We start from the raw sequence: 230,686 nt of genomic DNA on the forward strand, positions 1-230,686 counted from the left end.
CTGTGTGACGCAGAGCGTCACGAAAGGCATTACCACGCGGAGCGTGGGAACGAGAATCTGGGCCGAACGCCAATCCACCTGATCTCGCAGGACCGCTGTGTGACGCAGAGCGTCACGAAATGCATTACCACGCGGAGCGTGGGAACGAGAATCTGGGCCGAACGCCAATCTACTTGAAGTCGCAGAACTGCCGTGTGACGCAGAGCGTCACGAACGGCATTCCCACGCGGAGCGTGGGGACGATAGTCATCAGCTCCCGGGTCGGGCTGATTCGGCACTGATATAAGCATCACCATCCCTCCGCGCCCAGCCGCGTAACCGGTTGTGTCCAATACATCTCCATCTCGTACAACTCTGGCATAACACTTGCTCTGCCTCTGTCACGTATTGAAGAACCTCTTGAATAGTGACGGATTATTGGCATGGCGAAGAGCGAAGAAGTTAAAGACCCGGCAACCAAAGGCAAACTCAAGCTCATCATCCTCGCCGTTGTGGCGTTGCTGCTGGCGGTAGGTTTGTCGGTGGGCGCGACCTGGTTCCTCATGCACAAGAGCGAAAGCACACCAGACCCGGCTGCTGCCGCTGCCGCAGCTAACGTCAAGCCAGTGGCGGTGTTCGAACCCATGACCCCGGCCTTCGTGGTCAACTTCAACTCCAATGGTCGCCAGCGCTATATGCAGGTCAGTATCACCATGCTGGCGCGCAATGCCGCCGACATGGAAGCGCTGAAGGCGCATATGCCGCTGATCCGCAACAACCTGGTCATGCTGTTTGCAGCTATACCCTTTGAGTCGCTGGCCTCGCCGATCGGCCAGGAAATGCTGCGTCAGAAAGCGACCGCGAGCATTCAGGAAGTGGCACAGAAAGAACTCGGCAAGACTGTGATTGAACAGCTGCTCTTCACTAACTTCGTATTGCAGTAGGACTCTCACATGGCCGTGCAAGACCTGCTCTCCCAGGATGAGATCGACGCGCTGCTGCATGGCGTCGACGACGGGATGGTCCAGACCGACACCGTCAGCGAGCCTGGCAGCGTCAAAAGCTACGACCTGACCAGTCAGGACCGGATTGTCCGCGGGCGCATGCCGACGCTGGAAATGATCAACGAGCGATTCGCCCGCTACACGCGTATCAGCATGTTCAACCTGCTGCGCCGCTCGGCGGACGTGGCGGTGGGTGGCGTTCAGGTCATGAAGTTCGGCGAGTACGTGCATTCGCTGTACGTGCCGACCAGCCTCAACCTGGCCAAGATCAAGCCGCTGCGTGGTACTGCGCTGTTCATCCTTGATGCCAAGCTGGTGTTCAAGCTGGTGGACAACTTTTTCGGTGGCGATGGCCGTCACGCCAAGATCGAAGGCCGTGAGTTCACGCCGACCGAACTTCGCGTCGTGCGCATGGTGCTGGATCAGGCGTTCATCGACCTCAAGGAAGCCTGGCAGGCCATCATGGAAGTGAACTTCGAGTACATCAACTCGGAAGTGAACCCGGCCATGGCCAACATCGTCGGGCCGAGCGAGGCCGTGGTGATTTCCACTTTCCATATCGAACTGGATGGCGGTGGCGGCGATCTGCACGTGACCATGCCGTACTCGATGATCGAGCCGATCCGCGAAATGCTCGATGCCGGTTTTCAGTCGGATCTGGACGATCAGGATGAGCGCTGGATCAACGCGCTCAAGGAAGACGTTCTTGATGTCAATGTGCCGCTCACCACGACCATCGCTCAGCGCCAGTTGCCGTTGCGGGACATCCTGCACATGCGTCCTGGTGACGTTATCCCGGTGGAACTGAGCGAGTCGCTGGTCATGCGTGCCAATGGCGTACCGTCATTCAAGGTCAAGCTTGGCTCGCACAAGGGCAAGATGGCCCTGCAAGTAATCGAACCCATAGCGCGACGCTGACCTGTCTGGTCAACGTCGGAAATTGTTGCGTAACTGAAATACTGCGTGCAGAGGACAACTGATGGCTGATGAAAACGATATGACGTCTGCTGAAGATCAGGCGTTGGCCGACGAGTGGGCTGCTGCATTGGGCGAAGCTGGCGACAGTCAGGCTGATATCGATGCGTTGCTGGCGGCGGATGCGGGGAATTCGGGTAGCCGGATGACCATGGAAGAGTTCGGCAGCGTGCCGAAAAGCACGGGTCCGGTTTCTCTGGACGGTCCCAACCTGGATGTGATTCTCGACATTCCGGTGTCGATCTCCATGGAAGTGGGCAGCACCGATATCAATATTCGTAACTTGTTGCAGCTTAACCAGGGCTCGGTGATCGAGCTGGATCGCCTGGCTGGCGAACCGCTGGATGTGCTGGTCAACGGCACGCTCATCGCGCATGGCGAGGTGGTGGTGGTCAACGAGAAGTTCGGCATCCGTCTGACCGACGTGATCAGCCCGAGCGAACGCATCAAGAAGCTGCGCTAAATGAGGCGCTGGCTAAGTGTTCTGCTAACCCTGCCGTCGCTGGCCTGGGCTGCCGAGCCCGCTGCTCAGGCCGCACCTGCGCAGGTAGCCAATACGGTATCCGGCGGTATGGGCGGGCAGGTGGTGCAGCTGCTGTTCGGTCTGATACTGGTGATCGGTCTGATTTTCGTGCTCGCATGGCTGATGCGCCGCGTGCAGCGCGTGGGGCCGAACAATGGTCAGGTCATCGAATTGGTGAGTTCGCGCGCGCTCGGTCCGCGTGATCGGTTGGTGCTGGTGCAGATCGGCAGTGAACAGATCTTGCTGGGTATCACGCCAGGGCGGATCACGCCCCTGCATGTGCTCAAGGAACCGGTACAGGTGCCAGTGCGTGAGCAGGCGACCCCTGAATTCGCTCAGCGCCTGATGGAGCTGATGGGCAAGGATAAGGACAAGAAGTGATGGGCGCGCTGCGTTTCGTGATACTGCTGTTGCTGGTCATGGTGACGCCTGCTGTACTGGCAGCCGATCCGCTATCGATACCGGCGATCACGCTGTCCAATGGTGCGGATGGTCAGCAGGAGTATTCGGTCAGTCTGCAGATCCTGCTGATCATGACTGCGCTGAGCTTCATTCCGGCGTTTGTCATGCTGATGACCAGTTTCACCCGGATCATCATCGTCTTCTCGATTCTGCGTCAGGCCCTCGGTTTGCAGCAGACACCTTCCAACCAGATCCTGACGGGCATGGCGCTGTTTCTGACCATGTTCATCATGGCGCCGGTTTTCGACCGCGTGAATCAGGATGCGCTGCAGCCTTATCTGGCTGAAAAGCTCACTGCACAGGATGCAGTCGCCAAGGCGCAGGTGCCGATCAAGGATTTCATGCTGGCGCAAACCCGTACCAGTGACCTTGAGCTGTTCATGCGCCTGTCCAAGCGTACCGACATCCCCACCCCGGATGCCGCGCCGCTGACCATTCTGGTTCCAGCGTTCGTGATTTCGGAGCTCAAGACGGCGTTTCAGATCGGCTTCATGATCTTCATTCCGTTTCTGATCATCGATCTGGTGGTGGCCAGTGTGCTGATGGCGATGGGTATGATGATGCTGTCGCCGCTGATCATTTCGCTGCCGTTCAAGATCATGCTGTTCGTGCTGGTGGATGGCTGGGCGCTGATCGTCGGCACCCTGGCTGGCAGTTTTGGTGGCGTATGAGCCGTTTCACTGAGGAGTCTGCCCGATGACGCCGGAAGTAGCTGTCGATCTGTTTCGCGAGGCGCTGTGGCTGACCACCGTGCTGGTCGCAATTCTTGTGGTGCCGAGCCTGTTGTGCGGTCTGCTGGTGGCGATGTTTCAGGCGGCCACGCAGATCAACGAACAGACCCTGAGCTTCCTGCCGCGCCTGTTGGTCATGCTCGTGACGCTGATTGTCATCGGCCCTTGGCTGCTGAAAATTTTCATGGAATACATGCTGTCGTTGTACACCAGTATTCCGACGCTGATCGGCTAGCGCCGCATGCAGCCGATGCTTGCGCTGACCGATATCCAGATCAGTACCTGGGTAGCGAGCTTCATGCTGCCGATGTTTCGTATCGTCGCGTTGCTGATGACCATGCCGGTGATCGGCACCACGCTGGTTCCCCGGCGCGTGCGTCTTTACCTCGCATTTGCCATCACTGTGGTGGTCGCTCCAGCGCTGCCAGCCATGCCGCCGGTTCAGGCGCTTGACCTCAGTGGGCTGTTGCTGATCGGCGAGCAGATCATCATCGGTGCCGGCATGGGGCTGTCCCTGCAGATGTTTTTCCATATCTTCGTGATCGCCGGGCAGATCATCTCGACGCAGATGGGCATGGGCTTTGCCTCGATGGTCGACCCTACCAACGGCGTATCTTCGGCTGTTATCGGCCAGTTTTTTACCATGCTGGTCACGCTATTGTTCTTGTCCATGAACGGCCATCTGGTGGTGTTGGAAGTGCTTGTCGAAAGCTTCACCACGATGCCGGTGGGTGGTGGTCTGCTGGTCAATAATTTCTGGGAGCTGGCGAACGGGCTAGGCTGGGCGTTGAGTTCCGGACTCAGGCTGGTGTTACCTGCTATTACTGCGTTGCTGATCATCAACATCGCTTTTGGCGTCATGACCCGTGCAGCGCCGCAACTCAACATCTTCTCGATCGGTTTCCCGCTGACCCTCGTGCTGGGCATGGTCATCCTGTGGATGAGCATGGGCGATATTCTCAATCAGTATCAGCCGATTGCCAGTCAGGCACTGCAATCGTTGCGCGACATGGTGAGGGCTCGTTGAGATGGCAGAAAACGAGAATGGCCAGGACAAGACAGAAGACCCCACGGAAAAAAAGGTCAAGGACTCCAGAGCGGATGGGCAGATTGCGCGCTCCAAGGAGCTGACCACGCTGGTGGTCATGCTGATGGGGGCGGGCGGGTTGCTGATGTTCGGCTCAGGCATTGCGCAGATGATGTCCGAGCTGATGCGCGACAATTTTACGATCAGCCGCGAAACGCTCATGGATCAGTCATACATGGGCAAGGCGTTGCTCAGCTCCGGCCTGCACGCGCTGGTCGTGATGCTGCCGTTTCTGATCGCCATGCTGGTGGCGGCGCTGGTGGGGCCGATCATGCTCGGCGGCTGGTTGTTCGCAACCAAATCGCTGATGCCCAAATTCAGCCGGATGAACCCGGCGGCAGGGCTCAAACGCATGTTTTCACCGCATGCGCTGGTCGAGCTGCTCAAATCTTTCGGCAAGTTTTTGATCATCCTCGCCGTTGCGCTGGTGGTCTTGAGTAACGAGCGCAATGATCTGGTGGCCATCGCTCATGAGCCATTGGAGCAGGCGATGATCCACAGCCTGCTGGTGGTCGGCTGGAGCAGCTTCTGGATGGCCTGTGGTCTGATATTCATTGCTGCTGCCGACGTGCCCTTTGTACTGTATGAGGCGCACAAGAAGTTGCTGATGACCAAGCAGGAAGTGCGCGACGAGCATAAGAACAGCGAGGGCAGCCCCGAGGTTAAGCAGCGTATTCGCCAGTTGCAGCGCGAAATGTCCCAGCGGCGGATGATGGCGTCGATTCCGGAAGCAGATGTCATTATTACCAACCCGACGCACTTTGCCGTAGCCTTGAAATACGATCCCGAGCAGGGCGGGGCGCCGATGTTGCTGGCCAAGGGTACGGACCTGGTGGCGCTGAAGATTCGCGAAATCGGCGCGCATAACCAGATACTGATTCTGGAATCTGCGGCGTTGGCCCGCTCCATCTACTACAGCACCGAGCTGGACCAGGAAATCCCTGCCGGGCTCTATCTGGCCGTGGCCCAGGTGCTGGCCTATGTCTACCAGATCCGCCAATTCCGCGCCGGTCAAGGCAAGCGCCCAGACCCACTGGGTGACATCAAGATCCCGCCCGACCTGCAGCGCGATGCGTAGCCCTTTGCTTTGTCGCCAGCAGACCACCGTCGCGCTCGCGCTCCGCATGGGTATGCGGTTCCTGAAGCTCTGCGTCCGCTCTTGGGCGTGTGGTGCGGCGCAGATTTGTGACGCAGAGCGTCACCCACGGCATTCCCACGCTGGAGCGTGAGGAACGATCATCTCAACTATCGTGCGACGCTCCGCATTGCATGCCGTTCCGGGCGCTCTGCGTCCGCTCTGTGCGATGCCCACGCAGAGCGTGAGGAACGATCATCTCACTATCGTGCGACGCTCCGCGTCGCATGCCGTTCCGGACGCTCTGCGTCCGCTCTTGAAGATTTTCTGACTGCGCAAGGTATGCCGGTTTCACGTTAATTCTGCCTTTAAAGCCTTACCAGCACTGGCTTTGTAAAAGTTGGACAGCTTTTTGCAACAGGGTCGATACAGGTCGCCATCGGCGTCAATGTTTTGATCTAGTGCGCAGGTAAACAATCAGTGGATCGTTCTCAGATATTCAGTAGCGCACGCAGCAATATCACTGGCCTGGGCCGTGGTCAGTTGGGCGTTCCGCTGTTGTTGCTGGTCATGATGGCAATGATGATGTTGCCTATGCCGCCGTTCCTGCTGGACGTGTTCTTCACGTTCAACATTGCCCTGTCCATCGTCGTGTTGCTGGTGTGTGTTTACGCTCTGCGGCCGCTGGACTTCTCGGTGTTTCCAACCATTCTGCTGGTCGCCACGCTGTTGCGTCTGGCACTGAACGTTGCTTCCACGCGAGTGGTCATGCTTCACGGTCAGGACGGTCACGCGGCTGCGGGCAAGGTGATTCAGGCCTTCGGTGAGGTGGTGATCGGTGGTAACTATGTTGTCGGTATCGTGGTGTTCGCGATTCTGATGATCATCAACTTCGTAGTAATCACCAAAGGTGCCGGCCGTATTTCCGAGGTCAGCGCGCGTTTCACCCTCGACGCGATGCCAGGCAAACAGATGGCAATCGACGCCGACCTCAACGCCGGTCTCATCGATCAGCCAGAAGCCAAGCGCCGCCGTGCTGAAGTCGCTCAGGAAGCCGAGTTCTACGGTTCCATGGACGGTGCCAGCAAATTCGTGCGCGGCGATGCAATTGCCGGTTTGCTGATTCTGTTCATCAACCTGATCGGCGGCATGCTGGTCGGCATTCTGCAACACAACATGACGTTCGCTGATGCAGGCCGCGTTTATACCCTGCTGACCATCGGTGACGGTTTGGTGGCGCAATTGCCATCACTGCTTCTGTCCACTGCCGCAGCGATCATGGTGACCCGCGCTTCCGGTTCGGAAGAGATGGGCAAGCTGATCAATCGTCAGATGTTCGCCTCGCCCAAGGCACTGGCAGTTTCCGCTGCGATCATGATCGTCATGGGGCTGGTGCCGGGCATGCCGCACTTCTCCTTCATCAGCCTCGGCCTGGTGGCTGCGGGTGGTGCGTATCTGCTCTGGAAGAAAGAGAACCAGGTGAAAGTCGAGGCGCTGGCCGAAGTGCAACGCCAACAGGACCTGCTGCCTTCGCCGACCCGTGTTCAGGACGCCAAGGAGCTGGGTTGGGATGACGTCACCCCTATCGACATCATCGGCCTGGAAGTGGGTTATCGCCTGATTCCGCTGGTGGACCGCAATCAGGGTGGTCAACTGCTGGCGCGTATCAAAGGCGTGCGCAAGAAGCTGTCGCAAGAGCTGGGCTTCCTGATGCCGACCGTACACATCCGTGACAACCTTGATCTGGCACCCAGCGCCTACCGTCTGACGCTGATGGGCGTGATTCTGGCCGAGGCCGAGATTTATCCGGATCGCGAGCTGGCGATCAACCCCGGTCAAGTGTTCGGCACCCTGAACGGCATCACCGCCAGAGACCCGGCGTTTGGTCTGGAGGCCGTTTGGATCGAAATCAGCCAGCGCAGCCAGGCGCAGTCGCTGGGTTATACCGTAGTGGACGCCAGTACTGTGGTGGCAACCCACTTGAACCAGATTCTCTATAAGCACTCTCATGAGCTGATTGGTCACGAAGAAGTCCAGCAGTTAATGCAATTGTTGGCCAAAAGCTCGCCCAAACTGGCTGAAGAGCTGGTCCCTGGTGTGCTGTCCCTGTCCTCGCTGCTCAACGTGCTGCAAGCGCTTCTGGCTGAGCATGTACCTGTGCGTGATATTCGTAGCATTGCGGAAGCTATCGCCAACAACGCTGGCAAGAGTCAAGATACCGCCGCTTTGGTGGCTGCCGTGCGAGTGGGTCTGAGCCGCGCAATCGTCCAAAGCATTGTAGGTGTTGAGCCGGAGCTGCCTGTTATCACTCTGGAGCCAAGGTTGGAACAGATATTGCTCAATAGTTTGCAGAAGGCTGGTCAGGGTCAGGAAGAAGGCGTTCTTCTTGAGCCAAGCATGGCTGAGAAGCTCCAGCGTTCGTTGATTGAGGCCGCCCAGCGTCAGGAGATGCAAGGGTTGCCGGTAATTCTTCTGGTAGCAGGGCCTGTCCGGGCGATGCTGTCACGATTTGGACGATTGGCTGTACCGAACATGCATGTTCTGGCGTATCAGGAAATTCCGGACAACAAGCAAGTAACCATCGTAGCGACTGTCGGGCCGAACGGCTGAGGTAGTGAGTCATGCAAGTTAAGCGATTTTTCGCCGCCGATATGCGTCAAGCCATGAAACTGGTTCGCGATGAGCTGGGCGCCGAGGCGGCCATCATCGGTAACCGGCGCATTGCCGGTGGCGTAGAGCTGACTGCCGCTCTGGATTACAAGCTGTCCGCCCTGGCACCGCGTGTGCCGAACATGGAGCTCGAAGACGAGCTGCGCAAGACCCAGTCGCGCATCGTCTCTGCTCAGGCCGAATTGAACAACCGCAGCGACAGTGACGCGTCGATCAATCTTCAGCTGTTTTCCGGCAAACCGGTCAGCGCTGTCGATACGCACATCGAGCCGACGCTCGAAGAGCCGCTACGACCATTCGCGTACACGCCGCCTGCGCCCGCAGAGCCTGCTGTCGGCCAGCGCGCCTATGATTCGATGCGCTCCGAATTGAACGGCTTGCGCGAGCTGCTGGAAGTTCAGCTTGGCTCCCTGGCCTGGAACCAGCTGCAGGGCAGTCGTCCGCAGCAGGCCAATCTGTGGCGCCGCCTGCAACGTGTCGGTTTGTCCGGCCCGCTGTCGCGCGATCTGCTGTCGATGATCCCGGAGATTGACGAGCCTCGTCAGGCCTGGCGCATGTTGCTGGCCCATTTGGCGCGCATGATTGCCGTACCGGACATCGAGCCGCTAGAAGAGGGTGGAGTCATTGCCATGGTCGGGCCTGCCGGCATGGGCAAGACCACCACGCTGGCCAAGCTGGCGGCACGTTACGTGTTGAAGTACGGTCCGCAGAATATCGCTCTGGTCAGCATGGACAGTTTCCGCATCGGCGCACAGGAGCAGCTCAAGACCCTTGGGCGCATCCTCAACGTGCCGGTTACCCATGTCGATCCTGGCCAGTCGCTGGTCCAGGCGCTGGAGCCGCTGCTGCGCAAGCGCGTGGTGTTGATCGACACCGCCGGGCTGCAAGCCAGCGATCCTGCGCTGCGCATGCAACTGGAAAGCCTGGCAGGGCGTGGCATCAAGTCGCGTAACTACCTGGTACTGGCGACCACCAGCCAGAAGCAGGTGTTGACCGCTGCTTATCACAGTTACAAGCGTTGTGGCCTGGCCGGATGCATTCTGACCAAGCTTGATGAAACAGCCAGCCTTGGCGAAGTCCTGAGCCTGGCGATCAGTCATGAATTACCTGTGGCCTACCTCACGGACGGACCCCGTATTCCTGACGACCTGCACACCCCGCGTCGTCATCAACTGGTGAGCCGTGCGGTGAGTGTGCAGATGCAGGATGAGCCGAGCGAGGAAGCGATGGCTGATATGTTTGCTGACCTCTATCACACCCCTGGCAAGAGAGTGGGTTAAGTGATGGATATTATTGGAATGTCCCTGCGTCAACGGTCTGCCATGCGGTGTTCATTTGCGAACGTGCAGCCCTCGATGTGGTTTCGGTCTACGCAAGACAAGGTAAAGAAATAACATGGGCAGCATGCATCCCGTACAGGTTATCGCGGTGACCGGTGGCAAAGGTGGCGTCGGTAAGACTAACGTGTCAGTGAATCTTTCACTGGCCCTTGCCGAGCTTGGCCGTCGTGTCATGCTGCTGGACGCCGATCTGGGTCTGGCCAATGTCGACGTTCTGCTTGGGCTGACGCCTAAACGTACACTTGCCGATGTGATAGAGGGCCGTTGCGAGTTGCGCGACGTTCTGTTGCAGGGGCCGGGTGGGGTGCGTATCGTGCCTGCCGCCTCTGGCACCCAGAGCATGGTGCATCTGTCCCCGGCCCAGCATGCGGGCCTGATCCAGGCGTTCAGCGAGATTGGCGACAACCTTGATGTGCTGGTGATTGACACGGCTGCCGGTATCGGCGAATCGGTGGTCAGCTTCGTGCGCGCCGCTCAGGAAGTGTTGCTGGTGGTGTGCGACGAGCCCACGTCGATCACCGATGCCTACGCCCTGATCAAACTGCTCAACCGCGACTACGGCATGAACCGCTTCCGGGTGCTGGCCAACATGGCACAGAGCCCGCAGGAAGGGCGCAACCTGTTCGCCAAACTCACCAAAGTGACGGACCGTTTTCTTGATGTCGCGCTGCAGTATGTAGGTGCCGTGCCGTACGACGAGTGCGTGCGCAAGGCCGTACAGAAACAGCGCGCCGTCTACGAAGCATTCCCGCGATCCAAATGTGCGCTGGCGTTCAAGGCCATTGCCCAGAAGGTTGATACCTGGCCGCTGCCAGCCAACCCGCGGGGTCATCTCGAGTTCTTCGTTGAGCGACTCGTTCACCAGACCAGTGCAGGGCCTGTGCAATGACTGCGAGCGGCTACCAGATGTACAGCAAGGCTTCCCGTAATTCGCAATACGAGTTGATCGAGCGTTATGCGCCATTGGTCAAGCGTATCGCTTATCATCTGCTGGCGCGCTTGCCGGCCAGCGTGCAGGTCGAGGATCTGATCCAGGCTGGCATGATCGGTCTGCTTGAAGTCTCCACCAAATACGATTCAACCAAAGGTGCGAGTTTCGAGACCTACGCCGGCATTCGCATTCGTGGTGCGATGCTGGATGAAGTGCGCAAGGGCGACTGGGCACCACGCTCAGTGCACCGCAATACCCGAATGGTCAGTGACGCAATTCGTGCAATTGAAGCTAAAACCGGCCGTGACGCTAAAGATCACGAGGTTGCGGCCGAACTCCAGTTGAGTCTTGATGATTATTACGGGATTTTGAATGACACCTTGGGCAGCCGCCTCTTCAGTTTCGACGACCTGCTTCAGGACGGCGATCACGAAGGGCTGCATGAGGATGGCGCAAGCGGTTCGCTTGAGCCGTCGCGCGACCTGGAAGACGAGCGCTTCCAGGCAGCGTTGGCCGATGCAATTGCCAATTTGCCAGAGCGTGAGCGTCTGGTGTTGGCGCTGTACTACGACGAAGAGCTGAACCTCAAGGAAATCGGAGAGGTTCTTGGGGTCAGCGAATCTCGGGTCAGTCAGTTACACAGCCAGTGCGCAGCTCGTTTGCGGGGGCGTTTGGGGGAGTGGCGAGCGCGTTGACGGCAGTGCGCGACGTTTGTCGTGCGTTGTCTGCATGCCGGCTGTGCAAAGCGTTACGTGGTAGCAGGATAGACGAGGCAAGGGCCTGTCGGGCAATGTCTCGATGGGCTTTAGTCGCAGTCTTGACTGTCGTTGTGCCAAGCCCGTCGTCGTTTCGTATAGCTGGGGGTGTGCTGTGCCAGTATTGAGTGAACAGCGTGTTCAGGTGCTGAACGCGTTAAAGACTGCTTGGAGGTCGAATTGGACAAGAACATGAAAATCCTCATCGTTGATGACTTCTCAACGATGCGGCGGATCATCAAGAATCTGTTGCGTGATCTGGGATTTACCAACACATCTGAAGCGGATGACGGTCTGACCGCATTGCCGATGCTGCAGAGCGGTGCCTTTGACTTTCTGGTGACGGACTGGAACATGCCTGGCATGACCGGTATCGACTTGTTGCGTCAGGTCCGTGCGGACGAGCGTCTCAAGAGCCTTCCTGTACTGATGGTTACTGCCGAAGCGAAGCGTGAGCAGATCATTGAAGCTGCCCAGGCCGGGGTGAACGGTTATGTAGTCAAGCCATTCACGGCTCAAGCGCTTAAAGAGAAGATCGAAAAGATCTTTGAACGCGTCAATAGCTGATGCATGCCGCGAGGGCGCTATGGATAACAATGATTCGATGGCCGACTTTGAGTCGACCTTAAAGAGACACGCGCAGGAACTCGTCACCAGCCTTGAAAAGGGCCGCTTCGGTGACGCTGTGCAGCTGATCCATGAACTCAACCAGACACGCGACCGCGGCCTTTATCAGGAAGTGGGCAAGCTGACTCGTGAGCTGCACAGTGCAATCGTCAACTTTCATATTGATCCGCACATGCCTCAAGCCGAGGAAGTGTCGCAGATCACCGACGCGACCGAACGCCTGTCGTATGTGGTGAGGCTGACCGAGAATGCGGCCAACCGCACTATGGACCTGGTCGAGGAAAGCACACCGCTCATGAGCGGTCTGAGCTCCGATGCCAAGGCATTGAGTGACGACTGGGGTCGTTTCATGCGCCGCGAAATCGGTGCTGAAGAATTCCGTGAGCTGGCCAAGCGGGTCGATGGTTTTCTGACGCGCACCGAGCAGGAGGCCGATAGGGTTTCCGGGCATCTCAACGATATTTTGCTTGCCCAGGATTACCAGGACCTTACGGGGCAGGTTATCAAGCGCGTGACGCAATTGGTTACGGAAGTCGAGAGCAATCTGCTCAAACTGGTGCTCATGGCCAGCCATGTCGATCGCTTCGCAGGCATCGAACATGACGAAGAATCCATCCTTGCTGAAAAAGATCCTAAAAAACATCTCGCCAAGGGTGAAGGTCCGCAGATTCATGCCGATAAACGTGAAGACGTCGTATCCGGACAGGATGATGTAGACGATCTGCTATCGAGCCTCGGCTTCTAAGATCTGTTGACGGTTAATTTTAGGGAGCACCCCATGAGCTTCGGCGCCGATGAAGAAATCCTTCAGGATTTTCTGGTAGAGGCCGGCGAAATTCTGGAGCAGTTGTCAGAGCAATTGGTCGAGCTGGAAAGCCGACCGGATGATGCTGATCTGCTCAATGCAATTTTTCGCGGTTTTCACACTGTAAAAGGGGGCGCCGGCTTCCTCCAGCTCCATGAGCTGGTGGAGTGCTGCCACATCGCCGAAAACGTGTTCGACATCCTTCGCAAGGGTGAGCGTCGCGTTGATTCCGAACTGATGGATGTGGTCCTGGAAGCTCTGGACACCGTCAACAGCATGTTCGGTCAGGTACGTGAACGGACTGACGTAACTGCGGCGACGCCAGAACTGCTGGCTGCGCTTTCGCGACTGGCCGAGCCACAATCTGCCGACGAAGTCGCAGCGCCCGAGCCCGAGCCGGTGGTTGAAGCCGAGGCTCCGGTTGCCGAGCAAGCGGCCAGCGATGACATTACCGATGATGAGTTCGAGCAACTGCTCGATTCGCTGCACGGCACCAGTCCGGTGTCTGCGGCACCATCAGCGGCACCTGCGGTCGCGCCAGCTGGCGATGAAATTACCGATCAGGAATTTGAATCCCTGCTTGATCAGTTGCATGGCAAGGGCAAGTTTGCGGCCGATGCTGTAGCCGCTCCAGCCCCGGCACCTGCTGCACAGAGCAAGGGTGCAGCGCCTGCCGGCGATGAAATCACCGACGACGAATTCGAAGCCTTGCTTGATCAACTGCATGGCAAGGGCTCGTTTGACGGTGCCATAGCCGCTACGGCTGCTGCTGCACCTGCACCTGCGGCCGTTGCTGCCAAGGCACCCTCTGCTGCTGCGGCATCGGACGAAATTACCGATCACGAATTTGAAAGCCTGCTCGACGAACTGCATGGCAAAGGCAAGTTCGAGCCTGATGCGGTCGTTGCCAAGGCACCTGCTCCGGCAGCTGCCATAGCTGCTGCTCCGCCACCGGCTGCCAAGCCTGCTGCGGCGCCTGTACCTGCGGCAAAGGCCGAGCCCGCCAAGCCTGCTCCAGCACCTGCACGCGCTCCTGCACCCACTGGTGAAAAGCCGGTTGCGACTGAAGCCGAAACCACGGTTCGTGTGGATACCGCCCGACTGGACGAGATCATGAACATGGTCGGCGAGCTGGTGCTGGTACGTAACCGCCTGGTGCGTCTGGGTCTCAACAGCGGCGATGAAGCCATGTCCAAGGCGGTTTCCAACCTGGATGTGGTCACTGCCGACCTGCAGACCGCGGTCATGAAGACCCGTATGCAGCCGATCAAGAAAGTCTTTGGTCGCTTCCCGCGTCTGGTACGTGACCTGGCTCGCCAGCTCAAGAAAGAGATCAATCTGGAACTGGTCGGCGAAGAAACCGACCTCGACAAGAACCTCGTAGAGGCGCTTGCCGACCCGCTGGTCCACTTGGTGCGCAACGCGGTCGACCACGGTATCGAAACGCCGGAAGAACGCGAAGCCTCGGGCAAGTCCCGCGGCGGCAAGGTAATTCTTTCGGCAGAGCAGGAAGGCGACCATATCCTGCTGTCGATTTCCGATGACGGCAAGGGTATGGACCCCAACGTGTTGCGCTCGATTGCGGTCAAACGTGGTGTCATGGACAAGGATGCAGCCGATCGGTTGAGCGACACCGATTGCTACAACCTGATCTTTGCACCGGGCTTCTCGACCAAGACCGAGATTTCCGATGTGTCAGGTCGCGGTGTGGGCATGGACGTGGTTAAAACCAAGATCTCCCAGCTCAACGGCTCGATCAACATCTACTCGACCAAGGGCCAGGGTTCCAAGATTGTCATCAAGGTCCCGTTGACCCTGGCGATCATGCCGACCCTGATGGTGATGCTGGGCAACCAGGCTTTTGCCTTCCCGTTGGTCAACGTCAACGAAATCTTCCACCTGAACCTGTCCACTACCAACGTGGTTGACGGTCAGGAAGTGGTGATCGTACGTGACAAAGCCTTGCCGCTGTTCTATCTCAAGCGCTGGCTGGTCAGTTCGGCGGCTCATGAAGAGCAGCGAGAAGGGCACGTCGTGATCCTGACGGTCGGCACCCAGCGCATCGGCTTCGTTGTCGATCAACTGGTCGGCCAGGAAGAAGTGGTTATCAAACCGCTGGGCAAGATGCTGCAAGGTACGCCAGGCATGTCGGGCGCCACCATCACCGGTGACGGTCGCATCGCCTTGATTCTCGATGTACCCAGCATGCTCAAGCGTTACGCCGCACGGCGTATCTGAACCCGGGGGTGCGGGCAGCCTGGCTGCCTGCAACACCTATTGGAGTGTTTATGGCAGTCAAGGTCCTGGTGGTGGATGATTCCGGTTTTTTCCGCCGCCGTGTTACGGAAATTCTTTCTTCGGACCCCAACATTGTAGTGGTTGGCACCGCCACCAACGGCAAGGAAGCGATTGAGCAGGCGCTGGCGCTCAAACCTGATGTCATCACCATGGACTACGAAATGCCGATGATGGATGGCATTACGGCAGTTCGTCATATCATGCAGCGTATCCCCACCCCGGTATTGATGTTCTCGTCGCTGACGCACGAAGGTGCGCGCGTGACGCTGGATGCTCTGGACGCCGGTGCCGTGGATTTCCTGCCCAAGAATTTCGAAGATATCTCGCGCAACCCGCAGAAGGTCAAACAACTGCTGTGCGAGAAGATCAACAGCATTTCGCGCAGTAACCGCCGTTCAAGCGGGTTTGGTGCGGCCAGCGCTGCATCGGCGGCTGCACCGGCAGCGCCGACGTCGTCCAGCCGTGCACCTGCGCCCACCACCGCGCCAGCCCGTGCCGTGCCGACGCGCACTGCAGCGCCTGCCACGGCCCCTGCGGCTCATGCTCACCATGCTCCGGCACACCCGACCACCTCAGGCACGCCCAAGCGCAAGGCATACAAACTGGTGGCCATCGGCACCTCAACCGGTGGCCCGGTTGCGTTGCAACGGGTACTTACCCAGTTGCCAGCCAGCTTTCCGGCACCGCTGGTGCTGATTCAACACATGCCTGCGGCCTTCACCAAGGCCTTTGCCGAGCGTCTCGACAAGCTGTGCAAGATCAGCGTCAAGGAAGCAGAGGACGGCGACGTTCTGCGCCCTGGTCTGGCGTTGCTGGCACCGGGCGGCAAGCAGATGATGGTGGATGCGCGCGGTACGGTGAAGATTCTGCCGGGTGACGAGCGCCTGAATTACAAACCTTGTGTAGATATCACCTTTGGCTCTGCCGCCAAGTCCTACGGTGACAAGGTGCTGTCGGTGGTATTGACCGGCATGGGTGCCGATGGCCGTGAGGGCGCGCGCCTGCTCAAGCAGGCGGGCAGTACCGTATGGGCGCAGGACGAAGCGAGCTGCGTCATTTACGGCATGCCGATGGCAATCGTCAAGGCTGAGCTTGCAGATGCGATCTACAGTCTGGATGACATAGGTCGCCACCTGGTAGAGGCCTGTCTCTGATGGATGTACTCAGTCTTATCGGCCTGATCCTGGCGTTTGTCGCGATCATTGGCGGCAACTTTCTTGAAGGCGGACATCTCGGTGCGTTGCTCAATGGCCCGGCAGCCCTGATTGTACTGGGCGGCACACTGGGTGCGTCGCTGTTGCAGTCACCGATGAGCGCGTTCATGCGTGCCATGAAAATCATCCGCTGGATCATTTTCCCGCCTCGTATCGATCTGCCCGGCGGTGTCGACCGGGTGATCGGCTGGAGCATGACCGCCCGCAAGGAAGGCTTGCTCGGTCTGGAAACGGTCGCCGATTCCGAACCTGACAGTTATGCCCGCAAAGGCTTGCAACTGTTGGTCGATGGTGCCGAACCTGCAGCGATCCGGAGCATTCTTGAAGTGGATTTCATCACTCAGGAAACCCGCGATATTCAGGCTGCCAAGGTATTCGAAAGCATGGGCGGCTATGCGCCGACCGTGGGCATCATCGGTGCGGTAATGGGTCTGATTCACGTCATGGGCAACCTGGCCGACCCGAGCCAACTGGGCAGTGGGATTGCGGTGGCTTTTGTTGCCACCATTTATGGCGTTGCAATGGCCAACTTGATTCTGCTGCCGGTGGCCAACAAGCTTAAAGGCATTGCCCACCGTCAGTCGCGTTACCGCGAAATGCTGCTTGAAGGCTTGCTGTCCATCGCCGAGGGTGAAAACCCGCGCTCCATCGAACTCAAGCTGCAAGGCTTCATGGAGTAACAGCGCATGGCTCGCCGACGTCAGGCCGAAGAACACGAAAATCATGAACGCTGGCTGGTGTCGTATGCCGACTTCATTACCCTGCTGTTCGCTTTTTTCGTGGTGATGTACTCGATTTCCTCGGTCAACGAAGGCAAATACAAGATTCTGTCCCAGGCACTGGTTGGCGTATTCAACGATACCGAGCGCACTATGAAACCGATCCCTATTGGTGAGCAGCGCCCGGTCTCGGTAAAGCCCGCCGAGCCGCTGGTCAAGGACAGCGAACAGACCGATGCCGGAATTGGCCAGGCTTCTGATGATCCGCTGCAGACCATCGCTCAGGATGTTCGCGATGCGTTCGGCGACCTGATCAAGTCCGATCAGATGACGGTGCGCGGCAACGAGTTATGGATCGAGATCGAACTCAACTCCAGCCTGTTGTTCGTCAGCGGCGACGCCATACCCAGCGACAAGGCCTTCACGATCATTGAAAAGGTTTCCGGAATCGTCAAACGCTTCGACAATCCCATACACGTTGAAGGCTTCACTGACGACCAGCCGATCAGCACTGCGCAGTTTCCGACCAACTGGGAACTGTCTTCGGCTCGATCTGCCAGCATTGTGCGCATGCTGGCGATGGACGGTGTCAATCCAGCGCGACTGGCCTCTGTGGGCTACGGTGAGTTTCAACCGATCGCGCCCAATACCACTGCCGCCGGACGCGCCAAGAACCGCCGCGTAGTGCTGGTCATCTCGCGAAATCTGGATGTGCGTCGCAGCCTGACCAGTTCAGGGTCGGCCAATGTGCAACCGGATGCTGCACTGAGGCGTGCTGGCACACAAACTGCACCGGTGCCAGCAAAGCCGCCGGTACGTGCGAACGCCGTCAATTCTCCGTCACCTGCCCCCTAACATCGTATCGGTATGGTCGTTGCTGTACGCAAGGAAAAACATCAATGAGAGTCTGGGCAGTAGCCAACCAGAAAGGTGGAGTCGGAAAGACCACCACGACCATCGCCCTGGCCGGCCTGCTGGCCGATGCGGGCAAGCGTGTGGTCGTGGTCGATCTGGACCCCCACGGCTCCATGACCAGCTATTTCGGGCATAACCCGGACGAACTGGAACACAGTGCCTTCGATCTGTTTCTCCACAAGGGTGCGGTTCCGGAGGGGCTTCCGGGCCAATTGCTGCTGCCGACCAGTGACCAGCGTATCTCGCTGATACCCTCCAGCACGGCGCTGGCCACGCTGGAGCGTCAATCCCCTGGCCAGAGCGGCCTGGGCCTGGTGATCGCTAAAAGTCTGGCGCAGTTGTGGCAGGATTTTGACTATGCGCTGATCGACAGTCCGCCGCTGCTGGGCGTTCTCATGGTCAATGCGCTGGCGGCTAGCCAGCAGTTGGCGATACCGGTACAGACCGAGTTTCTGGCTGTGAAAGGCCTGGAGCGTATGGTCAATACCCTGACCATGATCAACCGTTCGCGCAAGGTGCCGTTGCCTTACACCATCGTGCCGACCTTGTTCGACCGTCGTACTCAGGCGTCGATGGGTACATTGAAATTATTGCGCGACAGTTTTCCCGATCATGTCTGGCAAGCCTACGTGCCGGTTGACACGCGGCTGCGCGATGCCAGCCGTCTGGGGCTGACGCCGTCGCAGAATGACAGTAAGAGTCGCGGTGTGATTGCTTATCGGGCATTGCTCAAGCATATGCTCGCCGAGCAGCTCAATGCTCAGGTGGCCTGACGTGAACGTCCATTCTTTCTACACAGTTTGCTCAAGTGATGCCTCAATGCGGCCGATAACTCTATCAGGTTGCACCTGCTCCATTTTTTGTTGGGCCCCGGTATGAACCGCCCTGTAGAAGTAGCAACACGACCCAAGCTGGCGTTGCAGTCCTATCTGGACGCATTGCTGTACGACGCGACTGAAGTTCTTGAAGAGCCTGTCAGCAGCATCGATGAATTTCAGGCGGCTGTGCTCGAAGAGCAAGCCTTTGATGCGCGGATGCAAGCGCAGATCAAACCGCTGGCGGTTGCGGTGGCCGCGCCGGCTCCGGTGGCTGTAGCGGTAAAGGTTGAAGCGCCTGCGCCGGTGATTGAAGTCGCTCCGGTGATTGTTGCCGAAGTGGTGAAGGTTGAAGAAGCAGTTTCGACCGTTGAGCTGGTCGAGCCGGTCGCTGAGTTGAGCACACTGGTGACCCAGCGCACGCCGACGCCGCCGCCTACCAGTGATGGTCGCCCGGCATGGGCCGCCGAGCCGTTCGAATGCCTGTTGTTCGACGTGGCCGGGCTGACGCTGGCAGTGCCGCTGGTATGCCTGGGGTCGATTTATCCGCTGGCAGGGCAGGAGCTGACGCCACTGTTCGGTCAACCGGACTGGTTTCTCGGGATCCTGCCTTGCCAGGCGGGCAACCTGAAAGTATTGGATACCGCGCGCTGGATCATGCCTGATCGATACCGCGACGATTTTCGCCAGGGATTGCAGTACGTGATTTCGGTGCAGGGATACGAGTGGGGACTGGCGGTGCATCAAGTCAGCCGTTCGTTGCGTCTTGATCCGAATGAGATCAAATGGCGCACGCAGCGAGGTCAGCGCCCATGGCTGGCGGGCACGGTTATCGAGCACATGTGCGCGTTGCTGGATGTTGCAGAGTTGGCCGAGCTGATAGCCAGTGGCGCGGTCAAGCAGTTGAACAAGTCGAAATAATCATGGGTCGATGCCAGTGGCATCACCTGCAAAGAACACACGTGAGGGGTTGGGGTTATGAATAAGTCGTCTGCACAAGGTTCCGAAGATCCTATCCTGCAATGGGTTACGTTCCGCCTGGACAACGAGTCCTATGGCATCAACGTGATGCAGGTGCAGGAAGTGCTGCGCTACACTGAAATCGCCCCGGTCCCGGGTGCGCCAAGCTACGTACTGGGCATTATCAACCTGCGCGGTAACGTGGTCACCGTGATCGATACCCGTCAGCGCTTTGGTCTGGCTCCGGTTGAAGTCAGCGACAATACGCGTATCGTGATCATCGAAGCCGACAAGCAAGTGGTCGGGATTCTGGTCGATAGCGTGGCTGAAGTGGTTTACTTGCGTCAGTCTGAAGTCGAAACTGCGCCAAACGTGGGTAACGATGAGTCGGCCAAATTCATTCAGGGCGTTTGCAACAAGAACGGCGAACTGTTGATTCTGGTTGAACTGGACAAAATGATGTCCGAAGAAGAGTGGTCCGAACTGGAGAACATCTGATTGATCTTTGAGGTAGCTGTCGTCTTCCTGGGCATTCTCTGGGTAGTCACCCTGTTTATGTTCCTGGCCCATACCAGGCGTCAGCGCAAGCTCGATGCCGAGCGTGATGAGGCGGCTGCCTTGCGTGATCAGCGGATCAAGGAGTTGGCCAGACGCCTGGACAACTACCAGAACGGCACGGTGCGCATGGGCGAAGCATTGCACGAGCTGCGTGCCATCGTTGCGCCGTTGCCGGACAAGCTCACTGCACTGGAACAGCGCGATCCCTCCACGCTGTCCTTTGCCCAGGCTGCACGCCTGGTCGGCATGGGTGCCAGCATCGATGAGCTGACCCAGTCCTGCGGCCTGACCCAGGCCGAAGCGCAACTGATGACCAAACTGCACAGCAATACTGCGAGCTAGTTTCTCTTCGGTACACGCCTGCGCTGCCCATTCAAGGTCGGACGCAGAGCGTCCAGACCTGCAACGATAATCTCAACTATCGTGCGACGCTCTGCGTCGCATGCCGTTCTGGGCGCTCTGCGTCCGATTTTGAGTATGATTCTCGTTCCCACGCTCCGCGTGGTAATGCAGTTCGTGACGCTCTGCGTCACACAGCGGTTCTGCGACTTCAGATGCATTGAGGTTCGACTCAGGTCACCTTTTCGCCCCTCGGCGAGTTACTTTGACGGGCCAAAGTAACCAAACCCCCTCGCTCCTGTTTCCGGCCCGACTTCGTCGGGTTCCTTCGCCCTGTCACTGATCCGGGGGTCGCCGCAACGGGCCATCCATGGCCCGGTGCGGCTAGCCTGGCGTCCTGCCAGGCTACCCCCGGATCAGCGCCAGGACTCAGCCGTCACTAAGGTCGCACTCTGCGTCGTCAGTGCCATCGCGATAAAAAAGCGCATTTACGATAGCCGTGAGCGCTGGAGAGTTTGGAACCTGTAACTCAGTCCCTGCGCCCTTACTGCTCGTCCAGCGCAAACTCGGTCAGACAGAACGTCGGGATCTTCAGGTCGTTAAGACGCTTGGAGCCACCCAGTTCCGGCAGGTCGATGATCGCAGCGGCTTCATGTACCTCGGCGCCCATGCGGCGGATGAGGTTGGCGGCGGCGATCAGCGTGCCTCCCGTCGCGATCAGGTCATCGAACATGATGACTGAGTCACCTTCGCACAGACTGTCGGCATGCACTTCCAGATACGCTTCGCCGTATTCGGTCTGATAGGCCTCGGAGAGTACGTCGGCAGGCAATTTGCCTTGTTTGCGAAACAGCACCAGCGGCTTGTTGAGTTGATACGCCACCACCGAACCAATCAGAAAACCACGCGCGTCCATGACGCCGATATGGCTGAAATCGGCTTCTATATAGCGCTGCACGAAGCTGTCGATTACCTGACGGGTAGCCTTGGGCGACTGAAAGAGGGGAGTGATGTCGCGAAAGACCACGCCCGGCTTGGGAAAGTCTACGACCGGGCGTATCAGGGACTTGAAGTTCGATTGATCGAAAGTCATCAGGGGGATCCATGGCAGGTTTGGCCGATAGTTTAAGCCGACCCGCCACAGATCGCACGTATCAGCTTTGCATTGCGCCGCCCGCCAGCGCGCACAGCTCGATCGGGGCGAGGATATGAATCTCTTTGCCTTCTGCAGCAATCAACTGGTTTTGTTGGAACCGGGTGAATACCCGCGACACCGTCTCGACGGCCAGGCCCAGGTGATTACCGATTTCGTTGCGCGACATGCTCAGACGAAACTGATTGGCCGAGAAACCTCTGGCCCGGAAGCGCGCAGACAGATTGATCAGAAACGTGGCAATACGCTCATCGGCGGTCTTCTTCGACAGCAACAGCATCATTTGCTGATCTTCGCGGATCTCGCGGCTCATGACGCGCATCAACTGGCGACGCAGTTGCGGCAACTGCACCGACAGTTCATCCAGGCGTTCAAATGGTATTTCGCACACTGAAGTGGTTTCCAGTGCCTGCGCCGATACCGGGTAAGCCTGGGCGTCCATGCCTGACATTCCGACCAGTTCGCTGGGCAGATGAAAGCCGGTGAGTTGTTCTTCGCCGTTGTCACTGATGTTGAAGGTTTTCAGCGCGCCGGAGCGTACTGCATAGACCGACTCGAAGGTATCTCCCTGACGGAATAGAAACTCGCCTTTTTTCAGCGGACGGCCCCGTTTGACGATCTGGTCAAGGCAGTCCATGTCTTCCGTGTTCAACGAGAGGGGCAGGCAGAGTGGAGCGAGACTGCAATCCTTGCAGTGAGCCTGGTTTTGAGCGCGCAACTTTACTGGCTCGGACATCACTTAATTCCTTGTGGGAAAACACACATAAGCCGTAAGGGTACCTCACCCTTGCTTGTCGGGGCCAGCCTACAAAGCCTTCTGTACCCTCAAGGTTCCAGAGCGGCTGCCGATAAGCCCGTATTCCCTCGGATGAACCAGGATGCCTTGGCATGTCAACGACACTTCCGTTGATCAACAGTATTACGATACGTACTGCGACTTCGCAGATTACGTACAGCAGCCAGACCAGCGAAAGCAGCGTCGAGACGCCTGCCGGTGAGGCGAAGGGCGTTGAAGTCAATCTGTCGTCAGCAGGCAAGGCTGCCGCTGCGTCGTCTTCCAGAAATGCCGATATCGAGCAGAGCGGCCTGCCGGCTTCCGTGCAGAAGATCCTCAAGGCTATTCGCGAGCTTCAACGCAGGATCGCGGAAACCATGGAGCAGATCCAGAAGGCTCTGAAGGACCCGAGTCTGAGTCCCGAGGAGCGCCGCACCAAGGCCGCGGCGCTACAGACCGTGCTCACCACATTGCAGGCGCAGGTGAGCAATTCCACGGCCGATTTGTCGTCGCTGATGAACAGCCTGAACTCCAGCGACGCCGACAAGACCAAGGCGGGCATGCTGGTTCTGGCCAAAATGTAGAACCAGGCCGCTGCTCATACCACCCGGGAGAACTGCTGCCTGTTCTGCCGGGTCAGGTACGCATCGAAGACCATGCACACAGCACGCACCAGCAACCGGCCTGCCGGTTTCACTTCAATTCCCGCGGCGCTCAACGCAATCAGCCCGTCCTTCTCCATGCCAAGCAGTTGTGGCCATGCGTCGCTGAAATAGCCTCTGAAATCGATGGAGAATGCTTTTTCAATCTCGGCGAAATCCAGCATGAAGTGGCAGATCAACTGCTGAATGACTGCGCGTCTTATCCGGTCGTCATCGCTGCACATCAGCCCTCGTCTGGTTGCTGGCTGGTCGCTGTCCAGCAGCCTTTGATAGTCGCTCAGGTCGCTGCTGTTCTGACTGTACAGCTCGCCAATCTGGCTGATGGCCGAGACGCCCAGCCCGATCAGATCACAGTGACCATGCGTGGTGTAGCCCTGAAAATTGCGTTGCAGGGTCAGGTCTTCCTGGGCGATAGCCAGCTCATCGTCGGGCAGGGCGAAATGGTCCATGCCGATGTAGCGATAACCGGCGTTGCCCAGTTGCTCGACGGTGCGCTCGAGCATGAGCAGTTTGCTCCGGGCATCCGGCAGTTCGGCCGTGTCGATGCGCCGCTGCGGCATGAAGCGTTCCGGCAGGTGGGCGTAGTTGAACACAGACAACCGGTCGGGCTGTAATTCGATGATTTCATCCACTGTGCGGCTGAAGGCTTGCGCGGTTTGTCTGGGAAGGCCGTAGATCAGGTCGATATTCACAGAACGAAACTGCAGCGTGCGGGCGGCTTCGACGATGGCGCGGGTTTCCTCCAGGCTTTGCATGCGGTTGATCGCCCGTTGCACGGTCGGGTCCAGGTCCTGCACGCCAAGGCTGACCCGGTTGAAACCCAGCTCGCGCAGCAGGCCCATGGTCGACCAGTCCGCTTCGCGAGGGTCAATCTCGATGCCATAGTCGCCGGAGTCATCTTCCAGCAAATTGAAATGCGCGCGCAGCTGCGCCATCAACCGACGCAGTTCAGCATGACTCAGGAAGGTCGGCGTGCCGCCGCCCAGGTGCAGTTGCTCCACTACCTGACCGGGTGCCAGGTGGCAGGCGAGCATCTGTATTTCGTGTTCGAGCCGCTGCAGGTAAGCCTGCGCGCGTCCGCGGTCCTTGGTGATGACCTTATTGCAGGCACAGTAGTAACAAATGTTCGCGCAGAAGGGCAGATGCACATAGAGCGACAGCGGGCGCAACGCCTTGCGGCTTTCCCGCAGAGCATGCAACAGGTCAAATGCGCCTATTTGTGTGTGAAGTTGCACTGCTGTCGGATAGGACGTATAGCGCGGTCCTGCCACATCATAGCGACGGATCAGGTCTGAATCCCAACGAATGGCGTCAAGCATGCGCACGTTTCCCGGTCAGGCTGGCGATGTCGCGAGCATACGCAGGCGCTCAAGGGCGGGCGTTGACGTGGATCAAGCGGGGTGAGCTGCCCGGCCTCAGTGCCCCATCAGCCAATGCTGATGCGGCCCCGGCAAGGTCCAGAGGCCAAACACGATTACCAGCAACCCTCCGGCCATGCGAACACCTCGTTTGCGCAGCAGGACAGTGGTGCGCTCGGCGGCAAGTCCGGTGGCCAGCAGAACGGGCCAGGTGCCCAGCCCGAAGGCCAGCATCAGCAAGGCGCTATGGAGAGGATTGCCCTGGCTGGCGGCCCAGAGCAGGGCGCTGTAAACCAGCCCGCAGGGCAGCCAGCCCCACAGCGCGCCGAGCAACAAGGCGCGGGGCAGGCTGGACACCGGCAGCAAGCGGCTGGCCAGCGGTTGCAGGTATCGCCACAGGCCTCGGCCCAGGCGCTCGATATGCGTCAGCCCGCTCCACCAGCCAGCCAGATACAGCCCCATCACGATCAGCAACACTGCGGCGATGACCCGCAGACCCGTTGCCAGCGGACTTTGCGCGACTGCCCAGCCGACCAGCCCGGAACCCAGGCCGGCAACCGTGTAACTGAGAATGCGCCCAAGGTTATAGGCCAGCAGCAGCCGGAATCGACGGCTGCGCTGTTCCTTGGGAATGGCCAGTGTCAGCGCTCCCATGAGGCCGCCACACATCCCCAGGCAATGGCCGCCGCCCAGCAGCCCGAGAATGAGCGCCGAGAGCAGCGTCGAAGCAAGTTCAAACATCGTGTTTCTCGTCAGCGCCAGGCCGTTGCTGTTCTGGCCGGGCATGATCCACTGACGGCGGATCATCGAACAATATGCTGTGCGCCGGGCCTTCCATATCGTCGTACTGGCCGCTGTCCACCGCCCAGAAGAACACGTAGATCGCAACACCCACCAGCAGCAGCGCAGCAGGGATCATGATGTAAAGCGCGGGCATGAAACCTCCGGGGCAGGTTGTGACGTCAGGGTACGGCGCGGCATGCGGGTCAGGCGCAAGGCGTTGAGCACTACGGTCAATGAACTGAGCGACATGCCGATGACCGCCCATACCGGGGTGATCCAGCCCAGTGCCGCGAATGGCAGCATGAGGCCATTGTACAGGCTGGCCCAGAGCAGATTTTCGATAATGACCCTGCGCGTACGTCGGGCCAGATTCAGTGCGTCGATCAGCACCGGCAAACGGTTGCACAGCAGCACGGCGTCAGCGCTGGTTTTTGCAAGGTCGGTGGCTGAGCCCATTGCCACACTGATGTTGGCAGCGGCCATGACCGGGACGTCATTCACCCCGTCACCGATCATCAGCACCTTGCGTCCCTGAGCCTGAAGTTGCCGCAGCACCTCCAGCTTGTCGTCCGGGCGCATACCGCCACGCGCTTCCTCTATCCCCAGCGCCTGCGCGACACTGGCGACCATCGGTGAGCTGTCTCCGGACAGCAGCAGCGTTTTCCAGCCTCGTGCCTTGCAGGCTTGTAACAAGGTGCCTGCATCGTCGCGCAGTCGATCGTCGAGTACCAGCCAGGCCAGCGGCCCTTGCGCATCGCCCAGCAATAGCCACTGGCCGGACTCATCGGTGATCACCGGCGGTTCAGTGCAGCTCGGCGCACAGACGAACGGCGGCTGGCCGATGCGCAGCAGTTTCCCGTCAACACGTCCTTCCAGCCCTAGCCCCGGTGTGCTGTGCACCTCTTCGGCGGCCCTTGACGCTCGACCAAAGGCGCGGGCAATAGGGTGCTCGGAACGGTTTTCCAGCGCCGCCGCCAGCTCAAGACAGCGGCTGGCGTCCAGTTCGCGTAGCGGGTGAATGCTTCGCAGCGCCAGATGTCCCTCGGTCAGGGTGCCGGTCTTGTCGAAGATGACTGTGTCGATCTGATTCAGGCCCTCCAGTACATGACCTCGGGTCAGCAACAGACCAAGCTTGTGCAGCGTGCCGGTGGCTGCTGTCAACGCGGTCGGTGTCGCCAACGACAGCGCGCAGGGGCAGGTGGCAACGAGCATTGCCAGGACAATCCAGAATGCACGGGATGCGTCGATTTGCCACCAGACAACGCCGATCAGCGCCGCCGCCGTCAGCGAAAACAGTAGAAAGGTCTGTGCAGCCCGGTCGGCAATCTGCGCGAGACGGGGCTTCTGCGCCTGGGCGCGCTCGAGCAGGCGGACAATGGCCGAAAGACGGGTTTCCTGACCCAGCGCCGACACGGCAATGGTCAGCGGACTCTCGACATTCAACGTTCCTGCGGTGACCGCATCGCCCGCGCTGCGCACTTGTGGCAGGTACTCGCCGGTCAGCAGTGACTCATCGATACTGGAATAACCTTCGAGGATCCTGCCGTCAGCCGGGATAACCGCACCGGGGCGCACCAATATACGATCAGTCAAACGCAGTTCGCTGAGCATGATGCGCTGGCTCTGGCCATCGTCACCAAGGCGCAGGCATGAGGCAGGCAGCAGGTTGACCAGCTGCGCCGTGGCTGCCGCTGTGCGCTCGCGGGCACGGCGCTCCAGGTAGCGTCCGGCCAGCAGGAATAATGCAAACATGCCTACCGCATCGAAATACAATTCGCCAGCGCCGGTGACCGCAGTCCAGATGCCGGCGACATAAGCCGCGCCTATTGCCAGCGACACCGAGACGTCCATCGTCAGTTGACGGCTGCGCAGGTCGCGCAACGCGCCGCGGAAGAACGGTGCGCAACTGTAAAACACGATCGGAGTGGTCAGAAACAGCGCCACCCAGCGCAGGATGGTGTGCATCTGCGGGCTGAGGTCGATGTTGAACTCCGGCCAGGTGGCCATGGTTGCCATCATTGCCTGAAACCACAGCAGACCAGCGACACCCAGTTGCCGCAACGCCAGACGGTTTTCACTTGCCAGACGTTCGGCGGCGCGATCGGCCTGCCAGGGGTGAGCGACATAACCAATTGTGTGCAGCTCGCTCAGCAACTGACTGAGGGCAAGCTGGTCGCCGCGCCAGCGTACGTGCAGGCGATGGGTGGAGAGGTTCATGCGCGCTTCGGCCATTGCGGGCAAGCGGCTCAGACGTTTTTCGATCAACCAGCCGCAGGCTGCGCAACTGATGCCCTCGACAAGCAAAGTGGCTTCTGACAAATCGCCTTCGTGGTGCACGAAAGGAGCCTGTACTTCAGGGCGGTCGTAGAGTGCCAATTCATCGATCAATTGCGTGGGCAGGCTTTCCGGGTTGGCCGAGGCCTCGCTACGATGGCGGTAATAGCTTTCCAGGCCGCTGGCGACGATGGCCTCGGCCACCGCCTGACAGCCGGGGCAGCACAGCTCCCGGGGTTCACCGAGCACAACCGCCGTGAAACGGCCGCCGGCCGGCACGGGCAGGTCGCAGTGGTAACAGCGCATTGGAGTGGCGCGGGGCAACGTCGCCATGTTCAGTCTTTCCGGCGTTGTGCGGCTTGCAGGGGTTCGTCGCCCAAGGTCAGGTCAGCAGCGTCGACCTGCTCTTCTTCGAACAGACGCCAGGTCTGGTCGCCTTCGACACCCAGCAGTTCCACAAAGCGCCGACCCTCGACCCGGTCTTGCAACTGCCCGATGTAACGGCCCGGTTCAGACGGGCTGCGGGTCAGGAACACACGGCGATCACTGGCAGGGCGCGTCGGCGAAATAAGGTTCAACTCCAGACGCTCCGGGTTGCTGTTGCCGCTCAGGCGCAGCTCGACTTCGCCGGTCAACTCGTCCAGATGTACACGGGCGTGCAGTTTGAGGTTTTGCGCAAGCATTTCCCTATTAAGCGAGCGATTGATGCCCTTGCCGGCCTCGTAGTAGTTATCGGTGACCAGTGGGTCAGGGTTGGTCACTGCGATGAACACCATCGACAGGCTCAACGTCACCGAGCAGGTCAGAATGGCGATGATGATCCATGGCCAGAGGTGCCTGTACCAAGGGCTTGCAGCAGTCGCAACGGGCATGACGGTGCTCTTAACGAAGAGGTGGGCCGATGAAACGGCTTTTGGTGTCGACATGTGTGTCGCTGTCGATGTCCTTGAGGGTAAAGGTGACTTCGTTGCTGTGTGCCGGGAGCTTTTCGGGCGCGCTGGACAGCTCCACCGGCAGGCTGACGATCTCGCCTGCCGGGACGTTTATTTCCCGACGGCCCTGCAATTTCAGGTCGGGCAGGCCGCTGGCCTCCAGCACATAGCCGTGATCCACCTGATCCTTGTTCATCACTTTCACGGTGTAGACGTTTTCGATACGGCCTTCGGCGTTTTCCCGAAAAAGCATACGGTCCTTGCTGACCTCCAGACCCACCAGCCCACGCATGCAGAAGGCCGCGATCAGCAGCCCGATCATCAGCAACAGAACCAGTGCATAACCGATCAGGCGCGGGCGCAAGGTGCGGGTGCGCTGCCCGGACAGATTGTGTTCGGTGGTGTAGCGAATCAGGCCGCGAGGGTAGTCCATCTTGTCCATGACTGTATCGCAGGCATCGACGCACGCCGCACAGCTGATGCATTCCACCTGCAGGCCGTCACGAATGTCGATGCCGGTCGGGCAGACCTGCACGCACATCGTGCAGTCGATGCAGTCACCCAGCCCCAGTGCCTGAGGATCAGCCTCCTTCTTGCGCGGGCCTCGGGCTTCGCCACGATTCTGGTCGTAGGAGATGATCAGCGTGTCCTTGTCGAACATCACGCTCTGGAACCGCGCGTAGGGGCACATATAGATGCACACCTGCTCGCGCAGCCAGCCTGCATTGAGGTAAGTGGCCAGGGTGAAGAAGCCGACCCAGAAATACGCCCAGCCATCCGCTTCGCCCGTGAACAGATCAATGCACAAGTCGCGAATGGGAGAGAAGTAACCCACGAAGGTCATGCCCGTGGCAAAGCCGATCAGCAGCCACAGGCTGTGCTTGGCGAGCTTGCGCGCCAGTTTGCCGGTGCTCATCGGGGCATGGTCAAGCCTGATACGCTGGTTGCGATCGCCCTCGGTGACTTTCTCGCACCACATGAACATCCAGGTCCAGACGCTTTGCGGGCAGGTGTAGCCGCACCATACCCGTCCGGCATAGACCGTGATGAAGAACAGCCCGAAGGCTGCAACGATCAGAATGCCGGACAACAGAATGAAATCCTGCGGCCAGAACGTCGCGCCGAAGATGTAGAACTTGCGTTGCGGCAGGTCCCACCAGACCGCCTGGTGCCCACCTTTATTGAGCCAGACCGTGCCAAAAAAGATAAGCAGCAACACGGCACCGCCCAGCATGCGCACATTGCGAAACAGACCTTTAAACGCGCGGGTGTGGATTTTCTCGCGCGAGGCATAGAGGTCGATGAATTCGCCGCTTTTTTCGGATGGCGGTGTGATGTCGTGTACCGGAATCTGGTTGCTCATTGATGGGTCCAGCGGCGGTGGAGTAGCCCGGGCCGATACAGGTCAGGCACGTTTACATCCGCGTTCAACGTGACGCACGTGAATAAACGGCCGCTTCTTCATTCAACTGGCTGACCCAGGGGTTGAGCAGCGCGACCCCGCACGACTGAAAGTCGATTGTGTTGCGTGTGACCACGGTCATGCCATGCACCAGCGCAGTAGCCGCGATCAACGCATCGCATTCGCTGCGCGGGTCGGGGACATGCAGTTGGGCGCAGCGCCTTGCGACCTGAGTGTCGACTGTCAGGATACGCCCGGCGAACGCTTTCAATACATGCTGCTCAAGCCACATTCGCAATGCTGCGCCCTGTGCCGGGTCGCGGCGTTCGATACGCAGGATACCTGTTTCGAGCTCAAGAATCGTGATGGACGAGATGAACAGGCTGGACGCCATCTGGGTTCGCGACCAACGGAGCACGTTCGCATCGGCGTTGCGTTTTCTGAGTTCTGACACCACGTCGGTGTCGAGCAGGAACATCAGGACAAATCAACCGGTCGAGTCGTGATGACAGCCCGTTGCGGCTCGAATTCGATATCGAGGTGCGTCGGCATGATCAACAGGTCAGCGATGCTCGCTGCACTGCCGGTCAGTTGCAGGTACGCCTCGATCGAAAGCAGCACATGGGCAGGGCGGCCTCGGTCGGTAATGAACACCGGGCCTTCATTCGCGGCCTTCTTGGCCCCGCTGGTGTCTTGGTTGAATTCGCGGCTTGAGAGGGTAGTTGTCATGAAAGCGACCTCCGGAATGGGCAGACACATCGTTGTCATAGTGAGCAATTCTAAGCGTGTAGAGATGTAACTACAATGCGTGCAGTGACGCACATTACTACCGCGCACTGCTTGCCTGGTATCCCGATGCTAAAAATCCACTTGATCTGATGGTTCCTGACGCAGCGTTATGCAGTGCTTATCTGCATGCGCGTCAATGCGCGTCGTCAGCTTCTCTTGGTATTTCAGATTGTAGAAAGGCGAAATTTATTACCGAAGCCCGTCACGTAGGCGTGGAGTAATAAGCAGCCCCTATGACTGGGTTACTTGTTAAAAAACGTCGTGCCGTTTGTCACTCAAAGAACTGCCGTCGGTATCCAATAGCCGACCTATCAGTTCTGATAGTAGAGTTTCAGCAGATGTTTGTAATAATGAATACAGCCGAAATGCTCTGAGTAACGCTTTCTGTCCGCGTTTGGGTTCTGGGATTTTAGTTTTCATGAGGGTTTTGATATGTCTAACTACAGGCTTTTTCCTTGTGCGTTGTTCAGCACATTGTTATTGATGTGCGGGTGCGTTAGTGATGTGAAAAATGAAAGCCCAGACGCTGTGGTGAGCACGGGCGGGGTCGGGCCTAAGGGCATAATAAGGCATATTATATTTGCTTCTGACCCTCAATACCCTTGGTCAAAGGATAAAAAAAACACAGAGGACAGTCTGGGCGCTTTGCCGCACCAGCAATCGCAGGGCGTCCTACTGCAATCCCGCTCCTCGGTTAACGAGGTTAGTACTGAAGACCTCATCAGAAATCAATATTCTGCGATACAAAAATGGCGTGCCGGAGCCATGGGCGGGACCGGCAATAACCCGGTCATCATAAACGGAGACATGACGGCGTTTGGCCACGGCGAGGAAAGGGCATTTTTGTACGGGACACTGGATTCAATATTATCGACGAATTGGTATTTTGGACTTGGTAATCATGATTACAAGAATAATATAGACAGCTGTGAAAATAATGGCTGCGCCCGAGACAGTATGGAGGACCTTGCAGGCCGGATGGGCGGTAATCGGATGGATTATAGCGTTAATGAAAGCGGATTTATTCATACCACCAAAAAGTATTCAGGAAGCTTTGCGTACTTTAAGGATTTTGGACGTGTGCGGTACATTCAGCTGAATTTGGACCCTTCATATACAAACTGGTTTTATTCTTCAGGTGTATGGACAACAAATGAGTTTGATATTTTGTCACCCGTTGAGAATGGCTGGCTGGAGAATCTGCTGATTCAAGCAAGGGATAATAGAACATTTGTCATTATTGGTATGCATGACGCAGAGGAATGGACCCGGACATCCGATCCACGTACTCAAGCTATCCTCACTAAATTTCGTAAACTGTTAAAGGAGTATGATGTCTCAGCCATTTTTGCAGGTCACTTTCACACCGCTGCTGGAATATATCCAAGTCCCTATGAAGGTGTACCCGTTTTTCTGAGTGGTTCGGCAACTGAAGAGACTTTTCTCATCGCCGATATTGATGAGAGTTCAAGAAAAATTTCCGTCTGGCTCGTTAGAAATAATACTCCCGAGACCGCGCAACATCTGGGTGTGTTTCCTCTCAAACAATCAGTTAAAACTCCACCAACCGACGAATATGACAATGCGGGGAGTTGGGGAACCTGGGGGCCATCGGCACGGTGTCCAAGTGGACTGTACATAAACGCTTTTGATGTAAAGGGGGAAAAATGGCAAGGCGACGATGACGATACGGCCGTCAATGCGATCGTTATGTACTGCCACGATGATGTCGGCCTGAGAAGCAAAGAAGGAGGATGGGGGACTTTTTCAGGATACAGGAAGTGCCCTGCCGACCAGGCGATCGTTGGATTTCAGTTGAAAATGGAGCCCTCTCAAGGGGACGGAGACGACACAGCAGTGGACTCTGTCAGGTTTGTTTGTGAAGGGGGACAGTCCATAGCCGCAGCCTATGACACAAGTTATGGCGTTTGGAAAAAAACTTTCCGCTGTCCTGCCGGAATGGTTGCTATCGGTTTTGAAACACGCGTCGAAGACTATCAGGGGGACGATGATGATAAGTACGACGACGATACGGCTTTGAACGGCATGAGGATGAAGTGCGGTTCCAAGCCTTGATGTGTCGGCAATGGCAGTCGTGAGGGTTTCAGGCCGTCACGACGCCAGGCGCACTGTCTGTAAGAGCCGTATCACTCTTTTTCAGCAGTCTGCTCCTGGCGGGACAGGCTGTAAACATAGGCAGCCAGAATGTGAACCCGGTCATTGCCTTGCAGTGCCTGCTGAGCGGGCATCTGGCCCTGGCGGCCATCGCGAATGGTCTGCTGCAACTGCGCGAAGCTGGAACCGTAGATAAACGCGTTGGGATGCGTCAGGTCCGGCGCGCCGAGAATCGGCATTCCCTTGCCTTCTGGCCCGTGACAGGCAACGCAGAGTGTCGCGAAGGTCTTCTGGCCCGCGACCGGGTCAGCTTTGGCACCTTCGGGCAACTGCCGGGCGTCCAGTTGGGTCAGCACGTAGGCCGACACATCACGCACACCCTGTTCGCCCAGCACTTCGCCCAGGGCGGGCATCACGCCCATGCGCCCGGCCATGATCGACGTCTTGATCGCCTGAGCGTCGCGGCCCCAGCGCCAGTCGGCATCGGTCAGATTGGGAAAGCCGTAGGCGCCTTTCGCGTCAGAGCCGTGGCAGACCGAGCAGTTGGAGGCAAACAGGCGAGCACCGATTTTCAGTGCCTGCGGGTCTTTGGCTACCTCCTCGACGGGCATGGCGGCGTATTTGGCGAACAGCGGGCCATAGCGGGCCTCGGCAACGGCCACTTCCCGTTCCCATTCGTGGACACTGCTCCAGCCTTGCTGGCCGTCGGAGAATTGCACTTTGCTGTCCTTGTCCCGATAGTCGTAACCGGGCAGCAAACCCTTCCAGTTGCCCAAGCCTGGGTACAGGACTAGATAACCCAGCGCAAAAACGATGGTCGCTATGAATAGATAGAACCACCATCTGGGTAGTGGGTTGTCGTACTCCTCAATGCCGTCGAACGCATGGCCGACGGTCTCATCTGTCGGTTCGTCGGGCTGACCTTTGCGCGTGGACAGCAGCAGCCAGAGCATGGCGATGATTGTGCCCAGCGTCAGGACCGCGACGTACAGGCTCCAGAACGTACTCATGGTTGGTCTTCCCGTTCAGCCCTGGCGCGCTCGACCCTGCCTATGGCCTCGGGGTCATCCGCGAAAGGCAACAGGGTCGCATCGTCGAAGTGCGCCTTGCGGGCAGGGCTGAACACCCACAGCATCAGGCCGATGAACGCGACCATCACGACCAGTGTGCCAAGGCCTCGAATCATTCCGATGTCCATCATGTTCACCGTTTGCTCTTGATGAGCGTGCCGAGGCCTTGCAGATAGGCCACCAGCGCGTCCATTTCAGTCTTGCCCTGCACGGCGGCGGCCGCACCGGCGATGTCCGCGTCGGTGTACGGGGTGCCAAGGGTACGCAGCACTTGCAGCTTTTTTGCCGTCTGCGTGCTGTCGATCTTTTTCTCGGCCAGAAACGGATAGGCGGGCATGATCGACGTTGGGACCACGTCCCGAGGGTTATTCAGGTGCACACGGTGCCACTCATCCGAGTAGCGACCGCCGATCCTGGCCAGGTCCGGCCCGGTGCGTTTGGAACCCCATAGAAACGGATGGTCCCAGACGCTTTCGCCCGCCACCGAGTAATGCCCGTAGCGTTCGGTTTCGGCGCGTAACGGCCGGATCATCTGCGAGTGGCAGCCTACGCAACCATTGGCGATGAATACATCGCGGCCTTCCACCTCCAGCGCGCTGCGTGGTTTCATGCCGTCGATCGGTTGATTGGTCACATCCTGAAAAAACAGCGGGACGATCTGCGTCAGCCCGCCGATGCTCACGGCAATAACCATAAAGAACGCCAGCAGGCCGATGTTTTTTTCGAGCACATCATGTTTCATCAATGCGCTCCCACGACGGCAATGCGCGCAGCTGCCTCGGCCGCCTGCGGGTCAGAGGCTCGCACTGTATGTATCACGTTGTAGGCCATCAACAGCATGCCGCTGGTGAAGATGGCACCGCCGATGGCGCGCACGATGTAGCCGGAGTGACTGGCCTGCATGGTCTCGATGAAGGAATAGGTCAGCGTGCCGTCGTCGTTCACTGCACGCCACATCAGGCCCTGGGTGATGCCATTGACCCACATCGAGGTGATGTACAGCACAGTACCGACGGTCGCGAGCCAGAAATGCGTGTTTATCAGGCCGACACTGTGCATGTGCGGACGGGCGTAGAGTTTCGGGATCATGTGATAAACCGACCCGATGGTAATCATCGCCACCCAGCCCAATGCCCCGGCATGTACGTGGCCGATGGTCCAGTCTGTGTAGTGCGACAGCGAGTTGACGGTCTTGATTGCCATCATCGGGCCTTCAAAGGTCGACATGCCATAGAACGCCAGCGAGACCACGAGAAAGCGCAGTATCGAATCGGTCCGCAACTTATGCCATGCACCCGACAGCGTCATCATGCCGTTGATCATCCCGCCCCAGCTGGGTACCAGCAGAATGATCGACATGACCATACCCAGCGACTGTGCCCAGTCTGGCAGGGCGGTGTAGTGCAGATGGTGCGGTCCGGCCCAGATATACAGGGTGATCAATGCCCAGAAATGCACGATGGACAAACGATAGGAGTACACCGGGCGCTCGGCCTGTTTGGGCACGAAGTAATACATCATGCCGAGAAAGCCGGTGGTCAGGAAAAAACCTACGGCATTGTGCCCGTACCACCACTGGATCATGGCGTCGGTCGCTCCGGCGTAGGCCGAATAGGACTTGAACAGGCTGACCGGCAGCGAGATGTGGTTGACGATGTGCAGCATGCCGGTCACCACGATGAATGCGCCGTAAAACCAGTTGGCGACATAGATATGCCGGGTCCGGCGTTTGACGATGGTGCCGAAAAATACCGCAGCGTAGGCGGCCCAGACGATCGCCAGCAGAATGGCCACCGGCCATTCAAGTTCGGCATATTCCTTGGTAGTGGTGTAGCCCATCGGCAGCGTCACGATGGCGCCGACAATCACGGCTTGCCAGCCCCAGAAGGTAAACGCCGCCAGGCCATCGGAAACAAGCCGCGTCTGGCAGGTGCGCTGCACCACGTAATAAGAGGTGGCAAACAGCGCGCAGCCACCGAACGCAAAGATCACCAGGTTGGTGTGCAACGGCCGCAGGCGTCCGAAGGTGGTCCATTCAAGTTCCAGGTTCAGTCCCGGCCAGACCAGCTGCGAAGCGATGAACACGCCCAGGCTCATGCCGATCACGCCCCAGACCACGGTCATGATGGCAAACTGGCGCACCACTGTGTAGTTGTAGGTCGTCGGACTGGTTGTTGTGTTCATTACAGAATTCCACGATTCAGATGTTGACCGCAGACGTAATCGGGCTCGGGCGATGCATCGCTGTAAATGGCATCGAGGCACACGAAAAGGCAGGGGCAGGAACAGACAGGCACATTAGCGAGCGTCAAATGGTTGCAGCAGACGTGTGTCGACGAGTTTAGCTTTGAAAGAAGGGTGTGGGAAGCCGCAGCGCGGAGCGGATAATCTGCGTTGTATTGTCAGCGAGTATTCCGCACCCCGTTGCAGGGTGCGGAGTTCACGCATCGCCGCTGGATTGGAGCAAAGCGGTGGCGACCCTCGCGTACAGACGAGTTGATCAGGACTCGCGCAAAGACTGTCACGCATGTTCAATCGGCGGTTGCATCTGTCATAGCCCAGCAAACTGGCCTGAGCAGGCATATGACTCTGGCGACCGACTCAGCGGTTCTGTTGCAATTGTGCGAGGCCAGTACCGTCAATGAAACCGCCCGGCGGTGTCAGGTTTGGGGCGCTCATCGCCTTGGTACTTTTACCTTGTGCACCTTGGCAGATTAACCGGGCGGACCTGAATGGTGGCTGTCCGGCAGGGCGTCCCTGTCGATGCGTCCACGCGCTCTGCGCTTGCGCGATTCACGCAGGCTTCGCGGTTATAGTAGCGGGCTACTCTGAGACTCATCTGAACGAGGCAAGCATGAGCAAAGGCCCACAGCCCGGCATCGGCAAGGATCAATGGCTGCAACTGATCAACGAAAAAGGCTGGTTATGGACGCCCACCCTGCGGGCAGACGCGCACGAGGCGCCCACCTTGCTGCTGGCACATGGCGCAGGCGCACCGATGGACAGCGATTTCATGAGCCACATGGCCACCGATATTGCGGCGCAAGGCGTCAGCGTCCTGCGCTTCGAGTTTCCTTACATGGCCCTGCGGCGTCACGGCGGCAGCAAGCGTCCGCCCAATCCGCAGGCGCAATTGCTGGAATGCTGGCGAGAGGTCTATGCCTTGGTCAGGCCTTTTGTGGCTGGGCGACTGGCTGTTGGCGGCAAGTCGATGGGCGGGCGAATGGCCAGCCTGATTGCCGATGATATCGAGGCGGATGCGCTGGTTTGCCTGGGGTATCCGTTCTATGCCGTGGGCAAGCCGGAGAAACCGCGCGTGGCCCATCTGGCTGAATTGAAGACACCTGCTCTGATCGTTCAGGGCGAGCGCGATGCGTTGGGTAATCGCGAAGCAGTGGAGGGTTATGCGTTGTCCAGCGCTATTCAACTGCACTGGTTGCCGACCGCCAATCACGACCTCAAACCATTAAAAGTCGCAGGTATCAGCCATGAACAATGCCTGGTCGAGTCGGCGCAAGTGATTGCCCGCTTTCTGCGCACCTGATTTATCGGCAATGTACGTCGAAAAAGCCGTTGGTCACTTCGAAATTAATCGATGACATGCTGAAACTGAAGCGTCCGCGCAGGCGCAGAGTATAGGGATTGGCTTCCAACAGGCTCAGGGTGCCGTTTTGAAAGTGTGCCGAATGATAGAGGGTGTTCTGCCGGTGCTGCGTCTCGTTGTAAATCACTTTGATCTGGGCATGGCCTGGCAGATTGTGATCACCGGGTTTCAGGTCGTTGTCCAGAAACAGCCCGATAGTCGTTCGTTTTGTGCCCACCTTGCCGTCGACGATCAGCTTCCATACCCACTGATCGGGTGCCTGTTCCAGCTCAGCCCGCAGGGTCAATTGGCCCGCCAGGGCAAGCACCTTGAACGGTCGCTTATTGACGCAGGCCTGAAAGCTGCCTTCACACGACGCGGGACGAACAAAGCGTTTGGCTGGGGATGTGGTGGGGTGCATGGCCTGACTCTGTAGAACGTATGAATAGAAGCAGGGCGTTGCCCTCTCAGGTAACGCCCTGTTTGATGATTACAGGTTCATCAGTTTTCGATCATCTGATGCCAACGCCAAGACTGGAGTTGTGGCTCTTCAACTTGAAGTTTCCGCCAGAGACCATGTTCTTCACGTAGTACCAGTTCCAGCCCCCGATGCCGGCGCTTGAAACAGTGGACGACCAATAATTACCGTTGCCCATCGGCCAGCGATTGCCGTACAGGTTATAGATCTCCACCAGTTCGTGAATGGTCGGAATCCTTGCGCCGTTGTTGCCAGCGTTTTTGCTGATCTGAGAAAAGCTCCCGCTGCCCAGGCCGATGCAATGGATGACGCCGACGACGGTGATCAGGTAGCTTTTACTCGCGCCCAAAGCATCGGTCGCCGTAATGGTGGCCGTGCCGTTGCCTCGAACCGAGGCCAGCCCGTTGCTGTCCACTTTCGCGACCAGCGGGTTGCTCGAGGTGTACTGATAGGGTGCCTGTCCGCCACTGGCCTGACGCTGAAGGGTGGTGTCGGCCGGGAAGTTCGGCAACAGTTCCGGCAAGCCTGGGAGCAGATACACCTTGCCGGCCAGCGTAACCGGCGAAGTGTCCAGCACCAGCTCGGGCTGCCCCATCAGAATCTGCAAGGCCAGTGTGTCGGATACCTGTACCAGACCATTGACGCGATTGACCACATAAGAAACCGCCACCGTCTGCCCGGCGTTTGCCGTTACCAGCGCCGCAGCAAACACTACCTCCAGCGTCTTGCCCGCGTCCGCGCCGGTCAGCGTCTTTTCCCGTGTGTCATTGCCGTTGGGCCCTTGCCATTGCACGATCACCTGATCGCCGGCTTTCAGGTTGGCGGTGGCGTCGATCACCACGGTTGCCCCGAATGGGGCGTTAGCCGGGTCTAGCGTGTTGCCGGCGGCTTCTTTTATGGTTGGGGTGGGCAGGGGCGTTGCTTGCGCGAGTTGCAGCTTCACGTCCACCGCCTCCGAGGCCATGGACAGATTCCCTGCCAGATCTGTAATCGTGTAGTAAACCGGCGCCTCAATGTCGCCGATCAACTCCAGAAACGACCTGGCGAAGTCGACCATTGTTCGTTTAAGACCCACGTCATCACTGCTCACCACCGCCATCGGACCGGGCAGATCATTCCAGTAGGTGCGGACGACATCGCCCTCCTGCATGCCGTTGTAGCTGGCAATCGTCCCTGAAAGCACGTTACCCATGGTTTGCAGTTCTTCTGAGGTCAGACCGTTCTGTACCTGCGTGGGAAAAATGATGGGGGCCAGCAGCGGATCGCCAGGCGGGGTTAGGTCTACGATTACAACTGTCTCGGCAGAAAACTCGACGACCATATTGATCGGGTTTTCGACCGCGTAAGCCACAGAGTGACGGCCTTCGGTCAACAGCTCGGATGGAATGTGCAGCATGAGGTCGTCACCTGGCATCTGCGAAAGCAGGATCTCTTTCTTGAGACCAATAAGCACTCCATCGAAGTACAGCTGATAAGTATAGCCAGGGCGCGCGCCTTGCCAGACGTTCAACAGCACTTCGAGGGGCGTGTTCAAACTGTCGATGGGTAATAGCCCATCGTTCAAGGCGGCTGCGATGACTGGCGCAGTCAGCACGGTTTCTTTTTTTTCAGTCGCAAGGTTATACATGGGTGTTCCTTATAAGTTTAAAAGTTGCGGGCTTTGTGAGCCCGCAACGGTTTAGCGACTCAGACAGGTAAAGTCGGTAGGTTTAAGCATATGCACGATGACGCGAGTGACCGTGGAGTTTGCCGGACTTTGATTGCTGCCTTCGACAGGGTCGACGGTATAACTCGCCTCCGCAAACCCTGTGCAAATAAGCAGTGTGTTGATCTGAGGGACCTTGAATACATGCCCTTGCACAACATCCACTTCATCCAGCTTACGAGTCGTCACATAAGTAGCGGCTTCGATGGGATTATTGAAGTCGTCAAAACCCTTGAACGTGAAGGTGATCTTCTGGCCCTCGGCAATATTGACATAAGGTGAAACTTTTACATCGGCACCGTCCGGATTTTCATTGGGGCCCAGCACTCCGTTGGACGTGAGATTGAACGTGGGCCCGGTCAATCCGTTTTCGCCACCGGGTTGCTCTTCTCGAGACCGTACTGTTACAGGCTGAGTCGGACTCGTCATACTGTTTGGGTTTCCTGTACGCGTGACTGTGAAATACACGGGAATGGCTTCGCCGGTGCCTTGCAACTTCATCAGCTCGTTATCAATCGGAATAATCAAGTCTCTTGCCGCTGCAACGTCGCTAGACCGTATTTGATACCACTGCGTTTTTACCTGATTGCCCCAGTACAGGTTCAGATCATCATTGATTTCGAACCCCGTATTCCAGGCCACCACCCCTCTGCCGTTCAACTCGTAATCGTCTTCGTCGATGAAGTTGTCCTGGGTGTTCGGGTTTTGTACGCTCGTTCCTTGTACCGTCAAGTTGCTCAAGGGGGTAGGGAAGGGAAGTGTTGTAAAAACGTCTATGTGGGTGTCCAGCGATGTGCCCGTCAGTTCGCCGTTGCGAGACACTTCATAATGAACCGCTGCGTCGCCTTGCGGACCTTGGGCAATGGCCTCGAATGGCAGCTTCAACGTGAGTATGACGGCTTCATTTTCGTCGCCAGGTGCAACGAAGACAGGGGTCAAGGGATTATTGGTGCCCCAGAATAGCTGAATGCTATCAAGCGCCGCTGCGCCCGGATAATGGGGGATGTCGACCAATACTCCGGCCTGAGCTTCCAGATAGTCAATCAGATCGCCTACCGCTTGATCAATCACAGGTGCCGGATAATCAGAAGGCAAGTCTTTCAGCCTTAATTTCACCGCTACAGTGTTCGAGAGGATTGAAGGGTTGCCCGCACGGTCGATGACCTGGTAACACACCTGCTTTTCTTCCTCCCCCAACGTTTGTAGAAACGCTCGTGTAAAAGTGACCGAGACCTTGTCCAGCCCCATATCGGTTTCGTTGACGACAGCAGTGGGGCCTACGATATCTCCCCACCTGGTCAGAATGCGGTCATGCTTGGCCATACCGGTGTAGCCGGCAATCTGTACATCAAGTTGGCCACCCAGTTGATCGAGCTCGGCGGCAGTCAGACCGTTCTGGATCTCGGCTGGGAACTGTATGGCAGCAAGCTCCGGAGCGCCTGGCGCTGTCCGGTCGATCTGAATCCGGAAAATTTCCGATTTCTGTTCTGCCTGATTGATCGGATTGACAACGACGTACGCGACATCGTGGAAACCTTCCAGCAACAGTTCGGCCGGGATCTCCAGGTGCAGGGGGTCTCCTGGTGCATGTGAGGGCAGAATCAGTTTTCGGGGACCGGTCGCGATACTGTTGAACAGCAGTTGATAGGTGTAACCAGGAAGTGCGGCTGGCCATACAACGAGATCGACCGTCAACGTTTGGGATGCGTCAGCGACCGGTATGAGCCCTGGCGTATCCTGATCATGAAATGCGACTGCAATATCGGGTGCAGTCAATACAAGATTCAAGTTTCGATGCCTGTTTCCGTAAACTGAAACAGGTGTTGGGAGATAGTTGTTTGAGCAATTTTTCATGTGTAGATGCCTTGTCATTAAAATTTTGTAGGGGATTTCCTACTCTTTCGAACGCGTTTCTGAATAAGGGTTTTTTTGGCTGGTACTTGGCGAAAGAGCTAATGATGTTCCCAGTCACAATTGGACGTAATAGGGTTTTAGTGGGTTGGTCAAGTGGTTGCGTGGGAATTATTTAATTGGTTTTCGAATTTTTTGCTTGGCGTCCATTTGGATGCTCGCTGTAAGAAAATTCTTATATTATTTTGGGAATAATCCTACGTTTTGGGTATTGAACAGGGCCAGAGTTTATGAATTAAGTGAGCTATCTTCCCACTCTCAAAAAAACGAGGAGATGGACGGTGTCTAGTAGAAAAAGTAATGTCGTTAAGTCGCGGGGTGGCGCGTTTCAACTTGCCGTGATTGCCTTTGGTGCTCTAGCTAATGTGCAGGCGTCGGCAGCGGCATCGAGCGATAATAATGGTCTGTCTTTAGACACTGAAGCAGTCACCGGATTGTGGCCGGATGAAGAGTTGCCAGATGAAACCGTTAGACGGGCTGAAATCATTACCGTAGGTCCTGATACTCCCTTCGATTCTTATCATATTGGTGATCAAAGTGTTCTTAATATTGTCGGTGGGCGAGCAGACCAGGTGGTCGTGAGAGACTCTACGGTCAATATTCAGTCCGGCGTGGTTGAGAGCGGTATCAGCCTTTCCGATGCGCTGGGTAATCTCTCCAACGCTACCGTGAAAAACGCGACAGATAGCGGCATCGTTCTTCATGGAGTGATGGGCTCTATCAACCCTGGCTCCACGGTATCGGCTCATTCAAGCGATGTATCGGGATCGGGCTACGGTATTTCAGTCGGGTTGTGGGGGGCGCTGAGTATTTTCAATACCGATGTGCGCGGGTTTGCGTCGCAAAGCAAAAGTGGCCAGGGGATTTTTGTTTCTGGCGCCAATGTGCTGATCGCCGACAACAGTCATGTGACAGGCGACATGAATGGAATCCATCTGGTAGATGGATCCCAAGCCGGAATACTGGTCGGAAACAAGTCCGTTGCTGTGATTGACCGATCGATAGTCCAGGGTTTGGCCGGGGCCGCCATCAAAGTAAACCAGCGCGCTGCGCTCGACATCGAGGCCGACATTGCTGTGCAAAACCATTCCGAGCTATGGGCCGGAAATGGCAACCTGCTGGAGGTGGAAGATCACAGCACTGTCAACTTCAACGTCGACAACAGCACCCTCTACGGCGACCTTGTCGCCGATGACACCAGCATCCTGAACATCACGCTGCAAAACGACGCGCAATTGAACGGCGACATCGTCAATGGCAACCGTCTGGCGATTACCTCGGGCAGTCACTGGCAGATGCAGGGCGACAATGCCGTCAAGTCGCTTTCCCTGCACGGGGGGAGGGTTTCGTTTGCTGGTGAAGGGTTCCATACACTTTCGCTGAATGAGTTGTCAGGGGGCGGCACGTTTGGTTTGCGCGTGGATCTGGACAACGGTGTCGGAGATCTCATCGACGTCAACGGCCAGGCCAGTGGTCAGTTCGGGTTGCGGGTGCGCAACACGGGGGTGGAGGTTGTCTCTGCTGACATGGCACCGCTCAAGGTGGTGCATACCGAAGGTGGTGACGCGCAATTCAGCCTGCTGGGCGGGCGTGTCGACCTCGGCGCCTATTCGTATCTGCTGGAGCAACAGGGCAATGACTGGTTCATCGTCGGTAAAGATAAGGTCATAAGCCCCTCGACCCAGAGCGCGCTTGCGCTTTACAGCGCGGCACCTGCCATCTGGATGAGTGAGCTCTCTACCCTGCGTTCGCGCATGGGCGAGGTTCGCGCAAGCGGCAGGGCGGGCGGCTGGATGCGTGCCTATGGCAACAGGCTTAATGCCACGACCAGTGATGGTGTCGACTATCGGCAGAAGCAAAGTGGCCTGTCGCTGGGTGCCGATGCGCCTGTCGAGGTCAGCAGCGGCCAATTGGTGTTGGGTGTGCTGGGAGGGTACAGCACGTCCGGTATCGATTTGAGCCGTGGTACTACGGGAAAAGTCGACAGCTACTATGCAGGTGCCTATGCCACTTGGCTGTCGGACGACGGCTACTACGTTGACGGGGTGCTCAAACTCAACCGCTTTCGCAACAAGGCAGATGTTGCCATGAGCGATGCAAGCAAGGCCAAGGGTGACTACACCAACAACGGGGTAGGGGGCTGGGTAGAGTTCGGCCGCCACATCAAGCTGGCGGACGATTACTTCCTTGAGCCCTTCGCTCAGCTGTCCAGCGTTGTCGTTCAGGGACAGGAGCTGCGTCTGGATAATGGCATGAAGGCGAAGAACGACCACACCCAGTCAGTACTGGGCAAGGTCGGCACCTCGCTGGGCCGCAGTGTTGCGCTCAAGGATGGCGGAGTGCTGCAGCCTTATGTGCGTGTCGCCATTGCGCAGGAGTTTTCGCGCCATAACGAGGTGAAAGCCAACGATGTTAAATTTGATAACAGCCTGTTCGGTTCTCGCGGCGAACTGGGCGCCGGGGTATCGGTGTCGCTGTCCGAACGTCTGAAACTGCATGCAGACTTCGATTACATGAAAGGTCGGCATATCGAGCAACCCTGGGGGGCAAATGTGGGGCTACGCCTGGCATTCTGATTCTTAAGGCCAGTGCCTGAGCAACACCGGAGCCCCCGGTGAGTGATCACCGGGGGCTCTTCAGTTATTGATCGATAAACCTGCGTTTGCGTTGCCTCTGTCGGGACGTGACAGGCACTGCGTAGTTGACGTTCACCCGCAACACCGGCGATGTGCCGATCAGGCGATGATCGCGATAAAGCTCGTAATACAGGTCAACCAGACCGTACTGAACATAGGGCGTGAAGTTGTAGGAAATACACAGCACACGTACCACGCTGTTTTCGCCTACCCGATGGAAAAGCGTTGTCGATGACAGGTTTTTCCCCCAATAGAAATGGATTTCGTCACCCCAGCACATTTTGACTGACCCGGGGATATGAATGGTAATGCCCGCATGTGCCTGCTCGTGACTGATGGAATCAGGATCGATGTCAGGCAGCACAGGTGCTTTCAGCGTACTGGAAATATCGGACGGAAGATGGAGGGGGCTCGCCTGTCGGTAGAGGCTCTCGTGGAGTGGGGCTTCTTGAACAGCACTCGCGCTTTTGGGGTTGTTTTTTTCTTTTTGGGTGCGCGCCGCTACATCCGTGGATTGTTCTTTATCCATCGTAAACTCTTTTATTGACATTAAGTTGAGTTGTTATGTATATGCCGGCAGTTGTCGGCAGCGGAAATATTACAAGGCACATAAGTGTTCAGGTCAAGTGTCTGCCCATTTCAAAGCCATGCATGGGTTGTGTATGGTTGTGCAGTTACATTTTGTAGCATGTGCGTACTAAATTATTGATCATTAGTGTCAAGGATGCTGTAAATAAAGGGTAAAGCTGGATGCAGGTATTTTTCTTGAACTTTTTCTGCGTGAAATACCTGTAGGACGTTAACTACAGATAAATCTTACAAAAGGTAAAAAACTGCGTTTTGTCTAGATTCCCACTCATGCATAGGAATATTCACTCAACTTTATCATTAGGGTCTCGCACGTATCAGCGTGCGAAACCGTCAAGGTTGTAGGCAAGAAATGTAGGCTGCTGTGCTTAAAGCTGCATTGACAGCGTCACGGAGTGCGAGAGCAGTGACGCATTGTCCGCGCAGTCGATGACCTTATAGTTGATCGTGACATGGTCGCTGGCAGGAACCTCTGACTGAAAGCTATCTATAGGGCTTGCTGCTGGAACACGGGTGTGGAAAATTGATAGTACTCGCTGAAATTCTGCAGGTTGTCTCTCCAATTAAAAAGGCAGGCGCCACATGGCGCAGAGCTGAAGTTTTTACTCAAGTGATAAACGATAGTTACGGGGGTAATAAATAACTACCGCACCACTTGAATTTCAACTCATCGGAGTATGAGTGCGCTGTCAACGGTAAAAAGTGCTAAATTTCTGTCGTCGAAGGTGTTAAAGAAATATCCTACGCAGTCTTCAGATCGCTTCCAGGATTCTGTCAGATTTATATTTAAAGCTAACCGCGCATAACACTGGCACCCCATAAAAAAGCCCCGACCAACCGAAGTTTGTCGAGGCGTTGAAAACAGTCTCAAGTCTCAGCGATTAAACCGCTCCACCAGCGAATACTGCGAGTTTGCCGTATCGGTCAGTTCACCACTCAACACTGCCGAGCGATGGGCTTCGTCCGATGTCTGGTCAGCCAGGCTGGCGATGGTGGCGATATTGCGGTTGATCTCCTCGGCGACGGCGCTTTGCTCTTCAGTGGCAGTGGCGATCTGGGTGGTCATGTCAGTGATGTTGGCGACGGCCTCGCTGATGCCCACCAGTGCCTGGTCCGCTTCCAGCACCCGGGCCACGCCTTCTTCTGCCTGACGGCGACCTGCGTCCATGGTTTGTACCGCGTCGTTGGCGGTCTGCTGCAGTTTGGCGATCAGACCATGGATCTGCCCGGTGGACTCGGCGGTGCGTTGCGCCAACTGGCGTACTTCATCCGCCACGACCGCAAAGCCGCGGCCCATCTCGCCGGCGCGCGCCGCTTCGATCGCGGCGTTTAGGGCCAGCAGGTTGGTCTGGTCGGCGATGCCTTTGATCACATCGACCACGCCGCCGATTTCATCGCTGTCCTTGGCCAGTCGGGTCACGGTCAGGCCGGTTTCACCCACCGAGGTGGACAGGCGCTGAATGGCTTCGCGGGTTTCACCGGCGATATCGCGGCCGCGACGCGTCAGTTCATTGGCCTGCTGGGTGGCATCGGCAGCACGGTTTACGTGGCTGGCGACTTCCTGGGTAGTGGCGGCCATCTGATTGATGGCGGCGGCGACCTGCTCGGTTTCCACACGCTGACGCTCCAGCCCGGTCGAACTGGCATTGGCCAGCGAGTTGGACTGACGAGCCTGACTGGTCAAGTGTTCGGCGGTGTCCTGCAAACGCGTAAGACAAGTCTTCAGACGTGCTTCCTGGCTGAGGATCGACATTTCCAGGCGCGCTTGTGGGCCACGGCTGTCGGTATACATCTGTGCGATGAGTGGGTCAGAGGTCGTCTGCTCGGCCAGGCGCAACAAACGTTTGGTGCCGCGCTGCTGCCAGGACAACCCCAGCAGGCCCAGTGGCACTGAAAGCGCCGCCGCCAGGGCAAAGCCCCACTGCGAGTTGAGCCATACGCCGATCAGGAAGCTTAGTTGACTGACCAGAATGAATGGCAGCCAGTCCTGAAGTATCGGCAGCCACTTGTCGCGGCCCGGTATCGCGCTCTTGCCCTTGTTGATCCGGGCATAAAGCGCCTCGGCACGACGGATCTGTTCGGCTGTCGGTTTGATGCGTACCGACTCGAAACCCACCACCTTGCGGTTTTCCAGCATCGGCGTTACGTAGGCGTTGACCCAGTAATGATCGCCGTTCTTGCAGCGATTCTTGACGATGCCCATCCACGGCTGCCCGGTTTTGAGAGTGGTCCACATGTGCTCGAAAACCGCAGGTGGCACGTCCGGGTGACGCACGGTGTTGTGCGCTGCACCGAGCAGTTCCGCCTCGCTGTAACCACTGATGTCGACGAAGGCATCGTTGCAATACGTGATCGTACCGCGGGTGTCGGTGGTGGAGATCAGTCGCTGCTCGGCAGGAAAAGTCCGCTCATGTTGAGTGATGGGCTGGTTGTTGCGCATTGGGTTTCGATCCTTCGATCCGGAAGACTATGGCGTGTTATCGGCCGGCGTATCGATAAATTGAGCGGTGCGTCACAAATGACCGGACGGTCAGCATTACCGGGCAAGCATGGGATAAGTAAAAAGCCCGAAGTGCACCAGATTCAGACCGAAGTGACTGATAATCGCCGCTTGCAGGCCACCAAAACGAAACGCGATGCCGTACCCCACACCTGCCACGCCCGCCAGCACCATCCACTCCCAGCCTGCGCCCGCGTGAGCGAGCCCGAACAGGCTTGCAGCGAGGGTGATCGACAGTGCGGTCGCAAACCTAGAGCCCTTGAACAGGCGCTGCAGACCGCCTTGCAGATATGCGCGGAAAAACAGTTCTTCGGTCAGGGTCACCAGCAGCAGGTTGTTGAGCAACCATATCAGGCCTTGATCAGGCCATTTGGGTGACCAGCCGACAACGTTGAGAACGACGGCTGCGGTCATGCAGAACGCTGACGTCACGATCAACGCCAGAACGCCGGTTTGCAGCGAATGGGTCATGTCGACCCTGGGCACGATCCACGGGCAGGCCAGTATCAGCCAGAAGCCGATCAGAGGCTTGTCCAGATAAAGCGACATGGAAAAAACCTGGGCATCGGCCGTGAATCGTGTGGCCTCGATGACTTGCGCACTATTGAAGCCGGGTGCCAGATGAAAGGCCAATGCGAGGCCCGTCACAATAAACAGCGCATGACCAAAAAGGCGGATGTATTGATGGGAGGGCAACGCCACGCATAACCAGGCGACGAGCAACAGGCCGAAACTTGCGGCCGCAGAAGGGGCAAGGCTGCCATAGGACAGTGCAAGCGCGTAGCCAGCACTCAGAAGAAAGAGAACCAGCCAGTGCCTCGTACTCATGAGATACATCCTGCTTCAAGAAGCGCAGGATTCTATCCGACGTCCAGCGATGCCGGTTTGAGCTTATACAAATCTTCATGCACGAGCCTGACCCCTAAGCGGGGGCAGGCTGCGTGTCAGGCAATGCGTGTCAGGAAGCGATCAGCTGTCGCAACACGTAATGCAGAATGCCCCCCGCCTTGAAGTATTCCACCTCGTTAAGCGTGTCGATGCGGCACAGCACGTCAACGGTTTCCTTGCTGCCGTCTTGGCGGTTGATATGCAGAGTCAGGCTCATGCCCGGTTGCACGTCGGCGTTGGTCAGTCCGGTGATTTTCAGCGTTTCCTTGCCGGTCAGGCCCAGTGTCTTGCGCGTCTGGCCGTTTTTGAACTGCAAAGGCAGCACGCCCATACCGACCAGATTCGAGCGGTGAATCCGTTCGAAGCTTTCGGCGATGACAGCTTTGACGCCTAACAGATTAGTACCCTTGGCCGCCCAGTCACGACTGGAGCCAGTGCCGTATTCCAGCCCTGCGATGATCACCAGCGGCGTATTTTCTGCCTGGTAGCGCATGGCTGCATCGTATATCGCCAGCTTCTCGCCGGAGGGCACATGCAACGTGTTACCGCCTTCCTCACCGCCGAGCATTTCGTTGCGAATGCGGATATTGGCGAAAGTGCCGCGCATCATCACTTCGTGGTTACCGCGGCGTGAGCCGTAGGAGTTGAAGTCCTGATATTTGACGCCTTTTTCCTGAAGGTAGCGTCCGGCGGGGCTGTCGACCTTGATATTCCCGGCAGGGGAGATGTGGTCGGTGGTCACCGAGTCGCCCAGCAAGGCGAGGATGCGCGCGTTTTCCACGTCTTCGATAACCGGTAATGGACCACCGATGTCTTCGAAGAACGGCGGGTGCTGAATGTACGTGGAGTCGTCCTGCCAGACATAAGTGGCGGCCTGTGGCACTTCGATGGCTTGCCATTGTTCGTCACCGGCAAACACTTCGGCGTATTCCTTGTGGAACATACCGGTGTTGACGCTGGCCACCGCGTCGGCGATTTCCTGCTGGCTTGGCCAGATATCGCGCAGGTAAACCGGTTTGCCGTCCGACCCTTCGCCCAGTGGCTCGCTGCTGATGTCGATGCGTACCGAGCCTGCCAGCGCGTAGGCAACTACCAGAGGCGGCGATGCCAGCCAGTTGGTCTTGACCAGCGGATGGACGCGGCCCTCGAAGTTGCGGTTGCCCGAGAGCACCGAGGCCACTGTCAGGTCGGATTGCTGAATGGCTTTTTCGATAGGCTCCAGCAGCGGTCCGGAGTTGCCGATGCAGGTGGTGCAGCCGTAACCGACCAGATCGAAGCCCAGGGCATCGAGGTATTGGGTCAGACCTGCTGCGTTGTAATAGTCGGTCACGACTTTCGAACCGGGGGCCAGCGAGCTTTTCACCCAGGGCTTGCGCTTCAGGCCTTTCTGGACAGCTTTTTTCGCCACCAGCCCGGCGGCCATCATGACGCTGGGGTTTGAGGTGTTGGTGCAGGAGGTGATCGCCGCGATGACCACGGCACCGTCCTTCAGGTTATAGGTCTGGCCGTTGTACTCATACTGGGTTTCACCGCTGACCTGAGCCTCGTTGCCCACCGCGACACCGCCGCCGCCTTCGCTTTCCAGACGACCTTCGTCGACCTTGGCGGGCTTGACCTGCAAACCGAGAAAGTCGCTGAATGCCTTGGATACATTCGGCAGCGCGACACGGTCTTGAGGACGTTTGGGGCCTGCAAGGCTGGCTTCCACGGTACTCATGTCCAGTTCCAGACTGTCGCTGAACACCGGTTCCTGACCTGCCAGACGCCACAGGCCCTGAGCCTTGCAATACGCCTCGACCAGCTTGACGGTCTCGTCAGGACGACCGGACAGACGCAGGTAGTCCAGCGTCACCTCATCGACCGGGAAGAAACCACAGGTCGCGCCGTACTCCGGTGCCATGTTGGCAATGGTCGCCCGGTCTGCCAGTGGCAGATCAGCCAGGCCGTCGCCGTAGAACTCGACAAACTTGCCGACCACACCTTTCTTGCGCAGCATCTGGGTGACGGTCAGCACCAGATCGGTGGCGGTGATGCCTTCCTTCAATTTGCCGGTCAGCCTGAAACCGATGACTTCCGGGATCAGCATCGACACTGGCTGGCCAAGCATCGCCGCCTCGGCTTCGATCCCACCCACGCCCCAGCCCAGTACGCCCAGGCCATTGATCATCGTGGTGTGCGAATCGGTGCCGACCAGGGTGTCGGGGAACGCGTAAGTGCGGCCGTCTTCTTCCTTGGTCCACACAGTGCGGCCCAGGTATTCGAGGTTCACCTGATGGCAAATGCCGGTGCCGGGCGGCACTACGCTGAAGTTATCGAAAGCGCTCTGGCCCCAGCGCAGGAACGCGTAGCGCTCACCGTTGCGCTGCATTTCGATGTCGACGTTCTCGCCGAACGCTTCGGCGTTGCCAAACTTGTCGACCATCACCGAGTGGTCGATGACCAGGTCCACCGGGGACAGCGGGTTGATGCGCTGCGGGTCACCACCAGCCTTGGCCACGGCAGCGCGCATGGCGGCCAGATCGACCACTGCCGGCACACCGGTGAAGTCCTGCATCAGCACGCGGGCAGGGCGGTATTGAATTTCCCGGTCCGAACGGCGCTCGGTCAGCCAGTCGGCAATAGCCTTGAGGTCGTTACCGGTGACGGTCTTGTTGTCCTCCCAACGCAGCAGGTTTTCCAGCAGCACTTTGAGTGACATGGGCAGCTTGTCGAGGTCGCCAAGGGAGCGGGCAGCTTCCGGCAGGCTGAAGTAATGGTAGGTCTTGTTGTCGATTTCGAGCGTTTTCAGGCTCTTCAGGCTATCGAGGGAGGGCATGAATGTCTCCTTTCTGGATTGTTCTCCGAACATCGGTTCACGGGCTCCATGTGCATCAGGTCGGGAGCGCCGCATCAGGCTTCAACTGTTGTGGACTGTTGTGCAGCACCAGTGGTTCCTGGATTGGGCTATCATGCGCGGCTTTCAAGTCTGCGGGGTTACGCCCGAGTGCCCATTGCCCAGGAGTAACCCATGAATACACTGTTTATGCATTGCAGACCCGGTTTTGAAGGTGAAGTCTGCTCGGAGATATCCGATCACGCTGCGCGCCTTGACGTTGCCGGGTATGCCAAGGCACGTCCCGATACCGCCTGTGCCGAATTCATCTGCACCGAGGCGGATGGTGCCGAACGGTTGATGAATGGTCAGCGTTTCGACGCGCTGATCTTTCCCCGGCAATGGGCGCGGGGGATGTTTCTCGAGTTGCCGGAAACCGATCGCATCAGTGTGATCCTTGCGCAGCTTTCGGCGTTTCCGGCCTGCGGCAGCCTGTGGCTTGAGGTCGTGGATACCAACGACGGCAAGGAGCTGTCGAATTTCTGCAAGAAGTTCGAGGCACCGCTGCGCAAGGCTCTGATGCAGGCAGGCAAGCTGGTTGACGATCCGCGCAAGCCGCGTCTGTTACTGACCTTCAAGAGTGGCCGTGAAGTGTTTCTCGGTCTGGCCGATGCGGACAACTCTGCCATGTGGCCGATGGGCATCCCGCGCCTCAAGTTTCCCCGCGAGGCGCCTAGCCGTTCCACCTTGAAGCTGGAAGAGGCATGGCACCATTTCATTCCCAGAGACCAGTGGGAAGAACGCCTTTCCGGCGACATGACCGGCGTGGACCTTGGCGCCGCACCGGGTGGCTGGACGTATCAACTGGTGCGCCGGGGCATGCTGGTGACGGCCATCGATAACGGGCCGATGGCGGAAAGCCTGATGGATACCGGGCTGGTCCAGCACTTGATGGCTGACGGTTTTACCTACAAACCCCGGCACCCGGTGGACTGGATGGTCTGCGACATCGTCGAGAAGCCTGCGCGCAATGCCGCGTTGCTGGAAACCTGGCTGGGTGAAGGCCTTTGCCGCGAAGCAGTGGTCAACCTCAAACTGCCGATGAAACAGCGCTACGCCGAAGTACGCCGCTTGCTCGACCGTATCGAAGAAGGCTTTCAGGCGCGTGGCGTACGGGTGTCGATCGGCTGCAAACAGCTCTACCACGACCGCGAAGAAGTCACCTGCCACCTGCGCAGGCTTGATGTGGCCAAAGCGGCCAGAAAGTGATTTCTCACACTCGCGCCGCATGCTTCAGTGACTATCGGATTTCAGTGACTATCGGATTATCGTGCCAATGCTCCGCGTTGGTACGCAGTTCGTGACGCTCTGCGTCACAAATCTTCGATACGAAACAATGTCATGCCTTACACGCAGTCGCTGCAAATGCAGTGCTTTTCATCCGCGATGGCACTGTCGACGCAGGGTGCGACGTTAGTGACGGCTGAGTCCTGGCGCTGATCCGGGGGTAGCCTGGCAGGACGCCAGGCTAGCCGCACCGGGCCATGGATGGCCCGTTGCGGCGACCCCCGGATCAGTGTCAGGGCGAAGGAACCCGACGAAGTCGGGCCGGAAACAGGAGCGAGGGGGTTTGGTTACTTTGCCCCGTCAAAGTCACTCGCCGACGGGCGAAAAGGTGACCTGAGTCGACCTTCAATCTACCTGAAACCACAGAACCGCTGTGTGACGCAGAGCGTCACGAACTGCATGCCTACGCGGAGCGCAGGCACGATAATCAATAGCCTTACTACAATCGAGAAGAAGTCACCTGCCACCTGCGCAGGCACGATAATCATGGCGTGGGTGATGCTGGATGGCGTCATGCCCTATACGTAGTCGCTGCATCCGAAAGCGCTTTTTATCGCGATGTCACTGACGACGCAGAGTGCGACGTTAGTGACGGCTGAGTCCTGGCGCTGATCCGGGGGTAGCCTGGCAGGACGCCAGGCTAGCCGCACCGGGCCATGGATGGCCCGTTGCGGCGACCCCCGGATCAGTGTCAGGGCGAAGGAACCCGACGCAGTCGGGCCGGAAACAGGAGCGAGGGGTTTGGTTACTTTGCCCCGTCAAAGTCACTCGCCGAGGGGCGAAAAGGTGACCTGAGTCGACCTTCAATCCACCTGAAACCACAGAACCGATGTGTGACGCAGAGCGTCACGAACTGCATGCCTACGCGGAGCGCAGGCACTATAATCAAACGCAGTGCTTTTTAACCGCGATGGCACTGACGACGCAGAGTGCGACGTTAGTGACGGCTGAGTCTTGGCGCTGATGCGGGGGTAGCCTGGCAGGACGCCAGGCTAGCCGCACCGGGCCATGGATGGCCCGTTGCGGCGACCCCCGGATCAGTGTCAGGGCGAAGGAACCCGACGAAGTCGGGCCGGAAACAGGAGCGAGGGGTTTGGTTACTTTGCCCCGTCAAAGTCACTCGCCGAGGGGCGAAAAGGTGACCTGAGTCGACCCTGAATCTCACTGAATCGCAGAACTGTGTGACGCAGAGCGTCACGAAAGGCATTACCACGCGGAGCGTGGGAACGAGAATCTGGGCCGAACGCCAATCCAGCTGACGCCACAGAACCGCTATGTGACGCAGAGCGTCACGAACTGCATTCCCACGCGGAGCGTTGGAACGATCCTCATCGTAGTCTGAGCCCATTTTCCGGACTTTCAGCACCAGCGCCACTCAACCAAACCCCACAATAGCCTTGGTCTCCAGATACTCTTCAAAGCCATGCACGCCATACTCACGGCCATTGCCCGAGCGCTTGTAGCCGCCGAACGGGGCCATCGGGTTCCAGGCGGGGTAGTTCAGATGCACTTGTCCGGCACGAATGCGCGAAGCCACCGAACGGGCCTGCTCAAGATCCTGCCCCTGTACATGCGCGCCCAGACCGTAAACGGTGTCGTTGGCAATCGCCACGGCCTCATCAACCGTGTCGTAGGCAATCAGGCACAGCACCGGACCAAATATTTCTTCCCGGGCGATACGCATGGACGAGTCCACTTCGGAAAATACCGTCGGCCGGGTGTAGAAGCCTTGCTCATGGCCTTGCACACGGCCTGGCCCGCCGCAGACCAGCTTCGCGCCTTCACTCAGCCCGGCATCGATCATCGCCTGTACGCGGTGAAACTGTGCCTCGTTGGCGATCGGGCCCAGCACTGTTTCCTCCCGCTGCGGATCTCCCACAATGATTGCCGCAGCCGTTTCGGCAGCCAGCGCTTCGACTTCTGCCAGCCGGCTTCTGGGCACGATCATGCGGGTCGGCGCACTGCAAGACTGGCCAACATTGCGGAACGCGGCCATTACGCCGGGCGGCACGGCTTTGGCGAAATCAGCGTCCGGCAGCAGAATATTCGGTGATTTACCGCCCAGTTCCTGAGTCACCCGTTTCACAGTCGGTGCGGCGGCCTGCGCCACCAATGCGCCTGCACGGTTGGACCCGGTGATCGAGATCATGTCGATGTCAGGGTGCGCAGCCATCGCGCCGCCCACTTCAGGGCCGCTGCCATTGACCAGATTGAATACCCCAGGCGGCAGACCCGCATCGTGAATCAGTTGCGCGAACAGCAAGGCGCTTAGCGGCGACAGTTCGCTGGGCTTGAGCACCACTGTGCAGCCAGCGGCAATCGCCGGGGCGACTTTTGCAGTAATTTGATACAGCGGCCAGTTCCACGGCGTGATCAGCCCGCACACACCGATGGGTTCGCGTTCAATCGCGGTGCCGCTTTCGACGCTCTGGAAGCGATAGGTCGCCAGCAGGTCACGCGCAACACGAACGTGCTCTGCGGCAAGCGGCACCTGCATCGCCCGCGCAGAACTGATAGCTGCGCCCATCTCCAGCGAGATGGCCTGCGCCAGCTGTTCCTTGCGCTCCAGGATAAGCTCGTGGATGCGCCCGATTATCTCGGCCCGGGCGTGCGCAGAGGTGCCGGACCAGCCCGCAAAGGCTGCCCGCGCCGCTGCAACCGCGCGGTCGACGTCGGCGGCCGAGCCTCTGGCAACGTGCGCCACCACTTCTTCGGTCGCCGGGTTGATCACCGCAATACTGGCCGGGTTGAGCGGCGCCGACCAGCGACCATCGATATAGAATTTCTGCGCGGTGTCTGGATCAACGCGATGGCTGTTCAAGGACTGTGAGGTCATCCAGCGAGCTCCCTGGAGCGATAATGGGCGAGGTCAGGCCGTTTGATATCAGGCCGTTATATGCCTATAAGCTAACAAAGCGGTCTGGATAAAAAGCGCCGATCTGCCGGTCTGCAAAGAATAATCTGCTGTATGCAACCCGCTAACATTGCGGACCTGTTCCGGGGCTTTATCCGCGCTGATTTCAGCCTATGGCCTGGGTCACCAGTGCAAACTGCTGCACGTTCTTGCTTGATGGCGGTGGCGTTCCGAGCACCATGCGCGGTGCCCTGTCGACACACGGCAGGCCCAGGCTTTCGAGCCACGGCGCCAGGCCGCAATCAGCCAGAATGTCGAAGCGCACGAACATACCGGGTATCTGTTGCAACAGGTGGGCAATCAATTGCCGGGCCTGCTCTGCATCACCGGCCACCAGCGGGCCGATGATATGCCCGCGGCCGAAGCGGCGCAGCAGGGCGATGCCTGTCAGGCGCCCCTCATGGTCGATGCCCACCACCTCTTCTGCATCGCGCGACAACAGGTCATTCAGCACGACGGTGCGATCCAGACCGCTGCCCGCGTTGGCCAGCCTGATCAGTTCGGCATGGTCGGCCTGACCTAGCGTGCGAATCGGCAGACCATCGCTCGGTGTCGCCAGCCCTGACAGGTCAGCAATGCCCTGATGCTGCTGGATCCGCGCAAAATCGACAAAGCCAAGGCTCCGGTACAACGGCGCGCCCAGTTCTGTGGCATTGAGGATCGGTGTGCGCGGTGCGGTTGCGTCAAGGCACAGATGCATCAGGCGGCGACCGATGCCTTTGCCCTGATGTTCATCGCTGACAATCACCAGACCTATGGATGACCAGTCGCCCTGATGGCAGGTGAATGCCACGCCCACCAGTTGGCCGTTATGTTCGGCGACAAAACCCTCGGAGGTGCGTTGCACCATGGCCCAGTCTTCTTCGCGGTGCGGCCATTTGAGGTGTACCGAGAGGGCATGGGCCGCAGGAATGTCCGCCTCAGTCACCGGGCGATATCGATAGAGGGTATCTGGGGTCGCGTGCATGGAGCCTCCGTTGCAAGGGCGAAGTGGGTCGTTTCGGCTCATATGAGCTTGCCTGTGCTCATCAGGCTGGACGTGAACGGCATCTCGATGGCCGTCGGGTCGGTGAAGCGGCGGATATCGAATGGGGAGATCAGCGTGCGCGTGCTGCCGGTGCTGATCAGCTCGGCCATAACATCGCCGACGCCGGGGCCGAGCTGAAAGCCGTGGCCGCAGAAGCCAAACGCGTAGAACAGGCCGTCCACCTTTCCACTGCGGCCCATGATCGGCAGCGAATCCGGCGTATAGCTCTCGATGCCGCTCCAGACACGGATGATGTTCAGCTTCTCTGCGCCGGGTAACAGGCGTTTCATCTGCTTCATCTGGTTGATCAGGCTTTCCGGTTTGAAGTAGGCGCGGCGGTTGAGCATGTCCGGTTTGTTGCGATTACCACCGCCGATGATGATGTTGCCGCGCGGTATCTGGCGGAAATAGATCACTTCTTCCTTGATTTTGGTGAACACTCCGATCACCGTCGGCAGGGCGTAGGGCACCGGTTCGGTCACTGACATTTGCGGCCCGTTGGGCTCCAGCGGAACCGGCTCGCCGAACTGCTCGGCCAGCTTGGCCGCCCAGGCCCCGGCGGTGATCAGCAATTGCTCGGCGACGAACAACTGGCCGTCGGTGGTGCTGACGTGAAACTCGCCGCCGACCTTCTGCACCTCTGCCACCTCGGTGCGCTCTTCGATTCTTGCCCCGGCGCGAATCGCCGCACGGGCGAAGGCGGGTGCGGCCAGGCGCGGGTTGGCGTGCCCGTCGTGGGGCGCATAAGAGCCGCCTTTGACCTCCGGGCCGAGAAACGGGAAGCGCTCATGCAGCGTCTTGCCCCTGATCACCTGCAAATCCAGCTCGCGGGCTTCGGGTGCGGCGGCATAGGCCTCCAGTTCAGCGATTTCGTCTTCGCGATAACACACGCGCATATGGCCGCTTGGAATGAACTCCAGGTCTTCGCCGATCAGTTCGGGCAGGCGTTTCCACAGCGCCCAGGAGCGATTGGAGAGTTCCAGCTGGCCGAGAAAGCGGCCCTGGCGGCGCACGTTGCCGAAGTTGACGCCGCTGGCGTACTGGCCGATCTGGTCGCGCTCCAGCAGAGTTACCGAGCGCCCGTGCTGGCGCAGGAAAAACGCTGATGACGAGCCCATGAAGCCGCCGCCGATAATCAGAACGTCGCTTTTTTGCGGGGTCATGAGGTGCTCCCGATAGTGTTCATCGTACGGTGCGCGCCAGGGCTTCGATCTCGATCAGGTAGCCGTGGTGCAATTCTGGAACCGGCACCACGGCGCGGGCCGGGCGATGGTCGCCTAAATAGCCTGCATAAATGCGATCGAAGGCCGGCCAGTGCTGGATGCCTGCGATGTAAATGGTCACTTTCAGCAGGTCATCGGTCGTGCATCCTGCTGCCTCAAGAATGGCAGCCAGGTTGTCCAGCGCAATAGCGGCCTGCACCTCGAATGGCTCGTCGACGCTGTGGCTGCCGTCAGCGCGCACCGGCAGTTGTCCGGAAACATGCAGCGTGCCTTCATGCAACACTGCCTGGGAATAATGCCCGCCTGGCGCGGCGGCCAGGGGTGTGCGAATCAGTTCGATATCACCAGCCATGCAGGCGACTCCAGGTGTGAATTGCGCCTTCGGCATCGCAGGCGTGGTAGTCCGGGAACTGCGCACCGGTAGCACAGGCGTGGTTGGGCAGAATGCGCAGCCGGCTGCCGATGGGGAAGCGCGCAGTAATGTCTGCCTGGCTGCCGGTGGCGAGCGTGATGATGCCATGCTCCTGATTGGCACTCGTCACCCGCGCGCCGTCGATCCACTCGCCGGTTTCGCTGCACACCTGGCCGTAGCCGAAATCCTCACGCTGGCGCTGGGTGCCGCGATCCCGGCTCATGGCCATCCAGCCTGCGTCAACGATGATCCAGCCCTTGTCCTGCTGATGGCCGATGACAGTGGTCAGCACACTCAGGGCCAGTTCGTCGGCGCGGCACACGCCGATGTTGTGCATCACCAGATCGAAGAATACATAGACCCCGGCACGTACTTCGGTCACGCCTTGCAGGCTCTGCGCCGACAGCGCGGTAGGCGTCGAGCCGATGCTGACTTCCGCGCAGGGCAGCCCCGCTTGCCGAATGCGCTCGGCGGCGCTGACGCAAAGCCTGCGCTCCTGCTCGGCGAGGGCTTGCAGCGCTTCGGGGGTGTCGAGGTCGTAACTGGACCCGGCATGGGTCATGACCCCTCGCAGGTGCATGCCGCCCTCGATCAGCGTTCTCGCGACTTCGACGAGCGAAGGGTCGTCGACGGTCAGCCCGGAACGATGGCCGTCGCAATCGATTTCGATCCACACATCAAAGTTCTCATCATGTCGCTGGCCGAAGGCGACAATCGCCTGGGCAGCGACCACGCTGTCGGTCAGGATGCTCAGGCGGCAACCGTTGCGCCGCAGTTTGAGTGCCTGGTCCAGTTTGCCGGGTGCGATGGCGACGGCGTAGAACACGTCGTTGATGCCCTCGGCAAAGCAGTGTTCGGCCTCCTTCAGGGTCGAGACCGTCACGCCGCTGGCACCTGCAGCTATCTGCGCCTGAATCACAGGCAGGCATTTGCTGGTCTTCACGTGCGGACGCAAACGCACACCCAGCTCATTCATGCGGTGTTGCATGCGCTGGATATTGCGCTGCATACGCGGCACATCAAGCAACGCGACAGGCGTATCGAGAGAAGACAAGAGGGCAGACATGGACAGAGCTCGCGTGACTGGGTACGGCTGCCACTCTACTCACGGGTGATGAAGCTGTGGTTCAATGCTTTGTCATCAATCCTTAAGCTGAGCTGAATGATCGCTATCGAAGACCTGCGTCTGGCCGTGGCGCTATCGCGCTGCGAGTCCCTCAGTGCTGCGGCCAGAGTCCTGAATGTCTCGCCGCCCGCGCTGTCGATGCGCTTGCGCAAGCTGGAGACGCAGTTGGGCATTACCCTGGCCAATCGCGACGCCAGACGCCTGAGCCTGACGGCCGATGGCGAACGTTTCGCACAGGAAAGCGCGCACCTGCTGGAACAGCTTGAAGCGCTTCCGGAATCGTTCAAGCAGCACGATGAGCGACTGGTCGGCACCCTGCGTCTGGCAGCGCCGTTTGGTTACGGTCGCCAGCGCATTGCGCCTTTGCTGGCGCGCTTTGCCAAACTGCATCCGCAGTTGTGCCTGCACCTGGACCTGCGCGAAACGCCGTGGCCCGATCGGCATGACAGCGACGCAGTGATTCATATCGGCAGCCTCAATGACAGCCTGTGGATCGCCAGACCGTTGGCGCACAACCATCGCTGGCTGTGCGCCAGCCCGGCTTATCTGGAGCAGCACGGCGCGCCTTCGACGCCTGACGAGCTGGCGTGTCATCGCTGCATCTGCATTCGCGAAAACGATGAAGACGTGACCCTCTGGCACCTGAGCAAGGGCCAGGCGAAAAAGACCCTGCGCATCGAGCCTGCGCTGCTCAGCAACGACGGCTCGGTTGCCCGGCGCTGGGCCGAGCAGGGGCAGGGCATCGTCTTGCGCTCGCAGTGGGACGTCAGCGACGCCATTGCCAGCGGCAGGCTGGTGAGGGTGCTGGCCGATTGGCAACTGGCCAGCGCGCCGATCAACCTGCTGGTGCCCGTGCGCAAGCACCGCAGCGCCAGGGTGCAGGCACTGACGGAGTTTCTGGAGACGGCGCTGAAGGGCTGATCACGTTAATCACGTAGGCGCTGTTGGTCGCAGTATCGAACACCTCAATTGACGCTCACAGCAACGCGCGGGTATAAACCGCGTCTTGTGTTTTTGTCGGATTTTTCTCCATGAGCTTCAGCCCCCTGATTCGCCAGTTGATCGATGCCTTCCGCGTGCTGCCGGGCGTCGGTCAGAAAACCGCTCAGCGCATGGCGTTGCAGCTGCTGGAGCGCGACCGCAGCGGCGGCTCACGGCTGGCGCTGGCCTTGGGGCAGGCGATGGATGGCGTTGGTCATTGCCGCTCATGCCGCACCCTCACCGAAGAGGAGCTCTGCCCGCAATGCGCCGACCCGCGCCGTGATGACACGCTGCTGTGTGTGGTGGAAGGGCCGACGGATGTCTACGCGGTGGAGCAGACCGGTTATCGCGGTCGCTACTTTGTGCTCAAGGGCCATCTGTCGCCACTCGACGGCCTGGGACCGGAAGCCATCGGCATTCCGCAACTGATGGAGCGTATCAGCCAGCAGGGCACCTTCACTGAGGTGATCCTCGCCACCAACCCGACGGTGGAAGGCGAAGCGACGGCGCATTACATCGCCCAGTTGCTCCACGAAAAAGGCCTGGTCGCGTCGCGCATCGCCCACGGTGTGCCATTGGGTGGCGAGCTGGATCTGGTCGACGGCGGCACCCTGGCGCACTCGTTTGCAGGGCGCAAGCCGATTTCGTTGTGATGCGCCCTTGTTCCTGCTCTATCAGTAGCGCGGGGTAATATCCCGCTCCACAGGCGGCGCATCCGGGTCCTGGCCTGCCGGAAACTTGCCTTTCAGGTGCCAGGCGAAGGCGATGATTTCGGCAATCGTGCGGTACAGCGGCTCGGGGATGCTATCGCCCAGTTCCATGCGTGCCAGCAGTTTGACCAGTTCGGCGTTCTCGTAGATCGGCACTTCATATTCACGGGCAATGGCCAGAATGGCCTCGGCCAGCTGGTCGTCGCCCTTGGCGCTGAGCGTCGGGGCCTGTTGGCCGTCGTAGCTCAGGGCAATAGCCTGGCGCGGGACATGGTCGGGTAGGGACATCAGGCGTTCTCGTCAATCCAGCGTTGTTCAAGGGCGGTGCGCGGGCCACTGGGCGGTGCGCCGTGGCTGCAGGCCAGTTCGCCCACTGCCAGGCCGCAGGCAATCAGCCGCTCGCGCAAATATCCCAATTCATGTTCAATCAAGACCGCGCTGTCGGGCCGCTCGGCCCACAGCTGACTGGACAGCGTGCCGCGCAACAACTGCGCATGCACCTGCAGCGGCCCCAACGGTTCAAGGTCGAATGCCAGATCGACTTTCCAGAGCTTTTCCCGGGTTTCCTTGACCTCGACATCGTCACGGTCTTCGGCAGCTTCCTGATCCGGCTTGTCTTCACGCTGCACCTTGACCTGCAAGGGCACGATGTCATGCGCGTTACGCATTGGCACTTCCAATTGCCAGGTAGTCACCTGAGTGCCGTCGGCATTGGTGCGGGTCTGCTCCAGACCGCCCAACTGGTGGCTTTGCAGGCGCGAAACAGCTGCCGCAGCCAGCTTGAGCAGAATCTCCAGATCGTCCTCTTTTTCGCCACCGCTGACGTTGCGCGACGGCAGCGGAAAGATGCTCGGCTGGGTGCGTGCGGCAACCAGCCCAAGGGTGCCCAGGGCATTGCGAATCGCATTGGGCATGGCCCGCGCCAGGGTGTTGGAAGCAGCGGCGGCGCTGTAAGTGGTGTTGTCCGGCAACCCCGGAAGAATCTGCGCAATCAGGCGCATCAGGTTGGCTTTCATGTCCGGAACCTGAGCCGGATTGAGCCCGGCAAGCAGCTTTGCTTCCAGAAACACGCCACTGGCATTGAGGGCCTGGGCGACGCCTTTCGGTGTGCTCATCTGCTCTATGTCGGGCAGATCGTCCAGCAACTGGCTGATGGCGGCTTGCAGCGGGGCGCTGATCCCAGAGTTGCTGGCAGGGCTGGCACTGGTTGAATTGGCTGACTGCAGGTTTTGCAGGGCGTTGATCAGGTTATCCAGCGAGCCCTGGCGGTTCTGCTGGGCGGCCAGTTGCTGCGCCACGGCCAGTTGATCGAAACGACCGGGCAGGGCGACGAAGTTCAGCGCCTGGTTGCCTTGTACCTGCGCGCTCAGCAGGCTGCCGACCGTCAGCGGCTGCGGGCTTTCGATGGTCAGGCTGGAGCCCGCCAGCGCAGTATTGAGCAGCATCACGATAGAGCGATAGGTGGGCGTTGCGGCGCCCGGGTTTTGCGTGGCCAGTTGATTGACTGCCTGCGCGATCACCTGGCTGGTCATGACCTTGCCCTGCAACAGCGTGCCGACCGGCAATTGTTGCGTATCGATGCTGGTCATCGAGTTTTTCAGCGCGCTGTTGATCTGTTGCAGCGTCAGTGTCAGCTCGTTGGGCGAGGCTTGCGCCACCTGTAACAGGCTGCCGGGCGTGAACGGTACGCTGCTGGTGACCTGCAGGTTGGTCAGGCTGCCATTGGCGAGTACCAGCCGCAGCAGCAACTGGAAGTTCTGGTTGACCTGCTTGAGGGTCAGCACTTCGGCGTCGACGGTTTCGCCTTCGGGAATCAGATTATCCGCCGATTGCAGCAGGGTCAGCACCTGCGCAGGGGAGATGCCGGCGCGCAGCAGGGTGGTGGTAGGGATTGTCGCCGGGACGCTGGTGATGTCGCCTGTCATTGAAATATCGACCTGAGGAAATTGCCCCTTTGATAACAGGACTCGCATGTATAATACCGGCCAAAACCGGACCAGCCGCCATTAACTTCTCTTCATGTAACGGCCATATCACCCCCGACTTGAACCGCCTTTTACTGCGTATGTGTCTGTTTTGGTACATTTCGCGACGCTCCAGCACTGGAAACGCCCGATGATCCCAGCCCCCCCATTTTTGCAAGCGACGGCTCTGACGTGTGAGCGGGACGGGCGGATGCTGTTCGAAAACCTTGATCTGCAGGTGCGCACGGGGGACATGCTGCAGGTCAGCGGTCCCAATGGCAGTGGCAAGACCAGCCTGCTGCGCCTGTTGTGCGGGCTGATGCAACCCACGGCCGGGCACGTGCTGCTCAACGGCCAGCCAGCGGGCCGCCAGCCGACAGCGCCGGGGCTCAATCTGTTGTGGGTTGGCCATGCGTCGGCGCTCAAGGACCTGCTGACACCGCTGGAGAATCTTTCATGGCTCTGTGCGCTTCATCATCCTGCCGATGCCGATGCCATTTTCAATGCGCTCGACGCGGTCGGGCTGGCAGGTTTCGAAGATGTGCCGTGTCACACCTTGTCGGCCGGGCAGCAGCGTCGCGTCGCGCTGGCGCGTCTGTATCTGCCAGGCCCGCCACTCTGGTTGCTCGATGAACCGTTCACCGCGCTGGATCGCCAGGGCATTGCCCAACTGGAAAACCATCTCGCCGGGCACTGTGAAAAGGGCGGCATGATCATCATGACTACTCATCACACCCTGAGCCGCCTGCCTGCGGGCTATCGGGATATCGATCTGGGGCAGTGGGCAGCATGAGCAACGTCTTTGCCCTGCTGATCGTCCGTGAGTTTCGCCTGCTGGCCAGGCGTCCGGCAGAGCTTGCCAACCCGCTGGTGTTCTTTGCGATAGTGGTCGCCTTGTTCCCGCTGGCACTGGGGCCGCAGACGCAATTGTTGCAAGCCTTGTCACCGGGGCTGGTCTGGGTCGCGGCACTGCTGGCCGTGTTGCTGTCGCTGGACGGTCTGTTTCGCAGTGATTTCGAGGATGGCTCGTTGGAGCAGTGGGTCCTTTCGCCGCACCCGCTGGCCCTTCTGGTCTTGAGCAAAGTGCTGGCACACTGGGTTTTTTCCGGGCTGGCACTGGTATTGTTGTCGCCCTTGCTGGCGCTGATGCTGGGGCTGCCGGTGCGGTGCCTGCCGGTGTTGATGGTGTCGCTGCTATTGGGCACGCCAGTGCTCAGTCTGTTGGGTGCAGTGGGTGCGGCGCTGACCGTGGGTTTGAAGCGCGGCGGCCTGTTGCTGGCGTTGTTGATTCTGCCGCTGTACATCCCGGTATTGATTCTGGGCAGCGGTGCGTTGCAAGCCGCGCTGCAAGGCATGCCAGCGACTGGCTATCTGCTGTGGCTGGGCTGCCTGAGCGTGCTGGCGATCACTCTGACCCCCTTTGCGATAGCCGCTGGCCTGAAAATCAGCGTCGGTGAATAAATTGAGGTTCCGGGATCGAGAATTCGATGCCGGTCAACACCCTGGATACACCTGATGAAAAGCAACGCCATGAAAAGCAGCATCGGTTGGGCCTGGCTGCACACACTCGGCTCACCGAAAGGGTTTTACCGCATCAGCGCACGTCTGCTGCCGTGGCTGAGTGTGTCCGCTGCACTGCTGCTCGGCATCGGCATCATCTGGGGGCTGGCGTTTGCGCCGCCTGATTACCAGCAGGGCAACAGCTTCCGGATCATTTATATCCATGTGCCTGCTGCCATGCTCGCCCAGTCCTGCTACGTCATGCTGGCCCTGTGCGGCGTGGTCGGGCTGGTCTGGAAAATCAAACTGGCCGATGTCGCGCTGCAATGCGCTGCACCCATTGGCGCGTGGATGACCGCGCTGGCACTGGCGACCGGCGCGATCTGGGGCAAGCCGACCTGGGGCGCGTGGTGGGTCTGGGACGCGCGCCTGACCTCAATGCTGATTCTGCTGTTTCTGTACTTCGGCCTGATCGCGTTGGGCAGTGCCATCAGCAACCGCGCCAGCGCTGCCAAGGCCTGTGCACTGCTGGCCATCGTCGGCGTGGTGAATATCCCGATCATCAAATATTCGGTCGAGTGGTGGAATACCCTGCACCAGGGCGCGACGTTCAGCCTTACGGAAAAACCGGCCATGCCTGCCGAAATGTGGCTGCCGTTGCTGCTCACGGTGTTGGGTTTCTACTGCTTCTTCGGCGTCGTATTGCTGCTGCGTATGCGCCTTGAAGTGCTGCGTCGCGAGTCGCGCACCCAGTGGGTCAAGGCCGAGGTTCTGCGGAGCCTGGGGCAAACGCCAGAACCGTCGGAGGGCAGGTCTTGAACTTCGCGTCATTCAGCGACTTTCTCGCCATGGGCCGCCACGGGCTGTTTGTCTGGTCGGCCTACGGTCTGTGCCTGTTGGTGCTGCTGATCAACGTGGCAATGCCGCTGGTGGCGCGCCAGCGGTTCCTGAAACAACAGGCGCGTCGCCTGAAGCGGGAGAATCGTTGGTGAACCCGTTGCGCAAAAAACGTCTGTTGATCATTGCCGCCCTGCTGGCTGGCGTCGGGCTGGCCCTGACCCTGGCGCTCGGTGCGCTGAAGGAAAACATCAATCTGTTCTACACCCCAAGCCAGATCGCCAACGGCGAAGCACCGCTGGACACGCGCATTCGCGCTGGCGGCATGGTGGAAAAGGGCTCATTGCAGCGTTCGGCGGACTCGCTGGATGTGCGTTTTGTGGTCACCGATTTCAACAAGTCGGTGACCATCACCTATCGCGGCATTCTTCCCGATCTGTTCCGCGAAGGGCAGGGCATTGTCGCGTTAGGCAAGCTCAATGCGCAGGGTGTGGTGGTGGCCGATGAGGTGCTGGCCAAACATGACGAGAAGTACATGCCGCCCGAAGTCACCAAGGCGCTGCGCGACAGCGGCCAGGCGGCACCGGGCGGCTCTTCCACACCTGCGAAACAGGGCTGATCGATGATTCCCGAACTCGGCCATCTGGCGATGATTCTGGCACTCGGCTTTGCGCTGGCGCAGGCGATTATTCCGCTGATCGGTGCATGGCGCGGCGACCGCCTGTGGATGAGCCTGGCGCGTCCGGCGGCGTGGGGCCAGTTCAGTTTTCTGATCTTTGCCTTCGGTTGCCTGACCTACGCGTTCATGACCGACGACTTTTCCGTTACCTATGTGGCGCAGAATTCCAACACGGCGCTGCCCTGGTACTACAAATTCAGCGCCGTGTGGGGTGCGCATGAAGGCTCGTTGCTGCTCTGGGCGCTGATTCTCGGCGGCTGGACCTTCGCTGTTTCGGTGTTTTCCCGGCAATTGCCCCAGGTCATGCTGGCGCGGGTGCTCGCCGTGATGGGCATGATAAGCCTGGGCTTCCTGTTGTTTCTGATCCTCACCTCCAACCCGTTCGCCCGTCTTCTGCCGCAAATGCCTGCCAACGGACGCGATCTCAACCCCCTGTTGCAGGATATAGGCCTGATCGTGCATCCGCCGATGCTCTACATGGGCTATGTCGGTTTTTCCGTGGCCTTTGCCTTTGCCATCGCCGCCTTGCTTGGCGGCCGACTCGACGCCGCCTGGGCGCGCTGGTCGCGGCCATGGACGCTGGTAGCCTGGGCCTTTCTCGGTGTCGGGATCAGCCTTGGCTCATGGTGGGCTTATTACGAACTGGGCTGGGGCGGCTGGTGGTTCTGGGACCCAGTGGAAAACGCCTCGTTCATGCCATGGCTGGTGGGCACTGCGCTGATTCACTCGCTGGCGGTCACGGAAAAACGTGGTGTGTTCAAGAGCTGGACGGTGCTGCTGGCGATTGCCGCATTTTCCCTGAGCCTGCTGGGCACGTTTCTGGTGCGTTCCGGGGTGCTGACTTCGGTGCACGCTTTCGCCTCGGACCCGGCACGCGGCGTGTTTATCCTGATGTTCCTGCTGGTCGTGGTGGGCGGCTCGCTGACCCTGTTTGCGATTCGTGCGCCGGTGGTCAAAAGCCATGTCGGATTCGGCCTGTGGTCGCGGGAAACCCTGTTGCTGGGCAATAACCTGTTGCTGGTGACTGCTGCGTCGATGATCCTGCTGGGTACCCTTTATCCGCTAGTGATCGATGCCATGAGCGGAGCCAAGATGTCGGTCGGCCCGCCGTATTTCAATGCGCTGTTCGTACCGTTGATGGGGCTGTTGCTGGTGGTCATGGCGGTCGGCGTGCTGGTGCGCTGGAAGGACACACCGCTGAAATGGCTGCTGGGCATGTTGGCACCGGTACTGGTTGGCAGCGCCGTGCTGGCAGTGCTCGCCGCTCTGCTCATGGGTGATTTTCAGTGGGCGGTGCTGGCCACCTTCATGCTCGCCGCCTGGGTGCTGCTGGCCGGGGTTCGCGACCTGCTCGACAAGACCCGTCACCAGGGCCTGCTTCGCGGCGCGCTTGGCCTGACCCGCAGTTATTGGGGCATGCAGCTGGCGCACCTTGGCATTGTGGTGTGCGCGCTGGGCGTGGTGTTGTCCAGCCAGAACAGCGCCGAGCGCGATTTGCGTATGGCCCCTGGCGAGTCCACTGAGCTGGGCGGTTACGTCTTTGTATTCGAGGGCGCGAAGCATTATGAAGGGCCGAACTTCACCTCCGATCGCGGCACCGTTCGCGTCTTGCACAACGGGGCGCAGATCACGGAACTGCACCCGGAAAAACGTCTGTACAGCGTGCAGCAGTCAATGATGACTGAAGCAGGCATTGATGCCGGTTTCAGCCGTGATCTTTACGTAGCATTGGGTGAACCGCTGGGCAATGGCGCATGGGCCGTACGGGTTCACGTCAAACCGTTTGTGCGCTGGATCTGGCTCGGCGGCCTGCTGACCGGTCTGGGTGGTGTGCTGGCGGCGTTTGACCGTCGTTATCGCACGCGGGTCAAAAGCAAGGTGCGCGAGGCATTGGGCATGTCAGGAGTTGCACTGTGAAGCGCTGGGTCATGCTCCTGCCGCTGGCGTTGTTTCTCGGCGTGGCGGCGTTCCTGTATCGCGGTTTGTATCTGGACCCCGCCGAGCTGCCGTCGGCGCTGATCGGCAAGCCGTTTCCGCAGTTTTCGCTGCCCGAAGTTCAAAGCAGCCGCGTATTGACCCGCGCCGACCTGCTAGGCAAACCCGCGCTGGTCAATGTCTGGGGCACTTGGTGCGTGGCCTGCCGGGTCGAGCATCCCGTGCTAACCCGGCTGGCGCAGCAGGGCGTGCTGATCTACGGCGTTAACTACAAGGACGTCAACGCCGACGCGCTGAAATGGCTCAAGGAGTTTCACGATCCTTATCAGCTGAATATCCGTGACGACGACGGCTCGCTGGGGCTGAACCTGGGCGTGTACGGTGCGCCGGAGACCTTCCTGATCGACCGTCAGGGCATTATTCGTTACAAACATGTCGGGGTCATCGATGAGGCAGTGTGGCGAGAAAAGCTCGCTGCCCGTTACCAGCAATTGGTTGATGAGGCGCAGCCATGAAGCGCTGCCTGATGATTGTCCTGCTCAGCGTGCTGTGCTCAGGCATCGCCCACGCCGCTATCGACGCCTACACCTTTCGCGACGATGCCGAGCGTGCCCGCTACAGCGAACTGACCAAAGAACTGCGCTGCCCCAAATGCCAGAATCAGGACATTGCCGATTCCAATGCGCCGATTGCCGCCGATTTGCGCAAGGAAATTTACCGCATGCTGGGTGAAGGGCAGAGCAATCAGCAGATCATCGACTTCATGGTTGATCGCTACGGTGACTTCGTTCGTTACAAACCCAGCCTCAATGCGCGCACCTGGTTGCTCTGGTTCGGCCCGGCCGGTCTGCTGATCGGCGGTCTGGTGGTGATCGGTTTCATCGTCGGGCGGCGTCGCAAGGCGCACTCCGAACAGGCCGATGTGCTTTCCGAGGATGAGCGACAACGCCTCGCCGCTTTGCTGGATGACCACCGCCCATGATCGATTTCTGGATCGCGACCGGGCTTCTTTTGCTCGTGGCGCTGGGTTTTCTGCTGATACCAGTGCTGCGCGGCCATCGTGCGCAACGTGAAGAAGACCGCACAGCCCTGAACGTGGCGTTGTATCAGGAACGGCTGGACGAGTTGCAGGTTCAGCAAGAGCAGGGCGTGTTGTCGGTGACGCAATTGCAAGGCGCTCGTGCCGAAGCTGCGCGCGAGCTGCTCGCCGACACTGAAGGCGCAGAGCCTGCCCGCACATCGCGTCTGGGCAAGCCCTCGCTGGTGCTGGCTGCGGTGCTGGTCCCTGTATTGGGGCTGGCGGGTTATCTGCAACTGGGTGCCAGTGACCGGGTTGAACTGAGCCGGGAATTCTCTCGACCACCAACCTCGCTGGCAGACCTGACCCAGCGCCTGGAGCGCAGCGTGCAGGCTCAGCCGGATTCAGCCGAAAACCTGTATTTTCTGGCGCGCAGCTACATGGCGCAGAACCGCCCCGGTGACGCCGCGCAGATGTTCGAGCGCTCGGTGACACTGGCCGGAAGATCGCCAGAGCTGCTCGGGCAATGGGCGCAGGCGTTGTATTTCGCCAGCGACAAACACTTCACCGCACAGGTGCAGGCGCTGACCGACGAAGCGCTGCAGGCCGACCCCAACGAAGTCACCAGCCTCGGCCTGCTGGGGATTGCCGCGTTCGAAACACAGCGTTATCAGGCAGCGGTGGATTACTGGACCCGCCTGCTGGCGGCGTTGCCCGCGCAGGACGCTTCGCGCTCGGCGCTGGAAGGCGGCATAGCCCGCGCCAGAGAAAACCTTGCCGGGCAGGCCGCGCCGGTCAAGGCCAGGGCGCTCAAGGTGCGTGTCACGCTGGCTGCCTCGCTCAAGGGTAACGTTCAACCGGGTGACAGCGTGTTCATCTTCGCCCGTGCAATCAACGGCCCGGCCGCGCCACTGGCGGTCAAACGCATCACGGTGGCGGACCTGCCTGCCGAGGTTGAACTGAGTGATGCCGATGCAATGATGCCGCAACTGAACCTGTCGAACTTTGCGCAAGTCCAACTGGTTGCGCGAGTGTCTCGCGCAGGGCAGCCAACCACCGGTGAGTGGGTTGGCCGCAGTCAGCCGCTGGCCAGCGACATCGCGGCGCAGCAGTTAGTGACCATCGACAGTCCGGATAACTAGAGAAATTGCTTATGTACCGTACCGCACGCATCACCTTGTTGGGGCTGGTCGTTGGCCTGAGTGCCTGTGCTGTCCAGCATCCGGCACCGCCTCACAGCCAGGATCCGATCCTTAACCTGCCGGGCGGCCAGCAACCCGGCGCACCGCGCCCGAACACGGCGCCTGCCGAGCCTGCCAAAGCGCCAGCCGCAGCGCCGAAGACCTCGGCCAGTTTCGCCCCGCCACCGGGCGGTGGCAGCCATTGGGACCCGCGCCTGGGCGTGTACGTGATGGACGATCAGCCCAACACCTTCTATCGCCAGCGTACTTACTATCAGTGGAACAACGGCTGGAGCTGGGCAACCAACCCTAACGGTCCGTGGCAGGCGACCGACGCCAGCGGCGTTCCGTCTGGGCTGGGTAAGCAGTTCAGTAACTGATTCAAGCCTGCAAATGAAAACGGCGACCTGATGGGCCGCCGTTTTGCGTTTCGGGGGACTTATTTGCCCGGATAGATCTGGTCGAACACACCACCGTCAATGAAGTGGGTCTTCTGCACTGTGCGCCAGTCACCGAAGGTTTTCTCGACCGACAGAAAGTCCACTTTCGGGAAGCGGTCGGTGTATTTGGCCAAGACCTGCGGGTCGCGTGGTCGCAGGTAGTTTTTCGCCGCGATTTCCTGACCTTCCGGTGACCACAGGTATTTCAGGTAATCTTCGGCCAAGGCGCGGGATTGTTTCTTGTCCACGACCTTGTCGACCACACTCACTGGCGGCTCGGCTTCTGCCGACACGGACGGGTAGACCACTTCAAACTGGTCGCGACCGAATTCACGAGCGATCATTTCCGCTTCGTTTTCGAAGGTCACCAGCACGTCGCCGATCTGGTTGGTCATGAACGTTGTGGTCGCGCCTCGACCACCTGTGTCGAGCACGGGCACATGGCGGAACAGTTCGCCGACGAATTTCTTCGCGGCCGCTTCATCGCCACCTTTTTTCAGGGTGTAGCCCCAGGCCGACAGGTACGTGTAGCGGCCGTTGCCCGAGGTTTTCGGGTTAGGCACGATGACTTCCACGCCATCCTTGATCAGATCCGGCCAGTCTTTCAGGGCTTTCGGGTTGCCCTTGCGCACGATAAACACAGTGGCCGAGGTGAACGGCGCACTGTTATTCGGCAGGCGGCTGACCCAGTCTTTCGGCACCAGCTCGCCATTGTCGGCCAGCGCGTTGATATCGGTCGCCATGTTCATGGTGATGACGTCAGCCGGCAGCCCGTCGATGACCGAGCGCGCCTGCTTGCTCGAACCGCCAAAGGACATCTGCACGGTCACGTCTTCATTTTTCTCGGCTTTCCAATGCTTCTGGAAGGCGCTGTTGTAGTCCTTGTAGAAATCACGCATCACGTCGTAGGAGACGTTGAGCAGCGTCGGGGCTGCCTGGGCAGCGCTGGCAAAGGCCAGGCCAGCGGCCAGTAGCGAGGCGGCGAAGAGTTTATTCACTGCAGGGTCCTTGAGATGAAGAGTCGTGTGTAAAGCCTGATGGCGTAATGCCGCGACACTATCAGTATCGCGCCTGCTGTTTAAAGACTGAAAAGGTCTTTGCTTATGCCTTGTGCTCTACTTTTGCAAACAATTGATTACCGCAGCGCGAACAGAACGCCGCGCCGTGCTCGTGGAAATTCTTCGAGCACACCGGGCAATCGTGTTTCAGCTGTTCGCCGCGCATGGCGTTGGCCAGTTCGGCGGTGAATATACCGGTGGGCACGGCGATGATCGAGTAGCCGATGATCATCACCAGCGACGAGAGCATCTGCCCGACCGGTGTCTTCGGCACGATATCGCCAAAGCCCACGGTGGTCAGGGTCACGATAGCCCAGTAAATGCCCTTGGGGATGCTGGTGAAGCCATGCTCCGGGCCTTCGATCACGTACATCAGCGTGCCGAACACCGTAACCAGAGTGGAAACGGTGACCAGAAACACGATGATCTTCTGCTTGCTGCCACGCAGCGCAGCCAGCAAATAGTTGGCCTGGCGCAGGTAAGTGCCGAGCTTGAGCACGCGGAAAATCCGCAGCATACGGATGATCCGCACGATCAGCAGGTACTGCGCGTCGCTGTAATAGATCGACAGAACCCCCGGCACGATAGCCAGCAGGTCGACCAGCCCGTAGAAACTGAACGCGTACTTCAGAGGTCGGGGCGAGCAGTACAGGCGCAGGATGTATTCGATCGCGAACAGCAGCGTAAAGCCCCATTCGATCCAGGCGAACAGCATTGCGTAATCGCGGTGAATGCTCTCGATGCTGTCAATGACCGTGACCAGCAGGCTGAGCAGAATCGCGACCAGCACAATCTTGTCAAACGTTCTGCCGGCAGGCGTATTCGCCTCGAAAATAACGATATGCAACCGCTCGCGGCGGCTGAGAGAGGTGTCCATGGTGCTTCCCGAAGCAAAGATCGGCAGAGCCTAGGAGCATTGTGCAGGTGAGTGCAAGCACACAACACCTGCGGGAGCGAGCCGTGCGACGCTTCGCCTGCTCGCGAAGAGGTCGTTATAGCCCGCGTAAACAGGGTGTTTGGAGCAACGTCTTCGTGAGTAAGCTCACTCCCACAGAAGTCTTTACTCACAGTTCGACAGGCGGCAGCTCCCGCTTTTCGGGTTCTTGTAAGACCTACGTAGACAGATCGGCGCTGGAGCGTAAGGAACGACAGCCTCAATTATCGTGCGTCGCTCTGCGTCGCATGCCGTTCTGGACGCTCTGCGTCCTCTTGTGGCGTAGAGCGTCCAGTGCTGGAATCATCAGGTATAACAAGCCAGGTGGTGAGCGTCGGCAATGGCTGACGCGGGAGGATGCATGCAGTATTCAGGTGAGGGCTTTTCGATCAGAGTATTGGCGTTTGATGATTGCGAGTTGATCAACCGGTACGAAAAGGCCAATCGCAAGCATCTGCAGCCTTGGGAACCGTTCAGGGACGATGACTATTTCATTCTCGAAAACGCCAGATCCAGGGTTCAGCAGCAGTGGGAAAGCATGCAGTCCGGCAGCGCGGTTTTCTTCCTCGTCATCGACTCAGACGGCGGCGAATTGCTGGGGCGGTGCAGTTACACGAATATCGTGAGGGGCGTTTTTCAGGCCTGCAACCTCGGCTTCTCGCTGGCAGAGACTGCTCAGGGGCGTGGCTTGATGCAAAGGGCGCTTGAGGTGAGCAATCGCTATTGTTTCGAACAGATGGGGCTGCATCGAATCATGGCCAGCCACATGCCAGCCAATGTACGCAGCGAGCGACTTCTGCAATCACTCGGCTTCGAAAAGGAAGGGTACGCGCGCGCCTACCTGAAAATTGCCGGAGTTTGGGAAGACCATGTCCTGAGGGCACTGATCAATCCGAACGAGGCCTGATGGCGAGGCGAGCGCCTTTCCTACTTCTGCGCCACGTCATCCTTCTCCCAGCCGCCGCCGAGCGCCAGAAACAGGTTGATCTGTCCCATGGCCACCTGGGTGTTGGCTTCGGCCATTTGTGCGCGCACGTCGGTGTAAGTGCGTGTGGCTTGCAGGTCAGCGAGGAACGAGGCGCGTCCGGCCTGATAGAAACGGTGAGTCTGGTCAGCCGCTTCCTTGGCCGATTGTTCGGCTTCCTTGAGAGCATCGCGACGGTCGAGCAGGGCGGTGTATTGCGCCAGACCGGTCTGGGTTTCACGGATGGCGTTGAGCACTACACCGTCAAAGCGCGCCAGAGCAGCCTGGGCCGAAGCTTCGGCCTGATGGATGCGTGCGCGTGAGCCGTTGGACGGGATGGTCCAGTTCAGCAGCGGCCCGAAGCCCCAGCGGTTGGCGGCCGGTTTGCCGAGGTTCTCGATCAGGCCGGTAGTGCCGATGCTCGCGCCGATGCTGATGTCCGGATACAACTCGCCGGTGGCAACACCGATCTGCGCAGTCGACATCGCCAGATGACGTTCAGCCTGACGCACATCCGGGCGGCGTTTGAGCAGTGTTGCGCCGTCGCCTACCGGCATGACCTGCGCAATGTGCGGCAGCGCATTGCAGCTGCTGACCCCGGCGGGCAGTTGCTCTACAGGTTTGGCCAGCAGCATCGACAGGCGGAACATCGCCGCCTGACGCCGCGCTTCGTAACGGGGCATTTCGGCGCGCAATGACTTGAACTGCGTCTGTGAACGAGTGACCTGGGTTTCATCGCCACGCCCGGCATCGCGCAGGCGCTGGTTGAGGGTCACGCTCTGTTGCTGCAGGTCCAGCGATTCGCGGGCGATATCGAGTTCTTCGTTGGCAGCGCAAATCTGCGTGTAGGCGCGCACCACATCGGCGACCACGGTGATACGTGCCGTATCCACCGCCGCCTGATTGGCATCGACATTGGCCTGCGCTGCTTCGATGCCGCGCTGCAAGGTGCCGAACAGATCGAACTGATACGACGTAGTCAGACCCACATCCCCGACGTTGGCGACCGGCACCTTGTTGGTCAGCAGAAACGCTTCGCCTGATTCCTGCACGCGCTGTGCGCCGATTTTCGCGCCGTTGGTAAATCCGCCCGCCGCCTCGGCCTCCGAGGTCTGGTAGCGGGCGCGCTGCAGGTTGGCGGCGGCGATGCGCAGGTCGGTATTAGAGGCAATGGCCTGGCGCACCAGTTCATCCAGACGCGCATCCTGATACAGCCGCCACCAGTGCGCAGGCACCGGGGCCGATACCGTATTGACCGAGCGCCCGGCCAGTTCGCCCTGTAAATCCGGACGATTGATCGCGCCATCCTTGGGCAGTTGGTAATCCGGCCCGACTACCTGACAGGCCGACAACACGGCAGTAAAACCGAGTGCGGCCATGCGTAAGGCACGTTTCATCGTGTGCCCTCCTGCGTATCGTCGATGATTGACACCGTTGCAGTACGCCCGGCGATCATACGGAAGTCGGCAGGTACGTCATCAAAGGCAATGCGTACCGGAATGCGCTGTGCCAGACGCACCCAACTGAAGGCCGGGTTGACGTTGGGCAGCAGGTTCGAGCCACTGCTGCGGTCGCGGTCTTCGATGCCGGCAACGATGCTCACCACATGGCCGGTCAGCCGTGCGTTGTCACCGATGACACGAATGTCGACGCCCTGGCCGACATGAATGCCGTCCAGTTTGGTTTCTTCGAAATAGCCGTCGATATGGAACGATGCGGCATCGACCACCGATAACACCGGACGCCCGGCGGTGACAAATTCATGGTCGCGGGGCGCGCGGTCGTTAAGGTAGCCGTCCACCGGGCTGCGGATCACCGAACGATCCAGATTCAACTGCGCGGCATCCACTGCGACCTTTGATTCACCGAGCGCAGAAAGGGCACGCGCTTCGCGGGACTGGCTTTCTTCCAGTTGCTCACGCGCCACCAGGTTGCCCAGGCCACGGTTACGCCTGTTCTCGCGGCGTGCCTGCTCCCAGGTTTCCTGGCGCTCGGCGACTGTCGCCTGCGCCTGACGCAAGGCCAGGCGGAAGCGGTCCTGATCGATGGTGAACAGCACCTGGCCCTTGTGCACGGGCTGATTGTCGGTGACCTCGACCTTCTGGATCAGCCCGGACACGTCCGGCGCGATCTGCACGATATCGGCGCGAATATGCCCATCGCGGGTCCACGGCGCGTACATGTAATACATCACCATGCGCCATACAACGACGGCAGCCAGAGTGACAACCAGCAGGGTCAGGACCACGCGGCCCAGTGTCAGTATCGGTTTTTTCATGTCATCAGGTATCGACTTAGAGTATCCACGGCGCCGAGCAACAAAGCGTATAGACCTACGTTGAACAAAGCCCGGTGCCAGACCAGACGGTAGAAGTGGGCACGCGACAGCAGCGCGTGCACGGCGAGAAACAGCAGATAGGCGATACCCATCATCGCCAGGAACGTGGGGATGAAGATCCCGCTGATATCCAGATCACCGATCACAGGGGCGCTCCATCGATGTTATGCGGCAGTTGCTCGGTCAGTTCGCCACCCACGGTGACAATCTCGACCCCCGGCAACAAGGCCAGACGCAGGCCGCTGAGGGCGTGCAACAGATGCAACCGGGCCGGGTTGTCGCCCATCTCCTGAGCCGTCAACGAACGGCGTGCGCGGTCCATGGCCATCAGCAGGCCGCGGGGCGCGGGCAGCCTTTCACCGGCCTTGCGACAGTGTTTGAAATAGCCGCTGACTTCATCGATCACCTGACGCAACAGCACCTGGGCCGCAGGCGTGGCGCGTCGGGTGTAGGCCAGCAGGTCGAGCATGTTCAGCGCGACCCGCAGTTCACGCAGGGCAATCCCGGTGTCTTGCGCGGTGAGCGTCAAACGCGGCAGTTGCTGCATCAGGCGGTCGAGCATTTGCACGCCCATGCGCCGGTGTTCGGCCAGAGACGCGTCTTCACTGAGGCTGGCGATGTCACGCCAGCTGAAACGGGTCAGACGCTTGACCGCCAGTTCAACCCCGAACGGGCGGAACACCAGCGTCCAGATAAAGGCGAACAACAGCCCGGCAGGTCCGGCCAGGTTGGAGTTGAGAAAGTTCATGAAGTCCGCGTCGTAGGCGCTCTGAATGCTGATGAACGACGAGGTGTTGACGATGGTCAGCAGCGTGCCGAGAAAGAAGCGCGGTTGCACAGTCAGGGTGCCGACGCAGATGAAGGGCACCGCAAAGGCCAGCACCAGCATCGGAAAGTCGTGCAGGTTAGGCAGCACCACGAACAGGTACAGGCTGGCAAATACCACCGAAAGCAGAGTCCAGAAAAAGAACCGGTAGATTTGCGGGGCAGGGTCGTCCATGGCTGCAAAGAAGCTGCACGACACCGCTGCCAGCGCCACGGCACTGGCGCCGTCTTTCCAGCCCAGCAGAATCCACAACACCGATGCAGCGATGATCGCCAGCACCGTCGAGGTCACTGAATAGAGCATCAGGCCGCGGTCCAGAAACGGCGTCAACCGACCCAGACGCCAGTGGCGATAGACCGCTCTCCATGGCGATTGATCGTCTGTCTTGATCGCATATTGCAGGGTCCGGCAATCCAGCCACAGGTCAATCCACTCGCCGAGCCTGAAAAGCGTGTTGGAGAGCAGCAGCTGATCGCGGTCGTCCAGTTGCGTAGAGTTCGGCTGAAGGCGTTCCAGCTCATCATGCAACTGTTGCCATTGCTCCCGTTGCGGGCCGTCGGCAGTGCTTTCAAGCCAGTCGCAAGCCTTTTGCAGCACGGGTTTCCGGCTGGCCAACAGCTCAGGCGTGCGTCGCTCCAGCGCCCATAATGCGTCATCCAGTGCATCGATGACCGGCAATAGATGGATCATCCGGCCGCGCAGCTCATTGGCGTTGCGTACGGTTTGCTTGCGTGCGCCCTCGTGGCTCAACTGGCCGATCATCATTTCCAGAGAGTTGAAGCTGCCAACCATCGAATTGCGCAGTGCGCCGATTTCCTCGGGCTGACAGGTGCGGCTGATAAAGCGCTGGCTGTAGGTCGAGGCGTCACTGAACCATTTTTCCGTGGTGGCCTGAAATACCGGTGCCAGACGTCTGGGCCAGAACATTGCACCCACGACGGCGGCGCAGATGATGCCGAGGAAAATTTCTTCGGTACGCGACACGGCGATGTCGAACACGGCCTGCGGGTTGTCGACCACCGGCAGGGAAATCAGCGGCATGGTGTAACCCGCCAGCATCAGTGCGTAGCTGTTGGCCGTGCGCAAGTGCAGGGAAAGGAACAACAGGGTGCCGGTCCACAGTCCGACCACGATGGCCAGTAGCAAGGGCGTCTGTACGAACATCGGTACCAGCAGCACCGACGCCGCTGCACCGGCCAGGGTGCCGGCGGCCCTGTACAGGGCTTTGGAGCTGGTCGGGCCGACAAAGGGGCTGGAGACAATGTACACCGTGGCCATGGCCCAATAGGGGCGAGGCATTTCCATCAACAGCGCGATGTACAGCGCCAGCATCGACGCGCCGAAGGTACGCACGCCGTAGAACCAGTCGCGTGCCGGTGGGACGCTGGAGAAAAATCCGTTCAAACCTGCCCCCCGTGCTCACCTTGTGCAGCCTCGGCGAAGGCCTGAAATACCCGCAAGGTGGCTTCGAGATCGGCAGGTTGAAGGCCCTGAAGCACATCCGCCCGCAGACGCGTCAGCTCCTGTTCTATCGAGCCTGCCAGCGCACGACCCTTGTCCGTAAGGCTGAGGGCCTTGGCGCGGCGATCATTGGGGTCTTCGCTGCGGCAGACGATGCCGGCCTTGCACAGCTGGTCGAGCAGGCGCACCAATGTCGGGCTTTCCATGCCGGCCGCCTGCGCGACTTTTACCTGATGCACGCCGTCACCCAGGCGCGCAATGGCCAGCAGTGGCCCGGCACATGCTTCAGAAATTTCATAGGTGACCAGTGTGTTCTGGCAAATGCGTCGCCATTGGCGAGAGGCGGCTACCAGGCCGCTACTGACAGCGCGATGCAGTGGGTCGACAAGCATGAATCACCGGGGGCTGAGTCGTGAACAATTTAGTTAGGAACAATATTGTTAGGGAGGATATTAGTAGGATGCTAACTAATATCTCGTAACAAGTTCTTACAGTCAACCCGTAACTGCCCAGTGGGGCTTTTTGGGTTGCAGGGACGCCCGAAAGGGTTTTTTGAGGGGGCGTAGAGGCGATGAACGGCTGTTTGCGTCCGCTTTTAGCGGGGAAAGTTCATTATTTCAAAAAATAATTGCTACCGTTCGTCGGTAATAAGCCCAGAAATGCCGAGCTTTTACTCAGCCTCATTCAAAAAAATGGCGCGGCACCCGATAGAAGGGGCCTGATGAATCGCCGTCTGCAGCAAATGGATGGCAATCTGCCTTGTGTCGTGATCTGACATCAAAGTGGTGGCATCGGTCTTTTTGTGGCGGTTTATTGGCGTCATTGCGTTGTCGTTGCTGTTTAAAAAATAAACGATTGAGCCGATAGTCTGGTTGACCACAACGGGCCAGCACGCCCGTTCCAGAGCCATTCTGTCGGTGCGCAATGCGTACCTTGCGAGCTACTCCATGATCGACCTTGCCACCTGGAATCTTTCCGTCCCTGTCGGAAGTCCCGCTACCATCATTGAAACCCCCAAGTTGGTTAAGGGTTATCGGGATGGCTATTTTCAATCCGGGGATACGCTGTTTTTCTGGGCACCGGTGACCGGTTCCACCACAGAGAACGCCAAGTACCCGCGCTCCGAATTACGCGAGACGACGTCCGATGGCAGGGTCTTCAACTGGGCCTACTCCAGTGCCGACAACTTTCTGCGCGCGACCCTGGAAGTCGATCAGGTGCCTTCCAGCGGCAAGATCGTGATCGGTCAGATTCACTGCTACCAGAGCACCGAGCCGTTGCTGAAGGTGGAGTATCAGTACAAGGAGAAGCTGCAGACCGGCAATATCGTCGCCAAGTTTCGTCGTACGCCAGACTCGGAAATCGAGGTCATTACCATTGCGCAGGGCGTGCCGCTCAACAAGCAATTCAACTACACCATCAACCTGTCCCCCAGCGGCGACCTGACGGTCAATGCCTTCGACGCAGTCTGGTACGCCAAGCTGGATTCAGCCTGGGCCAGTAAACTGTTCTACTTCAAGGCAGGGGTCTATACCCAGGACAATACCGGTTACACCACTGAAGGCGGTTCGGCCACTTTCTACAAGCTGGCCATTGCCCACGAGAAAAAGAATTGATCGTTACGGTCTGGAAGATTCAGACCGCTGGAAATATCAGACTGAAGCAGATTCTGCCGGCGGCGGGTTGAGCCACTTCGACCCGCCCGCCATGCAGGTGCATGATTGCTGTAACAATGGCCAGCCCCAGGCCGTTGGAGTCCGAGCGCTCATGGCGCGAGGCGTCACCCCGATAGAAGCGGTCGAACAGTCGCGCGAGCGTGGCTTGTGGTAATGCCGGGCCCTGATTTTCTACCTCGATTCGCCACTGACGATCAACTGCCGCAACACGAATCAGGATTTCGCTGTTTTCATTCGCATAGCGAATTGCGTTGGCGACCAGATTGCTCAGTGCACGGCGCAGCAGGATCGGGTCGGCCAGCAACGTGCCTTGTCCGCTGTGGCTCAGCCGCAGATTACGCTCTTCAGCCAGCCCTTCGAAATAACCAGCCACGCGTTGCAATTCATCGTGCAGGTCCAGCGGCTGGCGTTCCAGCGCAGCCTGGGCTTCGTCCGCTCGAGCCAGAAACAGGATGCTTTCCACCAGCCTTGAGATACGTTCCAGCTCTTCCAGATTGGAAGCCAGCAGGACCTGATATTCGTCGGCGCTACGGTTCTGGCGCAAGGCAACCTGGCAGTGGCCCATCAGCGAACCGACCGGCGTACGAATCTCGTGGGCCAGATCGGCGGAGAACTGCATCAGGCGTCGATAGCCATCGTCCAGACGGTCAAGCATGGCATTGAAGGCATCGCTCAATTGTTGCAGCTCGACAGGCGTGTCGTGGCTGTCGAGCCGTTTGTGCAGGCTGGCCGGGGTTATTGCGGCAGCGTGGGCGGCCATTCTGCGCAGTGGGCGCAAGCCGCGTCGCAGCAATACGTAACCCAGCACGGCGGTAATCAGGAACGCCAGCGCAACGGCGATATAAATGCTCTGCCGGAAGCTGGCGAGCATGGCCATCTCCTTGACCATCAGGTGCGCGGCCTGCAAGCGCACTGCAACGCCATTGGACATTACTTGCACCGCCGCGGCACGCAACGGCACGCCTTGCAGGCTCAGGCCGCTGCGCAGGTCATCGACCCGTAAAGGCTGATCCTGCGCCACGGTCGGTAGCTCTGGCAGTGGCGCGCGTTGCGGGTTGACCGATATCACCGGTGGCTTGCCCGGTTCGCCGATGATGAAAATATCTTCCTCGCTGTCGAGCATGTTCTCGAACAGTTGCGGGCTGCCTTTGAGGTTGTCCATCGTCAGGTCATAGCGCAACAGCTTGCGGAAATGATCGAGCCGCGCCAGTACCGCGTGGTCGCTGCGTTGCATGACCGTTTCTTCTATGGACTGGTACAGATAAAGCCCCGCGCCGCTGACCGTAAGCATCGCCACCAGCGCGAAGGCGAGGGTAGAACGCAGGGTCAGGGAAGGCTGGCGTCGCATGGCCGCACCTCGCACACATAACCGATACCGCGTACGGTGTGGATGAGCTTGACCGGGTACGGCAGGTCGACCTTGCTGCGCAGGCGCTTGATGGCGACGTCCACAACATTGGTGTCACTGTCGAAATTCATGTCCCAGACTTCCGAGGCAATCTGTGCCCGTGACAGCACGTCGCCTTCGCGGCGCAATAACAGGTGTAGCAGGGCAAACTCCTTGTTGGTCAGCACGATGACCTGCTGCTGACGCGTCACGCGGCGGCGCAGCAGGTCCAGTTCAAGGTCGGCCAGATGAAAATGGTCTGCCTCGCGCACCACGCCCCGGCGCAGGATGGTGCGGATGCGCAGCAGCAGTTCAGTGAAGGAAAATGGCTTGACCAGATAATCGTCGGCGCCCAGTTCCAGGCCGCGAATCCGGTCCTGCAACTGGTCGCGCGCGGTGAGAAACAGCACAGGCACGTCCTGCCGGGCGCGCAGTACTTCGATAATTTGCCAGCCGTCGATGCCTGGCAGCATCACGTCCAGCACGATCAGGTCGTAGCGGTTTTCCAGCGCCAGGTGCAGGCCGTCGGCCCCGTGCTGGGTCCAGTCCACCTTGTAGCCGGACTCACCCAGGCCCTTCTTCAGGTATTCACCGGTTTTGGTGTCGTCTTCAATCAGCAGGATATGCATCGTTTTGTCCGCTACGCTTTTGCAGGCACCCACGGTGCGCCGATGCCAAAGTCTAACCAGTTGCCGACAAGGTGTCCGGCGAATGACAAAAATGTCATTGCCCGGTCATTCTGCGGTGCCGGTAACGGTGCAAGGATGGGTTTCAGATATCAACTGCCAAGGAAGTACCGATGAAGACTGCACTCTCTACAACGTTCGGCCTGCTGTTGCTCAGCGCTGCTGTCATGACTCAGGCTGCTGACATGAAGGTGGTTAAACCGATGCGCGGGACCGTCGACAGCGTCAGCGCCGACACCCTCGATTTCACCACCCGCTCGGGTCAGCACGAAAGTATCAAGCTGACTGACAAGACCGGTATTCGTCTTGTGTCCGAAGCTGACTTCAAGCAAATCAAAGGTGACAGTTTTGTCGGTTCGGCTGCCATCCCGCAGGCGGACGGCACACTGAAAGCGCTGGAGGTGACCGTTTTTGAAGCCAGCCTCAAAGGCAGCGGCGAAGGCCACTATGGCTGGGAAAACGCTGATGGCAGCACCGGCACCATGACCAATGGCACCGTTGGCACGTTGGCCGGGGCTGATGGCCGCACGCTGACCGTCAAATACGAGGGTGGCGAGAAGAAGCTGGTGGTGCCGCAGGATGTGCCTATCGCCTACGTCGAGCCAGGCAAGGTTGATCAGTTGACCAAAGGCGCCAAGGTCGTGGTGTTCCCGGCTGACGACGGCAAGTCGGCACGTGGTGTCGCAGTCGGCAAGGACGGTTTTACCCCGCCGATGTAATCGCAGCCGAGGCTGTCAGTGGCAGGCTGCTGCTGACATCCTCGGTTACACCTGATCTAGAGGGATCTGCGCATGAAAACCCGCCCTATTCACCCGTGGCCGGTGCGCCTGACGCATTGGGTCAATGCCGTGGGCATGGTCTGCATGTTCATGAGCGGTTGGGCTATTTATAACGCGTCGCCACTGATGCCATTCACCTTTCCCAAATTCCTGACACTCGGCGGCTGGCTGGGCGGCTCGATCGCCTGGCACTTCGCGGTGATGTGGCTGTTGGTGATCAACGGCCTGCTGTATGTGCTGTATGGCGTATTCAGCCGCCACTTCAAACGCGATCTGCTGCCGGTTCGCCCGTCTGAAGTGAAGCGTGACATGAGTGATGCGCTGCATTTTCGCCTGGCCCACGTCAAAGGCCGTTACAACGCGGTGCAACGGCTGATGTACTGGCTGGTGTTGATCATGGGCGTGCTGGTGGTGGTGTCCGGGCTGGCTATCTGGAAACCGGTGCAGTTTCAGGGCTTGGTTGCCCTGCTGGGCGGGTTCGATTTTGCCCGCTGGGTGCATTTTGGCGCGATGACGGCCATCGGCGCGTTTGTTGTTGTTCATCTGGTGCTGGTCGTGCTGGTGCCCAGTACCTTGTTACCCATGATTACCGGCGGCCGCCAGCCGAACGAAGACGGAACTGCGCAACCATGAACGAACCTCGTAAACGCATCACCCAGCGCATTCGTCTGGAGCCTGCGCAGCAGAGCCAACTGGTCGATATTCAGCGCCGCTCGTTTCTACGCGCCGGGCTGACAGTGGGGGCGATGTCGATGCTCACCGGCTGCAATCTGCAGGATGGCGATCAGGTCGACAAAGTGCTGTGGGCCATGTCGCGCTGGAATGACCGGGTTCAGGCCTGGCTGTTCAACGGCCAGAAACTGGCCCCGACCTACAGCAAGGCGCAGCTGACCAACCCGTTCCCGTTCAATGCGTTCTACCCCGAATACAACGTGCCGGAGGTGGAGCTTTCCGACTATCGGCTGGCGGTGTCCGGGCTGGTGCGTGACAAGCAGCCGTGGACGCTGGATGCACTGCGCAAATTGCCGCAACGCACCGACATCACGCGGTTGATCTGCATTGAGGGTTGGAGTGCGATAGGACAATGGGGCGGTGTGCCGCTGAAGACGTTTCTGGAGTACATCGGTGCCGATACCACGGCACGTTTCGTCGGCTTCAAGTGCGCCGATCGCTATTATTCAAGCCTGGATATGCCTACTGCGCTGCATCCGCAGACATTGCTGGCGCTGGACTTCGGTGAAGTCGCCCTGCCACCGGATTACGGTTACCCGCTGCGGGTGCGAGTGCCGACCAAGCTGGGCTTCAAGAACCCCAAGCACATCGTCGAGATCTTCGTCAGCAACGAGAATCCTGGCGGGTATTGGGAGGATCAGGGCTACAACTGGTTCAGCGGGATCTAGGCGCGGACGCAGAGCGTCCAGAAGGGCATTCGACGCAGAGCGTCGCACGATGGCGGTAGTGAGATTATCGTTCCTCACGCTCCAGCGTGGGAATGCCGTTCGTGACGCTCTGCGTCACATGGCGGTTTTTTCTTTGTCAGGTGGATTGAGGTTCGGCTCAAGTCACCTTTTCGCCCCTCGGCGAGTTACTTTGATGAGGCCAAAGTAACCAAAGCCTTTCGCTCCTGTTTCCGGCCCGACTTCGTCGGGTTCCTTCGCCCTGACACTGATCCGGGGGTCGCCGCAACGGGCCATCCATGGCCCGGTGCGGCTAGCCTGGCGTCCTGCCAGGCTACCCCCGGATCAGCGCCAGGACTCAGCCGTCACTAACGTCGCACTCTGCGTCGTCAGTGCCATCGTGGTTGAAAAGCATTTCGGTGGTAGTTAATGCGATTTTGACTATCGTTCCTCACGCTCCGCGTGGGAATGCCGTTCGTGACGCTCTGCGTCACACAGCGGTTCTGTGGTGTCAGGTGGATGTAGGCTCGACTCAAGTCACCTTTTCGCCCCTCGGCGAGTTACTTTGATGAGGCCAAAGTAACCAAATCCTTTCGCTCCTGTTTCCGGCCCGACTTCGTCGGGTTCCTTCGCCCTGACACTGATCCGGGGGTCGCCGCAACGGGCCATCCATGGCCCGGTGCGGCTAGCCTGGCGTCCTGCCAGGCTACCCCCACATCAGCGCCAGGACTCAGCCGTCACTGACGTCGCACTCTGCGTCGTCAGTGCCATCGCGGTAAAAAAGCGCTTTCAGGTGCAGTAACCGCTGGTACGGCAAAAAGCCGCACCTCGAACAGGCGCGGCGTTTCAGATCAGTTCAGGCCCAGTTTGCCGCGCAGGGTCGAGAGGTCTTCGGCCAGGGTGTTGACCGGGCCGACCAGGGCTTTGCGGTCGTTCTCTTTGACTTTGTCGTAGGTTTCAAAGCCACCGTCCTTGGTCTTGTACTTGGCCAGAATCTTGTCCACGGTGGCGAAGTTCTTGTCGACTTTGCTGGAGAAGGCTTTGTCCTGCTGCTCGATCTGCGGGCGGAACAGGTCGACGATTTTCTTCGCGCCGTCGATGTTGCCCTGGAAGTCGTACAGGTCGGTGTGGCTGTAACGGTCTTCTTCGCCGGAGATCTTGGTCGCCGCAACTTCTTCCAGCAAGGCGGCTGCGCCACCGACGACTTTTTCAGGCGGGAAGGTCAGTTCGGCTACGCGCTTTTCCAGGTCCTTGACGTCGCTCATCAGTTTGTCGGCGATAGGGCCCTGGTCCTTGGTGGTGTTCTGCGAGAACAGCGCGTACTCCAGACGATGGAAACCGGTGAAGTCTTCTGCCGTGACGCCTTGTTCGTGGTCGTCGACGCGTGAGTCGATGGACGCGTCCAGGTCACTGAACAGTTCGGCAATCGGCTCTACCGACTCGTAGTACACGCGGGTAGGGGCATACAGCTTTTTGGCCGTCGCGATGTCGCCCTTCTTAACGGCATCGGTGAACTTCTGAGTGTGGCTGACCAGTTCTTCGATGTTTTCGGTCACGTAAATCTTGTAGTCCGAAACCGGACCTACCAGGTCCAGCGGCGCGGGGGCGGCAAAGGCAGCCAGTGGCGTCTGGAGCAGGCCAAGGGTCAAGAGCAAAGCCAGGGGCGTCTTTTTCATGGGTGTCTTCCGGGTCTGGAGTGGGTAGGTCATGCGGTTTTAGTGGGCGAAGCAGCTGCCAGCAGCGAGCGGCCGATGAAATCCTGGTCACCGGTTACCCCCGGCAGGGTGAAGAAATAACCACCACCGACCGGCTTGAGGTACTCCTCCAGCGGCTCGCCGTTGAGGCGGCTCTGAACGGTGATGAAGCCTTTTTCCAGGTCAGCCTGATAGCAGATGAACAGCAGGCCCATGTCCAGCTGACCGTTCTTGTTCACCCCATTGGAGTAATTGAACGGACGGCGCAGGATCAGGTTGCGCTGGCTTTCGGCGGTACGCGGGTTGGCCAGGCGGATGTGCGAATCCAGTCGGGTTTTCTTGCCTTCCGGGTCTGCCGCGTAGTTGGGTACGTCGGTCTCGACCTTGCCGTCCATAGGTGCACCGGTGCTTTTGCTGCGGCCGAAAATCGATTCCTGCTCCTGCAATGGCGTGCGGTCCCAGCGTTCCACGAAGTTACGGATGATCCGCACGGCCTGATAGCTGCCGTTGGCGGCCCACGCTGGCTCGTCGCTGCCCGGCTGCACCCAGACCAGCTCGTTCATGGTCTTCTGGTTGTTGGAATCCGGGTTTGCCGAGCCATCCCGGAAGCCGAGGAAATTGCGCGCGCTTTCCGGCGGCTGACCGGGCTTTTTCGGTGCCTGGGGCGGCACGGTGCCTTCCTGTTTCCAGCGCACCAGCAACAGGTCAGGCAGGTTCTTGACGATGTCGCGCAGGGCGTGAATGTTGCTGTCGGCGGTGTTGGCGCAGAACTGGATGCTCAGGTCGCCATGGCAACTGGCCGGATCCAGCGCGTCGTTGGGGAAGCCGGTCATGCGGATCAGACGTTTGGGTTTGACCGGGGTCAGGCCAAAGCGCTCATCGAACAGCGATTCGCCTACCGACACGGTAATGGTCAGGTTGTCCGGGGTGACCACAGGGCCAAGAATGCCGGAATCAGGCGGTGGCAGTTTCGGATCGATCTCCGGCACCGGGCCGCCGGTCATCAGGAACGCGATGCGCTCATTGAGCGTGCGGAACAGGCGCTCGAGATCTTCGCGGTCGGCAGCCAGCACGTCGAACGCGACCAGCATGCCTGCGGCCGGACGCGGGTTGACGATGCCGGTCTGATGCAGGCCATGAAAGTCGTTGTGGTCCTGGGTCTTTTCACTGTTCGGTGCTTCGGTGACTTGCGCCGGCGTTGCGGCCAGTACGTTGCCGCTCAGGCTGCTGCCAGCCAGCGCGGCACCGGCAGCACCGAGACCCATCAGGACACGGCGACGCTGTATTGAAGCGGGGGCGTTAGTGGCTTCTGGACTGTTGTCTGGGTTTTTCATGGTAGTGTGCTGTGCTCCAGTGAATCAGAGGTCAGAAAGGCCAAGTGCCGCGTCGATGCCGTTGAGTGCGTCAGCCAGCGCGCCAGCCTTGGCGGCGATTTGCCGACGCTGCGTCTCGTCCACCTGGTCATAGGGGCGCATGCCTCCCTCAGTGGTGCTCAACGCATCAAGTGTGGTGTCCAGATCAGCCATGGCCGCATCGATCTTCTGCAGCAGATCGGCAGCACTGCGGGTCAACAACGGACGCAGCAGATCGACGATTTTGCGGGTTCCGTCCAGGTTGGCGGCAAAGCCGTTGAGGTCGCTGTGGCTGTAGCGTTCCTCTTCGCCGTTACTGCGTACGTCAGCCAGGCTGCGCATCGTGCGGGTGGCGATGGCGGCCAGTTGTTCGGGGGCCAGCGATTGCGCCATCAACTGCTGTTTGAGCTGAGTGACATCGGTTTGCAGGCGCTGCGCGACGGGCGACAGGCCCTCGACGCTGTGCTGATCGAACAATGCGTATTCAATGCGGTGGAAGCCGGTAAAGCCCGGATCCTGTTCACGCTTCTCGTAGTAATCGGCGCGGGCATTGATGGCATTGTCCAGTTCCGAGAGGCGCTGAGCAGCCGGAGCAATACGCTGATACGCGGTGCGGGCGGGCAGGTAGGCCGCCTGAGCGGCGCTCAGGTCGCCAGCTTCAATGGCTTGTTGCAGAGCCGTCACGGCCTTGATCAGCGCCGAACCTTGCAGGCTCAGGTACACCCGGTATTCGGAAAGAGGGCCGATGAAGGCGGTCATCGACGGGCGCGCCTTGGCTTTTGCATCGGACTCGGCGGTCGGGGTGACGTGCAAGGTGCCGCGCGGGTTGCTGAGCAGGCCGCAGGTGATCGCGTAATCGCCGGGTGCCAGGTTGGCATTGATCACCTGGCTCAACCCCGGCGCAATGTTTTCCCGCTCTTCAACCACCAGCACGCCATCAAGAATTTCCCATTCGACGGCGCGTTCCGAGCGGTTGACGATGCGGAAGGCATTCTTGCCCGCCGCCACCGTCAGCACATTTGGCTCACAGTTGCGGGCGTGAATATTGACCACGGTTTCAGTGCCGGCATTGGCCGCGCGCTTTTTTGCCGCGACCTGCGAGGCGTAATAGAACAGCCCGCCTGCGGCAATCATCAGGATCACCGAACCGGCGACAGCCAATTGCAGGACACGGGGCGGCCGGGCGTTCTCGGAAGGCCCTGGGGTACGGATAGACATGGGTGCCCTTATTCGTTCGTCACAGAAGATGTTTTCGGCTGTACGGTCTTGCCGGACGCCGGGGTGTGCGGCATGAAGAACAGCAGCAGCGCCCCGATCAGGTAAATCAGGTAGACGCTCAAGGTGCTGACGGTCGGAGCGTCCTGGTAACCGAACATGCCAGCCAGTACCGAGCCGGCAGGCCCATCCATCGGCAACAGTGCGCTGATGTCGAAAACCACTTCCTGCAGATGATTCCAGACTCCGGCTTCATGTAGCGCCTGAACGGAATTAGCGAGAATGCCCGCGGCCACCACCAGAATAAACAGCCCGGTCCAGCGGAAAAACAGGCTCAGGTTCAGACGCATGCTGCCGCTGTAAATGGCCACGCCGAAGCCCACGGCCAGCAACAGCCCGAGCAGGGCACCCAGCGGCGCGCCCGAGCCTTCACTCTGCTGGAATACTGCGAGCAGAAAGAATACGGTCTCCAGCCCTTCGCGGGCCACGGCGAAAAACACCATGGCGATCAACGCGTAGGTCTGGTTTTTCGAGCCGGTGAGGGCAGCGTCCAGAGACTCATGCAAAGCGTGCTTGATCGAGCGGGCGACCTTGCGCATCCAGAACACCATCGAGCTTAAAATGCCCACGGCGATCAGGCCGACAATGCCTTCGAACAATTCCTGTTGCTTTTGCGGGAACTCGGCGCTCATCAACTCAAGCCCGCCACCGACGAACAGCGACAGCGCGGCAGCGAGGAACACGCCGATCCACACCGTAGGCATCCACTCGCCGCGGCCGGTCTGCTTCAGGTAACTGGCGATAATGCCAACAATCAGCGCGGCTTCGATGCCTTCGCGCAGCATGATCAAAAACGGAACGAGCATATCTCACCGGGTCAAAACTGTAGGCTGAACGTGCTTCAGCGAGCCATAAGCCGGAAACACTGCGTAACATAATGATACTCATTCTTGACTGCGGGTAGTTGTTTTTTATCTGCATCCCGGTTTTGGCAGGTTGTTCAGGTCAGGTTCAGCTGGGCTGGCTTGAGCGTAATAAATACCGGGGCGGCCTACTGTGTGGTCTGACCTGCCTATTTCAATTTGGGAAAACACGATGTCATCAGAATCAGACGCACCTGATAGCGAGTGCGTACCGCCACGTGACGCGAACGCTGCTGCACATGCAGAGGCGGTCGAAATGCTCAAAGCCATCGACAGGCGATGGGAATTACTGATCAATCACGTCGGCCCCTGCCTGCACCCGGTCACTGCCGCGCAGGATCCATTTCAGGCGCTGATCAAGGCCGTCGCCTATCAACAACTGCATGCCAAAGCGGGTGACGCTATGGTGATGAGGCTGCGCGCGCTGTTTCCAGACGCAACCTTTCCGGCCGCGCAGGCATTGATCGATCTGGATGAGCAAACACTGCGCTCCTGCGGTTTCTCGGCGTCCAAATGTCGAGCGATCAAAGCCATTGCCGCGGCACGGGTCGATGGTCTTGTCCCCGATGTCAGCGCTGCATTGGCCATGAGCAATGAAGCGCTTGTCGAACGCCTCATACAGTTGCCGGGCGTAGGTCGCTGGACGGTTGAGATGATGCTCATTTACGGTCTGGGCCAGATGGACGTAATGCCCGCCAGCGACTATGGCGTGTGCGAAGGCTATCGACGGCTGTATGCTCTTGAACTCAAACCGGGTCATAGGGAAATGGCCAGAATTGGCGAACGGTTCGGCCCTTACAGGACGATTGCCGCCTGGTATTTGTGGCGAGTACCGGCCAACTTCAGCGACATCGATTTATCTCGAATTTGAGAGCAAGACTCGGAGTGCCTGTGTGTTGCGACAGGGATAGGCTCATCGAAACCCAAGACAGGCCATCAGCATGGAAAACATGAAAGGCACGTTGAAAACGCGTGCGCCACGAACCGAAGAGGACCCGCGCTGGGAGATCCTGCTCAATCGTCGTTCAGGCGCGGGCGCTGACTTCGTCTACGGTGTGCTGACAACCGGTATCTATTGCAAGCCCGGCAGCCCTAGCAAACTTCCAAGGCCGGAAAACGTCGTGTTCTTTTCTTCGGCGAGCGAGGCTGAAGCTGCCGGGTTTCGCCTGTCGCGGCGCAGTGGCAGTGATCAGCAAAGCGTGGACCTCAAGCATGCTTCGGCCGTTTCCGAAGCCTGCAGGCTGATAGACGCCTGCGACTCGATGCCCAATCTCGCTGCGCTTGCAGAAAAGGTCGGGATGAGCAGTTTTCATTTTCATCGCACTTTCAAGAAACTCACCGGGTTGACGCCCAAAGCCTACAGCGTCGCGTCCTTGCGCTCGCGAGTGAAAGTCCAGCTTTCCCACGATGTGACCATCACCAGTGCGCTGTATGAAGCAGGTTTCAACTCCAACAGCCGATTCTATGAGGCTTCGCAAAAAATGCTGGGCATGAAACCTTCTGAGTACCGGGCAGGCGGGGCCAATGTCGACATCAGGTTTGCACTGGGTGAAAGCTCGCTGGGTTCGATTCTGGTGGCCAGAAGCCCCAAGGGTATCTGCGCCATTTCACTCGGAGACGACCCCAGTGTGCTGGTCGAAAAGTTTCAGGATCAGTACCCCAATGCCAACCTGATCGGCGGGGATGAAGAGTTTGAACAACTTGTCGCCAGGGTCGTGGGCTTTGTCGAGTCGCCTGCGACCGGACTCGCGCTGCCGCTGGACATCCGCGGCACGGTTTTTCAGGAGCGGGTATGGCAGGCGCTCAGGGATATACCTGCCGGATCGACCGCAACCTACACCGATATCGCCACGCGTATCGGTATGCCCAGCGCAGTTCGCGCAGTGGCGAATGCGTGCGGCGCCAACACGCTGGCAGTTGCCATTCCCTGTCATCGGGTCGTGCGCAGCGACGGGTCGTTATCCGGTTATCGCTGGGGTGTCGAGCGCAAGCGCAAGCTGCTTGAAATCGAAGCTGCCGAGGGAGCAGGGCTTTTTTCAGGGCTTTGAACAGCAGCCGGACTCGCCGAGAATCCGGTAGGCCAGCCTTACCCGTTCTTCATTCGGATAGTTCTTGTTGGCCAGAATCACGATGCCGAGCTGTTTTTCCGGTATGAACGCGACGTAGCCACCGAAACCGTTGGTTGATCCGGTCTTGTTGACCCAGACCGCAGATTGCGCTGCCTGCGGCGGCTCGATCACTTCGGTTTTGAGGGTGTTCAGCATGGCACTGGCGTTGCCTTCAAGCAGCTGCCCCAAGCCAACCGGCATCGGATACTGCTCCCAGATCAGGTCCTGAGTCATGCCGCCGACTTTGAAATAGCTGATCCGTGTGTCACTGAGCGCGCGTTGCAGCGGCGCGTCGTATTGACCAGGCCCAAGGTGTGACTCGACAAAACGGATCATGTCCCGCGCACTCGATTTCACGCCGTAGGCTTCACTCGCCAGAGGACCTGGGTTAACCCTGACCGGTTCGTCGAGTTTGTTGTAGCCCTGCGCATAAAGCTTCTGCTTTTCGTCGGGCACGTTCACGTAGGTGTTGCTCAGGTTCAGCGCCGGAAACAGGCGCTGCTGGAGGGCTTTTTCATACGGCAGCTTCATGCTACGCGCCGCAACTATGCCGAGCAGGCCCACACTGGGGTTGGCATAAGTGCGGTGGGTGCCGGGCAGGTAGTCGGGCTGCCAGGCCTTGAAATAGTCCATCAATTGGCGAGTGTTCTGCACCTTGTCGGGCACTTGAAGGGGGAAGCCGCCTGCTGTGTGGGTGCCGAGGTGAAAGACCGGTATTTTGCCCAGGCGTGTGTCATTCAATTGCGGCAGGTAGGTGTCGATGCTGTCGGTCAGCGACAACTGCCCATTGGCCTGCGCCCAGGTGGCCAGTGTGGCGGTGAAGGTTTTGCTGATCGAGCCCAGTTCGAACAACGTATCGCTGGACACCGGCTGGCGGTTTGCCTTTGAGGCGACACCGTAGTTATAGAACTGTTGTGTACCGTTGCGGGTGATGGCGATGGACATGCCTGCAATGTTGTTTTCCTGCATCACCTGCTGCGCCGCTTGCTGCACAACGGCATCAAGGTCAGGTGCCGGTTCTTGAGCGCAGGCAAGGGAAGCGTTCAGCACAAGCGCCGCGCATAACAGTGTCTTATTCCTTGGCATCACATGATTCCTTGTTGTTTTGGGTCGCCGCCGATCATCGAAGAACGCTGTTTTGAAGCCTTGCTGCGGTGGTCGGTGGCGGCGGGTTTGCGTAATATGCCTCCTTTTTTGCGCTTCCTCCACGGGGCGCGGTTCAGGTAACCCATGAAATCAATCCGTATACGCGCCGAAGTCCTGGCCGGGCTCACGACATCCTTTGCCTTGGTGCCCGAGTGCATTGCCTTTGCACTGGTGGCCCATCTCAACCCGCTGATGGGGCTCTACGGCGCGTTCATCATTTGTACGCTGACAGCACTGTTCGGCGGGCGTCCGGGTATGGTTTCCGGCGCGGCCGGTTCGATGGCGGTGGTGATCGTCGCGCTGGTGGTGCAGCACGGCGTGCAATATTTGCTGGCGACTGTATTGCTGGGCGGTTTGATCATGATCCTGTTCGGGCTGCTGCGGCTCGGCAAACTGGTGCGGCTGGTGCCTTATCCGGTGATGCTGGGCTTCGTCAACGGCCTGGCGATTGTCATCGCGATGGCGCAATTGGAGCACTTCAAGGTGGGTGAGTCATGGCTCAGCGGTACGCCGCTGTACGTGATGCTCGGTCTGGTGGCGTTGACCATGGCGATTGTCTATCTGTTGCCGCGCCTGACCCGTGTTGCACCGCCTGCGCTGGTGGCGATCCTGAGCGTCGGGCTGGCGGTCTACCTGCTCGGCCTGCCGACCCGCACCCTGGGCGACATGGCGCACATTGCCGGTGGCCTGCCGGTATTCGCCATGCCGGACATTCCGTGGAACCTGGACACCCTGCGCATCATCGCCCCATACGCCATCCTGATGGCGCTGGTCGGCCTGCTGGAAACCCTGCTGACCCTGAACCTGACCGACGAGATCACCGAAACCCGTGGTTACCCGGATCGCGAGTGCGTGGCACTGGGCGCTGCCAACGTGGTGTCCGGTGCCTTTGGCGGCATGGGCGGCTGCGCGATGATCGGCCAGACGGTGATCAACCTCAGTTCCGGCGGCCGCGGTCGTGTGTCGGGCGTGGTGGCGGGTTTGATGATACTGATGTTCGTGCTGTTTCTGTCGCCGCTGATCGAGCGCATTCCATTGGCGGCGCTGGTCGGGGTGATGTTTGTGGTTGCCCAGCAGACTTTCGCCTGGGCATCGTTGCGTGTGCTGCGCAAGGTGCCGGTCAATGACGTACTGGCGATCATTGCTGTGACCGTGGTCACGGTGCTCACCGATCTGGCCACTGCGGTGCTGTTCGGCATCATCATCGCGGCGATCAACTTTGCCTGGCAGCAGGCCCGCGAGCTGTATGCAGACAGCCATGTAGAGGCCGATGGCAGCAAGGTCTACCACCTGCACGGCACGCTGTTCTTCGCCTCGACCACACCGTTTCTCGACCAGTTCAACCCGGCCGAAGACCCGGCGCAGGTGACACTGGATTGCCGCCACCTGAGTTTCGTCGATTACTCGGCCATTGCTGCGCTCAAGACCTTGCGCGAGCGCTATGTCAAAGCGGGCAAGCATTTGCGCGTGGTGCATCTGTCCGAGCGCTGCAAGCGGCTGCTCAAGCGCGCCGGCGTGCAGCACGCATGAGCCGTTTTTAGACCGTATGTCTTTTCTCTGATACCGAAGGTGTGTGCCTGATGGATGCCGTTTCCCCGCTGCAAGCCTACGAACGTGCCGTCCAGCGTGGTTTTCAGCCTGATCAGGCGCAGTTGCAGGCTGCCCGACAGTTGCAGGCGTGCTATGAGGCCCTGGCCGATGCGCGGGGTCGGGCACAGGGCGTCTATTTGTGGGGGCCGGTCGGGCGCGGCAAGACCTGGTTGATGGACCGCTTTTTCGAAAGCCTGAGCGTGCCGGCCCGGCGTCAGCATTTTCATCACTTCATGCGCTGGGTGCACAAGCGCATGTTCGAGCTGATGGGCACGCCTCAGCCGCTGACCGTGGTCGCCAAAGAGCTGGCGCGGGAAGTGCGGGTGATGTGTTTCGATGAGTTGTTCGTGACTGACATCGGCGACGCAGTGATTCTCGGTGGGCTGCTGCAAGTGATGTTTGAAGAGGGCGTAGTGCTGGTCTGTACGTCCAATCAGCCACCGGAAAAGTTGTACAGCCACGGCCATAATCGTGAGCGCTTCCTGCCAGCGGTCGCCGCGATCCTGAAATACATGAATGTGGTGGCGGTCGACGGCGGCGAGGATCATCGCCTGCACCCCGGACAGTTGCACCAGCGTTACTGGGTTGCACAGGCCGGTCAGCCAAGTGCATTGAAGGGGATATTCGAAGCGCTGAGCGCTGGCCAGCCGGTTCACGACTCGCAGGTCATGCTCGGCTATCGCAGCATCAATGTGGTTCAGCATTCCGATACGGCAGTGTGGTGCCGCTATCGTGACCTGTGTGAACAACCGCTGGCGGCGATGGATTTTATCGCGTTGTGTGATCGTTTCTCGGTGATTCTGCTCAGCGAAGTGCCGCCCCTCAGCGCCGCCCAGCGCGAGGCGAAGATTGCCCGTGGCACCGAGGATGGCGTGGAGCAGGTGACGGCAGGCGACCGCGAGCTGCCGCAGTTATCGCCCAACGACGACGGCGTGCGACGTTTCATTGCGCTGGTGGACGAATGTTACGACCGGCGCATTCCGCTGTATGTCGAAGCGCCTGTGCCGATGGACGAACTGTACACCCAGGGTTATCTGTCGTTTGCTTTTCGGCGCACCCTGAGTCGGCTTCAGGAAATGCAACTGGAGCGTTTCACCGAGACCTGAGCTTCAGGCTGCATCCCGACGGCGCTGGGTCAGCACGTGTTTGGCACCTTCGATCATCAGCACCACGACGGCCAGCCAGATCGGCAGGTAAGTCAGCCATTCATCGCGGCCGATGCTCTCGCCCAGCAACAGGGCGACGCCGACCAGCAGCACCGGCTCGACATAACTGAGCAACCCGAACAGGCTGAACGGCAGCAACCGGCTGGCAACGATATAACTGACCAGTGCCGAGGCACTGATGACCCCGAGCACGGGAATCAGCAGGTACAGCAGCGGTGCCTGCTGGATGGCTTGTGGATGACCGTTGGCGATAAACCACAGGCCGATGGGTAGCATCAGCAGCATGTCGAACCAGAGCCCGCCGAGGTGGTCGGTCTTGAGCTTGCGTCGCAGCACGAAGTACAGCGGATAACCGCCCGCGACCAATAGTGTCTCCCACGAAAAGCTGCCCAGCCGCCATAGCTCATGGCCAACACCGATCATGGCAAATACTGCCGCGACCTTTTGCAGATACGAAAGGTGCTCGCCGTACACGATGCGGCCGGTGAGAATCATGCTCAGCGGCAGCAGGAAATAACCCAGCGATACCTCCAGACTGCGCCCGTGCAGCGGTGCCCACATGAAGATCAGCAACTGCGCGCCGAGCAGCACCGAAGACAGCAGCAGCGCGAAGATCAGCAGCGGTTGCTGCCTGAGCCGGACAGTCACTTCGCGGACTCGCCGCCAGTCTCCGCTGACCAGCATGAACAGCGTCGCGCATGGCACGGTGAGCAGCATGCGCCAGCCGAAGATCTCTTCACCGTCGAGCGGGGTCATCAGTGACGTATAGAAATACATGACCCCGAACAGCGTTGACGCCAGGATCGACAGCACTACACCTTTGTACACGATGGCCTCCGCGACAGCTGATTCGACAGATTGCGCACCTGTCTGGTGCGCGTGGTCGTCAGTCTACTGGCCTGAGGTGCAAAAAGCTGCAAATCGGACGGCCCTTGCACGACGATGGAACGAGCCTCATGCAAGTGCATCAGAGGTTTTGGCTAATCGATCAGCTTTGTTAGGCTGTCGCGCTGGCCGGTGTGACCGTACTCGGCAAATTACAAGGAGCATGCATGACCTCTTTCAGCACCGCAGCCCAGGATGCCAAGGCTCGGGCGGAGCAGTCTTCGACGCGTATCGCGTTTTTCATTGCCGGTTTCAGTGTCGCCTCTTGGGCGCCGCTGGTGCCTTACGTCAAACAGCGGATGGGCCTTGATGAGGGCACGCTCGGGCTTTTGTTGCTGTGCCTCGGCGTAGGCTCGATTCTCTCGATGCCGTTGGCCGGTGCGCTGGCAGCGCGGTTTGGCTGTCGGCGGTTGCTGGTCTGCTCGACGGTGTTGATCTGTCTGTGTCTACCGCTATTGGCGACGATATCCAGTCTGCCGCTACTCATAGCCACGCTGTTCCTGTTTGGCGCGAGCATGGGGGGCGTGGATTGCACGGCCAACGTTCAGGCGGTGATTGTCGAGCGTGCCAGCGGCAAGACCATGATGTCGGGATTCCATGGCCTGTTCAGCCTCGGTGGGATTGTCGGTGCCGCGGGTGTCGCCGGCTTGCTCAGTCTGGGCATCTCGCCATTCACGGCGATGCTGATCGTGGTATTTCTGACGTTGGTTGCGCTGGCCAAAGCGGCGCCGAATCTGTTGCCTTACGGCAGTCCGGCCGATGGGCCAGCCTTTGCCATCCCGCGTGGCGTGGTGCTGTTCATCGGCCTGCTGTGCTTCACCGTATTTCTGGCCGAAGGCGCAATGCTTGACTGGAGCGCGGTATTCCTGACCTCGTTGCGTGGTGTCGAAGCATCGTATGCCGGACTGGGCTATGCGGTATTCGCCGCGACCATGACCCTGGGGCGGTTGTTTGGCGATGCGGTGGTAAAACGGGTGGGCTCCAATCGAGTGATCATTCTTGGCGGGCTGTGTGCCGCAGCGGGGCTGGCCGTCGCGACATTGATCCCGGTCTGGCAGGCGGCGCTGCTGGGGTATGCATTGGTAGGCGCGGGTTGCTCGAACATCGTACCGGTCTGCTACAGCGCAATCGGTCGGCAGAAGACCATGCCGGAAAGCGTGGCGATTCCGGCGATCACCACGGTTGGTTACGCCGGGATTCTGATCGGTCCTGCGGCAATCGGTTTCATCGCCCATGTCAGCAGCCTTGAGCTGGCGTTCATGATCGTTGCCGTGATGCTCTTGGGCGTGGCTATCGGCGGCAGCAAGCTCAGGACCTGATTCTGACTACAACGTGCGCGCCATCCCCGACACCCGGATCGAACTCCCGGGCTGCTCGGGGATTTCCGCGCGCAGACGTGACGGGCTGCCCATGTCCTCGCCCTGAATAATGTCTATCAGGCCACCGTGCGGCCAGCCTATATCGCGCAGATAACCACCCAGGGCCGCCGTGGCCGCACCGGTAGCCGGGTCTTCATAAACGCCGCCGAAGGCAAACGGGTTGCGAGTGTGGAACAGCTGTTCGGTTTCGGCCCATACCAGCAAAATAGTCGCCCAGCCTTCGCGTACCATCAGCTCTCGACCGGCCTGCTGGTCATAGTGCATAGCCTTGAGCTGTGCCCGGCTGTTCAGCGCGAGCACAAGGTGCCCGGCACCGCCGTTGATATGCGCTGGCTTGATGCGTTCATCCAGATCGTTGTGCGTATAGCCGAATAGCGCCAGGGCCTCTTCCAGCAACTGCGCGCTGATCGGCTTGCTGAAGGTCGGTGGCGATTGCAGTGCTGCCGAAGTCAGGGAGCCTTGCGCATGACCCTCGACAGTGATCTGCGCCTGATTGAGCGTCAGGTTGAACACGCCGTCGCCTTGCCGTGCCGCCAGCGCTGCGCCCAAAGCGATGGTCGCGTGTCCGCAGAACGGGACCTCTGCCAGCGGCGAGAAATAACGCACACGCCAGCAACCTTCCACAGGAGCGGCAAACACGGTTTCGGAAAAGCCGACCTCGGCGGCAAGCTGCTGCATGACGACGTCATCGGGCAGCGCATCGCCAATCCACACGCCTGCCGGGTTTCCACCGCGATCGCCATCGCTGAATGCCGCCAGTTTGATTATTTCAGTTGTCATTGAAGGGTGTCCTTGCCGTGGTCATTGGGCGACAGTTTGCAACGGAGCTGATTTGATAATCCAGTGAGAAGAACTGCAGTGCATCTATATGGCTGATGCCTGAGCGCCTGCGCAGACGTCTTCTCTCAAAGCACCTCACACCTTGCCATACGCCGCTGCACTACACGTTCACGCAGTGCGTCGTAGGCCCAATTGAACAGCATGGTGTAAGGCAGAAACATCAGCAGCAGACCGATATCCAGCCAGAATGCTTCCATCAGGCTGATCGTCAGCCACCATGCGGCCAATGGCACGACGGCCAGAATCAGTCCGGCTTCGAAACCTGTTGCGTGCAGCACGCGAGTGGTCAGGCTCATGGCAAACCCGTACCTGTTGCGCAGTCTGTCGAACAGGGCGTTGTAAAGCATGTTCCAAAGCATGGCGATGGTGGAGATCATCACTGTCATGGCGCCCATCATTGCCAGCGAATGGTTCATGAGCCAAGCCAGCAGCGGTGCGACCAGAATCACGCCACCGATCTCGAACAGGCTGGCGTGCAGCGCCCTTTCACGCAGGGTCTTGGACGCTACGGATGCGTGCTGGCTGGCGTGTTGTGGGCTGTTGCTCATGATAAGACTGTCCTTTGTGCTCGTGGGTGGCAGCATTATCATCGGTGTTTGCGTTAACCTGAAAATCAATACCATCGGTAAAGCCGATAAGAGAGTGTCATGAGTTATTCACCGGAAGCCCTGGAAGCCTTCGCCCAGATTGCCGCGCTGGGTTCGTTCAGTGCAGCTGCACGCCGTCTGGGCAAGAGTCAGTCGACGATCAGTGAAGCAATTGCCCGCCTGGAGATCGATTTTGGGCTGGAGCTGTTCGATCGCTCTTCCAGGCAACCGGTTCTGACTGAAGCCGGGCGGGTCATGCTTGGCCGTGTCGATGACCTGTTGTGCGCCTCGGACCGACTGCGCCGGGCTGCTGCAAGGCTTGCGGCAGGCGTCGAGCCAAGGCTGACGCTGGTGCTGTCGGACGCCAACCAGTTCGCCGATTTCGAGCGGCTGATGACCGAGCTGGATCAGCGCTTTCCGGAGCTGGAGATGGAATGCGTATTCGCCGAGCACGGTGATGCCATCAGCCTGGTGCAGTCGGGCAGGGCATCCTTGGGGCTGCTGTCGGCGCAAGCCAGCTACCCACCGGAGATCGGTCACGCGACCATCGACGAAAGTGCCGATTTCGGTCTGTTCGTCTCGCATAAACATCCGCTTGCCGCGCTGGAACGGGTCGATTATCAGCAACTGGCGGGTTACCGCGCATTGCGCCTCAACACGCTGGTCGAGCACAGCATCCCCACCGACGACCTGCCCACCAGCGGTCACCGTCATTGGTCAGCGCCCAATTACCTGCTGTTGATGGACATGGCTGCCTTCGGTTTTGGCTGGTCGGCGTTGCCGCGCTGGCTGGTGTCGCGCTATTCGGGCGGGCTGCTCAAAGAGCTGAAAGTCTCGGGCTGGCCGCGTCGCTCGGCAGTCGATGTCATCTGGTCATTCCAGCGCAGCCTGGGGCCAGCAGGTGCATGGCTGCTGGAGTCGCTGGTGCCGTTTGCCGGAGAGTAAGCGGATCGGCTCTCATAACCGGCAGTCAGCAGTCGCGGGGCTTGCTGATTTCCAGCTATAAAGCATAGACTTTCAACACTGTCGGGTAGGGTAACGCATGACATTCGACTGGCACTCCGATCCTGTTACACGTGATACCCCGGTGGACGACCGCTACCGGAATACGCAGAACGTGAGGCGCTTCATGACCGGACAATGCGGGCCGTCGTTCAGGTTCGACCGGCCATTCATGGCGTGGATCACTAATGGCGAGCCCAAAAACATGGGCCAGGTCGTGGATGAATGGTTGCGTCTGCGAACAGCAGGATCGGAATGAGCTGACGTTGTGGCTGTTGGAGGGCTGCCCGCCCGGGCTCGCTCTGTCTGTATCAAGAAGCACATACCGCTCTGACTTTTCGAAAATCATCGATTTTCGAGTGCAAAATGCCATTATTTTTGCAACCGAGCGTTTTTTCTCGTAGCGTGCTCGTGCCGCCCTGCCTGAAGGGAACGCGGCGCAACCCACACCGCAGGTGCCTCCGCCGTGACCCCGACAGATCTACAACATCTCCAGAGCCGATTATCGGCTCTGGAGCAGGAAAACGCCTCGCTTAAAGAGCGCCTGAGCGTCAGTGGTCAGGAGGCCGAAAACGCCCTGGCGCACTCTCAGGAGCGTTATCGTTTTCTGTTCAACGCGATGGATGAAGGCTTTTGCATCATCGAGTTCTTTGACGGCCCGCACGGCCCGTTGAGCGATTACATTCATATTGAAGCCAACCCGGCTTACGAGTATCACGCCGGCATTCCCAATGTGGTGGGCAAGAAGCTGCGCGAGATGGTTCGCGAAGAGGCGGATGGCTGGGTCGAGTTCTACGGCAAGGTATTGCGCACCGGTGAGCCGGTCCGCTTCGAGCGCGAGCTGGTGGCGACCGGACGCTACCTGGCACTGACCGCGTTCCGCATCGAGCCGGCCAGCCGCAAGCAGGTAGCGGTGTTGTTTCAAGACATCACCGAACGCAAGCGCGCAGAGCTGGCGTTACAGCAGATGAATGAAACGCTGGAGGCTCGTATTGTCGAGGCCGTCGCCGAGCGCAATGTGCTCGCCGATGTCGTCAATGGCACCAATGCATTCATCCATGTCATCGACGCCAATTACCGCTGGATGGCCATCAATGGCTCAGCGCTACGCGAGTTCGAGCGTCTTTTTGGCGTCCGTCCTCAGGTAGGCGACAATATGCTCGACCTGCTGGACGACTGTCCGCAGAGCAAAGCGGGCCTTAAGCAGCGCTGGACGCGGGCGTTGGCAGGCGAGGAGTTTGCCGAAAGCGTCAGCTTCAGCGATTCGAAGGATCCGGCCAGCCACTTCGAAATGCGTTACAGCACGCTTCGCGATGCACAAGGCCAGGCCATTGGCGCGTATCTGTTTGCCTACGACGTCAGCGAACGGTTGCGCGAGCAGGAACGCCTGGCTCAGGCTGAGGATGCCTTGCGCCAGTCGCAGAAGATGGAAGCGGTTGGTCAGTTGACTGGCGGTATCGCCCACGACTTCAACAACCTGCTGACCGGTATCACCGGCTCGCTGGAACTGCTCAAGACGCGCATGAGCCAGGGCCGTTTCACTGAAATAGATCGCTACATAGGGGCTGCGCAGGATGCATCCAAGCGTGCTGCGTCGCTGACTCATCGGCTGCTGGCGTTTTCACGTCGACAAACGCTTGACCCCAAGGCGGTCGACATCAACCGGCTGGTGATCGGGATGGAAGAGCTGATTCGACGTACGGTCGGACCTCACATCACGCTGGAAGTCGTGACCTCAGTCGGGTTGTGGTCGACGTTCATTGACGCCCCGCAACTGGAAAATGCGCTGTTGAACCTGTGTATCAATGCCAGGGATGCCATGCCGCGAGGCGGGCGAATCACCATCGAAACCGCTAACCGGTGGATTGACGAGCGCGGCTCCCAGAGCCGGGACCTGACACCGGGGCAATACCTGTCGCTGTGTGTCAGTGACACCGGTACCGGCATGTCGCCTGAGGTTATCAACCGCGCGTTCGACCCGTTTTTCACCACCAAGCCACTCGGGCAGGGCACGGGTCTGGGATTGTCGATGGTGTACGGTTTTGTGCGCCAGTCCGGTGGGCAGGTGCGTATCTACTCTGAACCTGAGCAGGGCACGACCATGTGCCTGTACCTGCCGCGTCATTACCTTGGGGCTGCGGAAGAGGTCGAGGCTGTCGAGACTTGCGAATCGGCGCCTGCGCAGACCGAGCGTACGGTGATGATTGTCGACGATGAGCCGACCATCCGCATGCTGGTGGCCGAAGTGCTGGAGGATCAGGGGTATATCCCGATCGAGGCGGGCGAGGGCGCGTCTGCGCTGAAGATGCTGGAGTCCGATATGCGTATCGACCTGCTGGTAACCGACGTCGGGTTGCCTGGCGGCATGAACGGTCGGCAACTGGCGGATGCTGCGCGCATCATTCGACCAGACCTTAAAGTGCTGTTCATCACCGGTTATGCTGAGAACGCCATCATTGGTAACGGCCATCTGGATCCGGGGATGTGGGTGCTCACCAAGCCGTTCACCATGGACGCGTTCGCCAGCCGCATCTACGAAATGATCGAACGCAAGGATTGAGTCCAAAAAACGTCAGCGGGCAGGCAGTGTCTGGAATTCGCCTTTCGACAAGCCCTGCACGTCGTTGCCCATGCTGTCACGGATGGTCAGGTCGGCACCTTGGTCGGTCAACGCCTTGAGCACTTCAGTGCGTTTGAACAGCGCCGCGTACATGGCCGCCGTCTGCCCGGCATTGTTGGTCAGGTTTGGGCCGCAATCGGCCTGAACCAGGCGCTTGGCGATGCTCAGTTCACCCTTGAAAATCGCACCCATCAGTGCGGTGTTGCCGCGATTGTCCTTGGCGCAAGGGTCCGCACCGGCACTGATCAGGCGTTCCACCGAATCTTCATGGCCGTGATAGGCGGCCAGAATAAGGCCGGTATAGCCCTGTTCGTCACGCACGTTGAGGTCGTAATGGGCTTCGATGAAGGTGTCCAGCATCGGGTTGTTGCCTTCACGGGATGCGTCGAAAAACAGCGTGCGCAACTGGCTGGCGGTCTGTTCGGCGGTCAGTTCGGAAGCGGGTACAGGGGCGGGTGGGGTTGCGTTTGCGGCTGCAGCAAACAGCAGCAAGGCATAGATCAGATTTTTCACAGGCGTTCTCCTGGCTGGAACCGCCCCGGCGTCGTAAACGCCGGAGCGGGACATCAGATCATCAGTCTTTGAGGCTTGCAGCCAGCGACTTGACCTTGCTCAGATCGCCCTTGGCGACTTCGGTTACCCGAGTGCCGTAGTCCGGATCTGCCTTGTACAGGAACGACAGCATAATGTTCTTGCTTTCGGTGTCGGTGTCAGCCAGCGACTCGCCAAAGCTCTGTACCAGGTCGGTCTTCTCTTTAGGGCTGTAGGCGCGATACAGATCACCCGCCTGCTTGAAGTTCTGCTCACGCGTGATCTTCGCCTGCTGGGTGGTGCCGCTGATCGGCAGTTCGCTGTAGCGCGCTTTTTCGTCGGCTGGACGTGGCTCCAGACGGCTCGGCTCATAGTTGACGCCGCTGGTGGTGTGACCGGTATTCAGAGCACCGTCCTGATTACCGTTGTTCACCGCAACCTTGGGCTGGTTGACCGGCAGGCTCAGACCATTCGCGCCCAGGCGATACATCTGGGTGTCGGCGTAGGAGAACACACGGCCTTGCAGCAGACGGTCCTCGGAAGGCTCGATACCAGGAACCAGGTTAGCCGGGGCCATGGCGACCTGTTCGGTTTCCTGGAAGAAGTTGTCGACGTTCTTGTTCAAGACCATCTGACCGATTTTCTTCTCAGGGACATCAGGCCAGATCTTGGTGGCGTCCAGAGGGTCGAAGTCGAATTTCGACAGCTCTTCAGGCTTCAGGACCTGAACGTACAAGTCCCATTTCGGGAAATCGCCTTTTTTGATGGCACCGACCAGATCGTTGGTCAGGTGGCTGTAGTCCTTGGACTGGACCTGAGCGACTTCTTTCGGATCAAGGTTCTTGATGCCTTGCAGGGTCTTCCAGTGGAACTTGACGTAGTGCACTTCGCCTTTGGCATTCACCAGTTTGTAGGCGTGTACGCCGTTGCCGTCCATGAAGCGATAGCCTGCAGGCGTACCCTCATTTGAATACAGCAGTGTCAGCGTACGGGTGGCTTCTGGAACATGCGAGAAGAAGTCAAAGCGACGCGAATCGTTGTCCAGGTTGGTACGCGGGTCAGGCTTGAAGGCGTGGACCATGTCCGGGAACTTGATGGCGTCACGGATGAAGAAGGTTGGAAAGTTGTTGCCTACCAGGTCCCAGTTACCGTCTGCCGTGTAGAACTTGGTGGCGAAGCCGTGTGGGTCGCGCAGGGTTTCAGGCGAGTGGTTGCCATGGACAACGGAGGAAAAGCGCACGAAGACCGGGGTTTTTTCGCCCGATTTGAACACCGTGGCCTTGCTCAGATCGCTGATATCGGCCGATGCGGTGAACTCACCTTTGACACCCGTGCCGCGAGCGTGGACCACGCGCTCCGGAATACGCTCGCGATCAAAGCGCTGCAGCTTTTGCAACAGCTGCACATCTTGCAGCAGGACAGGCCCTTGGGCGCCTGCAGTCTGAGAGTTCTGATTGTCGCCGACGACGGCACCATTGTCGCGAGTCAGGGTGTCTGCTGCATAGGCGGTCGGAACAGTAACGAGACCGACTGCAGTCAGACACACCATATGTCTGGACCAGTTTAATAACGGCATTTTGAATCCCTCATATTTTTAGTAGGCCGGTTTATCTTAGGCGCGTGAGGGCAGGGCGGTGATTATAAAAATATATCGGGGTGATTAAGATAAATACTGAGAGGGGAGAGGAACCGAGTAAAAACTTTCAAAATTAGTTGAATAATTTCCTTGGATATGAGGAAGGCGGGCTACAGGTGAACGTATAAAAAATCATGGTTTTAGTTATGTATAACCATGAAAATAAAGGAATTTTTATTAAATGTTGGTATTAATAAAAGGCACGTTTAATCACGCCATCCAAGGTTAATAGTAATCATTATCATTTTAAAGGCTCGTCAATAATAAAGTGCTGGCGTCCCGGTATGGAACGATCGTGCAACTAAATAATGTGACATTCAAGATTGCTGGCTTTTTGATATTGTCTTCTGAGGTCGTCGTATAAGTTACAACTAAGTTATCCTGCGGCAAAGTGACATTATCGGTTTTGAAAGCGTTGACGCGCTATCATGTGGCCACATCCTGTGCAGCCACACCCCGTTCAATGGAGCCCCTCGTCTCATGCCCACCATCATGTTGCTACAAACCCCGCCACCGGAGTTCATCCGTAGCCAGATCCAGCAGATGGTCGTGGACTACGTGACCGACATCAGCATGGTAGCCATTGCGCCGAGCAATCCGCTGTACAACTTGTATCAGTATGGCGTGGGGTATGAGGTGCATCTCTACCTGAACGCCATGGACGGCTCGCAAAACCTGGCGGTCGAACTGATCGTCGCGCTGGACGATGAGGACCCGGAAACCGTATTGGGGTTTTTACTGTACCTGCCTGTGCAGGATGATCCACAGGCTTGTGCCGTGGCCTATATGGCGGTGCGCGAAAGCCATCGTCGCCAGGGCATTGCACGCTCGATGCTGAATAAGATGGTCGGCCGCTACCCGCACGCAGAACTGTATTGCGTGGTGGGCAAAGTGGCGTATTTCGAAGCGCTGGGCTTCCAGGTCCTGGGCGCACGCGGCCCGCAGGTCATCATGAACACCCTGGATCATGGAACGGATGGCCTGCTTGCGGTCATGGACATCGCTCCGATCTACAGCTCGGTGGAAGTGCGTCAGATTCATGCGTACCTGCTCAAACAGCACGGCAAGAGAGCGATGGTCGATGCAGAGAAGCAGCGTGACCGTCATCTCGACCGTATGACCCGGGATGCCAGGGCGTTCGCCGAGCAGCGTCTTGAAAACCCTGGCGTGCCGGAAGGTGTTGCGCAAGCGTCAAGGCTGCACTGACAGCCAGCGTGTCGCGCGGGCAGACCTGTATTGATAGACGGAAGTAGTTGCACAAGCGCTATCTATCAAAAAGTGGGGAGTGCGTTGGAACGATCCAAATGGAGTGAAGTCATTATGACATCACGACTATTTGGTCACTCTCAGGCACGGATGTCGCCCCTCATTCAGCAACAGGTAAGCCCCATGAATTTCCTGCGTCAGTCCAAGTTTTCGACCAAGCTTCTTTCGGCATTCATTGTTTGTGCACTGATCACACTGGCCGTTGGCGGCCTGGGCATGGTCGGGGTTACCCGCTTGGGCAACGCGCTTGAGCTTACCTTTTCCAACAACCTTGTTTCTGTCAGCAACACTAATGAAACGCTGACCAGCCTCACCGCTCACAACCGTGGACTGTACCGTTTGCTGGATGCGCAGGATGGCGGCGTTCCTGAAGCCGACAAGGAACGTGTTCGACAGGCGTTGAGCGAAGATCTGGCTCGCGCACAGAGGGTATTCGCGATTTACCGTGCCACGCCGCTGGAAGATGACGAGCGTGCCGCCGGTGACCAGTTTGAGCTGATGATGCCCGGCTACGTTGCCGGAGCCCAGCAGGTTGTCGATCTGATCAAGGCCGGTGATTACGACGCTGCCCGCACCCGACTGAACACACTGTCTTCGGAAGGCTTTACCAAGGTGCGCAGCTATTTGCGCATTATGATTGATTCCAACAACCGTCAGATCAAAGAGGGTGCTGCGGCTGCCGCCGATCTACGGAATTCTTCGGTGATGATGCTTGAAATCGGCGTAGTCATCGCCTTTCTGGTGGCAATCATGTTGGGGCTGTTGATCACCCGCATGATTACCCGGCCGTTGGCGGTCGCGGTAGCAAGTGCTCAGCGCATTGCCGGTGGCGACCTGACCCAACCGATTGTTTCTGATCGTGGCGATGAGGCCGGACAACTGCTGGACGCACTGTCCGACATGCAGACCGGTCTGAAAAATACCATTCAACAAATTGCCAGTGCTTCAGACCAGTTAGCCTCTGCTGCCGAAGAATTGAGCGCCGTTACCGATGAAAGCACCCGCGGACTGACTCGCCAGAACGACGAAATCCAGCAGGCTGCGACTGCCGTGAATCAGATGACTGCTGCTGTGGAAGAAGTGGCGCGTAATGCGGTGTCGACCTCCGAGGCGTCGAAGGCTGCAACCGATGATGCAGTCGATGGACGTGGTCAGGTGGATCATACGGTCAAGGGCATCACCACCATGGTGCACGAGATCACCGAGTCCACTGGCGCTGTGTCAGAACTGGCCGGGCATGTGCGGGAGATCAGCAAGGTGCTGGACGTGATTCGCAGCATCGCCGAACAGACCAACCTGCTGGCGTTGAATGCCGCCATCGAAGCCGCGCGTGCCGGCGAACAGGGTCGTGGTTTTGCGGTGGTGGCTGATGAGGTTCGTGCCCTGGCACACCGTACTCAGGCCTCGACAGTGGAAATCGAAGGCATGATCAGCACCGTGCAGTCCGGGGCCGATGGCGCTGTTGCTGCGATGGGCAAGAGCCTGTCTCTGGCCACCAATACTCAGGAGCTGGCGCTGCGTGCCGGTGCCGCGCTGGAAAAAATCACCCTGGGTGTGGCGACCATCAACGAGCGCAACCTGGTCATTGCTTCGGCTTCCGAAGAGCAGGCCCAGGTCGCCCGCGAGGTGGACCGCAACCTGATCAACATTCAGGACCTTTCGACCCAGAGCGCCGCAGGTGCCAATCAGACCAGCGCTTCGAGCCAGGAACTGTCGCGACTGGCCACCTCGTTCAATTCGCTGGTCGCCAACTTCAAGCTTTGAGTCGTTTCAACACGGTACTGTCTGGCGCACGTCTTTGCCTTTTCGGTGGCTAATTTCCGCACTGACATGAAAAAGGCGTTGCGCCCGACCGGGTCATTTCGCGCATCATAGGCGGACTCAGCCCGAGAGAGACTTTTCATGCCTGTCATTTTCAACACCCTGCGCCTGTCGCTCCCGAGAGTATCGTTATCATTTGTGGCCGTGCTGTGCTGTGGAATCTTTGCCAGTGCTGCGTTGGCCAGCGACGATACGCAACTGATCGAATCCATCAACGCCTATCGTGGTCAGGCACAGCGCTGTGGCGAGCAGGTATCCATGGAGCTGCCGCCACTGAACAGTGATGCACGTCTGGTGCTGCCCGCCAGTGGCAATCTGGACCTGCAACAGGCGCTGACGCGTGCCTCCTATCCAATGGTCACTGTGCAGGCGATCAGTCTGTCCGGCCCCAATGACGCTGACTCGGCACTTAAAGCGGTGCTGGAGAGTTTTTGCCGAGTAGTGCTGGACCCGCAATTTGTCGACATCGGGGTTAGCCGGCAGGGGCGAGACTGGCGCATTGTCCTGGCACGCTCGCTGGTGGCTTCGCGTCTTGGCGATTGGCAGGTAGAAGGGCAAAAAATTCTGGAAATGGTCAATAACGCCCGTACCCAGGCGCGTCAGTGCGGAACGCAATCCTTCGCTGCTACCACGCCACTGGTCTGGAACGCTGTTCTGGGCACTGCCGCACAACGTCATTCGCAGGCAATGGCCAATCAGAACTTTTTTGACCACAAGGATCGCGACGGCCGTACGCCTGGCGATCGGGCCGAACTTGCTGGCTATATAGGCCAGCAGGTCGGTGAGAACATCGCTGCAGGCCAGGACAGCGCGCGCAAGGTGGTGGATGGCTGGCTGCTGAGCCCCGGCCACTGCGCCAACCTGATGAGTCCTGATTTCCGCGAGTTGGGAGCAGCTTACGCGATGGACCCGAAAAGTGACGCAGGAATTTACTGGACGGCGATGTTCGGCACGCAGCAGTAGCGCCTGCTGCTGCCTTGAACCGGTGGGTTTAGAAGCGGAATGCCTGACGGCCGATGAGCAGCCATTGGCCATTCTGCTTCTGCCAGATCTGGAAGTTCTCGATTTCGGTCGGCACAACCTTGCCGCTGTTCACTGCCTGTGCCGAGAAATGATTGCGCACCAGGGCGGTGTCGCCGGAAAGAATGATTTTCTGATTGAGCATCTTCAGTTCGTTAAAGGCGCTCTTGCCGGTCTCGATGTCTGCGATGAACGCTTTCTTGTCCTGAATGGTGCCGCTGGAGTGTCCGTATGTGAGGTTGTCGGCGGTCAGCGCATTGAGTTGCTTTATGTCCTTGTGCCACATGGCTTGCGTGAGCTTGTCTACCGCCTCGGCAACATCAGTCTCGTCAGAAGTTGCCGCAGCGGCGTAGCCGGTAAACAGGCACAGAAACGCCATTAGCAGTGTCAGCTTTTTCATGTTCATCCCTTTTTCTTGTCGTTATTGAATGTGAGCGAAGCCCGCGCAGATGAGCAATTCATCTGTCGTCGTACAACTTAGATCAGGGCAGGCCATTCGACAAGGGGAGATGCCGGGAAGCGCGCTTCCCGGCGATAGAGCTTAAACGCGGAACTGCTTGGTAAGACGGTTCAGGCCTGACGCCAGCGTCGACAACTCGGCAGTGGCGATGGCGGTCTGATTGGAGCCCTCGGACGTCTGACTGGACAGGTCACGAATGCTGACCAGGCTCCTGTCGACCTCACGAGCAACCTGGGCCTGTTCTTCGGCAGCGGTAGCGATCATCAGATTGCGTTCGTTGATCTGGCTGATGGAGTCGGTAATTTCGAGTAGCGCCTTGCCGGCGCCATTGGCCATCTCCAGGGTCTTGTGTGCCTGAACGCTGGTCTGCTCCATGGCAGTGACAGCGTTGCCGGTGCCGGTCTGAATAGAGCCGACCATCTGTTCGATTTCGCGGGTCGATTGCTGGGTGCGGTGTGCCAATGCGCGTACTTCGTCCGCGACCACGGCAAAACCTCGCCCTGCTTCGCCTGCACGGGCCGCCTCGATCGCAGCGTTGAGTGCCAGCAGGTTGGTTTGTTCGGCGATGGCGCGGATCACATCCAGCACCTTGCTGATGTCCGTTGCCATGACCGCCAGGCCCTGCACCTCGGTTGAGGTGATCTGCACTTTGGAGACCATCAGGTTGATCGCCGTGACAGTCTCATCGACCTGCGCACGTCCGGCCATGGCTGCGGTGCTCGATTGAGACGTCACTTCCGATGCCGATGCGGCGTTGCTGGCCACTTCCTCTACCGCCGCGCTCATCTGGTTGACGGCCGTAGCTGCCATTTCGATCTCATTGCTCTGACGCTGAATGGTGCGCGATGCATCTTCGGTGACTGCGTGCATCTCTTCGGAAGTAGCGGCCAGTTGGGTGGACGAGTCGCCGATGAGAGTCAGGGCACTGCGCAGGTTGGCTTGCATCAACGCCAGTGCGGCGATCAGTCTGGCCGCTTCATCACTGCCGTCTTGTGGAATATCTTTGCTCAGGTCATTGGCCGCAATGCGTTGCGCAATGTTCAGCGACTCACCGATCGGCTGAGTCAGGCTGCGGGTGTACATCCAGGCCAGCAGCAGGGTAGTAATCACGCCGACCGCGATAAAAATACTCACCATCAACAAGGTTTGCTGATAAGCAGATTCGGCTTGATCACCCGCTTTTTCCGCTTTGCTGTCGTTGATGCCGATGAGTTTTTTCAGTGTGTTTTCGACCTGATCCGCCGCAACTTTCATGTCGCCATTGGAAATGGCAACTGCCCCTTCCAGATTGCCCGCTGCAACAGAGGCCAGGTAGCGATCCTGGGCTGTTTGATAGTCGGCGTTGGCTTTGCGGAGCTCGTCGAATGCCTGACGCCCTTGAGGGGTAACGATCAGTTTGCTGAGAGAGTCCGAAAGACCGGCAATCAGCGAGCGGGCCTGCTGAATGTCGCTAAGTGCCTTGGTCCTGCGATCCTGCGGCTCAAGGGGGTTACGAAGTCGGGCGTTATTGCCCCTGATACCGATAAACTCCCTGTCCAGAGAGCCGAGCAGTTTTACGCTGGGTAGCACGTTGGTTTCGATGAATTTTTCTGCTGTGTTGAGAAGTGCTGCCTGACGCAAAGCCAGTAGGCCCAGTGCAACGATCATCAGGCAAAAAATACCGAAGCATAAAGCCGAACGCGGTGCAAGATTGAGTTTTCGCAGGATCATTATTATTTCTCCGAAGTGGGCAATAGGCTATCGCCTGCCTTCGGGTTTTCTTGACGAGCTATACGGGCCCGGAATCGAGGTTTGAATCAGGTTGTCCGAATAAATGGTAAGCAAATATGTCACGGCCTGGCAGCTTTACATTTTAACCAGCATTTAAAGAGGGCTACCTGTCGCAGCCCGGTGAATCAGCGCTTTTCCATGCCCAGCATAAAAGTATCAATTGCTCGTTTGACCATGCTTTGAATCTGCTCGACGCTCAAGCGTGCGGGTGTTTGTTGATAGAGGCGAATGTCGGTTTCCGCGGTCAGCAGCGAGGTGAGTTGCAGCGCTGCGATATGCGGATCAGTGGTACGTAGCTGGCCACGTTGCATGGCCGCATTCATCAGCGTCGTCACCGTTTGCAGGAATTCCCTGGGGCCTGAGTCATAGAACATTGTGCCGATGTCGGAGTGCCCGGATTCGGCCACTACCATGCGGTACACCGCCAACGCGCTGTCATCATTGATGAGTACCATCAACATTCGCTCCCCGAAGCGCGTGAACAGCGTTCGCAGGTCTAATTCTGCATCTGTGTCCTTGTCGACAGAGATCGCCAGTTCCGAAACGGCCTCGGCAAGATGAGCGGTTGCAACCCTGTTGACCACGGCGATGAACAGCTCCTCCTTGGAGGGGAAGTAGCTGTAGATCGTTGCTTTGGAGCCGCCCATCCGTTTGGTGACTTCATTCATCGACGCACGTTCGTAGCCCATTTCAAGGAAGACACTTGCTGCGGCATCGATGATGGCTTCGCGGCGTGCTTCAGTACGCACCTTCATTTATATCCTCAATCCCTTAGTGAACCGGGTAGTACAGTAAATGCAAAATTCTCTAGACTGGAACTGAACCGTTCGGTACGATTTCAGCCGGTTTCAAGGAGCTTACTGGAAAAGACAGCGCAGATAAATGCCGACGGATCGAGGCGCTCTATATTTTGCAAATCCGATGGCTGGGCCCAGCCATCCATTGCCCGAATTCATTCAACGATGGAGTGAACAGGTCCATGAACATCATCGATTTCAAGAAACCCGTCAAACGCTCTTTTCGTGGTAATACGGCAGTGGTGCCTCAGCTTGAGAAAGTGCTCACCGTCATTCTGAAGACCGACGTTCCTGTGCTTATGGGCATATGCAGCGATGGACTGCGTAGCAGCAGCAGGATTCTGGGCGGAGAGTTCCATTCCGAATATTTCAGCGGCTCGGTGCAGGCTGGCGGCAGCAGCATGCAGGTTGAATTGTCATCCGAGCTTGCCTTTCTGGACACTCGTTTCACTCTGGTCACGCAATTGGGTGAATTGATCAGCGTTGAAAGCCAGGGTGTCCTGCTCATGGACGAAGTGGGTCAGCAGGAATTGCAGAACGGGGTCTGGCCGATCAGTGACGGCCATTACCAATGCACATGCACGCCGCGCTTCAAGGTTTCCCTTGGGCCTAATGAATGGCTGGAAAAGAGCGCCTTCATTGGCAAGACCGAATACATTCAAGACAATGAAACGCTGATCAGTTTTTACCGGATGAAGTCCTGATTCGTCCCTTTGGTTGGGCGTGGGGCAGGCTTTTGCAAGCCTGCTCCGTTGTAACTGGTTAAAAAGTGACACTTGCGCTCAGGCGCGCGGTGCGCGGCTCGCCAACGTTGACCTGCAACTGGCTGCCTGTACTGGACGGGTAGTACTGCTTGTCGAACAGGTTATCGACGTTCAGTTGCAGGCGCGTCTTGTAACCGGCCATCGGCACATCCCAGCGTAGAAATGCATCGGCTACGGTGTAGCTGCTCATATAGAAGGTATTGGCATCATCACCAGCGCGCTCGCCCACATAGCGTGCGCCGCCACCTGCATGCCAGTCGCCCAGACCGGACGGGACTTGCAGATGGTGGGTGAGGTACAGGCTGGCCGTATGCTTGGGTGCCTGGCTAAGACGATTGCCCTTGTTGCTTGGATCATCCAGCACTTCGGTGTGGGTGTAAGCGTAAGTGCCGATCATGTCCCAGCGCTCGGCTATGCGCCCGGTCACGTCCAGCTCCACACCTTGTGAGCCGACCTTGCCAGCTGCTTCGCTGACGCCGGTCACGCCAGTGGGGGTGACGACGTTTTTCTTCTCGATGTCGAACACCGCGAGGTTGAGGTTAAGCGCCGGTGCCAGTGCATATTTGGCACCGACTTCGTAACTGCGGCCTTCTTCCGGGTCGAAGGTCGTGCCGTCATCGTTCACATCGTCGTTGGGCACGAACGAACGGCTGTAGTTACCGTACAGCGAGAGGTCTTCATTGACCTTGAATACCAGACCGGCCATTGGCAGAAATACATCGTCATTCTTGTCCAGATTGGTGACTCGGCTAGCACCAAGGCCTTGTTTGATGTACTGGTCATAATGCTGATAGCGACCACCCAGGACCAGAATCCAGCGGTCATTCAGGTGCCAGTTATCCTTGAGGTACAGGGAAGATGAGGTCAGTTGATTGCTCAGGTTGCTGTTCGCCGCGCTGACCACACTGGGCTCGGCCAGGCTGCCATACACCGGTGAGAAGATATTGAAGCCGTTTTGAGCCGTGTTGCGGTAGGTCTTGCCACGATACTTGTCGGAGTCTTCCTGCTCGGCACCGATCAACAGATCATGTTGCTGGCCAAGAATCTCTTGCTTGCCGATGAAGTCCCAACTGGCATAACGCGTTTCATAATCATAGTGGCCGCCATTGGCCTGACGACGCAGCACACCACTGCTGGACAATGTGCTTGGCTGGGCAATCGAGAGGCTGTAGCGGTCGTTGTTCCAGCCGTAGGTCAGACGGGTTTTCCAGTCATCGCTGAGCTGATACTCGAAGCGCGCGGTTGCGGTTTCGCTGATGCCCACGGTATTGGCCCACTTTTCGTCGAGCCGCTTGTCATAGCTGATATCGGCCGGATGACCACCTGTGAACACCGTGCCGCGGTCGAACGGGCTGATGTAGTCGTTGTATTCGTAGGCGAGCGTCAGGCTGGCGCGTTCTCCGGTCCAGGACAACGAGGGCGCGATCAGGGTGTGCTGATCGACGCCATAGTTACGCCAATAGTCCTCGCTCTGACGCTCTGCCACCAGTCGGTAGGCCAGCCCGGAATCGCCCAGCGGTCCGGTGGTGTCGATGCCGAAACTGCCACCGCCTTCGCTGTAGGCCGAGCCACTGAGCGTGGTGCTTTGCACATATTGCGGTTGTTTGCTGATCACGTTGATCACGCCACCCGGCTCCATCGCGCCGTACAGCAGCGATGCCGGACCTTTGAGTACTTCAACGCGCTCGGTGGTGGCACCGAAGTTTTTCGATACCACCGAGCGTACGCCATCGCGCAGGATCGAGCCGTCGTCGTTGGTACCGAAGCCACGCTTGATCACCGAGTCCTTGGTGTTGCCCAGTGTGTTGCCCTGGCTGACGCCGCTGACAAACTTCATGGCATCGTCCAGCGAGCGCACGTTGTAGTCGGCGATGGTCTGCGGCGTTACCACATTGACCGACTGTGCCTCCTCCTTGATCGGTACATCACTTTTGCTCGCGGTACTGGTGCTTTCGGCGCTGTAGCCTTCCCGGCCTTCGGTAGCGGCGGCGGATACCTGGGTGGCAGGCAAGGTTGCGGTTTCAGCAGCATGCACTGCGCCGCTGGCGCACATCGCCAATGAAAGTGCGGACAGCAAAAAAGGGCCGGGACGGCGAGGGCATTGGGAGGAGGTGCTCAAGGGAAATGCTCAGCAAGGACGTTAATAGCAATAATTGTAATTTGATACTGATTCTCATGTAAATAAATGATTGAGCCCGGTGCTCTGCAAACAGGGGCCTTTTCAGGTTATCAATGACTATCGACGTTGGCGTCAATCCGCTTGCCCATGCTGATGATGGGCTCGGGCGTGTACCCCAATGTTTGATAAAAAGCCTGCACACTTTCGTTGAACGTATGAATCTGCAGATTGATCTTGACGCAGCCAAGGTCCGTAAGAGCCTGTTCTGCGTGCCTGACCAGTGCTGTTCCCAGTGCTTTGCCACGCTGGTGCGGGGCAACTGCAACCGAATACAGCCAGCCGCGATGGCCGTCGTAACCGGCAAGAATGGTCCCGGTCACGCGGCCGTCCATGACGGCGACGAAAAACAGCCGGTCCCCGACAGCCAGTTTCTTGTCGATCGACAACTCCGGACGGTTATGCGGCATGGGGTCATTGAAGACGGTCTTCCACAGCTCGATGACGGCAAGGCGGTGATGCGGGTCTGAATACTCGACAATGCAGTTCATTGCGCGGTCTCTGAGTGATGAGCCCAGAGACTACTGCGTCGTGTCCGGCCATGTCTAACCGGCGTTCTTTGACGGCTGGTCCTGTGTTGTGACCCTGGGCAGTGATGCCGGTGTATCAAGCAACGTACGGATGGCCCGACTATAAGCGGGCTGTCCGATCTGCATGCTGTTGTTGTGTGTACCGCCAGGCACCAGTATCAGCTTCTTGGGTTCCTGCGCTGCTTCGAACAGCTGCTCGCTGAAGCGTGCCGGTACGTAGCGATCCTCGGTGCCGTGCACGATCAGCACTGGCATGTGGATGTCTGCAATCTTGTCCAGAGAGTCGAACTTCTGCGACAGCAACCAGCGCACAGGCAGCGAGGTATTGGCCAGCGCAGTGGCCACATCGGCCAGGTTGGTGAAGGTGGATTCTATTATCAGCCCGCGGGCCTGAATCGGCGCGTTGTCCTTTTCTGCGTCATTGCCCAGTTCGGCTGCCAGATCCACCGCAACTGCACCGCCCAGCGAGTGCCCATATATAAGTCTGCGTTGCGGATCGGGCTGCAGTTGTTTCAGGCGTGCCCAGGCGATGCGTGCATCTTCGTACACCGACTTCTCGGATGGCAGCTGGCCCATGCTCTGACCGAAACCCCGATAATCGATTGCCAGTATCGAGTAGCCCTGCGCCTTGAGTTGCTGGATACGGAACAACTGGCCGGTGAGGTTCCATCTTGAGCCATGCAGGTACAGCACGGCCGGGGCGTTCTTGTCCGATGCGGGCCACCACCAGGCGTGGATATTCTGCGATGGTCCAAATGACGGTGTGCTGAGTTCGATCTCCTGCACATCGGCGGGCAGGCCGCTGTACCAGCTTGCGGTGCCGGGCTCGATGCGAAACACCAGCTCGCGTTCCTTGTGCTCAAGCACTGCACAGCCGACCGGGAGGCCAATAATGATGGCTAACATGCAGACCCATTTGATCGGACGAGCCTTGAAGCGAGCAAGGGGCGAAATCGGCATAAGACGCATGATCCAGTCAACAAAGTGAAATAAATGCCGGTTCTGCGTCAGGGTTGCAAGATGAACCACCAAACATGGGTTACAGAATATTGCACAGCGGGGTTCCGGGTATGTTTTCAAGCTGAGCAATCATGATGTACACGCAAACCCCTACGCTTCAATACGTTGCGCCAAGAGGTCCGAATGCAGCGTCAACAAAGGCGCTCAATAGCACAATTCGTTATTGAGGTGCCCTTTTCGATAGCCGGGGATTATGCTGTGAAGGGACAGGCGCTGTATTTTTGTCACCAGCTGTTGCCCAAATCGCCGATCTGCTTAACGTTTACTCGCGCTTTCTTCAATTTCTTCAAGAGGTTACCGCTCATGTTCCATCACCGCCCCCTGGAAGAAAAAGACATCCCCACAATTTGCGAACTGCCGCAGAATGCCGACGAACTGTTCTACATGTTCCCCAGAGCGACTTACCCGCTGACTGCCTCGCAACTCAGCGAAGCACTGGAGACCCGACACGACTCGACCGTCATCGAGATGGATGGCGAAGTTGTCGGTTTTGCCAATTTCTCTCAATGCAAATTTCGCGGCCGTTGCTCGCTGGGTAATGTGATCATCGCTCCGAAGGCCCGCTCCAAAGGGGTAGGGCGTTACATGATTACCAGTATGATGGGGATCGCATTTGACAAGCACGAAGCGACTGAGCTGATTGCATCCTGCTACAACCATAACGTCCCCGGGTTGCTGTTTTACCCGCGGATGGGCTTTCGCCCTTATGCCATCGAAGAGAAACGCGATAAACAAGGTGCCCGGGTGGCGCTGATCCATCTGCGTCTGTCTGGCTCGGAACAGTAAGTTTTTCATGCGGGGGCACGCACGGCCATTATTGCATCGGCCCGGGCGTGCCTTTTATCTTCAACCCGTTTTTTAAGCGACTCGATAACAGTGTCTGGTTATTTTTTCAGATAACGCCGTCCCGGCAGTCGACCGTTCGTCAGTATTTATGCTGCTTTCTAGTGTGACTTCTGTACGCCGTGATTCACGTCAGGCCGTAGTACGCTGGAAATCATTACGGTGAATCGTTTTTTCTGTTGATTCTTCAATAAGGGACAGCATTAAAAGGAGCAAGGATATTCGGTTGTGGAAGTTGCTAGAGGGGCTGCGAGAGGTGTATAACTCGTTTAAGCATAACGCGAGTGACGACAGATAATTGGCGGGCTGGTCTGGGCCGTTTTTTAAAAGAGTCATCAACAATAAAAATTGTCAAAATTTGTCATGGTCGGGACATGCTTACACCCATAAGGAGATAAAGAGATGATTACGAGTGGACTGTCTGAGTTAGAACTCAGGAGTATCGTTGAACGTGCATTCCTGCCGTTGCGTTGCACCTGCACCATTGCCAACGATCAGATGACGGTGCAAATAAGCGATCCGGTGTCCGGGCGTACCCATCGTCAGACGAGCCTCCCGCTCAGCCGTATCAAGACTGTCCGGGATATCTCTGCACTGGTAGCCGGGTTGCGTGAAGAGTCGGCAAAAGCCAAGGCGTCACAAGCGCATTACAGCGCTGCCTGATACTGCTTCATCCCTCTGATGCCCAGGCATCACGCAGCAGGGCCTCGATCAGTGTTGATCGGGGCCTTGTCGTTTGTGCGGTTGCCGGTTCTACTTTTTCGGGCAAAACTCGCTGCCCGGTCGCACGTCAATTTAACAGCGTCGGAGTCATGCTGTTTCGGAGATGGGCGATAAAAAAATAATAGAAATTCATGAAACTTTTTAACCGTCTTGAACCATGCGCACGTCAAGGTTTTAAAAAGGTACAAGCGCCGTGAAATCATCAGGTTATAGCGCGCTATTGAACGGGTTGCTCAACGCCCTGCCTATTTGACACTTTTGCGTTTCTTTGCAACTATTTGATTGCCTCCTGAATGCGTAACGCATTGTCACGCTTTTCCACTTGATAAAAACGCCGCCTTAAAAAACGGGCGGTAGCATTGAGCGGTTTTTACTGCCCACTCCGTTACTTCAAGGTCCCGCCTGTTTTACGTGTTGTAACTTTCTGTAAAAAAACACTGTTTCATGACGACTCATCACTTCGGTGAATGAGCCTTTGTCGGTGTTCGGTTGTATGTGTTTCGCCTCGAATCGTGCAGGGACGCTGGTTCGCCTGATCAGCCAGGCACTCGATCATCCAGAACTTCTGTGCTGCACCAACGTATGAAATGACGATGGAGCATCATCATGTTTGATAACGGTATGGAAACAACCTGCGGCTGCGTCGTCGGAGGGGCCGGGCTCGCCGGCATGGGTTTTTTGTTCAATGCCCTGAAGACCGGCGCAATGCCAAGAATTGCCGCGAAAGGATTGGTCGTCATTGATGCAAGCGACCGGCCCGGAGCAGGCGTGCTGGGGGAGTATCGGATTACCGCCAATTCTGTGGGCGATGTATTCATCGATTGCCTGCGCGATCCGGCATTACGTGAGGTATTCGAGCCGTTGGAAAACTCGGCAGCGTATTGGCGTATCAAAGCGCAGGCGCAAAGCGCGCCGCAGCTGTCTGATGCAGGTCTGCTCATGGCCGAGGCCGCCAGGCTGGTACTGGACCACATCGTGCAACGCTACGGAGTAAAAGTCTGGTCCGGTACGACCATTAATGAAGTGGTCAGTGACGGCAACACATTTTGCCTGCACGTTGACGGTCCGCACGGCAAAAGACGTGTGCGCTGCCGGGCGCTGGTACTCAATCTGGGTGGGCGTCAGGATCCACAGCACCTGATTGATGCTCTTGCCGGGCAGGGGCTGGCGCTGCCAGGCAATGTGAGTATTCAGAGCGCGGACAGGTTGCTGCGTATGAATGCGGTGCAATTACGCGAAGTGTTCGGTCCCGCGCTGGCCGGTAAAGGGCGAATCACGATTGTGGGTGGCTCACACAGTGCCTTTTCAATGCTGGAAAATCTGGCAGATGCACTGGAGTTCGCGGGCTTGCAGGAACTGACGCTTATTCATCGAAGCCGCATCAGGCTGTTTTACGAAAGTGTCGAACAAGCACAGGCAGCTGGTTACCTTTTCGACGCCCAACACGATGTGTGTCCGGTATCAGGCCGAGTCAACCGCTCCGGCGGCTTGCGTTATAGAGCGCTGGACATTGGGCGCGAGGCGCTGTGTAGCGGCCGTGTCGGCAAGACGGGCGTGCGGGTGCAGATGTTTCAAACGCTGGGCGGGCGACCTGATGACCACGAGCCGGCCCGACTCGCGCTTGCCGACTCGGCGGTGATCGTGCAGTGCTCTGGCTATCAACCTGTGCTGCCGACGCTAAAAGATGCCGAAGGCAACTTCATCAGCCTGCGCGAGACAAAGGGCGGTCTTGAGTCCGACGCTTGCGGCTGTCCGTTGGACCAGCAGGGTCGTCGAATGAAGGGCCTGTATCTTTTTGGTCTGGGGGCCGGGCTTGGCGTCGATCCGCATCTGGGCAGTGAACCCGCCTTCGATGGACGTATCTACGGCGTCTGGCAGTTTCACCATGATGCAAGCCGAGCAGTGGTTGAGGCCGTCACCAGCAGGCTGTCCTGTCCAGCTGCTGTTCCCGAGATGATCGGTATGGACTTATTCATGCAGGCAGCGCTTCACATTCAGGCGGGTTAGGCAGCAATTACAGGTAAACAGCACCATAAAAAACGGCGCCCCAGGGACGCCGTACGGCTGTCTGCCAGTAAATGGCAAATCAACATTGAATAAGGGGTACTGCAGGAATTATTGTGGGTCCTGGTTCGGAGCCAGTTCTGCCTGGATACGTTTGTAGATTTCTTCACGATGCACTGAAACATTTTTTGGTGCATTGATGCCCAGGCGGACCTGAAGCCCTTGAACGCCAAGAATCGTGACAGTGATCTCGTCACCGATGTTTATGCTTTCGCCTACTTTGCGAGTGAGTATCAACATAATCTTTTCCTTGATGGCCTCTTGAAAACGCCTCTCTCAAGAGGCTGGCGTTTGCCTTTGCGTGGTGATTGTTGCCGAGTGCATCCAAATGCATCCGTCTTATGACGTCACATGGGTGAATTAAATTCCCTCGGTTCATTTTCTTGTCATCGAGATTTGCATCTGCGATACGACGAGCGCGCCAATTCTGCCCGTTTCGACGTGAAAATGCCCGTATTTACTGGCGTCATGTAAAAAGTATCGTGAACCGCTGCACGCTGTGAGGTCGTCATCGTCTCACTCGACGAGGCGGGATAAGCCCATCTCGGCATGAGTGTAAGCGTAGGCATGACTTTGCGAGATTGCTCGGACTTTCTGAAAATTCAGTTGAAAGTGTCGAACGAGGATGTAGGAAAGGGCTGCCGGGTCGCCATCGCTACTACGCTCAGGCGTGTTGACGCTATCAGGGACACTGGGTGGCCGATCCGGAGTGCGCGCTGTGGCGCAGAGATGCGATGTACAGCAAGGCGTTGGCCTTCGCGGGTTTCATTGCCCGCAAAGGCCCTGCCGGAATGGGCTTAAAGCGCCATCGACAGCAACATGATGAAGATCAGGCCGACCACCGACAGGATGGTTTCCATCACCGTCCAGGTCTTGAAGGTTTCGGCAACCGTCATGTTGAAGTACTGCTTCACCAGCCAGAAACCGGCATCGTTGACGTGCGAGAGGATCAACGAGCCGGCACCGGTTGCCAGCACCAGCAGCTCGCGGTTGACGCCAGGAATCAGGCCGACCACGGGTGCCACGATCCCTGCGCCGGTGATGGTTGCCACGGTAGCCGAACCGGTTGCAATACGGATGACGGCAGCCACCAGCCAGGCCAGCATGATCGGGTTGATCTGAGCCTGCACAGCCATGTGTCCGATGACGTCACCCACGCCGCTGGCGACCAGCATTTGCTTGAAGCCACCGCCTGCACCCACGATCAGAACAATTGCGGCAACCGGTGCCAGGCTCTGGTCCAGTAGTTTCATGATTTTTGTACGGTCAAAGCCACGCGCCGCACCAAAGGTGTAGAACGCCAGCAAAAGCGCTGCGAGGAGGGCGCTGATCGGGTGACCGATCAGGTCCATCCAGATGCGGAACATGTTGTTTTCCGGCAACACCACGTCGGCAAAGGTCTTGAGCAGCATCAGGAAGACCGGCAGCAGAATGGTCACCAGCGTGATACCGAAGCCTGGCAGGTTCTCAGTGCTCGACTCTTTGGCAATCTGGTCCATCAGTTCCTTTGAAGGAGTGCCAGGGATGCTTTTTGAAATCCAGCTACCGAAGATCGGGCCAGCGATGATGGCCGTCGGCAGTGCAACGATCAGTCCGTAGAAAATGGTCTTGCCAATGTCGGCACCGAAAATGCCGATGGCCAGCAACGGACCCGGATGTGGCGGAACCAGGCCGTGCACGGCTGACAGGCCTGCCAGCAATGGAATGCCGATCTTGACGATGGATACGCCGGTACGACGGGCAACAATGAACACCAACGGGATCAGCAACACAAAGCCGATCTCGAAGAACAGCGGGATGCCCACCAGAAAGGCCGAGAACATCATTGCCCAGTGCACTTTCTGCTTGCCGAAGGTGCGTATCAACGTTTGCGCAATCTGGTCCGCGCCGCCCGAGTCCGCCATCAGCTTGCCGAGCATGGTGCCCAGGCCGAGGATGATACCGACAAACCCCAGTACGCCGCCGAAGCCGTCCTGAAACGATTTCATGACTTTTTCAACCGGCATTCCCGAGGTCAGGCCAAGAAAGCCTGCCGCCAGGGTCAGCGCGACGAAAGGGTGTACCTTGAAGGTGGTGATCAACAATACAAGGCCGACGATGGTCACCAGCGCATCGACGAGCAGGAACGTCTCATGGGTCATACCGAACATGGGTGTTTCTCCGGTTTATTGTTTTAAGGAGCTGTTAACAGCGCCGACGTTAATATCGTGTGTACGCAAGACAGCGCTGTCTTCTGCGCTCACGCCTTTATCAGGCGTGGGAGTCTTTCCACCATGCTGCGGCTTGTTCACCGATGACATCGATAGGCTGCGATGCGTCGACGATCAACGTCAGCGGCTCGCCGTAAGGCGGCTCGAGGGTTGCGAACTGGCTGTCCACCAGACTGGCGGGCATGAAATGCCCCGGCCGGTGCGAGCAACGTTCGGCGGCAAGTTCCTTGGTAAGTTCCAGGAAAACAAAACCCAGGCCGGGTACGGCATCGCGCAGACGCTGGCGATAGATAAGCTTGAGTGAGGAGCAGGTCAGCACAGGGTGCTCACCGTTTGCCAGGGCAGCAGCCATCTCTTCGCCCAGGCGGGTCAGCCAGCCGGCCCGGTCGTCATCATTGAGAGGGGTTCCTGCGCTCATTTTTTCGATATTGGCGGGAGGGTGGAACGCATCGCCTTCGATCAGGCGACCGCCGCTGTTGCGGGCGATCTCGGCACCGACGGCGCTTTTGCCGCAGCCAGAGACACCCATTACCACAAGGGCGGAAATAGCAGTATTCGCAGTTGTCACAGTAGGCACCTCATCTGGAGACAGCGCTGTCTTTGTCCGGTGGACATCAGGCTCAGCCCGGGCTGTTCCAGTTTTTGTCGTTGTTTTGGGCTCGTCAATAAGCATTGGAGGCTGTTCTCCGCGGCGACCCTGACCGGGCTACCCATGTGAAACCAGCGATAAAGCATTGTCACCTTCCATGAGACAGCGCTACCTTATGGGGCATTCGACACATTTGGCAACCCCTATGTTAGTTGGCAACGCATGATCCGCATTGGTTCCCGCTCTACTGGTCGCCCTACGCTCAATGAGGTGGCGAGGCTTGCTGCCGTGTCGCCGATCACGGCCTCCCGGGCGCTGCGCGGCGTTACCACCGTTGCGCCGGAGCTGGCGGAAAAGGTCCGCGCTGCGGCACAGACCCTGGGCTATGTCGCAAATTCTGCAGCCAGGGCGCTGGCCTCTTCCTGCAGCCAGACCGTCGTTGTGCTGGTGCCTTCACTTTCCAACCAGTTGTTTATCGAGACGCTGGAGGCCATTCAGGACGTGTTGCGCATCCGTGGTCTGGACGTGGTGATCGGCAACTATCACTACTCGCCCGATGAGGAAGAGAAACTGCTGCGCAACCATCTGGTCAATCGTCCGCGCGGTATTCTGCTGACCGGTTTCGATCACACCGCAGCGTCGCACCAGATGCTTGAAACCAGCGGCGTGCCTTGCGTGCACATGATGGAGCTCGATACGCGACTGGGTACCTATTGCGTCGGCTTCTCGCAACAACAGGCAGGAGCCGAAGCCGCACGCCATCTGTTGGGCCGTGGTCGTCGCCGACTGGCTTACATGGCCGCTCAGCTCGACCCTCGCGTATTGCAGCGCGGGGCCGGGTTTCGCCAAGTGCTGGAGAACGCCGGGCTGTTCGACCCCGAGCTGCAGGTCTCGACGCCTCAGTCGTCCTCGATTGGCCTGGGTGGTGAGTTGTTTGCCCGCCTGCTGGAGCAACATCCGGATGTCGACGGAGTTTTCTTCTGCAATGACGACCTGGCACAGGGTGCCGCTCTTGAGGCTTTGCGTCTGGGCGTCGCCATTCCCGAACGCGTATCGCTGGTGGGCTTCAACGACCTGCCCGGTTCTGCCCACATGGTGCCGCGCCTGACCTCGATACGTACGCCCAGGGAGGAAGTCGGGCAGCGCGCGGCACAGGTGCTGCTGGGCTTGCTCGACGGGGTCACGCAGCATTCGCAGGTGGATCTGGGGTTTGAGCTGGTGGTACGGGAAAGCTCCTGAGTATTGATTAAGGCCATCCCTGCATGCTTCCCCCCTGGCCATCACGCTGACCAGTGGTCGTTGCGCTCCGGGCTTTCCCGACGCTGGGCTGGAGTGCCCGACGGCCCTGTCCTGCAACGCTGCTGATACCCTCATTCGGACGGTTTCGGTGCGTCTGGACTGTTATTTCTGACAGTACCCATCCCCTCGTGTTGAGTATTCAATGACCCTACGTTTTTGGATCGGAGCGGCATAAGTGTCTTGGCCGCATCGTTGGATGACGGGGATATATCTTCTTATCTATTCCCCGTCCTGGCGGTCTTACAAGACCTATTGAAGGGTGAGAGAAATGCAAAAAAAAGCATCTCAAAACGTTAGAGCTCTGACTCACATCGCAGACCCGGTCGGTTCAGGAGTCCCTCTGGACATCGCATGGTTGACCGGCATCATCCCGCTGGGCTTTGTACCCGCTGAGATCGTTATCAGTCCCGATGAAACTACGCTGTATGTCGCTCATGAGAGTGGCCGCGAAGTCAGCGTGGTCGACATCGCCAGTGCAAGCGTGGTTGGCAGTATCAAGCGGGCAGGCGCGGGTGCGATTACCCTGAGCCCCGATGGGAAACGGCTTTACACCATTGGCCAGAAGAGGTGCTACGTGGTGGACACGCGCTTGCGCGAGGTCATCAGGATACTTCCGGCTGCCAACGTCAACCGCATCCTGTGCAGCTCGGATGGCCGTTTTATCTGCCTGTCCTTTCAGAATGCGCTTGGCGGGCTTATCCGCCTGATCGAGACCGAGAACTATACGGTCGAAAACGAGTTTGATCTGGGTACCCTGACCAATGCGTCGCTGGCCCTCGGGATCAGCCCCCTGAATGACCGGTTTTACGCAACGATGCTGGTCGACCGGACGGCACCCACCGATGTTCTTGCAATCAGCAGGGTGGATTACCTGCAGCATGATATTCCCGGGTTTTCAGATCCGCGGTCGATGGCCTTCAGTTCCGATGGCGCCTGGCTGTATGTGGGCGGAATCGACGAGGTGTACATTATCGATGCCGCCACCAACAAAATGTTTTATCGGGAGAAGATAGGTACCCAGGGCTATCCGGTAAAAGTCATAGGCGTCACGCCGGATGAGCGCTATGTGTATGCGATCTACACCTGCAATTACGACGTCTACCGGATCGACACTGTGAAGGGAATCGCCACCTGTATCGCCTATTTTCCTTCGGTGGGCGGCGCAGTACTCAACAGGACCGGTACGTATATCTACTCCTCCCACCCGGACATGAGCTGGATTTCGATCTACAGGCTGTAGGTGCGCCTGCCAAACCTGCCACGGCGGATGACGCAGGCGCAGTGGCCGGTTGTATATAGTCATCGGCGGCTTGCGCTGTCAGTCGGCATTCAGCGCCGCGATGCCGGCCTTGGCCACTTGTGCATCCTGCTCGGCCTTAACGCCGGAAACACCCACCGCGCCAATCACCTGACCGTCGACGATGACCGGAACGCCGCCTTCCAGCGAGGTCAGCAGCGGGGCGCTGAGAAATGCCGTACGCCCGCCGTTGACCATTTCTTCGTAACCTTTGGACTCACGTTTGCCGAGTGCCGAGGTGCGGGCTTTTTCGATCGAGATATAGCTGCTGATCGGCGACGCGTCGTCCAGTCGCTCGAATGCGAGCAGATGGCCGCCGTCATCAACGACCGCGATGGCCACAGCCCAGCCATTGGCCTGGGCCTCGTCGCGTGCGGCACCGAGCATCAGGCTCACTTCGGTTTGGGTAAGGACGGCTTTGATTTTCATGGGTTGCTCCGGAGCAGTGGTTATTGGATAGGAGTTCAGCGAGATTCTGGAGTGCCAAGCGCTTCATCAATCAGCTCGATCCAGTGCCGTACCGAAGTTCGGTTGGCGCTGGCCAGGTGAGTCTGACAACCGATATTGGCGGTGGCGATGACCTGAGGTTTGCCGCTTTCCAGCGCGTTCATGCGGTTGTCGCGCAATTGACGGGCCAAGGCCGGCTGAGTGATTGAATAGGTGCCGGCAGAGCCGCAGCATAAATGGCCGTCCGGCACCTGGGTCAGGTTGAAGCCTAGACGAGTCAGTACGCGTTCCACTTCACCACCGAGTTTCTGTGCGTGCTGCAAGGTGCATGGGCAGTGGAACGCCAGTCGCGTATCGACCTTTATGCCCAGGGTTTCCAGCGGCTCGTCACGCAGTACTTCGACCAGATCCTTTGTGCACGCACTGATGCGCTCGGCCTTGTCTGCATAGGCTGGGTCGTGGCGCAGCAAATGGCCGTAGTCCTTGACGAATGCACCGCAACCGCTGGCCGTCTGGATGAGGGTTTCGGCACCGCCTTCGAGCGCGGGCCACCAGACGTCGATGTTGCGCCGCGCCCGGTTCAGACCGGCCTCCTGTGCATTCAGATGGTAATCCACGGCGCCGCAGCATCCGGCCTTGCTGACCGCAGTAATACCGATGCCCAGACGATCAAGCACGCGTGCCGTGGCAGCGTTGGTATTAGGTGACAGACCTGGCTGCACGCAACCATCAAGCAGCAGCGCCTGACGCGCATGACGAGTGGTCGGCCGAAGCCCGGCAGCATGGACTGTTGCAGGCAGTTTGGTTGCCAGTGTCTGCGGCAACAAGGGCGTGAACTTCATGCCCATTCCGGTCAGCAAACGGAACAATCCGGCATTGGGAATTACCTGGCGCAGGCCTTCACGCAGCAACCGCTGGCCAAGCGGGCGGGGCACCAGGGCCTCAACCGCTGCACGGCCGATGTCCAGCAGGTTGTGATAATCCACGCCGGACGGGCAGGTGGTTTCGCAGTTGCGGCAGCTCAGGCAGCGGTCCAGGTGCAAGCGGGTTTTTTCGGTGACTTGCTGGCCTTCGAGCACCTGTTTGATCAGGTAGATCCTGCCGCGCGGGCCGTCCAGCTCATCACCCAACAGTTGATAGGTCGGGCAGGTGGCATTGCAGAAACCGCAATGCACGCAACTGCGCAGGATGTGTTCGGCCTCTTCGGCGCGGGGCAGGGTTCTGGCGTGTTCACTCAATGTGGTCTGCATGCTTAAAACTCCGCGTACAGTCGGCCGGGGTTGAAAATGCCCTGCGGGTCGAGCCGGGCCTTGAGGGCCTGGTGGTAACGCAGTACAGGTGCGGCCAGCGGCTGGAACGGGTTGTCGACAACGCCCTGGCTGTAGCAGGTTGCATGCCCGCCAGCCGCCGTGGTGATCGCTCGAATGGTTTCGCCGTCTGCGTCGGATTTCAGCCAGCGTTGTGCGCCGCCCCAGTCGAGCAGTTGCTCGCCTGGCAGTTCCAGTACGGCGCTTTGGGCAGGTACGCAGAGCCGCCATAAAGGTCGCGGGTCCAGAAAAAAGGGCAGACGCTGCTCATTCAACTGCTGCCAGTAAGCGCCATCGAACACTTCGCCACCGAGCCGCTCATGGGCTGCTGCCACCGAGCCTTCGCCGCCCTCAAGACGCAGGCGCAGCACTTGACCGTCGTGGCTGGCTGCGCTGATGGGCATAGGTTGCTGACCCCATTCGGCAAGGCGGGCCAGGGCTTGCGAGCTGTCCATCTGCAGCGCGATGCTGCTGCACAGACGCGGTTTGGGCAGCACCTTGAGCGACACCTCGGTCAGCACCCCAAGGCAGCCGAAACTGCCTGCCATCAGGCGTGAAACGTCATAGCCTGCAACGTTTTTCATGACTTCGCCGCCAAAGCGCAGATGCTTGCCGAGGCCGGTAATGACCCGGGTGCCCAGCACGAAATCACGCACCGACCCGCTCCAGGGGCGGCGCGGGCCCGACAGTCCTGCGGCGACCATGCCGCCGAGCGTTGCGCAGCCAAAATCGGGCGGCTCACAGGGCAGCATCTGGCCTGCGGCGTCCAGCACCTGCATCAGCTCGCTCAGCGGCGTACCAGCGCGGACGGTGATCACCAGTTCTGTCGGGTCGTAACTGACGATGCCACGGTGTTCGCGGGTGTCGAGCACCTCGCCTGCTGTCTCACGGCCAAGCAAGGCTTTGCTGTTGCCACCCTGAATACGTAACGGCGTGCTGTCCCGCAGCGCTTGACCGACCCGATCGAGCAGAGCCTGGCTGACGTCTTTGTCCATCTCGCTCATCAGAAGCGCTCCAGTTCGGGAAACGGCAATTGCCCGGCATGAATATGCATGGCACCGAATTCCGCGCAGCGATGCAGGGTCGGGATGTTCTTGCCGGGATTGAGCAGGCCGCTGGCGTCGAATGCGGCCTTGATGGCATGGAAAAAAGTCAGTTCGTCACTGTTGAACTGCGCGCACATCTGGTTGATCTTCTCGCGACCGACACCGTGCTCGCCGGTGATGCTGCCGCCGACCTCGACGCACAGCTCAAGGATCTTGCCGCCCAGCGCCTCGGCGCGCTCCAGCTCACCCGTCTGATTGGCATCGAACAGGATCAACGGGTGCATGTTGCCATCGCCAGCATGGAACACATTTGCCACGCGCAGGCCGTACTGAGCTGACAACTCCTTGATGCTGCGCAATACCCCTGGCAACTCGCGTCGCGGGATAGTGCCGTCCATGCAGTAGTAATCCGGTGACAGACGGCCCACGGCGGGGAAGGCGTTCTTGCGCCCAGCCCAGAAGCGCACCCGTTCGGCCTCGTCTTTCGCCTGACGCACTTCGGTCGCGCCAGACAGTGTCAATACCTCGCGAACCCGTTCGCAATCGGCATGTACATCGGCTTCGACCCCGTCCAGCTCGCAAAGCAGGATGGCTTCTGCATCAACCGGATAGCCTGCGTGAATGAAATCCTCGGCGGCACGAATCGCCAGATTGTCCATCATCTCCAGCCCGCCGGGGATGATGCCTGCGGCAATGATATCGGCCACTGCACCGCCGGCTTTTTCCACGGAATCGAACGCCGCCAGCAGCACTTTGGCCACTTGCGGCCTGGGCAACAGCTTGACCGTGACTTCGGTAATGACACCGAGCATGCCTTCGGAGCCGGTAAACAGTGCCAGCAAGTCGAAGCCCGGTGAGTCCAGTGTGTCGCTGCCCAGGGTCATTGGCTCGCCTTCGACGGTCAGTATCTCGACCTTGAGCAGGTTGTGCACGGTCAGTCCGTATTTGAGGCAATGCACGCCGCCTGCATTTTCTGCCACGTTGCCACCGATGGAACAGGCGATTTGCGAGGAAGGGTCGGGTGCGTAATACAGACCGTGGGGTGCTGCTGCCTGGGAAATGGCCAGGTTGCGTACGCCGGGCTGGACCCGCGCCAGACGAGCAGCCGGATCAATAGCGAGGATCTGATTGAAGCGCGCCATCACCAGCAACACGCCTTTCTCCAGTGGCAGTGCGCCACCCGACAACCCGGTGCCCGCGCCGCGAGCGACCACCGGCACGCGATGCGCATGGCACAGTTTGAGCAGCGTCTGCACTTCTTCGACATGGCGTGGCAGCACCACCAGCATCGGCGTGGTGCGATAGGCCGATAACCCGTCGCACTCGTAGGGCCGAAGCTCTTCGGCGCGGTGCAGAATGTCCAGGTCGGGCAGTTGGCGTCGTAGCTCGTGCAGCAATTGTTGCTTGTCGACTGCGGGCAGCACGCCGTCGATGCGTTCGTCATAAAGAATATTCATGCAGGCACCCAGCGTTGTTTTTATCGGGTTAATGCATCCTAGCTCATTCAGCACAAGGCTTGAGTTGACAGCGTCAGGCGGATCGCGCAATTTACGCATTACGTAATGTGGTTACGAAAATAATAAACACAGCACCCGTGCGTCAGGCAGGCGACTTCCGTGGACCTATTCACTTACTACCGCTCGACCTCAAGTTACCGTGTACGTATTGCGTTGGCCTTAAAAGGGCTGGATTACGCTGCGATCCCGGTCAACCTGCTGCTTGATGGCGGCGAGCAGCGCACACCCGGCTACAAGGCGGTCAACCCGCAGGGCAGGGTGCCTGCATTGAGGCTGGACGATGGCGTGGTCATCACCCAGTCACTGGCGATCATTGAATACCTGGAAGAGTGCTACCCGCAGCCTGCGTTACTGGCGCAGGATGCTGTTCTGCGTGCGCGCCAGCGGGCCGTTGCGGCGCTGGTCGGCTGTGACATTCACCCCTTGCACAACGTTTCGGTGCTCAACCGGTTACGCGGTCTGGGTCACGACGAACCCGCTATTCTGAGCTGGATCGAGCACTGGATCGGCGAAGGTTTGCAGGCCGTCGAGCAGTTGATCGAAAAGGATGGTTTCTGTTTTGGTACGAGCCCCGGCCTTGCGGACATTTACCTGTTACCACAGCTGTATGCAGCCCATCGCTACAACGTCCAACTGAGTGCATACCCGCGTATCCAGCGGGTCGAGCGTCTGGCCATGCAACATCCGGCCTTTCAACAGGCACACCCTGATGCACAATCGGACAAGCCGGAGTAGGCTGCCCTCATGAAGATTCTTGGTCTGCAACTGATATTCGGTGATTTTCTCGCGCGCAGCGTGCGAGGGATCCCGTGTGCGCCGCCCGCAGGACAGTGATTGCGCTGGTTTAACCACTCTCACTTTTCCTGCAAGGAGCCAGTCATGGCTGATCTCTACGAAAACCCCATGGGCCTGATGGGCTTTGAATTCATCGAATTCGCGTCACCGACCCCCAACAGCCTGGAGCCTGTGTTTCAGATGATGGGTTTCACCAAAGTCGCAACCCATCGCTCCAAGGACGTGACCCTGTATCGTCAGGGCGCGATCAACCTGATCCTCAACAACGAGCCGCACAGTCTGGCCTCATACTTTGCCGCCGAACATGGCCCTTCGGTGTGCGGCATGGCGTTCCGCGTGAAAGACGCGCAAAAGGCCTACAACCGGGCACTTGAACTGGGCGCACAACCGCTGGAAATCGCCACCGGCCCCATGGAATTGCGCTTGCCCGCCATCAAGGGCATCGGTGGCGCGCCGCTGTACCTGATCGACCGTTTCGGTGAAGGCACCTCGATTTACGACATCGACTTCAACTTCATCGAAGGCGTCGATCGCCACCCGTTCGGTGCCGGCCTTAAATTCATCGATCACCTGACCCACAACGTGTATCGCGGGCGCATGGCGTACTGGGCAGGGTTCTATGAAAAGCTGTTCAACTTCCGCGAGCTGCGCTATTTCGACATCAAGGGCGAATACACCGGTCTGACCTCAAAGGCCATGACCGCCCCGGATGGCATGATCCGCATTCCCCTGAACGAAGAGTCGTCCAAGGGTGCGGGGCAGATTGAAGAGTTCCTGATGCAGTTCAATGGCGAAGGCATTCAGCATGTAGCGTTCTTTACCGATGACCTGATCAAGACCTGGGACGCGCTGAAGACAACCGGCATGCGTTTCATGACGGCGCCGCCGGATACTTACTACGAAATGCTTCAGGGAAGACTGCCCGATCACGGTGAGCCGGAGGCCGAGCTCAAGTCACGCGGTATTCTGCTCGATGGCTCTTCCGAAGGCGGCGAGCGTCGCTTGCTGTTGCAGATATTCTCCGCAACGCTGATGGGCCCGGTGTTTTTCGAATTCATTCAGCGCAAGGGCGACGACGGGTTTGGCGAAGGCAACTTCAAGGCGCTGTTCGAATCCATCGAGCGTGACCAGATACAGCGTGGCGTACTGACGCCGGATTGAGCGATAACCGGAAGTGTCCGCCTTGCGATCAGACGAGCCTGCTCAGGCTCGTTCTGAGTCATTTGTGCTTGAGCACGTCAGCCTGCCGATTGAGAGACGAGATATAACGCTCGGTAAATTCATGCGCTGGCATGGGACGACCATACAAATAGCCCTGACCCTCGTCGCACACATAATGGCGCATCAGACTTTCCTGCTCGCGGGTTTCTATGCCTTCTGCCGTGACCTGGAGATTGAAGCCGTTCGCCAGCCTGATAACGGCCTCAATGATGACTTCGTCTTTCTTGCTGCGCTCCACGCCACTTACGAATGAGCGGTCAATTTTCAGCCGTGTCACCGGATAGTCTTTCAGCAGGCTCAGGGACGCATAGCCGGTACCGAAATCGTCGAATGCAATGCCCACACCCAATGAGCGAAGGTGGCGCAACGGTTCCATAATGCGTTGTTCGTTTCGCAGGATGATGTTTTCCGTGATCTCCAGCTCGAGTGAGTGTGCCGGCAAGGAAAAGTCTTCAAGCGCACTTTCAACCATTTCGGCAAAGTCACGCATGCGAAACTGAGCGGCGAACAGATTGACGCCGATGCGAAATTCGTCACAGCCGGTGTTTCGCCATTGCGCTGCCTGCTCACAGGCTGAGCGCAGGATCCATTCGCCCACCGGTACCGCGAGAAGACCCGCTTCCAGTGCAGGTAGAAAAACCGCCGGAGACACCACACCCAGTGTCGGATGGTTCCAGCGTATAAGGGCTTCGGCTCCGGTAATACGACCGTCCGCAAGTCGTACCTGAGGCTGGTAGTACAGCTCGAACTCTTTGTTGGCCCACGCCTGACGCATCGATGAGCTGAGCGCGCCTCTTCTTGACGCGGTCTGTCGATGCTCGGAGGTGAAGGTGCGAACAAGGGAGCGTCCGTCAGACTTGGCCTGGTAGAGCGCCAGATCCGCATTGCCGAGCATTTGCTCCTCGTCGTAGTCGGAGCCGGACCTTACGGAGACGCCGATGCTGGCACCGATGTAGATTGAATTGTCTTCAAACTCAATCGGCTCCTCGATGACCGCTATGAGCGCCAGGCCCAGACTGGTTGCGTTGTCAGGGTCTGTCGTGTCTGACAGGAACACGACAAACTCATCGCCGCCCAGACGGGCGACCATATGGCAGGCCGGTACGTGTTCGCGAAGACGCTGAGAGGTCACCTTGAGCACAAAATCACCCGCAGCGTGGCCCAGCGTGTCGTTGACGTCCTTGAAACCGTCCAGATCGATCAGCAGGATAGCTGCTGGCAGCTGCGCATCGCACGCCTCCTTGATCCGCCTTTTGAGTGTCGATCGATTGGCAAGCCCGGTCAGATGATCGTATTCAGCCGCATGCTTGAGTAATTTGTCCGCCTCGACACGCTGGGTGACGTCACGAATGATCGCCCCGAATTGTGGCTCGCCGGCATACGTCCATTGTGAGAGCGAAAGCTCGATCGGGATTGTATGACCGTCGCGATGTATGGCCGTCAGGTTAATGGATTTTCCGATAATGGAGGTCGGGCCGCCTGACGCCACCCTCGACAAACCTGCATGATGCCTGGAGCGCATTTCGGGCGGAATAATAATGTCGAGAGGTTTTCCCATGGCGTCCTCGGATCGATGCCCGAAAATGAGCTCGGCCGAATTGTTCCATGAGATGATCCGGTTTTTGCTGTCCGAGCAGATAATCGCGTCGGGTGAAGTCGAGGTGATATTCATGAAGCGGGCGTGGCTGTCTTCATTCTCAAGCGCAAGCCGACGCAACTCCATTCTTTCGATGACTATGACCGCCAGATCCTGAAGAACCCATTGATCTCGCTGTGAGAAAGTCTCCCGAGGTTTATTGTCGATCAGGCACAGGCTGCCCAGCACATGACCGCTGGCGGTTATCAGCGGCGCCCCGGCATAAAAGCGAATATAGGGAGCGCCTACTACCAAGGCGTTTGAGCTGAACCTCTCATCCTGCAATGCATCAGGCACCAGAAAAACGTTACGGCCCATGAGCGCAAAATTACAGAATGAGACGTCACGGCCCGTTTCGCAGACATCGAGGCCGATACGCGCCTTGAAGAATTGCCGATCGCGATGAACCAGCGAAATCAGCGCAATGGGCACATCGAAAATCCGCGATGCCATTTGCACGATCTGATCGTATTCGTGCTCAGGTGGGGTATCCATCAACGAAAAAGCATTCAAAATCCGAATACGCTCTTCGTCGTCATCGCCGACTGGGTAAGTACTCATTTGAGGTCATCGCTATAAGCTGATCGCGCCTGAAACGCGAAGCGATCGATGTACAATGCCGCTGTGCCGGCATCGGTGAAAACACCCTGCCAACACGCGCTTGCGCCATGCCGGAAAAGCAAAGTTCGATACATTGCAGCACCTCTCACAGTAGTGTATCGGTAGCTGTCTCTAGCAGCCTAGAAGCTGTATCGTCAAAAAACCGAATACCTGTAATGACTTCTTGAGCAACTAGCCTGCGGGGCATTCATTCAACTAAGCCCCGCGTGACCTCGGTGTAACAACGTATTCGGGTTAGTGGCGCTAAGGTATGGAAACTGCATGGCGGGGTTCACTGCCAATTTGATGACAACCCTATGAAACGGCTTTCCTTTATTTCGACGAGGCTTACACCTTCGGCGCTCAGCAAAGCGTTGATCGGCTTCATTGCCCTGGTTTGTCTATCGCTGACCCTGGCTACCGTCTGGCAGATGAACCAGTCGAAGCTCGAGCGCGCGGCCACCGCCAGGATTGCGGTGTCCAATATCGTGCTTGCCGCTGAGCAGCAGGCTCAGGACACCCTGCAACAGGCTGACAATACGCTGCGTGACCTTGTCGAGCGTGTGGAACAGGACGGGGTCGCAGGCCAGCAGCAAAGCCGCTTGACCAGGCTGATGGCTCAAGACCTGATAAACGTCAAAGGGCTTCAGGGGCTGTTCATCTACGATGCTCAGGGCAACTGGGTCGCCAATTCCTTTGCCAACGGCGTGCACACCAGAAACAACGAAGACCGCGATTACTTCATTTACCATCGCGATAACCCTGACCCGTCCATTCATGTAGGGTCTATCGTAGAAAGCCGTAATACCGGGGATATGGTCATCCCGGTCAGTCGGCGTATCAATGCTGCGGATGGCAGTTTTGCTGGCGTTGCACTGGCCACCGTACCGGTGGCTTATTTCCAGGCGTTTTTCCAGCGCATGGATGTAGACGACAAGGGTGTGATCTTTCTCGCTCTGAACAATGGCGACCTGCTGGCGCGGCGCCCCACATTAACCGCACTGATGACCACCAATGTCGCCAAGGGCGATATCTTCACTCGCTATCTGCCCTACAGCGACAGCGGCACCGCGTTGATCAACTCCGTGGTGGACGGGGTGGAAAGGATCTACGCCTATCGGCGGGTGTCCGGGTTGCCGATCGTCGCCGCTGCAGGCGTCTCCTGTCAGCATGTGTTCGCGCCTTGGTGGGCCTATGCATACCGGTCCATGACCATCACCGGCATTATTATCCTTGCGCTGGTTTTGCTTGGCGTCCTGCTGTACCGGCAAATCCAGCAGTTGATCAATGCGGAAGGTGAACTGAACATCGCCAGGAACGAGCTGGAGATCATCGCTCACACGGACAGCCTCACGCACCTGGCCAATCGACGCTGCTTCGATGCGGCCTTGCAGCAGGAGTGGGGGCGGGCGAGTCGGAATACTGCAACTATCGCAATTATTCTGCTGGATATTGACTGGTTCAAACAATACAACGACACCTACGGTCATCTGCTGGGAGACGACTGCCTGAAGCAAGTGGCTGGGCTCATAGGCAACAGTCTTGACCGGGCTGGGGATATCGCGGCACGTTACGGCGGCGAAGAGTTTGTCATTCTGCTGCCTGAAACCGACCTGGCAGGGGCGCTGAAGATCGCGGAAAAAATCAGATCATCCGTTGAAACCAATCGTATAGAGCACTCGGCCAGCCCGCTGGGCAAACTGACCATCAGCTCGGGCGTGGTGTCGATCAACGCAGCAGAGAAGGATGGACATACCGCCGCGTTGGCGGAAGCGGATCGGCTGCTTTACCTGGCCAAAACCAGAGGGCGTAACCGCGTCGAAGGTCGGCTGATTCACGGCTGGCATGGAGCGAGCCATTTTGCCAGGGTATCAACCGCCTCTTCCTGAGTCAGTCTGACGGACGGCTACCGCCCATACGCTCGCTGATGGCCTGCGCCGTTTGCAAAAGCCGCCTGGCCGCCAGATTCTGCGTCTCGTCGTTCAACACCGATCCCGGCCCAACCACGGTGATCACGCCCACCAGCTTGTTGCCCATGGCGAACAGCGGCGAAGAGGCTGCGTTTATGCCCGGCATCAGCAAGCCCTGAATCTGGTGGACGCCCGTCGTACGGATCTGCTCGATATGCAGCTTGACGTCGCGCAACTGGTCGGCACTCAGCAAAGGCATTTCCTGCTCGCGAAGCGCAGCGGTTTCGCGCTCGTTCAGAAAGCTGTCGAATACCAGGCCGGTAGACGAGCCGAGCAACGGCAGCACCGAGCCGATTTGCGTCACCAGCGTCACTGCGCCCATCGACGCTTCGACATACACCACGGTCGGCCCTTTGTTGCCCCATACCGCCAGGAAGCACGTCTGGTTCAGTTCATCACGCAGGCTGGCCAGCCACGGCGCCGATACTTTCAGCACGTCCAGTTTGCCGAGTGAGGCCAGCCCGACCAGCAACGCTTCGCGCCCCAGCCCGTAGTGATTGTTGACAGCATCCTGCTCGGCAAAGCCACTGGCAATCAGCGCCTGTAGATAACGATGAACCTTGCTGGCAGGCATGCCCAGATGCTCGGCCAGTTTCGACAGGGAAGTGGAGGGCGACAGATCGGCCAGCGCCTTGAGCACGCCCAGTCCAACTTCGGCGGCCTGAACCTTTTGCTGACGTCCGCCTGTCGGGCTTTCGATGTCCTGGGTCATGGGTGCTGTGCGCCGATCGGGAAAGGCAGCTTTATAGCTTGACCGGCTGGCAAACTCAAATTACGTTATGCGTAATCGTTTTACGTTAAATGATGTTTTACCCGTCTCTGCCCGACCCCATAACAACAAGAGGTCCAGATGGCTATCCACTCCCGTTCCGACGCATTGGCTTATCAGTCGGGCTTTGGCAACCAGTTCAGCAGCGAGGCGCTGCCCGGAGCATTGCCGATTGGCCAGAACTCTCCGCAGAAGCACCCGCTGGGGCTGTATGCCGAGCAGTTCTCGGGTACTGCCTTCACGGTCGCGCGCAGCGAAGCCCGGCGTACCTGGTTGTATCGCATCAAACCTTCGGCGGCCCATCCGCGTTACCAACGCATGGGTCGGCAGATCGCCGGTCAGGAGCAGGGCCCGATCAACCCCAACCGGCTGCGCTGGAACGCCTTCGATATCCCCGCCGAGCCTGTCGATTTCATTGACGGCCTGATCCCTTTGGCGAGTACCTCGGCCGCGGATCAGGCAGACGGTGTGAGCGTCTACGTATACGCAGCCAACACTTCGATGCAGCGTGCGTTTTTCAGCGCCGATGGCGAATGGTTGATTGTGCCGCAACAGGGGCGACTCAGAATCATCACCGAATTGGGTCTGCTGGACATCGAGCCGCTGGAAATCGCCGTCTTGCCGCGAGGCATGAAGTTTCGCGTGCAACTGCTCGACAGCAGCGCCCGCGGTTACATCTGCGAGAACCACGGTTGCGCCTTACGCCTTCCGGAGCTTGGTCCGATCGGCAGTAACGGGCTGGCCAATCCACGTGATTTTCTGACGCCAGTGGCCTGGTTTGAAGACAATCAGCAACCGGTGGAGCTGGTGCAGAAGTTCCTTGGTGAACTGTGGTCGACACACCTGGAGCATTCACCCTTTGATGTGGTGGGCTGGCACGGTAACAACGTTGCGTACAAGTATGATCTGCGGCGTTTCAACACCATCGGTACGGTCAGTTACGATCACCCGGACCCATCGATTTTCACTGTGTTGACTTCACCAGGTGCCGCCCACGGCCAGGCCAATATCGATTTCGTTATATTCCCGCCGCGCTGGATGGTGGCGGAAAATACCTTTCGCCCGCCGTGGTTCCACCGCAACCTGATGAACGAATTCATGGGCCTGATCGATGGCGCCTACGACGCCAAGGCTGAAGGCTTCATGCCCGGGGGCGCCTCGCTGCACAACTGCATGAGCGCGCACGGCCCGGATAATGTCACGGCAGAAAAGGCCATTGCTGCTGAGCTGAAACCGCACAAAATCGAAAACACCATGGCCTTCATGTTCGAGACCGGCAAGGTATTGCGTCCCAGCCGCCACGCGCTCGGCTGCCCGCAACTGCAAGCCGATTACGATGCCTGCTGGAACGACATGACCAGGACATTCAACAAGGAACCGCGCCAATGACTGGCTCTCTCAATCGTCGCAGTTGGGTGGCATCGGCCAACGAGCACGCTGATTTTCCGTTGCAGAACCTGCCGCTGGGTGTGTTCAGCCATGGCACTACCGGCCCGCGTGGTGGCGTGGCGATTGGCGATCTGATTGTCGATCTGCGCGCAGCAACAGCCGCGGGGGTTTTTCACGGGCAGGCCGCCGAGGCTGCCGAAGTGGCCAGCCGCGATCAGCTCAACGATTTTTTTGCGCTGGGCGCGCCAGCCCGTCAGGCATTGCGCAGCGCATTGCTGCAACTGCTGGATGCGGACAACCCGCAACGTGACAGTATGCAGGCCGTTGCAGGTTTGCTGCTGCCGATGAGCGAGTGCAGCCTGCACATGCCAGCGCGGGTAGGTGATTATTCTGACTTCTACGTTGGTATTCACCATGCGCTGAACGTCGGAAAGCTGTTCCGTCCGGACAACCCGCTGCTGCCCAACTACAAATATGTGCCGATTGGCTACCACGGCCGGGCATCGACCCTCTGTACATCCGGTACGCCGGTCCGGCGGCCCAATGGGCAGACCCTTGCGCCGGGTCAGGACGTTCCGGTTTTCGGTCCCTGCAAACGCCTGGATTACGAACTGGAGCTGGGTGTGTGGATCGGGCCGGGGAATGCGCAGGGCGATGCCATCGCGATTGACCGGGCCGCCGAACACATCGCCGGGTTTTGCCTGCTCAACGACTGGTCGGCGCGTGACATTCAAGCGTGGGAGTACCAGCCGCTGGGACCGTTTCTGTCCAAGAGCTTTGCCACGACGATCTCGCCCTGGGTGGTAACCGCCGAAGCGCTGATACCCTTTCGCAGCGCTCAGCCAGCGCGTCCGGAGGGCGATCCTCAGCCGCTGCCGTACCTGCTTGATCAGAAAGATCAGCAGGGTGGCGCGCTGGACATCGAGCTGGAAGTGCTGCTGCTGACCGCGCAGATGAAGGCCGAGGGGTTGGAGCCTTACCGGTTGGGTCTGAGCAACTCGCTGAACATGTACTGGACCGTGGCGCAGATGGTCGCACACCACAGCGTCAACGGTTGCAAGCTGCAACCGGGCGACCTGCTTGGCACGGGTACGCTGTCCGGCCCTCAGACAGGTCAGTACGGCAGCCTGCTGGAGATGACCGCAGGCGGCAAGCAGTCAGTGGCGTTACCCAACGGTGAAAAACGCATATTCCTGGAAGCTGGCGACGAGGTCATCCTGCGTGCCCGTTGTCATCGGGAAGGGCAGGTGTCGATTGGCTTTGGCGAGTGCCGGGGCGTAGTACTCGACTGAAAAACCGGATCAGAAGCCTCAGGGAGTCACTTCGTACCAGCCCAGAAACATGTTCAACGCCGACTCGATCACATCACTTTGCTCCTGAGGGTTGAGCAGTGCGGCATTGAAGGTTACCTGTGGCCAGAATGCGAACGACTTGAGCAACGCGTGCATCTGCGTCGCTGCAAAACCGGGGTCGACAGGCTTCAGGCGACCGCCTTTCTGGGCCGCCCGGATCCACGCGCTGAAGGTTTCTTCGCGCTCATTGATACGGGCCATCCACACTTGAGCACGCTCGGGCGAGTGAATGGTAGCGCCCACCACGACGCGCGCCAGGTCGAGAAAATTACTGTTGGTGAGGTTGCGCATCTTCCCCCACAGCAGGTCTCGAAGTTGCTCGCGCAGACTGACATTGGGGTGATAAATCACTTCCGATTGCGGCGGGGCACAGCTCCACAGACGCTGCAGCATCTCGGCGAACAGCTCCTCCTTGCTGGGGAAATGGTTGTAGACCGTGCGTTTGGACACCTCGGCCCGAGCAGCGATGCGGTCCATGCTGGTGACCTCGAAACCACGATCGCCAAATTCGGCAATAGCTGCCTGGACGATGGATTCGCGTTTCTGATCGGTGAGGCGCATGGGTGCGGTCATAGGTTCGCTTCAAACGGACGTTTAGAGAAAGTTACACTCAGCAGTTTACTTGTCGCCAAGAATCACGCAAGCTTAAAACTACACCGTGTAGTGTAAAACACTGTTACATATCTTTCATCGAGCATCCTGCAACGGGATCACGTACAAAGTATGCACGGCTGGAGCCTCAACCTGTTCCCAGGAGTCAGCAAACCATGGCCTCGACACATCAGAAAAAGGATGCTTCTTCACTGCCTGTCCTGTCCCGTCATGAGGGGCGATATCGGAATCACGCGACGATGAAACCGGCGAGTCTGCTGCGAACACTCCGCATTTTCTGGGATCAGGCATTCAATAAGCCCAAGGACACGCGCCCCGCAGGCGAAATTCCGGTGCAGCCGCTGTCGCGTCAGCAGTTGCTGGCAGCGCCCAACAACACGGTGTATCGCCTCGGGCATTCGACGGTCCTGCTCAAATTACGCGACCAGTTCTGGCTGACTGATCCCGTGTTTGCCGAGCGCGCGTCGCCGGTGCAGTGGGCGGGGCCGCAGCGCTTTCATCAGCCGCCGATCAGCCTCGAAGAGTTGCCACCGATCAAGGCAGTGATTCTTTCGCACAACCACTACGACCATCTGGATCGTATGGCGATCAAGGCGCTGACCGACAAGACCGAGCATTTTCTGGCACCACTTGGTGTAGGCGATACGCTGATTGAATGGGGCGTACCCGCGCACAAGGTCCGCCAACTGGACTGGTGGCAGTCCACCGAAGTGGCGGGCATCGAGTTCGTCGCTACGCCTTCGCAGCATTTTTCCGGGCGTACGCTGCTCGACAGCAACCGTACCCTGTGGGCGTCCTGGGTGATAATCGACGGCGATCAGCGGATCTTTTTCAGTGGCGACAGCGGCTATTTCGATGGCTTCAAGACCATCGGCGAGCAATACGGGCCGTTTGACCTGACGCTGATGGAAACCGGGGCCTATAACGTCGAATGGCCGCATGTGCACATGCAACCCGAGCAGACGCTGCAGGCGCATCTGGACCTGCGTGGTCGCTGGTTGCTGCCGATTCACAACGGCACCTTCGACCTGTCGATGCACGCCTGGCACGAACCGTTCGATCGTATCCTGGCGCTGGCCTGGGAGCAGAATGTTTCGATCACCACGCCGATGATGGGCCAGCCGTTCTATGTGCAATACCCGTGTCGCGGTTTGACATGGTGGCTGGGCGTCGATGAAGTTGCCGAGCCTGAACCCGAGCCCGAGCAGCACGGCCGAGTAACGAACTGCAAATGCCCTCGGCAAAATGCCTGAAACTGCCCGCGCCATTGCTGAACTGATTTTTAAATAGCAGCACCCAGATTTTGATTTGTCATATGAGCACGCGCCCGGCCTAATCCTGATCATCGAAATTAATGGTGACGGTATGCAGGTGCGTAGCTTGGCGGTTCGGAATATGGGGTTGATGGTCAGTATCGTACTGGTGGCGCTCAACCTGCGCCCATCGATGGCAGCGGTCGGTCCGTTGCTTGCGGCGATTCGTCTGGAGGTGCCGCTGGGCTTCGGGATGGCGTCATTGCTGACCATGCTGCCGATCATGGCCATGGGGCTGGCGATGTTTTTCGGCATCGGCATCGCGCGTTACCTGGGGACGCATCGCAGCATCCTGCTTTCACTGGTGCTTATCGGCCTGGCAACCCTGGCGCGTCTGGTTCTCGATTCTGCTGTCGAACTGATTTTCAGCGCTGTGCTGGCAGGTCTTGGCATTGCCTTGATTCAGGCGCTGATGCCCGCATTGATCAAATCGCGTTTCAAGGCCAACGTCTCATTGTGCATGGGCCTGTACGTAACCGCGATCATGGGTGGCGCGGCCCTTGCCGCATCATTCAGCCCATTGGTGATGAGCAGCAGCGGCAGTTGGCGCGCTGGTCTGGCGGTGTGGTCGCTTCTGGCACTGTTGGCAGTGTGCGTCTGGTTCGCCCAGCGGCGCGTGTTACAGGTCGACACTTCAAACGCTGCCGGGCCCCGGCAGGCTTTTTTCCATATACCTCGGGCCTGGATGCTGGGAGTTTTCTTCGGCCTCGGTACTGCGTCCTATACCTGCGTACTGGCCTGGCTTGCGCCTTATTACCTGGAGAACGGCTGGAGCGAGCAGGATGCCGGTCTGTTGCTGGGCTTTCTGACCCTGATGGAGGTCGTATCGGGTCTGCTGGTTCCGGCGCTGGCTAACCGCAGTCGCGATAAACGCGTAGCGCTGGCGATGCTGCTGGTGTTGATGATGATCGGTTTTGCCGGGCTGATTCTGCTGCCGCAGCGGCTGGGCCTGCTGTGGACCTGTTTGCTGGGGTTGGGTATCGGCGGTTTGTTTCCGATGAGCCTGATTGTGTCTATGGACCATGCCGATGATCCTCGACAGGCAGGCGGCCTGACCGCATTCGTGCAGGGCGTGGGTTATCTGATTGCCAGCCTGTCGCCGCTGTTTGCCGGAATAATCCGCGACCTGACGGGCAGCTTTGCAGGCGCATGGTGGTCACTGATGGCGTTGGTCGCGATCATGCTGTTGATGGTGGTGCGGCTCGATCCCCGACGTTATGCTGAGCACCTGCGCAGCGCCGGCGTCAAACCGGTCATTATTGGCGAGGGGGCGGCATGATTGCATTTTGATGCTATCTTGTCCGCGTGGACCTGATCGTCCGGTCGCAGCGCCAGCGAGATGCCTCAATGCTCAACAGTAATGCCCTGAGAAAGCTGGACATGCAGGACCTGATGGTCTTTGTCTCGGTGTATGAACAGCGCAACCTGACCCTGGTCGCAGATGCGCTGCATGTCAGTCAGTCAACGGTTAGCTACTGCCTGAAAAAGCTGCGCGCCAACTTCGAAGACGATCTGTTCATCTGCACCCGCAATGGCATGCGTCCGACCCGCAAGGCATTGGCCATGCACGCCCATGTGCAGCAGATTCTCGAGTCGGTCAATTTGTGTCACGACGGCCTGGGCCTGTTTGATCCGACCCGCAGGCAAACCACTTTCACGGTATGTGCCCCCGAGTATTTTGAACTGCTGGTATTGCCGCACCTGATGCGCGACTTTGTCGCCGCTGGATTTTCGGTAACGGTCAATGTGCAGAAGCTTGAGAAGCAGTTACCCGCCGAGCAATTGAACGATGGTCGTTTTGACCTCGCCCTGTGCTTCGGACCGGGCTTTCACCGAGTCCCGGACGGCCTGGTTTCACAAGTGTTGCTCGAAGATGACCTGGTCTGCGTCATGGACGCCCGGTTCGCGCCGCTCAGCGCCCTGATCGACATTCAGACCTTCATCGGGCATCGCCATGTGTACCCGACGCCATGGACGTCCGACACCAACATGGTCGATGGCTGGCTGCAACGTCAGGGGCTGGAGCGCAACATTGTCGCGCGCGCGAACAGCTACCGCGCGGCGTTGCAATTGCTCGAGGGCACAGATTTCATTCTGGTGCTGCCAAGGCGCATTCAGACCCTGCTGGGCAATGAGCCATGGATTGCCGTGTTCGAGCTGCCGCCGGATCTGCCTGGTTTCAGTCTGGACATGCTGTGGAGCGCTCAGGCCGATCAGGACGAGGCCAGTGGCTGGCTGCGTGAGCAAGTCGTGAAGGTCTGCGCCGAGCGCGGTCTGCTCTGACGCGTGGTCAGTTGCCAGACTTGTCTTTCTGCGGGTCTGGCGAAGTACCAGGCCGCGGTTGCTCGCCCTGTTGATTGAGCTGTTTGTTCTTCTCGCCCACCTTGCCGGCGTTTTCCGGTTTGTGCTCGAGGTCTTCGCGTTTGGATTCATCTGCCATGACCGTATTCCTTTTTGTCGGGGGGTGTGGTGATTGGTCAGTGTGGCGGGTGCAAGATTCGATTTAAATGACGCGCGGTTCATTGTCCGGTGCTGTTAGCGTCGGACGCTGAACCGCGCACATCGATCAGCTCAACAGAGTGATCAAGTCTTTGGCCGCCTGCGCAGAGCTGGCCGGGTTCTGGCCAGTTACCAGCTTGCCATCGGTCAGCACGTAGACGCCCCAGTCGTCGCCCTTGGAATAGTCACCGCCCAGTTGCTTGAGCGTGTCTTCGACCAGAAAAGGCACGACATTGGTCAGGCCGACCGCTTCTTCTTCACTGTTGGTGAAGCCTGTGACACGGCGGTCCTTGACCAGCGGTTGGCCGTCCGGCGACTTTACGTGACGCAATACGCCAGGTGCGTGGCAGACCATCCCGTGTGGCTTGTCTGCATTGGCAAAGGCCTCGATCAGCGCGATGGAGTCCTTGTCTTCAGCCAGGTCCCACAGCGGGCCGTGACCGCCCGGGTAGAACACGGCATCGAAATCGGCCGCATTGACGCCAGACAGAAGGCCCGTATTGGCGAGCGCTTTCTGCGCATCTGCATCTTTGGAGAAGCGCTTGGTGTCGTCGGTCTGAGCGTCAGGCTCATCGCTTTTCGGGTCCAGCGGTGGTTGACCGCCTTTCGGAGAGACCAGCGTAACGTCGGCCCCGGCCTCTTTGAATGCGTAATACGGAGCGACGAACTCTTCGAGCCAGAAACCGGTTTTCTTGCCGGTGTCGCCCAGTTGGTCATGGGATGTCAAAACCATCAGGATTTTCATGTGCATGCTCGTCTTCGAAGGGTGAGAGGGTGTAGACAGGCGAAACCCTCAAGTGTTGTGAGAATTTTTTACCTCAGGAACAAGCAGGGCCGGATACCGACACAATGGCTTGCGTCGACATCCGGCCCTGTTTCACCGCTGCGTTGGAGAAACGTCAGATGAGGATCATTGCTCCTTGGTCAGATCCACCAGCGGCTCTTTGCGCACCTCAGTCTCGCGACCGTCCTGAATGCTCTTGACCTGGCCAAGCGCCTTGTCGACCGCGCCCTTGTCAGCCAGCAGGCTGTAGCTGATCTGGAACTGACGTTGCTCTTTGGGTGCTATGGTCGGTACCAGATTCAGCGGACGCTGGAAGCGGCGGTTGTAGGAGAAGCTGGTGCCCGGTTCCAGCCCGGTCACGTAACCCTGACCTTTGGTGTCAGTGTTTTTCCACAGCGAGAACACCGGCAACTGCCTGGTATTGAAACCGACCGACACGCCCAGGCTGCCAGCCTTGTTGTGCAGCACGGTCAGCGTATCGCCCTTGGCATCGCCATAAGGCACGACGTTGTAGACCGTTTCGTCGTAATCCGGCGTCGGCGCACGGTAGGTCTGCCAATCGCCCAGATCACCCTTGGCTTTCTCGTTGAACGGTGAAACCTGCTTGACCGGTGCTTCGAAGCGCGCCCCTTGCTCGAGGAACGGTGTGCTGAAGTTACTGTGGTACAGCGCCTGGTATTCTTTCGGATAATCGCCATTGTTGGTCAGCGTATCGTTGAGCGAAAAGCTCGTGCTGCCTGGCTCGGTGACCAGTTCGGTTTGCACTGAAAAGTCGACCTTCTTGAACGCCTGCTCCTTCAATTCACCCTTGAGGCGGATCGCGTAAGGCGGCTTTTCGTCGATCTGCAGCGTCACTTTGCTGGCCGGAATGTTGGCAGCGCGACCATGCAGGGTCAGCAGTTCGCCATTGTCCATGCCCGGGTGGCCCACCCACTCGTATCCGCAACGGGTCACCAGTTCGTTGAAACCCTCCAGCCAGCCCAGCCCGCCGCGGCCATTGAGTTCGATAAACGCCGGATTGACTACATCCTTGACCGGCGAATCCCAACCCATGCGTACCTCACCCACCGATGCCTGCAGCACATTCATGCCGCGGGTAGGCACCACCGAAATCTTCATTGTGCCGTTATCGATATCAATGATGCTCACGCCTTCCTGACGACCGCCGTGCAGGGTTCGCATCGTGACAGTGAACGGCTTGTCGGTCTTGACGCCCAGTTGTTGACTGGTGATCTGCTGATTCTGCGCAGCCTTGTCGGTGTCGAGCAGCACGTAATCCCAGGCAAACACACTGGAAGCGGCTGTGAGGGCACCGAGGCCCACGAGCAGGGGAAGGGATTTCATGGTGGTGGTCCTTCTGTAATTATTGGAATTATGGTGCTGCATATCGTTTGAACAGCTATTTAACGCCTAGTTAATCGATTCAGCAATGGGCCGAGTCCAGGCAAAGCGCTTTTCAATCACCATGGCACTGAAGACACAGAGTGCGACGTTATCGAAGTAACTCGCCGAGGGGCGAAAAGGTGACCTGAGTCGAGCCCCAATTCACCTTACACCACAGAACCGGCGTGTGACGCAGAGCGGCACGATAGTCATATCTGAATCGTGCCTTTAACCGGATTGCTCTAAGCGCTTTTCAATCACGATGGCACTGACGACGCAGAGTGCGACGTTAGTGACGGCTGAGTCCTGGCGCTGATCCGGGGGTAGCCTGGCAGGACGCCAGGCTAGCCGCACCGGACCATGGATGGTCCGTTGCGGCGACCCCCGGATCAGTGCCAGGGCGAAGGAACCCGACGAAGTCGGGCCGGAAACAGGAGCGGGGACTTTGCTCACTTTGGTCCCTCAAAGTGAGTCGCCGAGGGGCGAAAAGGTGACCTGAGCCGAACCTCAATCCACCTGAAATAACAGAACCGCCGTATGACGCAGAGCGTCACGAACTGCATTCCCAAGCGGTGCGTGAGGAACGAGGGGTACCTCTGCCAAACTGTCGTGACTCAAGTGCGCATAGGCATGCCCGACGCCCGTTTTCGAACCTGCGGTACTCAGCCATTAATAACGGATGCGTTGCAGGAACTGTCATTGAGGCTCAGGTGACTGCCCCCGGACCTGATCGGCCGCCTCACTCAACAACCGCTCGATCTGCGCATGCTCCCAGCCACTGAGCAAACTGACCGGGTCGGTGCGCAGCCAGCTTTCAAACGAGCCCTCCCGGCCTTGCGGACAGCAGCACGACCGACAGCGCGTCGGGCTGCCATCGGTTATTTCCAGCGTCAGCAGCCAGCCGTCGATATCGACCTTTTGCAGCCCGGAGCCGGAGGTTGTGCCGATAAGCCTCAACGACCGTGTGCCCATCGCAGCATCCCGCAGTTGCTGATACACCTCACGAGTCGTCAGAGCTTTCACAGGCGTCACCCGATTCCATTTTTTTGAGTAAAGCACGATTTCGAAGCGTGCAGGATGAGATAACTGTCAGCTCAAAAGCCCTTCAGGGCGCCGCGCCAAACAGGCGCTCGATCTCGGGCCGGGTCTGATTGGTCGCACCCAGTTGGCGGATCAGCTCGGCCTGTCTGCTGCCACGTATGCCTGCGGTGGTCATGACCGCGTCGCGCACGTAGGTATAGACACCGCTGACGCCAAACGGCGTGATGTAACGCACGTGCTCGCTGATCCCTTGAGTGATGGCCTTGAAGTGCTCGCTGGCGTAATAGGTTCGACGGGCCCAGGCCGATTCGAACACCAGTTCCATCATGATGATGTTCAGGCGTGACGCCTCGACCTTGTGATCAACGTCGGGCGCAGGAGGTGCCGGCTGCGCGTTGTCGTAGGGTTGCGCGAGGTGCAGGCGCAGTTTGAGTACGGCATCGGCACCGGCCATTTCATTCGCGAGCTTTTCAATGGCCTTGCGGGCGGCGGGCAGGTCATCGCTGGCGAGATGGAAATGCAGGTGCATTTTGTCCAGCGTGGCTGTTTCGTTGGGGATCGGATCGGGCAGGCGATCCACCAGTGTGCTGGAGCCATCCGGCACGTCGTAAGCAATGGTTTGCTCAAACATGTTCTGCTCGTCGGAGAACAGCAGAGCGCTGGCGTCCTTGAATTGTTGCTGACTTTCGGCGGATAGAAAGCCGATCTCCACACCGCCATCCAGCACGTAGCCCGGCAGTGGCGTGACGCCTTCGATCAGCGGCCATAAATGACCATCCTTTTCACGCGTCAGGTGATGCTGCACATACCAGCCAAGGCCCTCAAGCCTGGCGCACAAAGGGCCGTGGACATCGCGCCAGTAGGTGGCGAACAAGTCATGGGGAACGCCGTTCCTGCGCAACACCGTGGTATACGAATTGATAACGATGTTTTCATCGCGAGAGCCGTAGTTACCGGAAAATTCTGAGGTATGCATGAGTGCTCTTTGTCCTGAAGATGTTTCTCTCAGGCGCTTCGTCCGCGAGGTAAGTTCAAGGGAAATTACCGGCGGACACATTGGCTCGAAGCGATGCAGGGCGAGACGAACAGATGTCCCCGGTAGGCGCCTGCCAGAGTACGTGCCGACACCACCGACCACATCAGTGCCAGCAGCGCGACGAGCCCGGTACCAAACACGTCGAAAAAGCTCAGGTGCAGGCTAGCGCCGAGTTTGAGCGTCGCCAGCGCATACACGCCGAGCGGGAAGGTGAATGCCCACCAGCCCAGATTGAATTCGATACCCTGCTTGAAGTAACGCGCGGTGATCAATACAGCCAGCGCCAACCACCATAGCCCCAGCCCCCAGAACAGCGTACCGACCATCACACCGATGCCAGCCACCACCGTGCCGAGCGACGCCAGGCCGTGGGCGGCAAAGATGACCGGGGCCTCGTTGCCCATCACCAGCATGCCCAATGCGCCTGTGCCGATAGGGCCAAGTGCCAGCCAGCTCGACGCCGCCATGCTTTCATGAGGCAGTTTGTGCAATGCCAGACGCAACAGCAGAATCACCAGAATGCTCAATGCCACCGGTACCGAGTAGGCCCACAACACGTAGCTGGTGATCAGCACGGTGAACTGCGAATCAGCGGCTGCGAGGTGCGGGGTCAGCAGTCCGCCGCAGGCTGCTGCAACTTCTGCTGCCACCACTGGCAACAGCCAGACAGCGGTCATCTTCTCGATACTGTGTTCCTGACGGGTAAACATCATGAACGGAATCAACACGCCACACGCCAGGGCCATTGCTACATCCAGCCACCACAATGCTTCGGCCAGCGGCACGATGGCAGTGCCCCAGCGCGCCGGGCCATACACCAACAGGCCGCTGATGACAGTTGCCAGCCCCATGGGAATGGTGCCGAAGAACATCGATACGGTGGAGTGCCCGAACACCTGACGCGCCTCGTCGAAAAACAGCAGCCAGCGACTGGCGTACATAACGCTGAAGAGGGTGAACAGGCCGATGTTCAGGAACCATAACGCTTCACCCAGCGTGCGCAATGCAGCAATGTCCCCCGGCAGTTGCGCCAGTGCCAGTGACAAAATTCCGGTGCCCATAGTCACTGCGAACCAATTGGGGGTGAACTGTCGAACGGCCTCCAGCGGGCTCGTCAGCGCTGCGAGAGGCGCGTTGCCCTTGTTGATAATAGCGAACCTGCTCATGGCCGTATCCTGCTGCTGAATGGGGAACAGGTTTCAGTCTACGCAGTCACAGAAAATCTTCTAAACGGGTAATCTATCTTCTTGTTACCTGATTTTCAGGTAGGTTTGCCCGGCTACGGAGTTCAGTCTTGAGACTCAACCTGCGTCAATTACAGATTTTTTGCGCAATCACCCGCTGTGGCAGTACCACCAGCGCGGGTCATGCCTTGTCTTTGTCCCAGTCGGCTACCAGTGCGGCATTGAACGAGCTGGAAAGTGCGCTGGGCACCCGGCTGTTCGACCGGGTGGGCAAGCGGCTGGTCCTCAACGATAACGGCCAGACATTGCTGCCACGTGCCATGAAGATGCTGGAAAATGCCCAGCAGATCGAAGACAGCTTTCTATTGCCGGGCGCGACCTTGAATGCTCGCCTGCGAATCGGCAGTAGCAGCACCATTGGCAATTACGTCGTGCCGCAGATAGTCGGCGCACTGCGCAGTTCGACGCCTCTGCTGCGAGTCGATGTGGACATCGGCAACAGCACACTGATTGCTCGCAAGGTCGCGCAGTTTGAAATCGATATGGGCCTCATCGAGGCACCGTGCCATCTGCCAGAGCTGATCGCCGAGCCATGGCTGGTCGATGAAATGGTCATTGTTGCCGGCAGCGCTCATCCGTTGGCTCGACAACAGCAGGTTTCACTGGGGGAGCTGCAAAACGCTGAATGGCTGTTGCGTGAGCAGGGTTCGGGGACCCGGGAGGAGGTCGAGCACTTGTTGCTCAGGCATTTGCACGATCTGCAGGACATGCGCCAGGTAGGCAGTTCTGAAGCAATAATGCGCACCCTCGCTCAAGGCATTGGCATCAGTTGTCTGTCTCGTCGTATCGTCGCTGATCTGCTGCTGAGCGGGCAATTGCGCACGCTCGCCAGCCCGCTGCCGCCGCTCAATCGTCGGTTCTTCATGATCACTCACCGCGACAAGTTCGTCTCACCGAGCCTGGAGCGGTTCAGGGAGGCCTGTCGGCAGTCTGCCGATCAGGCAGGCACGTTGCGCCATGGTTTGAGCCACAACGCCAGCCCGAGCAGCAGCAAAGCGCCGTAAACACAGCTCAGGCCCAATTGCAGCCAGGTGTCGTGAAGCGGGTGCAGGAGCAGGGCGGCGAAGATCATCAGCAGGCTGGCCAGCAGCCAGTGACTGCGCCACGGCAAAACGCCGAGCAACGCCTGACGGCGCATCAGCAGCACGCCTGTGACCAGCGCGCCGCCCAGCGCCGCGATGGCGATACCGGTCAGGCCGAAGACAAAGGGCAGCGTCGCCAGCAGCAGCGCGTTACACAGACTGCCGATCAACTCGCAGTTGAGCGGCAGGCGCGTGTCACCGGCGGCGTAGGCGTAGCGCGCCAGCAAGGCGTTCCAGGCACCAAACATCAGCGGCACGGCAAACCAGGCCAGCAGCTCAGGCAACGGACCCTCATGGCTCTGATTGGGCAGCAACAGGGTCACCAGCGCACCGGCCGCACCGATCAGCCCGGCTACGGCCGGCAGGGTCAGTAATGTGGCGCTGCCCAGCCCGCGTCTGAGTAGCGACAAACGCTGCTCGCCCGCGCTGCCGCTCATCAGTCCGAGCAGTACCTGGTTCAGGCTCATCAATGCAATGAGCGGCAGGTTGATCAGTTTGCGCGCCAGATTGACCCAGGTTACCGCGCCTTCACCGAGCAACGACGCGACCATTCGCTCAAGCAAGGCAAGGCCCTGGCTGGCCAGGTTGCTGCTCAGCAGTGGACCGATGCGTTGCAGCAGTTCGCGCACGGCACCGGCTTCTGATTGCCACTGCCAGGGTCGCCATCCCGAACGATACAGGGCAGGCAACAACACGCCCGGCATCAGCACGCTGCCCAGTACGCACGCGCTGGCTAGCCCGGTCGATGTTGCGGCGTGGCTGAACGTGGCGAGGTAGATAACGGGCGGCAGGTTGAACAGCAGCGAGCCGAGCCCGGCCAGCACGAAGCGCGAACGGGCCTGCAAAGGTATGCAAAACAGCGCGTGGAGCATGAAACCGGGCGCGCACCAGGCCAGCCAGCGCAGGCCGCTGGCTGCCTGTGCATAGCCGTCGGCGTCCAGCCCTGGACCGATAAGACGCACCAGAAACCCTGCACCGATCGCCAGCACTGCGCTCAATGCCACCCCGGTCAATAACAAACGCGGTGCCATGCAGCCCAGCCAGCGTTGTTGCCGGTCAGCCGGACGTTGCTGATAAAGGGGCAGGGCGGCAGCGCTGAGCAGCCCCGCGGCCAGTGACATGCGCAGCGCTTCGGGCAAAAACATCGAGACCAGAAAGGCATCGCTCTGACTGCCGGCACCCCAGGCTGCCACCAACAGCCATTCACGGGCAAAACCGGCTGCCAGGCCGGTGAGGGTGGCCAGTGTCAGCCAAAGTGTCGAGCCCAGCATCGCGCGCCCTGCCGATCAGTGAAACAGGGTGAACAGGCCTTTGCCGCCCACCTTGTACTTGAGGCCGCGGGCGCGCTCACCCTTGACCTCGGCATTCGGCCCGCTGACGATCGCATATGGCGCGACAGGTTTGGATACCACACTGTTGCCGCCCACTACCGCGCCTTCGCCGATGTCTGCACCGAACGAGAGCAGCGCGCGGCTGCAGATCCATGCGTAGTCGCCGATGAACACCGGCCCGCCGACCGCCCAGAATTCGGGCTCGGCGAGGTCGTGTCCACCCGCGATAATCAGCACATGTGAAGCGATGGTGACGTGATCGCCAATCACCAGCCCGCCACGGGCGTCAAGCTGGCAGTGCCAGCCCACGGTGGTGTCGTTGCCGATGCGCAGGCTGTCGACGCCCAGCACCTCGGTATTGCGCCACACCGTCGAACCCTTGCCGATTTTCGCTCCACCGATGCGCAACCACAGCAGGCGCAGGGTATGGCTGGGGATCTTGCAGATCAGGATGTTGTAAGCCTGTTCCCAGGTCCGCAACATGCGGTCACGCAGGGTCGGCCAGTTGATTCCGTACAGAGGAATCAGCGCGCCCAGGGTTTCGCTGGACAGCAGCTTGTAGAAGCGCCGCGCCAGCGGGTTTTCGATTCTTGGTTCGATATTCAGGTAGCAGATGAACGACAGGGTTCGATCCTTGATACGTGTTTCAAAACACACTTCGTTGTCCAGCATCCACTGGTAGGCGGCTTCCAGCTCTTCGAGCGGCACCGCCATCTTGCGCGCGTAGTCGGGCAGTGCCTCTCTGAGATTATGAGAATGCATCATGCGGTGTTTCATGAGGAGGCTCCCGGCTCGGGTGAGGCGTCAGGGTGTTGAGGAGGCGTCGTGGTCCTGGCGCGCAGGCGTCTGGTTTCGTGCAGGCTGATGCCGACAAATAGCCAGAACAAGGCAACCAGCACGCTGGTGAAACTGAAGTAGTGGTCAAACAGGCCGCTGAACAAAGCAGACAGCACGCCTGTGGTGCAGCCCAGCGCAATGGCGTTTTCCCGAGTCAGCACTACCCGGTCGCTGCCTGGGCGAACTTCTTTCCACCAACTGATGGTCACGGCGATGAACAGCAACATGCCCGGCAGGCCGATCTTGTAGATGAAGTTCAGCCACAGGTTGGAAATACCGAATTTTGTATAGCCCAGTACCGGCGGGTCGACCTTGAAGCCGATGCCGAACGGGAAGGTGGCGACTGCGTCGGGAAAATGACTGTATTCCAGGAAGCGAATCGCGGTACTGGCGTCGTCGGAGGTGAACAACCCCATCAGTCGGTCCTGCAGCGGCGGGTAGAATGCCAGCAGGAAAATACCGGCGACCAGCCCGCCCATCAACAGCCGTCCCAGATGCGGAATGCGTCGCCTGGCCATCAACAGCATCACGGCGATCAGGCTCAGCAGCGCGCCGCGTGAGCCGGTCAGCAACAGACCGATGGCACCCAGTGCCGCCACCGTCAGGCCCAGCCTGCGCGCCGAGCCGGTGCGCGTCATGCCGAAGCAGAACGCCAGCGGCAGCAACATGGCCAGGGCACCGCCTGCCACGTTGGGGTGCATCCACGGTGAGCCCATGCGGCTGGCAAGCGAAAGCAGGCTCTCGCTCAAGATGTCTGCACCGCTGTAGCCCAGGCTGCCGAGGATCGGAATGATGGCAGTTGCCGAGCCTTTGGTCACATACACCGAGATCGACAGCACCAAAAGCAGCAAAGTCCCGCCGAGCAGCGCCATGACCGCCTTTTCCAGGGTCTTGAGGTCAGTCAGCAAGCGCGGTACCAGAAACAGGATAGACAGGTTGAACAGCCAGCGAACCCAGTTGATCGGGCCGTTGCCGTCGGCGACGACGGTCAACTGGCCGACCAGAAACGGGAACGCACTGAACAGCATCAATGCCACCAGCAGTTTTTCGGTGCTCAGCATTTTGGGCACAGTCTTGCGTTCCTGAAAGACTGCATGCAGCAGGTAGCTGGCCCAGGTCAGCATGATCAGCGCTTCGGACACCGTGGTACGAACGCCAATCTGAATTGTAGAGTAGGGCAGGAAGGTCCCGATCAGGCAGAACAGCACGAGCCCACGGACCGGGCGGCGAATGATCGTGGCCGCCGCTGCCAGACCGATTGCTGCCGCCACGACGAACGGTGCAGGCAGCATGCAGATCATCACACCGAATATCAGGCTGAACATCAGCCCCAGGGGTAAGGCCAGTGGCATCAGCGCAATTCCTCCAGCGTCGCGTGCACGCGTTCGCAAAAGGCTTTCAACTGGTAGCGCTCTGTCCATTCCCTGGCAACTGCGGGGTCCTCTCCGGGCGCATGCGACAACGTGCCCATCAGTCTGATCAGGTTGCCACTGTCGACAGGTGAAAAGCGCGGGCTGTCGGGCGGAGCGATTTCATCCAGCGAAGAGCCGGTGGCCACGGCAACCGGCGTGCCTGTGTTCAGTGCTTCGATCACCGGTAGCCCGAAGCCTTCGCTTCTGGACGGCTGCCAGAGTCGCTCGGCACTTTGGTAGACCGCGTGCAGTTCTGCATCGCTCAGGCCGCTGAGCACGTGCAGGCCCGGTAACTGGCGCTGGGCTTCGGTCAGCGGATCGTCGCCACCGACCAGTACCAGTTCCGGGGTGTCGACAAATTGCATGCGTGCGGTCTGCCAGGCATCCACGAACCACTTGATGTTCTTGCGCGGTTCGCGTGTGCCCACGCATAGCCAGTAACGCAGGGGCATTCGCAGTTGGCTGATATCAGCCGGCTCACCCTTGAAACCTTCTACCAGCAACGGCACCACGCGCAGCTTGCCTTTGACCCTGGGAAACAGGCGCGCGACTTCGTTGGCAGTGAATTGCGACGGCACCCAGATCTGGTCGGCCACTTTCAGCGACCAGGCAATCGACAGGTAGTCGGTCAGCCGGTAAATCCTGGCTTTCAGTCGTGAGCCGTGACTGTTGTGCTGAGTGATCTGAAACAGATCGTGCAGCTGTAATACGTAGCGCATGTCAGCCGGTTTGCGCCCCAGCGGCAGGCCCATGTTGATGTTGGCGAAGTAGATCTGCACCCCGGCATCACGCAGGGCGCCCGGCAGGAACATGCCTTCGAAGCGCAAGCGATCCGGCAGGCGATGAACCGAGTCCAGTGGTGCCGCCCAGCGTGGGGTGTGCATCAAACGGCGTACCGGATGATCGTAGGGGGCCACGCCGAACAGCTGCAATTGCACGTCCGGATGTTCACGAAACGCCTGTTCCAGCGCGAAATTCTGGCGACCGATGCCGCTGATGGGGTAACCGGCTGCCGCGCGGTAGTCGAGTCCTATACGCATGAGCGCGATCCTTGCTTGGGGAGCGAAAAGCGGGTGTAGATCACTTCCAGCTGGGCGGCCGAAACGGACCAGTCGTGCCGGGCACGCACATAAACGCGGCCGGCTTCGCCAATCTGGTCGAGCCGTAACGGTTTATCGGTGTATTCAACGATCAGGGTTGCCAGCCCGGACGCGTCTTCGCTGCCCAGGTAATGTTCGCCATTGGTGACCGACAACCCGGAAACGCCTTGCGCGGTAGTGACTACCGGCAGTCCGGCGGCCATGGCTTCCAGCGTCTTGAGCTTGGAGCCGCCGCCCTGGCGCAGGGGCGCGAAGAACATTGAGGCACTGGCCTGCAAGACGCGCAGGTCAGGTACGAAACCCAGCCATTCGATACGCGGGTCAGGCCAGCGTTCACGCCAGGCTTCAGGCAGCCCGAAGCCGCCGATGGCAAAGCGCACAGCAGGTGCCTGAGCCCAGACCAGCGGCATGATTTCGTCCAGCGCCCATTCGATGGCATCGATATTGGGGCCATATTCGTAGTTGCCGATGAACAGCAGGCGATGGCTGTTTCGGTCCGCATGAACGCTGGCGTAGTAAGCGCAGTCGACGCTGTTGACGACATAAGACGTGGCCCTGCCGCTCAAGCGCGACAGCACCTTGGCGTCGTCTTCGGTGACCGCGATCAACTCGCCGGTCTGGCGAAATACCCGGGTTTCCCAACGCCGGTAGCGCCAGCGGTCATACACGGCGAAGGCATTGGCCCAGCGTGGCAGGCGGTCGTAACTGGCAGCGCCAAGGTCTGATTCAACATTATGTTCGGTCAGCACGAACGGTTTGCCCGAACGCTTGAGTACGCGTTCGAATGGCTGAAAGAAATAGGTGTGCTGCAACTGGATGATGTCCCAGTCCTCTTCAAGCAATTGCTCGAAGACTTTTTCCAGTTTCGGGGCGTAGCCGTTGACGCTGGCGAGCATCGGCGCAGGTGCAAACGCCACGGCCAGCAACGTGCGCAGGCTTAACAGCGGGCGTCGATCGATCACGATCAAGCGCTCCAGCCAGGGTTCCAGTGCCGAACGAGCGCTGTCGTCCAGCGCGTTCTTGGACTGCACCAGCAGGGTGATGCGATGGCCGCGGGCTGCCAGATTGCGCAGCAAATGGTATTCCCGGGTTTTGCCGCCGCTGGTGGTAGGCCAGGGCAGGTAAGGGAGCGTCCATAGAATTCGCATACTCAGGGCTTCCATTCCAGAATTTGCAGAGTCGGCTTCAGCAGCAGAGTGACACCCTGGCTTGCGGACAATGGAGTGCGGCTGCCGCTCAGCGGGTCATGCACGACCGCGTCGGTGATGTTCGGGAAATTCAGCGAGGTGCCGGTCGCACTCCAGAACATCAGTAGATGAGTGCCATCGTCACGGGTCCACGGCACTGCGTACAGATCGTCCGGTACACGGCTCACTGCGGGCGGCTCGGCGGGTTGCAGGCGCGGGCCGGTGATCTTGAGAAAATTCTGCAGTGCGGTGTAGACCGGCTTGGGGCTGGCTTGCAGGTCAAGCAGGCCGTAACCCTGATCGCGGGCCGAGGCGCGCTCATCCAGATCACTGAGATTGAACAGGAAGATGCGCTGAAAATCCATCGCACTCATCAGTGCCAGACGGCGCAGGGTGTAGTCGGCCTGACCTGAAGTGCCAATCAAATGTTGCATCTCCACTGGGCCTGCATAGCTTGACCAGCCCCATTCAGTGGCCCACACCTGCTTGACGCCATTGCTGTGCAGCAACTGGTTCATGGCATTGGCGCGCACCAGAAAATCGCGGTCCGGTAGCGAATCGCCTTCGGGGTACTCGGAGTACGGATGGTATGCCGCCACGATGTTCTGCTGGCCCAGGCCATTATCGAGCAGGGCCTGCAGCATGTAGCCAGAGGTACTGTGCATCTGACTGTAATAAGCCATGCCCGCAGTGACGATGGTCTTGTCCGGCAGGGCGGCGCGAATCGCGCTGGCAGTGGTGGTCAGCAGGCGTCCATAGGCGGTCGGATCCTCCTTGGGCAGCCAGACAATGTTCGGCTCGTTCCAGACCTGCCAGTTGTTCACCTGTGGATAGCGCTGGGCCAGGGCGGTCATGCGTGCGGCAAATACGTTGAAATCCGTGGGCGGATACTGATCGCGGCTTTTCGCACCGGCCGGTGCGCTGCTGGCGAAAGGTGCCGCGCCCACCAGATAAGCCACCGTGTTGTAGCTGTGCGCCTTGATTGCGGCCATGGCGGCATCCAGCTCGGTCAGTGCGTAGTGATCCTTTTGCGGCTCGATCACCGGCCAGTGAATGGTCAGGCGCACCCAGTTGAGGCCCAGTTCGTCCAGGCGGCTCATCTGTTGTTGGTAGATGTCAGGCGCAAAATATTGAAACTGCACGTTGACGCCCAGAAAGTCCGCCCAGACCACCTCGCGAGGTGCCTTGAGGACCGTTGCTGCCTGGGCCGCGCCAGTCATTGCTGCGCTGAGCAGTGCGCTCGCGACGATTTGCCGGAATCTGGATGGACGCTGCATGTCACTTCTCCTCGCACGCCTGGCGGAATACATCCCGAAAATGCTCTGCGGTGTGGCTCCAGACTCTGGCCTTGCCCATGTGCGAGGCGTTTTCGGCCCATTTTTTGACCAGCTCCGGATCCGCGCAAGCTTGCGTCAGAGCCTTTGCCAGTCCGTCCACATCGCCTTGCGGATAAATCATGCCGTTGCCGTGCGAGACTTCTTCGGCAAACGAGCGTGCATCAGAAGTAATCACGCCCCTGCCACACGCCACCGCCCATGACAGCGCGCCGCTGGTGCCGCGCAGTTTGCCCAGAAGCTTCAGTTTGCTCGATTCGCGATAAGGCAGGACCATCACGTGATGGGCCTGGATTACCTGCGGGATCTGCTCGGCAGGCAGGTCCAGTTGCCAGTCGATCAGATCGACAAGGCCCAGTTGGCGGATACGCAGGCGCAGTTGCTCCAGGTAGCTGCCGGACGGGCCGAAGGCCATTTCCGGCTCGCTGCCGCCTGCCAGGGTCAGGCGTACGGTCGACCTCAACGCAGGCTGCGCGGTGAAAACGCTGGCCAGCGCATCAAGCAGGTCTTCGATTCCCTTGCCGCGATAAATGAAGCCGAAATACAGCAGGCGCAATGGCTTCAGAGGTGGTAGCGGGGCGGGAGCGATGGCGACGTTGCCGTGACTGATCACCGCCATCTGTGCGGTTTTCAGCCCCATGCGCTGACGCAGGCTCTGGCTGCCCGCCTGGGTCAGTGTCACCAGACGGGTCATGTGCTGCGCCAATTGCCGTTCTTCACGCAGGCACAGCGGGTCGGCCAGCACCGTCGCCATTTCCGGCAGCGGTGAGCGCATGCCGCTGGCGATCGATAAGGGCCATGGCAGTTTTTCGCGCCGCCACACCAGCCGCTCGGGATCGTGCACTGTCGCGGTCAACGGCAGCTTCGGGAAGCGTCGACGCAAGGCACGCAGGGCCTGAAACTCTGCCAGCCGTCCGCCGCCCAGTTCGGCATGGACCAGATCGATTTCGCTCCAGTCCGTTTCGGCCACGCGCCGTTCTGCGGCACGTGGATCGTTGCCGACACCCAGCAGCGGTGTACTGACCTGCAGGCCGAGGCTTTCGAGCGCATGCCGCAGGTGACCGGCATAATCGGCGATGCCGTTCTGCTCGGGTGGCAGCGGCGCAAGCAGGGCAATGCGCATCAGCCTCGGCTCCCGATCCGTTTGAGGAAGTTAAGTACCTGCTCCGGTACCTCGAAACGACGGCGGTTGATAATGATGCCGTCGACTTTCTTGAATGCGGTGTTGAGGTTATTCAAGGTGTCTTCCAGCATCGGCACGGTGGTGTCTTCGGCACGCACCACCAACACGATCAGGTCAGCCTTGCGTAGCAGCACAAAAGCATCCTGATTGGCGGAAAGTGCCGAAGCGTTGATCAACACGATTTCGCCAGGACTGGCCGGCCCGCGGCCTTCGGTGCGGACCTGATGACCCTGTTCGATCAGCAAGGTGCTGAGCCGCTCGATCACGAACGACACGCCCGCGCCTGACTTGACCGAGGTGAAGCCGATGGTCAGGCCGCGCTCGTCTACCTGATCGAGCGGCAGAATGCCGTATACCCGGTGCAAATTGGAGGTGAAGGCTGCACTGCGCTCCTGAGCACGTTCCAGGTCGGGCAGACTGGTCCAGACCGGGACGCCGAAGCTGCTCTCGATCTTGTCGCCGTCGTGGATGCGCTGGTCCAGCAGGTAGAAGAAGTAAAGCGCCACGGCACCGACCACAATACTCAGCGGGAATGCCAGAAACAGCATCAGCAGGCTTTTCGGGAACACCCGGCTGGGGTTGAAGGTGGCGTCTTCGATGGTCGCGATATTGCTGATCTGGCTGTTGTCCAGCTCACGGTCAATACGCGATTTTTCCAGGCTGTCCTTGTACAGCGCATAGCTTTTCTCGGCCGCATCCAGTTCGTTCTGCAGGCGCGAAAGCTCCGGCTCCAGATTCAGTGCCTGCTGGCGGTCGCTTTCCAGCTGCGCGATCTGCGCATTTTGCTGAACGAGCTGGGTTTGCAGGCGCGCGTAGCTGGTCTGCTGATCGGCGTACACGTTCTGCATGCGGTTGTAGATGGGGTTGGGAGTGATGCTTTCAGAGCGCTGGACGGTGGCTTCCTGTTCCTTGAGCAGCTTCTTGAGGTTGTTGACCTCCTCATTGATCGCCCGGATTGGCGGCGCCTCTTCCTTGAACGAGCGGAGCATTTCCTGACGCTCCACTTCCTTGCCATTGATGCGGTTCTGCAAGTCCTGGCGATTGGGGTTCAACGCCAGTTCGCGACCTGCCGAGACTGTCTTGGGCTGCTCTGCCAACTGCTTTTTCAGCAGGTCCAGGCCGGCCTTGGTAGACGCAATGGAACGGGTTGTGTTGTTGCGCTCGGTACGCAGATCGTTGAGCCCCTGCGAGGTATCCGCCAGGCGCTGGGAAATGCTCACTGCGCTCAACTGGTTCAGGTAATTCTGGATTTGCTTCTTGTACTCGATGATGTTCGCGCCGGTCGTTTTCACTTCCGATTCATAGAACGCGTACAGGCTGACCCGGCCCAGTGTCTTTGTGCGTTGCAACTGGTACTCGGTGATCCAGGTCCTGAGCACGGTCTGGGCGATGTCCGGGTCGTTCCAGGTAAATCTCAGCTCCATCACCGACGAGCCCGGTTCGTGGCTGACCTTGAAGTTTTTCTCCAGATCCTCGGCCAGGCGTTCGGCCTGCGAGCGATGCTCCACCAGACCGATAAATTGCAGAACGTTGCGTACGCCGTTGACGACTGCCCCGACGACTGCCTTGAGGCCGTTTTTCACCGACGCCAGAACGCCGGTTTCAGGCGGCACCATAGACAGCTCGGCGAGGTATTTTTCGGACACGGCACGCATGATCGGCCGCCCGCTGAGCATGCGCTCTTCGTCGAGCAGCGGATCACGCAGGCCGCTCGGTATAACGATAGCCTGACGGTCGGACAGCTCGATAGGTACAGTGCTGCTGTCACGGCCGGGCTTGACCAGCAGCAAAGCTGTGGACTCGTAGCGGTTGGGGAGCAGAAACGCGCCCAGAAGGATGATGACGAAGGTCGCCAGCACGGTGATCCTGACTTCGCGCTTGAAAATGAACAGCAGGCGCAGCAGGTCGCGGAATGAGCGGATGTTGATCATGTCTGTTTCCCTGACAATTAATTGTTGTTGCGCAGCTCGTAGTTCATGCCCAGGCCGATCGACTTCGCGAAGGGGATCAGCTGGTTGAAATACAGGGATACGCCGTCAACCTTGTTGCCGACCGATGATTTGGGAACGAACACGATATCGCCACGTTTCAGCAGTACCGGCGCTGTAGGGCCACCCGCACCGCCCGCCCAGAGAAACTTGCTGTAATCAAAGAAATAGGTCTTGTAGAGCCCGTTTTCTTCCTGACGCAGCAGCGCGACCTGACCGGCATCGGCATCCAGCGCCACACCGCCCGCGCCGACAATCGCCTGATCGAGATTGGTAGCAACGTTAACCGGCAACGTTACCGAGTTACGTACGGCGCCGCCGACAAACACGGTGTTGCCCGGTGACTGGGAAATGTTGATGGTCAGTGCCGTCTCGCGGTAGACATTCTGCAGCTTGCTTTCCAGCAGGTCATTCAACTGCTGGAGTGTCAGGCCCGCAGCCTTGACAGTGCCGATGTAAGGGTAGGAAAAGGTGCCGTCGTTGAGCACCTGAAACAGGGTCAGCTCGTAGATGGAGTTGGCGGTAAACGCCGAAATCGACGGTGCCTCGCCACTGTTGCGCACGATTCGCAGGGTATCGCCAGGACGGATTCTTTCCGGCGGCAGCGGTTTGCCCGCCAGTGCGCGACCTGCCGCCTGACCGGCTTCAATTTGCGCACGGTCATCCGGCAAGCCCACCCTGGACGGGGTGTTACATGCACTCAACAGCAATAAGCTTGCGATCAGCATCATGCTTTTCATTGGTCCTGAACTCCTGTCGAGCACAAATACGGCTCCCTTGCGGGTAATAAATTCATGTTGGCGGGTACTGCCTGTTCCGGTTGCTATCAATTGAAAACCGAGTGAATCAAGCGGCGTTTGCCGCTCGTGGATCAGCTCTTCACAGTCTTGTCGGGAACACGTCCGTAAATATCGGTGAAACGCACGATATCGTCTTCGCCCAGGTACTCACCGCTCTGCACCTCGATCATCACCAGGTCGATGACGCCCGGATTGACCAGCCGGTGCGTGAACCCCGGTTTGATGAACGTCGACTCGTTGGTATCAAGCATGAATTCACGCTCGCCGTTGGTGACGGTGGCCATGCCGCTGACCACGATCCAGTGCTCGCTGCGGTGATGGTGCATCTGCAATGAGAGTGATGCCTGCGGGCGAACCACAATGCGCTTGATCTTGAAACGCTTGCCTTCTTCGAGCACCGTGTAGGTGCCCCACGGACGCGTGACGGTGCGGTGCAGACGGTAGGCATCATGGCCCTGGCGCTTGAGCTCCTGAGCGATGACCTTGACGTCCTGACTGCGGCGTCCGTCTGCGATCAGCAAGGCGTCGGGGGTGTCGATGATGATCAGGTTGTCGAGGCCAATAGCGCCCACCAGACGTTTGGGTGAGTCGATGTAGCAATTGCTGACGTCATGCAGCACGGCTTCGCCATTGCAGTAATTGCCTTGAGCGTCGACGGGAGACAGCTCACGCACGGCCTGCCAGGAACCGATATCACTCCAGCCGAGCTGGCAGGGCACTACGGCGACCTTTTCGGAGCGCTCCATCAGCGCGTAGTCGATGGAAATGTCCGGGGTCAGGGCAAACGATTCGCTGTCCAGCTCGACTTGCAGTTCACGATTGCCTTCCTTGCGCGGGCTCGATGCCAGGCAACTGCTGACCGCATTCAGCACGTCAGGCGCGTGAGTACGCAGCTCTTGAAGCACGGCATCGGCACGCATGCAGAACATCCCGGCATTCCAGAAATGCAGACCACCGTCCACATAGCCCTGGGCGGTGACTGCATCGGGTTTTTCGACAAAACGGGCGACCTGACAGGCATCGGCGTCAAGTGCCGGGCCTTTTTCGATATAGCCAAAACCGGTTTCCGCTGCGGTCGGCACGATGCCGAACGTCACCATCCAACCCTCAGTGGCCAGCTTCTGCGCGGCCGTCACTGCTCTGGAGAATTCCTCGACATTGGTAATCAGGTGATCAGCAGGCAAAACCAGCAACTGCGCGTCATCGCCATACAGCTGGCTGACATGCAGCGCAGCGGCAGCAACCGCCGCTGCGGTATTACGCCCGAAGGGCTCGAGGATGAAATCCAGACGCGCATTGCCTTTGTTTAACTGGCGATAGTCGTCCACCGTGCGGAAGTACACCTCCCGGTTGGTAACCGTCAGCAGGCGATCGACTCCGGGCAGGCCGACCGCCCGCAGGAAGGTCTTCTGCAGCAGGCTCTGGCCGTCGGGAAGGCGCATGAACGGCTTGGGCATGGCTTCTCGCGAGACCGGCCACAGACGGGTGCCGGAGCCACCGGCGATGATGCAGGGAATAAGCGTGCTCATCAGTAAGCCTCGCGAGTGAATAGCACTGCAGGCACAGTGCGCATAAGGATGTACAGGTCGAACCAGACAGACCAGTTTTCGATGTACTCGAGATCGAACTCGACGCGTTTTTCGATTTTTTCCACGGTGTCGGTTTCACCACGATAGCCGTTAATCTGCGCCAGCCCGGTGATCCCCGGTTTGACGCGATGCCGCGACGTGTATTCTTTCACCGCTTGCTCGAACAAAATCCCTGCAGCCTTGGTGGCCGTCGCATGTGGGCGTGGCCCGACCATTGACATGCTGCCTGCCGCTACGTTGAACAGCTGTGGCAGTTCATCCAGGCTGGTCTTGCGAATGAAGCGCCCGACCCGTGTGATTCTGGCATCGCCACGGGTGGTCTGGCGCTCGGCCGTTGCATCGGCCTGGTGCTGATGCATGGAGCGGAACTTGAATACTTCGATCAGGCGATTGTTGTAACCGTAGCGCTTCTGGCGGAAAAACACCGGGCCTGGGGAGTCGAGCTTGATCGCCAGCGCAACCAGCAGCATTACCGGTGACAACACCAGCAAAGCGAGCGACGACAGAACGATATCTTCGGCGCGCTTGATGAATGGAGACCAGCCACTGAGCGGCAGATCCGACGCATTGAACATCGGCAGCCGGGCCACTTCGGTAATGCGGTTGTGGGTATGCCGGAAGGCAATCATGTCCGGCACCAGCAACACGTTGACCGGTAGCCTGCGCAGTTCGCGAATGATGTAATCCATGCGGTTTTCCGCCGTCCAGGGCAGGGCGACCAGCACCTGGGTCACTTTCTCTTCGCGAATCAGCCGTTCCAGGTCGCTGGTATTGCCCAGCAGGGGCAGGTTGGCCACAGTCTTGGGCATGCGACCGATCCGGTCGTCGATAAAACCGGTGACACCCGAACGGATGTCCTGATGCTCAAGCAGGTACTCGGCCAGGCGCAGGCCATTTTCCGTCGCGCCCAGAATCACAGCGTGTTGCAGGAATACACCCTTGCGCATCTGCCGCTTGAACAGCATCAACAGCAGCAGGCGAATGATGCCGAACAGCGCCAGGCTGGTCAGGTACCAGATCAGCGATTCTTCGGGAGAGAGATAGCCGAACAGCCCCATTGCCTGTTGCATGAACAGCAATAGCCCGAAGGCTGCGGTCCAGGCAACTGCCAGCGCGCCCATGCGCAGATCGTTGCTGAACAACGCTTCGGAATAGACGCCCATGGCCTGAAACACCAACACGCCGACAAAGCCGAAAAACAGCAGCATGGTCATATAACCCTGCTGTGTTTCCGGGCCGTCATGCTTGATAAGCATCATGATTGCAAGGCCGGGCAGAATGCAGGCAATGCCATGGGCCAGCCGAATACCGAAAAGAAAGTATTCGACCAGACTGGTGCGGGTGAGCGAAAGACTGTCGACCGGCTGCAACCTCATAGAACTCCCTTACTCCCTGTATGCGTCTGGATCCTGCTGATCCTGGGCGTTTTGCGATGACGCTTTTGCAGCTTCAAATAGGCATCTGTTCACAGATAGTGTCCAAGCGTAGCCAGTTACGTGTCGAGGTCATGACGAATCCGGACTGTCTTTTGTGAATATCACTTTATATATGTCGTCCTGTTCCGAATTTTATTTAAGACTTTTCAACCATTTGTAGATGAAACTTCCCTCAATTGAGGGGCCTGCTGTCAGTAAAGCTCATGAAACAAATAGCGTCAGTACAAAAGTGTGCCAACCCTGATGCAATCGTTGCTCCAGAGCTTCTGCTTCCGGGTTTTGCCCAGTATTGGCGGGGGTTGATCTGTTCTTGATGACGTGAAAAAAATTTCTGTGACGGGTGGGCCTTTTTGACATGTGCGGGGTCACAGTCATGCGTCGTGCGAAATGTATGCGGGCGCTGGTTACAGAAAGAGCGTCGCTCGCAGGCTTCAATTCGTAGGGTTCGTCAGAGGAGGTGTCATGACACAACGCAGGGCAATGCTCATTCTTCACGGTAAACAGGCGCTCAACGAAGACGTACGTGATGCCGTTGCAGACAAGCGCAAGCAGGGCTGGGAGCTGGACGTGAGGCTTACCTGGGAAGCTGGCGATGCCCAGCGCCTGGTTGGCGAAGCGCTGGCCGCCGGGCATCGGCATATCGTGGCGGGCGGTGGTGACGGTACCTTGCGAGATATCGCCGAGGCCCTGGCGTTGGCTGAAACACAAGCCAGCCTGACTATTTTGCCGCTGGGCACTGCCAACGATTTTGCCCGCGCAGCCGGGGTGCCTCTTGAGGTCTCCAAGGCTCTGCAACTGATGGACGTAGCACCGCGTGCCGTCGATCTGGGTGACGTCGGCGGCAAACTGTTCCTCAACATGGCTACCGGCGGCTTTGGCAGTCAGGTAACGGCCAACACATCCGAAGACCTGAAAAAGGTATTGGGCGGCGCGGCCTATCTGTTTACCGGCCTGACAAGGTTCAGCGAATTGCATGCTGCCCACGGCGAACTCACCGGGCCGGATTTCCACTGGCGCGGCGATCTTCTTGCCTTGGGTATCGGTAACGGCAGGCAGGCTGGCGGTGGACACGAGCTGTGTCCGACCGCGTTGGCTGATGATGGCCTGCTCGACATCAGTATCCTGCCAGCGCCTCAGGAAGTGGTCGGCACGCTGAGAAGTCTGCTGGAAGGCGGACTGGGCATCGACAACATGTTCATCCGCGCGCGTCTGCCCTGGGTAGAACTCAAGTCGGCTCAGGGGCTGGATATCAACCTCGATGGCGAGCCGTTATCTGGCGAGGACCTGCGCTTTGAGGCACGACCGGGCGCGCTACAGGTGCATTTGCCGGCCGATTCACCGGTGCTGAGCCGTGCACCGATGCTCAATCGTCCAGACTGATAATCCGTTCGCGAACGCAAAACAGGACCAGCCCGGCGACATCGAATATCTGCAGCCGCTTCATGACCTGGGAGCGGTGGGTCTCGATAGTCTTGATGCTCAGCCCCAGGCCGTCGGCGATCTCACGCGTGGACTTGCCACGCACGATCAGGCGCAGGATTTCCAGTTGGCGAGCGGTCAGGTGATATCGCTCCTTGGCCGCCCGGGCCCTGTCCGAGCGTGTTCCGCGCAGGGCGCGCTCGATAACGGTATGAGCGATGGCCGGGCTCAGATAGCGTTCGTTGTTGCGCAGCGCTTCCAGTGCCTGTTCCAGTTCGGTAGCTGTGGTGTCCTTGAGCAGATAGCCGCGAGCCCCGATGTCGAGCGCACGCATGATCATGTCCGGGTCGGTGTGCATCGACAGGATCAATACCTTGCAATGTGGCTGTACTTTCAACAAGTGTTCGAGCGCCTCAAGGCCGTCGACGCTCTTCATCCAGATATCGAGCAGGATGATGTCGGGCTTGAGTCGCTGCGCCAGGCTCGACAACTGCGCGCCGTCCGCCGTTTCACCGATAATGGCGTAGCCCGGCATTTCTGCAACCAGCGCTCGCACGCCGGCTCTGATCAGGGAGTGGTCGTCGACCAGTAACAGATTGCAGGTCATTGTGGCTTCTTGTGTAAATGGGACCGCCGAGGCGTGCTTTCAGTCCCTGGTCAACCTTTAAGACGATTTGAAAGCAGTGAAGACAATAGGACGGAAAACCCTGACGTGACAACATCACTTCAATGACATTGCGTGTGTGATGCTCGACAGTCGAGCGTTATCGTTGGGTTGCGTCCTTCACCGCTGCCGATTGCGAGGAAGCGCTGGCCAGCTTTTCCAACAGCTCCAGCTGTTCGTTGTTGTCCATCGTCAACTCACCCGTTTGCGGATCGAGAAGCTCGACCTGCCAGGACATCAGCATCAGGCAGTTTTTGACGGTCAGCAGGGTTTCCTGTGAGAGTTCGTTGGCCTGGTCGCCGCTTTTCAATAATTGACACAGCTGACGTGAAAACTCGGCAATACAAGGCACAGGCGCGGCTTCCGCCTCCTGGGCCAGCGTGCGCAGGGTGGTCAGAAGGCAGCCGGTGGCGTCCTCGTCGTTGGGGATCAACTCCAGGTGCGAAAGACATTCTTCCGACTTGTACAGAAGTGCCTGAGAGGTGCTCAGGAACTGGTCGTGCTTATGCTGCCAATCGTTGTTGCTCAGCATCCTTTGTCTCCACTGATCATGGATAGCGAACTTCCGCCCGCGGCGAATGGCTGACAGTTAATGTCGATTTCAAACAAAAGTATGTAGGGCATTTCTGAATGTTGCCAGCGCCGCTTGATTACAAGGTTTGAAAAGCGGACACGAACCTGACGCCATTCTTGTATTGAGAATGGCGTCACAATAGTGGCAATTAGATGTCGATCATATCAGGTTATCCCCGATTGACTTTTTGTGCTTCTTTGATTTTTACCTTGAGCGACTGGGTATGTTCAGGCTTTTCCAGGACGCGCTCATCGTCGTATTTGTCTGGCAGGAAAGCGACACCAGTAAATCATGATGGTAAAGTGACATCAATACTGAGAATGGCCTTTCATCGCCATTAAGGTCCGGCTGGTTTCAGCCGATACAGGCTCAACAGACTCATCGTGACCATTGCTTCAGGAGCTAATAATGGCAGGCATTCTCGACACAGTAGATCAGCGCACACAACTGGTGGGCGAGAATCGCCTGGAAATCCTCATGTTTCGCCTTGCCGGTCGGCAATTGTTTGCGATCAACGTGTTCAAGGTCCAGGAAGTATTGCAGCTACCCAAGCTGACCCTCATGCCGCAACGTCACTCGTTCGTCTGTGGCGTGGTCAACCTGCGTGGCCAGACCCTGCCGGTGATCGACCTTTCCCAGGCCATTGGTATGCGGCCGCTGGTGCCGGGGCCTGGCAGCACGATCATCGTCACCGAGTACAATCGCTCGGTTCAGGCCTTCCTGGTCGGTGGTGTGGATCGCATCGTCAACATGAACTGGGACGCGATCATGCCGCCGCCGGCCAGCGCCGGTCGTCAGCATTACCTGACGGCGATCAGCAAGGTCGATGACCAACTGGTAGAAATCATCGACGTCGAAAAAGTACTTGCCGAGATCGTGCCGTACAACGCCAAGGTGTCCCGCGAGAAGCTCGAAGACCCGGTACTGGAAAATGCCCGTGGTCGTGAGGTGTTGCTGGTCGATGACTCCAAGGTGGCACTGGCGCAGTTGCGCGACACGCTGTCTCAATTGGGCCTCAAGCTGCACGTGGCCAGTGATGGTCTCAAGGCGTTGAACATGCTCAAGGGTTGGGCGGACGCGGGCGAGAACGTCCATGAAAAGCTGCTGATGGTATTCACCGATGCCGAAATGCCGGAAATGGACGGTTATCGCCTGACCACCGAGATTCGCAACGATCCGCGTTTGCGCAGTCTTTACATCGTTCTGCACACCTCGTTGTCCGGCAGCTTCAACGAATCGATGGTCAAGAAGGTCGGTTGCGACAACTTCCTCTCCAAATTCCAGCCCGACAAGCTGGTCGAAGTAGTGCGCGAACGTCTTTTGATGATTGGCTGATACCTCGCGCGATTGTTGATCGCGGATGCCTGCCGCTCCGGCTTCGGATAAGCTTCGATGTCTTCGTCAAAGCTTATCCCGCCATCAAAGGAACCGGCTCTCATGTTGCGTCTCAGCTCTCTCTATCGTTTCCCTCTCAAATCCTGCAAGGCGGAGACGCTGCAACGCGCGTCGTTCGACCAGTTGGGGTTGGCGGGGGACCGACGCTGGATGCTGGTCGACGAAAGCAACGGTCGGTTCTTCACCCAGCGCGCCCTGTCGCACATGTCCCAACTGACGGTGTTGTGGAATGCCAGCGGCGGCGTAACCCTTTCGGCACCCGGTTTCGAGCCTCTGGATGTCGCGGTTCCGCTGGACATCGAGTCGAACCTGCGTGGTGTGACAGTCTGGCGTGATTCGTTGCAGGTGCCGGACGCTGGCGATGTGGCAGCCGAATGGGTCAGCCGGTTTATTGGCAAGCCCACCCGCATGGTTTATCTGCCGGCAGAGCGTGCGCGCTGGCTGCCCGGGAGCTATCAGACGATTAACGATCGGGTGAGTTTTGCCGATGGCTTCCCGTTGCTGCTGATTGGTCAGGGCTCGCTCGATGACCTGTCGACCCGCCTGGGCAGGCCATTGGAAATGCTGCGCTTCAGACCCAATCTGGTGGTTGAAGGGGCCGAGGCCTTTGCCGAGGATGGCTGGAAGCGCATCCGTATCGGCGACATCGAATTCCAGCTGCTCAAGCCTTGCGCGCGCTGCATTCTCACCACTATCGACCCCGCTACCGGCGAGCGCAGCCCGGATCGCGAACCCTTCGCCACGCTCAAGACCTATCGGGAAGTGGAGGGTAACGTGCTGTTTGGCCAGAACGTGGTCAACGAGGGGCTGGGCGAGCTTGAAGTGGGTATGCCGGTCGAAGTGCTGGAATAGGTGTTGCGTGGCGGCAGGAGTGCTCTGAGAAGCACTCCTGCCGACCGGTCACTGATCGTCGAAAAACCGCTCGTGCCAGTCAACCAGCGGCTGAGGCGAGTTGAGCTTCTGGCCGTAGATCACCGAATAGGACAACACGTTCTGTACGTACTGGCGGGTTTCATCGAACGGTATGCTCTCTACCCAGACATCGAAGGCCAAGTGATTGGCACCTTTCAGCCATTGGCGTACGCGGCCTGGCCCGGCGTTGTAGGCGGCTGAAGCAAGCACGCGGTTGCCGTTGAACTGGGCATGCACCGAACTCAGGTAGGCAGCGCCCAGCTGAATGTTGGTGTCCGGGTCCAGCACCTGCTGCGGCGAGGCCAGCGGGATGCTGAACTTGCGGGCAGTTTCCTTGGCGGTGGCAGGCATCAACTGCATCAGCCCGCTGGCACCGACGCCCGAGCGAGCGTCATCCATGAAGGCGCTCTCCTGGCGCGTAATGGCGAATACCCAGCTTGAGTGCAGTCCACGCACCTTGGCTTCGCGTACCAGCGTGTCGCGATGGGCCATCGGGAAGCGAATGTCCAGATCATCCCAGTATTGCGCCTGACTGATCGTGCGAATGGCCGGGAAATACCATTTCAGGTCGTAGGCCAGTTTGGCCTGGGCAACCATTTCGTCACGGTTGAACTGGCGGCTGACGTGATACCACTCGCGTCGTCCATCGACGATTTCGCCGCGATCATGAAACTCCAGCGCACGACGCACTCCAGGGGTATTGCGTACCTTGTTGATCAGCGCCTGGCTGAGCACCAGGGGCTTGTTGTTGAGCTGATAGGGGCTTTGTGTGCGGTCGGCCGCCAGAAAACCGTAGAAGTCGCGTTCTTTGGCCACGTCCTTGTACAGAGCGGCAATCAGCGGGCTGTTGGGCTGCGCCAGTTCCAGAGAGCGGGCTTCCCAGTAACGCCAGCGATTGGTTGCAGCAAGGTCCTTGGGCAGTCGACGTGCCAGTTCGTAGGCGTCTTCCCAGCGACCCAGCCGCAGCAGCAGACGCATACGCCACTCGGTAACCGTATTGTCGCGCAGCTCCGGGTCGTACCGGGTCATGACCTCCAGGGCGCGGTCGTCGTAGCGACGTGCCAGGGTCAGGCCGATTTCCTTGGCAATTTCCACCTGCTCTTCACGGGAGAAGTGCATGGTTGCCGCGTAGCCATCGAGCATCGACAGGGCTTTCTGCGGATCCTCCTTGGCCAGTCTGCGCAGGCCAAGGCCGACCACATCGGACATGGCTTCATCCACCGGCGCGAACTGCGCGGGGTTGTTGACCATTTCCGGCTTCTGGGCGACGGCCAGCAGCAGGCGTCCTTGCGGGGCCAGCGAGTTGAGACTGTTGACCAGGGTGTTGGCCAGGCTGTAATTGCGTGCCTGAGCGGCCAGTTTGGCCCGTTGCCAGCGTTTCTGCTCTGTCAACTGGCCTGCGGCTGCCCATTGCGCGAAAAAGCCGTCGCAGGCGGCTGGCAGTGTCTTGCCGGTCATCCACAGTTTTTCTGCACTGGCATAGCCTTCGGCACGCTTGTTGTTGCTCAACTGGTATTGGCCGTACAGGCAATCCAGTTCGACGAAATTCATTTTCGGGTCGTAGTACTTGACGAACGGTTGCCAGTCACCGCGTTCCGCCAGCCAGCGCAACCAGCGCAACTTCATCCAGTTGGCCTGCGGCAGGTCTCCATGCTCGGCAAGAAACTTCTCGATTTCCGCGTTGCTGGCAGTCTTCAGGCGCGCCGTCAGCTCGTCGTATTCGAGGTAGGGCTCCAGCGGATAATCGGCCAGCGCCGTGCTGTACATCTGATACGGGCCTGAATCGCCCTTGGCCAGCGCACGCTTGGCTTCGTCGTAATACTTGCGTTGTTGGTTGAGGTCTACCGCATGAGCAGTCTGGATGGCGGTGGTGGAGAGGAGCAGGCACGATAAAAAGCTGAACAAACGACTGCGCATGAGACTTCCGAGCAGATGAGTCGTGAAAAGTATTGCTAGCTTAGCCTTTTGCCAGCTCATGGTGAAAGCATTGCCGACGAGCTTGTCTCATATGGAAATAATTGTCGGTTATGAAGGGTATGTGGAAGTTGTCACGGGTGCCACGATTCCCGACATCCGCCGGTTATCTCAGGTAGAATGCGCGCCCGGTTTTTGGAGAAGCTCATGACCCTGCTCAAATTCAGCGATGTGTCCCTTGCTTTCGGCGCCATGCCGTTATTGGACAAGGTGTCCTGGCAGATCGCCCGTGGTGAGCGGGTGTGCATCATCGGCCGTAACGGCACAGGCAAATCCAGCATGTTGAAGCTGGTAAAAGGCGTTCAGAAGCCTGATGACGGGGCTGTCTGGCGTGCGCCCGGCCTCAAGATCGGCGAATTGCCCCAGGAATTGCCGGTAGCCGACGGACGGACTGTCTTCGACGTGGTGGCCGAAGGTCTGGATGGCGTCGGTGCGTTGCTGGCCGAATACCACCATCTGGCGCAGAACTGCGTCACCGAGGAAGACCTGAACAAGCTGATGCATGTTCAGCAGGACCTCGAAGCCCGTGATGGCTGGCGCTTGCAGCAACTGGTCGAGAGCACGCTCAGCCGCTTGCAGTTGCCTGCCGACAAGACCCTGGCCGAGTTGTCCGGTGGCTGGCGTCGCCGTGTTCTGCTGGCTCAGGCGCTGGTTTCCGAGCCGGATCTGCTGCTGCTCGACGAGCCGACCAACCACCTGGATATTGGCGCTATCGCCTGGCTTGAAGAAGCCCTCAAGGATTTCCAGGGTGCGGTGCTGTTCATCACGCACGACCGGGCATTCCTGCAAAACCTTGCGACCCGTATTCTTGAGCTGGACCGCGGTGGACTGATCGACTGGGACGGCGATTACGCCAGTTTCCTGGTCCACAAGGAAGCCGCACTGGCAGCCGAAGAGACTGCCAACGCACTGTTCGACAAGCGTCTGGCCCAGGAAGAGGTCTGGATCCGGCAGGGCATCAAGGCTCGACGTACCCGTAACGAGGGCCGCGTGCGTGCCCTGAAGGAGCTGCGTGTAGAGCGTAGCGAGCGCCGTGAACGTACCGGCAAGGCCAATATCCAGCTCGATACTGCCGAGAAATCCGGCAAGCAGGTCATGGTTCTCGACAACGTCAGCTTTGCCCATCCGGGTGGCCCGATGTTGATCAAGGATTTCTCCATGGTCCTGCAGCGCGAAGACCGTATCGGTCTGCTCGGCGCGAACGGCACCGGCAAGACCACATTGCTCAAGCTGATGCTCGACAACCTCCAGCCGACCGGTGGCAAGGTTGAAGTCGGTACGCGTCTCGATGTGGCCTATTTCGACCAGTTGCGTCACCAGCTCGACCTGGAAAAGACCGTGATCGACAACGTTGCCGAGGGGCGTGACTTCATCGACATCGATGGCCAGAGCCGTCATGTCCTGAGTTACCTGGGTGACTTCCTGTTCAGCCCGCAACGTGCCCGCACGCCAGTCAAGGCGCTGTCCGGTGGCGAGCGTGCCCGTCTGTTGCTGGCCAAATTGTTCAGCAAGCCTGCCAACCTGCTGGTGCTCGACGAACCGACCAACGACCTGGACGTCGAAACTCTGGAGCTGCTCGAAGAGGTCTTGCTGACCTTTAAGGGCACCGTGCTGATGGTCAGTCACGACCGGGCATTCCTCGACAACGTCGTCACCAGCACGCTGGTGTTCGAAGGTGAAGGCAAGGTTCGCGAATACGTCGGTGGTTATCAGGACTGGCTGCGTCAGGGCGGTTCGCCGCGTCTTCTGGGTGTTGCCGACACCAAGTCGGGCAAGGCCGAACTGGCCAGCGCTGTGGTGCAGGCCGCACCGGTTGCCGCGCAGGACATGCCGGTCGCCAAGAAGAAGCTTAGCTACAAACTTCAGCGCGAGCTGGAGGCGCTGCCTGCGCAGATCGATGAGGTTGAAGGCAGGATGGCCGTCCTGACTGCAGAAATGGCCGAGCCGGGCTTTTACCAGCGTTCGGCGGAACAGACTGCTGCCGTGCTGGCGCAACTGGAAAACCTGCAGGCTGAGCTGGACAAGCTGCTGGAGCGCTGGGCCGAACTGGACGAGTGATCGCCTGACGCGTTCGTGTGATGCAGAAAAGCCCGGGTAACCGGGCTTTTTGCTGTAGCAGGCCAGATTACTCGGGCTTTTTGAGGCTCACTGCCAGCACGTCACATGGTGCGCCGTGCAGGACGTCGTTGGCAGTGGAGCCAAGCAACAAGGCCAGGCCGTGGCGGCCATGGCTGCCGACGACGATCATGTCACAAGCCTTGCTCTTGGCGAGTTTGTGGATTTCCTGCCGTGGCTGACCAATCACTATGTGGTTTTCGCTGGTTTTCAGCTGCGGGTACTTGAGTTTGAGCTTTTCGAGCTTCTCCTGGGCCTGATCCATCTGTTGCTGTTGCAATTGCGAAAGGTCCATCGGGACGTCACCGCCGAACGCCATGGCGATTGGTTCGACGATGTGCACGACCGACAGTTTTGCTTCGCTGGCCTTGGCCAGCAAGCTGGCGCGACGGATGACCGGGTCACACTCATCGGTGAGGTCAATAGCAACCAGAATGTGTTCGTATGGCATGAGGGTGTCCTCCGGGAACATTGCGATGGTGGGAGTATGGCTCTTTCGTTCGCATCTGGGCAGACCCTTGTGCAAGCCATTGTTTTCAAAAATGTTGTGAGAAGTCCGAGATCGGGTGGGGGGCAAGAAATATGACGGTCTGGATAGTCCTGTCAATCATTGGTGTGATGCTGAGCCCGCTTGTGTGGTTGCGCCCGTCGCGTCATCAGAGCGGCAGGATGGCATTGCGCATGGAGGCGCGCCGTCTGGGAATGGGTATGCAGCTTGCCCCGCAAGAGTGGCCGCACTGGCTGACGAAAGAGCCGCCAAGCCCTTGCGCACAGTACCATCGCCCGCGGCTGGGCTCGCATGCAGATGCCTGGGTTTACTGGCAGAGCGAGCCGGGTGTCTGGCGCAACCGCTGGCGTGAGGTCTGCGAAGATCCAAAGCTGCTGCCTCATCTGCAGACGTTACCCGCAGATGCCTACAAGGTCGAGGCTGACGGGCAGATGGTTGCCGTGTACTGGGCGGAGCGGGGCGAGGCAGAAGTGTTGCAGCGTATTGATAAGCTGCTCAGGGAATTGGCCTGAGCCTGACTCAAAGGCATTAAATCGCAGGCATTAAAAAGCCCGATAACAACATCGGGCCGGGGTTGGCCAGGCAGGCCGATAATTCGTCGCGTGCCGACAGGCTTTCGCCGCCATGTCGGCCTTCGCTGTTGCGCACCCGCAAATCAGCTGCATTGCGAGCCTCTTGTGGCGCAGTGTTGCGACTCTAGCCCTTTTGCTCCATTTTGTCGCGATTCCTGCAAATATTTTTTGTATGTGCCCTCAGGCGGTGCGTCCGCGCCTGATTTTCCTGGCCTACAGCTGTCTCGTGTCACGCTCTCTAGATCAGGCTACAGCACCTGAGTTCGGCTACTATCACGCTGGCGAATGATGGCGGATCGCACACAGGCGTGGGCATTATGGAGTGCCTGCATATTCCCGCGAAAACGAATATTTTCGAGTGTTTAGTCGAATTGACAATCTCTCGGTTATGCCTGATGGTGTGCGTACCCAAATCAAACGGGCGTATGAAATGATCGTTTGGTCGTCAGAAGGCTCTGACAGAATCCTGGCTACCACGTCGCGGCGGGTAAACGTGTGATTTGGCGAGTTCATCGACGGCGACGTCGTAGCCCCGTCGGACATTAATGTCCGGCGGGTATTGTTCAGCTTCCATATTGTGGAGATCAGTTGATGATTTACGAAGGTAAAGCCATCACGGTTAAGGCTCTTGAAAGTGGCATCGTCGAATTGAATTTCGATCTCAAGGGTGAGTCCGTCAACAAGTTCAACCGCCTCACCCTCAATGAATTGCGTCAGGCAGTCGATGCAATCAAGGCCGATGCCTCGGTCAGGGGCGTGATCGTCAGCAGTGGCAAGGACGTATTCATCGTCGGTGCCGACATCACCGAGTTCGTCGACAACTTCAAGTTGCCGGAAGCCGAACTGGTTGCGGGCAATCTGCAAGCCAACAGGATTTTCAGCGATTTCGAAGATCTGGGCGTGCCCACCGTTGTCGCTATTAACGGCATTGCGCTGGGCGGCGGTCTGGAAATGTGCCTGGCCGCAGACTATCGGGTCATCTCCAGCAGTGCTCGCATCGGTCTGCCCGAAGTCAAGCTGGGCCTATACCCTGGTTTCGGCGGTACTGTGCGTTTGCCGCGCATCATCGGTGCTGACAACGCAATCGAATGGATCGCGTCAGGCAAGGAAAGCTCCGCAGAGGATGCTCTGAAGGTTGGTGCCGTTGATGCGGTAGTTGCACCCGAGAAGCTTCAGGCCGCGGCCCTTGACCTGATTCAGCGCGCCATTTCCGGCGAGTTCGACTACAAGGCCAAGCGCCAGCCCAAGCTGGACAAGCTCAAGCTCAATGCCATCGAGCAAATGATGGCATTCGAAACCGCCAAAGGTTTTGTTGCAGGTCAGGCCGGACCGAACTATCCGGCACCGGTCGAGGCGATCAAGACCATCCAGAAAGCCGCCAATTTCGGTCGTGACAAGGCGCTGGAAGTCGAAGCCGCCGGTTTCGTGAAAATGGCCAAGACATCTGCTGCGCAGAGCCTTATCGGCCTGTTTCTGAACGATCAGGAACTGAAAAAGAAAGCCAAGGGCTACGACGCAGTCGCCAAGGATGTGAAACAGGCCGCCGTACTGGGCGCCGGGATCATGGGTGGCGGCATTGCCTATCAGTCGGCAGTCAAGGGCACGCCGATCCTGATGAAGGATATCCGCGAAGAAGCCATTCAACTGGGTCTGAACGAAGCCTCCAAACTGCTTGGTGGTCGCCTGGAAAAAGGCCGTCTGACTGCGGCGAAGATGGCCGAAGCGCTTAACGCGATTCGTCCTACGCTTTCCTACGGCGATTTCGGCAACGTCGACCTGGTGGTCGAAGCGGTTGTCGAAAACCCGAAGGTCAAGCAGGCGGTACTGACGGAAGTCGAAGCCAACGTGGGTGAGCACACCATTCTGGCGTCCAACACTTCGACCATCTCGATCAGCTTGCTGGCCAAGGCCCTCAAGCGTCCGGAAAACTTCGTCGGCATGCACTTCTTCAACCCGGTGCACATGATGCCGCTGGTGGAAGTGATCCGTGGCGAGAAGTCCAGCGAAGAAGCGGTCGCCACGACCGTTGCCTACGCCAGGAAAATGGGCAAGAACCCGATTGTGGTCAACGACTGTCCGGGCTTTCTGGTCAACCGCGTACTGTTTCCGTACTTTGGCGGTTTTGCCAGGCTGGTCAGCGCAGGCGTGGATTTCGTGCGCATCGACAAGGTCATGGAGAAATTCGGCTGGCCGATGGGGCCTGCGTACCTGATGGACGTTGTCGGTATCGACACCGGCCACCATGGCCGTGATGTCATGGCCGAAGGTTTCCCTGACCGGATGAAGGATGATCGCCGCTCTGTGGTTGACGCGCTGTATGAAGCCAAACGTCTGGGACAGAAGAACGGCAAGGGCTTCTACGCCTACGAGACCGACAAGAAGGGCAAGCCCAAGAAGGTCAATGACCCGGCTGTGCTGGATGTGCTCAAGCCGATCGTCTACGAACAGCGTGAAGTGAGCGATGAAGACATCATCAACTGGATGATGATCCCGTTGTGCCTGGAAACGGTTCGCTGCCTGGAAGACGGCATCGTCGAAACCGCTGCCGAAGCCGACATGGGCCTGATCTACGGTATTGGTTTCCCTCCATTCCGTGGCGGTGCGCTGCGCTACATCGACTCCATCGGTGTTGCCGAATTCGTTGCCCTGGCTGACCAATACGCCGAGCTGGGTGCCCTGTATCAACCGACCGCGAAGCTGCGTGAAATGGCCAGTAAAGGCCAGAGCTTCTTCGGTCAAGCGTCTTCCGAGGAATGAACGAATGAGCCTTAATCCAAGAGACGTCGTGATTGTCGACTTCGGTCGTACCCCGATGGGTCGCTCCAAGGGCGGCATGCACCGCAACACCCGCGCTGAAGACATGTCCGCGCATTTGATCAGCAAATTGCTCGAGCGCAACAACAAGGTTGATCCGGCTGAAGTCGAGGACGTGATCTGGGGCTGTGTCAACCAGACCCTGGAGCAGGGCTGGAACATCGCGCGCATGGCGTCATTGCTGACCCAGATCCCGCACACTTCGGCTGCGCAGACAGTAAGCCGTCTGTGTGGTTCGTCCATGAGCGCGCTGCACACCGCTGCGCAGGCGATCATGACCAACAACGGTGACGTGTTCGTCATCGGTGGTGTGGAGCACATGGGCCACGTCAGCATGATGCATGGCGTGGACCCGAACCCGCACATGTCCCTGCACGCTGCCAAAGCCTCCGGAATGATGGGCCTGACCGCTGAAATGCTCGGCAAAATGCATGGCATTACCCGCGAGCAGCAGGATGCCTTCGGCCTGCGTTCCCACCAGTTGGCCCACAAGGCGACGCTGGAAGGCAAGTTCAAGGATGAGATCATCCCGATGCAGGGGTATGACGAGAACGGCTTCCTCAAGGTCTTTGACTACGATGAGACCATTCGTCCGGACACCACCCTGGAAAGTCTCGCCGCGCTCAAGCCGGCGTTCAATCCAAAAGGTGGCACCGTGACTGCCGGTACGTCCTCGCAGATCACTGACGGTGCGTCGTGCATGATTGTCATGTCGGCGCAGCGCGCCCAGGACCTCGGTATCCAGCCTCTGGCGGTGATTCGCTCGATGGCCGTGGCCGGTGTCGACCCAGCGATCATGGGCTATGGTCCGGTTCCGGCAACTCAGAAAGCGCTCAAGCGTGCAGGCCTGACGATCGCCGATATCGACTTCATCGAGCTCAACGAAGCCTTCGCTGCACAGGCCTTGCCGGTGTTGAAAGATTTGAAAGTGCTCGACAAGATGAACGAGAAGGTTAACCTGCACGGCGGCGCCATCGCTCTGGGTCATCCGTTTGGGTGTTCCGGCGCGCGCATCTCCGGCACCTTGCTCAATGTCATGAAGCAAAATGGCGGCACCTTCGGTGTGTCTACCATGTGTATTGGTCTGGGGCAGGGCATCGCGACCGTTTTCGAACGCGTCTGATTCCTGTGTGTGATGCGAGCCGGGGCTTGGTGCCCCGGCTTTTGTTTTTTGAAAAAAAGGTTTCTTCAGCCAAATTTTTTGAACGTGTTACAAGAGGACCGCAGCATGCAACTGCAACCAGGGCTCTATCGCCATTACAAAGGCCCGCAGTACCGGGTTTTCAGTGTTGCCAGGCATTCCGAAACCGAAGAGGAAGTCGTGTTCTATCAGGCTCTGTACGGCGATTTCGGGATGTGGGTGCGTCCCTTGAGCATGTTTCTGGAGTCGGTCGAGGTTGACGGCGAGCACGTCCCGCGCTTTGCTCTGGTTGAGGCTGAACCCAGCCTGTTTTCACCAATGTGAGAAGGAATTGCACAACAGGCTGTGCTTGACCTCACCTTGTAGCCACTATATATAGCGTGGCCTTTACAAGCTCCTCACTGTCTTTCATCTAGTTATTCAGGAATTTTCTGATCCATGGGCAAATCGCTGGTCATCGTGGAATCCCCGGCTAAGGCCAAGACCATCAACAAGTATTTGGGCAACCAGTACGTGGTGAAGTCGAGTATCGGCCATATCCGAGACCTGCCCACCAGCGGTTCGGCTAGTGCCGCCAAAGACCCTGCCGCCAAGCGTGGCAAGGCTGCTGCGGGCGAGGGCCCGGTACTGACGCCTAAAGAAAAGGCGCAGCGCCAGCTGGTCTCGCGCATGGGAGTCGATCCGGAACATGGCTGGAAGGCCAAGTACGAGATCCTTCCTGGCAAGGAAAAGGTCATTGAAGAGCTGCGCAAGCTCGCCAAGGATGCCGACACCATCTATCTCGCGACGGACTTGGACCGCGAAGGGGAAGCCATTGCCTGGCACCTGCGCGAAGCCATCGGCGGGGATGACAGCCGCTACAAGCGCGTGGTGTTCAACGAGATCACCAAGAAAGCCATTCAGGAAGCGTTTTCCAAGCCAGGCGAGCTGGACATTGCCCGGGTCAACGCTCAGCAGGCGCGTCGTTTCCTTGACCGCGTCGTAGGCTACATGGTCTCGCCGCTGCTCTGGCAGAAAGTGGCCCGTGGTTTGTCTGCCGGTCGTGTGCAGTCGGTTGCGGTGAAGCTGGTGGTGGAGCGTGAGCGTGAAATTCGCGCGTTCAACCCTGAAGAATACTGGGAAATCCACGCCGATCTGGGCACCGCCAAAGGCGCCAATGTGCGGTTCGAAGTGGCGCGTGAAAACGGCGAAGCGTTCAAGCCGCTGAACGAAACCCAGGCCATGGCGGCCCTTGAAAAGCTCAAGGCGTCCAGCTACAGCATCGTCAAGCGTGAAGACAAGCCGACCAGCAGCAAGCCATCGGCGCCGTTCATCACCTCGACCCTGCAGCAGGCGGCGAGCAATCGCCTGGGCTTCGGCGTCAAGAAGACCATGATGATGGCACAGCGCTTGTATGAGGCTGGCTACATCACTTATATGCGTACCGACTCGACCAACCTGTCGGCCGACGCGGTAAGCATGGCGCGTGACTACATCGAAACCGAGTTCGGCAAGAAGTACCTGCCGGAATCGCCTAACGTCTACAGCAGCAAGGAAGGTGCGCAAGAGGCTCACGAAGCGATTCGACCTTCCGACGTCAACACCCACCCGAGCAAGCTTGCCGGGATGGAGCGTGACGCCGAGCGCCTTTACGAGTTGATCTGGCGCCAGTTCGTGGCTTGCCAGATGCTGCCTGCACAATACCTGTCGACCACTGTCACGGTCGCAGCAAGCGACTTCGAGCTGCGCGCCAAGGGCCGCATCCTCAAGTTCGACGGCTATACCCGTGCGTTGCCACAGATGGCCAAGCCGGGCGATGACGACGTTCTGCCGGACATGGCGCAGGGCGAAGCGCTGAAGCTGAACAAGCTCGACCCCAGCCAGCACTTCACCAAGCCGCCAGCGCGTTATTCCGAAGCCAGTCTGGTCAAGGAAATGGAAAAGCGCGGTATCGGTCGCCCGTCGACCTACGCCGCGATCATTTCGACCATTCAGGACCGTGGCTACGTGGCGCTGCACAATCGCCGCTTCTACTCGGAAAAAATGGGCGACATCGTCACCGGACGTCTGTCCGAAAGCTTTTCCAACCTGATGGACTATGGCTTTACCGCCGGGATGGAAGAAAACCTCGACGACGTGGCTCAGGGTGAGCGCGACTGGAAAAACGTCCTGGACGAGTTCTACGGTGATTTCCGTAAAAAGCTCGACGTGGCCGAGGCCGCTGATGGCGGCATGCGTGCCAACCAGCCGGTGATGACCGATATCCCGTGCAAGGTATGCGGCCGCCCGATGCAGATTCGCACCGCCTCGACTGGTGTGTTTCTGGGTTGCTCCGGCTACAGCCTGCCGCCCAAGGAACGCTGCAAGGCGACTGTCAATCTGACCCCCGGCGACGAAATTGCCGACGATGACGAGGGCGAGTCCGAGTCGCGGGTTCTGCGCGGCAAACATCGCTGCCCGATCTGTAGCACGGCGATGGACGCGTATTTGCTCGACGAAAAGCACAAACTGCACATTTGCGGCAACAACCCCGATTGCACAGGTTACGAGATCGAGGAAGGTACTTACCGGATCAAAGGCTACGAAGGCCCGAGTCTGGAATGCGACAAGTGCGGCAGCGAAATGCAGCTCAAGACCGGTCGTTTCGGCAAGTTCTTCGGCTGTACCAATCCGGAGTGCAAGAACACCCGCAAACTGCTGAAAAGCGGCGACGCAGCACCACCGAAGATGGACCCGGTGAAGATGCCGGAGCTCAAGTGCGACAAGGTCGACGACACCTACATTCTGCGTGACGGCGCTTCGGGCCTGTTCCTGGCTGCCAGCCAGTTCCCGAAAAACCGTGAAACCCGTGCCCCGCTGGTTATCGAGATCGCGCCGCACAAGGACGAAATCGATCCCAAGTACCACTTCCTTTGCGAAGCGCCGAAGAAGGATCCGGACGGTCGTCCAGCAGTGATCCGTTACAGTCGCAAGACCAAAGAGCAGTATGTCCAGACCGAAGTAGAGGGCAAGCCTACGGGCTGGCGTGCGTTCTACGACGGCAGCGCCTGGAAGGTTGAAGACAAGCGTTGATCGCAAGCGCCCGACGCAAACATGTCGGGCGCTGTTTTCGACAGGCACGGCCTGCGGTGCCAGACTGATCCGGCGCCACAGGCTATGCTGTTCTGTATCCCATTGTTATGGAGAGTCTCGCCATGGCTCATGAGCTCTATACCCGTACCAACCAGAAGATCTATTTCGCAGGGCTTGCGCTCGAAGCGTTGGGGAAGGCGGAGAAGGGGCAGGCGGTGAACGCGCCTGCATTGTTGCAGGCCGAGCGTGAGTCCGCCTTGTTTCATCTGTATGGCGCGCTGCTCGGCTTGTGCCACGAGATCGCGGGGTTCTACCGACTGCCGCAGGCCGGCTCGCGTCGTGCGGAGGACTTGTTGACTCAGGAAGTGCTGAACGCCACAGCAATTCCCGAAATGGCCGAGTTGGTTGAGCTTGCCCAGAACCGCCAGACATGGCTGGCTCAGTTGCTGACGGCCTATAACGCGTTGTATGAGCCGCCGCGTGCACCGAAAAAGCTCAAGGGTGACGTCACACAGCCGATGATACAGGCTGTGAACCTGGACGCTGAGCCGGAGTCTGAACTGACACGTGAAGAGCTCGAAAACTGGCGTCAGCAACTCAAAGGGTTGGCCATCCGTTTTCGTGAAGGCCTGAGCGAGTGCTGAAAACCAATGAAGTGCAGGCTGGCAGGCTGTTACAATGCCCGCCTCTTGCGGAGTAATTGTAATGCCTACCTCTTTCCTGGAAATTGTCGAACTGCCTGACGGACGTATTGAACTGCGTCGTGCCGATGACGAGGGTTCTCTGGTGACGCTTGATTTCTCTGCGGATGCCAAAGCGTTCATGCAAGGTCAGCATGTTGAAGTCGCCAAGGCCATGTTGAGTGTGGGCGTACAGATGGCTGGCCGTCTGGCTGAGGGCGAAGTCGAGAAGGATGACGTGCCCCACGTCCTGCACTGATCGACGACCGGGCTTTTTAGCCCAGCCGAATGTTCAGGCTCTGTGCTTCCCCGATTTTTGCAGCACTGATCAATTGCTGACGCGCTGCGGTGCCAAGTGGATTGATCCAGCTCACAACCGTATGGCTACGACCGAGTCTGAGTGCTTCGCGAGTCAGCTCCAGTACACTTTGTGTGCCGCGCGGCTGCAGTAGCAGAATCCGTTCCCTGTTGAGTCCTGCATCGCGCAACCAGGTCTGGGTCAGGCTTGAGGGTGGCGCAATGAGCGTCAGCCAGCGTGCGTCGATTTCTTCGCTCAGTTCCCGAAGGATAGGGGCCAGAAGGTTCAGGCAGTTCCCGGCGGCGCCGCGCAAAGACAGTTCACTGAAGAGTTCTGGCTCGTTGCCCCAAGGTGTTTCGACTGCATCGGCAAGCAGCGGGGCGATGGGCTGAGCCAGAAACGCCTCGAACAGTGGCAATTGTGAATGCGGTGCTTGATGGAACTGCATAACGCCTCCTTAGCGGCGAATGACGCCGACGCTCAAACCTTCGATCACCAGCTCCTGATCCTTGAGATCGACCTCGATAGGGGCAAAATCAGGGTTTTCAGCCAGCAGCCAGACTTTGCTGCCTTCACGCTTGAAACGCTTGACGGTGACTTCGTCGCCGATCCGGGCAACTACGATCTGGCCGTTACGTGCTTCGCGAGTGGTGTGCACCGCCAACAGGTCGCCATCCAGAATCCCGACGTCCTTCATACTCATGCCGTGAACGCGCAGCAGGTAGTTGGCGCTGGGGTGGAAAAAGGAGGGGTTGATGTTGCAGGACTCTTCGATATGTTGCTGAGCCAGAATCGGCGCGCCAGCTGCTACGCGACCAATGACCGGCAGGCTGCTTTCATCCGGCCGTGCTTCAAAGCCGGGAATGCGGATGCCGCGTGAGGCACCAGGGGTCATTTCGATGGCGCCTTTGCGAGCCAATGCCTTAAGGTGTTCTTCCGCTGCGTTGGGCGATTTGAAACCCAGCTCCTGGGCGATTTCCGCACGTGTAGGTGGAAAGCCGTTGTCTTCCAGGCAGCGTTTGATGAAGCCCAGGATTTCAGCCTGGCGTGGCGTCAGTTTGATCATGATGGGCGCTCTGGCTTTTTATACAGTGACTGGGATTATATACAGTGAACGCGCGTTGGCAATCATCCTTTTTACTTTCGCCGCCAGGCGGTGCGGTGGGGGGTTGCGAAGCCTTGCGTCAAAAAGCGCTGCATAAGCTGTCTATTGTCATTTAACATCCAGTTTCGTGACTGTTCAGCCACAAAATGAACGGGTCCGCTTGACAAACGGGGCGCCTGATACGTATGTTTCAAACGTTCGTTTGTTAGGCAGAGAGCCATGGCCCAGTCGGAAACCGTTGAACGCATTCTTGATGCTGCCGAGCAGTTATTCGCAGAAAAGGGGTTTGCTGAAACCTCCTTGCGTCTCATCACCAGCAAGGCTTCGGTCAATCTGGCTGCGGTGAACTATCACTTCGGTTCGAAAAAGGCGCTGATTCAGGCGGTGTTCTCACGTTTTCTCGGCCCGTTCTGCATCAGTCTCGATCGCGAGCTGGAGCGTCGCCAGGCAAAACCCGAACACAAGCCGAGCCTGGAAGAACTGCTGGAGATCCTCGTCGAGCAGGCGCTTGTCGTGCAACCGCGAAGCGGTAACGACCTGTCGATCTTCATGCGTCTTTTAGGGCTTGCCTTCAGTCAGAGTCAGGGCCACCTGCGCCGTTATCTTGAAGACATGTACGGTAAGGTGTTCCGTCGTTACATGACACTGGTCAACGAAGCCGCCCCCCGTATTCCACCTATCGAGCTGTTCTGGCGCGTGCACTTCATGCTCGGTGCCGCTGCATTCAGCATGTCCGGCATCAAGGCCTTGCGTGCGATTGCCGAAACCGATTTTGGCGTCAATACCTCCATCGAGCAGGTCATGCGCTTGATGGTGCCGTTTCTGGCCGCAGGCATGCGTGCCGACACCGGCGTCAGTGACCCGACCATGATCGCCGCTCAACTCAGGCCGCGTAGCAAGAGCAGCACCGGCACGCCTGCGGTAGCCAAGGCCTGACGATCCAAGCCTTAATGTACCGGCGCATCGCATTGCGTCAGGCTTCAGGATCAAGCACCATGCCCGGATTGCAAATGGGCACTGGTGTGTAAGGGTTTTTTCTATGAGTTCTGGCCTGCAAGGCTCCCTGATGGTCGATGTCGCCGGCACCTGGCTGACCAGCGAAGACCGTCAGTTTCTGCGTCAGCCCGAAGTGGGCGGTTTGATTATCTTTGCCCGAAACATCGAGCATCCCCGTCAGGTTCGTGAACTGAGTGCGGCAATTCGCGCCGTTCGCCCGGACTTGCTGCTGGCAGTGGATCAGGAAGGCGGCAGGGTCCAGCGCCTGCGGCAGGGGTTCGTGCGTCTACCGCCGATGCGCGCTATTGCCGACAAGCCAGATGCTGTGCTGCTGGCCGAGCATTGCGGCTGGCTGATGGCCACCGAAGTATTGGCTGTCGGCCTGGACCTGAGTTTTGCTCCGGTGCTGGACCTGGACTACCAGCGCAGCGCGGTCGTCGGGACGCGTTCGTTTGAGGGCGACCCGGAGCGTGCGGCGCTGCTGGCAGGGGCGTTTATTCGTGGCATGAACGCGGCTGGCATGGCTGCGACCGGCAAGCATTTCCCTGGCCACGGCTGGGCCGAAGCCGACTCTCACGTGGCTATCCCGAATGACGAGCGCAGTCTGGAACAGATTCGCGCCAGCGATCTGGTGCCGTTCGCACGCCTGAGCCGACAGCTCGCTGCAGTGATGCCTGCTCATGTCATTTACCCGAAAGTCGATTCGCAGCCTGCCGGTTTCTCCAAGCGCTGGCTGCAAGACATCCTGCGCGACGAACTGAAATTTGACGGTGTTATTTTCAGCGATGATCTGTCGATGGCCGGTGCCCATGTGGTCGGTGATGCCGCCAGCCGTATCGAGGCTGCGCTGACGGCGGGTTGCGACATGGGGCTGGTATGTAATGACCGCGCTGCGGCAGAGCTGGCCCTCGGTGCGGCCCAGCGCCTGAAAGTCAGGCCTTCGCCGCGCATCGCGCGTATGCGCGGTCAGGCATCAGCCAGTACTGATTATCGGCAACACCCGCGCTGGCAGGCCGCGCTTCAGGCCCTGCGCGCTGCTCAACTGATCGATTAAGGATTTGCGATGACTGTTTACGCGATTATTGGTGGGACTGGCCTGACCCAGCTGGAAGGCCTGAACATTCGGCAGTCCTTGCCGATGAACACGCCTTATGGCGCACCTTCCGGCGAAATCCAGATCGGCGATTATGCCGGTCGCGAAGTGATGTTTTTGGCGCGGCATGGCCATCCGCACCGTTTGCCACCGCATCAGGTCAACTACCGGGCCAACATCTGGGCCTTGAAGCAGGCTGGTGCCGAAGCGATTCTGGCGGTCAATGCGGTAGGTGGCATACATCCAGCGATGGGCACCGGGCACTTTTGCGTGCCGCATGATCTGGTCGACTACACCAGCGGTCGCCAGCACACGTTCTTTGCCGATGATCTGGAAGAGGTCACGCACATCGACTTCAGCTATCCCTACAGCGAAGCGTTACGGGCGCGGCTGGTTGCAGCACTGGCCGCTGAAGGGTGCGAGTTCTCTGATCGGGGTGTCTATGCCTGTACTCAGGGGCCGCGCCTGGAGACGGTCGCCGAAATCATCCGCCTTGAGCGTGATGGCTGCGACATCGTCGGCATGACTGGTATGCCCGAGGCCGCTCTGGCCCGTGAGCTGGAGCTGGAATACGCCTGCCTGGCGCTGGTGGTCAATCCGGCAGCGGGCAAGTCGACCACTGTCATAACCATGGCAGAAATCGAACAGGCCCTGCGCGATGGTATGGGCAAGGTAAAAGCCACGCTCGCCCGGGTTCTGTCAGCCTCCTGACTTACAGCATGCGCTTGAGGGTATTGTCCTTGCGCACAAGGTGATGCCAGAGCGCGGCGACTACGTGCAGGGCGATGACGTAATAGAAGATCGAGCCCAGCAACTTGTGCACATCTTCGAACGTTTCGGCCCTGCGATCCGAGGTCGGCAGGGGCCAGGGTATCTGCAGGTCGGTGAGGGGAATGGGTAACGCGCCTTTTTCCACCATCACCGTCAGCAGACCCAATAAAGGCTGAGCGAACAGGAACGCATACAGCGCGTAATGCGTAAGTGTCGCGGCTAAGCGCAACGCGCCTTCAAGCGGCGGCGTTATGCCGGGCGGACGATGCCGTCGACGTTCGGCGACGCGGAAAAACGCCATGGCCAGAATCACAATCCCCACCCAGAAATGGCTCTGCACGACCAGTGTGCGGTATTCAGAACCCTTGCCAAACTGACTGCGGCTCAGAATCAGGGTATACGCCAGCACAATCAGTATGGCCATGACCCAGTGCAGCCATCTGGCTCGTGCGGTGTAGCGTTGAGAAGTCGGTGCATCCACGGTTGGATTCCTTGTCGCTTTTTTACAGGTCCGGTAAGCAGTTTAGGCAGTTGCCGGGATCCTGCGTTTCATTTGTACGCGTTTTTTTCAGCGTCAGATCAGTGCCATTGAATATGCCCGACTGAATATGGCAAATACGCAGCACAGGCGACACGGGACGGAACCTGTGCCGATGGGTGGCTTCATATGACGTGAATATTCACCCGGGAGCGAGTCTTGACCAGTGCCAATCCGCCTGTCGGCCCAGCAACGCCAGTGTCCGCCAGTGTTTCATTGAATGTACTGACCATGAACATGCACATGGGCTTTGGCATTTTCAATCGCCGCTTCATTTTGCCGGAGTTGCGTGAGGCTGTGCGTACTGTATCGGCCGATATCGTGTTTCTTCAGGAAGTGCACGGCGAGCACCAGAGCCATGCGCGCAGCGTCAAGGACTGGCCGACGATTTCCCAGTACGAGTTCCTCGCCGACAGCATGTGGAACGACTTTGCCTATGGTCGTAATGCGGTGTACCCGGATGGCGATCACGGTAACGCGCTGCTGTCCAAGTACCCGATCATCCAGCACGAGAACCTCGACATTTCCATTCATGGCACCGAGCAGCGCGGTTTGCTGCACTGCATCCTGGAGGTGCCATACGCCGGTCGGGTGCATGCGGTGTGTGTTCACTTGGGCTTGCGTGAAAGCCATCGGCGTCAGCAGCTCAACCTGCTCGCCGAGCTGATGGAGCGTCTTCCCGAGGGTGAGCCGGTGATCGTTGCCGGTGATTTCAATGACTGGCGTCAGCGCGCCGATGCTTTGCTGGAGGGCACCGGGTTGCACGAGGTTTTTGTCGAGCGCTTCGGCGCGCCGGCCAAAAGCTTTCCGGCCCGCTGGCCGTTGCTCCGGCTGGACCGGATTTATGTCCGCAACGCGACTTCCCACAGGCCGAAAGTATTGTCCAGCCGCCCGTGGTCTCATCTTTCCGATCATGCACCGCTGGCGGTGGAGTTGACCTTATGAGTAATACGACAGGGCAGTGGTGTGATGGCAACTCGGTAGAGCTGCTGATCAACGGTGAAGACTTCTACGCCCGGGTGTTCGAGTGCATACGGGCCGCGCGCAAAGAGGTGTTGATCGAGACTTTCATCATCTTTGAAGACCGGATTGGCGAGGGCTTGCAACAGGCGTTGCTCCAAGCTGCGGCCAACGGCGCGAAAGTGGTTGTCACGGTAGATGACTACGGGACATCGGACCTGAGTTCGGTGTTTGTCAAAACCATGATCGATGCCGGTATTCAGATTCAGCTGTTCGACCCGCGTCCGCGATTCATGGGTATGCGCACCAACCTGTTCCGCCGTCTGCACCGCAAGGTGGTCGTCATTGACGGCGAACTGGGCTTTATCGGCGGCATCAACTACAGCGTCGATCACATGACTGACACGGGGGTGACGGCCAAACAGGACTATGCCGTTCTGGTCCGTGGCCCGATTGTTGGCGATATTCACCACAGCGCGTTGAATATGCTCAGCAAGGTCGTTCGTGACAAATTGCCGCCCATTGCACTGAAGCTGGACCGTGCCGGTGACGCCAGCATGCTGCTCGCCGAGCGCGACAATGACGAGCACAGTACCGATATCGAAGAGCAGTACCTTGAGGCGATTCGCGCTGCGAAGCAACGGATCACCCTGGCCAACGCGTATTTTTATCCCAGCTACCGCTTTCTGCGTGAGCTGCGCAATGCATCACGGCGGGGCGTCAAGGTCACCCTGATTTTGCAAGGTCAGCCCGACATGCCGTTCGTGCGGGTCTGCTCGCGGCTGACCTACACCTACCTGCTGCGCGACGGCGTGGTCATTCACGAGTACAAGCAACGTGCATTGCACGGCAAGGTCGCGCTGATCGATCAGGACTGGTCCACCGTGGGCTCCAGCAATCTAGACCCGCTGAGCTTGGCGCTGAACCTGGAGGCCAATCTGTTCATCCGCGATCGCGGGCTCAATGAGCATCTGCAAAACCATCTGATGGAGCTTGCCGCTGCGCACAGTAAGCAGATGAGCCTCAAGGGCGCGGCGCGTGGTCAGTGGTGGCGTGCGCCGATGATCGTTTTAAGCTTCTTTTTTCTGCGGCGTTTTCCGGCCATTGCCGGCCTGTTCCCGGTTCACGGTGTGCGCCTCAAGCCGTTACGGGCCGGTGACGTGGTGCCGGAAGCGAAAGTCATCGAACAGCAACAGAACAACCACGAGATGGACCAGGAGAAAACTTCATGACTCAGGCCGCAAATGCAGCGACGCGAAGTGCGCAGGGAGCCAAATGGAAATGGGCAAAGCGGATATTCAATCTGTTTTTCTTCATTGCTGTCCCGGTCCTGTTGTTTCTGCTGGTCAAGAACCTTGACTGGCAAGAGGTCAAGCAGGCGCTGTCGTCCTACAAGGCCAGCACTCTGGCCATTGCCGCTGTTGTGGCCTTTGCCAGTTACGCAACCTATTGCGGTTTTGACATACTGGCGCGGTATTACACCCGCCACACATTGTCGATCAAGCAGATCGTGCCTGTGACCTTTGTCTGCTACGCATTCAACCTCAATCTCAGTTCATGGGTTGGCGGCATCGCCTTGCGTTACCGGTTGTATTCCCGGTTGGGGCTGGACGTGTCGACCATCACCCGGATTCTGAGCCTCAGCCTGATTACCAACTGGCTGGGCTACATGCTGCTGGCCGGTTTCGTGTTTTCGATGCGTTTTCTGGAGTTGCCAGAGGAATGGTCGATCGGCACCACGACCCTGCAATTGATCGGTTTCGGACTGTTGGCCGTGTGTTTTGCCTACCTGTTGGCCTGCCGGTTTTCCAAAAAGCGCTCATGGACTGTTCGTGATCAGGAATTCAATCTACCGTCGATGAAGCAGGCCTTGATGCAGGCCAGCCTGGGGGCTCTGAACTGGTCGCTGATGGCTGCGGTGATTTACACGCTGCTGCCCGACAAGGCGTTTTACCCGGCGATTCTCGGTGTGTTGCTGATCAGCAGCATCGCGGGTGTCATTACTCACATTCCAGCCGGGCTGGGCGTGCTTGAGACTGTATTCATTACCTTGCTGGCTCACCAGTTCTCCAAGGGCAGTCTGCTGGCAGCTCTGATCGGCTACCGCGCCATTTACTTCCTGCTGCCGCTGTTGATTGCATTGGTGGTGTATCTGGTGCTGGAAAAACGCGCGAAGAAAATGGGCCAGAAGAACCAGCAGCGAATGGGGCAGGAAGCGAATACCTGAGGGCCGGGAATCTCAGCCCTCAATCATCAAACCCGACCTGCTCGTGGATCTCGTCGACTTTCAGCTCCAGCCGATACGCCACTGCAATGAATAGTGCCTGGCACAGGCACAGGGTGGCGCTCAGCGAGCGGAAGGCGAACGAGCTGCCTTCATTGACCAGCAACACCGAGTTGGCACGCTTGGCCAGCGGCGACAGATTGCTGTCGGTGATGATCAGCGTCTTGGCCTGATGATGCTGGGCGATGCGCAGGCAATGCTGGGTTTCCTTGCCGTAGGGCGTGAAGCTGATGGCAATCACCAGATCGTTGGCACGCACGCTGCGCATCTGCTCTCGATAGCTGCCCCCCAGGCCCGATATCAAGTGAATACGCTTGTTGGTGTGTTGCAGGTTGTAGACCAGATAATCCGCCACGGCAAATGAGCGGCGCACACCCACCACGTAGATATTGTCGGCGTTGACCACCAGATCTACAGCCTTTTCGAACTCATCGTCGTCCAGCTCTGCACTCAAACGCTCCAGCCCGGAGAGCGTTGCGCTCACGCATTCGCGTGCCAGATCACCCGAGTGGGCCTTCTGAGACTTATTGGCGATCATGCTGCGGATGCGTTGCTGGTAGTTCTGCACCGGCGTGGTCTTGTGCGTGTAAGCCTCGCGAAACAACGCCTGCATCTCACTGAAGCCGCTAAACCCGAAACGCTGGGAAAAGCGCACGATGGCCGACGGGTGGACTTCGCACTCGCGGGCAATGTCACTGATCCGGTCAACCATGATCCGGTCGCTCTGCTGGCTCATATAGCTGGCGATGCGCTTGAGCTGACGCGGTAAACCGTCGTACTCATCAGTGATCAGCCTTAGCAGGCCTTCGGCATTGGTCGGCGGCATGTCGACGCTCGTCTCGGGCAGAGTGGGCTGATCGGCGCGGGTCATATTCAAATCCTTTCTACTTGTTCTTTCAGGGCAATTTCTTACAGAGCAACATCTTTCAAGGTAACGCAGTTGTGTGCCCGACGATGGAGGCTGCCTTGGGCCGGGACGACTATAGCTTACCCGTCTGTGCATTGTGCCAGCACTTGAATAGCGGTATGGAAAAAATATTCCACTAAAAATAATTATAGAATAAATATTGATTGATGAGGCTCGACGTTTTACGCTGCATTCACAAAGCAGCGTGTACACATGATGCAGGCGCTGCAGGCTGATAAAAATAACAGGAGCCACCATGGGCCAGACACGCTTTGCCACTGGGCGTCAGTTGGATCTGATCTGCCTCGGACGCCTGGGCGTCGATCTTTATGCGCAACAAGTAGGTGCGCGGCTGGAAGACGTTTCCAGTTTCGCCAAATACCTGGGCGGCTCATCGGCCAATATCGCATTCGGTACTGCCAGGCTGGGGCTCAGGTCGGCCATGCTGAGCAGGGTAGGTGATGACCATATGGGTCGCTTCCTGGTCGAGTCGCTGGCCCGCGAAGGCTGTGATGTCAGCGCTATCAAGCGCGATCCCGAGCGCCTGACCGCCATGGTGCTGCTGGGGCTGAAAGACCGTGAAACGTTCCCCCTGGTGTTCTACCGCGAAAATTGCGCCGACATGGCTTTGCGCGCCGAGGACATCGACGAACAGCAGATCGCGTCGAGCAAGGCGCTGCTGATCACCGGCACGCATTTTTCTACCGATCAAGTGTTCAAGGCCAGCAGCCAGGCGCTCGACTACGCCGAAAAGCACGACGTCAAACGCGTGCTGGATATTGATTATCGCCCGGTGCTTTGGGGCCTGGCGGCCAAGGCTGATGGCGAGACACGTTTTGTTGCCGATCAGAAGGTCAGTCAGCATGTGCAGCGCATCCTGCCGCGTTTTGACCTGATTGTCGGTACTGAAGAAGAATTTCAGATTGCCGGCGGCTCTACCGATTTGCTCACTGCCCTGCGTACCGTGCGCGAACTGACGGCCGCGACGCTTGTGGTCAAGCTCGGCCCGCAAGGTTGCACAGTGATTCACGGTGCGATTCCTGCGCGGCTTGAAGACGGCGCAATCTACCCCGGCGTGCGGGTTGAAGTGCTCAACGTGCTGGGCGCTGGCGATGCGTTCATGTCCGGTTTTCTCAGCGGCTGGCTCAAGGATGCCAGCGACGAGCGCTGCTGCCAGCTGGCCAATGCCTGTGGCGGGCTGGTGGTATCGCGCCATGCCTGCGCGCCTGCGATGCCGACGCCTGCCGAACTGGATTACCTGTTCAGCAGCCCGCACCCCATTACCCGGCCTGATCAGGATGTTGTCCTGCAACGGCTGCATCAGGTCAGCGTGCCACGCAAGCAGTGGCGGCAGTTGTTCATCTTCGCCTTCGATCATCGCGGCCAACTGGTCGAGCTGGCCCAACAGGCCGGGCGCGACCTGAGCAGCATCAGCCAGCTCAAGCAACTGTTCGTGCAGGCGGTTGAGCGGGTCGAAGCCGGCCTGCGCCAGCGTGGCATCGAAGCCGATGTCGGGCTGCTCGCCGATCAGCGCTTCGGTCAGGATTCACTTAACGCTGCGACCGGTCGCGGTTGGTGGGTGGCGCGTCCGGTGGAAGTGCAGGGTTCAAGACCCCTGGCGTTCGAGCATGGCCGCTCCATCGGCAGCAATCTGCTCGCCTGGCCGCAAGAGCAGATCATCAAGTGCCTGGTGCAATATCACCCCGATGACGAGCCCATGCTGCGTCTGGAACAGGAAGCGCAGATCAAGGCGCTCTACGACGCGTCGAAAGTCAGTGGTCACGAACTGCTGCTGGAAATCATTCCACCCAAGGATCACCCCTCGTCTCATCCTGACGTGATGGTCCGGTCGCTGAAGCGTTTGTACAACCTGGGCATCTACCCGGCGTGGTGGAAGATCGAGGCGCAGAGCGCGCAGGTCTGGCAGCAGCTGGACGAGTTGATCCAGCAGCGCGATCCGTATTGCCGTGGCGTGGTACTGCTCGGGCTCAATGCGCCTGTCGAAGACCTCGCTGCCGGTTTTGCCGAAGCACGACACAGCCGCGTCTGCCAGGGTTTTGCCGTCGGCCGGACCATATTTCGCGAGCCAAGCCGGGCCTGGATGGCCGGGGAAATAGACGATGCGGCGCTGGTCAGTCGGGTGCAGAGCACCTTCAACTGGTTGATCGAGTCCTGGCGCGAAAGCCGCGCCTGACTCTTTCTTGATCTGACGTCGCGATAACAACAAAAAAGGTGCAGCCATGCCCGTTTCCATTTCCACACCCAGGATCCGCATCGGCATCAACCCGATCTCCTGGAGCAACGATGACTTGCCGGCCCTCGGCGGAGAGACGCCACTGAGCACAGCCTTGAGCGAAGGCAAAGCCATTGGTTACGAGGGCTTCGAGCTCAACGGCAAATTTCCGAAAGATGCCAAGGGCGTCGGCGATGTGCTGCGGCCCTATGATCTGGCGCTGGTTTCCGGCTGGTATTCAAGCCATTTGGCGCGGCGCTCGGTGGCCGAAGAAATCGAAGCCATTACCCCGCATGTGCAATTGCTCGCCGAGAATGGCGCTTCGGTACTGGTGTACGGTGAGGTGGCTGACTCGATTCAGGGGCAGCGCATTCCGTTGGTTGAACGACCGCGTTTTCACACCGATGCAGCCTGGCTTGAATATGCCGAAAAACTCACCGAACTGGCGCGTTTCACCCTGTCCCGAGGGGTACGCCTGGCGTATCACCACCACATGGGCGCTTACGTCGAGTCGCCACAGGATATTGATCGGCTGATGACACTGACCGGCAAGGAAGTCGGACTGCTGTTCGATTCGGGGCATTGTTACATGGGCGGCGGCGAGCCTTTGCAGGTGCTGAGCAAGCACATCGAGCGTGTTTGCCATGTGCATTTCAAGGATGTGCGCAAACCTGTGGTGCAACTGGCGCGCAACAATCTCTGGAGCTTTCCGGACTGCATCATCAATGGCACGTTCACGGTGCCAGGCGACGGTGATATCGACTTTTCTGCGCTGCTCAAGGTGTTGTTGCAAGCCAGCTACAGCGGCTGGCTGGTGGTCGAGGCCGAACAGGACCCAGCGGTAGCGCCGAGTTATGTGTATGCCAAAAAGGGCTATGACACCTTGCGCCAACTGCTGGCCGATGCGCAATAAGGAGGATTGAACCATGAATCTGCTGACCAAGAGCAAACCCCAGGGCCGTGACATCGTGGCGCTGGCGCCCGGCTCGCTCGAGTACGTGAACTTTGCCGCCTACCGACTGGAGGGCGGTGAGCGACTGCCTCTCGCTGCAGAAGAAAACGAACTGTGCGTGGTCTTGCTGGCCGGGCACGCCAGCGTGAATGGCGAAGCACCGGGGCAGGGCGCTTTCAGTTGGGAAAACATCGGCGACCGGCAATCGGTGTTCGAGAAAAAATCGCCGTTTGCGGTCTACCTGCCGCCGCATAGTCAGGCAGAGTTCGTTGCGCGTGGGCCGCTGCACCTGGCCGTATGCACGGCGCCGGGCGATGCGGGCAAACAGCTTGCGGCGCGGCTGATCATGCCGGGCAGCATGAAACGCAGCGTACGTGGCAAAGGGGCCAACACCCGTTACGTGTGCGACATTCTGCCGGACAGTGAACCGGCGCATTCGCTGCTGGTGGTCGAGGTGCGGACTCCTTCGGGACATTCGTCCAGCTACCCGCCGCACAAGCACGACCGGGACAATCTGCCCCACGAGAGCTTTCTCGAAGAGACCTACTACCACCAGGTCAACCCGCCGCAGGGTTTCGTTTTCCAGCGGGTTTACACCGACGACCGCAGTATCGATCAGGCCATGGCCGTGGAAAACAATGATCTGGTGACAGTGCCCAAAGGCTATCACCCGGTGTCTGTGCCCTACGGTTACGAATCGTATTACCTGAACGTGATGGCCGGTCCGACACGCGCCTGGCAGTTCCACAACGACCCGCAGCACAGCTGGCTGCTGGATCTTTGATTTCCCCTTTTTACTCTGGAGGCATGAGATGAACGAGTCACCGGTAATCGGCCATTACATCAACGGACACCTGAATGACGGCGATGGTGAGCGTTACAGCGATGTCTTCAACCCGGCAATCGGCACTGTTCAAGCGCGCGTTGCGCTGGCCAGCGTGAAAACCGTGGATGAAGCGGTCGCTTCGGCCAAGGCTGCTTTTCCCGGCTGGGCCGATCAGTCCTCGCTGCGCCGGGCGCGGGTCATGTTCAAGTTCAAGGAATTGCTGGACCGGCACCACGACGAGCTGGCGCAGATCATTTGCCGCGAGCACGGCAAGGTGCTGTCCGATGCGCGTGGTGAAGTGGTGCGCGGTATCGAGATTGTCGAATTTGCCTGCGGTGCGCCCAGCCTGCTGAAAAGTGATTTCAGCGACAACATTGGCGGTGGTATCGATAACTGGAACCTGCGTCAGCCACTGGGCGTCTGCGCCGGGGTCACGCCGTTCAACTTTCCGGTCATGGTGCCACTGTGGATGATCCCTATGGCATTGGTGACCGGCAACTGCTTCATCCTCAAACCTTCCGAGCGTGATCCGTCGGCCAGCCTGCTGATGGCGCGCCTGCTCAAGGAGGCCGGTCTGCCTGATGGCGTATTCAACGTGGTGCAGGGCGACAAGGTCGCGGTCGATGCCTTGCTGCAGCACCCTGACATCGAGGCCATTTCGTTCGTCGGTTCGACGCCGATTGCCGAGTACATCCACCAGCAGGGCACGGCCCATGGCAAGCGCGTGCAGGCGCTGGGCGGGGCCAAGAATCACATGATCGTGATGCCCGATGCGGACCTGGATCAAGCCGCCGACGCCTTGATCGGGGCGGCGTATGGTTCGGCGGGTGAGCGCTGCATGGCGATTTCCATTGCAGTGGTGGTAGGCGATGTCGGCCAGCAACTGATCGACAAGCTGCTGCCGCGCATCGATCAGCTCAAGGTCGGCAATGGCATGCAGGCCGATTCGGACATGGGGCCGTTGGTCACCGCCGTGCACAAAGCCAAGGTAGAGGGTTTCATCGATCAGGGCGTCAAAGAGGGGGCGAAGCTGATTGTCGATGGTCGCCACTTCAAGGTGCCGGGTGCCGAGCAGGGCTTTTTCGTCGGGGCGACGCTGTTCGACCACGTCACGCCGCAGATGCAGATCTACAAGGAAGAAATCTTCGGCCCGGTGCTGGGCATCGTCCACGTCGCGGATTTCGCCAGCGCCGTCGAGCTGATCAACGCACACGAATTCGGCAACGGTGTGTCGTGCTTTACCAGCGATGGTGGTGTGGCCCGTGCGTTTGCGCGGACCATCAAGGTCGGCATGGTCGGTATCAACGTGCCGATCCCGGTGCCCATGGCCTGGCATTCGTTTGGCGGCTGGAAACGTTCACTGTTTGGCGATCACCACGCGTATGGCGAAGAAGGCCTGCGCTTTTACAGTCGCTACAAGAGTGTCATGCAGCGCTGGCCGGACAGCATCGCCAAAGGCCCCGAGTTCAGTATGCCGACTGCCAAATAGCCTTCATCAATGGAATGTTGCGGAGAACAAGAACAATGAACCAACCTCTGCGTTTCGCCCTTAATCGAATGGTCGCGCCGCGCCTGTCTCTGGAAGGTTTCGTCGATCTGGCGGTGAAGCTGGGTGCCGATGCCATCGAGATTCGCAACGACCTCAAGGGTATCGAGATCGAGGACGGCACTGCACCCCAGGTCGTTCGTGACCTTTGCGCTGCCCGGGGGGTAAAAGTGCTGTCCATCAACGCCCTGTACCCATTCGATGTCTGGAATGAAGAGCGCGCAGCCCAGGCGACGAAGCTTGCGCAGTACGCTCGCGACTGCGGTGCGCGCGGTCTGGTGCTATGTCCGCTCAATGACCGTGCAGATCCGCGTAACGGCGCGCAGCGCGCTTCGGGGTTGCGCACCGCGTTGACTGCGTTGGCACCGATTCTTCGTGAGCACGGCATTCTCGGCTTCGTCGAACCGCTGGGCTTCGAGGAGTGCTCGTTGCGCCTCAAACGTCAGGCGGTGGACGCCATCAGGGCGGTGGGTGGGCTGGACGTTTATCGGCTGGTTCATGACACCTTTCACCACCACCTGGCCGGTGAGGTCGAGCTGTTTCCAGAGTTGACCGGGCTGGTGCATATCTCCGGTGTCGAGGATGCGCAGGCACCGCTCAACAGCATTCGCGATGGCCATCGCGTGCTGGTCGGCGAAGCTGACATTCTGGGTAATGCATCGCAGATCGAGCGTTTGCTGGACAGCGGCTATGAGGGCCATCTGTCGTTCGAACCATTCGCCGAAAGCGTCCATGCGCTGGCCGACATCCCTCAGGCGATAGCGGCGAGCATGACGCACTTGTCACGAGCCGTTTCGCAGCGTCACTGACGTCAGCCGTCAGGCCGCCTCAAACCCTGGCCACCTCAAACAACAACAAGGTGCGAACATGAGTACAACCCGACTGACCATGGCCCAGGCCCTGGTGAAGTTTCTCGATAATCAGTACGTCGAAGTCGACGGCGTGCAGAGCAAATTCGTCGCTGGCATCTTCACCATTTTCGGGCATGGCAACGTGCTGGGTCTTGGGCAGGCGCTGGAACAGGACAGCGGCGACCTGGTGGTTCATCAAGGCCGTAACGAGCAGGGCATGTGCCACGCCGCCATCGGTTTTGCCAAGCAGCACCTGCGGCGCAAGATCTACGCGTGCAGCTCTTCGGTCGGGCCAGGCGCGGCGAACATGATCACCGCCGCCGCAACCGCCTCGGCCAACCGCATTCCGTTGTTGCTGTTGCCGGGGGACGTCTACGCCAGCCGCCAGCCTGACCCGGTGCTGCAACAGATCGAGCAGTTTCACGACCTGAGCATCAGCACCAACGATGCGTTCAAGGCGGTGAGCAAATACTGGGACCGTATCAACCGCCCCGAGCAGTTGATGAGCGCGGCGCTCAATGCCATGCGCGTACTGACCGATCCGGCTGATACCGGTGCCGTCACGCTGTCGCTGCCTCAGGATGTGCAGGCCGAGGCCTACGATTATCCGGACAGCTTCCTGCAAAGACGTGTGCACCGTATCGACCGCCGCCCGCCCAGCAAGGCCATGCTTGACGACGCATTGAAGCTGCTGGCCGGCACGCGCAAACCGCTGCTGATCTGCGGTGGTGGCGTGCGTTATTCCGGCGCAGCCGATGCCTTGCAAGCCTTTGCCGAGCGCTTCGATATCCCGTTCGCCGAAACCCAGGCAGGCAAGAGTGCCATCGTTTCGGCGCACCCGCTGAACATGGGCGGCATCGGCGAAACCGGCACGGTGGCGGCCAATCGGTTGGCGAAAGAGGCGGACCTGATCATCGGCGTCGGCACGCGCTATAGCGATTTCACCACCGCGTCGAAATGGCTGTTCCAGAACCCGGATGTGCAGTTTCTCAACCTCAATGTCGGTGCCTTCGATGTGCAGAAGCTGGATGGCGTGCAGGTCCTGGCCGATGCGCAGGTGGCATTGCAGGCACTGACCGAAAGCCTGCAAGCCAGCGGTTACCGTGCTGCCTGGGGCGATGCGCCGCGGACAGCCCGTGCGCAGCTGGATGCCGAGGTTGATCGCCTGTATGCGGTCGAGTACCAGAGCGAGGATTTCGTCCCGGAAATCAACGATCACCTGGACCCGGCCGTGCTACGCGAGTTCATCGAGCTGACCGGCTCGTGTCTGACCCAGAGCGGCGTACTGGGCATCCTCAACCAGAGCGTACCTGACGACGCAGTGATCGTCGCGGCGGCGGGCAGTTTGCCGGGTGATCTGCAGCGTGCCTGGCGCAGTACCGGGGTCGACACCTATCACGTCGAATATGGCTATTCATGCATGGGCTATGAGGTCAATGCGGCACTGGGCGTCAAGCTCGCTGCGCCGCACCGCGAGGTCTTCGCGCTGGTCGGTGATGGCTCTTACATGATGCTCCATTCAGAGCTGGCGACCTCGATTCAGGAGCGGCGCAAGATCAACGTGGTGTTGCTGGACAACATGACCTTCGGCTGCATCAACAACCTGCAGATGGAGCACGGCATGGACAGTTTCGGCACCGAGTTCCGCTTTCGCAATCCCGACACAGGCAAGCTCGACGGCGACTTTGTACCGGTGGATTTCGCCATGAGCGCTGCCGCCTATGGCTGCAAGACCTATAAGGTCAGCACCGCCGAACAACTGCGTCAGGCGCTCGTCGATGCGCAACGTCAGACGGTCTCGACGCTGATCGACATCAAGGTCCTGCCCAAGACCATGATCCACAAATACCTGTCGTGGTGGCGTGTCGGCGTTGCCGAAGTATCAACGACCGGCACCACGGCCCAGGTTTACGAAAAACTCAACCGCGAACTGGCCAAGGCTCGACAGTACTGATCACTGTTTATCGTTCAGCACCCGTGACCCGTTCACGGCAACATCCAATAAAAAAAGGAACATGAAAATGGCATTGAAACTCGGTGTGATCGGTACAGGCGCAATCGGTCAGGATCATATCCGGCGTTGCAGCAAGACGCTGGTTGGCAGTCAGGTGGTAGCCGTCACCGACATCAACCTGGAGCAGGCAGCCAAAGTGGTGCGCGAGCTGGACATCGGTGCCGAAGTGTATGCCGACGGCCACGCGCTGATTGCCGCGCCCGACGTCGAAGCGGTGCTGGTCTGTTCCTGGGGCCCCAGCCATGAAGAGTACGTGCTGGCGGCCATTGCCGCAGGCAAGCCGGTGTTCTGCGAAAAGCCTTTGGCCGTTACCGCCGAGGGTTGCCGGCACATTGTCGAGGCCGAGATCGCCAGCGGCAGGCGTCTGGTTCAAGTGGGCTTCATGCGCCCCTATGATCAGGGCTATCGCGCCCTGAAATCGGTGATCGACAGCGGCCGGATCGGCGAACCGCTGATGCTTCACTGTGCGCACCGCAACCCTCGGGTCGGCGAGAACTACAAGACCGACATGGCGATCACCGACACGCTGATTCATGAGCTCAATGTGCTGCGCTGGCTGCTCAACGATGACTATGTGTCGGTACAGGTGGTGTTCCCGCGCAAGACCAGCAAGGCCCTTGCGCACATGAAAGATCCGCAGATTGTGATGCTGGAAACGGCCAGAGGCACGCGCATCGACGTCGAAGTGTTCGTCAACTGCCAGTACGGCTACGACATCCAGTGTGAAGTGGTCGGCGAGAGCGGCATTGCCAAACTGCCTGAGCCTTCTCAGGTGCAGTTGCGTAGCGAAGCGAAATTGTCCAACGCGATCCTGATGGACTGGAAAGACCGGTTCATTGCTGCCTATGACGTCGAGTTGCAGGACTTCATCGATGGCGTCAACGCGGGCACGATTTACGGGCCTTCTGCCTGGGACGGTTATGCCGCTGCGGTGGCCGCCGATGCCTGTGTTCAGGCGCAGAACAGCGGAGCGGTCGTACCGATTGCCCTGGAGATGCGTCCCGCGTTTTATGACTGACAGAGGTATCTGGAGTCGGGTTGTTTTTCAAACAATAAAAAGGAGGGCATCATGCGCATCGCACTGGATCCTTACATGTATCGCCACCTGTCGCTGGGTGCGATGGTCGATAAGGCGGCGGAGCTGGGCTACGACTACATAGAGCTTTCACCGCGCGAAGATTTCATGCCGTTCTACAAGTACCCGCGCGTGGATCGTGCGCGGATCAGGGAGTTTCGCAAAGCCCTGAGCGATGCCGGTGTGAAGCTCTCCTCGCTGCTGCCGCTGTACCACTGGGCTGCGCCGGATGAAGACTTGCGTATTGCAGCGGTGCGCAACTGGAAACGCGCCATTCAGGTGGCCGTGGAAATGGACTGCGACCTGATGAACACAGAGTTCAGTGGGCAATCTGATCATGCACTGGTGTGCGAAAACCAGTTCATGAAATCCATGGATGAACTGATGCCGCACTTCGAGCGAGAAGGCATCCGGCTCGATATCCAGGCGCATCCTTATGACTTCTGCGAACGTAACAACGAGTCAGTCGACATCATTCGCGGCCTGGACCGGGACTGGATCAATTACCTGTATGCCGCGCCACACACCTTTTTCTACGATGATGGCGTGGGGGACATTGCCTCCATGCTGCGGTACGCAGGTGACAAGCTCACCCACCTGATCATTGCCGACACCTATAATCACCGGGCTTCGTCCAACCTGCGCTACATCGTCAACCCGCCTGGCGTCACGGCAACGGTGCATCAGCATCTGGACATCGGGCAGGGCGAGGTGGACTGGGACGCGTTCTTCTCGACATTGCGGGACATTGATTTCGACGGTATTGCCACAGTGGCCGTATTTGCCTGGGAGGAGCGTGCAGATGAATCGAGCCGATTCATGCTGGAGCGGGTCAAAAGCGAGCTGCTTCGTTGAAACGGTGGCATCCAATACACGACCGATGGCTGCGGCCATGAGGTTCATGGACTACAGGAGATATCCATGCGAGCAGGGCTGGTGGGCTACGGCAAAGGCGGGCGTTACTTTCATGCAACGCTGATTTCGAGTTTGCCCGGTGCCACATTTGCAGGCGTTGTCACCCGTTCACCCGAGCGAAAACAGGAAGTGGTCAACGATCATCCCGGCGTGGCAACATTCGACACGCTGGCCGAGCTGGTCGCTGCCGGGGTCGATGTGGTGGTGATTTCCACGCCCCTGGCTTCGCGCCGAGCGTTGATCCTTGAAGCGATAGAGCTGGGCGTCGGGGTGGTCAGCGACAAACCCTTTGCCAGCGACGCCGCCCAGGCGCGCGAGCTGGTGGAAGCGGCCGAACGGCGTGGCGTCCTGCTTAGTGTTTATCAGAATCGGCGCTGGGATTCCGACTTCCTCACCGTACGCAAGTTGATCGACAACAAGGCGCTGGGGCAGATCAGCCGGTTCGAGTCCAGTATCGAGCGCTATTCGCCACGCTCGGTAGGCAAGGCCAGCGGTGGTGGCATGCTGCGTGATCTGGGCAGTCATCTGGTGGATCAGGCACTGGTACTGTTCGGGCCGGTCGAGCGGGTGTATGCAGAATTGCAGTTCGCTACGCCGCAAGACGAACTGGACCACACGTTCTTCGTGTCCTTGAGGCATGCCAGCGGTGTGACTTCGCACCTGTCAGGCAGTTGTCTGCAAAATACCCCCAAGCCGCGTTTCAGGGTCAGTGGATCAAAGGGCTGTTACAGCGTCGAAGGGCTGGACGGTCAGGAGGAGGCTGCGTTTGCCGGCCTCACGCCACGGTCCGAGGGCGAGCGCTGGGGTGTCGAAGAGCATCGGCGCTGGGGCTGGTTCGAGCAGGGTGACCATCGCGAGCGTGTGCCTTCGGAGCGCGGTTGCTGGCTTGAGTTCTACCGCCTGTTGCAGAGCGCCGTTGACGAGCAGGGCGGTAATCCGGTTGATCCTCATGATGCCATCGCATCGGCACAGGTCATGGATGCAGCTCGCTTGAGCGCCAGTGAAGGGCGGGTTGTGGTGTTGTAATCATCGCGTGCCACGCTGCACATTCAAGCCTGCCATCGGACAAAGCCCGACGCCTGACAAGCGTCGGGCTTTGTCGTATGTGCAGCCGAATAAAAATGAAATGGAATAAAATTCTAAAATCAGTTGAATTGGAAAATATTTTCCAATAGAGTCTTTTTCAGGTTACCGACTATCGAATCACTCGGGCTTTGAAGGTCTTTCAAGTCACGAGATGCACACCAACAAAAACAAAACAAAAGATAGGTACTGTCGATGAAAACCCCTACCTCTGGCCTCACCGCCAAGCGTTCTGCCACCTCTTCATTCTGGATTCGGACCATGGAGCGATTTCTCACAATCGTTGCCCGTGGCATGTGCGTGCAACACAAGGACGCGCAACTGTTCTGCATTCCCGGAGCGACCGGGATCCGCCTGTCACGCTGATTCGCTGCATCCGAACAACAATAATTTGGAGACAGATCCTCATGAAGACCAAGATTGCTTTGACCTCATTGGCCATGGCGCTGATGTTGGGCAGCGGTGCAGCTTTGGCCGATATCAAGATCGGTGTGGCCATGTCGCAGTTCGATGACACCTGGCTGACCTACCTGCGTGACGACATGAATGCCAAGGCCAAAGCCATGTCCACGACCGAGAAAGTGGACCTGCAGTTCGTCGATGCCCGCGCGGACGTCAACAAACAGCTCGACCAGGTCAAGGACCTGATCAACAAGAAAGTCGACGCCCTGATCGTCAATCCTGTCGACACCGCTGCCACTGCGCGGATCACCAAGGACGCGGTCGCCGCCGGCATCCCGCTGGTCTACGTCAACCGCCGCCCTGACGATCCGAAACTGCCAGCAGGCGTCGCCACCGTTACGTCGGATGACATGGAGGCAGGTCGACTTCAGGCGCAATACATCGCCGACAAACTGAAAGGCAAGGGCAGTGTCATGATTCTTCTGGGTGACCTGGCCAACAACTCCACGCAAAACCGCACCAAGGGCATCAAGGAGGTGTTGGCCAAGTACCCGGACATCAAGATAGATCAGGAGCAGACCGGCATCTGGCTACGCCAGAAGGGCATGGACCTGACCAACGACTGGCTTACCCAGGGCCGTAAATTCAACGCGGTGCTGGCCAACAACGATGAAATGGCCATTGGCGCGGCGATGGCGCTGAAGCAGGCAGGCGTGGATGTGGATAAAGGCAGCGTGTTAGTCGCCGGTGTCGACGGTACACCAGACGGGCTCAGCGCCGTTACCAAGGGCGACCTCGCAGTCTCCGTTTTTCAGGACGCCAAGGGCCAGGCCGACGGGGCGATTGATGCCGCCGTGAAAATGGCGAAAAAGGAAAAGGTCGAGCCCCAGGCGATCATCATCCCTTATCGCCTGATTACGCCTGAAAACGTCGCCACCTTCAAATAACAGCAATCGGCAGGCCAGGGAGGATCGTTCCTCCCGCAGCCTGCCGCTTGAGGAGTTGTGATCATGTTCGGTTCAGCTACTGCCAACCCGCCCGCACAACGCGATCTGCCGTCCAGTGACAGCGATAGCCCGACGCCGGATGCCCAGCCGCCTTATCTGCTTGAAATCAGCCATATCAGCAAGGGCTTCCCCGGTGTCATCGCGCTCAACGACGTCCAACTGCGTGTGCGCCCCGGCAGCGTGCTGGCGCTGATGGGCGAGAACGGTGCCGGAAAGTCAACGCTGATGAAAATCATCGCTGGCATCTACCAGCCGGACTCAGGCGAAATCCGTTTGCGTGGCAAGCCGATTCGCTTCGAGACGCCACTTTCGGCCCTTCAGGCCGGCATTGCGATGATCCATCAGGAGCTGAACCTGATGCCGTTCATGAGCATCGCCGAGAACATCTGGATCGGTCGCGAACAGCTCAACGGTCTGCACATGGTCGATCACCGGGAAATGCACCGCTGCACTGCCGAACTGCTGGAGCGCCTGCGCATCAGGCTCGATCCCGAAGACCTGGTGGGCAACCTGAGTATCGCCGAGCGGCAGATGGTCGAGATCGCCAAAGCTGTGTCATATAACTCGGACGTGCTGATCATGGATGAGCCGACTTCGGCCATCACCGAAACCGAAGTCGCTCACCTGTTTTCGATCATCAACGACCTGCGCGCTCAGGGTAAAGGCATCATCTACATCACCCACAAGATGAACGAAGTCTTCGAGATTGCCGACGAAGTAGCGGTTTTTCGCGACGGCGCCTATATCGGCCTGCAGCGCGCCGAAAGTATGGACGGCGACAGCCTGATCACCATGATGGTGGGGCGTGAGTTGACCCAACTGTTTCCCGAGCGGGAAAAGCCGCCAGGCGAAGTGCTGCTTTCAGTCAGCAACCTGTGCCTGAACGGCATTTTCAAGGACGTGAGTTTCGATTTGCGTGCCGGAGAGATTCTTGGCATTGCCGGATTGATGGGGTCGGGCCGGACCAATGTGGCAGAGACCCTGTTCGGCATAACCCCCAGCGACAGCGGCGAGGTACGCTTTGATAGCACTACGGTACACATTGCCGACCCGCATCAGGCCATTGAGCTGGGTTTTGCACTATTGACGGAAGACCGCAAGTTGACTGGGCTGTTTCCATGCCTGTCGGTGATGGAAAACATGGAAATGGCCGTGCTCGCCAACTACGCCGGTAATGGTTTCGTGCAACAGAAGGCACTGCGTGCGCTGTGCGAGGACATGTGCAAAAAACTTCGGGTCAAGACCCCGTCACTGGAGCAGTGCATCGACACCTTGTCGGGCGGTAACCAGCAGAAAGCGTTGCTGGCACGCTGGCTGATGACCAACCCCAGAGTACTGATTCTGGATGAGCCCACCCGCGGCATCGACGTAGGGGCCAAGGCGGAAATCTATCGCCTGATCTCCCTGCTCGCCAGTGAAGGCATGGCCGTCATCATGATCTCTTCAGAGCTGCCGGAAGTCCTCGGTATGAGCGACCGGGTGATGGTCATGCACGAAGGCGAAATGATGGGCATCCTCGATCGAGGCGAAGCGACCCAGGAAAAAGTCATGCATCTGGCCTCCGGCCACAAGGTTCATTGAGTTCGCACTACAGGGCTCGGTAGAAGAAGAACAAAAGGGGAACGAACATGAGCAACGCGATTTCGCAAAACAAACCAGCCTTGGCACCGACCAGGAACAAACGGCGGCTGCCAACCGAGCTGAGTATTTTTCTGGTGCTGATCGGTATCGGTCTGATCTTTGAGCTGTTTGGCTGGATCGTCCGTGATCAGAGCTTTCTGCTCAACTCCCAGCGTCTGGTACTGATGATCCTTCAGGTGTCGATCATCGGCTTGCTGGCCATCGGCGTGACTCAGGTGATCATTACCACAGGCATCGACCTGTCGTCCGGTTCGGTGCTGGCACTGTCAGCAATGATTGCCGCGAGCCTAGCGCAAACCTCGGACTTTTCCCGGGCGGTATTTCCTTCCTTGACCGACCTGCCCGTGTGGATTCCGATCGTGGTCGGGCTCGGAGTCGGGCTGCTGGCGGGTGCCATCAACGGCAGCATCATTGCCATAACCGGTATTCCGCCATTCATTGCCACGCTGGGCATGATGGTCTCCGCGCGTGGCCTGGCGCGCTTCTACACCGAAGGTCAGCCGGTGAGCATGCTCTCTGACTCCTACACGGCTATCGGACAGGGCGCGATGCCGGTGATCATCTTTCTGGTGGTGGCGGTGATCTTCCACATTGCCCTGCGTTACACCAAGTACGGCAAATACACCTACGCCATCGGCGGCAACATGCAGGCTGCGCGTACTTCCGGGATCAACGTCAAGCGCCACCTGGTTATCGTCTATAGCATCGCCGGGCTGCTGGCCGGGCTGGCAGGGGTGGTTGCCTCGGCACGTGCCGCAACCGGGCAGGCCGGAATGGGCATGTCCTATGAACTGGACGCTATCGCTGCCGCAGTCATCGGCGGCACCAGCCTGTCCGGTGGAGTAGGGCGAATCACCGGCACTGTGATCGGTGCGCTGATTCTCGGCGTAATGGCCAGTGGTTTCACCTTTGTCGGCGTAGACGCTTATGTTCAGGACATTATCAAAGGCCTGATCATTGTAGTGGCGGTGGTAATCGATCAATATCGCAACAAGCGCAAGACCAAGCGCTGATATTCAATAATCTGCATCAAAGGGCCTTTTCAGGCCCTTTTGTGCGTTGAATGTTGCAGGAACCGATTAGCTGTCAGCAGGTCAGAGCCTCATCAAGCAGCATGCTGGCCGGGTCTTTCGCCCGCATTTCAAGGGTTTTACGGCAATTGTTGTACAAAAATCCTTCAATTGTGTTGCCGAGCCCGCTAGCCGGCCTTAGACTGCCGCCCCTCGTAAATTGAGTGCCAGGTGGCGCTTGGAGATTATTGGTTTGCACGGCAACGTCAAGCCGCTCCTCAATGCACGTTTTTTTATAGAGAAATAAATGACAAAGGAAAAGTTGCTGGCCATGCCGGCCGATGACTACATGAACGCCGAGCAGCACGCTTTCTTCGTCGAGCTGTTGCAGGGCATGAAGGTCGAGATCCACGAGCGAATCGAGCAGAGCCGTATTGCGATCGAGAGCCTGGACACGCCTGCCGATCCTGCAGACGCCGCTTCGGTTGAAGAGGAGCGTCACTGGCTGGTCAATGTGATCGACCGCGACCAGCGCATGCTGCCCCAGTTGGAAATGGCCCTCTCGCGTATTGCCGACGATACCTTCGGCTGGTGCGATGACAGCGGTGAGCCAATCGGCCTGAAGCGTCTGCTGATCAGCCCGACCACCAAATATTGCATCGAGGCGCAAGAGCGCCACGAGCAGATCGACAAGCACCAGCGCCAGGCCTGATACGCAGGCAGCAGCTGAGTGACCGAACCGGGAGGCAAGCGATTGCCTCCCGGTTTTGTTGTGCCCGGAATTTGTCCAAAACGTATTGCTCGCTACGACCAACGGGGCATGGCATAAGGCCGTTATCTAGCGTTTAATAAACGTAATAATGATAAATACAGATGGGGTGACGCAGCATGGCCGAGAACCTATCCATGGCAGCCGGATTACCACTGGCCGATGCTCGCGGCGCTGCGTCGAAGTGGTGGGTGCCAGCGGTGCAAAGTGTCGTGTTGTGCCTGCTCTTCGCCGCAATGAGCGTTATCGGTTTGTCTCTTTATATCGTCATTCCCGCAGCGCTGCTGGTCGCCTGGCTGCCGCTTTTGTTGCGCAGAAGGCAGCCTGGCCTGCAAGTCGAGGCAAGTGACAGTGATATCGCGCTGCTGACCCGCGACCTGTCGCGCACCACTAGCCACAACGCACTGTCGGCCGCTCAGGTGGCATTTTCTGTCGGGCAACTGGCGGGCAAGGTGCAGTCGCAGCTGGGTGCTGCCGGACAGATAGTCAACAGCGCCGAACAGATGATTGCGACCGAGCAGCAGACTGCCCAGTTGAGTCAACAGGCATTGGTTGCAGCCAGTGAGGCGCGCCAGCGCAGCGAATCAGGAAGCGGCGTTCTGAATGAGTCTATCGAGCGCATGCACCTCTTGAGCAAGCGTGCTGTCGGCAGTCGTGAGTTGATCGAGGCGTTGAGCCAGCGCAGTGAAGAAATCCAGCGTGTGACGCTGGTCATTCAATCTATCGCCAGCCAGACCAACCTGCTGGCGCTCAATGCGGCCATCGAAGCTGCCCGGGCAGGTGAGCACGGGCGCGGTTTTGCGGTGGTCGCTGACGAAGTACGCGGGCTTGCGGGCCGTACTGCCAGTGCTACCGGGGAAGTCGGGCAGATGGTGGCCGATATCCAGCAACGCACCGCACAGGTGGTGGAGCAGATTCGCGAGCTGTCTTCTGATCTCGATGCGGGGGTCGAGCAGGTCGAGCTGACCGGACAGCATCTGGGCAATATCGCCCGGCTTGCGATCGAGGTGGAAAGCCAGGTCAGCGAAATTGCTCAAGGCGCGAGGAGCAACCAGGACCAGTTGGCCAGCCTGTTCGATGCCGTCGAGCACATGCGCAGTGATCTTGCCGTCAGCGATGAACAAACCCGGCAACTGGCCAAAGCCGCAGTACAGATGGAGGGGCAGGCCGAGACCATCAGCCAGCGGCTGGCTCAGGTCGGTCTGGATGACTATCACCAGCGTATTTACGACCTGGCCCGCGAAGGTGCGCGGCTGATCGCGGAAAAATTCGAGGCTGACATTGTGCAGGGGCGCGTCAGCCTGGATGACTTGTTTGATCGCAACTACAAACCCGTCCCCAATACCTCACCCACCCGCTTTACCACGCGTTTTGATCGTTACACCGATCAAGTATTGCCGGCATTGCAAGAACCGTTGCTTTCGCGCCATGAAGGTCTGGTATTCGCTATTGCCTGCACGCAGCAAGGGTATGTGCCGACGCACAACAACGCTTTCAGTCAGCCTTTGACCGGCGATGCGACGGTGGACAATGCGCGTAATCGAAGCAAGCGCAAGTTTGATGATCGTACCGGCATTCGCTGCGGCAGCCATCAACAGCCTGTTCTGTTGCAAACCTACACGCGGGACACCGGCGAACTGATGCACGACCTGTCTGTGCCTATTGTGGTCAACGGGCGACATTGGGGTGGTCTGCGCCTTGGGTACAAACCGCAAAGCCGCTGATTCTTTAAAACAGGCGGCTCAGGTTAGATCAAGTATTAAATAACCTGCCCGGTTGGTTTTTCTGTTTGGTGAAATTGCGGGTTCTGAAACCCGTTTGCACAAACGTGTAGGTGTTTGTTTATAAATAATAAATACCTGACGACAGAAGTTGTAGGAATACTCTGAATACACGCTGCATGACTTGACTGATCACCGTCTTTAAGCAAGCTGTTTAAATCAACGTTATTTACGTTTTGATTTAAGTGCGGCCTTTTCTTGGCCTGCCTCTAGGGATGGAAAAGATATGAACGATAAATGGAGTGTCGAACAAACAGCAGCAATCTCGGATGTGGTAACGCGGCGTGTTACCGCACGGATCGGAATTTTCTTCGACGGCACGGGAAATAATCGCGTCAACAGCCAGATCGGGGCTGACTGTCAGGCATTGATTGAAATGAACGATGGTCAGCACATTAAAGAGTGTGCGGGTCGTCATGTTCATCCTGGCAGTAGTTATAGTAATGATCTGAGTAATATAGCCAGGCTGGTTGATCTTTATCGGCTGCAACGTGTTGCCGAAAATGACAGTGCAGGCTTGAAGGTGTACTACCCGATCTATGTAAGCGGTGCGGGTACTACCTCCGGCGGGCGTGATTCGGTATGGCCGGGACAGAGTTTCGGCCGTGGCACCACTGGTGTGATATGCAAAGTGGAAAATGCATTCAGAAAGCTTGAAACGGTATTGAAGGCATTTCCACACGACAACCCGGATTGTGTACTGGAAGCGCTTGAACTGGACGTATTCGGCTTCAGTCGAGGGGCTGCGTCGGCCAGGCACCTGGCCAACGAAATCCTGAAACAGCGGGCAGGAATGCTTGAGCCGATACTTCAAAGCCGCAAAGTCAGGCTGAGTGAGCATTTCAGCTGGCGCAACGGCAGTGTACAGCTCAAGGTTATCGGCCTGTTCGACACTGTCGCCGCCATCGGCAGTTTCAGGGATATGGGCAATACCCGGTACGCGAGCAACAGGAGGGTCAATCTGTACCTGCCGCCGGGTTGTGCCCAGCAGGTGCTGCATCTGGTTGCTCGTGATGAATCACGGCGCAACTTCGCGCTTAACAGCGTCCTGCCGGAATGGCCGAAAGAAATCGTTTTACCCGGTGCCCATTCCGATATCGGCGGTGGTTATCCTCCTCAGATGGAAGAAAGCGTGTTGCTCACGCGTCCGCAAAGCAGCCTGGTCAACCGTGACAGCCCATGTGAGGCGGCGCCTTGCTGGAAGAACGCCCAGGCCCTGTTAAGTGCCATGAGCCGGGATGACTGGATCGACCCGCTGGACAGACAGGCATTTCTGAGGGTTCAGACCTGCGAAAGCAAATGTTACCCGTGCAGAAAAAACCTGAGTGGCATGAAAACGATCGTTGCTGCAGTGGGTATGAACCGCCAGGTCTTTGGTCACTTGTCGAGGGTGTCGTTACAGGTCATGCATGCACTGGCCTGTGATGAGGGGGTACCTTTCGACCCGGTGCCGAACAGCCCTGAATTTCAGCTTCCTCCCGAGCTCGAAGGCATTTCAGCCCGCCTGATCGATTATGCGCGAGGCGGGCCTTACTTACTGGACAGTCATGAAGAGCAGCTATTGCGCTGGCGCTATATCCATCAGTCTGCGCACTGGAACGCAGTGGTCGGCAGAATGGGCACCTTTAGCGACGCTGTTTTTGTGCATGCCCCGCAACCGGGTGGCAGGACATTGCACCCCAATGTCGGCCAGCCCGGTTATCCGCAATAGGAATCAACGCCCGAGTGGTTCACTCGGGCTTTTTGTGAAGGCGCACATTCAGTTCGTCGACCACCATCGCCCATTCGGCATCCTCATGCAGCTGCTCCTTGAGAAAGTCAGCCTGCCGCGGCGTCCAGAAGTCGGCATCAATCAGCTTCACGTCGTCAGGCAGGGGATGGCTGGCGATGAACGCTTCGATGCTCTCATCGTCCGAATCCAGTGCCAATTGGGCGAACAGGTCGTTGATGGTCGTTGTAGTCTGTTCCATGTCATCTCCTCGCCGGGGGATATCCCCGTCTTCATCAGTTCTTATGGGAGTGGCCGACGCACGCAAGAGTTCGATGCATTTGGCCTTATGAGAAGATGGCCTTTTGTGCTCTGCCTACAAGTGATATGTTTCCAGTATCGCCGAATGCACATTGATCGCTTGGCTGGAACCCGTCCAGCCTTTAAGTCCTGGTCAAGCTGGCCGCCGGTTTCAGGGCTCCAGCGCTTTTGCGACACTGCAGTGTACAAAAGGTATATATCCCGTAGCTGCCATGAGCCGGTAGAATCCGCCACCCGCCTGCACAAGGTTTGCGGTGGCGCTTTCAGCGCTTCCGCGTGCAGCGTGCCGGAAAAAATCCGGTCGCTTGACGCGGTCTATGGATTAACCACTTTCTTGACTGCCCTGACATCAGGCAGCCTCATTTTTATGTTTGAGGGTTTGTACTTTGGCTGTAAGTAATCTGGATACCCATGCCTTGTTCGTGCTCGGCGATCTCCGCGCACAGTTGGTCAAGCAGTTTCAGTCCCGTTTTGTCTACATCACCGAGCAGTCAGCCGAAGGTATTTATATCGCTGAAATCGACACCGAAACCGCTCTGGTCGTCGACGACAAGCCGCGCCTGGAGCTCAAGGTGGGCGATCATTTCCGCGCGTCGGTATTGCCAAGCCGTGAAGGCGGCAAGCTCGAATTGAAATTCCGTGAAATCAAAATGACTGTGTATGGATTGGGCGAATATGCATTCGTCGATATCCCTGAAGGCCACGGCATTGTGTTCAAGGAAGGTCAGGCTGTGGTCATGGTGTTTGCCGCAAAAGAGCAGCTGCAGACCGGTATGAGCAAGGTTCTCAAAGGCGCAGTCGGCAAGGCCGCCAAATGGCGCAAGGGCGAGCTGACCTTCAAGGCCAGCGAGTAACGCTGGCCAGGCTGAAGATTCAGCCGCCTGCCGATTCTCCATTGCCAGTGCCGCTACTGACTTCTGCGGGCACATCGTCACCGGCCATGCGCTTGCGGAACAGCGCCGTACGTGCCAGCAGCAGCGTGGTCACAGGCACGGTGATTGCCAGCAGCACCGGAATCAGCCAGGCGTGAATCACCGGCTCTGCCTTCAGTGCAGAGAAATAGATGATCGACGCCAGCGCAACGCACCAGGCGCCCAGCGTCGACGCGAGGGCTGGCGGGTGCATGCGCTGGAAGAAGTCCTTGAGGCGCAGTAGCCCGAGGGCACCGGTCAAGGCAAACAGACTGCTGGCGATCAGCAGCCCGGCGGTCAGTATCTCAGCCCAGAAGGGCACGGTGTTCGGCAGTCCGGTCATTCGATCACTTCTCCGCGCAGCAGGAATTTGGCCAGAGCGAAGGAGCCGACAAAGCCGAACAGGGCAATCAGCATGGCGGCTTCGAAGTACGTGTCACTGGCGTAACGGATGCCGAGCACCAGCATCATCAGCATGGCAATGATGTACAGGTAGTCCAGCGCCAGCACCCGGTCCTGGGCTGACGGACCCTTGAGCAGGCGCAGCAGGGTGATCACCATCGCCAGGGCGAAGATCAGCAGGCTGATCAGGATCGCGTTGTCGAGCAATGCACTCATTGAAAGATCTCCATCAACGGTCGCTCATAGGTGGTCTTGAAGTGTTCGATGAATTGCGCTTCATCCTCCAGATCAAAAACATGCATCAGCAGCACACTGCGATCCAGCGCCAGTTCCGACCATACCGTTCCGGGTACGACCGTGGTGACCATCGCCAGCGCGGCGAGGCCATGGGCATCGTGCAGGTCCAGCGGGATACGCACGAAAGCCGAGCGTGGCGGACGACTTTCGAGCCGCCATACGCTCAAACCGACCTGAAGATTGGACACCACCACATCCCACCCGACCAGGCACAGAAACTTCAGGATTGTGCCAGGTTTGCGGATGCGCACCGGCAGCGGGCGCAGCGGTGCCATCAGCAAGGGCGCGAGCAAGCCCAGCACCGCACCCAGTAGCAGGTGGCCGGGGCTGATCGACAGGTTCAGCACCAGCCACAACAGCCACAGTGCCAGAGAAAGCAGAGGAGCCGGAAACAGGCGCTTCATGGCTGCCCCTCCGAACTGATTTCCTGGCTGGTAGGGCCGGGTATCGGACGTGTGGCAAGGACCGACTGCACATACTGCTTGGGCTCATGCAGCGCGGCGGCGGTGTCCTGGGTATAGCGCAACAAGGGCTCGGCCTTGAACGTCAGCGCAACGCAGAGGCCCAGCAGGAAGATGATCGGCAAGCATTCATTGCGTCGCAGCAACGGCGAAGGGCGCTCGTGTGGTGTCCAGAAGCGCTGTGTGCCAAGCCTGGAAAAAGCGATCAGCGACGCCAGCCCGGAGAAGATCAGCAGGCCGATCAGCATCCATGCCGGGGTCGAGAGCGCTTCGTCCTGCGCGACGTCCAGCCCCAGCGGGTTCATCAACGCGCTGAGCAGCGTGAGTTTGCCGATGAACCCCGATAGCGGTGGCATGCCGATAATCAGCAACGCACAGGCGATAAAGCTCAGGCCCAGAAATGCCATGGTCATGGGTATGACCTGACCGACTACGACTTTCTGCTCGTCGTCCAGGTTGGTGCCGGGTGGCGGATGCAGCGACTCAAGGGTGCGGGGCAGTTGATCCACGTCGTACTCCAGAGGGATCTCGTTGGCCGAGCGGGAACGCTCGACCAATTCGCCCAGCAGGAACATTGCGCTCAGCGCCAGCGTCGAGCTGACCATGTAGAACAGCGCACCCGAAGTCAGGCTCGGCTGGGCAAAACCGACCGCTGACAGCAGAATGCCCGCTGATACCAGTATGCTCAGGCTGGCGAGGCGCTCCAGGCGCTGGGCAGCGATGATTGCAATAGCAGCGGTGAAAATCGTCGCCATGCCGCCGTAGATCAACCAGTCGCCGCCGAAGAATGCCGAGGCCCCGGCCTGACCGGAAAACAGCAGTGTCCACAGGCGTAGCAGGGTGTAAACGCCCACTTTGGTCATGATCGCAAACATGGCCGCTACCGGCGCGCTGGCTGCCGAATAGGCCGGGACCAGCCAGAAGTTCAGCGGCCACATACCTGCCTTGGCCAGAAATGCCGTGGCCAGAATGGCAGCGCCTGCATGCAGCAGGCCCAGATCGGACTCTGCCACTTGCGGGATCTTGATCGCCAGATCGGCGAAGTTAAGCGTGCCGGTTACGCCGTAGATCAGCGCAGCGCCGATCAGGAACAGCGACGAAGCCAGCAGGTTGATCGAAATGTAATGCAGGCCGGTCGACACCCGCGCCCGGCCGGAGCCATGCAGCATCAAGCCGTATGACGCTGCCAGCAGCACTTCAAAGAATACGAACAGGTTGAACAGGTCGGCGGTCAGGAATGCGCCATATAGCCCCATAAGCTGGATCTGGAACAGTGCGTGGAAACTGGCACCGGCCCGGTCCCAGCGCGCCAGCGCGAACAACAGGGCGCAGACACCGATTATGCCGGTCAGCACCAGCATCAGTGCCGACAGGTGATCTACCACCAGCACGATACCGAACGGCACACCCCAGTTGCCTGGCAGGTAGACACCGATCGAACCACTGCTACCGCTGTGCTGCACCCAGAGAAACAGCACCACGGAAATGCCTAGCCCGAGGATGCTGGAAAACAGATTGATACGTCCCTTGAGCGGCCGATGCTTTTCGCCCAGCCAGAGCATCAGCCCAGCGGTCAGTAACGGCAGCAGGATCGGCGCAATGATCAGTTGATTCATCCAGCTCATGCCTTGGGCTCCCGGCCATCTACATGGTCGGTGCCGGTCAGGCCTCTGGAGGCGAGCAATACCACCAGAAACAGCGCGGTCATGGCGAAGCTGATGACAATGGCGGTCAGTACCAGCGCCTGCGGCAGTGGATCAGTGTAATTGAGCAGGTCTTGGGGAATGCCGTCCTTGATGATCGGTTCTCTGCCGATGAACAGGCTGCCCATGCTGAAAATGAACAGGTTCACTCCGTAGGACAGCAGGCACAGCCCCATGACCACCTGAAAGGTGCGTGGCCGCAGGATCAGCCAGACGCCCGAGGCGGCCAGCACGCCGATGGCGATTGCAATGACTTCTTCCATCAGAGGATTCCTTGCGGGTTGGCAACGGGTTTGGGCAGTTGCGTCGGACGGTGGCTGCGCACCGACTGGTGAGCCAGTGCGGTGAGGATCAGCAGCGTCGAGCCAACGACCACGGCGTACACGCCGACATCAAAGAACAGCGCACTGGCAATGTGAATATCGCCCAGAACCGGCAAATCGACGTGCGCGGTGTGGGTGGTCATGAACGGATAACCCAGCACCATGGAACCGGCTCCGGTCAGAACCGCGCACAACAGGCCTGTGCCCATCCAGCGTAACGGGCGCAGGCTCATTTGCGCCTCGACCCATTGGGTACCTGCCACCATGTATTGCAGAAGGAACGCCACCGACATCACCAGACCGGCCACAAATCCGCCACCTGGCTGGTTATGACCTCGAACGAACAAGTACATCGAAATGATGAAGGCAATCGGCAGCAGCAATCGCACCAGCGCTGCCGGAACCATCATGAAGCCGAGTGCGGTATCGCTGGCACTGCGCGGGTTAACCAGATCAGTCACCACGTCACGGGCCAGCAGGCGTTGCTGTGTGGGCAGCAGAATGCTTTCCTTCGGCGGGCGGAAGCGTCGCAACAGGGCAAACACTGTCAGGGCTACCGCCGCCAGTACGGTGATTTCGCCAAACGTATCGAAGCCGCGGAAATCCACCAGCATCACGTTGACCACGTTGGTACCACCGCCCTGAGGCAGCGCGCGGCTCAGGTAAAAGGACGAAATAGCGTTGGGTGTCTGACGGGTCAGCATGGCGTAGGACAATATCGCCATACCCAGGCCGACAAGAACCGCCAGCCCGAAGTCGCGTATTCGCCGGGTACGAGCGCGCAGGCGCGCGCTCAATGGGGCGACGTCTTCATTGCGTCGCGGCAGCCAGCGCAGACCGAGCAGGATCAGTACCGTCGTCACTACCTCCACGACCAGTTGAGTCAGCGCCAGATCAGGTGCCGAGAACCAGACGAAGGTGATGCAGGTCATCAGGCCGCAGACGCTGACCATGACCAGTGCTGCCAGACGGTGATACTTGCCTTGCCAGGCTGCACCTATTGCGCAGGCAATTGCGATAAGCCAGAGCGTGACAAACACCCCGGAGCCCGGAATCTTCGGCCGGTCGCCCCAGGTCAGGCCACTGAAATACATCGGTATGAAGCCGCCCAGTACGGCTGCCAGTACCAGCAGAAACAGTTGCGGCTGCAAGCGACGAGTGCTGACCTTGCGCTCGAAACGCCGCGCCCAGTGCATCATCACCACCTGACTGCGTTCGAAAAAGCGCTTGCCGTTGAGTCTGCCCACCAGCGGCGGGGCAGTAATGCGCTCGTGCTTGAGAGGTTTGCGCAGCAATAGATACAGGATGATACCGCCAGCCATCGCCACCAGGCTCATAACCATCGGCAGATTCCAGCCGTGCCAGATCGCCAGGCTGTATTCGGGCAATGTTCCGCCGACTACCGGACGCGCAGCGGCGGCGAGCAGGGGAGCGACCGATTGCGCCGGGAAAATCCCCACGATCAGGCACGTCAGCACCAGCAGTTCTACCGGCGCACGCATCCAGCGCGGCGGCTCATGCGGCAAGTGCGGCAGGTCCTTGGCCGCGGGACCAAAAAACACATCGACCGTGAAGCGCAGCGAATAGGCAACGCTGAATATCCCGGCGATGGTCGCGATCACTGGCAAGGCAATTTCGACCCAGGCAGTGGCGGAAATGAACACGGTTTCGGCAAAGAACATTTCCTTGGACAGAAACCCGTTGAGCAGCGGCACGCCTGCCATCGATGCACTGGCGACCATCGCCAGTGTTGCGGTGTAGGGGAGCAGCTTCACCAGCCCACTGAGACGCCGGATATCTCGCGTTCCGCTCTCGTGGTCGATAATCCCGGCGGCCATGAACAGCGAGGCCTTGAAGGTCGCGTGGTTGAGAATGTGAAAGACCGCAGCTACCGCAGCCAGCGGGCTGTTGAGGCCCAGCAACAGCGTGATCAGGCCCAGATGACTGATGGTCGAGTACGCCAGCAGGCCCTTCAGATCATTCTGGAAGATGGCCGCGTAGGCGCCGAGAATCAGCGTGCAGGCACCTGCGCCGCTGACGATCCAGAACCATTGCTCAGTGCCGGACAACGCAGGCCACATTCGTGCCATGAGAAACACCCCGGCCTTGACCATGGTCGCCGAATGCAGATACGCCGACACGGGTGTAGGGGCGGCCATTGCGTGGGGCAGCCAGAAATGGAAGGGAAATTGGGCGCTTTTGGTCAGCGCGCCGATCAGAATCAGGGTCAGTAACACCGGGTACAGGGCATGCGCACGAATCGCGTCGCCGGAGGCCAGGACACGGTCCAGGTCGTAACTGCCGGCCACATGGCCGAGGATCATCATGCCGGCCAGCAGCGCCAGCCCCCCCGCACCGGTGACCATCAGCGCCATGTAAGCGCCGCGCCGTGCATCGGCGCGGTGGTGCCAGTAGCCGATCAGCAGGAACGAGAACAGGCTGGTCAGCTCCCAGAAAAACACGATCTGAATCAGATTGCCGGACATCACCAGGCCGAGCATGGCGCCCATGAAAGCCAGGAAAAACGCGAAGAAACGCGGTACCGGATCATCTGGCGACATGTAGTAGCGGGCGTAGAGCGAGACCAGCGCACCAATGCCCAGCACCAGCATCGAAAACAGCCAGGCGAAGCCGTCGATACGCAGAACGAAGTTCATCCCCAGGCTCGGCAGCCAGAAGTACTCTTCGCGAATAACGCCGCCGTCGGCGATCTGCGGGAACCACAATGCCATCTGGATAGCGCCGATGAGGGCGACCAGACCGGCCAGAAACGATTCTGCGTTACGCGCGTTGTGCGGCAAAAAGGCCGCCAGACAGCTGCCGATGAAAGGCAGAAGCAGTAGAACTATCAGGGACATAGGCTTCTAATCTGCAGGGGAATGTCAAGCATCATACGTGCCAGACACCCCGATACCAAAGGGACTGTTTCCGAAATTTCCTACAAAAAGTGTCTGCTGTTTTTAAGACAGCAAAAAGTTGTCACGGGACATGTGTTTCACGGCGCACAATAGCCGCCGTTCACTCGGCTTTGCGCATGCCATCTTCTTCAGCAAGGCTCTGTTCACCGGGGGCAGAACGCCGCTTCATTTCGCTGACGATCACCCCGGCCACAATCAGTGCTGCGCCCAGCAGGGCGATACCCGGCAAGCGCTCCCCGGCAAGTCTTCCGACAATCCCGGCCCAGACCGGTTCACCGGCATAAATCACGGTGGCGCGTGTAGGCGAAACACTTTTCTGTGCCCAGTTCATCGCGATCTGGATAATCGCACTCATCGCGCCAAGTCCCACCGCGCTAAGCACCAGCAGCCAGGAGAAATCCGGCAAGCGTTCCTGAGTCGGCACGATCATCAGAAAGGCCAGGGCGGAGGCGGTTGCCAGCTGCACCACGGTGACCCGCCGCACATCGACCTTGCCGGCATAGGCGCTGATCATGATGATCTCGGCGGCGATGGCCACCGCGCTGATCAGCGTGACGATCTCGCCGGAGTTGAGTTGCAGAGAAGCACCTTGCGGCCCTGATACCAGCATCAGCCCGGTAAAGGCGAGGAGGATGCCCAGTGTCGGCATCAGGCCCGGTCGACGGCCAAGCACCAACCATTGCAATAAAGGCACGCAGGGTACGTAGAGCGCTGTGATGAAGGCGGACTGGCTGCTTGGGATGGTTTGCAGTCCAATGGTCTGCAAGCCATAACCAAGCATGATCGCGGTGCCGATGAATACGCCGGCCTTGAGTTCAAGAAAGGTCAGTCCGCGCAGCACCTTCATTGAAAACAGCGCTACGATAAGCGCCGCTGCGGCGAAACGCAGACCGACGAAGAGCATGGGGCCGCTGACGGTCAGCGCATGCTGTACCAGTAAAAAAGTGCCTCCCCAGAGCATGGTAATCAGAATCAGAACGGCTTCTGCCTTGCTGATGCGGGGTAATCGGCTGATAGACTTCATGTCAGCTCCAGATTCCTGTGAACGGCTATAAATGACGATGCGCCTGATGAGAGGCTGAGCACCCTGAAAATGGTCTCGAATTGGGCAGTATAATGCGCAACGGTTTGATGTGAGCACCACCATGCACAAAGAAAATTCCCCGCGCCCAGCCGTGTTGCAGCACGTCAGCCAGAACGTACGGCGTTTGCGCAACTGCGCTGACCTCAGCCAGACCGCCCTGGCAGAAAAGTCCGGGGTCAGCCGCCGCATGCTGGTCGCTATCGAGGCGGGAGAGAAAAACGTCAGTCTGGCGACGCTGGACCGGGTAGCAGAAGCATTGGAGGTGGCGTTCAGCGATCTGATCCAGGCCCCCGAAAATCGTGATTACAGCCGTATCAACGAACTGGCCTGGGCGGGTACGATTTCTGGCAGCAAGGCCGTGCTGCTGGCCCGAGCGATTGCCCGCCGGGAAGTCGAGCTGTGGGAGTTCTGCCTGGAGCCCGGCGATGCCTATGTCTCGGAAGCCGATCCGGACGGCTGGAGTGAGCAGGTGTATATCGTAGAAGGGTATCTGACTCTGCGCCTCTCCGATCCTGCGGCCGTGCAACAGATCGGTCCAGGCGAGTTTTTCATGTTCCCCAGCAATCAGCCGCACCGCTATTGCAATGAGGCTGACGTGCCCTTGCGCTTTGTGCGTAACGTCGTGCTCTGACCTTCCTGTTCTTTTATCGCAACTGACCGAGGCGCTGTTCGATGAGTGAAGACCCTAACCAGACAGCTGACATTCTGATCATCGGCGGCGGTCTGAGCGGCACCATGCTGGCGGCGCAGTTGCTACGCAGGCCTGGCCAGCGCCGGATCCTGATCATCGAAACCCGCAGCGAGCTTGGCCGGGGCGAGGCCTACAGCGCAACAGAGCCGGGCCATACGCTCAATGGCAATGCGGCGCGCATGAGCGTCGACCCCGATGACCCGGACGACCTCACGCGCTGGCTGACGGCCTATCTGGCCGAGGGCGGCTGGCCTGAAGCGGCCGCGCAGAAGGTCCCGGTCGCCGAGCTGTTCCCGCCGCGCGGTGTGTTCGGGCTTTATGTCCAGCAGCGATTGCGTGAAGCCCGTGGCGCTGGCGAGGTGTTTGGCTCGACGGCAACGCATGTGCCCGGCGAAGCGGTCGATGTACAGATCGATGAACACGGCGTGAGCGTGACGCTGGCCGACGGTCGTCTATTGCGTGGCAGTCGGGCCGTGCTGGCGACCGGTATGTACGCCGCTTCACGCACACCGCAGCGTGAGTCGAACGCACTGAACGCGGCAGCGCTGGACCCTTGGAATGTACAGGCAATGCAACAGCTCGATGCACAGTCCAGGGTGTTGATCATTGGCTCGGGGCTGACCATGGTCGATGCGCTGGTCTCACTGGAAAAGGCCGGGCACCGCGGGCCGATTCAGATCTATTCCCGGCATGGCCTGCTGCCCCATGTGCGGCGCCAGCCCCCGGAATGGTCTGATTTCCTGGCGCAGGACCCGAGTATCCGCAGCACTCGCCAACTGGTACGCAAGGTGCGCGAGCAGTGCGAGCTGGCCATCGAAAGCGGCATTGACTGGCAGGCCCCGCTGGACACCGTGCGCGCCAACGTCGGCAGGCTGTGGAATCAGGCCAGTGACAGGCAGCGCCGCCAGTTTGTCCGTCATGTACGGCCATGGTGGGAGAGTCATCACCATCGCTCGCCGCCACCCAGCGCCGCACTGCTGGCGCAACTGATCAGGCAAGGTCGGCTGAGCATTGACGCCGCTTCGTTGCAGGCTGTTGCGAGCCTGCCGTCAGGCCAGGTGCAGATCAGCGTGCGTCGGCGCGGTGATAGCGAACCGACGCAGATCGTTGGCGATGCCTTGATCAACTCCACCGGCATCGAGTACGACTGGCGACGCGTGGATCGCCCGTTGCCTCGGCAATTGCTGCTGCGAGGTTTGATTCAGCCCGGACCGCTTGCGCTGGGCATTGCTGCCGACGCCGATGGCGCGGTGCTCGACGCGCAAGGTCACTGCTCGTCACGCCTGTTCGCCATGGGCCCGCCACTGCGCGGCATGTGGTGGGAAAGCACAGCAGTGACCGACGTGGCGATTCAGGCCAAGGCTCTGGCGATGCGTTTGTCGTGAGGCGCCGCGTGATCAGGAGAGGACGCAGAGCGTCCAGAAAGGCATACCCACGCGGAGCATGGGCACGATAGCGTTCCTGCGGACAGCGCTCGTTCCTCACGCTCCAGCGTGGGAATGCCGTTCATGACGCTCCGCGTCATCGGTCTGGATCTTCACACCGACAAATGCAGCATCCGGTCGCCCTGTATATTTTCACCCGGCCTGCGTTTGTTGACCGCTAGCTCACCGATCTTGATCAGACGAGTGCGCGTCACGTTGCGGGTCAGGCCCAGCAGGCTGGCGGTGTGTACCTGGTTGTGATGGCAGTAGCGATACGCGGTCCTCAGCAACGTGTCTTCGACCTTCTCGTGCAAGGCACCTGCCTGTTCTTCAAACAGCTTTTGGAACGCCCGATTGAGCAACTGTTCGGCTGACTCGTCAGCCGGATTCTGCTCGTCCTGACGCTCGATCCTCAGGTTCGACAGGCGCAGGTCGTCACGCTGAATGACTCCTTCGCGGCAGACCAGCAAGGTGTGATGAATAACGTTTTCCAGCTCGCGAATATTGCCTGGCCAGCTGTAGGTCTTGAGCTTGTGCTCGGCTTCGGCGCTGATGCGCACCGGGCCATGGCGCAGACGCTGGCTGTAGACCTCTATGAAATGCCGGGCCAGCGGCAGGATATCGCCGGGCCGGTCGCGCAGCGGGCTCAATTCCAGATTGACCACGTCCAGGCGGTAGTAAAGGTCCTCGCGAAAATGCCCGGCATTGATGGCTTTTTCCAGTTGTACGTTGGTGGCTGCGAGCACCCGCACGTCAATAGGCACGCTCTTGCGCGAGCCCAGGCGGACCACTTCACGTTCTTGAAGTACGCGCAGCAGCTTGACCTGGAGAGTCATGGGCAGGTCGCCGATTTCATCGAGAAACAGCGTGCCGCCATTGGCCTCTTCGAACCAGCCCGCCTTCGCGCTGATCGCGCCGGTGAAGGCGCCTTTCTCGTGGCCGAACAACTCGGCCTCGATCAGGTTCTCGGAGAATGCTCCGCAGTTGACCGCCACGAACGGTTTGTCGCGACGGGCACTCAGTTCGTGGACGTGCCGTGCCACCAGTTCCTTGCCAGTGCCGGTTTCACCAATGATCAGTACGCTGGCATCGCTGGGCGCCACCTGGCGTACGTGAGCGAGCAGATCCTTGGATTTGGGGTCCTCGAATACCTGCGCAGTGGCTCTGATCGAGGTCGCCAGCGCAGGCGAGTGCGGTAAGGTCAGCAGTTGCCCTGACATCACTTGGCCTGCGGGGGCAGATCGTTGGCGATCATTTCGCCGAACGGGCCCGTCAAATTGGTGATGCCGCGCCCGGCGAGGCTGGCGTAAGGCTCAGGCAGCAGCGGGAAGACCAGTTCGGCAAAGCGGTACGCTTCTTCCAGGTGCGGGTAGCCCGAGAAAATGAAGCTCTCGATGCCCAGGTCTGCGTATTCCTTGATGCGTGCCGCGACTTCCTGCGGGTTGCCGACCAGTGCCGTGCCAGCACCGCCACGAACCAGACCCACGCCCGCCCACAGGTTAGGCGCGATTTCCAGGTTGTCGCGGCGTCCGTCATGCAGCGCAGCCATACGGCGTTGACCTTCGGAATCAAAGCGCGAGAAAGATTTCTGGGCCGCAGCGATGGTTTCGTCGCTGATGTGTTCGATCAATGTGCTGGCGGCTTTCCAGGCTTCTTCACTGGTTTCGCGCACGATGACGTGCAAGCGAATGCCGAACTTCACGGTACGACCTTTGCGGGCTGCCCGTTCACGCACATCGGCCAGCTTTTGGGCCACAGCTGCCGGAGGTTCGCCCCAGGTCAGGTAAACGTCCACCTGATCGGCCGCAAGGTCATGCGCGGCATCGGAAGAGCCACCAAAGTACAGCGGCGGATAGGGCTTTTGAATCGGTGGATACAGCGCTTTGGCATTCTGCACGCGCAGGTGCTTGCCTTCGAAGTCGACTGCTTCGCCCTGTAATACGCGACGCCAGATCTTCAGGAATTCGTCGGTGACTTCATAGCGTTCGCTGTGATCGAGGAAGCTGCCGTCGCCACGGTTCTCGTCCGGGTCGCCACCAGTCACCACGTTGATCAGCAGTCGGCCGCCGGATAAACGATCCAGCGTGGCCGCCATGCGTGCCGAGACGGTAGGGGAGATGATTCCCGGACGGATCGCCACCAGGTACTTCAGACGCTCGGTCAATGGCACCAGTGCCGAGGCGATGACCCACGAGTCTTCGCAAGAGCGACCGGTCGGAATCAATACCCCGTAATAGCCCAAGTCATCGGCGGCCTGCGCCACCTGTTTCAGGTAATTGAGGGTGACGGGACGTGCGCCCTTTGTCGTGCCCAGATAATGGCCGTCGCCGTGAGTCGGAAGAAACCAGAAAACGTTCATGACAAATCCTTGGGAGTGATCAGCTGAGTGAAAGCTGACGGGACCAACTGTTGATTCGCAGACAGTTCGCCAACAGCGTTCGGGGTGGGGCCATTTATAGAACGTCTTATTTATTCCGCAAAAGAACGTTAAACCATATTTTTAGATCTTAAACGCATATGTGACTTGAAAAATCCTGATTCTCTTTGCGCGAACCCCTCTACTACAAGGCTTTGACGGCTGTAAGCATCCCGTTAATACAGTTCGCACCAAAAGCCAAAACGTTGACAGTCAGATTGCCAAGATGAAAAACGGGCTGCGCCTGCGCGGATTTTCCGGCACTCGTCAGGCTGTCGAAACTTTTGTTCGACCGGTCCAGTCACTTTTTCAGGATCAACAGGAGTCAGACCATGGCAAGGGCAATCTGGAAGGGCGCAATCAGCTTCGGGCTGGTGCATATACCGGTCGCATTGGTGTCGGCGACAACGTCGACCAGTGTCGACTTTGACTGGCTCGACAAGCGCAGCATGGACCCGGTTGGCTACAAGCGAATCAACAAGGTCACCGGCAAGGAGGTCACCAGCGAAAATATCGTCAAGGGCGTGGAGTACGAAAAGGATCGTTATGTCGTACTCAGCGAAGAGGAAATTCGCTCCGCGCACCCCAAATCGACGCAGACCATCGACATATTCGCCTTTGTCGACAGCCAGCAGATTCCTTTGCAAAACATCGACACGCCTTATTTTCTGACCCCGGATAAACGCGGCGAAAAAGTCTATGCGCTGCTGCGCGAAACCCTTGTCGACACCAAAAAGGTGGCGCTGGCCAATGTCGTGCTGCATACCCGCGAACACCTGGCGGCGGTCATGCCGCTGGAGTCGGCGCTGGTCATGGTGATCCTGCGCTGGCCTGCCGACGTGCGTGAGCTGGACACGCTGGAACTGAGCGACGCAGTGACGGACGTACAGTTGAACAAGAGCGAACGCGACATGGCCAAGCGTCTGGTCAAGGACATGAGCGCCGACTGGCAGCCTGAGCAGTACCGCGACACTTTTCAGGAAAAGATCATGCACCTGGTCAAAACCAAGGCAGACGAAGGCGAGATCGAGGATGTCGAGACGGATCCGGCCGAGGAAGAGCGCAAAAGTGCCGACGTCATTGACCTCACCGACTTGCTGCGACGCAGCCTGGCGGGCAAGGGGGGTGCCAGTAAAGGCAAAGCGAGCAAGCCCGCAGCAAAAGAAAAACCTGCTGACAAGGCCGCGGCCAAGCCCAAGCGGCCCGCAGCCCGCAAGAAAACCAGCAAAGCCTCTTGAGCCAGACGGAGACACCGGACATGGCCAAGCCCGCCAGTGAATACACGCGCAAGCGCAATTTCGCCATCACCTCCGAGCCTGCCGAAAGCACGCGCAAAGGCAAGTCTTCGTCCAAGGCCAAGGCGCTGGGTTTCGTGATTCAGAAGCATGACGCACGCAACCTGCACTACGACTTTCGACTGGAGCTGGAGGGAACGCTCAAGAGCTGGGCGGTGCCCAAAGGCCCGAGCCTGGACCCCAAGCAAAAACGTCTGGCGGTGCATGTTGAAGACCATCCGCTGGACTATGCCGATTTTGAGGGCAGCATCCCGAAAGGGCAGTACGGCGGCGGTGATGTGATTGTCTGGGACCGTGGCGTCTGGCAGCCGCACGGTGATCCGCAAAAAACCTATGAGGAAGGCAAACTCAAATTTACCCTGGTCGGCGAGAAGCTCAGCGGCGACTGGGCGCTGGTGCGCACGCGGCTCACTGGCAGTGGTAGCAAGGAGCAATGGCTGCTGATCAAAGAAAAGGACGCCATTGCACGGCCTGCTGCCGAATATGACATCACTCTGGAGCAACCGCAGAGCGTGATCAGCGGCGCGCACGTAGGGGCAGGGCGTGCAGCGCCAGCGAAGCCAAAAGCCAGCGCCGCAAACGAAAAAGCCAAAGCCGGTGCAGCGAAGCCTGCGCGCAAGCCCGCGCAAAAGAAGTCGAAAACGGTTTTCCCGGAAACCCTTTCGCCGCAACTGGCCACGTTGGTAGATGCACCGCCAGCGGGTGACTGGCTGTATGAGATCAAGTTCGATGGCTATCGCATTCTGACCCGCATTCAGGGCGACGAAGTGCGCCTGTTCACCCGTAACGGCCACGACTGGACCGAACGGCTGCCCGAGCTGGTCAAGGCGCTCAAGGGCCTGAAATTGCAAAACAGTTGGTTCGACGGCGAAGTAGTGGTTCTCGACGAGCAAGGGTTGCCCGACTTTCAGGGGTTGCAGAATGCCTTTGACGCAGGGAACAGCAAAAACATCCTGTATTACCTGTTCGATATGCCGTTCCTGAGTGCGGAGGATCTGCGTGAAGTGCCCCTTGAACAGCGCCGCGACGCCTTGAAACAAGTGCTTGACGCCCAGCGCAGTCGCCTGCTGCGTTATTCGGATGCGTTTCAGGCCGGGCATCAGGATATTGTGGCAAGCGCTGCGGCAATGGGCCTGGAAGGGGTGATCGGCAAGCGGGCCGGTAGTGTTTATATCGGCAAGCGCAATGCCGACTGGATCAAACTCAAATGCCGGTTGCGTCAGGAACTGGTGATCGTCGGCTACACCGCCCCACAAGGCAGCCGCTCCGCATTCGGGGCCTTGTTGCTGGCGGTCAATGAAGGCGATGAAGGGCTGGTCTATGCCGGGCGGGTGGGCACCGGCTTCAGTGAGGTGACGCTTGAACAGCTTTATCAACAACTGAAACCGCTGCAGCGCAAGGATTCGCCCCTGGCGAAAAAACTGACCTCGGCTCAGGCCCGTGGCGTGCAGTGGGTAGAGCCGCAGCTGGTCTGTGAGGCGGAATTCGCCCAGTGGACCCGCGAAGGCATTGTGCGACAAGCCGCATTTGTTGGGTTGCGCAGTGACAAGCCTGCCAGTGAAGTGGTGCGCGAAGACGCTCAGCCCGCCAGGGTTGCCAGCCAGACCCGAACGCAATCGACATCGGCAGCGCCGCGTTCAGGCAAGAAAACCGCTGCCGGCAAAGGCAAAGTGGACGTGGCGGGCACGGGCATCAGCCATCCGGATCGGGTGATCGACAGCAAGACCGGCACCAGCAAGGTCGAGCTTGCGCAGTTCTACGCGTCTATTGCCGAATGGATTCTGCCGTATCTGAACAAGCGTCCTGTGGCATTGTTGCGTTGCCCGGAAGGCATCGACGGCGAGCAGTTCTTCCAGAAGCACGCCGAGCATCTTGCGATTCCACACATCAAACAGCTGGATCGTGCTCTGGACCCCGGGCATGCCGCGCTGATGGAGATCGATTCATTGCAGGCGCTGGTCGGTGCCGCGCAAATGGGGGCCATCGAGTTGCACACCTGGGGCGCTACGCGTGACAGGATCGAAACGCCGGATCATTTTGTACTGGACCTTGATCCCGACCCGGCGCTGCCCTGGCGCAGCATGATCGAAGCCACGCAAATGGTGCTCGCCGTGCTGGAGGAACTTGGGCTGGAAGCTTTTCTCAAGACCAGCGGCGGCAAGGGCATGCACATCATCGTGCCATTGGCGCGGCAGGCAGACTGGGGCACGGTTAAAGCCTTCGCCAAGGCTATCGCCGAATTCGTCAGCCGTCAGTTGCCCGAACGCTTCACCGCGACCATGGGGCCGAAAAACCGGGTAGGGAAAATTTTCATTGATTACCTGCGCAACAGCCGTGGCGGCAGCACCGTGACTGCGTATTCGGTGCGCGCCCGGCCAGGTTTGCCGGTCTCGGTGCCGATTGCTCTGGATGAACTGGCAGGCCTGAAATCCTCGGCGCAGTGGGACATCACCAACCTTGAGCAGCGTTTAAAGAAACTCAAGGCCGACCCGTGGGCAGGCTACAGCAACCGCCGCAAAATCACGCAGAAGATGTGGAAGCAGTTGGGGGCGAAACGGCCCTGACACACCCTGTTTCTTTGGTTGTATGGCCGACATGCCAGGCATGTCGGCCTCAGGCTTGAGGGTCAGAGTATCCGGTACAGCAATCGCTCGACCCGCACACGGCTGACGCGCTTGAGGAATTTGCGTACCCCTTCGGGATAATTGACCAGTGTGTCGAGTTCGTCGTACTGGTTGACGCGTTGGGTGTTGCGCATCAAATGGGCGATTTCCGCCTCGCGCGTTTCGCTCCACTGGCCCTGCGGATCATCGATCAGCAAGGCGTTTTCCAAATCAAGATTGAAGGCGCGAGGGTTCAGGTTGTTGCCTGTCAGCAGTGTATAGCGCTGATCGACCCAGATGCCTTTGAGGTGGAACGTATTATCGCCGTGTTTCCACAGGTGCACGTTGAGGCGGTTCTGCGCGATTGCCTTCTGATGCTTGTGGGCAAAGCGTCGCAGGCTGATTTCATACAGATAGGGCAGGGCCGAGATCACCTTGAACGGCTCGTCCGGGTCGATGAAGAAGTCGTTGGCGGTTTTGTCACCAATGATGATATCGACCTGCACACCGCGCTTGAGCGCCCGATTGATTTCGCGGGTGACCGCCACCGGCAGGTTGAAATACGGCGTGCAGATGGTCAGCTGGATCTTGCTCGAGGCGATCAGGTCGCAGATGGCACGATTCAGATTGTTACGCGGCCCGACGCCCAGCAGCGGAATCACCCGCAGCTCGCCGTTTTCCTTTTCGCCTGCTGAAGTGTCGTACGCAGCGCGTTTCAGATCCGCACGAAAAGCGCGAATCTCGCTGCGAATGCTGCGCGAGCCAGGTGGCGATTGCAGGTCGAGGCGGTGCACCGCCGGTGAAGGGAGTATTTCGCGCTGCACCAGGTTCTGGAAAGCGTCGGCCAGTGGCGCACTTTCGATCAGGTGGTAACGGTCCAGACGATATTTGTCGAGCTTGTGCAGGTAGACGTTGTTGATGCTTGCGCCACTGTAGATCACACAATCGTCGATCACGCTGCCCTTGAGGTGCAGCACGCCGAATAGCTCACGGGTTTGCACCGGCACGCCGTAGATCGGCACTTCTTCATCGTATTCAAGGTTCTGCGCCTGATACCAGGTCGAGTTGCCCGGTTGCCGCCCGGCACCGATCAGGCCCCGCTGCGCGCGGAACCAGTCAACCAGAACCACGACATCCAGCTCAGGCCGTGCGGCCTTGGCCGCGTACAGTGCGTCGAGGATCTCCTGACCAGCTTCATCCTGTTGCAGATACAACGCGATGATATAGATGCGCCGGGTGGCCGAAGCGATCCTTTCCAGCAGACAGCGCCGATAGTCGGCGGCAGAAGGAACAATGGAGATTGCACCGCTTGGCAAGGCAAAACCACGAAGTGCTGCCAGTGTCGAGCGTCGGAAAGTGGATTGCATAGGCCTCTCGATGGGAAAACCAATAGCGTACGAGCTTACACGAGAGTCGCACTCAGGTGGCTGTCCCCTACCTGTTTCAAAGCATTGCTGTGTGAGACGTAGCGATGAGCGTTGGTTATGTGACGCCCTGCACATAAATTAATGATAAGCATTCCCAGTAACATGTGGTAGCATTTCGCATCCACTGAGTCGGTCATCTCCAGGAAGGTTTCTTCCGATCTCGCTCATCTCGTCAGCAGGACCTTTTCATGCACACCCCATCGATCCCGATGCGCCTCACGTTGCTCGCATTTTGCTGTTCCATTGGTTCTCCGGCCTGGGCCGCTACTGCTGCCGCCAGTCAGCAGGAAGGCCCGATGGTTCTCGGAGAGACCGATATCAGTGCCGACAAGGCCGACCCGCACGCGCTACCGCCTGTGTACGCAGGAGGGCAAGTGGCTCGCGGCGGGCAGTTGGGTGTTCTGGGCAATGCCGACGTCATGGACGTGCCGTTCACCATGACCAGCTACACCGAACAATTGATCGAGGACCAGCAGGCCGAAGACGTCGGTGATGTGCTGCTCAATGATGCATCGGTTCGCCAGTCAAGCGGCTATGCCAACGCCTCGAAGATCTTCGTCATTCGTGGCCTCAAACTGACCACCGATGATATTTCCTACAATGGCCTTTACGGCGTGCTGCCACGCCAGATCATCTCCACCGATGCGCTGGAACGGGTTGAGGTTTTCAAAGGCCCCAATGCCTTCATCAACGGCGTAACACCGACCGGCTCCGGTATTGGCGGCGGCGTAAACCTGCAACCCAAGCGCGCTCAGGACACGCCGACACGGCGTTTTACCACCGACATCAGCAGCGACGGCCGGGTCGGCGAGCACCTGGACCTCGGCCAGCGCTTTGGCGAAGGCAATCGATTCGGCGCACGCCTCAACCTGTCTCAGCGCGAAGGCGAGACCGGCGTTGAAGACGAAGAGCATCGCAGCAAGCTGTTCGCGCTGGGGCTTGATTATCAGGGTGACAACTTCCGTCTTTCCGGCGATTTTGCCTACCAGAAGCAGCGCATCAATCAGAATCGCAACATGGTGTTCGTTGGCAGTGGCCTGACCCGTGTGCCGCATGCACCGGATGCCGACACCAATTACGCGCCGAACTGGACCTGGACCGAAACCGAAGACACCTTCGGCATGAGCCGGGCCGAATACGACCTCAACGATGACTGGACGCTGTACGCTGCAGCCGGTGCCAAGCACACCCGTGAAAATGGTATCTATGGCTCGCCGACTATCAATGACGCCGCAGGCAACATCACGGCGTCACCGTCTTCCATTCC

Annotated in this window: 208 protein-coding genes and 2 pseudogenes (1 of these 210 cut by a window edge); 109 read left to right on the forward strand and 101 right to left on the reverse strand. The window is 58.8% G+C overall.

All coding sequences use genetic code 11. The features are described from left to right. Window positions 1-422 precede the first annotated feature (422 nt). From fliL to RYB66_RS18550, 22 genes are all read left to right on the forward strand, one after another. A complete protein-coding gene (gene fliL / locus RYB66_RS18445; RefSeq protein WP_002554282.1) occupies window positions 423-923 on the forward strand; it encodes a flagellar basal body-associated protein FliL in 501 nt (166 codons plus the stop codon). Window positions 924-932: 9 nt separating this feature from the next. Beyond that, window positions 933-1,901, forward strand: a complete 969-nt coding sequence (gene fliM / locus RYB66_RS18450; protein WP_002554281.1) for a flagellar motor switch protein FliM — start codon at window positions 933-935, stop codon at window positions 1,899-1,901. 61 nt (window positions 1,902-1,962) lie between these two features. Further along, window positions 1,963-2,421: a flagellar motor switch protein FliN gene (fliN, locus tag RYB66_RS18455; protein WP_002554280.1), complete on the forward strand. Its 459-nt coding sequence runs from the start codon at window positions 1,963-1,965 to the stop codon at window positions 2,419-2,421. Then, window positions 2,422-2,862 (forward strand): flagellar biosynthetic protein FliO, encoded by a 441-nt coding sequence (gene fliO, locus RYB66_RS18460; protein ID WP_004664467.1) that lies wholly within the window; start codon window positions 2,422-2,424, stop codon window positions 2,860-2,862. Beyond that, the gene (gene fliP, locus RYB66_RS18465; RefSeq protein WP_002554278.1) at window positions 2,862-3,614 is read left to right on the forward strand and encodes a flagellar type III secretion system pore protein FliP; all 753 of its coding nucleotides are present in this window, start codon (window positions 2,862-2,864) and stop codon (window positions 3,612-3,614) included. Before fliO ends, fliP begins: the two co-directional genes overlap by 1 nt. Window positions 3,615-3,639: 25 nt before the next feature. After that, complete coding sequence (locus RYB66_RS18470; protein WP_002554277.1) at window positions 3,640-3,909, forward strand: flagellar biosynthetic protein FliQ; 270 nt, start codon at window positions 3,640-3,642, stop codon at window positions 3,907-3,909. Window positions 3,910-3,915: 6 nt separating this feature from the next. Continuing rightward, complete coding sequence (fliR, locus tag RYB66_RS18475; protein WP_002554276.1) at window positions 3,916-4,701, forward strand: flagellar biosynthetic protein FliR; 786 nt, start codon at window positions 3,916-3,918, stop codon at window positions 4,699-4,701. 1 nt (window position 4,702) lies between these two features. After that, window positions 4,703-5,839 carry a flagellar biosynthesis protein FlhB gene (gene flhB / locus RYB66_RS18480; protein ID WP_002554275.1) on the forward strand — a complete coding sequence of 379 codons (1,137 nt, stop codon included), beginning with the start codon at window positions 4,703-4,705 and terminating at the stop codon, window positions 5,837-5,839. A gap of 477 nt (window positions 5,840-6,316) precedes the next feature. After that, window positions 6,317-8,446 (forward strand): flagellar biosynthesis protein FlhA, encoded by a 2,130-nt coding sequence (gene flhA / locus RYB66_RS18485; RefSeq protein WP_002554274.1) that lies wholly within the window; start codon window positions 6,317-6,319, stop codon window positions 8,444-8,446. Between the two features lie 11 nt (window positions 8,447-8,457). Next, window positions 8,458-9,786: a flagellar biosynthesis protein FlhF gene (gene flhF / locus RYB66_RS18490; protein WP_316895108.1), complete on the forward strand. Its 1,329-nt coding sequence runs from the start codon at window positions 8,458-8,460 to the stop codon at window positions 9,784-9,786. A 115-nt stretch (window positions 9,787-9,901) separates the two neighbouring features. Further along, window positions 9,902-10,735 (forward strand): flagellar synthesis regulator FleN, encoded by an 834-nt coding sequence (gene fleN, locus RYB66_RS18495; protein ID WP_003412391.1) that lies wholly within the window; start codon window positions 9,902-9,904, stop codon window positions 10,733-10,735. After that, window positions 10,732-11,472: an RNA polymerase sigma factor FliA gene (gene fliA, locus RYB66_RS18500; RefSeq protein ID WP_002554271.1), complete on the forward strand. Its 741-nt coding sequence runs from the start codon at window positions 10,732-10,734 to the stop codon at window positions 11,470-11,472. Before fleN ends, fliA begins: the two co-directional genes overlap by 4 nt. A gap of 252 nt (window positions 11,473-11,724) precedes the next feature. After that, window positions 11,725-12,099 carry a chemotaxis response regulator CheY gene (locus tag RYB66_RS18505; RefSeq protein ID WP_011169086.1) on the forward strand — a complete coding sequence of 125 codons (375 nt, stop codon included), beginning with the start codon at window positions 11,725-11,727 and terminating at the stop codon, window positions 12,097-12,099. Window positions 12,100-12,118: 19 nt separating this feature from the next. Beyond that, entirely contained in the window at window positions 12,119-12,904 is a 786-nt protein-coding gene (locus tag RYB66_RS18510) for a protein phosphatase CheZ (protein ID WP_002554269.1), read from the forward strand. A 33-nt stretch (window positions 12,905-12,937) separates the two neighbouring features. Then, window positions 12,938-15,202, forward strand: coding sequence for a chemotaxis protein CheA (locus RYB66_RS18515; protein ID WP_005744580.1), 2,265 nt, complete (start codon window positions 12,938-12,940; stop codon window positions 15,200-15,202). 50 nt (window positions 15,203-15,252) lie between these two features. Next, complete coding sequence (locus tag RYB66_RS18520) at window positions 15,253-16,416, forward strand: chemotaxis response regulator protein-glutamate methylesterase (protein WP_002554267.1); 1,164 nt, start codon at window positions 15,253-15,255, stop codon at window positions 16,414-16,416. Beyond that, the gene (locus RYB66_RS18525) at window positions 16,416-17,156 is read left to right on the forward strand and encodes a flagellar motor protein (protein WP_002554266.1); all 741 of its coding nucleotides are present in this window, start codon (window positions 16,416-16,418) and stop codon (window positions 17,154-17,156) included. Before RYB66_RS18520 ends, RYB66_RS18525 begins: the two co-directional genes overlap by 1 nt. A gap of 6 nt (window positions 17,157-17,162) precedes the next feature. Continuing rightward, window positions 17,163-18,050, forward strand: a complete 888-nt coding sequence (gene motD, locus RYB66_RS18530) for a flagellar motor protein MotD (protein WP_004664478.1) — start codon at window positions 17,163-17,165, stop codon at window positions 18,048-18,050. A gap of 44 nt (window positions 18,051-18,094) precedes the next feature. Continuing rightward, window positions 18,095-18,883, forward strand: coding sequence for a ParA family protein (locus RYB66_RS18535; protein ID WP_002554264.1), 789 nt, complete (start codon window positions 18,095-18,097; stop codon window positions 18,881-18,883). A 102-nt stretch (window positions 18,884-18,985) separates the two neighbouring features. Beyond that, window positions 18,986-19,846, forward strand: coding sequence for a CheW domain-containing protein (locus RYB66_RS18540; protein ID WP_005780463.1), 861 nt, complete (start codon window positions 18,986-18,988; stop codon window positions 19,844-19,846). 57 nt (window positions 19,847-19,903) lie between these two features. Then, window positions 19,904-20,383, forward strand: a complete 480-nt coding sequence (locus RYB66_RS18545; protein ID WP_003370201.1) for a chemotaxis protein CheW — start codon at window positions 19,904-19,906, stop codon at window positions 20,381-20,383. Continuing rightward, entirely contained in the window at window positions 20,384-20,785 is a 402-nt protein-coding gene (locus RYB66_RS18550; protein ID WP_004644274.1) for a DUF2802 domain-containing protein, read from the forward strand. A 541-nt stretch (window positions 20,786-21,326) separates the two neighbouring features. Here RYB66_RS18550 and RYB66_RS18555 read toward each other — a convergent pair. Together RYB66_RS18555 and fnr are read right to left on the reverse strand one after the other, a co-directional pair. Further along, on the reverse strand, window positions 21,327-21,875 hold the full coding sequence (locus tag RYB66_RS18555; protein ID WP_005744586.1) for an adenine phosphoribosyltransferase: 549 nt from the start codon (window positions 21,873-21,875) through the stop codon (window positions 21,327-21,329). Between the two features lie 61 nt (window positions 21,876-21,936). Next, complete coding sequence (fnr, locus tag RYB66_RS18560; RefSeq protein ID WP_005744587.1) at window positions 21,937-22,671, reverse strand: fumarate/nitrate reduction transcriptional regulator Fnr; 735 nt, start codon at window positions 22,669-22,671, stop codon at window positions 21,937-21,939. A 152-nt stretch (window positions 22,672-22,823) separates the two neighbouring features. Here fnr and RYB66_RS18565 point away from each other — a divergent pair, with 152 nt between their 5' ends. Further along, window positions 22,824-23,294: a hypothetical protein gene (locus RYB66_RS18565; RefSeq protein WP_004658764.1), complete on the forward strand. Its 471-nt coding sequence runs from the start codon at window positions 22,824-22,826 to the stop codon at window positions 23,292-23,294. Between the two features lie 14 nt (window positions 23,295-23,308). Here RYB66_RS18565 and hemN read toward each other — a convergent pair whose 3' ends face one another. The 8 genes from hemN to RYB66_RS18605 form a co-directional block, all read right to left on the reverse strand. After that, entirely contained in the window at window positions 23,309-24,691 is a 1,383-nt protein-coding gene (gene hemN / locus RYB66_RS18570; RefSeq protein ID WP_005780467.1) for an oxygen-independent coproporphyrinogen III oxidase, read from the reverse strand. 96 nt (window positions 24,692-24,787) lie between these two features. After that, window positions 24,788-25,471: a sulfite exporter TauE/SafE family protein gene (locus RYB66_RS18575; protein ID WP_316893277.1), complete on the reverse strand. Its 684-nt coding sequence runs from the start codon at window positions 25,469-25,471 to the stop codon at window positions 24,788-24,790. After that, window positions 25,464-25,667 (reverse strand): cbb3-type cytochrome oxidase assembly protein CcoS, encoded by a 204-nt coding sequence (gene ccoS, locus RYB66_RS18580; protein WP_002554255.1) that lies wholly within the window; start codon window positions 25,665-25,667, stop codon window positions 25,464-25,466. The genes RYB66_RS18575 and ccoS overlap by 8 nt, the downstream gene beginning before the upstream one ends. After that, the gene (locus tag RYB66_RS18585) at window positions 25,646-28,120 is read right to left on the reverse strand and encodes a heavy metal translocating P-type ATPase (RefSeq protein ID WP_044299346.1); all 2,475 of its coding nucleotides are present in this window, start codon (window positions 28,118-28,120) and stop codon (window positions 25,646-25,648) included. Before RYB66_RS18585 ends, ccoS begins: the two co-directional genes overlap by 22 nt. A 2-nt stretch (window positions 28,121-28,122) precedes the next feature. After that, entirely contained in the window at window positions 28,123-28,659 is a 537-nt protein-coding gene (locus tag RYB66_RS18590) for a FixH family protein (protein ID WP_005744593.1), read from the reverse strand. A 10-nt stretch (window positions 28,660-28,669) separates the two neighbouring features. After that, complete coding sequence (ccoG, locus tag RYB66_RS18595) at window positions 28,670-30,082, reverse strand: cytochrome c oxidase accessory protein CcoG (protein WP_005744594.1); 1,413 nt, start codon at window positions 30,080-30,082, stop codon at window positions 28,670-28,672. A gap of 64 nt (window positions 30,083-30,146) precedes the next feature. After that, the gene (locus RYB66_RS18600; RefSeq protein WP_005780474.1) at window positions 30,147-30,599 is read right to left on the reverse strand and encodes a type II toxin-antitoxin system VapC family toxin; all 453 of its coding nucleotides are present in this window, start codon (window positions 30,597-30,599) and stop codon (window positions 30,147-30,149) included. Continuing rightward, window positions 30,599-30,850 (reverse strand): type II toxin-antitoxin system prevent-host-death family antitoxin, encoded by a 252-nt coding sequence (locus RYB66_RS18605; protein WP_057404212.1) that lies wholly within the window; start codon window positions 30,848-30,850, stop codon window positions 30,599-30,601. The genes RYB66_RS18600 and RYB66_RS18605 overlap by 1 nt, the downstream gene beginning before the upstream one ends. 564 nt (window positions 30,851-31,414) lie before the next feature. Between RYB66_RS18605 and RYB66_RS18610 the strand changes: the two genes are divergently transcribed. Further along, window positions 31,415-32,986: a metallophosphoesterase gene (locus tag RYB66_RS18610; protein WP_316895111.1), complete on the forward strand. Its 1,572-nt coding sequence runs from the start codon at window positions 31,415-31,417 to the stop codon at window positions 32,984-32,986. A 71-nt stretch (window positions 32,987-33,057) separates the two neighbouring features. Here RYB66_RS18610 and ccoP read toward each other — a convergent pair whose 3' ends face one another. The 4 genes from ccoP to ccoN are packed head-to-tail and all read right to left on the reverse strand — an operon-like array spanning window position 33,058 to window position 36,279. Continuing rightward, window positions 33,058-34,035, reverse strand: a complete 978-nt coding sequence (ccoP, locus tag RYB66_RS18615) for a cytochrome-c oxidase, cbb3-type subunit III (RefSeq protein WP_316895113.1) — start codon at window positions 34,033-34,035, stop codon at window positions 33,058-33,060. Beyond that, window positions 34,032-34,223 carry a CcoQ/FixQ family Cbb3-type cytochrome c oxidase assembly chaperone gene (locus RYB66_RS18620; protein WP_002554248.1) on the reverse strand — a complete coding sequence of 64 codons (192 nt, stop codon included), beginning with the start codon at window positions 34,221-34,223 and terminating at the stop codon, window positions 34,032-34,034. The genes ccoP and RYB66_RS18620 overlap by 4 nt, the downstream gene beginning before the upstream one ends. Window positions 34,224-34,228: 5 nt before the next feature. Continuing rightward, window positions 34,229-34,837, reverse strand: coding sequence for a cytochrome-c oxidase, cbb3-type subunit II (gene ccoO / locus RYB66_RS18625; protein WP_005744599.1), 609 nt, complete (start codon window positions 34,835-34,837; stop codon window positions 34,229-34,231). Further along, complete coding sequence (gene ccoN / locus RYB66_RS18630; protein WP_316895116.1) at window positions 34,837-36,279, reverse strand: cytochrome-c oxidase, cbb3-type subunit I; 1,443 nt, start codon at window positions 36,277-36,279, stop codon at window positions 34,837-34,839. Before ccoN ends, ccoO begins: the two co-directional genes overlap by 1 nt. Window positions 36,280-36,949: 670 nt before the next feature. Between ccoN and RYB66_RS18635 the strand changes: the two genes are divergently transcribed. Then, a complete protein-coding gene (locus RYB66_RS18635) occupies window positions 36,950-37,639 on the forward strand; it encodes an alpha/beta family hydrolase (RefSeq protein ID WP_005780481.1) in 690 nt (229 codons plus the stop codon). Window position 37,640: 1 nt separating this feature from the next. Here RYB66_RS18635 and RYB66_RS18640 read toward each other — a convergent pair whose 3' ends face one another. The 3 genes from RYB66_RS18640 to RYB66_RS18650 all read right to left on the reverse strand — a co-directional run bounded on the left by RYB66_RS18640 (window position 37,641) and on the right by RYB66_RS18650 (window position 41,715). Next, window positions 37,641-38,099 (reverse strand): hypothetical protein, encoded by a 459-nt coding sequence (locus tag RYB66_RS18640; protein ID WP_005731593.1) that lies wholly within the window; start codon window positions 38,097-38,099, stop codon window positions 37,641-37,643. 91 nt (window positions 38,100-38,190) lie between these two features. Continuing rightward, on the reverse strand, window positions 38,191-39,783 hold the full coding sequence (locus RYB66_RS18645; RefSeq protein WP_316886859.1) for an Ig-like domain-containing protein: 1,593 nt from the start codon (window positions 39,781-39,783) through the stop codon (window positions 38,191-38,193). Window positions 39,784-39,834: 51 nt separating this feature from the next. Continuing rightward, entirely contained in the window at window positions 39,835-41,715 is a 1,881-nt protein-coding gene (locus RYB66_RS18650; RefSeq protein WP_316895118.1) for a hypothetical protein, read from the reverse strand. Window positions 41,716-42,482: 767 nt separating this feature from the next. On the opposite strand from RYB66_RS18650, the gene RYB66_RS18655 reads away from it, so the two are divergent. Beyond that, a complete protein-coding gene (locus RYB66_RS18655; protein ID WP_316886874.1) occupies window positions 42,483-44,348 on the forward strand; it encodes an autotransporter outer membrane beta-barrel domain-containing protein in 1,866 nt (621 codons plus the stop codon). Between the two features lie 64 nt (window positions 44,349-44,412). Here the strand turns inward: RYB66_RS18655 and RYB66_RS18660 are convergent, their stop codons facing one another. From RYB66_RS18660 to acnA, 4 genes are all read right to left on the reverse strand, one after another. Beyond that, window positions 44,413-44,937: a hypothetical protein gene (locus RYB66_RS18660; RefSeq protein ID WP_316886858.1), complete on the reverse strand. Its 525-nt coding sequence runs from the start codon at window positions 44,935-44,937 to the stop codon at window positions 44,413-44,415. Window positions 44,938-45,870: 933 nt separating this feature from the next. Further along, on the reverse strand, window positions 45,871-47,436 hold the full coding sequence (locus tag RYB66_RS18665) for a PAS domain-containing methyl-accepting chemotaxis protein (protein ID WP_004665826.1): 1,566 nt from the start codon (window positions 47,434-47,436) through the stop codon (window positions 45,871-45,873). A gap of 96 nt (window positions 47,437-47,532) precedes the next feature. Then, on the reverse strand, window positions 47,533-48,324 hold the full coding sequence (locus RYB66_RS18670; protein WP_010198092.1) for a CPBP family intramembrane glutamic endopeptidase: 792 nt from the start codon (window positions 48,322-48,324) through the stop codon (window positions 47,533-47,535). 130 nt (window positions 48,325-48,454) lie between these two features. After that, window positions 48,455-51,199, reverse strand: coding sequence for an aconitate hydratase AcnA (gene acnA, locus RYB66_RS18675; RefSeq protein WP_057404200.1), 2,745 nt, complete (start codon window positions 51,197-51,199; stop codon window positions 48,455-48,457). 192 nt (window positions 51,200-51,391) lie between these two features. On the opposite strand from acnA, the gene rlmM reads away from it, so the two are divergent. Further along, window positions 51,392-52,465, forward strand: a complete 1,074-nt coding sequence (gene rlmM, locus RYB66_RS18680; RefSeq protein WP_005744611.1) for a 23S rRNA (cytidine(2498)-2'-O)-methyltransferase RlmM — start codon at window positions 51,392-51,394, stop codon at window positions 52,463-52,465. 1,453 nt (window positions 52,466-53,918) lie between these two features. On the opposite strand, the gene RYB66_RS18685 is transcribed toward rlmM, so the two are convergent. The 5 genes from RYB66_RS18685 to RYB66_RS18705 all read right to left on the reverse strand — a co-directional run bounded on the left by RYB66_RS18685 (window position 53,919) and on the right by RYB66_RS18705 (window position 59,185). Next, a complete protein-coding gene (locus tag RYB66_RS18685; RefSeq protein ID WP_316895121.1) occupies window positions 53,919-55,379 on the reverse strand; it encodes an aldehyde dehydrogenase family protein in 1,461 nt (486 codons plus the stop codon). Window positions 55,380-55,563: 184 nt separating this feature from the next. Continuing rightward, on the reverse strand, window positions 55,564-56,424 hold the full coding sequence (locus RYB66_RS18690) for a GNAT family N-acetyltransferase (RefSeq protein ID WP_316895123.1): 861 nt from the start codon (window positions 56,422-56,424) through the stop codon (window positions 55,564-55,566). Window positions 56,425-56,462: 38 nt separating this feature from the next. Next, a complete protein-coding gene (locus RYB66_RS18695) occupies window positions 56,463-57,647 on the reverse strand; it encodes an NAD(P)/FAD-dependent oxidoreductase (RefSeq protein ID WP_044320921.1) in 1,185 nt (394 codons plus the stop codon). A 19-nt stretch (window positions 57,648-57,666) separates the two neighbouring features. Then, window positions 57,667-58,059, reverse strand: a complete 393-nt coding sequence (locus RYB66_RS18700; protein ID WP_005744616.1) for a RidA family protein — start codon at window positions 58,057-58,059, stop codon at window positions 57,667-57,669. Further along, window positions 58,049-59,185, reverse strand: coding sequence for a DSD1 family PLP-dependent enzyme (locus RYB66_RS18705; RefSeq protein ID WP_057405146.1), 1,137 nt, complete (start codon window positions 59,183-59,185; stop codon window positions 58,049-58,051). Before RYB66_RS18705 ends, RYB66_RS18700 begins: the two co-directional genes overlap by 11 nt. A gap of 96 nt (window positions 59,186-59,281) precedes the next feature. On the opposite strand from RYB66_RS18705, the gene RYB66_RS18710 reads away from it, so the two are divergent. Both RYB66_RS18710 and recR read left to right on the forward strand, forming a co-directional pair. Further along, entirely contained in the window at window positions 59,282-60,166 is an 885-nt protein-coding gene (locus tag RYB66_RS18710; protein WP_316895125.1) for a LysR family transcriptional regulator, read from the forward strand. A gap of 110 nt (window positions 60,167-60,276) precedes the next feature. Then, on the forward strand, window positions 60,277-60,879 hold the full coding sequence (gene recR, locus RYB66_RS18715; protein ID WP_016980906.1) for a recombination mediator RecR: 603 nt from the start codon (window positions 60,277-60,279) through the stop codon (window positions 60,877-60,879). Window positions 60,880-60,900: 21 nt separating this feature from the next. Here recR and RYB66_RS18720 read toward each other — a convergent pair whose 3' ends face one another. Both RYB66_RS18720 and RYB66_RS18725 read right to left on the reverse strand, forming a co-directional pair. Continuing rightward, window positions 60,901-61,224 carry an EscU/YscU/HrcU family type III secretion system export apparatus switch protein gene (locus tag RYB66_RS18720; protein WP_016980905.1) on the reverse strand — a complete coding sequence of 108 codons (324 nt, stop codon included), beginning with the start codon at window positions 61,222-61,224 and terminating at the stop codon, window positions 60,901-60,903. After that, entirely contained in the window at window positions 61,224-62,861 is a 1,638-nt protein-coding gene (locus RYB66_RS18725; RefSeq protein ID WP_316895127.1) for a flagellar hook-length control protein FliK, read from the reverse strand. The genes RYB66_RS18720 and RYB66_RS18725 overlap by 1 nt, the downstream gene beginning before the upstream one ends. Window positions 62,862-63,051: 190 nt before the next feature. On the opposite strand from RYB66_RS18725, the gene ccmA reads away from it, so the two are divergent. The 10 genes from ccmA to RYB66_RS18775 are packed head-to-tail and all read left to right on the forward strand — an operon-like array spanning window position 63,052 to window position 70,430. Continuing rightward, window positions 63,052-63,693: a cytochrome c biogenesis heme-transporting ATPase CcmA gene (gene ccmA / locus RYB66_RS18730; protein ID WP_011169058.1), complete on the forward strand. Its 642-nt coding sequence runs from the start codon at window positions 63,052-63,054 to the stop codon at window positions 63,691-63,693. After that, on the forward strand, window positions 63,690-64,361 hold the full coding sequence (ccmB, locus tag RYB66_RS18735) for a heme exporter protein CcmB (RefSeq protein ID WP_016980903.1): 672 nt from the start codon (window positions 63,690-63,692) through the stop codon (window positions 64,359-64,361). The genes ccmA and ccmB overlap by 4 nt, the downstream gene beginning before the upstream one ends. A 54-nt stretch (window positions 64,362-64,415) precedes the next feature. Further along, window positions 64,416-65,219 carry a heme ABC transporter permease gene (locus tag RYB66_RS18740; protein WP_316886903.1) on the forward strand — a complete coding sequence of 268 codons (804 nt, stop codon included), beginning with the start codon at window positions 64,416-64,418 and terminating at the stop codon, window positions 65,217-65,219. After that, window positions 65,216-65,392: a heme exporter protein CcmD gene (gene ccmD / locus RYB66_RS18745; protein ID WP_002554222.1), complete on the forward strand. Its 177-nt coding sequence runs from the start codon at window positions 65,216-65,218 to the stop codon at window positions 65,390-65,392. Before RYB66_RS18740 ends, ccmD begins: the two co-directional genes overlap by 4 nt. Next, window positions 65,389-65,856: a cytochrome c maturation protein CcmE gene (gene ccmE, locus RYB66_RS18750; protein ID WP_005754652.1), complete on the forward strand. Its 468-nt coding sequence runs from the start codon at window positions 65,389-65,391 to the stop codon at window positions 65,854-65,856. The genes ccmD and ccmE overlap by 4 nt, the downstream gene beginning before the upstream one ends. Before the next feature lie 3 nt (window positions 65,857-65,859). Further along, entirely contained in the window at window positions 65,860-67,833 is a 1,974-nt protein-coding gene (locus RYB66_RS18755) for a heme lyase CcmF/NrfE family subunit (RefSeq protein WP_010198041.1), read from the forward strand. Beyond that, window positions 67,830-68,366: a DsbE family thiol:disulfide interchange protein gene (locus RYB66_RS18760; protein WP_002554219.1), complete on the forward strand. Its 537-nt coding sequence runs from the start codon at window positions 67,830-67,832 to the stop codon at window positions 68,364-68,366. Before RYB66_RS18755 ends, RYB66_RS18760 begins: the two co-directional genes overlap by 4 nt. After that, entirely contained in the window at window positions 68,363-68,833 is a 471-nt protein-coding gene (locus RYB66_RS18765) for a cytochrome c-type biogenesis protein (protein ID WP_004665807.1), read from the forward strand. The genes RYB66_RS18760 and RYB66_RS18765 overlap by 4 nt, the downstream gene beginning before the upstream one ends. Beyond that, on the forward strand, window positions 68,830-70,011 hold the full coding sequence (gene ccmI, locus RYB66_RS18770; protein WP_046832740.1) for a c-type cytochrome biogenesis protein CcmI: 1,182 nt from the start codon (window positions 68,830-68,832) through the stop codon (window positions 70,009-70,011). Before RYB66_RS18765 ends, ccmI begins: the two co-directional genes overlap by 4 nt. Window positions 70,012-70,022: 11 nt before the next feature. Then, window positions 70,023-70,430 carry a hypothetical protein gene (locus RYB66_RS18775; RefSeq protein WP_005780519.1) on the forward strand — a complete coding sequence of 136 codons (408 nt, stop codon included), beginning with the start codon at window positions 70,023-70,025 and terminating at the stop codon, window positions 70,428-70,430. Window positions 70,431-70,489: 59 nt separating this feature from the next. On the opposite strand, the gene RYB66_RS18780 is transcribed toward RYB66_RS18775, so the two are convergent. Both RYB66_RS18780 and RYB66_RS18785 read right to left on the reverse strand, forming a co-directional pair. Beyond that, window positions 70,490-71,488 carry a sulfate ABC transporter substrate-binding protein gene (locus RYB66_RS18780; protein ID WP_005780521.1) on the reverse strand — a complete coding sequence of 333 codons (999 nt, stop codon included), beginning with the start codon at window positions 71,486-71,488 and terminating at the stop codon, window positions 70,490-70,492. 103 nt (window positions 71,489-71,591) lie between these two features. Next, window positions 71,592-72,425 (reverse strand): ion transporter, encoded by an 834-nt coding sequence (locus RYB66_RS18785; RefSeq protein WP_005780523.1) that lies wholly within the window; start codon window positions 72,423-72,425, stop codon window positions 71,592-71,594. Window positions 72,426-72,843: 418 nt separating this feature from the next. Here RYB66_RS18785 and RYB66_RS18790 point away from each other — a divergent pair, with 418 nt between their 5' ends. After that, window positions 72,844-73,389, forward strand: coding sequence for a GNAT family N-acetyltransferase (locus RYB66_RS18790; RefSeq protein ID WP_004657079.1), 546 nt, complete (start codon window positions 72,844-72,846; stop codon window positions 73,387-73,389). A gap of 20 nt (window positions 73,390-73,409) precedes the next feature. Here the strand turns inward: RYB66_RS18790 and RYB66_RS18795 are convergent, their stop codons facing one another. The 6 genes from RYB66_RS18795 to RYB66_RS18820 all read right to left on the reverse strand — a co-directional run bounded on the left by RYB66_RS18795 (window position 73,410) and on the right by RYB66_RS18820 (window position 78,981). Next, window positions 73,410-74,843 carry an efflux transporter outer membrane subunit gene (locus tag RYB66_RS18795; RefSeq protein WP_005744633.1) on the reverse strand — a complete coding sequence of 478 codons (1,434 nt, stop codon included), beginning with the start codon at window positions 74,841-74,843 and terminating at the stop codon, window positions 73,410-73,412. Then, on the reverse strand, window positions 74,840-75,724 hold the full coding sequence (locus RYB66_RS18800; protein ID WP_005744634.1) for an HlyD family secretion protein: 885 nt from the start codon (window positions 75,722-75,724) through the stop codon (window positions 74,840-74,842). The genes RYB66_RS18795 and RYB66_RS18800 overlap by 4 nt, the downstream gene beginning before the upstream one ends. Continuing rightward, the gene (locus RYB66_RS18805) at window positions 75,721-75,930 is read right to left on the reverse strand and encodes a DUF1656 domain-containing protein (protein WP_005744635.1); all 210 of its coding nucleotides are present in this window, start codon (window positions 75,928-75,930) and stop codon (window positions 75,721-75,723) included. Before RYB66_RS18805 ends, RYB66_RS18800 begins: the two co-directional genes overlap by 4 nt. Continuing rightward, a complete protein-coding gene (locus RYB66_RS18810; protein WP_005744636.1) occupies window positions 75,927-78,014 on the reverse strand; it encodes an FUSC family protein in 2,088 nt (695 codons plus the stop codon). Before RYB66_RS18810 ends, RYB66_RS18805 begins: the two co-directional genes overlap by 4 nt. Then, window positions 78,011-78,463, reverse strand: a complete 453-nt coding sequence (locus tag RYB66_RS18815; RefSeq protein ID WP_002554194.1) for a MarR family winged helix-turn-helix transcriptional regulator — start codon at window positions 78,461-78,463, stop codon at window positions 78,011-78,013. Before RYB66_RS18815 ends, RYB66_RS18810 begins: the two co-directional genes overlap by 4 nt. Window positions 78,464-78,741: 278 nt before the next feature. Then, window positions 78,742-78,981: a hypothetical protein gene (locus RYB66_RS18820; protein ID WP_005744637.1), complete on the reverse strand. Its 240-nt coding sequence runs from the start codon at window positions 78,979-78,981 to the stop codon at window positions 78,742-78,744. A 37-nt stretch (window positions 78,982-79,018) separates the two neighbouring features. Here RYB66_RS18820 and RYB66_RS18825 point away from each other — a divergent pair, with 37 nt between their 5' ends. Further along, the gene (locus tag RYB66_RS18825; protein ID WP_003344165.1) at window positions 79,019-79,687 is read left to right on the forward strand and encodes a polysaccharide lyase family 7 protein; all 669 of its coding nucleotides are present in this window, start codon (window positions 79,019-79,021) and stop codon (window positions 79,685-79,687) included. A gap of 19 nt (window positions 79,688-79,706) precedes the next feature. Here the strand turns inward: RYB66_RS18825 and RYB66_RS18830 are convergent, their stop codons facing one another. Further along, entirely contained in the window at window positions 79,707-81,095 is a 1,389-nt protein-coding gene (locus tag RYB66_RS18830) for a heavy metal sensor histidine kinase (RefSeq protein ID WP_005744638.1), read from the reverse strand. Continuing rightward, window positions 81,074-81,763, reverse strand: coding sequence for a heavy metal response regulator transcription factor (locus RYB66_RS18835; protein WP_002554192.1), 690 nt, complete (start codon window positions 81,761-81,763; stop codon window positions 81,074-81,076). The genes RYB66_RS18830 and RYB66_RS18835 overlap by 22 nt, the downstream gene beginning before the upstream one ends. 170 nt (window positions 81,764-81,933) lie before the next feature. Between RYB66_RS18835 and RYB66_RS18840 the strand changes: the two genes are divergently transcribed. The 3 genes from RYB66_RS18840 (at window position 81,934) to RYB66_RS18850 (ending at window position 83,999) form a co-directional block, all read left to right on the forward strand. Next, window positions 81,934-82,539 carry a hypothetical protein gene (locus RYB66_RS18840; RefSeq protein WP_122280541.1) on the forward strand — a complete coding sequence of 202 codons (606 nt, stop codon included), beginning with the start codon at window positions 81,934-81,936 and terminating at the stop codon, window positions 82,537-82,539. A gap of 72 nt (window positions 82,540-82,611) precedes the next feature. Continuing rightward, window positions 82,612-83,232 (forward strand): cytochrome b/b6 domain-containing protein, encoded by a 621-nt coding sequence (locus RYB66_RS18845; RefSeq protein ID WP_004657063.1) that lies wholly within the window; start codon window positions 82,612-82,614, stop codon window positions 83,230-83,232. Next, entirely contained in the window at window positions 83,229-83,999 is a 771-nt protein-coding gene (locus tag RYB66_RS18850; protein WP_002554189.1) for a molybdopterin-dependent oxidoreductase, read from the forward strand. Before RYB66_RS18845 ends, RYB66_RS18850 begins: the two co-directional genes overlap by 4 nt. Before the next feature lie 848 nt (window positions 84,000-84,847). Here the strand turns inward: RYB66_RS18850 and efeO (RYB66_RS18855) are convergent. From efeO (RYB66_RS18855) to efeU, 4 genes are read right to left on the reverse strand one after another with little or no spacing between them, the layout of a single operon-like run. After that, the gene (gene efeO / locus RYB66_RS18855) at window positions 84,848-85,672 is read right to left on the reverse strand and encodes an iron uptake system protein EfeO (protein WP_005744532.1); all 825 of its coding nucleotides are present in this window, start codon (window positions 85,670-85,672) and stop codon (window positions 84,848-84,850) included. A gap of 29 nt (window positions 85,673-85,701) precedes the next feature. Beyond that, entirely contained in the window at window positions 85,702-87,024 is a 1,323-nt protein-coding gene (efeB, locus tag RYB66_RS18860) for an iron uptake transporter deferrochelatase/peroxidase subunit (protein WP_002554187.1), read from the reverse strand. A gap of 24 nt (window positions 87,025-87,048) precedes the next feature. Beyond that, window positions 87,049-88,260, reverse strand: coding sequence for an iron uptake system protein EfeO (efeO, locus tag RYB66_RS18865; RefSeq protein WP_054996441.1), 1,212 nt, complete (start codon window positions 88,258-88,260; stop codon window positions 87,049-87,051). Window positions 88,261-88,268: 8 nt separating this feature from the next. Further along, window positions 88,269-89,123: an iron uptake transporter permease EfeU gene (gene efeU, locus RYB66_RS18870; RefSeq protein WP_316895133.1), complete on the reverse strand. Its 855-nt coding sequence runs from the start codon at window positions 89,121-89,123 to the stop codon at window positions 88,269-88,271. Between the two features lie 313 nt (window positions 89,124-89,436). On the opposite strand from efeU, the gene RYB66_RS18875 reads away from it, so the two are divergent. Beyond that, complete coding sequence (locus RYB66_RS18875) at window positions 89,437-90,051, forward strand: DNA-3-methyladenine glycosylase family protein (protein ID WP_004657053.1); 615 nt, start codon at window positions 89,437-89,439, stop codon at window positions 90,049-90,051. Window positions 90,052-90,121: 70 nt separating this feature from the next. Further along, window positions 90,122-91,228: a bifunctional DNA-binding transcriptional regulator/O6-methylguanine-DNA methyltransferase Ada gene (gene ada / locus RYB66_RS18880; RefSeq protein WP_316895135.1), complete on the forward strand. Its 1,107-nt coding sequence runs from the start codon at window positions 90,122-90,124 to the stop codon at window positions 91,226-91,228. On the opposite strand, the gene ampC is transcribed toward ada, so the two are convergent. Both ampC and RYB66_RS18890 read right to left on the reverse strand, forming a co-directional pair. Next, complete coding sequence (ampC, locus tag RYB66_RS18885; RefSeq protein WP_316895137.1) at window positions 91,217-92,374, reverse strand: class C beta-lactamase; 1,158 nt, start codon at window positions 92,372-92,374, stop codon at window positions 91,217-91,219. The two genes, ada and ampC, sit on opposite strands and share 12 nt — an antisense overlap. Further along, window positions 92,374-92,520 carry a hypothetical protein gene (locus tag RYB66_RS18890; protein WP_005744526.1) on the reverse strand — a complete coding sequence of 49 codons (147 nt, stop codon included), beginning with the start codon at window positions 92,518-92,520 and terminating at the stop codon, window positions 92,374-92,376. Before RYB66_RS18890 ends, ampC begins: the two co-directional genes overlap by 1 nt. Here RYB66_RS18890 and RYB66_RS18895 point away from each other — a divergent pair. Both RYB66_RS18895 and zapE read left to right on the forward strand, forming a co-directional pair. Beyond that, a complete protein-coding gene (locus RYB66_RS18895; RefSeq protein WP_005744525.1) occupies window positions 92,519-93,964 on the forward strand; it encodes a SulP family inorganic anion transporter in 1,446 nt (481 codons plus the stop codon). The two genes, RYB66_RS18890 and RYB66_RS18895, sit on opposite strands and share 2 nt — an antisense overlap. Before the next feature lie 50 nt (window positions 93,965-94,014). Then, a complete protein-coding gene (zapE, locus tag RYB66_RS18900; protein WP_004665791.1) occupies window positions 94,015-95,130 on the forward strand; it encodes a cell division protein ZapE in 1,116 nt (371 codons plus the stop codon). Between the two features lie 3 nt (window positions 95,131-95,133). Here zapE and rarD read toward each other — a convergent pair whose 3' ends face one another. Beyond that, a complete protein-coding gene (rarD, locus tag RYB66_RS18905) occupies window positions 95,134-96,018 on the reverse strand; it encodes an EamA family transporter RarD (RefSeq protein ID WP_005744523.1) in 885 nt (294 codons plus the stop codon). A gap of 224 nt (window positions 96,019-96,242) precedes the next feature. On the opposite strand from rarD, the gene RYB66_RS18910 reads away from it, so the two are divergent. Further along, complete coding sequence (locus RYB66_RS18910) at window positions 96,243-97,394, forward strand: MFS transporter (protein ID WP_010197997.1); 1,152 nt, start codon at window positions 96,243-96,245, stop codon at window positions 97,392-97,394. A 6-nt stretch (window positions 97,395-97,400) separates the two neighbouring features. Here RYB66_RS18910 and RYB66_RS18915 read toward each other — a convergent pair whose 3' ends face one another. Together RYB66_RS18915 and RYB66_RS18920 are read right to left on the reverse strand one after the other, a co-directional pair. Beyond that, a complete protein-coding gene (locus RYB66_RS18915; RefSeq protein WP_016980897.1) occupies window positions 97,401-98,234 on the reverse strand; it encodes a PhzF family phenazine biosynthesis protein in 834 nt (277 codons plus the stop codon). Between the two features lie 125 nt (window positions 98,235-98,359). Next, complete coding sequence (locus RYB66_RS18920; RefSeq protein WP_122280531.1) at window positions 98,360-98,842, reverse strand: multidrug/biocide efflux PACE transporter; 483 nt, start codon at window positions 98,840-98,842, stop codon at window positions 98,360-98,362. Window positions 98,843-98,941: 99 nt separating this feature from the next. Here RYB66_RS18920 and RYB66_RS18925 point away from each other — a divergent pair, with 99 nt between their 5' ends. From RYB66_RS18925 to RYB66_RS18935, 3 genes are all read left to right on the forward strand, one after another. Continuing rightward, window positions 98,942-99,826, forward strand: a complete 885-nt coding sequence (locus RYB66_RS18925) for a LysR family transcriptional regulator (protein ID WP_002554175.1) — start codon at window positions 98,942-98,944, stop codon at window positions 99,824-99,826. Between the two features lie 97 nt (window positions 99,827-99,923). Continuing rightward, window positions 99,924-100,142: a DUF6434 domain-containing protein gene (locus RYB66_RS18930; protein ID WP_011169042.1), complete on the forward strand. Its 219-nt coding sequence runs from the start codon at window positions 99,924-99,926 to the stop codon at window positions 100,140-100,142. Window positions 100,143-100,349: 207 nt separating this feature from the next. Beyond that, window positions 100,350-102,443, forward strand: a complete 2,094-nt coding sequence (locus RYB66_RS18935; protein ID WP_316886914.1) for a PAS domain-containing sensor histidine kinase — start codon at window positions 100,350-100,352, stop codon at window positions 102,441-102,443. A gap of 12 nt (window positions 102,444-102,455) precedes the next feature. On the opposite strand, the gene RYB66_RS18940 is transcribed toward RYB66_RS18935, so the two are convergent. Together RYB66_RS18940 and katB are read right to left on the reverse strand one after the other, a co-directional pair. After that, window positions 102,456-103,016 carry an ankyrin repeat domain-containing protein gene (locus tag RYB66_RS18940; protein ID WP_016980895.1) on the reverse strand — a complete coding sequence of 187 codons (561 nt, stop codon included), beginning with the start codon at window positions 103,014-103,016 and terminating at the stop codon, window positions 102,456-102,458. A gap of 61 nt (window positions 103,017-103,077) precedes the next feature. Further along, a complete protein-coding gene (gene katB, locus RYB66_RS18945; RefSeq protein WP_316895199.1) occupies window positions 103,078-104,583 on the reverse strand; it encodes a catalase KatB in 1,506 nt (501 codons plus the stop codon). Between the two features lie 567 nt (window positions 104,584-105,150). Here katB and RYB66_RS18950 point away from each other — a divergent pair. The 4 genes and pseudogenes from RYB66_RS18950 (at window position 105,151) to RYB66_RS18960 (ending at window position 108,720) form a co-directional block, all read left to right on the forward strand. Next, window positions 105,151-105,876: a GNAT family N-acetyltransferase gene (locus RYB66_RS18950; RefSeq protein WP_054996453.1), complete on the forward strand. Its 726-nt coding sequence runs from the start codon at window positions 105,151-105,153 to the stop codon at window positions 105,874-105,876. A 183-nt stretch (window positions 105,877-106,059) separates the two neighbouring features. Next, window positions 106,060-106,842, forward strand: a pseudogene (locus RYB66_RS26695) (MCP four helix bundle domain-containing protein); the annotation flags it as partial. Window positions 106,843-107,103: 261 nt separating this feature from the next. Further along, a pseudogene (locus RYB66_RS26700) lies at window positions 107,104-107,700 on the forward strand (methyl-accepting chemotaxis protein); the annotation flags it as partial. 138 nt (window positions 107,701-107,838) lie between these two features. Continuing rightward, window positions 107,839-108,720 (forward strand): CAP domain-containing protein, encoded by an 882-nt coding sequence (locus RYB66_RS18960; protein ID WP_057405083.1) that lies wholly within the window; start codon window positions 107,839-107,841, stop codon window positions 108,718-108,720. A gap of 28 nt (window positions 108,721-108,748) precedes the next feature. On the opposite strand, the gene RYB66_RS18965 is transcribed toward RYB66_RS18960, so the two are convergent. The 3 genes from RYB66_RS18965 to RYB66_RS18975 form a co-directional block, all read right to left on the reverse strand. Further along, window positions 108,749-109,177 carry a nuclear transport factor 2 family protein gene (locus tag RYB66_RS18965; RefSeq protein ID WP_032701925.1) on the reverse strand — a complete coding sequence of 143 codons (429 nt, stop codon included), beginning with the start codon at window positions 109,175-109,177 and terminating at the stop codon, window positions 108,749-108,751. A gap of 141 nt (window positions 109,178-109,318) precedes the next feature. Continuing rightward, window positions 109,319-110,947, reverse strand: coding sequence for a methyl-accepting chemotaxis protein (locus tag RYB66_RS18970; protein ID WP_005780572.1), 1,629 nt, complete (start codon window positions 110,945-110,947; stop codon window positions 109,319-109,321). Between the two features lie 185 nt (window positions 110,948-111,132). After that, on the reverse strand, window positions 111,133-111,762 hold the full coding sequence (locus RYB66_RS18975; RefSeq protein WP_005780575.1) for a TetR/AcrR family transcriptional regulator: 630 nt from the start codon (window positions 111,760-111,762) through the stop codon (window positions 111,133-111,135). 224 nt (window positions 111,763-111,986) lie between these two features. Between RYB66_RS18975 and RYB66_RS18980 the strand changes: the two genes are divergently transcribed. Beyond that, on the forward strand, window positions 111,987-112,508 hold the full coding sequence (locus tag RYB66_RS18980) for a DUF3237 domain-containing protein (RefSeq protein ID WP_005780577.1): 522 nt from the start codon (window positions 111,987-111,989) through the stop codon (window positions 112,506-112,508). A gap of 58 nt (window positions 112,509-112,566) precedes the next feature. Here RYB66_RS18980 and RYB66_RS18985 read toward each other — a convergent pair whose 3' ends face one another. From RYB66_RS18985 to RYB66_RS18995, 3 genes are all read right to left on the reverse strand, one after another. Next, the gene (locus RYB66_RS18985; RefSeq protein WP_039847427.1) at window positions 112,567-114,687 is read right to left on the reverse strand and encodes a TonB-dependent siderophore receptor; all 2,121 of its coding nucleotides are present in this window, start codon (window positions 114,685-114,687) and stop codon (window positions 112,567-112,569) included. 110 nt (window positions 114,688-114,797) lie between these two features. Beyond that, a complete protein-coding gene (locus RYB66_RS18990) occupies window positions 114,798-115,235 on the reverse strand; it encodes a GNAT family acetyltransferase (protein ID WP_117139568.1) in 438 nt (145 codons plus the stop codon). 54 nt (window positions 115,236-115,289) lie between these two features. Further along, window positions 115,290-116,234, reverse strand: coding sequence for an alpha/beta hydrolase (locus tag RYB66_RS18995; protein WP_004665782.1), 945 nt, complete (start codon window positions 116,232-116,234; stop codon window positions 115,290-115,292). A 363-nt stretch (window positions 116,235-116,597) separates the two neighbouring features. Between RYB66_RS18995 and RYB66_RS19000 the strand changes: the two genes are divergently transcribed. The 3 genes from RYB66_RS19000 (at window position 116,598) to RYB66_RS19010 (ending at window position 119,867) form a co-directional block, all read left to right on the forward strand. Beyond that, window positions 116,598-117,080: a GNAT family N-acetyltransferase gene (locus RYB66_RS19000; RefSeq protein WP_002554160.1), complete on the forward strand. Its 483-nt coding sequence runs from the start codon at window positions 116,598-116,600 to the stop codon at window positions 117,078-117,080. Window positions 117,081-117,539: 459 nt separating this feature from the next. Continuing rightward, window positions 117,540-117,800: a DUF1652 domain-containing protein gene (locus RYB66_RS19005; RefSeq protein WP_117139569.1), complete on the forward strand. Its 261-nt coding sequence runs from the start codon at window positions 117,540-117,542 to the stop codon at window positions 117,798-117,800. A 666-nt stretch (window positions 117,801-118,466) separates the two neighbouring features. Beyond that, window positions 118,467-119,867: a pyridine nucleotide-disulfide oxidoreductase gene (locus RYB66_RS19010; RefSeq protein ID WP_117139570.1), complete on the forward strand. Its 1,401-nt coding sequence runs from the start codon at window positions 118,467-118,469 to the stop codon at window positions 119,865-119,867. 108 nt (window positions 119,868-119,975) lie between these two features. Here RYB66_RS19010 and csrA read toward each other — a convergent pair whose 3' ends face one another. The 3 genes from csrA to RYB66_RS19025 all read right to left on the reverse strand — a co-directional run bounded on the left by csrA (window position 119,976) and on the right by RYB66_RS19025 (window position 122,663). Continuing rightward, window positions 119,976-120,164 (reverse strand): carbon storage regulator CsrA, encoded by a 189-nt coding sequence (gene csrA, locus RYB66_RS19015; RefSeq protein WP_002554157.1) that lies wholly within the window; start codon window positions 120,162-120,164, stop codon window positions 119,976-119,978. A gap of 557 nt (window positions 120,165-120,721) precedes the next feature. Further along, window positions 120,722-122,074, reverse strand: coding sequence for a GntP family permease (locus tag RYB66_RS19020; RefSeq protein ID WP_004667761.1), 1,353 nt, complete (start codon window positions 122,072-122,074; stop codon window positions 120,722-120,724). A 100-nt stretch (window positions 122,075-122,174) separates the two neighbouring features. After that, window positions 122,175-122,663: a gluconokinase gene (locus RYB66_RS19025; RefSeq protein ID WP_005732609.1), complete on the reverse strand. Its 489-nt coding sequence runs from the start codon at window positions 122,661-122,663 to the stop codon at window positions 122,175-122,177. A gap of 282 nt (window positions 122,664-122,945) precedes the next feature. Between RYB66_RS19025 and RYB66_RS19030 the strand changes: the two genes are divergently transcribed. Together RYB66_RS19030 and RYB66_RS19035 are read left to right on the forward strand one after the other, a co-directional pair. Next, a complete protein-coding gene (locus RYB66_RS19030) occupies window positions 122,946-123,962 on the forward strand; it encodes a LacI family DNA-binding transcriptional regulator (RefSeq protein WP_117139571.1) in 1,017 nt (338 codons plus the stop codon). Window positions 123,963-124,290: 328 nt separating this feature from the next. Beyond that, window positions 124,291-125,262 (forward strand): YncE family protein, encoded by a 972-nt coding sequence (locus RYB66_RS19035; RefSeq protein WP_316895145.1) that lies wholly within the window; start codon window positions 124,291-124,293, stop codon window positions 125,260-125,262. Between the two features lie 78 nt (window positions 125,263-125,340). Here RYB66_RS19035 and RYB66_RS19040 read toward each other — a convergent pair whose 3' ends face one another. From RYB66_RS19040 to glcD, 4 genes are read right to left on the reverse strand one after another with little or no spacing between them, the layout of a single operon-like run. Then, entirely contained in the window at window positions 125,341-125,748 is a 408-nt protein-coding gene (locus RYB66_RS19040) for a heme-binding protein (protein ID WP_002554153.1), read from the reverse strand. A gap of 35 nt (window positions 125,749-125,783) precedes the next feature. Continuing rightward, entirely contained in the window at window positions 125,784-127,016 is a 1,233-nt protein-coding gene (gene glcF, locus RYB66_RS19045; protein ID WP_117139572.1) for a glycolate oxidase subunit GlcF, read from the reverse strand. Window positions 127,017-127,018: 2 nt separating this feature from the next. After that, window positions 127,019-128,077, reverse strand: coding sequence for a glycolate oxidase subunit GlcE (gene glcE, locus RYB66_RS19050; protein ID WP_057405107.1), 1,059 nt, complete (start codon window positions 128,075-128,077; stop codon window positions 127,019-127,021). Next, a complete protein-coding gene (gene glcD / locus RYB66_RS19055) occupies window positions 128,077-129,576 on the reverse strand; it encodes a glycolate oxidase subunit GlcD (RefSeq protein ID WP_005744497.1) in 1,500 nt (499 codons plus the stop codon). The genes glcE and glcD overlap by 1 nt, the downstream gene beginning before the upstream one ends. 159 nt (window positions 129,577-129,735) lie before the next feature. Between glcD and maiA the strand changes: the two genes are divergently transcribed. Both maiA and hppD read left to right on the forward strand, forming a co-directional pair. Beyond that, window positions 129,736-130,371 (forward strand): maleylacetoacetate isomerase, encoded by a 636-nt coding sequence (maiA, locus tag RYB66_RS19060; protein ID WP_005744496.1) that lies wholly within the window; start codon window positions 129,736-129,738, stop codon window positions 130,369-130,371. A gap of 144 nt (window positions 130,372-130,515) precedes the next feature. Further along, complete coding sequence (hppD, locus tag RYB66_RS19065) at window positions 130,516-131,592, forward strand: 4-hydroxyphenylpyruvate dioxygenase (protein WP_005780599.1); 1,077 nt, start codon at window positions 130,516-130,518, stop codon at window positions 131,590-131,592. 58 nt (window positions 131,593-131,650) lie between these two features. Here the strand turns inward: hppD and RYB66_RS19070 are convergent, their stop codons facing one another. Next, entirely contained in the window at window positions 131,651-133,849 is a 2,199-nt protein-coding gene (locus RYB66_RS19070; RefSeq protein ID WP_005744494.1) for a putative bifunctional diguanylate cyclase/phosphodiesterase, read from the reverse strand. A 356-nt stretch (window positions 133,850-134,205) separates the two neighbouring features. On the opposite strand from RYB66_RS19070, the gene RYB66_RS19075 reads away from it, so the two are divergent. Next, window positions 134,206-135,777, forward strand: a complete 1,572-nt coding sequence (locus tag RYB66_RS19075; protein ID WP_005744492.1) for a sensor domain-containing diguanylate cyclase — start codon at window positions 134,206-134,208, stop codon at window positions 135,775-135,777. Between the two features lies 1 nt (window position 135,778). On the opposite strand, the gene RYB66_RS19080 is transcribed toward RYB66_RS19075, so the two are convergent. After that, window positions 135,779-136,570, reverse strand: a complete 792-nt coding sequence (locus RYB66_RS19080) for an IclR family transcriptional regulator (RefSeq protein WP_005744491.1) — start codon at window positions 136,568-136,570, stop codon at window positions 135,779-135,781. A 138-nt stretch (window positions 136,571-136,708) separates the two neighbouring features. On the opposite strand from RYB66_RS19080, the gene hmgA reads away from it, so the two are divergent. Beyond that, a complete protein-coding gene (gene hmgA, locus RYB66_RS19085) occupies window positions 136,709-138,016 on the forward strand; it encodes a homogentisate 1,2-dioxygenase (protein WP_005780600.1) in 1,308 nt (435 codons plus the stop codon). Further along, window positions 138,013-139,308, forward strand: a complete 1,296-nt coding sequence (gene fahA / locus RYB66_RS19090) for a fumarylacetoacetase (protein WP_016981484.1) — start codon at window positions 138,013-138,015, stop codon at window positions 139,306-139,308. Before hmgA ends, fahA begins: the two co-directional genes overlap by 4 nt. 18 nt (window positions 139,309-139,326) lie before the next feature. Here the strand turns inward: fahA and RYB66_RS19095 are convergent, their stop codons facing one another. Continuing rightward, window positions 139,327-139,941 carry a TetR/AcrR family transcriptional regulator gene (locus tag RYB66_RS19095; RefSeq protein ID WP_005744489.1) on the reverse strand — a complete coding sequence of 205 codons (615 nt, stop codon included), beginning with the start codon at window positions 139,939-139,941 and terminating at the stop codon, window positions 139,327-139,329. Window positions 139,942-140,135: 194 nt separating this feature from the next. On the opposite strand from RYB66_RS19095, the gene RYB66_RS19100 reads away from it, so the two are divergent. The 3 genes from RYB66_RS19100 (at window position 140,136) to RYB66_RS19110 (ending at window position 143,576) form a co-directional block, all read left to right on the forward strand. Next, on the forward strand, window positions 140,136-141,233 hold the full coding sequence (locus RYB66_RS19100) for an MBL fold metallo-hydrolase (RefSeq protein WP_005780602.1): 1,098 nt from the start codon (window positions 140,136-140,138) through the stop codon (window positions 141,231-141,233). Between the two features lie 112 nt (window positions 141,234-141,345). Next, on the forward strand, window positions 141,346-142,572 hold the full coding sequence (locus tag RYB66_RS19105; RefSeq protein WP_039847426.1) for a cyanate transporter: 1,227 nt from the start codon (window positions 141,346-141,348) through the stop codon (window positions 142,570-142,572). A gap of 68 nt (window positions 142,573-142,640) precedes the next feature. After that, window positions 142,641-143,576 (forward strand): LysR family transcriptional regulator, encoded by a 936-nt coding sequence (locus tag RYB66_RS19110; protein WP_005780606.1) that lies wholly within the window; start codon window positions 142,641-142,643, stop codon window positions 143,574-143,576. A gap of 7 nt (window positions 143,577-143,583) precedes the next feature. Here RYB66_RS19110 and RYB66_RS19115 read toward each other — a convergent pair whose 3' ends face one another. The 6 genes from RYB66_RS19115 to RYB66_RS19140 form a co-directional block, all read right to left on the reverse strand. After that, complete coding sequence (locus tag RYB66_RS19115) at window positions 143,584-143,733, reverse strand: hypothetical protein (RefSeq protein WP_004656957.1); 150 nt, start codon at window positions 143,731-143,733, stop codon at window positions 143,584-143,586. Window positions 143,734-143,859: 126 nt separating this feature from the next. After that, window positions 143,860-144,537 (reverse strand): type 1 glutamine amidotransferase domain-containing protein, encoded by a 678-nt coding sequence (locus RYB66_RS19120; protein ID WP_005744484.1) that lies wholly within the window; start codon window positions 144,535-144,537, stop codon window positions 143,860-143,862. A 165-nt stretch (window positions 144,538-144,702) separates the two neighbouring features. Next, window positions 144,703-145,920, reverse strand: a complete 1,218-nt coding sequence (locus RYB66_RS19125; protein ID WP_005780610.1) for an aldose 1-epimerase family protein — start codon at window positions 145,918-145,920, stop codon at window positions 144,703-144,705. A gap of 735 nt (window positions 145,921-146,655) precedes the next feature. Beyond that, complete coding sequence (locus RYB66_RS19130; protein ID WP_005780611.1) at window positions 146,656-146,982, reverse strand: hypothetical protein; 327 nt, start codon at window positions 146,980-146,982, stop codon at window positions 146,656-146,658. Between the two features lie 82 nt (window positions 146,983-147,064). Continuing rightward, window positions 147,065-147,976 carry a hypothetical protein gene (locus tag RYB66_RS19135; protein ID WP_316895151.1) on the reverse strand — a complete coding sequence of 304 codons (912 nt, stop codon included), beginning with the start codon at window positions 147,974-147,976 and terminating at the stop codon, window positions 147,065-147,067. A 65-nt stretch (window positions 147,977-148,041) separates the two neighbouring features. Then, window positions 148,042-149,202, reverse strand: coding sequence for a TDT family transporter (locus tag RYB66_RS19140; protein WP_010197946.1), 1,161 nt, complete (start codon window positions 149,200-149,202; stop codon window positions 148,042-148,044). A gap of 128 nt (window positions 149,203-149,330) precedes the next feature. Between RYB66_RS19140 and RYB66_RS19145 the strand changes: the two genes are divergently transcribed. After that, a complete protein-coding gene (locus RYB66_RS19145) occupies window positions 149,331-150,284 on the forward strand; it encodes a LysR family transcriptional regulator (RefSeq protein ID WP_016982106.1) in 954 nt (317 codons plus the stop codon). Here the strand turns inward: RYB66_RS19145 and RYB66_RS19150 are convergent. From RYB66_RS19150 to RYB66_RS19200, 11 genes are all read right to left on the reverse strand, one after another. Then, on the reverse strand, window positions 150,218-151,633 hold the full coding sequence (locus tag RYB66_RS19150) for a lipid II flippase MurJ (RefSeq protein WP_005744479.1): 1,416 nt from the start codon (window positions 151,631-151,633) through the stop codon (window positions 150,218-150,220). The genes RYB66_RS19145 and RYB66_RS19150 overlap by 67 nt on opposite strands. A gap of 15 nt (window positions 151,634-151,648) precedes the next feature. Then, window positions 151,649-152,470: an acyltransferase gene (locus RYB66_RS19155; protein ID WP_004665762.1), complete on the reverse strand. Its 822-nt coding sequence runs from the start codon at window positions 152,468-152,470 to the stop codon at window positions 151,649-151,651. Continuing rightward, window positions 152,467-153,882, reverse strand: a complete 1,416-nt coding sequence (locus tag RYB66_RS19160; protein WP_316895154.1) for an O-antigen ligase family protein — start codon at window positions 153,880-153,882, stop codon at window positions 152,467-152,469. Before RYB66_RS19160 ends, RYB66_RS19155 begins: the two co-directional genes overlap by 4 nt. Next, window positions 153,882-154,982, reverse strand: coding sequence for a glycosyltransferase family 4 protein (locus RYB66_RS19165; RefSeq protein ID WP_005744476.1), 1,101 nt, complete (start codon window positions 154,980-154,982; stop codon window positions 153,882-153,884). The genes RYB66_RS19160 and RYB66_RS19165 overlap by 1 nt, the downstream gene beginning before the upstream one ends. Further along, window positions 154,973-156,190 (reverse strand): glycosyltransferase family 4 protein, encoded by a 1,218-nt coding sequence (locus RYB66_RS19170; RefSeq protein ID WP_005780622.1) that lies wholly within the window; start codon window positions 156,188-156,190, stop codon window positions 154,973-154,975. The genes RYB66_RS19165 and RYB66_RS19170 overlap by 10 nt, the downstream gene beginning before the upstream one ends. Window positions 156,191-156,192: 2 nt before the next feature. Further along, entirely contained in the window at window positions 156,193-157,506 is a 1,314-nt protein-coding gene (locus tag RYB66_RS19175; protein WP_044293415.1) for a cellulase family glycosylhydrolase, read from the reverse strand. A 1-nt stretch (window position 157,507) separates the two neighbouring features. Beyond that, on the reverse strand, window positions 157,508-158,686 hold the full coding sequence (locus RYB66_RS19180) for a glycosyltransferase (RefSeq protein ID WP_004656925.1): 1,179 nt from the start codon (window positions 158,684-158,686) through the stop codon (window positions 157,508-157,510). Continuing rightward, the gene (locus RYB66_RS19185; RefSeq protein ID WP_005744471.1) at window positions 158,686-160,677 is read right to left on the reverse strand and encodes a GumC family protein; all 1,992 of its coding nucleotides are present in this window, start codon (window positions 160,675-160,677) and stop codon (window positions 158,686-158,688) included. The genes RYB66_RS19180 and RYB66_RS19185 overlap by 1 nt, the downstream gene beginning before the upstream one ends. A 17-nt stretch (window positions 160,678-160,694) precedes the next feature. Further along, window positions 160,695-161,474 (reverse strand): polysaccharide biosynthesis/export family protein, encoded by a 780-nt coding sequence (locus RYB66_RS19190; RefSeq protein WP_004656922.1) that lies wholly within the window; start codon window positions 161,472-161,474, stop codon window positions 160,695-160,697. 131 nt (window positions 161,475-161,605) lie between these two features. Further along, window positions 161,606-163,063 (reverse strand): mannose-1-phosphate guanylyltransferase/mannose-6-phosphate isomerase, encoded by a 1,458-nt coding sequence (locus RYB66_RS19195; protein WP_005744470.1) that lies wholly within the window; start codon window positions 163,061-163,063, stop codon window positions 161,606-161,608. Continuing rightward, on the reverse strand, window positions 163,063-164,499 hold the full coding sequence (locus tag RYB66_RS19200; RefSeq protein ID WP_004665755.1) for an undecaprenyl-phosphate glucose phosphotransferase: 1,437 nt from the start codon (window positions 164,497-164,499) through the stop codon (window positions 163,063-163,065). The genes RYB66_RS19195 and RYB66_RS19200 overlap by 1 nt, the downstream gene beginning before the upstream one ends. A 522-nt stretch (window positions 164,500-165,021) precedes the next feature. Here RYB66_RS19200 and yegS point away from each other — a divergent pair. Next, window positions 165,022-165,939, forward strand: coding sequence for a lipid kinase YegS (gene yegS / locus RYB66_RS19205; RefSeq protein ID WP_016982109.1), 918 nt, complete (start codon window positions 165,022-165,024; stop codon window positions 165,937-165,939). Here yegS and RYB66_RS19210 read toward each other — a convergent pair. Continuing rightward, complete coding sequence (locus RYB66_RS19210; RefSeq protein WP_004656916.1) at window positions 165,923-166,585, reverse strand: response regulator; 663 nt, start codon at window positions 166,583-166,585, stop codon at window positions 165,923-165,925. The genes yegS and RYB66_RS19210 overlap by 17 nt on opposite strands. A 157-nt stretch (window positions 166,586-166,742) precedes the next feature. Next, complete coding sequence (locus tag RYB66_RS19215) at window positions 166,743-167,174, reverse strand: hypothetical protein (protein ID WP_002554116.1); 432 nt, start codon at window positions 167,172-167,174, stop codon at window positions 166,743-166,745. Window positions 167,175-167,624: 450 nt separating this feature from the next. Here RYB66_RS19215 and RYB66_RS19220 point away from each other — a divergent pair, with 450 nt between their 5' ends. Both RYB66_RS19220 and RYB66_RS19225 read left to right on the forward strand, forming a co-directional pair. Continuing rightward, on the forward strand, window positions 167,625-168,551 hold the full coding sequence (locus RYB66_RS19220; protein ID WP_002554114.1) for a chemotaxis protein CheV: 927 nt from the start codon (window positions 167,625-167,627) through the stop codon (window positions 168,549-168,551). Window positions 168,552-168,653: 102 nt separating this feature from the next. Then, window positions 168,654-169,463 (forward strand): MOSC domain-containing protein, encoded by an 810-nt coding sequence (locus RYB66_RS19225; protein WP_016982110.1) that lies wholly within the window; start codon window positions 168,654-168,656, stop codon window positions 169,461-169,463. 48 nt (window positions 169,464-169,511) lie between these two features. Here the strand turns inward: RYB66_RS19225 and RYB66_RS19230 are convergent, their stop codons facing one another. Beyond that, window positions 169,512-171,440, reverse strand: coding sequence for a transglycosylase SLT domain-containing protein (locus tag RYB66_RS19230; protein WP_002554112.1), 1,929 nt, complete (start codon window positions 171,438-171,440; stop codon window positions 169,512-169,514). A gap of 204 nt (window positions 171,441-171,644) precedes the next feature. Between RYB66_RS19230 and RYB66_RS19235 the strand changes: the two genes are divergently transcribed. After that, complete coding sequence (locus RYB66_RS19235; protein ID WP_016982116.1) at window positions 171,645-173,555, forward strand: ATP-binding cassette domain-containing protein; 1,911 nt, start codon at window positions 171,645-171,647, stop codon at window positions 173,553-173,555. A 67-nt stretch (window positions 173,556-173,622) separates the two neighbouring features. Here the strand turns inward: RYB66_RS19235 and RYB66_RS19240 are convergent, their stop codons facing one another. Next, complete coding sequence (locus tag RYB66_RS19240; protein WP_004665751.1) at window positions 173,623-174,063, reverse strand: universal stress protein; 441 nt, start codon at window positions 174,061-174,063, stop codon at window positions 173,623-173,625. A gap of 131 nt (window positions 174,064-174,194) precedes the next feature. Between RYB66_RS19240 and RYB66_RS19245 the strand changes: the two genes are divergently transcribed. The 7 genes from RYB66_RS19245 (at window position 174,195) to RYB66_RS19275 (ending at window position 182,637) form a co-directional block, all read left to right on the forward strand. Further along, complete coding sequence (locus tag RYB66_RS19245) at window positions 174,195-174,632, forward strand: hypothetical protein (protein WP_002554109.1); 438 nt, start codon at window positions 174,195-174,197, stop codon at window positions 174,630-174,632. Between the two features lie 651 nt (window positions 174,633-175,283). After that, window positions 175,284-177,449, forward strand: a complete 2,166-nt coding sequence (gene fadB, locus RYB66_RS19250; RefSeq protein WP_016982117.1) for a fatty acid oxidation complex subunit alpha FadB — start codon at window positions 175,284-175,286, stop codon at window positions 177,447-177,449. A 4-nt stretch (window positions 177,450-177,453) separates the two neighbouring features. Continuing rightward, window positions 177,454-178,629, forward strand: coding sequence for an acetyl-CoA C-acyltransferase FadA (gene fadA, locus RYB66_RS19255; protein ID WP_004656895.1), 1,176 nt, complete (start codon window positions 177,454-177,456; stop codon window positions 178,627-178,629). A gap of 105 nt (window positions 178,630-178,734) precedes the next feature. Further along, entirely contained in the window at window positions 178,735-178,971 is a 237-nt protein-coding gene (locus RYB66_RS19260) for a DUF1653 domain-containing protein (RefSeq protein WP_005732650.1), read from the forward strand. A 114-nt stretch (window positions 178,972-179,085) separates the two neighbouring features. Next, window positions 179,086-181,698 (forward strand): type I DNA topoisomerase, encoded by a 2,613-nt coding sequence (topA, locus tag RYB66_RS19265; protein WP_005744458.1) that lies wholly within the window; start codon window positions 179,086-179,088, stop codon window positions 181,696-181,698. A gap of 122 nt (window positions 181,699-181,820) precedes the next feature. Then, a complete protein-coding gene (locus tag RYB66_RS19270) occupies window positions 181,821-182,342 on the forward strand; it encodes a DUF6586 family protein (protein ID WP_016982119.1) in 522 nt (173 codons plus the stop codon). Window positions 182,343-182,403: 61 nt separating this feature from the next. Further along, window positions 182,404-182,637 carry a hypothetical protein gene (locus RYB66_RS19275; RefSeq protein WP_002554102.1) on the forward strand — a complete coding sequence of 78 codons (234 nt, stop codon included), beginning with the start codon at window positions 182,404-182,406 and terminating at the stop codon, window positions 182,635-182,637. A gap of 16 nt (window positions 182,638-182,653) precedes the next feature. On the opposite strand, the gene sulA is transcribed toward RYB66_RS19275, so the two are convergent. Continuing rightward, window positions 182,654-183,124: an SOS-induced cell division inhibitor SulA gene (gene sulA / locus RYB66_RS19280; protein ID WP_004656886.1), complete on the reverse strand. Its 471-nt coding sequence runs from the start codon at window positions 183,122-183,124 to the stop codon at window positions 182,654-182,656. A 9-nt stretch (window positions 183,125-183,133) separates the two neighbouring features. Continuing rightward, entirely contained in the window at window positions 183,134-183,742 is a 609-nt protein-coding gene (lexA, locus tag RYB66_RS19285) for a transcriptional repressor LexA (RefSeq protein ID WP_002554100.1), read from the reverse strand. 258 nt (window positions 183,743-184,000) lie between these two features. Here lexA and psrA point away from each other — a divergent pair, with 258 nt between their 5' ends. From psrA to RYB66_RS19300, 3 genes are all read left to right on the forward strand, one after another. Beyond that, window positions 184,001-184,717, forward strand: a complete 717-nt coding sequence (gene psrA, locus RYB66_RS19290) for a transcriptional regulator PsrA (protein ID WP_004665746.1) — start codon at window positions 184,001-184,003, stop codon at window positions 184,715-184,717. A 115-nt stretch (window positions 184,718-184,832) separates the two neighbouring features. After that, a complete protein-coding gene (gene nagZ / locus RYB66_RS19295) occupies window positions 184,833-185,831 on the forward strand; it encodes a beta-N-acetylhexosaminidase (RefSeq protein ID WP_170947350.1) in 999 nt (332 codons plus the stop codon). A gap of 9 nt (window positions 185,832-185,840) precedes the next feature. After that, window positions 185,841-186,581, forward strand: coding sequence for an S-methyl-5'-thioinosine phosphorylase (locus RYB66_RS19300; protein ID WP_002554097.1), 741 nt, complete (start codon window positions 185,841-185,843; stop codon window positions 186,579-186,581). Window position 186,582: 1 nt separating this feature from the next. Here RYB66_RS19300 and RYB66_RS19305 read toward each other — a convergent pair whose 3' ends face one another. Continuing rightward, a complete protein-coding gene (locus tag RYB66_RS19305; RefSeq protein WP_004656874.1) occupies window positions 186,583-187,122 on the reverse strand; it encodes a cytochrome b in 540 nt (179 codons plus the stop codon). A 216-nt stretch (window positions 187,123-187,338) separates the two neighbouring features. Between RYB66_RS19305 and RYB66_RS19310 the strand changes: the two genes are divergently transcribed. The 3 genes from RYB66_RS19310 to RYB66_RS19320 are packed head-to-tail and all read left to right on the forward strand — an operon-like array spanning window position 187,339 to window position 190,366. Then, entirely contained in the window at window positions 187,339-188,124 is a 786-nt protein-coding gene (locus tag RYB66_RS19310) for an endonuclease/exonuclease/phosphatase family protein (protein ID WP_002554095.1), read from the forward strand. Next, complete coding sequence (gene clsB, locus RYB66_RS19315; protein ID WP_002554094.1) at window positions 188,121-189,371, forward strand: cardiolipin synthase ClsB; 1,251 nt, start codon at window positions 188,121-188,123, stop codon at window positions 189,369-189,371. Before RYB66_RS19310 ends, clsB begins: the two co-directional genes overlap by 4 nt. Then, window positions 189,368-190,366 carry a lysylphosphatidylglycerol synthase domain-containing protein gene (locus RYB66_RS19320; protein WP_016982121.1) on the forward strand — a complete coding sequence of 333 codons (999 nt, stop codon included), beginning with the start codon at window positions 189,368-189,370 and terminating at the stop codon, window positions 190,364-190,366. Before clsB ends, RYB66_RS19320 begins: the two co-directional genes overlap by 4 nt. 19 nt (window positions 190,367-190,385) lie before the next feature. Here RYB66_RS19320 and RYB66_RS19325 read toward each other — a convergent pair whose 3' ends face one another. Then, window positions 190,386-191,294 (reverse strand): MurR/RpiR family transcriptional regulator, encoded by a 909-nt coding sequence (locus RYB66_RS19325; protein ID WP_002554092.1) that lies wholly within the window; start codon window positions 191,292-191,294, stop codon window positions 190,386-190,388. A gap of 292 nt (window positions 191,295-191,586) precedes the next feature. On the opposite strand from RYB66_RS19325, the gene RYB66_RS19330 reads away from it, so the two are divergent. The 15 genes from RYB66_RS19330 to RYB66_RS19400 all read left to right on the forward strand — a co-directional run bounded on the left by RYB66_RS19330 (window position 191,587) and on the right by RYB66_RS19400 (window position 211,146). Beyond that, window positions 191,587-193,524, forward strand: a complete 1,938-nt coding sequence (locus RYB66_RS19330; RefSeq protein WP_005744452.1) for a bifunctional 5-dehydro-2-deoxygluconokinase/5-dehydro-2-deoxyphosphogluconate aldolase — start codon at window positions 191,587-191,589, stop codon at window positions 193,522-193,524. Window positions 193,525-193,570: 46 nt separating this feature from the next. Beyond that, window positions 193,571-194,476, forward strand: coding sequence for a myo-inosose-2 dehydratase (gene iolE / locus RYB66_RS19335; RefSeq protein ID WP_004665739.1), 906 nt, complete (start codon window positions 193,571-193,573; stop codon window positions 194,474-194,476). Between the two features lie 13 nt (window positions 194,477-194,489). Then, the gene (iolB, locus tag RYB66_RS19340; protein WP_016982122.1) at window positions 194,490-195,299 is read left to right on the forward strand and encodes a 5-deoxy-glucuronate isomerase; all 810 of its coding nucleotides are present in this window, start codon (window positions 194,490-194,492) and stop codon (window positions 195,297-195,299) included. A gap of 28 nt (window positions 195,300-195,327) precedes the next feature. Beyond that, window positions 195,328-196,830: a CoA-acylating methylmalonate-semialdehyde dehydrogenase gene (locus RYB66_RS19345; protein WP_004665737.1), complete on the forward strand. Its 1,503-nt coding sequence runs from the start codon at window positions 195,328-195,330 to the stop codon at window positions 196,828-196,830. Between the two features lie 35 nt (window positions 196,831-196,865). Further along, a complete protein-coding gene (locus RYB66_RS19350; RefSeq protein WP_002554086.1) occupies window positions 196,866-197,696 on the forward strand; it encodes a TIM barrel protein in 831 nt (276 codons plus the stop codon). 58 nt (window positions 197,697-197,754) lie between these two features. Continuing rightward, entirely contained in the window at window positions 197,755-199,692 is a 1,938-nt protein-coding gene (iolD, locus tag RYB66_RS19355; RefSeq protein ID WP_005780650.1) for a 3D-(3,5/4)-trihydroxycyclohexane-1,2-dione acylhydrolase (decyclizing), read from the forward strand. 67 nt (window positions 199,693-199,759) lie between these two features. After that, window positions 199,760-200,770, forward strand: coding sequence for a Gfo/Idh/MocA family protein (locus RYB66_RS19360; RefSeq protein ID WP_002554084.1), 1,011 nt, complete (start codon window positions 199,760-199,762; stop codon window positions 200,768-200,770). A gap of 51 nt (window positions 200,771-200,821) precedes the next feature. After that, on the forward strand, window positions 200,822-201,682 hold the full coding sequence (locus RYB66_RS19365) for a sugar phosphate isomerase/epimerase family protein (RefSeq protein ID WP_005780652.1): 861 nt from the start codon (window positions 200,822-200,824) through the stop codon (window positions 201,680-201,682). A 66-nt stretch (window positions 201,683-201,748) separates the two neighbouring features. Further along, entirely contained in the window at window positions 201,749-202,768 is a 1,020-nt protein-coding gene (locus tag RYB66_RS19370; RefSeq protein WP_002554082.1) for a Gfo/Idh/MocA family protein, read from the forward strand. A 464-nt stretch (window positions 202,769-203,232) separates the two neighbouring features. Beyond that, the gene (locus RYB66_RS19375) at window positions 203,233-204,174 is read left to right on the forward strand and encodes a sugar ABC transporter substrate-binding protein (RefSeq protein WP_004665734.1); all 942 of its coding nucleotides are present in this window, start codon (window positions 203,233-203,235) and stop codon (window positions 204,172-204,174) included. A gap of 63 nt (window positions 204,175-204,237) precedes the next feature. Next, window positions 204,238-205,815: a sugar ABC transporter ATP-binding protein gene (locus RYB66_RS19380; RefSeq protein WP_016982124.1), complete on the forward strand. Its 1,578-nt coding sequence runs from the start codon at window positions 204,238-204,240 to the stop codon at window positions 205,813-205,815. Between the two features lie 47 nt (window positions 205,816-205,862). Next, window positions 205,863-206,888, forward strand: a complete 1,026-nt coding sequence (locus RYB66_RS19385; RefSeq protein WP_002554079.1) for an ABC transporter permease — start codon at window positions 205,863-205,865, stop codon at window positions 206,886-206,888. 304 nt (window positions 206,889-207,192) lie between these two features. Then, on the forward strand, window positions 207,193-207,597 hold the full coding sequence (locus RYB66_RS19390) for a TraR/DksA family transcriptional regulator (protein ID WP_002554078.1): 405 nt from the start codon (window positions 207,193-207,195) through the stop codon (window positions 207,595-207,597). A 560-nt stretch (window positions 207,598-208,157) separates the two neighbouring features. Beyond that, window positions 208,158-209,378, forward strand: coding sequence for a methyl-accepting chemotaxis protein (locus tag RYB66_RS19395; RefSeq protein WP_369812052.1), 1,221 nt, complete (start codon window positions 208,158-208,160; stop codon window positions 209,376-209,378). 283 nt (window positions 209,379-209,661) lie between these two features. Beyond that, window positions 209,662-211,146, forward strand: a complete 1,485-nt coding sequence (locus tag RYB66_RS19400; RefSeq protein WP_005744441.1) for a T6SS phospholipase effector Tle1-like catalytic domain-containing protein — start codon at window positions 209,662-209,664, stop codon at window positions 211,144-211,146. A 19-nt stretch (window positions 211,147-211,165) separates the two neighbouring features. Here RYB66_RS19400 and RYB66_RS19405 read toward each other — a convergent pair whose 3' ends face one another. Then, complete coding sequence (locus tag RYB66_RS19405; RefSeq protein ID WP_002554074.1) at window positions 211,166-211,405, reverse strand: DUF2789 domain-containing protein; 240 nt, start codon at window positions 211,403-211,405, stop codon at window positions 211,166-211,168. 445 nt (window positions 211,406-211,850) lie between these two features. Between RYB66_RS19405 and RYB66_RS19410 the strand changes: the two genes are divergently transcribed. Beyond that, window positions 211,851-212,318 (forward strand): hypothetical protein, encoded by a 468-nt coding sequence (locus RYB66_RS19410; RefSeq protein WP_002554073.1) that lies wholly within the window; start codon window positions 211,851-211,853, stop codon window positions 212,316-212,318. Window positions 212,319-212,337: 19 nt separating this feature from the next. Here the strand turns inward: RYB66_RS19410 and RYB66_RS19415 are convergent, their stop codons facing one another. The 7 genes from RYB66_RS19415 to RYB66_RS19445 form a co-directional block, all read right to left on the reverse strand. Beyond that, window positions 212,338-212,718 carry a Na+/H+ antiporter subunit G gene (locus tag RYB66_RS19415; protein WP_002554072.1) on the reverse strand — a complete coding sequence of 127 codons (381 nt, stop codon included), beginning with the start codon at window positions 212,716-212,718 and terminating at the stop codon, window positions 212,338-212,340. Further along, window positions 212,715-212,993 carry a K+/H+ antiporter subunit F gene (locus RYB66_RS19420; RefSeq protein ID WP_002554071.1) on the reverse strand — a complete coding sequence of 93 codons (279 nt, stop codon included), beginning with the start codon at window positions 212,991-212,993 and terminating at the stop codon, window positions 212,715-212,717. The genes RYB66_RS19415 and RYB66_RS19420 overlap by 4 nt, the downstream gene beginning before the upstream one ends. After that, window positions 212,990-213,478 carry a Na+/H+ antiporter subunit E gene (locus RYB66_RS19425; RefSeq protein ID WP_005732668.1) on the reverse strand — a complete coding sequence of 163 codons (489 nt, stop codon included), beginning with the start codon at window positions 213,476-213,478 and terminating at the stop codon, window positions 212,990-212,992. The genes RYB66_RS19420 and RYB66_RS19425 overlap by 4 nt, the downstream gene beginning before the upstream one ends. Beyond that, a complete protein-coding gene (locus tag RYB66_RS19430; RefSeq protein WP_016982131.1) occupies window positions 213,475-215,160 on the reverse strand; it encodes a monovalent cation/H+ antiporter subunit D in 1,686 nt (561 codons plus the stop codon). Before RYB66_RS19430 ends, RYB66_RS19425 begins: the two co-directional genes overlap by 4 nt. Next, window positions 215,157-215,501, reverse strand: coding sequence for a Na+/H+ antiporter subunit C (locus RYB66_RS19435; protein ID WP_002554068.1), 345 nt, complete (start codon window positions 215,499-215,501; stop codon window positions 215,157-215,159). Before RYB66_RS19435 ends, RYB66_RS19430 begins: the two co-directional genes overlap by 4 nt. Next, the gene (locus RYB66_RS19440; RefSeq protein ID WP_005780667.1) at window positions 215,501-218,419 is read right to left on the reverse strand and encodes a monovalent cation/H+ antiporter subunit A; all 2,919 of its coding nucleotides are present in this window, start codon (window positions 218,417-218,419) and stop codon (window positions 215,501-215,503) included. The genes RYB66_RS19435 and RYB66_RS19440 overlap by 1 nt, the downstream gene beginning before the upstream one ends. 160 nt (window positions 218,420-218,579) lie before the next feature. Then, window positions 218,580-219,503, reverse strand: a complete 924-nt coding sequence (locus tag RYB66_RS19445) for a DMT family transporter (RefSeq protein ID WP_005744435.1) — start codon at window positions 219,501-219,503, stop codon at window positions 218,580-218,582. 121 nt (window positions 219,504-219,624) lie between these two features. Between RYB66_RS19445 and RYB66_RS19450 the strand changes: the two genes are divergently transcribed. Together RYB66_RS19450 and RYB66_RS19455 are read left to right on the forward strand one after the other, a co-directional pair. Beyond that, window positions 219,625-220,194 (forward strand): helix-turn-helix domain-containing protein, encoded by a 570-nt coding sequence (locus tag RYB66_RS19450; RefSeq protein ID WP_004665725.1) that lies wholly within the window; start codon window positions 219,625-219,627, stop codon window positions 220,192-220,194. Window positions 220,195-220,235: 41 nt separating this feature from the next. Continuing rightward, the gene (locus RYB66_RS19455) at window positions 220,236-221,639 is read left to right on the forward strand and encodes an FAD/NAD(P)-binding protein (protein WP_316895164.1); all 1,404 of its coding nucleotides are present in this window, start codon (window positions 220,236-220,238) and stop codon (window positions 221,637-221,639) included. Window positions 221,640-221,791: 152 nt separating this feature from the next. On the opposite strand, the gene RYB66_RS19460 is transcribed toward RYB66_RS19455, so the two are convergent. Together RYB66_RS19460 and ssuD are read right to left on the reverse strand one after the other, a co-directional pair. Beyond that, entirely contained in the window at window positions 221,792-222,898 is a 1,107-nt protein-coding gene (locus RYB66_RS19460) for a sigma-54 interaction domain-containing protein (RefSeq protein ID WP_005744433.1), read from the reverse strand. Continuing rightward, on the reverse strand, window positions 222,898-224,037 hold the full coding sequence (gene ssuD, locus RYB66_RS19465) for an FMNH2-dependent alkanesulfonate monooxygenase (RefSeq protein ID WP_002554062.1): 1,140 nt from the start codon (window positions 224,035-224,037) through the stop codon (window positions 222,898-222,900). Before ssuD ends, RYB66_RS19460 begins: the two co-directional genes overlap by 1 nt. Before the next feature lie 389 nt (window positions 224,038-224,426). Here ssuD and RYB66_RS19470 point away from each other — a divergent pair, with 389 nt between their 5' ends. Both RYB66_RS19470 and ligD read left to right on the forward strand, forming a co-directional pair. Further along, window positions 224,427-225,332: a Ku protein gene (locus tag RYB66_RS19470; protein ID WP_005744432.1), complete on the forward strand. Its 906-nt coding sequence runs from the start codon at window positions 224,427-224,429 to the stop codon at window positions 225,330-225,332. 20 nt (window positions 225,333-225,352) lie between these two features. Further along, window positions 225,353-227,953 carry a DNA ligase D gene (gene ligD, locus RYB66_RS19475; protein ID WP_316895167.1) on the forward strand — a complete coding sequence of 867 codons (2,601 nt, stop codon included), beginning with the start codon at window positions 225,353-225,355 and terminating at the stop codon, window positions 227,951-227,953. A gap of 62 nt (window positions 227,954-228,015) precedes the next feature. Here the strand turns inward: ligD and pssA are convergent, their stop codons facing one another. Next, window positions 228,016-229,359 carry a CDP-diacylglycerol--serine O-phosphatidyltransferase gene (pssA, locus tag RYB66_RS19480; protein ID WP_316895170.1) on the reverse strand — a complete coding sequence of 448 codons (1,344 nt, stop codon included), beginning with the start codon at window positions 229,357-229,359 and terminating at the stop codon, window positions 228,016-228,018. 248 nt (window positions 229,360-229,607) lie between these two features. Here pssA and RYB66_RS19485 point away from each other — a divergent pair, with 248 nt between their 5' ends. Further along, a protein-coding gene (locus RYB66_RS19485; protein WP_316895171.1) for a TonB-dependent siderophore receptor crosses the window boundary here: on the forward strand, window positions 229,608-230,686 show its beginning. The gene runs 1,108 nt beyond the window's last position; the window shows 1,079 of its 2,187 coding nt (coding positions 1-1,079); it begins with the start codon at window positions 229,608-229,610; its stop codon lies off the right edge, out of view.

Origin of the sequence: Pseudomonas syringae group sp. 243L2, assembly GCF_032587875.1 — a bacterium.
Lineage (GTDB): Bacteria > Pseudomonadota > Gammaproteobacteria > Pseudomonadales > Pseudomonadaceae > Aquipseudomonas > Aquipseudomonas amygdali.

Coding starts and splice junctions, on each gene's coding strand:
- fliO (WP_004664467.1), top strand. CDS start 2,422: ATGAGGCGCTGGCTAAGTGTTCTGCTAACCCTGCCGTCGCTGGCCTGG.
- RYB66_RS19320 (WP_016982121.1), top strand. CDS start 189,368: ATGACTCAGGCCGCAAATGCAGCGACGCGAAGTGCGCAGGGAGCCAAA.
- RYB66_RS18975 (WP_005780575.1), bottom strand. CDS start 111,762: ATGAAGGTGCGTACTGAAGCACGCCGCGAAGCCATCATCGATGCCGCA.
- RYB66_RS18930 (WP_011169042.1), top strand. CDS start 99,924: ATGACATTCGACTGGCACTCCGATCCTGTTACACGTGATACCCCGGTG.
- RYB66_RS18835 (WP_002554192.1), bottom strand. CDS start 81,763: ATGCATATCCTGCTGATTGAAGACGACACCAAAACCGGTGAATACCTG.
- RYB66_RS18920 (WP_122280531.1), bottom strand. CDS start 98,842: ATGAGCAACAGCCCACAACACGCCAGCCAGCACGCATCCGTAGCGTCC.
- lexA (WP_002554100.1), bottom strand. CDS start 183,742: ATGATCAAACTGACGCCACGCCAGGCTGAAATCCTGGGCTTCATCAAA.
- RYB66_RS18555 (WP_005744586.1), bottom strand. CDS start 21,875: ATGACTTTCGATCAATCGAACTTCAAGTCCCTGATACGCCCGGTCGTA.
- ccoN (WP_316895116.1), bottom strand. CDS start 36,279: ATGAACACAACAACCAGTCCGACGACCTACAACTACACAGTGGTGCGC.
- RYB66_RS18645 (WP_316886859.1), bottom strand. CDS start 39,783: ATGTATAACCTTGCGACTGAAAAAAAAGAAACCGTGCTGACTGCGCCA.
- RYB66_RS19455 (WP_316895164.1), top strand. CDS start 220,236: ATGAGTGAAGACCCTAACCAGACAGCTGACATTCTGATCATCGGCGGC.
- RYB66_RS19430 (WP_016982131.1), bottom strand. CDS start 215,160: ATGAGCTGGATGAATCAACTGATCATTGCGCCGATCCTGCTGCCGTTA.
- RYB66_RS19105 (WP_039847426.1), top strand. CDS start 141,346: ATGCAGGTGCGTAGCTTGGCGGTTCGGAATATGGGGTTGATGGTCAGT.
- zapE (WP_004665791.1), top strand. CDS start 94,015: ATGGATGCCGTTTCCCCGCTGCAAGCCTACGAACGTGCCGTCCAGCGT.
- RYB66_RS19470 (WP_005744432.1), top strand. CDS start 224,427: ATGGCAAGGGCAATCTGGAAGGGCGCAATCAGCTTCGGGCTGGTGCAT.
- yegS (WP_016982109.1), top strand. CDS start 165,022: ATGACACAACGCAGGGCAATGCTCATTCTTCACGGTAAACAGGCGCTC.
- RYB66_RS18605 (WP_057404212.1), bottom strand. CDS start 30,850: ATGACAACTACCCTCTCAAGCCGCGAATTCAACCAAGACACCAGCGGG.
- RYB66_RS19150 (WP_005744479.1), bottom strand. CDS start 151,633: ATGCTGGGCTCGACACTTTGGCTGACACTGGCCACCCTCACCGGCCTG.
- RYB66_RS19245 (WP_002554109.1), top strand. CDS start 174,195: ATGACGGTCTGGATAGTCCTGTCAATCATTGGTGTGATGCTGAGCCCG.
- RYB66_RS18545 (WP_003370201.1), top strand. CDS start 19,904: ATGAATAAGTCGTCTGCACAAGGTTCCGAAGATCCTATCCTGCAATGG.
- RYB66_RS18515 (WP_005744580.1), top strand. CDS start 12,938: ATGAGCTTCGGCGCCGATGAAGAAATCCTTCAGGATTTTCTGGTAGAG.
- ampC (WP_316895137.1), bottom strand. CDS start 92,374: ATGCCAAGGAATAAGACACTGTTATGCGCGGCGCTTGTGCTGAACGCT.
- ccmB (WP_016980903.1), top strand. CDS start 63,690: ATGAGCAACGTCTTTGCCCTGCTGATCGTCCGTGAGTTTCGCCTGCTG.
- RYB66_RS18590 (WP_005744593.1), bottom strand. CDS start 28,659: ATGCCCGTTGCGACTGCTGCAAGCCCTTGGTACAGGCACCTCTGGCCA.
- RYB66_RS18910 (WP_010197997.1), top strand. CDS start 96,243: ATGACCTCTTTCAGCACCGCAGCCCAGGATGCCAAGGCTCGGGCGGAG.
- csrA (WP_002554157.1), bottom strand. CDS start 120,164: ATGTTGATACTCACTCGCAAAGTAGGCGAAAGCATAAACATCGGTGAC.
- RYB66_RS19240 (WP_004665751.1), bottom strand. CDS start 174,063: ATGCCATACGAACACATTCTGGTTGCTATTGACCTCACCGATGAGTGT.
- iolB (WP_016982122.1), top strand. CDS start 194,490: ATGAATCTGCTGACCAAGAGCAAACCCCAGGGCCGTGACATCGTGGCG.
- RYB66_RS18830 (WP_005744638.1), bottom strand. CDS start 81,095: ATGCGACGCCAGCCTTCCCTGACCCTGCGTTCTACCCTCGCCTTCGCG.
- RYB66_RS18875 (WP_004657053.1), top strand. CDS start 89,437: ATGCTCAAAGCCATCGACAGGCGATGGGAATTACTGATCAATCACGTC.
- RYB66_RS19395 (WP_369812052.1), top strand. CDS start 208,158: ATGATTGCGACCGAGCAGCAGACTGCCCAGTTGAGTCAACAGGCATTG.
- RYB66_RS18755 (WP_010198041.1), top strand. CDS start 65,860: ATGATTCCCGAACTCGGCCATCTGGCGATGATTCTGGCACTCGGCTTT.
- RYB66_RS19005 (WP_117139569.1), top strand. CDS start 117,540: ATGATTACGAGTGGACTGTCTGAGTTAGAACTCAGGAGTATCGTTGAA.
- RYB66_RS19370 (WP_002554082.1), top strand. CDS start 201,749: ATGCGAGCAGGGCTGGTGGGCTACGGCAAAGGCGGGCGTTACTTTCAT.
- RYB66_RS19170 (WP_005780622.1), bottom strand. CDS start 156,190: ATGCGAATTCTATGGACGCTCCCTTACCTGCCCTGGCCTACCACCAGC.
- RYB66_RS18540 (WP_005780463.1), top strand. CDS start 18,986: ATGAACCGCCCTGTAGAAGTAGCAACACGACCCAAGCTGGCGTTGCAG.
- RYB66_RS19140 (WP_010197946.1), bottom strand. CDS start 149,202: ATGAGCAGGTTCGCTATTATCAACAAGGGCAACGCGCCTCTCGCAGCG.
- efeB (WP_002554187.1), bottom strand. CDS start 87,024: ATGAAAAACCCAGACAACAGTCCAGAAGCCACTAACGCCCCCGCTTCA.
- RYB66_RS18775 (WP_005780519.1), top strand. CDS start 70,023: ATGTACCGTACCGCACGCATCACCTTGTTGGGGCTGGTCGTTGGCCTG.
- RYB66_RS18840 (WP_122280541.1), top strand. CDS start 81,934: ATGAAGACTGCACTCTCTACAACGTTCGGCCTGCTGTTGCTCAGCGCT.
- RYB66_RS19450 (WP_004665725.1), top strand. CDS start 219,625: ATGCACAAAGAAAATTCCCCGCGCCCAGCCGTGTTGCAGCACGTCAGC.
- RYB66_RS18915 (WP_016980897.1), bottom strand. CDS start 98,234: ATGACAACTGAAATAATCAAACTGGCGGCATTCAGCGATGGCGATCGC.
- pssA (WP_316895170.1), bottom strand. CDS start 229,359: ATGCAATCCACTTTCCGACGCTCGACACTGGCAGCACTTCGTGGTTTT.
- sulA (WP_004656886.1), bottom strand. CDS start 183,124: ATGCAGTTCCATCAAGCACCGCATTCACAATTGCCACTGTTCGAGGCG.
- RYB66_RS19210 (WP_004656916.1), bottom strand. CDS start 166,585: ATGACCTGCAATCTGTTACTGGTCGACGACCACTCCCTGATCAGAGCC.
- RYB66_RS19190 (WP_004656922.1), bottom strand. CDS start 161,474: ATGAAAAGCATGATGCTGATCGCAAGCTTATTGCTGTTGAGTGCATGT.
- RYB66_RS18790 (WP_004657079.1), top strand. CDS start 72,844: ATGCAGTATTCAGGTGAGGGCTTTTCGATCAGAGTATTGGCGTTTGAT.
- RYB66_RS19010 (WP_117139570.1), top strand. CDS start 118,467: ATGTTTGATAACGGTATGGAAACAACCTGCGGCTGCGTCGTCGGAGGG.
- RYB66_RS19235 (WP_016982116.1), top strand. CDS start 171,645: ATGACCCTGCTCAAATTCAGCGATGTGTCCCTTGCTTTCGGCGCCATG.
- RYB66_RS18995 (WP_004665782.1), bottom strand. CDS start 116,234: ATGCCGATTTCGCCCCTTGCTCGCTTCAAGGCTCGTCCGATCAAATGG.
- topA (WP_005744458.1), top strand. CDS start 179,086: ATGGGCAAATCGCTGGTCATCGTGGAATCCCCGGCTAAGGCCAAGACC.
- katB (WP_316895199.1), bottom strand. CDS start 104,583: ATGGTGTGTCTGACTGCAGTCGGTCTCGTTACTGTTCCGACCGCCTAT.
- RYB66_RS18600 (WP_005780474.1), bottom strand. CDS start 30,599: ATGTTCCTGCTCGACACCGACGTGGTGTCAGAACTCAGAAAACGCAAC.
- RYB66_RS19020 (WP_004667761.1), bottom strand. CDS start 122,074: ATGTTCGGTATGACCCATGAGACGTTCCTGCTCGTCGATGCGCTGGTG.
- flhB (WP_002554275.1), top strand. CDS start 4,703: ATGGCAGAAAACGAGAATGGCCAGGACAAGACAGAAGACCCCACGGAA.
- RYB66_RS19260 (WP_005732650.1), top strand. CDS start 178,735: ATGCAACTGCAACCAGGGCTCTATCGCCATTACAAAGGCCCGCAGTAC.
- fliM (WP_002554281.1), top strand. CDS start 933: ATGGCCGTGCAAGACCTGCTCTCCCAGGATGAGATCGACGCGCTGCTG.
- RYB66_RS18520 (WP_002554267.1), top strand. CDS start 15,253: ATGGCAGTCAAGGTCCTGGTGGTGGATGATTCCGGTTTTTTCCGCCGC.
- RYB66_RS19220 (WP_002554114.1), top strand. CDS start 167,625: ATGGCAGGCATTCTCGACACAGTAGATCAGCGCACACAACTGGTGGGC.
- ccoS (WP_002554255.1), bottom strand. CDS start 25,667: ATGCCCGCGCTTTACATCATGATCCCTGCTGCGCTGCTGCTGGTGGGT.
- RYB66_RS19390 (WP_002554078.1), top strand. CDS start 207,193: ATGACAAAGGAAAAGTTGCTGGCCATGCCGGCCGATGACTACATGAAC.
- RYB66_RS19125 (WP_005780610.1), bottom strand. CDS start 145,920: ATGAAATCCCTTCCCCTGCTCGTGGGCCTCGGTGCCCTCACAGCCGCT.
- glcD (WP_005744497.1), bottom strand. CDS start 129,576: ATGAATATTCTTTATGACGAACGCATCGACGGCGTGCTGCCCGCAGTC.
- RYB66_RS19405 (WP_002554074.1), bottom strand. CDS start 211,405: ATGGAACAGACTACAACGACCATCAACGACCTGTTCGCCCAATTGGCA.
- RYB66_RS19180 (WP_004656925.1), bottom strand. CDS start 158,686: ATGCGCATTGCCCTGCTTGCGCCGCTGCCACCCGAGCAGAACGGCATC.
- RYB66_RS18525 (WP_002554266.1), top strand. CDS start 16,416: ATGGATGTACTCAGTCTTATCGGCCTGATCCTGGCGTTTGTCGCGATC.
- RYB66_RS18650 (WP_316895118.1), bottom strand. CDS start 41,715: ATGAAAAATTGCTCAAACAACTATCTCCCAACACCTGTTTCAGTTTAC.
- fnr (WP_005744587.1), bottom strand. CDS start 22,671: ATGTCCGAGCCAGTAAAGTTGCGCGCTCAAAACCAGGCTCACTGCAAG.
- RYB66_RS19275 (WP_002554102.1), top strand. CDS start 182,404: ATGCCTACCTCTTTCCTGGAAATTGTCGAACTGCCTGACGGACGTATT.
- RYB66_RS18575 (WP_316893277.1), bottom strand. CDS start 25,471: ATGTTTGAACTTGCTTCGACGCTGCTCTCGGCGCTCATTCTCGGGCTG.
- RYB66_RS18895 (WP_005744525.1), top strand. CDS start 92,519: ATGAAATCAATCCGTATACGCGCCGAAGTCCTGGCCGGGCTCACGACA.
- RYB66_RS19165 (WP_005744476.1), bottom strand. CDS start 154,982: ATGCGTATAGGACTCGACTACCGCGCGGCAGCCGGTTACCCCATCAGC.
- RYB66_RS19420 (WP_002554071.1), bottom strand. CDS start 212,993: ATGAGTGCATTGCTCGACAACGCGATCCTGATCAGCCTGCTGATCTTC.
- ligD (WP_316895167.1), top strand. CDS start 225,353: ATGGCCAAGCCCGCCAGTGAATACACGCGCAAGCGCAATTTCGCCATC.
- psrA (WP_004665746.1), top strand. CDS start 184,001: ATGGCCCAGTCGGAAACCGTTGAACGCATTCTTGATGCTGCCGAGCAG.
- RYB66_RS18635 (WP_005780481.1), top strand. CDS start 36,950: ATGAGCAAAGGCCCACAGCCCGGCATCGGCAAGGATCAATGGCTGCAA.
- RYB66_RS19075 (WP_005744492.1), top strand. CDS start 134,206: ATGAAACGGCTTTCCTTTATTTCGACGAGGCTTACACCTTCGGCGCTC.
- acnA (WP_057404200.1), bottom strand. CDS start 51,199: ATGCCCTCCCTCGATAGCCTGAAGAGCCTGAAAACGCTCGAAATCGAC.
- RYB66_RS18535 (WP_002554264.1), top strand. CDS start 18,095: ATGAGAGTCTGGGCAGTAGCCAACCAGAAAGGTGGAGTCGGAAAGACC.
- RYB66_RS19345 (WP_004665737.1), top strand. CDS start 195,328: ATGAACGAGTCACCGGTAATCGGCCATTACATCAACGGACACCTGAAT.
- RYB66_RS19200 (WP_004665755.1), bottom strand. CDS start 164,499: ATGAGGTTGCAGCCGGTCGACAGTCTTTCGCTCACCCGCACCAGTCTG.
- RYB66_RS19330 (WP_005744452.1), top strand. CDS start 191,587: ATGGGCCAGACACGCTTTGCCACTGGGCGTCAGTTGGATCTGATCTGC.
- RYB66_RS19380 (WP_016982124.1), top strand. CDS start 204,238: ATGTTCGGTTCAGCTACTGCCAACCCGCCCGCACAACGCGATCTGCCG.
- RYB66_RS19040 (WP_002554153.1), bottom strand. CDS start 125,748: ATGAAAATCAAAGCCGTCCTTACCCAAACCGAAGTGAGCCTGATGCTC.
- RYB66_RS19215 (WP_002554116.1), bottom strand. CDS start 167,174: ATGCTGAGCAACAACGATTGGCAGCATAAGCACGACCAGTTCCTGAGC.
- fadB (WP_016982117.1), top strand. CDS start 175,284: ATGATTTACGAAGGTAAAGCCATCACGGTTAAGGCTCTTGAAAGTGGC.
- iolD (WP_005780650.1), top strand. CDS start 197,755: ATGAGTACAACCCGACTGACCATGGCCCAGGCCCTGGTGAAGTTTCTC.
- RYB66_RS18990 (WP_117139568.1), bottom strand. CDS start 115,235: ATGAACTGCATTGTCGAGTATTCAGACCCGCATCACCGCCTTGCCGTC.
- RYB66_RS19030 (WP_117139571.1), top strand. CDS start 122,946: ATGATCCGCATTGGTTCCCGCTCTACTGGTCGCCCTACGCTCAATGAG.
- fleN (WP_003412391.1), top strand. CDS start 9,902: ATGGGCAGCATGCATCCCGTACAGGTTATCGCGGTGACCGGTGGCAAA.
- RYB66_RS19195 (WP_005744470.1), bottom strand. CDS start 163,063: ATGAGCACGCTTATTCCCTGCATCATCGCCGGTGGCTCCGGCACCCGT.
- RYB66_RS19035 (WP_316895145.1), top strand. CDS start 124,291: ATGCAAAAAAAAGCATCTCAAAACGTTAGAGCTCTGACTCACATCGCA.
- RYB66_RS18655 (WP_316886874.1), top strand. CDS start 42,483: ATGGGCTCTATCAACCCTGGCTCCACGGTATCGGCTCATTCAAGCGAT.
- efeO (WP_054996441.1), bottom strand. CDS start 88,260: ATGTCTATCCGTACCCCAGGGCCTTCCGAGAACGCCCGGCCGCCCCGT.
- RYB66_RS18700 (WP_005744616.1), bottom strand. CDS start 58,059: ATGGCTGGTGATATCGAACTGATTCGCACACCCCTGGCCGCCGCGCCA.
- ada (WP_316895135.1), top strand. CDS start 90,122: ATGGAAAACATGAAAGGCACGTTGAAAACGCGTGCGCCACGAACCGAA.
- ccmA (WP_011169058.1), top strand. CDS start 63,052: ATGATCCCAGCCCCCCCATTTTTGCAAGCGACGGCTCTGACGTGTGAG.
- RYB66_RS18965 (WP_032701925.1), bottom strand. CDS start 109,177: ATGAAAAAGCTGACACTGCTAATGGCGTTTCTGTGCCTGTTTACCGGC.
- RYB66_RS18620 (WP_002554248.1), bottom strand. CDS start 34,223: ATGGACATCGGAATGATTCGAGGCCTTGGCACACTGGTCGTGATGGTC.
- recR (WP_016980906.1), top strand. CDS start 60,277: ATGAGCTTCAGCCCCCTGATTCGCCAGTTGATCGATGCCTTCCGCGTG.
- RYB66_RS18925 (WP_002554175.1), top strand. CDS start 98,942: ATGAGTTATTCACCGGAAGCCCTGGAAGCCTTCGCCCAGATTGCCGCG.
- iolE (WP_004665739.1), top strand. CDS start 193,571: ATGCCCGTTTCCATTTCCACACCCAGGATCCGCATCGGCATCAACCCG.
- RYB66_RS19110 (WP_005780606.1), top strand. CDS start 142,641: ATGCTCAACAGTAATGCCCTGAGAAAGCTGGACATGCAGGACCTGATG.
- RYB66_RS19270 (WP_016982119.1), top strand. CDS start 181,821: ATGGCTCATGAGCTCTATACCCGTACCAACCAGAAGATCTATTTCGCA.
- fadA (WP_004656895.1), top strand. CDS start 177,454: ATGAGCCTTAATCCAAGAGACGTCGTGATTGTCGACTTCGGTCGTACC.
- RYB66_RS19460 (WP_005744433.1), bottom strand. CDS start 222,898: ATGTCAGGGCAACTGCTGACCTTACCGCACTCGCCTGCGCTGGCGACC.
- RYB66_RS18960 (WP_057405083.1), top strand. CDS start 107,839: ATGCCTGTCATTTTCAACACCCTGCGCCTGTCGCTCCCGAGAGTATCG.
- efeU (WP_316895133.1), bottom strand. CDS start 89,123: ATGCTCGTTCCGTTTTTGATCATGCTGCGCGAAGGCATCGAAGCCGCG.
- RYB66_RS18800 (WP_005744634.1), bottom strand. CDS start 75,724: ATGAAAAAACCGATACTGACACTGGGCCGCGTGGTCCTGACCCTGCTG.
- RYB66_RS19095 (WP_005744489.1), bottom strand. CDS start 139,941: ATGACCGCACCCATGCGCCTCACCGATCAGAAACGCGAATCCATCGTC.
- RYB66_RS18765 (WP_004665807.1), top strand. CDS start 68,363: ATGAAGCGCTGCCTGATGATTGTCCTGCTCAGCGTGCTGTGCTCAGGC.
- RYB66_RS19445 (WP_005744435.1), bottom strand. CDS start 219,503: ATGAAGTCTATCAGCCGATTACCCCGCATCAGCAAGGCAGAAGCCGTT.
- RYB66_RS18470 (WP_002554277.1), top strand. CDS start 3,640: ATGACGCCGGAAGTAGCTGTCGATCTGTTTCGCGAGGCGCTGTGGCTG.
- fliA (WP_002554271.1), top strand. CDS start 10,732: ATGACTGCGAGCGGCTACCAGATGTACAGCAAGGCTTCCCGTAATTCG.
- RYB66_RS19300 (WP_002554097.1), top strand. CDS start 185,841: ATGACTGTTTACGCGATTATTGGTGGGACTGGCCTGACCCAGCTGGAA.
- RYB66_RS18695 (WP_044320921.1), bottom strand. CDS start 57,647: ATGACCCCGCAAAAAAGCGACGTTCTGATTATCGGCGGCGGCTTCATG.
- RYB66_RS19000 (WP_002554160.1), top strand. CDS start 116,598: ATGTTCCATCACCGCCCCCTGGAAGAAAAAGACATCCCCACAATTTGC.
- RYB66_RS19350 (WP_002554086.1), top strand. CDS start 196,866: ATGAACCAACCTCTGCGTTTCGCCCTTAATCGAATGGTCGCGCCGCGC.
- RYB66_RS18640 (WP_005731593.1), bottom strand. CDS start 38,099: ATGCACCCCACCACATCCCCAGCCAAACGCTTTGTTCGTCCCGCGTCG.
- rlmM (WP_005744611.1), top strand. CDS start 51,392: ATGAATACACTGTTTATGCATTGCAGACCCGGTTTTGAAGGTGAAGTC.
- RYB66_RS18785 (WP_005780523.1), bottom strand. CDS start 72,425: ATGGACACCTCTCTCAGCCGCCGCGAGCGGTTGCATATCGTTATTTTC.
- hppD (WP_005780599.1), top strand. CDS start 130,516: ATGGCTGATCTCTACGAAAACCCCATGGGCCTGATGGGCTTTGAATTC.
- RYB66_RS18825 (WP_003344165.1), top strand. CDS start 79,019: ATGATCGACCTTGCCACCTGGAATCTTTCCGTCCCTGTCGGAAGTCCC.
- RYB66_RS19230 (WP_002554112.1), bottom strand. CDS start 171,440: ATGCGCAGTCGTTTGTTCAGCTTTTTATCGTGCCTGCTCCTCTCCACC.
- RYB66_RS18740 (WP_316886903.1), top strand. CDS start 64,416: ATGAAAAGCAACGCCATGAAAAGCAGCATCGGTTGGGCCTGGCTGCAC.
- RYB66_RS18720 (WP_016980905.1), bottom strand. CDS start 61,224: ATGTCCCTACCCGACCATGTCCCGCGCCAGGCTATTGCCCTGAGCTAC.
- flhF (WP_316895108.1), top strand. CDS start 8,458: ATGCAAGTTAAGCGATTTTTCGCCGCCGATATGCGTCAAGCCATGAAA.
- motD (WP_004664478.1), top strand. CDS start 17,163: ATGGCTCGCCGACGTCAGGCCGAAGAACACGAAAATCATGAACGCTGG.
- RYB66_RS18565 (WP_004658764.1), top strand. CDS start 22,824: ATGTCAACGACACTTCCGTTGATCAACAGTATTACGATACGTACTGCG.
- RYB66_RS18510 (WP_002554269.1), top strand. CDS start 12,119: ATGGATAACAATGATTCGATGGCCGACTTTGAGTCGACCTTAAAGAGA.
- ccoG (WP_005744594.1), bottom strand. CDS start 30,082: ATGAGCAACCAGATTCCGGTACACGACATCACACCGCCATCCGAAAAA.
- RYB66_RS18705 (WP_057405146.1), bottom strand. CDS start 59,185: ATGTCTGCCCTCTTGTCTTCTCTCGATACGCCTGTCGCGTTGCTTGAT.
- RYB66_RS19175 (WP_044293415.1), bottom strand. CDS start 157,506: ATGCAGCGTCCATCCAGATTCCGGCAAATCGTCGCGAGCGCACTGCTC.
- RYB66_RS18660 (WP_316886858.1), bottom strand. CDS start 44,937: ATGGATAAAGAACAATCCACGGATGTAGCGGCGCGCACCCAAAAAGAA.
- RYB66_RS19325 (WP_002554092.1), bottom strand. CDS start 191,294: ATGACCCGCGCCGATCAGCCCACTCTGCCCGAGACGAGCGTCGACATG.
- RYB66_RS19225 (WP_016982110.1), top strand. CDS start 168,654: ATGTTGCGTCTCAGCTCTCTCTATCGTTTCCCTCTCAAATCCTGCAAG.
- efeO (WP_005744532.1), bottom strand. CDS start 85,672: ATGAAAAAGACGCCCCTGGCTTTGCTCTTGACCCTTGGCCTGCTCCAG.
- RYB66_RS19025 (WP_005732609.1), bottom strand. CDS start 122,663: ATGGGTGTCTCTGGCTGCGGCAAAAGCGCCGTCGGTGCCGAGATCGCC.
- RYB66_RS18890 (WP_005744526.1), bottom strand. CDS start 92,520: ATGGGTTACCTGAACCGCGCCCCGTGGAGGAAGCGCAAAAAAGGAGGC.
- RYB66_RS18585 (WP_044299346.1), bottom strand. CDS start 28,120: ATGGCGACGTTGCCCCGCGCCACTCCAATGCGCTGTTACCACTGCGAC.
- RYB66_RS18845 (WP_004657063.1), top strand. CDS start 82,612: ATGAAAACCCGCCCTATTCACCCGTGGCCGGTGCGCCTGACGCATTGG.
- RYB66_RS18670 (WP_010198092.1), bottom strand. CDS start 48,324: ATGAGTACGAGGCACTGGCTGGTTCTCTTTCTTCTGAGTGCTGGCTAC.
- glcE (WP_057405107.1), bottom strand. CDS start 128,077: ATGAGCGAGATGGACAAAGACGTCAGCCAGGCTCTGCTCGATCGGGTC.
- RYB66_RS18950 (WP_054996453.1), top strand. CDS start 105,151: ATGCCCACCATCATGTTGCTACAAACCCCGCCACCGGAGTTCATCCGT.
- RYB66_RS18970 (WP_005780572.1), bottom strand. CDS start 110,947: ATGATCCTGCGAAAACTCAATCTTGCACCGCGTTCGGCTTTATGCTTC.
- ssuD (WP_002554062.1), bottom strand. CDS start 224,037: ATGAACGTTTTCTGGTTTCTTCCGACTCACGGCGACGGCCATTATCTG.
- fahA (WP_016981484.1), top strand. CDS start 138,013: ATGACTGGCTCTCTCAATCGTCGCAGTTGGGTGGCATCGGCCAACGAG.
- RYB66_RS19435 (WP_002554068.1), bottom strand. CDS start 215,501: ATGGAAGAAGTCATTGCAATCGCCATCGGCGTGCTGGCCGCCTCGGGC.
- RYB66_RS19155 (WP_004665762.1), bottom strand. CDS start 152,470: ATGAAACACCGCATGATGCATTCTCATAATCTCAGAGAGGCACTGCCC.
- clsB (WP_002554094.1), top strand. CDS start 188,121: ATGAGTAATACGACAGGGCAGTGGTGTGATGGCAACTCGGTAGAGCTG.
- RYB66_RS19415 (WP_002554072.1), bottom strand. CDS start 212,718: ATGACCGGACTGCCGAACACCGTGCCCTTCTGGGCTGAGATACTGACC.
- RYB66_RS19365 (WP_005780652.1), top strand. CDS start 200,822: ATGCGCATCGCACTGGATCCTTACATGTATCGCCACCTGTCGCTGGGT.
- hmgA (WP_005780600.1), top strand. CDS start 136,709: ATGGCTATCCACTCCCGTTCCGACGCATTGGCTTATCAGTCGGGCTTT.
- ccoP (WP_316895113.1), bottom strand. CDS start 34,035: ATGAGTACGTTCTGGAGCCTGTACGTCGCGGTCCTGACGCTGGGCACA.
- fliN (WP_002554280.1), top strand. CDS start 1,963: ATGGCTGATGAAAACGATATGACGTCTGCTGAAGATCAGGCGTTGGCC.
- RYB66_RS18725 (WP_316895127.1), bottom strand. CDS start 62,861: ATGACAGGCGACATCACCAGCGTCCCGGCGACAATCCCTACCACCACC.
- RYB66_RS19440 (WP_005780667.1), bottom strand. CDS start 218,419: ATGTCCCTGATAGTTCTACTGCTTCTGCCTTTCATCGGCAGCTGTCTG.
- RYB66_RS19185 (WP_005744471.1), bottom strand. CDS start 160,677: ATGATCAACATCCGCTCATTCCGCGACCTGCTGCGCCTGCTGTTCATT.
- hemN (WP_005780467.1), bottom strand. CDS start 24,691: ATGCTTGACGCCATTCGTTGGGATTCAGACCTGATCCGTCGCTATGAT.
- RYB66_RS18820 (WP_005744637.1), bottom strand. CDS start 78,981: ATGGCTCTGGAACGGGCGTGCTGGCCCGTTGTGGTCAACCAGACTATC.
- RYB66_RS19375 (WP_004665734.1), top strand. CDS start 203,233: ATGAAGACCAAGATTGCTTTGACCTCATTGGCCATGGCGCTGATGTTG.
- ccmI (WP_046832740.1), top strand. CDS start 68,830: ATGATCGATTTCTGGATCGCGACCGGGCTTCTTTTGCTCGTGGCGCTG.
- RYB66_RS19080 (WP_005744491.1), bottom strand. CDS start 136,570: ATGACCCAGGACATCGAAAGCCCGACAGGCGGACGTCAGCAAAAGGTT.
- RYB66_RS18690 (WP_316895123.1), bottom strand. CDS start 56,424: ATGCACGCGACCCCAGATACCCTCTATCGATATCGCCCGGTGACTGAG.
- RYB66_RS18795 (WP_005744633.1), bottom strand. CDS start 74,843: ATGAAACGTGCCTTACGCATGGCCGCACTCGGTTTTACTGCCGTGTTG.
- RYB66_RS18685 (WP_316895121.1), bottom strand. CDS start 55,379: ATGACCTCACAGTCCTTGAACAGCCATCGCGTTGATCCAGACACCGCG.
- fliP (WP_002554278.1), top strand. CDS start 2,862: ATGGGCGCGCTGCGTTTCGTGATACTGCTGTTGCTGGTCATGGTGACG.
- RYB66_RS18665 (WP_004665826.1), bottom strand. CDS start 47,436: ATGCGCAACAACCAGCCCATCACTCAACATGAGCGGACTTTTCCTGCC.
- RYB66_RS18710 (WP_316895125.1), top strand. CDS start 59,282: ATGATCGCTATCGAAGACCTGCGTCTGGCCGTGGCGCTATCGCGCTGC.
- glcF (WP_117139572.1), bottom strand. CDS start 127,016: ATGCAGACCACATTGAGTGAACACGCCAGAACCCTGCCCCGCGCCGAA.
- RYB66_RS18815 (WP_002554194.1), bottom strand. CDS start 78,463: ATGCTTGTCGACCCACTGCATCGCGCTGTCAGTAGCGGCCTGGTAGCC.
- RYB66_RS19425 (WP_005732668.1), bottom strand. CDS start 213,478: ATGAAGCGCCTGTTTCCGGCTCCTCTGCTTTCTCTGGCACTGTGGCTG.
- RYB66_RS19100 (WP_005780602.1), top strand. CDS start 140,136: ATGGCCTCGACACATCAGAAAAAGGATGCTTCTTCACTGCCTGTCCTG.
- RYB66_RS18505 (WP_011169086.1), top strand. CDS start 11,725: ATGAAAATCCTCATCGTTGATGACTTCTCAACGATGCGGCGGATCATC.
- fliR (WP_002554276.1), top strand. CDS start 3,916: ATGCAGCCGATGCTTGCGCTGACCGATATCCAGATCAGTACCTGGGTA.
- fliL (WP_002554282.1), top strand. CDS start 423: ATGGCGAAGAGCGAAGAAGTTAAAGACCCGGCAACCAAAGGCAAACTC.
- RYB66_RS19385 (WP_002554079.1), top strand. CDS start 205,863: ATGAGCAACGCGATTTCGCAAAACAAACCAGCCTTGGCACCGACCAGG.
- RYB66_RS19135 (WP_316895151.1), bottom strand. CDS start 147,976: ATGCATACCTCAGAATTTTCCGGTAACTACGGCTCTCGCGATGAAAAC.
- RYB66_RS19120 (WP_005744484.1), bottom strand. CDS start 144,537: ATGAAAATCCTGATGGTTTTGACATCCCATGACCAACTGGGCGACACC.
- ccoO (WP_005744599.1), bottom strand. CDS start 34,837: ATGAAACATGATGTGCTCGAAAAAAACATCGGCCTGCTGGCGTTCTTT.
- RYB66_RS19360 (WP_002554084.1), top strand. CDS start 199,760: ATGGCATTGAAACTCGGTGTGATCGGTACAGGCGCAATCGGTCAGGAT.
- RYB66_RS19400 (WP_005744441.1), top strand. CDS start 209,662: ATGAACGATAAATGGAGTGTCGAACAAACAGCAGCAATCTCGGATGTG.
- RYB66_RS18980 (WP_005780577.1), top strand. CDS start 111,987: ATGAACATCATCGATTTCAAGAAACCCGTCAAACGCTCTTTTCGTGGT.
- RYB66_RS19115 (WP_004656957.1), bottom strand. CDS start 143,733: ATGGCAGATGAATCCAAACGCGAAGACCTCGAGCACAAACCGGAAAAC.
- RYB66_RS19070 (WP_005744494.1), bottom strand. CDS start 133,849: ATGAGTACTTACCCAGTCGGCGATGACGACGAAGAGCGTATTCGGATT.
- RYB66_RS19160 (WP_316895154.1), bottom strand. CDS start 153,882: ATGCCACTGGCCTTACCCCTGGGGCTGATGTTCAGCCTGATATTCGGT.
- RYB66_RS18850 (WP_002554189.1), top strand. CDS start 83,229: ATGAACGAACCTCGTAAACGCATCACCCAGCGCATTCGTCTGGAGCCT.